The sequence below is a fragment of the Spiroplasma endosymbiont of Lasioglossum malachurum genome (assembly GCF_964020065.1).
Taxonomy (GTDB): Bacteria; Bacillota_I; Bacilli_A; order Mycoplasmatales; family VBWQ01; genus Spiroplasma_E.
On record NZ_OZ026534.1, the window covers coordinates 519,045 to 749,730 of the forward strand.

The following is a 230,686-nucleotide window of genomic DNA, read 5'->3' on the forward strand; positions in this document are numbered from 1 at the left end:
GGAGGTATTATATATGGAAAATAATGAACAAAATAAGAAAAAAATAGATAAATCTCGGCCACTAGTAGAAATTTTAAATCTAACAAAGGAATATAAAAATAAAATAGCATTAGATAAAGTTAATTTAACTATTAATCCTGGCGATCGAATTGGAATCATTGGTGCAAATGGTAGTGGTAAATCAACTTTAAGTGAAATTATTGGTGGTATTCGTAAACCAACATCTGATGAAATAATTCGTCAAGAACATCTAGTAAATGGTTTACAATTTCAAGAATCTAGATATCCGGCCGGAATATCTGTTATGGATATGATTAAATATTATTTACATACTTTTAATATTTCAATGAAAGAAGATGAACTATTAGAGTTACTGAAGACATACCAATTACTTGGAATTGAAAATAAGTTTATTCAAACACTTTTGGGTGGATAACAACAACGTTTAAATATTTTACTTGCTGTTATTCATGATCCTGATCTAGTTATTTTAGATGAAGTTTCCACAGGATTAGATATTGAAGTTCGTTCAGAAATTTTTGAATTTTTTAGAAAAAATATTATTGACAAAAATAAGACAATGATCTTAGTTACTCATAATATGAGCGAAGTTGAAGAATTTTGTGAAAAGTATATTTACATTCATAATGGAATTATAAAAGAAGCAGGAAATGTTAAAGATATTGTTAAAAAATATGGTTCAGTTCATAACTTTACATGAAAAATGTTTGATAAAAATAAAAAAGCTGATTTAAAAAAACAATATGAAGAAATAAAAAAAGAAAATGCTGAAATCAAAAAAATAAGAAAAAAAATAAATGAATTCATAAAGAGGCTTTTTAGTAATCTGTGTTTCTTTGTTTTGCAAAGTACTAGTTCAGATTAATTCTGTCTTCAAATTTTATCATAAAATGAGCAATTGCTGTATTTCAATTTTGAATAGGCATTGTTCATTTTTTTGTTATATTTTCAATTGCTAAGTAAAATATTTTGAAAACTGCCATATCATTTGGAAAAACTTTTTTATTTCTGATGACTTTTCGTAATTGACTATTAACAGATTCAATGGCATTTGTAGTATAAATTACTCTTTTGATTTCTGGAGGATAACTAATAAAAATCATTAAATTATCTCAATTTTTATATCAAGATTTAGCAATTTGAGGATAGTGTTTATTTCATTTACTTTCAAATGATTCTAAAGCTTGCATTGCTTGTTCTTCACTACATGCATTATAAATTGGCTTTAAATCTGTAACTAGTGATTTTCGATGTTTGTATGAAACATATTTTAAACTATTTCTAATTTGATGAACTATACATAATTGATGTTCAGTTTTAGGATAAACTGATTGTATTGCTTCTGACATGCCTGTTAAGTTGTCACTACAAGCAATAAGAATATCATTTAAGCCACGATTTTTCATTTCTGTGAAATTTGCTAATCAAAATTTAGCGCCTTCATTTTCACTAATTCATAAACCTAAAACATCTTTTTTACCTTCTAAATCAACACCTAAAGCTATATAAACTGATTTGTTAATAATGCGTTTATCTTGTCGTACTTTAACTACTATACAATCAAAATAAACAATGGGATAAATGCCTTCTAATGGTCTATTTTGTCATGCTTTGACATCATCAATCACATCATCAGTAATTTGACTAATAACACTTTCACTAATATCAGCACCATGATATAACTCTTGTAACTGCATTCTAATATCTGATAATGTCATACCTTTTGCATATAAGGAAAGAACTTGTTGATCAAAACCATCAAATCTTCTCTGTCTTTTTGGCACTATTACAGGAGTAAAATTACTATTACGATCTCGTGGTACATCAATCTCAATTTTACCTTGTTGAGTTATTAATTTTTTTGAACTTATACCATTACGAGCATTGTCACTATTACTATGTTGATTTTTTTCATATCCTAAATAATTTTGCATCTCAGAATTCAAGATTTTTTCAACTAAACGTTTTGTTAATTCTTTATATAAACCCCCTTCTTTAAAAACTGTTGTTAAATCTTCAGTATTTTCTAATAATAAATCTACTGCTTTTGATATTGGATCATTATTATTAAAGTTATCTTTTTTAGCCATCTGTAACTCACTCTTTCTAATCATTTAATTATATTTACTAGAATTAATTAAACATAGTTATTTTTGTAAGTTACACAGATTACTAAACATTACCAAAATAAATTTTTTAGGAAATTTTTCTCTAATTAAACCATTAGTATTTTCATTAGTACCTCTTTGTCAAGGTGAATATGGATTGGCAAAATAAATTTTTACATCTAAATTTTTTTCAAGTTGTTGTCAATTTGAAAATTCTTTGCCACGATCAAAAGTAATAGTTTTAACAATGTTTTTAGGAAGAATTGATAAATAATAACTGACATTTTTATTAATAACTTTAGTAGTTCTGTTTTTAACTAATATTGCTAAAGTAAATCGTGATACTCTTTCAACTAAAGTTATTAAACATGATTTGCTTTTGCCTCTTGATGATACTATAGTATCTCCTTCTCAATGACTAAGTGTTATACGATCATTATAACATTTATATCTCGTTCTTTAATTGATTTACCATTAAACTTGCCACGATTTTCTTTAGATTTTCGTTTTTTACCTTTTCTTCTTAAATTTTTACTAGTAACTTTATCAAGCATTCCAAAATAAATTCAAGTATAAATTGTTTTAAAACTAATAACTCACTCTTTATGAAAATTTTTAATTCTGCCATAAATTTGTTCAGGTGATCAACCTAATAGTAATTTTTGTTGTACATATTTTACTAAATTCTTATTTTTAAACTTATGAAAACTAATATGTGATTGTTTTCGATTTTCAGCTTTATTTTGTGCAATTAATGAAAAATAATGATTATTATCTTTATTTCTATTAATTTCTCGAATAATAGTACTAATACTTCGATTAAGATTTTTAGCTATTTCACTAATTTTAAATTTAAATTTCAATTGATTCTTAATATAAATCCTTTCATCTATGCCAAGATGTTTATAACTCATATAAAAACTCCTTACTTTTTTCTAAACTAAATTTAGCATTATGAAATTTTTATATGAGAATTTTTTGCAATTTTATTTACTTGCACTTACAAGTATAATTCAGCAATTATAAAAAATATTTACAAAATAAACAAGCCTAATTAGGCTTGTTTTGATTTATTTTTAAAAAAAATGATACTTAAATTTTGGTCATTTACTGCGGCTATCAATTCCTGAATTAGTAGCAAAAAGATCAAAATTAATAACATTTTTTACATTTCATGCTGAAAGGTTCTGATTAAATTTTTTTGCATTTCAAAACATTCCCATCATATTTGTTACATTTGAAACATCTCAACCGGAAATGTCTTGATTAAATTTTTTTGCATCATAAAACATATAACTCATATCTACTATATTTGATATATTTCAAGAAGCTATGTTTTGATCAAATGTTAGATTATTAGCAAACATATTACTTAAAGAAGTAATTTTTGTTGGTAATTGATCTGGTACTTTTTCAACTATTTTTGGCATTTTAACAGCTTGAATTTCTCTAATTCCATTTTCAAAAAAACGGATTTGAACAATTTCTTTACTTTCTATGTCTGACAAATCTTTATCATTAGTTGTTTTTTGTATTCCATTTTTATCTTTGTAAATTGTATCTTGTTGTGTTTTATTTTGAATATAATTAGTTGTAATATTAGTATTTTGTTTGATAGTGTTTAAGAAACTAGTTAAATTACCTGTGGTTGTTGTAAGTATTAAAATACTTAATGTTTTGATTAGTGTTTTCACTAAAAAATCTCCTTTTTTTGTTTTTTCCAATAACTTCTTAAGTTTAAGAAGTTAATTATATTTTAATTCGTTTAAAAATAAATTCAATAAGTGTTAAATTTTATGTTAAAAATAAAAATATATAAATATTAGGAAAAATTTTTTATGTTATTAGTAAGTTTAAATGTAATACAAAAGTTATATAATATATTTTAGTTAAGTATCATTTTTGTTACTATCATTAATTTTTATTAATGATATTTTTTTTATGTTATAATTTTTTATAAGATTTATATTTATTTATAAATCATTTAATTTTATTAAAAATTCTGACCAGGAATGATTTTAAATGAATATTTCATATAATTTTTATGTTAAAAAAATTTTTTATGCTTGTTATGTTAAAAATGTTGTTTTACCTATTGATATTATTAGAAATGATAGAAATAAATTAGGTATAAAGAATATTGGTAATATTACTAAATTAAGAAATAATAATGTTCGTACTAAATCTAAATTAATTCAAAAAGCATTACATAATTTTTATAATGCAAGAGTTTTAAGTTTTTTAACTTTAACTTATCACAAAAATGAAACTGATATTAGAAAAGCAAAAAAAGATATTCGTTTATTTTTTATTTTATTAAAACGTTGATGAAATGACCCTAAACGTTCTAAATATTTAGGTGAATTGAAACATTTTTATGTTTATGAATATCAAGACCGTGGTGCAGTTCATTTTCATATATTATTTAATCGTAAAATACCATATTCTATGATACGTCAATGATGACCACATGCTGGAAATTCTAAGGGTATTGATTTAAGAGTTGTACATAAAGGAACAAATGAATTTGTAGTTAAATATTTAAGTAAATATGTAACAAAAGTACAAGAAAATATTAAATCATTAAATCAAAAAGATGTTGGTATTCAAGCATATTCTTTTAGTAGAAATTGTAAAAATCCGCTTGTAGTTCGTGGAACTAAAATGTTGAGTTTACAAGAATTAGTACAAGCATGTGAAAAAGCAAAAGAATTTTATTTATTTAAAAGTAAACCAAATGAGCAAGGTGTTACTAAATTAATTGGTGGAAGTTATGATTATATTGCTACTAGTGATTATTTTAAAGATTTTCAACATTACATAAGTTTAGATAGTTTAAGATTTAGGTATTGATTAAAAAATAAGTTTAATAAAAATGATGTTTTAGATTTTCTTTATAAAGTTTTTGATAAAAGTAAAATTGAAAAAATATTTTTAAAAAATCGTGTTTTACATTAATTTTAAATTTTTTCAAGTAATATATATACTATATTTGTATTTTTTTTGTGTTTTTGTTATACTTTTATTATAGTAATTATTATTATTTTTCTGGTCGGAAATAGTAATGATTACTTTTTATATTTATTGAAATTTTTGTTAAATATGTTAGTATATTGCTATAAGTAAATATTTTTTAAAATTAGTTTTTAAATAATATTTAACTTATTTGAATTGGTAAAACAGTTCCCGACCAGGAATAGTTAAATACTTCATTTAAAAGCTTCTTTTATTAATTTAATTATTAAATAATTGTTTGCCAATTCAATCTATTATTTTTTTTATTAAAATTTATAGAAAGGATTGGCAATTTTTATGTTTAAAACTCAATTAGTTAATATTGAAAAAGATAAGATGATACCCGATAAAAATAATCAAGGTAAATTTTTAAATTTTGATGTTTTAACTTTTTTGGAAATTAATAGACAAACAAATATTTCTACTGGTAAAGTAAGGGATAAATGGTATAATCCAACAGTTGTTAATGACTTTTCAAAATATTTACATAAATTAAATTTAAAAGTTGGTAATTATTATAATTTAGTTTTGGATTTATCCGGTACTATTGTAGATATTACTGAATGAAAAAATTAAAGATAGAATGGAAAATTTAAAATGCAAGATTTAGAAAAACGTATTAAAGAATTAGAAATCATTGTTAATGATTTAGTTAAATTTCAAACTTTACTTTTACATTCTTTTAATTATCTTGGTAAAGATGAACAGAAATTTAAAACTAATATTAAACGTTTGAAGTAGTATTAACAAAATTAAATAAGGGGCTTATATATGGATTATATATTTTTCATTAAGCCCCAATGGATTAGATTATAATTCATATACAAGCTCCTTATTAGTATATAAAGTAAGGAGTTTTATTTATGCCTAATGAATTTGAGCAAATTAGTAATTATACTTTGACTAAAATATTAAGAATTGGATTAAGTCCATTAAGTGCTATGGTTGGTGTAAGTGCTTATTATGGTCAATATTTAAAAGACCCGATTTTAGGTTCTATTAATTCTTTGTTATTTAGTAAAAAGTTAGGAATTGATATATGGAATATTAATCAAAGACCTACTACTAGAAATAAAGTTATTAATAGTTATAAAAAGATATTTTTAGGTTTAGGAACAATTGGATTAATTAATTATGCTAAGTTTGTTCAGTATGTAAATAAGTCAGTTTCTTTATTAAGAGATGAACCTTGTTTTTGGCCACCTTGCTCTACTGAACCATCTAAACCAACGTATCCACCATTTACAACTGTTAAACCTATAATTGATGTTCCTTTTGTAGATTGAGATACTTATATATCTTTAAATAGTTTTGGTATAGCAAATGTTATTAGTGGTTTAACTGAATTAATACCTAATAGATTTGAAACTATACGTAAAATAGCGAATATGGGGACTGGTGGTTGTTTGATTAGTAGTGGGGTTGCTATGGGAATTAATAATAATTTTAATAATTATTTTGCTATTCCTACGATTATTGCCGGAGCAAGTGAGATTATAAATACTTTATTGTTACCGTTAGGAAATACACATAATAATACAGAATTACAAGAAGTATTTACTGATGAAAGAGCAAGATTGATTAATGGTAGTGTTAATGATTATCAAAGTACAGATGACGGTATGGTTGATGTTGATTTAAACCATGATAGTATGTCGGAGATTAATTTAGATAGAGCAAGTTTAAACTGGGATTATTCTTATGCTTATACATTAGGTGGTGTTTAATAATGGAAAATAAAGAAATTAAAAAAAAGTGATATGACACTCCTAAATTTCATGTTTTTTGTTTTATTGTTGGTTTTTTTTCTATGATTTGAACTGTTGCTGAAATACATAATATTATAAATGGTAATTTTGATTTTTTTATTGGTTTAGATTTAGGCATTAATATTTTACTTTTTGTTTTAGTAATTTTTTATGAGTTATTTAGTTTAATTGATTTTTTAAAAAAAAGAAAAAAAGGAAGTGATAAATAATGGATATGAAAGAAATTATAAAATATGTGTTATATATTGGTGGGTTTTGTCTTATACTTTGATTTTGTCGTAATTGAATACATGAGGGTATACAGAAATTCAAACATAGAAAACATGTAAAGGAGAATGATAGTGAGCCTGATTGTATTTTTTGTCGTAAAGATTTTGAAAAGAAGAAACGTAAATTAGAAATGGAAAAACAACAAAAAGAATTAGAGAAAGGGGGTGATTAATATGCCTGCTGGATTATCAGCATTATTAAATATGATTGGTGGCGTTGGTCAACAATTATTAAATGCTTTTACTTATATTTTTGGTTGAGTATTTACTACTGGTGATGGTGGAACACTTACAAATTGACCAGTGTTAATTTCAATTGTATTTATGGTATTAGTGTTTATCAAACAATTTGTGGGACATATTATTCATGGAACACATTAATAATTAGAAAGGAAGTAAGCAAATGGTAAAGTTATTTTTTAGTTTGGTTTTTGTTTTACCTTTATTAGGTAGACTTTTACCGGTTGTTAATACTTTGGTACAAACTATTTATATGCAGTATTTAAGTTCTTTTGCTGGATTACATACTGTGACACTTTTTATTAAGTCGTTTTTTTATGATAGTTTATACACTTTACCTTTGCCTATTCTTGCTTTAATAAATGTTAGTTTTGTATTTTATTTAATTTTGGGATTATTTAGATTTACAAGACATTAGGATGTGAAATTATGTTTATACCTTTTATTACAACTGTTATGCAATTATTTGCTTCGATTTTTATGAAGTTTTTTAGTTTTCCACTTGGTGATTTAGGTTTTAATTTGGGTACGTTAATGATATTTTTGATTTTGCTTAGATTTGCATTTAGGGTTATTTTACCCGAATTGATGTTACCAACATTAGGTTTAGGTTATGGTGTTAAGAAAATTGCTAAGTCTTCTGTTTCAGTTGGTAAAGCAATTGCTAAGGGTCATAAGCAAACACAAGATGTTAACGGAATAAGTGTAGGTAATTAGTTATGTCTAATTTTGTTCTTAGTATATTGCATTTTATTTTTATATTTTCTAGTAATGATATTGGTATATTTTTAAATCAAACTAATATTACTGATGAAGTTTATATTTTGTTTAATTTGACTTTTTGATTGGTATTAAGTGTATTTTTTAATTTTATTTATCGTAGTATTAAATTTGTTTTTAAGTCATTGTTTGGGTAGGTGTTAGTTATGAGTGTTTTAGAAATTTATAATAAAATACATCAATGTATAGTTGATTATTGAAGTATGTTTATAGGTAATCCAGTTGATGATTTTACTACTATTTTATGAAATTTAGTAGTTTATGGGACTCAGTTTTTTATTGGATTTGTTTTGTTTTATGGTTCATGATGAATTTTAAAATGTTTATTTGGTAAATAATTATGTGATTTAAGTTTGCTAAATTATTTTTTGTTGTAAATACTTCTGTTCAAGCACCTACTAGTTTAATTGCTTCAAATGACCCTAATGTTGTTAATTATGATATTACAAAAGAAATGGTTAAACATGTTAAATATCATGATTTTGATGATTGAGCAACAATTCCATGAAATTCTGCTTATTTTGATGTTGACCAACCGGATTTAAAATTAGTAAGTGGTGAATTTATAGGTAATAATGAGGGTTTATATACGTGTTATTATTATAGTGATACAGTTGGTGTTCCGTCACAAATGATAGATATGGGAACTGGCGTTTATACTTTTAATAGAAAACAATTAGATGAATTTTCACGTATTATGTTTAATCATAATTATGTTGCAAAGAATAATACTAATAATTTAAACTTTGTTAATACTGGTAAAAGAATTATAAATTTTCAAACACAGTTAAATTTTGAAATTGATAAACCTTTAAGTTTTTATATTCAAGGTTTTATGTTTTATTTTGAATATGAATATTTTAAAACTTTTACTGCTAATTTTGTTTTTAGTTTTTTAGATAATGTTGGTGATACAAAATATGTTTTTAAAGGTAAAGTTGATAATGATGTTTATCAGCAAGATTTATATAATTTTGTTACTATGCCTATTCGTGTTCCAAATTTAAGACATTTAACAGTATTTTTTGATGTTCATGGTGAATCAACTAAACCAACTTTTTCACCACAGTTAAATTTTGGTCAAATTAATATTTTTTCAAGTGAGAAAGTAACACCAGTACCACCAAATAGTCCTTTTAACCCTGAGTATGAGCGTGTTAGTTGATATGATGTTTTTGGTCATTTACGTAATGCTTTTAGATGAGTACTTTATGGTGTTGTTGGTAAGGTTTTACCCGTGGAACCATTAAGAGAATTTTTTACTAAACTTGATGGATTATTGAGACGTATTTTTGATGATACTATTAGTTCTGTTTTAAATGTTAATTTTACTAGTGGTTTAGAACAAGTTTTAACATTATGAGTATTTTTAAAAGCAGTTGGATTTTTAGTTGGTTAGGAGTTGATAAATAATGCCTTGATATGGTTATTTACTTTTAGGAATTTTATTATTAATAATATTATATCCATTTTTAATAACTAGAAAAAATATAAAGATATTACAACTTGTAGGTAGTTATATTATTTCAGCACCACCACGTACTGGTAAATCTGCTCTTGCTTGTTGTTTAGCACAAAAACATAAAGGTAGGGTAGTGAGTCCTATTCCTATTAAAGTTCGTAATGAGTATAGTTATCGTTGTTCTTATGATGATGTTTTTAAATTTAATCAATTAAATAGTAATTATGCTTTTAAAGAGTGTGATATGGTTGTTTTAGATGAGTTAGGTTTGAAAATTAATAGTAATGATTTGTCGCCCGAATTTAAAGAAACACAAGAAAGTTTAGGAATGTTTTGTAAATTAATAGGTCATAATTTTAATGGAATTATGTATATGATTGAACAACACCCCGATAGAATACCAAAACAAGCACGTGAAAAAGTGGAATATATTGTGCAAGTTAAAAGAATGCGTATTTTGTTATTTTTAGTTAAGTTTAAACTTAATATTTATACTAATGTTGATGATTATAATAAAATTGTTTTATCTAAAAGACAAACAAAGCGAATAATTAAGCGTGGTGGATTACCACCTAGTTATAGTGGTGAAACTATGACTTTTAGTTTATGATTTCCTAGGTCTTATTTACAAAGATATAATAGTCATGCTTTAAATTATATTCATTCGTTAAAGAGTGAATTAAGTAGTGTTAAAGACTATGAACAGTCACAAGCATTAGATTTTACTGTTGAAGATATTAAAGCAGTAGGATTAGATAAGTTGGATAATATATTACAGACTGAAAAGAAAGAAACTGAAAATACTGTATGTCGTACTTGTTATTATAGAAATAAATATTCTAAGAAAAATAAAAAAAATGTTAAAATAGATACATAAACTTAATATAAGTTTTTAACTCATTACTTTATTTAAAAAGTAAATGAGTTTTATTAATGGTCGGAGCCAACCAACCAAGGTTCTGGTTGGCCGCGGGGTTTAGCCCCGCTGGGGTGAGTTGCGAAGCAACAAGGGGCAAAGCCCCTATTACTTGATTTACATACAATTTGTTTATTTTTTTAAAATAAAGATATTTTTATGATATTATTAAATTAATTTAATAACCGTTAATTACTAGTATAGATAGTTTTATCTATATTAGTTTTTTTGTTTTTATTAAATTAATTTAATTAAAAAAATATTATATATTGGGTTTATTGCGTTTAAAGTCAAGTTTTATATTGAGTTTATTAGAAAGAAGTTAAAATATGGCAAACGGCAGAGAAGTTATTATTACGAATAATTTAAATAATCCAAGTATAAAAAGTTTATTATTAATTGATGAATTTAATAATAAAATCGGTGACGCAATACTTATTATTGATTTAGAAAAAAAAGAAGCTATTTTAGAAAGTATATTTATTGAAGAAAAATATCGTAAGCAACAATATGGTAGTTTACTTATTTACAAAATTTTTGAGATATGTCATAGCAATAATATCGAAAACCTTATTTTATTATCAGATCCAACTAATGTTACTGTCGATGAATTTTATGAAAAATTAGGATTAACTTATGCATGAAATAAAAAAACTTTTTTTTATGATTATGAAATTAATATACCTCATGCAATTTTTAATAAAAGAGATGAAATTGAAAAGTGAAAAAATATTAAAATAAAAGAAATTTTTATTGATTTTGATAAGTCAAAATCAAAAGCTATAAATGATGAACAAAAGATATTAGAGGATAGTGAAATATTATCTAGTATTTTAGATGAAGTTTTAATACATGAAGAATCAATTTTCAAGGAAGATTATCAAAAAGTTATTGATTGATTTAATCAACAAAGAGAACAAATAATCAAAAATCCAAAACAATGATGAAATACTTTAACCCCCAAACAAGTAGATGTTGTTAAAAATGAGGCAAAAAAATGGTGAAATAACTTAACACCAGAACAAAGAAAAATAAAATTATTAGAAAAACAAGCATATCAAAAAAAGACAATAAAAAAAGATGATACTCCTTTATTGTTTGATTTTGATCAAAATATAAAAAATAAATTAGACTGCATGCAGTCTATGAAAACATCAACTCCTGTTGTTAAAAAAGATAATTTTAATATTTAGATTTTTTCTTTTCTCAAATGTCTTGTTTTTTAAAATTAACAATGTAAAATAAAATACATAATTAATTTAAAATATAAAAGAGTAAAATTAAATGGTAATTTAGAGACTTAGTGGTTGCTGTAAACTAAGCAAGTTTAATTTGAAGGTAACTTATATTATTAGTAATTTAAATAATAATTAAGTGCATTTACTTTGTAAATGAATTAGGATGGTACCGCGTTAAAAAACGTTCCTATTTGTGGAATATTTTTTTATTTTAAAAAGGAGTATAACAAATGAATAGAAATTTAAACAAAAAATATAATCATATTGAAATTGAAAAGGATCGTTATGAACAATGAGTAAAATCTGGATTATTTAAGGCAAATGTTAGTTCTATTAATCCTACATTTTCTATTATCTTACCACCACCTAATGTAACCGGACTTTTACATTTAGGTCATGCTTGAGATAGTACTATCCAAGATTTATTAATTCGTTATAAACGTTTACAAGGATTTAATACTTTATTTATACCTGGTATGGATCATGCTGGCATTGCCACGCAAGTTAAAGTTGCACAACGTATTAAAGAAGAACAAAAACTTAATTTGCAAGAATTAGGTAAAGATAAATTTTTACAACAAGCATGAAAATGAAAAACAGAATATGCACAAAACATAAGAAAACAGTGAGCAAAACTTGGTTTAGCATTAGATTATTCGCATGAAGTATTTACTTTAGATGAAAATGTTAAGCAAGCAGTTAATGAAGTATTTGTAAAGTTATATAAAGAAGGTTTAGTTTATCGAGGAAAAAAGATAGTAAATTGAGATCCAGAATTAAAAACCGCTATTTCTAATATTGAAGTAAATTATCATGAAACAAAAGGAAAAATGTATTATTTAAAATATTTTATAGAAAATAGTAGTGAGTTTATTACTATTGCTACTACCAGACCAGAAACAATGTTTGCTGATCAGTGTATAGTTGTAAATAGTAAAGATAAACGTTATTTACAATTTATTGGTAAAATGGTTGTTAATCCGGCTAATAAAATGTTAATTAAAGTCATTGCTGATGATTATGTTGATATGAATTTTGGAACAGGTGCTATGAAATGCACACCAGCACATGATGCTAATGACTATGAAATTGCATTACGTCACAATTTAGCAATGCCTATTTGTATGAATGTTGATGGAACTATGAATGAATTAGCACAATCATATATTAATCAAGATCGAATGGTATGTCGTAAACAATTAGTTGAACAATTAAGAAAAGAAGGTTTAGTTGTAAAGGTTGAAGACCATCTTCATCAAGTTGGTTATTCAGAAAGAAGTAACGCTATTATTGAACCATATTTATCACAACAATGATTCATAAAAATGAAACCATTAGTTGAAATGATTATTGATAAACAAAAAAATAAGAAAATAAAGATTGATTTTCATCCAATATTATTTGAACAACAACTTTTGCAGTGATTAAATAATATTCAAGATTGATGTATTTCTCGTCAATTGTGATGAGGTCATTCGCTTCCAGTTTGATATCATAAAAAAACTAAGAAAATTTATGTTGATACTAACCCACCATCACCAATTAATGATTATATTCAAGAATCAGACGTATTAGATACATGATTTTCTAGCGGTTTATGACCTTTTGTAACCTTGGGTTGACCACAAAAAAATGTTGATTTGCAAAAATATTATCCAATATCAGTATTAGTTACTGCTTATGATATTTTATTTTTTTGAGTTGCACGAATGATGTTTATGGGTTGAAAATTTACTAATCAAAAACCATTTACTAATGTTTTAATTCATGGTTTAATTCGTGATGAACAAGGTAGAAAAATGTCAAAATCATTAAATAATGGAATTGATCCAATGGAAGTTATTAAAAAGTATGGTGCGGATGCTTTACGTTACTTTTTAGTTAGCAATTGTGCTCCAGGTCAAGATTTAAGATTTAGTATTACTAAAGTTGAGTCAGCTTGAAATTTCAATAATAAGTTATGAAACACTGCACGTTATGTACTAATGAATATTGATGATAAGTTTCAATTGGATGAAAATATTGTCTATAATAATTCATTATCATTTATTGATCAATGAATTTTACAAGAACTTAATCAATTGATTATTTATGTAGAGCAATATATGGAAAAATATGAATTTGTTTTAGTAGTTAAAGCACTATCAAATTTTATATGAAATAAATATTGTTCTTGATATATTGAATTAAATAAAGTTAATTTACAAAATCAAGAGCAACAAAGTAACTCACTACAAACATTATATTATGTTTTACAACAAATTATTATTATGGTTCATCCCTTTATTCCCTTTATCACAGAAGCAATCTATGAAGAAATGGGGTATAAAAATAGCATTTTAACAAATAAGTTTCCTAAAGTTAAAGTTATGGAAAAAACAAAAGATGTAACACAATTTGTTGAAATATTAATTGAAATTATTGGTAATATTCGAGAAATTCGTAAAGAACTTAATTTATCTTTAAAATTACCGTTAACTATTCATATCAATACGACTAATTCTTTTTTTGAATTAGAAAAAAATACTTTAAATCCTTATTTATTACAATTAACTAATAGTCAAATTGTTACTATTAGTGATAGTCCGTTGTCTGTTAATAATAAAATAATTAAAATTATTAATTCAGCAGTAATAAAAATTAATGTTTCAAATTTATTTAATAAAGAAGAACAATTAGCAAAATTAAAAGAGGAATTAGTTTATATTGAAAATGAAATAAAACGTAGTAAAGATATTTTAAGTAACCAACAATTTTTAGCAAAGGCACCACCAACAAAAGTTGAAATAGAAAAGCAGAAATTAGAAAAGTATCAAAATCAAAAAATTTTAATCAATGCCAAGATTAAAGAATTATAAAAAACTTTTATTTTAATTCAAGTTGAAAAATTTCATTATTTTCCAATTGCTAAATTGTAAAGGTAAGTGCAACTAAATTATTTTTCTATCCAAATATTCGATTGGTGAAAGATAATTTAGTATTTTTCTCGGTCTTTGATTTAATGATAATATAAATTTATGAATTTCATTTTTATTAGTTTTTGAAAAAATAAATTTTTTAGGAAATTTTTCTCTAATTAAACCATTAGTATTTTCATTAGTACCTCTTTGTTAAGGTGAATATGGATTGGCAAAATAAATTTTTACATCTAAATTTTTTTCAAGTTGTTGTCAATTTGAAAATTCTTTGCCACGATCAAAAGTAATAGTTTTAACAATGTTTTTAGGAAGAATTGATAAATAATAACTGACATTTTTATTAATAACTTTAGTAGTTCTGTTTTTAACTAATATTGCTAAAGTAAATCGTGATACTCTTTCAACTAAAGTTATTAAACATGATTTGCTTTTGCCTCTTGATGATACTATAGTATCTCCTTCTCAATGACCAGGTGTTATACGATCATTAACATTTATATCTCGTTCTTTAATTGATTTACCATTAAACTTGCCACGATTTTCTTTAGATTTTCGTTTTTTACCTTTTCTTCTTAAATTTTTACTAGTAACTTTATCAAACATTCCAAAATAAATTCAAGTATAAATTGTTTTAAAACTAATAACTCACTCTTTATGAAAATTTTTAATTCTGCCATAAATTTGTTCAGGTGATCAACCTAATAGTAATTTTTGTTGTACATATTTTACTAAATTCTTATTTTTAAACTTATGAAAACTAATATGTGATTGTTTTCGATTTTCAGCTTTATTTTGTGCAATTAATGAAAAATAATGATTATTATCTTTATTTCTATTAATTTCTCGAATAATAGTACTAATACTTCGATTAAGATTTTTAGCTATTTCACTCTAATTTTAAATTTAAATTTCAATTGATTCTCAATATAAATCCTTTCATCTATGCCAAGATGTTTATAACTCATATAAAAACTCCTTACTTTTTTCTAAACTAAATTTAGCATTATGAAATTTTTATATGAGAATTTTTTGCAATTTTATTTACTTGCACTTACAAGTATAATTCAGCATTAATAATAAATTTAAAAAATATAGTTATTGGATTAGATTATTATTGATTAATATTGTTTTATTTTTATTCACTATTCCTATTCAGTGACAAATAAATCATGGTTTTAGTTTATTAACTGTTGCATATTTATTATTTTTTACACCAATCATTATTTTTTGTGATGTTATTTTATTTTTAAATGCTAAATTGTAAAGGACTTGATATTATTTATAATGCAATTATAAAAGAAGGAGATATAATTCAAGAATTAATTAATAAAGGCATCCAACATATTGTTGCTACTGATGTTCCAGATTTTAGTCTTGTCCCAAAATATTATGGAACTAAATCGCAAGTTTTAGCAAAACAATTATCTGATGCTTATAAAACACTTTGAAATCACAAGATATTTTTATATACAACTAATTATCCTAATTTTATTAGAAGATTTAGTTTAAGAGAAGAATTAAGTAAATATGCACTGATATTTCAACAAGAAGGTAAAAATTTACTCAAAATGCAATTGAATCTGATTATGCTCATATGGCATTAGATGGTGCTGTTACAGCAACATATGTTAATGGTTCAACAAAAGAAACATTAAATAATTATTTCTTCTTTGATATGAAGTTCATCCAACAACATTAGTGCATATCAAGCGGTTGCTGAAGATCTTTATAATTTAGTTGAAAAGTGATAATGTTTTAAAACATTAGATATAATAATTACTATATAAGATAAAAGTTCAAATTTGGAATATTATCAAAAACGAAAGTATTTTTCAAATATTGAAACACTGAATAATCTTAAAAAAGTTTATTATTGAGGAAAAAATAAAAGTGTGATTATATATGAAACATTATGATATTATAACATTAACATAAAATATATTAATAATTTTGTGAGGTTGGAAACATGGTTTATATTGTTCATGGTCAAGATGAGTATTTAGTAAGAAAAAATATTGAACAATTAATTAAAAAAAATCATAAAAAAGAAAATTATGATTATAATCTATATGAATTACAAGAGGATACAATTGTTAATATTATTAATGAAATTCAAATTATGAGTATATTTGAAGAAAATAAAGTAATCGTAATTAATGATAGCAGTAATTTATGACAAAAATATATTAAAGAAAAAAAAATTGTTAATGCTTTGCTTAATCATAATCAAAAAACAATGATAATTATTAAAAGTTTAAATGTTGATTTTAAAATTAGTAGAGAATTTCAACAATTTAATATTATCAAAATTAAAAATTATACAAAATCACAATTATTATTATTAATTAATAAAGTTTGTAATAGTTTTAAAATTAACATTACTCAAGAAGCAACTAATTTTCTTTTAGAATACTTGCCAAATGATGTCAGTATTATTTTAAATGAGTTATCAAAATTAAGATTAATTGGAAAAAAAATAACTTCAGATATTATTATTGAGGTGGTTCCTAAATATTTTGAAACAAATATTTTTAAAACTGTTGAATATATATTAAAAAAAGATTATAACAATTTTTGAAGACAATATAACTATTATAATGTTATTAATTATGATAAAATTAAATTGATTAATATTCTTGTATATCAATTAGAATTAATTAGAGATATCAAAATTTTAGTTAAACAAAAAAAAAGTAATGAAGATATTTCCAATATATTAAATATTTCTAAGTTTCAAGTAAAAATATTAGAACAATATTTAAATATTAATTTAAATATTAATAATATTTTGTTAAAATTATATGAATTAGATTATAATATCAAAAAAGGAAAGTTTAATAAAAATATTGCAATTGATTTATTTTTTTTGAATATTTAGTATATAATTATAGATGTTTTAAACTCAAGAGGTGATACATATAATGAAAAGTAATAAAAATACTGATATTACAGAAAAAAAGTTAGTAGAAGAAAATAGTGACATTACATTGGTTAAACCAAAAGTAAAAAGAGTTACAAAGAAAAAAACTGAAAAAGTGTACTCAGAAGAAGATTTAAATGTTGCATTATACTATGAAATATCAAGTACTATATATAACAGTTTAAATAATTTAATTGTTAGAAAATCTATTTTTGCTAATGAAGAACTTTTAAAAATTTTAGAATTACAAATTTCTAATTTATTTTTTCTTGAAAAAGAACTAAAAGAATTAAAAGATAAAAAGTATGCAATAGAATTTTTGCAGTTAATTTCTAATTTGGTAAATCGTAGTTTGAGTATTACTAAAAGTTCTCCTAAAAATCGTATTGAAATTCTTGAAGAGCGTAACTTATTAATAGTTACAATTACTAATATTTGTAAGACTGTGGAAAAAGAAAGTTTTGAACGAATAAGACAGTTTGATAATAATACTTTTAATGAATTAAATGATCAAATTACTGCATTAAATAATTTTAGTGATGATGCTACTGAGGTTAAGCCAAGTGTTACTCCAAATAATCAGAATGTTGATAATAATGTTGATACAAATCCTAATATTGGTGGCATTGGAAATCTAGGTAATAATTTAAATATTAATAATCTTGATAATAATAGTTTAGCAAATTTAGCGAAGTTAGGTGTATTACCGCAACATCCCGCCACAAATCCTAAATTTTACCCGTATATGAATAAACCAAAATATATTCCACTTTTAAAGAAAATATTATCAGCTTTTTTCTTATTAACAACAATGCTAGCAATAGCTACTTATATACTAACTTATTTTATAGCAGGTACTTTTCAAATTAAAAATAATAGTACATTACCTGTTTATTATAATTTTGCACAACAATCAAAAACTATAGTTTTCACTATTATCACAACAATAGTTTTAAATGGAGGCTTTTTATATTCAATTTTAAAACCACCAAAATTAGGTCGTGATTTATATCGAACATCATATTTTTTAATAGTTATTTTAATTTTTTGAATAATTTATACAATTTCAAATTTAATTTATATGACAACAAATGATTCATTATTAAGAACATTTATTTCTTTTTTAGATAAAGGTGATGAAATTAATCCTAATGCTTTACCTTGATTAAAAGGATTAGCAACTTTTAAAGCTTTTCAAATATTAACATATATTACAGCAGCATCAGCAATTTTACCAATTGCTATTATACTAGTTATTGCTATTCTTAATCCAAAAATTGATCGTAATAAAATTATGAGAGCCAATTCGGAATATCAAAATGCTATTAATAATGCTTTAAGTGGTAAACCCTATGAAATCGATCCATCACTTTTTGATGATAGTTTAGATAATGATAATAAAAAAGATACAAAAGATCATAAATTTTGACGTAATAGTGATTTATTTAAATAATAAAATTAAAAAGGACTAAAAGTCCTTTTTAATTTTATTATTTTTAATTATTAGATTTAATATCTTATGCTTGTCAACGTAATTTTGAACTTGCAACTATTGTGTAAATACCAATCAATCCAAGCCGCAACTCCTAGATATATTCCATAAGTTGTTGTAAAAGTAAAACTTGTTCCACTTCAAGCTTGAATAAATGGATCCATAGCGTATTTAAATGGATTAAAGTAAGTTGCGTATTTTAAAACGGGACTACTATTAATTAACTCAGCTGGGAAAAATACCCCACTTAAAAGTGCAACCGGAAAATAAATTACATTTGATGCTGCAACTAAAGCAGTTACTGATTTGAAAATTGAGGCCAATAACATTCCTAAACCCATTGATGAAAAGAAAATTAAGATAATAAATGGGATAGATTCTCCAATAAAATTTGCTGTTACTATATTATTTCACCCATAAGTACCACCAAACATAATTCCAACTCATAATAAAGATCATAAGAATGTCGCTATCATAAAGAAAAATCCAATTATCATAACTGAAAGAACAAAGAAAATTGGTTTAATATTTGTTGCTCCAATTCGCTTCATTAAAACACTATTTTTAAATTCAACAATTGTTTGTGGAATAATGAAAATTCCTACTGCCATTGGTTGTAACATTGAAATTGAACCAACTAAAGTATGTAAACTTTTTACAGTATCACCTTCCATTTGTTTAAAAGCAAAACCTTCTAAGAACAACATTAGAATTGGAAATAAAACTAAAAAGAAGGGTACAAAAAATCCTCGATAATAATATTTAAACATTAAGTTTATTAATGGTCGAGAGGTTTTTTAATAATCTGTGTATCTTTGTTTTGCAAAGTACTAGTTCAGATTAATTCTGTCTTCAAATTTTATCATAAAATGAGCAATTGCTGTATTTCAATTTTGAATGGGCATTGTTCATTTTTTTGTTATATTTTCAATTGCTAAGTAAAATATTTTGAAAACTGCCATATCATTTGGAAAAACTTTTTTATTTCTGATGACTTTTCGTAATTGACTATTAACAGATTCAATAGAATTTGTAGTATAAATCACTCTTTTGATTTCTGGAGGATAACTAATAAAAATCATTAAATTATCTCAATTTTTATATCAAGATTTAGCAATTTGAGGATAGTGTTTATTTCATTTACTTTCAAATGATTCTAAAGCTTGCATTGCTTGTTCTTCACTACATGCATTATAAATTGGCTTTAAATCTGTAACTAGTGATTTTCAATGTTTGTATGAAACATATTTTAAACTATTTCTGATTTGATGAACTATACATAATTGATGTTCAGTTTTAGGATAAACTGATTGTATTGCTTCTGACATGCCTGTTAAGTTGTCACTACAAGCAATAAGAATATCATTTAAGCCACGATTTTTCATTTCTGTGAAATTTGCTAATCAAAATTTAGCGCCTTCATTTTCACTAATTCATAAACCTAAAACATCTTTTTTACCTTCTAAATCAACACCTAAAGCTATATAAACTGATTTGTTAATAATGCGTTTATCTTGTCGTACTTTAACTACTATACAATCAAAATAAACAATGGGATAAATGCCTTCTAATGGTCTATTTTGTCATGCTTTGACATCATCAATCACATCATCAGTAATTTGACTAATAACACTTTCACTAATATCAGCACCATGATATAACTCTTGTAACTGCATTCTAATATCTGATAATGTCATACCTTTTGCATATAAGGAAAGAACTTGTTGATCAAAACCATCAAATCTTCTCTGTCTTTTTGGCACTATTACAGGAATAAAATTACTATTACGATCTCGTGGTACATCAATCTCAATTTTACCTTGTTGAGTTATTAATTTTTTTGAACTTATACCATTACGAGCATTGTCACTATTACTATGTTGATTTTTTTCATATCCTAAATAATTTTGCATCTCAGAATTCAACATTTTTTCAACTAAACGTTTTGTTAATTCTTTATATAAACCCCCTTCTTTAAAAACTGTTGTTAAATCTTCAGTATTTTCTAATAATAAATCTACTGCTTTTGATATTGGATCATTATTATTAAAGTTATCTTTTTTAGCCATCTGTAACTCACTCTTTCTAATCATTTAATTATATTTACTAGAATTAATTAAACATAGTTATTTTTGTAAGTTACACAGATTACTAAACATTACCAGTATTTTTAATACTTGGGTCAATTGAAAGTAAATAATTAGTCATTAGTCAAATTCACCATTTTCTTTTTTATATAACTTTTTTAATTCTTGACAATTACAATGTTGTCAACAATGAATTTCTGTTCTACAATAATCACAATTTGTTTGTCTTAAACTATCTTTATTCATAATTTAACCTTTCTTTTCTAACTCTTTTATTTTGTTTTGTTTACATAAGTTATTACATTTATGAGCATAAACTCTACCATAACCACATTTAATTATTCTTTTTGATTTTTATTATCATTATTTTTAAATGTTTCTTCTTTTTCATCTCAATACAATTTAGTATTTGCTTCTATTCACTTCTCAAAAGAATTTAAGTTTAATTTATTCATTATTTTTTTCTTCTAACCAATATATGTTGTTATTAATTTATTTTATTTATTAATTTTTGGTAATTCATTATTATTAATTTCTAATAATTTATTTTGAAATTCTAATGTTTGTTTTAATTCTTTTATTTGATTATTTAAATTTTCAAATTTTCTTTCTTGTTTTTGTTTTTCATATCTTTTTCTTTCAACTTTTAAATAATTCTTTTTAATAAATTTATTTTCTTTTCTTTTAAAAACTCAATCTACTATTTTATTTCTTATATTATTTCATGGAATTGCAATAAAACCTATTCCAATTGAAACAGCAATTGCTATTGGTTTAATTGCAGTAATTCCCATAATAATAGCTGTTGGAATTAAACCTAATGTTGTACTTATTACAATACATCCCAAAAAAGCTATAAATTTTAAAATTCATGATATATATATTCATTTTATTTTTTCTCCTTATTTTTATTTAAATTCATAACTATTATTTCTAAACAATTCATACATCAATAATTAATTAATCAAATTCTTTTATTACAATACTTACATTTATTCATAATTTCTATACTCATTTTTATTATTAGTTTTTATATTTGCTGAATTATACTTGTAAGTGCAAGTAAATAAAATTGCAAAAAATTCTCATATAAAAATTTCATAATGCTAAATTTAGTTTAGAAAAAAGTAAGGAGTTTTTATATGAGTTATAAACATCTTGGCATAGATGAAAGGATTTATATTGAGAATCAATTGAAATTTAAATTTAAAATTAGAGTGAAATAGCTAAAAATCTTAATCGAAGTATTAGTACTATTATTCGAGAAATTAATAGAAATAAAGATAATAATCATTATTTTTCATTAATTGCACAAAATAAAGCTGAAAATCGAAAACAATCACATATTAGTTTTCATAAGTTTAAAAATAAGAATTTAGTAAAATATGTACAACAAAAATTACTATTAGGTTGATCACCTGAACAAATTTATGGCAGAATTAAAAATTTTCATAAAGAGTGAGTTATTAGTTTTAAAACAATTTATACTTGAATTTATTTTGGAATGCTTGATAAAGTTACTAGTAAAAATTTAAGAAGAAAAGGTAAAAAACGAAAATCTAAAGAAAATCGTGGCAAGTTTAATGGTAAATCAATTAAAGAACGAGATATAAATGTTAATGATCGTATAACACTTGGTCATTGAGAAGGAGATACTATAGTATCATCAAGAGGCAAAAGCAAATCATGTTTAATAACTTTAGTTGAAAGAGTATCACGATTTACTTTAGCAATATTAGTTAAAAACAGAACTACTAAAGTTATTAATAAAAATGTCAGTTATTATTTATCAATTCTTCCTAAAAACATTGTTAAAACTATTACTTTTGATCGTGGCAAAGAATTTTCAAATTGACAACAACTTGAAAAAAATTTAGATGTAAAAATTTATTTTGCCAATCCATATTCACCTTGACAAAGAGGTACTAATGAAAATACTAATGGTTTAATTAGAGAAAAATTTCCTAAAAAATTTATTTTTTCAAAAACTAATAAAAATGAAGTTCATAAATTTATATTGTCTTTAAATCAAAGACCGAGAAAAATATTAAATTATCTTTCACCAATCGAATATTTGGATAGAAAAATAATTTAGTTGCACTTACCTTTACAATTTAGCAAGTAAAAATATAAATAATGAATTCTTAGTTAATAATCTTGAGTTAGAATTATCAATCAATAAATTTTGATATAAATTTTCTATTAAACTTTATAAAAAAGAAAAAGAAATAGTTAAATATTGAAAAGAACAGTATTTTGAATGTTATAAAAAACAATTTTTTGTAAAGAAAAACTTAGAAAATGATAATAAAATATCAAATTTTGTTATTAAAAAAATTAATAAAGATGTACAAAATATTTCGATTTCAACTCCTTCATTAAAAGTACATACATTAAAAATGTAAAATATATAACAAGCTATTTTTTAATAAAATTATTTAAAAATCTAGAATTTAATTTTTTTTAAATTATGATATAATCACTTTAAAATAATTATTAATTTTTTACAATATTTAAATGAGGTATATATATGAAAAAACCATTATCATTTATGGGTGCATTATTATTATCAAGTGCAGTCACTGCTAGTACAACGGCATGTAATAATCTAACTATATTCAAAAAAGATTTAAAAAAAGATTTAACACAAACAGATTTAAAAATTGTACCAGAGGAACATCGAGGAACAATACCTACAGATTATGAATTAAAATCACAACTATTTATTTTAAATCATGAACTTCATACTGATAATATTAAAATTATTAATAAAACCACTAATTATGCTTTTGTTGTTGGTGATGGTATTTTTTATAATCAAGATAAAATTAAAATTACTTATCAAATCCAAACTATTGATATTAGAACAATAATTGTTGATGGAGCATCCATTGGTAATTTTAGTACTAGTGGTCAAAAACCTACTGTGGAAGCTGTTTACAGTCGTATTCAAGAAAAATATTCTAATTTAGAAATGGATCGCCTTAAAATTGACGTTATTTCTAATAAAGAAGCAACTATTACAGGTATTACGGGTGATGATATTATTCCTCTTTATACTGGTAAGGTAACAGTTACATTTAGTACTAATGATAGTGTTGATTTAAGTACTATTATTAATAAAAAAGATTTAACGGTTAAGACTAGTGGTCATGATATACCATCAAATAATGATGTAATGAGAGCATTACGTGATACTTACCAAGAAAAGTTAGATACTTCTTTTATTGCAATAGAAATTACTTCTACTAATAGTGCCACTATTACTAGTACAAATCAAAAAAAATATACTGGTAAAGTAATACTAAGTTTAAATCTTGATATTAGAATTGCTCTTAAAGACGTTATTAATAAGGGATTAGATAAAATTGCTATTATAGGAAAAGTAATAACTTTAGAAGATGTTAATAGTGCATTGAAAAAACAATATTCAAGCTTAAATATGAATGCTATTCAAGTAACGTTGCAAAATAATAGTGTTACTATTAAATCTATTAATCAATATGTATACACTGGTCCTAATGTAGTAATTGATAATTTACTTATTGATTTCAATAGTGTTTTAAATAATAAATTACCAACTTTTAATATTCCTGGACAAAACAAACCAAGTAAAGGACAATTAATTTCAGCACTTAAAACCGCTAACTATAATCTTGATGTAAGCAAAATTATAGTTGATAAAATTACTGATAATAGTGCAGTTATTAATGGTGATGGTAAATTTTATAGCAATGATAGTATTGTTGTTACTTATGATTGTGATAAAACAGAACTTTTAAGTGATGTTTTTAAAAATTTAAATTTAGGAACAATTAAAACTAATGGATTATCAAAACCAAATATTGAAGAAATTAAAACTGCGATTAGTAAAAGTAATCCAAATGTAAAGTTAGATGCAATTAAATTTAGTGAAGATGATATTACTAATCAACAAGTAACTATTAGTGGTGATGAAACTATTTATAAAGGGAAGATAGTTGCTGATTTTACTATTGATAGTAGTATTATTAATAATGATCAACTAAATTATAATTATAGTGAAACTAATAGTGTTGGTTCATTAAAAAGTACTTGAACCAGCCCTGATATTACTCTATTATCTAATTGAACAAATTATGCACCAGATTGAGATAGTTTTTCTAATAAGTTTAGTAAATTAAGTTTTTGTGATAATTCGTATTTTAGTCTTTATTGTAATACTTATACTGATCAAAAATTAAAAGGTTCGCAATTAAGTATTAATACTAATGATATTAATAATGATAGAAACAAAAATATATTTGAGCTTAGTTATTATTATGATGGTGGATTTTGAGGAGCCTTTCTTGAATTACATGGTTATATTCATATTTGACATGATGAAGAAAATGTTTATGTAAGCATTAATTGAAGCATTGATACAGTTAAATGTTTCCGTGATCGAGTATGGAATATTAACTTGCAAGGTGTAACCTTTAGTTAGAATTTAACAGATTATATTTATATAGTTTTACTGTTAATCATATAATTTTGAAATATTAATTTTTATTAAAAAGATAAATGAGAGATAATACTCTCATTTTTAATATCTTTTTATATAAATTAAGTAAATAACTAAAAAAGGATATACAAAGTAAGTTTAAAAATTAAAATTAAAAATTATTAATTTATAATTATTATAAACTTAATATAGTTTTTATTTTAAAATAAATGAGTTTAGATTGAAAGGAAAAAAATGATGAATAGAGGGTAAGAAATAAATATATTAAATGTAGAGATAAGTTTAATTGAACAAAAAATGGCTATTATTAAAAGTAATTTAGAAACTTGTATCAAAAATATAAGTGATAATCAAAGACAAGTATCTAATTATTTAGAACAACTTAAAAGAGAAGAATTAGAACATAAAAATTTATTGTCTTAACCATGTTTAGAAAAAAGTATAATGATAATAATAAATCCAATACAAGTTATAGTAAATTAACATAATTGAAGTAATTATATAAGTTTTATATTTAATTTATTTAATAAAAAGTTATCAGAAATGATGGTAATGTTTAGTAATCTGTGTAACTTACAAAAATAACTATGTTTAATTAATTCTAGTAAATATAATTAAATGACTAGAAAGAGTGAGTTACAGATGGCTAAAAAAGATAACTTTAATAATAATGATCCAATATCAAAAGCAGTAGATTTATTATTAGAAAATACTGAAGATTTAACAACAGTTTTTAAAGAAGGGGGTTTATATAAAGAATTAACAAAACGTTTAGTTGAAAAAATGTTGAATTCTGAGATGCAAAATTATTTAGGATATGAAAAAAATCAACATAGTAATAGTGACAATTCTCGTAATGGTATAAGTTCAAAAAAATTAATAACTCAACAAGGTAAAATTGAGATTGATGTACCACGAGATCGTAATAGTAATTTTACTCCTGTAATAGTGCCAAAAAGACAGAGAAGATTTGATGGTTTTGATCAACAAGTTCTTTCCTTATATGCAAAAGGTATGACATTATCAGATATTAGAATGCAGTTACAAGAGTTATATCATGGTGCTGATATTAGTGAAAGTGTTATTAGTCACAAATTACTGATGATGTGATTGATGATGTCAAAGCATGACAAAATAGACCATTAGAAGGCATTTATCCCATTGTTTATTTTGATTGTATAGTAGTTAAAGTACGACAAGATAAACGCATTATTAACAAATCAGTTTATATAGCTTTAGGTGTTGATTTAGAAGGTAAAAAAGATGTTTTAGGTTTATGAATTAGTGAAAATGAAGGCGCTAAATTTTGATTAGCAAATTTCACAGAAATGAAAAATCGTGGCTTAAATGATATTCTTATTGCTTGTAGTGACAACTTAACAGGCATGTCAGAAGCAATACAATCAGTTTATCCTAAAACTGAACATCAATTATGTATAGTTCATCAAATCAGAAATAGTTTAAAATATGTTTCATACAAACATCGAAAATCACTAGTTACAGATTTAAAGCCAATTTATAATACATGTAGTGAAGAACAAGCAATGCAAGCTTTAGAATCATTTGAAAGTAAATGAAATAAACACTATCCTCAAATTGCTAAATCTTGATATAAAAATTGAGATAATTTAATGATTTTTATTAGTTATCCTCCAGAAATCAAAAGAGTGATTTATACTACAAATTCTATTGAATCTGTTAATAGTCAACTACGAAAAGTCATCAGAAATAAAAAAGTTTTTCCAAATGATATGGCAGTTTTCAAAATATTTTACTTAGCAATTGAAAATATAACAAAAAAATGAACAATGCCCATTCAAAATTGAAATACAGCAATTGCTCATTTTATGCTGAATTATACTTGTAAGTGCAAATAAATAAAATTGCAAAAAATTCTCATATAAAAATTTCATAATGCTAAATTTAGTTTAGAAAAAAGTAAGGAGTTTTTATATGAGTTATAAACATCTTGGCATAGATGAAAGGATTTATATTGAGAATCAATTGAAATTTAAATTTAAAATTAGTGAAATAGCTAAAAATCTTAATCGAAGTATTAGTACTATTATTCGAGAAATTAATAGAAATAAAGATAATAATCATTATTTTTCATTAATTACACAAAATAAAGCTGAAAATCGAAAACAATCACATATTAGTTTTCATAAGTTTAAAAATAAGAATTTAGTAAAATATGTACAACAAAAATTACTATTAGGTTGATCACCTGAACAAATTTATGGCAGAATTAAAAATTTTCATAAAGAGTGAGTTATTAGTTTTAAAACAATTTATACTTGAATTTATTTTGGAATGCTTGATAAAGTTACTAGTAAAAATTTAAGAAGAAAAGGTAAAAAACAAAAATCTAAAGAAAATCGTGGCAAGTTTAATGGTAAATCAATTAAAGAACGAGATATAAATGTTAATGATCGTATAACACTTGGTCATTGAGAAGGAGATACTATAGTATCATCAAGAAGCAAAAGCAAATCATGTTTAATAACTTTAGTTGAAAGAGTATCACGATTTACTTTAGCAATATTAGTTAAAAACAGAACTACTAAAGTTATTAATAAAAATGTCAGTTATTATTTATCAATTCTTCCTAAAAACATTGTTAAAACTATTACTTTTGATCGTGGCAAAGAATTTTCAAATTGACAACAACTTGAAAAAAATTTAGATGTAAAAATTTATTTTGCCAATCCATATTCACCTTGACAAAGAGGTACTAATAAAAATACTAATGGTTTAATTAGAGAAAAATTTCCTAAAAAATTTATTTTTTCAAAAACTAATAAAAATGAAGTTCATAAATTTATATTGTCTTTAAATCAAAGACCGAGAAAAATATTAAATTATCTTTCACCAATCGAATATTTGGATAGAAAAATAATTTAGTTGCACTTACCTTTACAATTTAGCATTTTTTGAACTATGGAAATTTGTTGTAAAAAAGACAAAATTTGATAACATATAATTATTATTGAGTTTATATCACCCATTACTTTAAATTAAAGTAAATGGGTTTTTGTTTAAAAAAAGGAGAAAAAAGAATGGCTGATAAAACAAATTTGCAAACATTTCATCAAATCATTAAACAACAAAGAATAAATGATATTTTAAATAAGTCAGAAATTGCTATAAAAGCAAGACATGGGGGCTTAACAATAAGATTTGAAAAAAATAAAAAAAATATAAATAATACTGAATTTACTAGTTCTTTTAATTCAAGTCAAATATCACAAACTAAAATAATTGAAAATGGATCACAAAAGTATAGATATAATTCTGTAACAATTTTAGATCTTGATAAACAAATAGCAAAGAAAATAATAATTGAAGAAGCAAGAGCACACAGAATATTAAATTTACAAAAAGAAAATAATGATGAAACTTTAAAAATTGAATTTGAATTAAAAAAAGCAAAGGAAAATTTAGAAAAAATTAAAAATGCAATAGTTAGTGGTCAATTATTTGGTAAAAAAACGTTAAAGAAAAGAAAAAGAGAATTAGCCAAATATGAACATGAAATTAAAGAAAAAACAACTAGGTTAAGGAAATTAAAACAAAGAAAAGAACAATTAAATGAATATCAAAAGATAAATAGCAATATCCAAAATGAATTAAAAAATGATATTAAACAATTTTTAAATAATGATGAAAAGAACAAAACCAAAATATTAACAAAAAATAGAAAAAAAATAAAAAAACTAAAAATTAAACTTAATAAAATTAACATTCTACAAAAAGAATTAAAATATGAAAATAAAATATTAAAATTAGAAAACGAAATTAAACAAGAAAAAATTGAAAATGGTAAAAAAGTTAAACAAATATATGAAGAAATTTTGACAATAAATAATAATTGTTATTATATAACAACTTTTATACATAATAATCAATCAATTTCAGAAAAAATAATGTTTTTTCACAACTTTGATAATGACAATATACAAATATTAACGCAAACAAAACAATATAAAAATTTAAGTCAATACAAAAATGATCTTTTATTAATAAATAATAATAATAATTTTGATAGAATACCAATCAAAGAGTTTATAAAAGAACAAACAGAATGTAAAGAAAAACCATCTATAGCGGAATTCACAATGTGGGGTGTTATTTCAGTACTTTCTGTTGGTGTTCCAATATTGATTTCTTGTTTACCCTTTGTAAGGAGGGAAATTGCAACAGAATTAAAAGACAAACTTATAGTTGGTTTAATTTCAATTACGCTTGGCTTATTTATTAAAACTGCTGCAACAACAGTTTCAACTGCAATAAAAAAAGTTGATTCATGAATTTATAATAAAATGTTTAAAAATCAAGAAAAAATTGAAAAAGATAAAAAAGAATTTAAAACAATAATTAGAGACTTGACAAGTGATAAAGTAGAAACTCAATTAGAAAGACAATTTAATATTTTAAAACAAGAATTAGATAATAGGAAAAAGCAAAAAATAAATAAACTATTAAGTAATAAAATAACGTGAGAAAATCCAGATAAAGCAAAACCAACAGTTACTAATCCTGTTGCTAAAAATTTTGATTTAAGTGTTATAGTTAATTCTTCTGATATACAACCCCCAATTAGTCCAGTAACAAAACAACGAAGTTATTCAATATAAAATATTGTTTTAAAAATAATTTTAATAGTTTTGTTAAAAAGAGTAAAATTATATATTTTTTATATTTACATTTATAAAAAATATATAATTTTACTGAGTATTTAAAGGGTAGAAAAAAATATTCAAAAAATAATAAAGGAAGTAAAAAAATATGCCATGAGAACCATATGAAAAATGAAGTACAAAAGATAAAGATTCACTTGCAAAAAAATTAGATGAAGTAAATAATAGTTTTGGAAAAGAAAAAGAAAGAGAAAGACGAGGAAAAGTTGCTGCTACATTCGAAGAAAGTAATAAAAATAAGAACATAATAAATGATAAACCTTTAGTAAACATAGATAATAATGCTACTACTAAAGTTGCAAAATGTATTATTTTATAAATAATTAAAAACTACTTAATTAATTAAGTAGTTTTTAATTTAGTTTCATGATAAAAGAAAAAAGAAATTTTATATTTTAGAAATTAAAGATGATAGTTAAAACTTGTTAATTTGAGTTTTACCTTATGTTATAATCAAATTAGAGGTGGACTATGGAATGCTACTTTACTAACCATAAAACTAATAATATTTTAATATTAGATGAAGAAGATAGTAAACATCTAATTAAAGTATTACGTCATAAAATTAATGATGAAATAGTTATTATTCATCAAGAACAAAAATATTTAACAAAAATTATTGAAATTACATCAGTTATTAAATGCGAAATTATAAAAACAGTGCCAAATAGTAATTCAGAATTAAGATGTAAAATCACATTAGTAATATCGTTATTAAAAGAACAAAAATTTGATTTAGTCATTCAAAAAGCAGTAGAATTGGGAGTTTATCAAATTGTGCCATTGCAGTTAAAATGATGTGTTAGTATTTTAACGAGAACAAAAGCAGAACAGAAAGTTTTACGTTGACAAAATATTGCAAAAGCTGCTGCCAAACAATCAAATCGCAATTTAATTCCGATTGTTACACCCGTTGTTTTTGATTTAAAACAATTAGAACGATATCGGTCTCATCTTAATTTGGTTGCATATGAAAATTCATCAGAAACTAGTTGGATTAGTCAAATAAATAATAAATTATCATCAATAACAATTATAGTTGGACCCGAAGGAGGAATCACTAAAGAAGAAATTGCAACTTTAACACAACTTAATTTTAGTAATATTAGTTTAGGAAAATTAATTTTACGTGCCGAAACTGCACCTTTATTTTTAATGTCAATCATTAATTATGAAACAAGTTTAAAAAGTTAAAGGAGTACAAGATAATTAGAATTGGTATTATTGGAATTGGAAAAATTGTTCAAAGATTTATAAAGCAAGCGTTAACTAATAAAAAAGTTAAAATAACTTGTATATATTCAAGAAGTTTAGATAAAGCAGAAACATGAGCAAAAAAATATAATATTGCCCATAGTACTGATGATTTAAATAAAATGATAGAACATATTGACGCTATTTATATTGCTTCACCAAATGGTTTGCATTACGAACAAAGTAAATTATTTTTAAATAATAATATTCATGTTTTAGTAGAAAAAACTATTACTTTTACAGTTGAAGAAGTTAAAGACCTAATTTCTTTAACAAGAAGTAAAAAAATAATTTTATTAGAAGCTTATGTTACTGTTCATTTACCTATTTTTTCTAAATTAAAAAAATTAGTTCATGAAATAAATCCAGAAGTAGTTAACCTTAATTTTAATCGTATTTCTTCAAGAATGCCATCAGTTGAAAAAGGAATATATGATTCTGTTTTTGATAAAGATTTTGGTAAAGGTGCAACTTATGATAGTTTAGTATATCCATTACAATTAGTATTGTATTTATTAGGTAAAGTAAAAACAGTTAAAGCGATGGCAATTAAATTACCTAATGGTGTTAATTTAAGTAATCATGTTATTTTGAAGCATGAAAATGGAACTATTACTACTATTACTTGTAGTAAAGGAGTAACCTCTTATGCACAAAGTGAATTTATAGGTCATAATAGTAGTCTTGTTTTATCACAAGTTCATCCATTAAGTGGAATTAAGGTTTATACTAAAAACGGAATAAAAGAAATCGCAGATAATACTAATGAAGAAAGTTTAATGACATATGAATTAAATGATTTTGTAAAAATGATTAAAAATAAAGATTATTTAAGTCGAGATTATTGATTAAATCATAGTTTAATGAATCTTGAAGTTATTGAAGCAATTATTAAAAGTGAAAATGAATTAGGAGTTGAAGTTTATGAAAAGTAATATTAATTTAAATGCTAAATTGTAAAGGTAAGTGCAACTAAATTATTTTTCTATCCAAATATTCGATTGGTGAAAGATAATTTAGTATTTTTCTCGGTCTTTGATTTAAAGACAATATAAATTTATGAACTTCATTTTTATTAGTTTTTGAAAAAATAAATTTTTTAGGAAATTTTTCTCTGAGGGTTTTTAGTAATCTGTGTTTCTTTGTTTTACAAAGTACTAGTTCAGATTAATTCTGTCTTCAAATTTTATCATAAAATGAGCAATTGCTGTATTTCAATTTTGAATGGGCATTGTTCATTTTTTCGTTATATTTTCAATTGCTAAGTAAAATATTTTGAAAACTGCCATATCATTTGGAAAAACTTTTTTATTTCTGATAACTTTTCGTAGTTGACTATTAACAGATTCAATAGAATTTGTAGTATAAATCACTCTTTTGATTTCTGGAGGATAACTAATAAAAATCATTAAATTATCTCAATTTTTATATCAAGATTTAGCAATTTGAGGATAGTGTTTATTTCATTTACTTTCAAATGATTCTAAAGCTTGCATTGCTTGTTCTTCACTACATGCATTATAAATTGGCTTTAAATCTGTAACTAGAGATTTTCGATGTTTATATGAAACATATTTTAAACTATTTCTGATTTGATGAACTATACATAATTGATGTTCAGTTTTAGGATAAACTGATTGTATTGCTTCTGACATGCCTGTTAAGTTGTCACTACAAGCAATAAGAATATCATTTAAGCCACGATTTTTCATTTCTATGAAATTTGCTAATCAAAATTTAGCGCCTTCATGCTGAATTATACTTGTAAGTTCAAGTAAATAAAATTGCAAAAAATTCTCATATAAAAATTTCATAATGCTAAATTTAGTTTAGAAAAAAGTAAGGAGTTTTTATATGAGTTATAAACATCTTGGCATAGATGAAAGGATTTATATTGAGAATCAATTGAAATTTAAATTTAAAATTAGTGAAATAGCTAAAAATCTTAATCAAAGTATTAGTACTATTATTCGAGAAATTAATAGAAATAAAGATAATAATCATTATTTTTCATTAATTGTACAAAATAAAGCTGAAAATCGAAAACAATCACATATTAGTTTTCATAAGTTTAAAAATAAGAATTTAGTAAAATATGTACAACAAAAATTACTATTAGGTTGATCACCTGAACAAATTTATGGCAGAATTAAAAATTTTCATAAAGAGTGAGTTATTAGTTTTAAAACAATTTATACTTGAATTTATTTTGGAATGCTTGATAAAGTTACTAGTAAAAATTTAAGAAGAAAAGGTAAAAAACGAAAATCTAAAGAAAATCGTGACAAGTTTAATGGTAAATCAATTAAAGAATGAGATATAAATGTTAATGATCGTATAACACTTGGTCATTGAGAAGGAGATACTATAGTATCATCAAGAGGCAAAAGCAAATCATGTTTAATAACTTTAGTTGAAAGAGTATCACGATTTACTTTAGCAATATTAGTTAAAAGCAGAACTACTAAAGTTATTAATAAAAATGTCAGTTATTATTTATCAATTCTTCCTAAAAACATTGTTAAAACTATTACTTTTAATCGTGGCAAAGAATTTTCAAATTGACAACAACTTGAAAAAAATTTAGATGTAAAAATTTATTTTGCCAATCCATATTCACCTTGACAAAGAGGTACTAATGAAAATACTAATGGTTTAATTAGAGAAAAATTTCCTAAAAAATTTATTTTTTCAAAAACTAATAAAAATGAAGTTCATAAATTTATATTGTCTTTAAATCAAAGACCGAGAAAAATATTAAATTATCTTTCACCAATCGAATATTTGGATAGAAAAATAATTTAGTTACACTTACCTTTACAATTTAGCATATAAACCCCCTTCTTTAAAAACTGTTGTTAAATCTTCAGTATTTTCTAATAATAAATCTACTGCTTTTGATATTGGATCATTATTATTAAAGTTATCTTTTTTAGCCATCTGTAACTCACTCTTTCTAGTCATTTAATTATATTTACTAGAATTAATTAAACATAGTTATTTTTGTAAGTTACACAGATTACTAAACATTACCTTTTCTCTAATTAAACCATTAGTATTTTCATTAGTACCTCTTTGTCAAGGTGAATATGGATTGGCAAAATAAATTTTTACATCTAAATTTTTTTCAAGTTGTTGTCAATTTGAAAATTCTTTGCCACGATTAAAAGTAATAGTTTTAACAATGTTTTTAGGAAGAATTGATAAATAATAACTGACATTTTTATTAATAACTTTAGTAGTTCTGCTTTTAACTAATATTGCTAAAGTAAATCGTGATACTCTTTCAACTAAAGTTATTAAACATGATTTGCTTTTGCCTCTTGATGATACTATAGTATCTCCTTCTCAATGACCAAGTGTTATACGATCATTAAGATTTATATCTCATTCTTTAATTGATTTACCATTAAACTTGTCACGATTTTCTTTAGATTTTCGTTTTTTACCTTTTCTTCTTAAATTTTTACTAGTAACTTTATCAAGCATTCCAAAATAAATTCAAGTATAAATTGTTTTAAAACTAATAACTCACTCTTTATGAAAATTTTTAATTCTGCCATAAATTTGTTCAGGTGATCAACCTAATAGTAATTTTTGTTGTACATATTTTACTAAATTCTTATTTTTAAACTTATGAAAACTAATATGTGATTGTTTTCGATTTTCAGCTTTATTTTGTGCAATTAATGAAAAATAATGATTATTATCTTTATTTCTATTAATTTCTCGAATAATAGTACTAATACTTTGATTAAGATTTTTAGCTATTTCACTAATTTTAAATTTAAATTTCAATTGATTCTCAATATAAATCCTTTCATCTATGCCAAGATGTTTATAACTCATATAAAAACTCCTTACTTTTTTCTAAACTAAATTTAGCATTATGAAATTTTTATATGAGAATTTTTTGCAATTTTATTTACTTGCACTTACAAGTATAATTCAGCGTATTTTATTTCCAAAAATTTGAAAAACTTATCAAAAAAAATAGATTTTTCTGATAAATCAATATATAATTTATGAGATATGAAAGTAAGGAGGCAACAGACTATGGCAGTACCAGCAAGAAGAACGTCAAAAATGCGTAAAAATACACGTCGTGCTCATGATAGTTTATCTGCAACAATTACAACTAACTGTTTAAATTGTGGAGCAATTACTAAACCACATCATGCCTGTATGAAATGCAAGGCATACAAAGGTGTAAGTATTACTAATCCATTACAAGCAGAAAAAACATCATCAACAGAAAAAAAATAAAATATGAATATATCTTATCTTAGATTACCTTCCTCTTATTTATTTAAAATAATATTTTAAATATTAGAGGTTTTTTACTTTACAAAATTATTTTATAATAGTTAATAATTTATTAAAATATAGATTATAATTTATTAAAATAGACATTATTTATTATTAGGAAGTGTAGAGTATGAAAAATAAGGGCTATTATGATTTATTATTAAAGATTAGTGATGATATTACCAATAATTTCCAAACATCACATATTAATGATGAAAAAGAATTAATTAAAGACATTGATCATTATTTAGTTAAACAATTAAATAATATTTTAATTGAACAATTAAAAACGATTAAATCACCAGAAGCAAAAATTAATTTTTTAAACCAAATCATAAGTAATTTTACTACTAATAAATTTAGTAATAACATTTTATTACAAGTAAATGATAGTATAATTGATAATCCTTTAACTTCTAATATTAGATTAAGTGACAATTTTCTATTTACTAATGAAAACCAACAAGTATTAATTAATCATTTAAATCAGGAAATCAGAACTTGTGATGAAGTATACTTTATTTATCCTTTTATATCAAATTCAATTATTAATAAGTTACGTTCATCATTTACTTATGCTCTAAATCATAATATTACTATTAATTTTATTACTACTACTTTTGATGATATGGCTTTATTTGTTAATTTATATGCATTAGTTAAAATAATAAAAAAGTATCCTAATATTAAAGTTAAAGTTGAAAATAATTTAGAAAAACGTAGTGAAAGAATTCATATTAAAGCTGCCATCTTTAAACGAAATTCAGGTTTTTCTTCAGCAATAATTGGTTCATCAAATTTAACGCAAAAAGGTTTAACTAGTGGTCGTGAATGAAATATTAAAATTAATGAATTTGATAATAAGCAACTATATCAAAATATTTTAAATCAGTATTATAAATTATGAAATGATAATTTAGTTGATTTAAATAATGAACAACAACGATTACAATTACTATCGCGAATTGAATATAATCGATTGCTTGTAAATAAAAAAGATGAACAATGATTAGCAATTAATTATTTTCTTTATGATTTTCAAATTGCCTTAATTAATAAATTAAAGTTAAGAAGAAAACTTAAAAAAACAAAACATTTAATTGTCATGGCAACAGGTGTTGGTAAAACAGTAGTATCTGCTTTCGACTATTTAAATCAAATCAAAGAAAATAATAATCAAAAACCTTCAATTTTATTTTTAGCACATCAAAGAGAAATTATTGAACAAGCAATTATTACTTTTCGAAAAGTAATAAATGATAAAAAATTTGCAACTATTTTAAATAGTAAACAAAATAATTTTCAAGAACAATATTTATTTGCAACAGTACAAACTGTACATAGACATCTAAATAAGTTTAAACATCAACAATTTGATATTATTATTTTTGATGAAGCTCATCATTTGGCTGCCAAAACTTTTCAGACAATTTTTAATTATTTTCATCCTAAACAAATTATTGGTTTAACAGCAACACCAGAACGAGAAGATAATAAAAACATTATTAATTATTTTGATAATGAGTTTGCACATGAATTACGATTGTGAGATGCAATTAATGAAAAACTTTTATCACCATTTGATTATTATTGTATTGATGACATTACTGCTGATTTAACTGGTATTGATTTAAATAATGATCAGCAATTATTTAAAAAATTAAATACTGAAGCAAGAAATAAGTTATTATTAGATGTAATTAATGACTATATTGGATTTTATAGTAATCGGATTTGTTTAATTTTTTGTATTAACATTACTCATGCACAAATTGTTGCTAGATTTTTGCAAAATCAGGGCTTAAAAGCAGACTTTTTAACAAGTAAAAATCAAACTAATCGTAGTAAAATAATTAATGATTTTAAAAATAGAATTATTAATTATTTATGTGTAGTAAATATTTTTAATGAAGGAATTGATATTCCTGAAATTGATACTATTATTTTATTACGACCAACTAATTCAAAAACAGTATATTTGCAACAATTAGGAAGAGGATTGAGAAAAACAGAAACTAAACATTGTTTAGAGGTTTATGATTTAATTGCTAATATTGATAAAAAATATGACATAACGATTGGTATTAAAAATCTTTCAAATTCACATATTTTCAATGTTAATAAACAATTACCTAATAGTTTTAATTTACCTTATGGATGTACTATTACTTTAGAACCAAGAAGTCAAAACGTCATTTTAACTAATTTAAAGCAATGATATCAATCGCGAAAAAAAATTTATTTGGTAATTCAATCATACTATCAACTTTATAATGATAATGCTATTTTTAAAATATTAATTGATTATGATTTGACAATTCAAGAATTTTATAATTTTTTAAATGATTTTTATTTACGAATAGCAAAAAAAATAAAAAATTATCAAACTCATGATAATGATACTAATCGTAATCAAAATATCTTAAAACAATTCTTATTTTTAAATGATTATCAAATAGTTAATTATTTTTATTTAAGATTAAGTCAAGAATTAGATACTAAATTAATTAATTATCATTATGACAATTTATTAATAGCATCATTATTATATGAGGTTACAAGTAATAAAGTATTTAATCGTATTTTTCCAAATTTTAATGAAATACCATGTTTAGTTACAAATTTCATTGAAAATAACAAATTAGTTGTTAATGAACTAAAAATTATTCTTAAATATAAACTAGATTATGAAACATTATTACTTAATGAACATTTTAATCAAGATTACCCTTTATTATCTTATCAATCAACATTTACTGTGCATCAGGCACTATGTGCAATTAATCGTGTTAATTTTAATAAAAAACTTGGACCTTTAAAAATTATTGCCTTTCAAGCGGGTCATTTGACATTTAATGAAAATAAATCAGTAATTTTTGCAGATATTGATGGAACAAATTATGGTAAATTAACTAGTTATAATAAATTAACAAAAGAATATTACTGATCAATACCAGAAAATAAAACGATTAATTCAAAATTAGTGAAAGATTTACAAAATAATAATATTGAAAAAATATTATTTTTAAATAATGATTGTAATAAAAAATTTAAAAATCTTGCTTTAAAGTTGTATGACTTTATTGGTATTGGTCAATATCAATTAAGAATTAAAAGTGATTATATTACTATTAAATTTTTAGTAGAATAAATAATATTTTATTTTTTTAATTGCTAAGCTGAATTATACTTGTAAGTGCAAGTAAATAAAATTGCAAAAAATTCTCATATAAAAATTTCATAATGCTAAATTTAGTTTAGAAAAAAGTAAGGAGTTTTTATATGAGTTATAAACATCTTGGCATAGATGAAAGGATTTATATTGAGAATCAATTGAAATTTAAATTTAAAATTAGTGAAATAGCTAAAAATCTTAATCGAAGTATTAGTACTATTATTCGAGAAATTAATAGAAATAAAGATAATAATCATTATTTTTCATTAATTGCACAAAATAAAGCTGAAAATCGAAAACAATCACATATTAGTTTTCATAAGTTTAAAAATAAGAATTTAGTAAAATATGTACAACAAAAATTACTATTAGGTTGATCACCTGAACAAATTTATGGCAGAATTAAAAATTTTCATAAAGAGTGAGTTATTAGTTTTAAAACAATTTATACTTGAATTTATTTTAGAATGCTTGATAAAGTTACTAGTAAAAATTTAAGAAGAAAAGGTAAAAAACGAAAATCTAAAGAAAATCGTGGCAAGTTTAATGGTAAATCAATTAAAGAACGAGATATAAATGTTAATGATCGTATAACACTTGGTCATTGAGAAGGAGATACTATAGTATCATCAAGAGGCAAAAGCAAATCATGTTTAATAACTTTAGTTGAAAGAGTATCACGATTTACTTTAGCAATATTAGTTAAAAACAGAACTACTAAAGTTATTAATAAAAATGTCAGTTATTATTTATCAATTCTTCCTAAAAACATTGTTAAAACTATTACTTTTGATCGTAGCAAAGAATTTTCAAATTGACAACAACTTGAAAAAAATTTAGATGTAAAAATTTATTTTGCCAATCCATATTCACCTTGACAAAGAGGTACTAATGAAAATACTAATGGTTTAATTAGAGAAAAATTTCCTAAAAAATTTATTTTTTCAAAAACTAATAAAAATGAAGTTCATAAATTTATATTGTCTTTAAATCAAAGACCGAGAAAAATACTAAATTATCTTTCACCAATCGAATATTTGGATAGAAAAATAATTTAGTTGCACTTACCTTTACAATTTAGCTTTAAAAAAATAATGCTTTTTTATGATAATTAGGTTGACAATAATTATGGCATGTTGTACTATTGTTATTGTCCCAAAAATAAATGGGTTACAAACTAGAAAAAACGATCTTTGAAAACTAAATAGAACAAGAATTAATCCGTCAATTTTTTATTAAAAATTAAATAAGTCAGACATCATCTTTTAACAAAAACAATTTTATTGAGAGTTTGATCCTGGCTCAGGATTAACGCTGGCGGCATGCCTAATACATGCAAGTCGAACGAAAGTAGCAATACTTTAGTGGCGAACGGGTGAGTAACACGTATCTAACCTACCATTTAGTGGGGAATAACTGTTGGAAACGACAGCTAATACCGCATATGTTATTTATTTGCAATGATAAATAATGAAAGGAGCATTTGCTTCGCTAATTGATGGGGATGCGGCGCATTAACTAGTTGGTAAGGTAATGGCTTACCAAGGTAACGATGCGTAGCCGATCTGAGAGGATGAACGGCCACATTGGGACTGAGACACGGCCCAAACTTCTACGGAAGGCAGCAGTAGGGAATTTTTCACAATGGGCGAAAGCCTGATGGAGCAATGCCGCGTGACTGATGAAGGTCTTCGGATTGTAAAGGTCTGTTGTAAGGGAAGAAGTGCTAGAATAGGAAATGATTTTAGTATCGACCATAACTTACCAGAAAGCCATGGCTAACTATGTGCCAGCAGCCGCGGTAATACATAGGTGGCAAGCGTTATCCGGATTTATTGGGCGTAAAGCGTGCGTAGACGGTTTTGCAAGTCTGAGGTTAAATTTAGGGGCTCAACCCCTAACCGCCTTGGAAACTACATTACTAGAGTATAGGAGAGGTTAGTGGAATTTCATGTGTAGCGGTGGAATGTGTAGATATATGAAGGAACACCAGTGGCGAAGGCGGCTAACTGGCATATTACTGACGTTGTGGCACGAAAGCGTGGGGAGCAAATAGGATTAGATACCCTAGTAGTCCACGTCGTAAACGATGAGTACTAAGTGTTGCCATGAGGCAGTGCTGTAGCTAACGCATTAAGTACTCCGCCTGAGTAGTATGCTCGCAAGAGTGAAACTCAAAGGAATTGACGGGGACCCGCACAAGCGGTGGAGCATGTGGTTTAATTCGAAGCAACGCGAAGAACCTTACCAGGTCTTGATATACCTTGCGAAGCTATAGAGATATAGTAGAGGTTAACAAGGATACAGGTGGTGCATGGTTGTCGTCAGTTCGTGTCGTGAGATGTTTGGTTAAGTTCAGCAACGAACGCAACCCTTGTCCTTAGTTGCCAGCATTAAGTTGGGGACTCTAAGGAGACTGCTAGTGTAAGCTAGAGGAAGGTGGGGACGACGTCAAATCATCATGCCCCTTATGACCTGGGCTACACACGTGCTACAATGGCTGATACAAAGAGTCGCTAAACCGCAAGGTCAAGCAAATCTCAAAAAGTCAGTCTCAGTCCGGATTGAAGTCTGCAACTCGACTTCATGAAGTCGGAATCGCTAGTAATCGCGAATCAGCAATGTCGCGGTGAATACGTTCTCGGGTCTTGTACACACCGCCCGTCAAACCACGAGAGTTGGCAATGCCAGAAGTCGGTGTCCTAACCGTAAGGAGGGAGCTGCCAAAGGCAGGGTTGATGATTGGGGTTAAGTCGTAACAAGGTATCCCTACCGGAAGGTGGGGATGGATCACCTCCTTTCTATGGAGTTTAGTTTCTAATAAGAAACCAAGACAACAAGAAAAAATAGATGGATGATTTATTGGATTACTTCTTTTGTTCTGTTTAGTTTTCAGGGATTGTTTTCTCTGAGCAATTGTTCTTTAAAAACTGGATAATAGACATCTTTTAAAAAAAATAAGATAATTTTTATCTTGCAATAGGATATTCTAAAAATAAATTATTAAGAGCGTATGGTGGATGCCTTGGAATTGGAAGACGATGAAGGACGCGATTACCTGCGATAAGCTTCGGGGAGCTGGAAATAAGCTTTGATCCGGAGATGTCCGAATGGGGAAACCCACTATCTTTAATCAGATAGTACTGTACAATGAATTCATAGTTGTGCAGAGTGATACCTAGAGAATTGAAACATCTTAGTACCTAGAGGAAAAGAAAGCGAATGCGATTCCCTTAGTAGCGGCGAGCGAAAAGGGAGCAGCCTAAACCAGTCGTCAGACTGGGGTTATAGGACTGTCTATTAGGTTCGACCTATGAAGAGTTACAAAATTTATATATAGCAGAAGTTGTTGTGAAGCAACGCTATAGATGGTGAAAGCCCAGTATGCGAAATGTATAAATCTCTTGACAGTATCCTGAGTACGGCGAGGCACGTGGAACCTTGTCGGAATTTGCGCAGACCACTGTGTAAGGCTAAATACTAACCAATTACCGATAGTGAACCAGTACCGTGAGGGAAAGGTGAAAAGTACCCCGAGAGGGGAGTGAAATAGTTTCTGAAACCATATGCTTACAACAAGTCGGAGCTCGTTAATGGGTGACGGCGTGCCTTTTGTAGAATGAGCCGGCGAGTTACGATTACATGCAAGGTTAAGTTGAAAAGACGGAGCCGAAGTGAAAGCGAGCCTGAATAGGGCGTTTAGTATGTGGTCGTAGACCCGAAACCAGGTGATCTAGCCATGAGCAGGTTGAAGTTAATGTAACAGTTAATGGAGGACCGAACCAACGTTCGTTGAAAAGACCGTGGATGACTTGTGGCTAGCGGTGAAATTCCAATCGAATCTGGAGATAGCTGGTTCTCCCCGATATAGTTTTAGGACTAGCGTCAGAATTAGTGCAATGGAGGTAAAGCTCTGAATGTATGATGGCCCCACCTCGGGGTACTGAATGCAATTAAACTGCGAATGCCATTGTTACATATCTGGCAGTCAGTCTATGGGTGATAAGGTCCATGGACGTGAGGGAAACAGCCCAGATTATCAGCTAAGGTCCCCAAATCAATGCTAAGTGGAAAACGATGTGGAATTGTTCAGACAGCTAGGAGGTTGGCTTAGAAGCAGCCATCCTTTAAAGAGTGCGTAACAGCTCACTAGTCGAATGATTCTGCGCGGAAAATGTACCGGGGCTAAGCATTGTACCGAAGCTATGGGTCTATATATATGTTTACATATATTGTGGGCGGTAGGGGAGCATTCTAATCTGCGACGAAGTTAGACCGGAAGGACTAGTGGAGTGTTTAGAAGTGAGAATGCCGGCGTGAGTAACGATTGAAGATGAGAATCCTTCATGCCGATTGACCAAGGTTTCCTGGGCTAGGTTCGTCCACCCAGGGTTAGTCAGGACCTAAGGCGAGGCCGAAAGGCGTAGTCGATGGATAACAGGTTGATATTCCTGTACCACCATGGTGACTGATGGAATGACGGAGAAGGCTAAAATGTCCCAGTGATTGGTAGTGCTGGGCTAAGTACAAAGAGGGTTGTGTAGGCAAATCCGCACAGCGTTAACCTTGAAGTACGATGGGGAGTGAACGGTTCGCTTAGTAACGAAGCATTTGATGCCATACTTCCAAGAAAAGTTTCTAAAGACATCACCATGGTGCCTGTACCGAGAACGGACACACGTGGTCAAGGAGAATATCCTAAGGCAAGCGAGATAACTATAGCTAAGGAACTCTGCAAAATAACCCCGTAAGTTAGCGAGAAGGGGAGCTCATAGCAATATGAGTCGCAGTGAAGAGGTCCGGGCGACTGTTTAGCAAAAACACAGCTCTCTGCTAAGTCGTAAGACGATGTATAGGGGGGGACGCCTGCCCAGTGCTGGAAGGTTAAAGAGATTTGTTAGCGTAAGCAAAGCTTTGAATTGAAGCCCCAGTGAACGGCGGCCGTAACTATAACGGTCCTAAGGTAGCGAAATTCCTTGTCAGGTAAGTTCTGACCCGCACGAAAGGCGTAACGATCCGGACGCTGTCTCGGCTATAGACTCGGTGAAATCTTAGTACCTGTGAAGATGCAGGTTACCCGCGATTAGACGGAAAGACCCCGTGGAGCTTTACTACAACTTGATATTGAATTTTGGTGTAGTTTGTACAGCATAGGTGGGAGACGTTGATATGCAGACGCTAGTAGGCATGGAGTCACCATTGGGATACCACCCTTGCTATATTGAAATTCTAACTTGAGACCATAATCTGGTCTAAGGACAGTGTCTGGTGGGTAGTTTGACTGGGGCGGTCGCCTCCTAAAAAGTAACGGAGGCGCCCAAAGGTACCCTCAATATGAATGGAAATCATATGTAGAGTGCAAAGGTAAAAGGGTGCTTGACTGCGAGACATACAAGTCGAGCAGGAACAAAAGTTGGGCTTAGTGATCCGGCGGTGCTGTGTGGAAAGGCCGTCGCTCAACGGATAAAAGTTACCCCGGGGATAACAGGCTAATCTCTCCCAATAGTTCATATAGACGGGGAGGTTTGGCACCTCGATGTCGGCTCATCGCATCCTGGAGGTGTAGTCGCTTCCAAGGGTTGGGCTGTTCGCCCATTAAAGCGGTACGCGAGCTGGGTTCAGAACGTCGTGAGACAGTTTGGTCCCTATCTGTCGTGGGCGCAAGAAATTTGAGGAAAGCTGTTCCTAGTACGAGAGGACCGGAATGGACCTACCTCTGGTGCACCAGTTGTCACGCCAGTGGCACAGCTGGGTAGCTATGTAGGGCATGAATAAGCACTGAAAGCATCTAAGCGCGAAGTCAGTTCCAAGATGAGATTTCTCATTCGAAAGAAGTAAGATCCCTTGAATACTACAAGGTTGATAGGTCAGGTGTGTAAGCATAGTGATATGTTCAGCTTACTGATACTAATAGATCGAGGATTTATTGAAGAATATATTCTCTATTGCAAATCAAAAGTAATCAAATTTAAAGATGTCTGTTTCTAGTTTTTAGGGAGCAATTGCTAAACTATTTGGTGTCCATGGCGGAGTGGTCACACCTGTTCCCATCTCGAACACAGCAGTTAAGCACTCCAGCGGCGAAAATACCAGCAATGGGAAAATAGCACGATGCCAAATTTTTTTTATTGTGTTAATATTTAATTTAAAATTTAAATTTTTTTTATGTTAAGATTGAGAATATTAAAATGTAAAAAAGATTTTAAGAAAAAAGGAGAAAAAATGGATAAGGTTGAAAAGAAATTAGATAAAAAATTATACATTGGAGCTAAAATTGGATTCATAACAAATATTATAAGTATTATTTGAAGTGTAATTATTACAATTATTTTAGCTACAGCAAGTAGTGTCATTTTTAACAGTTTTACAAAATATGATCACACTTCATTAACATCAGGAGTTAGTACAATATTTATTGTTGGATTGATTTTTGGACTTTTAATTGCTATTAGATTTTCAATTGCAATAATTATCATGTGCAATAATGTTTTAAAAGGAAATGCTAATAGTGGTTTAGCTGTTGGAATTGTAACTTTAGTTTTAGCAGGTTTTTCTTTAATAGCTATGTTTTCATCACATTTTAATTTTATTAGTGGTATTAATATTATTTTTTTTAGGACTTAATATTGCTTCAGGTGTATTATTAATTATTGGTAAATATCTTCCAGTTACTAATAAACCAGAAAAAGTAGTTTCTATGGTAAATGAATAATTAAAAATATTTAATAAATTATATAAATAAGGCTTTAGAAATTAAAAGCCTTATTTTATTTTTTTATAATTTAAAACCATAAGGATAAGTAATGATTGGAAAATTTGGTTTATCATCATCATGCTTTTTTTTATATTGTATATTATTAATTCATAAATAAAGGTATTGTAAACCAATACTAATAATTAACAGAAAAATAATAGCAGTAACTAATACTCCTACACCATATTTTTGGTAGTTGAAAAAAAAGTAAGGATAACAAGTATTAATATTTTCTCCTTGTTTAACACGTAGTACACCACGAACCATTACCATTACTACATAAAAACAAGGATAAAATAAGATAAATCACATATAAAGTTTATGATGATTTTTTAGTGAATAAAAATCACGTCCACATGATAAAGCAAAATTTAAAATCATAACAATTGGCATAATTAGATTTAGAATTATTGTTTTAAATCATAAATAAATATCAGTTCCATATTTACTTCTTTCTTGGCTATTACTAATGATACCTATTCAAAATACTAACATTGTAATTGTAATATAAATAGTAATGCTTAATAAAATATAAAAACTTGATTTTGAATTTTCTTTAAATTTACTTTCAAATAAAAAAGCAAATAAATAAATGAGTACTAAATAATTAGTTTGAGTTGTAAAATAAAAATAATAAATTGCTAATCTTTCAGTTGGTTTATCAACATTAGGAACAATGAAAGCATTGGGATAATTAATAGTAATTATTAAATCAAAAATTAAGAATAAAGAAATAATAAGTAGACCAAATAAACGTCAAATAAATTTAATAAGATTTCTTTTTTTTAATCGGTATTCACTACTATTTTTTCAATTCATATTTTTTCTCCTATTTATATTAGAATTAAATTTAATTAAATTTTTGATAGGAAATTTAATTTTTTATTATGATTGAATATGCTACTTATTTAGTATATCAAGTTTTTCCTTATCACTATTAATATTTACTAACTGATTATTTAAAACACCTAATAAGTTAAAAAAAATTAACTTATTAATTATTTAATCTTGATTTTTTGCTAATAAAGTTTATTATTAATGTTAAGGATATAATTTTTATCCTTATAATTTTAATGAATATATAAGTAATTATATAAGTATTAAAATTATATATGTTGATTTAACAAAAAGTTTAATAATTGATTATATATCCTTAGTTTTATTTTATTAAAACTAAGATTTTAAGTATTTAATTAAATATGCTTAATTTAATATTATAATTATAAACACAAATAATAGGTAAAAAAGGAGTAATCATAATGACAAATTTCTTATCTTTTAGTTTTAAAAAAACTAAAAGTTTTAAAACAATAAGTTTGGCTTTGGCATTATCTCTTACTAGTAGTTTAATGATAGTTACTAATCATCAATCTAATATTAGTACTGTTAATGAGAGTAACAAACTTTCTGGGTTTCATATTACTGTTAAGGAAAATAATAAAAATTTAATTAGTGAAGCTAATACTTGAAATTCAATTAATAATAATTATGAAGATTTTATTAGATTGCATAAAGAAGTAATAACAGAACAATTTAATGATTGATCAGACCTTATTAATAAGGTTAATAATAATCCAAATGATGATATTAGTAAAGATGTTAATAAGAAATTTAAGGAACAAATTGAAAACAAAGCTAATAATATCTTGCCAGATAATGGTATTAAATATTTTACTGATAAAGTTATTGGTCGTAATGTTGCTAAACAAAGTTTTAATGATATTGTTAGTTTTGGCTATGTTTATGTTGGTTACCATGATAATAGTTTACCAGCGCAGATTAACAATGGTATTTTTGCAACGGTAAATCCTAGGGCAGATTTTAATAATTATTTTAGTATTCCTTATATGATTAAACCGAGCGATGATTTTTTAAATAGTCATAAAAGTGTTCAAGATCGGTTAGCAATTTTACCACTTAATAATGGTAATCCCAATGATACTAATCAACCAATGTTAGCTATTTTAGCAAAAAATAAAAATGATAAGAATGAACAATTATTAATAAATGATAAAAAGGATGAAGTTGTTGATAATGATTCAATTAGTTATGCAATATTAAATCATAAACCAGATGATCATTTAAAATCAACTAGTTTTAATGTTAGTGTTAAAGATAGTGGTTATAGTAAAACTATTAAGTTAACAAATAATAGTTCAAATATTCAATTTAGTACTATTAGTGATGAAAAAGTTAAAGAAAATCCTGTAATTGTACCTCAATATTTAGTTCAAAATAATTCACAAGATAATAAAAATACATTAATAGTTATGAATAAAGCCATTGAGAAAGCTAAAGTAAATATTAGTGATTCACAACAACATTGACAAAAATGAAAAGTTGATTCACAAACTTTACAAAAAGCAAAAAATGATTTGGGAACACCTATTAAAGATGGTGATAATTTAACTCTTAATCAAGGAAGTAATTTTCAAGTTTATTGTATAGGTTTAGATACATCTGACTTACAACGTCAAGCTGCTTCTGAACAATATATTACTGTTTATAGAAGCAATACAAAAATACCTAATTTTCCAAATTGTACTGATTTTTTTGAAAAAACTAATAATTTATTAGCGGGTTTTCAACAATATTTAACTAGTGCTACTAATAATAGTATTAAAATTGAAGATTTAAAAAATAATGCTGCTGGTGAGTTTTTATCATGATTTATTCAATATCAAGGTGATATTACTAAACAAAATTATCTTAATTATTTACAAAGTAATAATTCAGATCGTCCCTGAGATGTTAATATATCATTAACAACTAAGATGTTAGTTAATAATTGAAATATTATTATCATTTGTGGCTTCATTATTAGTTTTTTAACTATAATTCCAATAGTTGTTGTTATTATTCGTAAAAAGAAATATTTAAAATAAAGTTTATTATTTTTAAGTAGTACTTGTTAAAAAACAATATTTTATATAAAAATATAAAATGATAAGTGTAAAAAATGTTATTACTTGTTTTTTCTTTTTAGTGAGTTAGAATAAAAATGGCAGTTATAAATGTTTAGAAAATATTTAGGTAATGCCGGTTTTAATTTTATATTTGACTTTAAGTCCTTGTATACTATATATGCTATACAAGGAGTTTTTATATAATTTTAAAATAAAATATATTAAGAAAAAGGAGGCAAAAAATAACATAATAATATTTAAAAAAAATAATACAATTTCAAATTTTTACTTTTCACAAATATATATTCCTCCCTACAATTATTTTTCAATATTTTTTAAATAATAAATAATAGTAATAAAGTGTACTAGTTTATAAACTAGTACACTTTATTTATAAATTATTTTACATTAAAAATTTGTATCTCTTAAAGCCGCTATTGGTTTATTATTTTTTTTATAAAGGATATTATTATAAAGAGTAAAAAGTAACATCAAAATTATGTATAAGATTAAAATTGCAAAGATATAAATAAAGAAAGTAGTTAAACTTTTATGAAAATCTAAAAATGGATATGGAAATGAATAATCAATTTCTGTTGTTCCTTTTCTTAAAAAACCAACAAAATTTCCTTTAGCAAGTGCATAACCTAAATATACAAACATGTAAATAGAAATAATTGGTATTCAAAGATATGTTTGTTTTCCAAGTTTTCAGTAGTATTTACCAGCAGAAAACATAAAATATAAAATCACTATAACTGGTACTATTAAATGTAATAAAAATGTATTTATAAAATTTAATATGCTAATACTATTACTACTATCTAAATTATTTATCATTGGTTTAAATAATACAGCAAAAAATACGATAAGAGTTACGGTAATATAAACAGTAATTGCTAATGAAAAGCGCCCAAAAACAAATTGTGCGCGATTGTCATTAAAACGATTTGTTAATACAAAACAAAAGAAAAGAAAAACTAAAAAATTTGACTGAATAGTAAAGGTAGAAATCATTGTTCAAATACCAACTCATGGGCCATCTGGAGTTCATAAATTATGAGGATTAGGTGTTCCAACTGTTATTGGTTTATACTCAATTAAAACTATTGCAAATTGCATTATTAGACCTATAACAGCAATAATTAGTCCAGATCAAAGTAAAAAATCAGAAAATTTACTTTTAAATCCTATATTTTTTCCTATTCCCATATGGATCAACTCACAATTCTATATTTTTTCTATTTTAATTACATTATACATGATATTATAATAAGTATGTAAGATATTAGAAAATTATTAATAGCAACTAAATGAAATAATAAGGTGATGTTATGTATCAATTATATTTAGATACAACAAATAACAAATTAACAGTGTTGATTTTGCAAGCTAATAAAATTTTAGCAAGTTCATCATTTATTGCTTGACAAAAACAAACAGAATTGGCAATTCCAACTATTACTAATTTACTTGTAAAATGTAAAATAAAATTAAAAGATATTTCAAAAGTAGTTATTGCAAATGGTCCTGGCAGTTATACTGGAATTAGAGTAGCAATTACTTTTGTCAAAACACTTAAAGTTTTGAATAGTTTTTTAACGGTTTTTACTATTAATAGTTTATTATTACAGGCAGGATTAATAAAATCAATAAGTGTTTTGTCAGCATACAATAATAAAAGTTATTTGGCAGTATGTGATAATGGAAAAATAATTATTCAGCCGCAATTAGTAGATGAAAATGCTAAAATTGGTATTATTAGTGATTTACTAGATTATAAAATAATTGAAAATTTAGAAAAGTGTAATATTGTGGAAAATTTTCAAAAGTTGTCACCATATTTTATCGAAGTAAAAAACATGGAAGATTTGCAACCATATTATATTAATGATCCATTTTCATCACATAATTAAAAAATAATAATATTTAAATATTTTACATTAGTTTAAAAAGGAGTTTTTACATGCTTATCAATGATAATTTTTGATCTAGAGTATCAAAGGAAGAAAATAATTTCACAAAAAAAGAAAAAGTTCTTATTAACTATATTAATAAGAATAGTCAAAAAATGGATCAAGTTACTATTAGTTCTTTGGCTAAAGAAAATACTGTTGGTTATAGTGTTGTTTATAATTTAATTAAGAAATTGGGATTTAAAGGTTATCGTGAATTTATCATTAGTTTAGCTGCGCAAGAAACTACTTTCAAAGCTTTAAATCGTGAGTTTTTTGGTGATCGTAGTGTTTTAAAAGAACATTATAAAAAACTAATGGATTTAAATGATTCAACGATTAATTATGAGGAATTACAAAGATTTATTAATTGAATAGATGATAATCGTAAAGCTTGTATTTATTTAGCAGGCATTGGTTATTCTGGTTTAGGTGCGGAGGATTTATCAAATAAATTATATCGGTTTGGTTTACGATCAATCTGTTTAAATAAAGATGATGATAGTATTTTAATGCATGCTTCTTTAATTATTCCAGAAGATGTAATAATTCTTTTTTCATTATCAGGTAAAACCGCTACTATTGTTGAAGCAGCTAAACTTGCTAAAAAGAATAATGCTAAAATTGCAGTTGTTACATCACAAGATAAAACTGAATTAGTGACTTATGCTGATTGAACATTTAATATTGTTTCTTCAGGACTTTATGAAGCACAAGAAATATTTATTTCTCCATTATTTGCTATTACTTATTTTAATGATTTAGTAACAACATATTTATTAAAATCAAAGCATAAAGATTGATATTTAGAAAATAGAATTAAAACTAATAAAGTAATTAAAAAATTTAATTAATTTTTTAAATAGCTAAATTGTAAAGGTAAGTGCAACTAAATTATTTTTCTATCCAAATATTCGATTGGTGAAAGATAATTTAATATTTTTCTCGGTCTTTGATTTAAAGACAATATAAATTTATGAACTTCATTTTTGAGTTTTTTGAAAAAATAAATTTTTTAGGAAATTTTTCTCTAATTAAACCATTAGTATTTTCATTAGTACCTCTTTGTCAAGGTGAATATGGATTGGCAAAATAAATTTTTACATCTAAATTTTTTTCAAGTTGTTGTCAATTTGAAAATTCTTTGCCACGATCAAAAGTAATAGTTTTAACAATGTTTTTAGGAAGAATTGATAAATAATAACTGACATTTTTATTAATAACTTTAGTAGTTCTGTTTTTAACTAATATTGCTAAAGTAAATCGTGATACTCTTTCAACTAAAGTTATTAAACATGATTTGCTTTTGCTTCTTGATGATACTATAGTATCTCCTTCTCAATGACCAAGTGTTATACGATCATTAACATTTATATCTCGTTCTTTAATTGATTTACCATTAAACTTGCCACGATTTTCTTTAGATTTTTGTTTTTTACCTTTTCTTCTTAAATTTTTACTAGTAACTTTATCAAGCATTCCAAAATAAATTCAAGTATAAATTGTTTTAAAACTAATAACTCACTCTTTATGAAAATTTTTAATTCTGCCATAAATTTGTTCAGGTGATCAACCTAATAGTAATTTTTGTTGTACATATTTTACTAAATTCTTATTTTTAAACTTATGAAAACTAATATGTGATTGTTTTCGATTTTCAGCTTTATTTTGTGCAATTAATGAAAAATAATGATTATTATCTTTATTTCTATTAATTTCTCGAATAATAGTACTAATACTTCGATTAAGATTTTTAGCTATTTCACTAATTTTAAATTTAAATTTCAATTGATTCTCAATATAAATCCTTTCATCTATGCCAAGATGTTTATAACTCATATAAAAACTCCTTACTTTTTTCTAAACTAAATTTAGCATTATGAAATTTTTATATGAGAATTTTTTGCAATTTTATTTACTTGCACTTACAAGTATAATTCAGCAATAAAAAAACTGTTTTTTTTAAAATAATAATTTAATATTATGTCATGAATATTTATTAAGTAAGGAGATGAAGTATGTTGTCTAAACAAGATGATATTTTGACAGTAGAACACGTTTTTCTTGAATCTGATTGTAAAACACAAGCAGAAGCTTTTCAAGAAATAGCAACTTCTGCTAAAAAATTAGGTTTTTTGAAAAAAATATTAGTGAAAAATCAGTAGTTAATAGTTTTCTACAAAGAGAAGGAGAAGGAACTACTGGTTTTGGTGGTGGTGTTGCTGTGCCACATGCTCTTAATGAAGATATTGTTAAATCAGGAATTTTTATTATGCGTTTTAAACAGCCAATTCCTTGGAAAGCACTAGATGAACAACCCGTTAAAGCAATTATTGCTTTAATTGTGCCACTAAAAAGTGCTGGTAATAAGCACTTGGAAATTTTATCAAAAGTGGCACAAAGATTAACAAAACCGGAATTTCAATCAATATTATTTAATTCAAAAGATAAAAAAGTAATTATTCAATCACTAAATATTAATAATAAATCTAATGTTGAAACTAGTAGTAAAACTATTAGTTAAGATATGAAAGGTTCTTCAAAAAAAACTAAAAATATTATAGCAATTACTGCTTGTCCAGTTGGGGTAGCACATACTTATATTGCACAAGATAAATTAGAAATTGCTGCAAAAAATTTAGGTTATAATATTAAAGTTGAAACTCATGGTAGTATTGGTATTAAAGGTGCTTTTACAGCAACTGATATTGCCAACGCTGATTTAGTTATTATTGCAGTATCGGCCCCCCGGTGTTGCAGATTTAAAATTAGAACGTTTTAATAATAAACCATTATATAAAGTAGAAATTAGCAAAGTTATTAAAAATCCTGAAAGTATTGTTAATGATGCTTTTGCTAACGCAAAACCTTATGAAATAAACAAGTCAGAATTGGGACAAAAAGCGGAAAAAGAAAATAAATCAAATGATTTATTTACTACTGATAAACAGGGAATTATGAAACATATTATGGCTGGTGTTGGCTATATGGTTCCATTTATTGTTTTTGGTGGAATTATGTTAGCATTATCAATTGGTATTGCAAAAGCAGTTTATGGTATTGACTTTGATATTTCCAAGTTACCACATAATCATTTTCTTTATTTTATGAATCAAGCTGGAAGTATTGCTTTTACATTAATGATTCCAATTTTAGCTGGTTTTATCGCTAATTCAATTGCAGGACGTGCTGCCTTGGTTCTCCCGGCAATGGTAAGTGCATATGTTGCTAATACAGCAGGATTAGTTTATCCAATTGCTGGTTTAGAGCCAAAGGTTTCTGCTGGATTTTTAGGAGCATTATTAATTGGTCCAAGTGTTGGATATTTAGTAAGATGAATTATTACTTGAAAAGTACCAAAGACTATTGCTCCAATTATGCCAATTTTCTTTATTCCTATTGTAGTAACATTTTTAATTAGTTTCACTTTTATTTATGCAATTGGAGCTCCAATTGGTTGAATAATGGAACAATTTCAAAATGGGTTAACCCACATGCCACGTGAAGCAATGGCAGCAATTGGAATGTTGCTAGGAGCCATGATTGGATTTGATATGGGTGGTCCAATTAACAAAGTTGCTTTTTTAGCAGCCTCAACAACTATAACTGCTGATCCTAGTTCACAATTATTTATGGGAGCAGTAGCTGCAGCTATTCCTGTTGCACCACTTGGAATGGGTTTAACAACTTTGATTTTTCGTAAATTCTTTAATGAAAGTGAACGTACATTAGGTTTAACAGTAATGTTAATGGGGTGTATTGGTATTTCTGAAGGTGCGATTCCTTTTGCAGTAAGAGATCCAAAACGTGCTATTATTAGTAATATTATTGGTAGTGCTGTTGCTGGTAGTATTGCTGGTGCTTTCTTATTAACTGATGCTGCTGGTCATGGTGGTCCTATTGTTGCTATTTTAGGTGCAGTTAGTTCAGTTAATTATGTGCTTTGGGTAAGTATTCTTTTATTCTTTTTAGCCATTATTGTTGGAAGTATTGTTACTTGTTTAGTATATGGTGGATTATTAATTATTCAATCACGTAATATTAAGGTTTTTAAATTAATGAATGAAAGAATCATGAAAATATTTAATAGTAAAAAAACTAAATCTAAAAATAGTAAAAATAAAGTTTAATTGAACAAATAATCAAAGTTTAGGAGAGTGAATATGAATAATAGCACATCACAAATAATTTTTTTAAAACCTGTTTTTATTCGCAAATTGTGAGGTAGTCAAAAATTAGCACACAAATTTAATTTTGATTTACCTAAAAATACACCAATTGGTGAAGCATGATTAGTTAGTGCTCATCCCAATGGAATGAGTTATGTTTTAAATGGCGAGTATAAAGGATTAAGTTTAGCAGAATTGTTTAAACAGCAACCTAGTTTATTTGCTAATCTTGATAGTTCAGGTAGTGTGATTAATAAAGAATATCCATTGTTAACAAAAATTTTAGACGCAAATGATAGTTTAAGCGTTCAAATTCACCCTGATGATAAATTCGCAGAAAAAAATCATCAATGTTTAGGAAAAACTGAATGTTGGTATATATTAGAATGTTTACCCAAAGGTAGAGTTATTTTGGGTCATAATGCTAAAACCAAAGATCAGTTTAATCAATGATTGGCAAAAGAACAATGACATAAACTATTAAAATATATACCAATTAAAAAAGATCAATTTATTTATGTTCCTTCTCTAAAAATTCATGGTTTATTGGCACATACTATGGTTTTTGAATTACAACAATCATCAGATATTACATATCGTTTATATGATTATGATCGTAAAGATGAACTTGGTAATTTACGAAATTTGCATTTGAAAGAAGCATCAACTATTGTTTTAGCTCCTGATTTAAATAGTAGTGAAGCTAATGGTCATGATAATTATTTAGTTGATAACAAGTTTTTTAAGTTAATTAAATTAATTAATGAGGGAATTAACCATTATAGTTATCCTAATACTAGATGATTGCAAATCTCAGTATTGGATGGTAATGGTATAATTGATGATACTAGTATTAAAAAAGGTGACTCATTTATTTTACCAAATGGTTATACTGATTTTTGTTTAAGTGGTAATATGTTGTTGATGGTTGCATATTGCTAATAAATAATTATTATAGTTTTTTTAATGCTTGTTCCAAATCATTTCACAAATCTTCAACATATTCAATACCAATTGAAAGACGAACAAGACCTTCTGAAATATTTGCATCTGCTAATTCTTGTGCATTATAAGTAGAATGTGTCATTGAAGCAGGATGTTCAATCAATGACTCAACTCCACCTAAAAAAACTGCCAAAATTGCTGAATTATACTTATAAATGCAAGTAAATAAAATTGCAAAAAATTCTCATATAAAAATTTCATAATGCTAAATTTAGTTTAGAAAAAAGTAAGGAGTTTTTATATGAGTTATAAACATCTTGGCATAGATGAAAGGATTTATATTGAGAATCAATTGAAATTTAAATTTAAAATTAGTGAAATAGCTAAAAATCTTAATCGAAGTATTAGTACTATTATTCGAGAAATTAATAGAAATAAAGATAATAATCATTATTTTTCATTAATTGCACAAAATAAAGCTGAAAATCGAAAACAATCACATATTAGTTTTCATAAGTTTAAAAATAAGAATTTAGTAAAATATGTACAACAAAAATTACTATTAGGTTGATCACCTGAACAAATTTATGGCAGAATTAAAAATTTTCATAAAGAGTGAGTTATTAGTTTTAAAACAATTTATACTTGAATTTATTTTGGAATGCTTGATAAAGTTACTAGTAAAAATTTAAGAAGAAAAGGTAAAAAACGAAAATCTAAAGAAAATCGTGGCAAGTTTAATGGTAAATCAATTAAAGAATAAAATATAAATGTTAATGATCGTATAACACTTGGTCATTGAGAAGGAGATACTATAGTATCATCAAGAGGCAAAAGCAAATCATGTTTAATAACTTTAGTTGAAAGAGTATCACGATTTACTTTAGCAATATTAGTTAAAAACAGAACTACTAAAGTTATTAATAAAAATGTCGGTAATGTTTAGTAATCTGTGTAACTTACAAAAATAACTATGTTTAATTAATTCTAGTAAATATAATTAAATGACTAGAAAGAGTGAGTTACAGATGGCTAAAAAAGATAACTTTAATAATAATGATCCAATATCAAAAGCAGTAGATTTATTGGTAATGTTTAGTAATCTGTGTAACTTACAAAAATAACTATGTTTAATTAATTCTAGTAAATATAATTAAATGACTAGAAAGAGTGAGTTACAGATGGCTAAAAAAGATAACTTTAATAATAATGATCCAATATCAAAAGCAGTAGATTTATTATTAGAAAATACTGAAGATTTAACAACAGTTTTTAAAGAAGGGGGTTTATATAAAGAATTAACAAAACGTTTAGTTGAAAAAATGTTGAATTCTGAGATGCAAAATTATTTAGGATATGAAAAAAATCAACATAGTAATAGTGACAATGCTCGTAATGGTATAAGTTCAAAAAAATTAATAACTCAACAAGGTAAAATTGAGATTGATGTACCACGAGATCGTAATAGTAATTTTACTCCTGTAATAGTGCCAAAAAGACAGAGAAGATTTGATGGTTTTGATCAACAAGTTCTTTCCTTATATGCAAAAGGTATGATATTATCAGATATTAGAATGCAGTTACAAGAGTTATATCATGGTGCTGATATTAGTGAAAGTGTTATTAGTCCAAATTACTGATGATGTGATTGATGATGTCAAAGCATGACAAAATAGACCATTAGAAGGCATTTATCCCATTGTTTATTTTGATTGTATAGTAGTTAAAGTACGACAAGATAAACGCATTATTAACAAATCAGTTTATATAGCTTTAGGTGTTGATTTAGAAGGTAAAAAAGATCTTTTAGGTTTATGAATTAGTGAAAATGAAGGCGCTAAATTTTGATTAGCAAATTTCACAGAAATGAAAAATCGTGGCTTAAATGATATTCTTATTGCTTGTAGTGACAACTTAACAGGCATGTCAGAAGCAATACAATCAGTTTATCCTAAAACTGAACATCAATTATGTATAGTTCATCAAATCAGAAATAGTTTAAAATATATTTCATACAAATATCGAAAATCACTAGTTACAGATTTAAAGCCAATTTATAATGCATGTAGTGAAGAACAAGCAATGCAAGCTTTAGAATCATTTGAAAGTAAATGAAATAAACACTATCCTCAAATTGCTAAATCTTGATATAAAAATTGAGATAATTTAATGATTTTTATTAGTTATCCTCCAGAAATCAAAAGAGTGATTTATACTACAAATTCTATTGAATCTGTTAATAGTCAATTACGAAAAGTCATCAGAAATAAAAAAGTTTTTCCAAATGATATGGCAGTTTTCAAAATATTTTATTTAGCAATTGAAAATATAACAAAAAAATGAACAATGCCCATTCAAAATTGAAATACAGCAATTGCTCATTTTATGATAAAATTTGAAGATAGAATTAATCTGAACTAGTACTTTGCAAAACAAAGAAACACAGATTACTAAAAAGCCTCATCCAAATATTCGATTGGTAAAAGATAATTTAGTATTTTTCTCGGTCTTTGATTTAAAGACAATATAAATTTATGAACTTCATTTTTATTAGTTTTTGAAAAAATAAATTTTTTAGGAAATTTTTCTCTAATTAAACCATTAGTATTTTCATTAGTACCTCTTTGTCAAGGTGAATATGGATTGGCAAAATAAATTTTTACATTTAAATTTTTTTCAAGTTGTTGTCAATTTGAAAATTCTTTGCCACGATCAAAAGTAATAGTTTTAACAATGTTTTTAGGAAGAATTGATAAATAATAACTGACATTTTGAGGTTTTTTAATAATCTGTGTTTCTTTGTTTTGCAAAGTACTAGTTCAGATTAATTCTATCTTCAAATTTTATCATAAAATGAGCAATTGCTGTATTTCAATTTTGAATGGGCATTGTTCATTTTTTTGTTATATTTTCAATTGCTAAGTAAAATATTTTGAAAACTGCCATATCATTTGGAAAAACTTTTTTATTTCTGATGACTTTTCGTAATTGACTATTAACAGATTCAATAGAATTTGTAGTATAAATCACTCTTTTGATTTCTGGAGGATAACTAATAAAAATCATTAAATTATCTCAATTTTTATATCAAGATTTAGCAATTTGAGGATAGTGTTTATTTCATTTACTTTCAAATGATTCTAAAGCTTGCATTGCTTGTTCTTCACTACATGCATTATAAATTGGCTTTAAATCTGTAACTAGTGATTTTCGATATTTGTATGAAACATATTTTAAACTATTTCTGATTTGATGAACTATACATAATTGATGTTCAGTTTTAGGATAAACTGATTGTATTGCTTCTGACATGCCTGTTAAGTTGTCACTACAAGCAATAAGAATATCATTTAAGCCACGATTTTTCATTTCTGTGAAATTTGCTAATCAAAATTTAGCGCCTTCATTTTCACTAATTCATAAACCTAAAACATCTTTTTTACCTTCTAAATCAACACCTAAAGCTATATAAACTGATTTGTTAATAATGCGTTTATCTTGTCGTACTTTAACTACTATACAATCAAAATAAACAATGGGATAAATGCCTTCTAATGGTCTATTTTGTCATGCTTTGACATCATCAATCACATCATCAGTAATTTGGACTAATAACACTTTCACTAATATCAGCACCATGATATAACTCTTGTAACTGCATTCTAATATCTGATAATATCATACCTTTTGCATATAAGGAAAGAACTTGTTGATCAAAACCATCAAATCTTCTCTGTCTTTTTGGCACTATTACAGGAGTAAAATTACTATTACGATCTCGTGGTACATCAATCTCAATTTTACCTTGTTGAGTTATTAATTTTTTTGAACTTATACCATTACGAGCATTGTCACTATTACTATGTTGATTTTTTTCATATCCTAAATAATTTTGCATCTCAGAATTCAACATTTTTTCAACTAAACGTTTTGTTAATTCTTTATATAAACCCCCTTCTTTAAAAACTGTTGTTAAATCTTCAGTATTTTCTAATAATAAATCTACTGCTTTTGATATTGGATCATTATTATTAAAGTTATCTTTTTTAGCCATCTGTAACTCACTCTTTCTAGTCATTTAATTATATTTACTAGAATTAATTAAACATAGTTATTTTTGTAAGTTACACAGATTACTAAACATTACTATTTGGATAGAAAAATAATTTAGTTGCACTTACCTTTACAATTTAGCATTTTAAAACCTTTTCTGTTTTCTTCTCACGTAATGTTATATTTAAAACAAGGATTAGTAATTTTAGTTTTGTTATCAGTTATTTCACCCATAAATCAACTATTATGCTGTTCATAAAATGTTAATGGTTCAAGTTTTATATCATTAAGATAATATTCTTTTGGAGTAATTGGTTTATTAACAGTTATTTTTTGGTCTTTAATATATGGTTCTAATAATTTTATTAATTCATTACCACTTAATTCTCTTTTAATATTTTCTAAATTAAAAACTCAATATGTGTAACTGTTATCAACAATAAAAGAATTATTTTTAATCATTCATTTTGGAAGTGATAATTTATATTCAACATAATCAATAAGAATAGATTGTGGTTTATCTTTAACAATTTGTTCTTTTTTAAATTCTATTTGCATAATAATCCTTACCTAATATGTTCTGTTGCTTCTAGCATAAAGAACATATATTTTGATGTTTAGATTATTAATACTACTACTATTCGTTTTATTCATTCCATGAAAACTGGGCTCAAAAATAAATTGTGAAATTTTAAAAAACATTGAGGCATTCGATTCAATATTTATTTAATTTGTGTTAAACAAATTAATATTTTAATTGAACCGGCCCCGCTCAATTTTTTTTACAAGTTTGAAATTTATTTTCTCGCCCAAAAAAATTTTTCAAAAAAAATAAAAAATAAAACCAACACTTGCTCACTGGGGAGTGGCAAGGTTGGTTAAATAAAGAATAGAATTAATACAATGGGTCCCTACAACAGGTCTATATATACTAGTTTCCAATTCGCTCCCACCCCAAGAATTACCATTAATGGTTAGTATATTTTATTAGGTATCACTCCACTTTTTATTTATCCATGCAAGTCCACATGCTAGCTACTATTTTTAACAACTGTGTTGTAGTTCACTTTTTTAGTTCCCTAACACGTGTTGATAATAGTGCTAAAGATTGTTATTAAAAATTTTAAAATTTTACAATTACAAAAAAAGACAAGATTATTTCTTGTCTTTTTCCTTGTTGATAATTTTAATTTAACTTACAAAATGTATATTTTATTTTTTTTAAATACGTCGAATATAAAATATAAATTTAATGTTTTAAGAAAAGAGAGTAATTTTCTCTAATTTTCATTATTTTTCAAATAATTCATTTTTGGAAATAAGTTACTAATATGATAATAAATTATTTCGTAACTTTGACAATCGCCCAAAAAGAAAAACCATAGTTTCAATTAGGTAATAAGAATTAAAGGATTTTCATTAATATATTTAATTCATCATTTAAAACCATGACTACCATTTTCATCAATTACTAAATTAGTAGTAATTTTTCTATTAGTTAATATTTTTTTTAATTCAATAGTATTACTTTCATAATTTGTTACTAATTTGCCTTCAAAAAACTTTGGTTCTTTTTTTCCTACCCATAGTTCAACTATTAAAGGTTGATTATTATTTAAAACTTTAGTTTTTAAATCTTCAATAATTTGTGAATTAAATCAAATTGCTGGCGAAAATAATAATAATTTTGTAAATTGTAATTTTGATAAATATAACATTTGTAAACAAAAATATGCTCCCAAAGAACAACCAATGGCATTTAAATTTTTAATTTTTAAATTAAACTTTTTAATAACAAATGGTATAACCTCATTAATAATAAATTCTAAGTAATTTTTACCATTACCACCAAGAAAATCAATGTTACTTTTTTTTAATTCAGGAAAATATTTTGTCATTAATATTTTTACATCATCATTGGTATAAGTTGCTAAATCATTAAAACGAGTCATATTATTGGTACTACCAATACCAATAAAAATACAATTACTATTATTTTCAAATAAAATATTACTATTACTATTACTATTAAGTAACATATCTTTACCATCAAAAACTAAATAAACTTCATAAGCAATATTTTGATCATAAATAGAAGGTAAAGCAATAATAATATCTTTATTAATATTTAAAAATTTACTTTTAATATTTTCAACTTTTATATCATAATTATTCATGTTTTTTCTCCTTAATTTATTGATAATTTCCTAACAAAGAATAATTCATTATTCTAATATAAAAATTAAAATTAGTTTGTTCTAAGCGCATAGCACATTTAACCAATTCATCTAAAATTATCAACTTATTAGTAAATAAAGTTTCATATGAAAAAAAAGCTTTTAAATTTAAATCAGTACTATCTTTTGTCAGCAATGTTTTTCTAGTTTCTAAATCCAACAAGTAAAATAACATTAATAAACTTCCAAACTCATAATTATTTTTTATGTTTGTTTCATTCTTAGTTAAATTAATAAAAATATTACCACTAATATTTACCAATCTTTTAATTATGAGCAAACTTTCTTTTTTCAAATTAGAATTATTTACCAAAAAATCAGGTAATACTACTTTTGAAGTATCATCAAACCAAACTTTTATTTGGTCTTTACATCCAAGTAATAATAAAAGTTCCTTGGCATTTTGATAATCATCTAACTGTTTTTCTTGACGCTTAAAAGTAGGAATTAAAGCAGAAATAGTTAATATAAAATTTGCAACTAATCTTAAATATTCTTTATAAGAAATTTTATTAAAATATAAATAAACACTTACTATTTTCATAAACATTAAATTTTGATTACTATTAAATATTAAGTTATAAGTATTACGATAATCTTTTGCTTTTAAATGACCTAATTTTTTTTTAATTTCGCGCTTAAAAAAATAATTACTTTTTAAAAACAAAAGATGGTTAAATAATCGATATTCGGGAATCATTTTTTACTTCCAATCTAATTATATATTTTTAAATTTAATCTTAAAATAATTATAACATTGAAATAAATAAGTGCTGAATTATACTTGTAAGTGCAAGTAAATAAAATTGCAAAAAATTCTCATATAAAAATTTCATAATGCTAAATTTAGTTTAGAAAAAAGTAAGGAGTTTTTATATGAGTTATAAACATCTTGGCATAGATGAAAGGATTTATATTGAGAATCAATTGAAATTTAAATTTAAAATTAGTGAAATAGCTAAAAATCTTAATCGAAGTATTAGTACTATTATTCGAGAAATTAATAGAAATAAAGATAATAATCATTATTTTTCATTAATTGCACAAAATAAAGCTGAAAATCGAAAACAATCACATATTAGTTTTCATAAGTTTAAAAATAAGAATTTAGTAAAATATGTACAACAAAAATTACTATTAGGTTGATCACCTGAACAAATTTATGGCAGAATTAAAAATTTTCATAAAGAGTGAGTTATTAGTTTTAAAACAATTTATACTTGAATTTATTTTGGAATGCTTGATAAAGTTACTAGTAAAAATTTAAGAAGAAAAGGTAAAAAATGAAAATCTAAAGAAAATCGTGGCAAGTTTAATGGTAAATCAATTAAAGAACGAGATATAAATGTTAATGATCGTATAACACTTGGTCATTGAGAAGGAGATACTATAGTATCATCAAGAGGCAAAAGCAAATCATGTTTAATAACTTTAGTTGAAAGAGTATCACGATTTACTTTAGCAATATTAGTTAAAAACAGAACTACTAAAGTGGTAATGTTTAGTAATCTGTGTAACTTACAAAAATAACTATGTTTAATTAATTCTAGTAAATATAATTAAATGACTAGAAAGAGTGAGTTACAGATGGCTAAAAAAGATAACTTTAATAATAATGATCCAATATCAAAAGCAGTAGATTTATTATTAGAAAATACTGAAGATTTAACAACAGTTTTTAAAGAAGGGGGTTTATATAAAGAATTAACAAAACGTTTAGTTGAAAAAATGTTGAATTCTGAGATGCAAAATTATTTAGGATATGAAAAAAATCAACATAGTAATAGTGACAATGCTCGTAATGGTATAAGTTCAAAAAAATTAATAACTCAACAAGGTAAAATTGAGATTGATGTACCACGAGATCGTAATAGTAATTTTACTCCTGTAATAGTGCCAAAAAGACAGAGAAGATTTGATGGTTTTGATCAACAAGTTCTTTCCTTATATGCAAAAGGTATGACATTATCAGATATTAGAATGCAGTTAAAAGAGTTATATCATGGTGCTGATATTAGTGAAAGTGTTATTAGTCAAATTACTGATGATGTGATTGATGATGTCAAAGCATGACAAAATAGACCATTAGAAGGCATTTATCCCATTGTTTATTTTTATTGTATAGTAGTTAAAGTACGACAAGATAAACGCATTATTAACAAATCAGTTTATATAGCTTTAGGTGTTGATTTAGAAGGTAAAAAAGATGTTTTAGGTTTATGAATTAGTGAAAATGAAGGCGCTAAATTTTGATTAGCAAATTTCACAGAAATGAAAAATCGTGGCTTAAATGATATTCTTATTGCTTGTAGTGACAACTTAACAGGCATGTCAGAAGCAATACAATCAGTTTATCCTAAAACTGAACATCAATTATGTATAGTTCATCAAATCAGAAATAGTTTAAAATATGTTTCATACAAACATCGAAAATCACTAGTTACAGATTTAAAGCCAATTTATAATGCATGTAGTGAAGAACAAGCAATGCAAGCTTTAGAATCATTTGAAAGTAAATGAAATAAACACTATCCTCAAATTGCTAAATCTTGATATAAAAATTGAGATAATTTAATGATTTTTATTAGTTATCCTCCAGAAATCAAAAGAGTGATTTATACTACAAATTCTATTGAATCTGTTAATAGTCAATTATGAAAAGTCATCAGAAATAAAAAAGTTTTTCCTAATGATATGGCAGTTTTTAAAATATTTTATTTAGCAATTGAAAATATAACAAAAAAATGAACAATGCCCATTCAAAATTGAAATACAGCAATTGCTCATTTTATGATAAAATTTGAAGATAGAATTAATCTGAACTAGTACTTTGCAAAACAAAGATACACAGATTATTAAAAAACCTCACTAAAGTTATTAATAAAAATGTCAGTTATTATTTATCAATTCTTCCTAAAAATATTGTTAAAACTATTACTTTTGATCGTGGCAAAGAATTTTCAAATTGATAACAACTTGAAAAAAATTTAGATGTAAAAATTTATTTTGCCAATCCATATTCACCTTGACAAAGAGGTACTAATGAAAATACTAATGGTTTAATTAGAGAAAAAATTCCTAAAAAATTTATTTTTTCAAAAACTAATAAAAATGAAGTTCATAAATTTATATTGTCTTTAAATCAAAGACCGAGAAAAATATTAAATTATCTTTCACCAATCGAATATTTGGATAGAAAAATAATTTAGTTGCACTTACCTTTACAATTTAGCAATAATAATGATCCAATATCAAAAGCAGTAGATTTATTATTAGAAAATACTGAAGATTTAACAACAGTTTTTAAAGAAGGGGGTTTATATAAAGAATTAACAAAACGTTTAGTTGAAAAAATGTTGAATTCTGAGATGCAAAATTATTTAGGATATGAAAAAAATCAACATAGTAATAGTGACAATGCTCGTAATGGTATAAGTTCAAAAAAATTAATAACTCAACAAGGTAAAATTGAGATTGATGTACCACGAGATCGTAATAGTAATTTTACTCCTGTAATAGTGCCAAAAAGACAGAGAAGATTTGATGGTTTTGATCAACAAGTTCTTTCCTTATATGCAAAAGGTATGACATTATCAGATATTAGAATGCAGTTACAAGAGTTATATCATGGTGCTGATATTAGTGAAAGTGTTATTAGTCAAATTACTGATGATGTGATTGATGATGTCAAAGCATGACAAAATAGACCATTAGAAGGCATTTATCCCATTGTTTATTTTGATTGTATAGTAGTTAAAGTACGACAAGATAAACGCATTATTAACAAATCAGTTTATATAGCTTTAGATGTTGATTTAGAAGGTAAAAAAGATATTTTAGGTTTATGAATTAGTGAAAATGAAGGTGCTAAATTTTGATTAGCAAATTTCACAGAAATGAAAAATCGTGGCTTAAATGATATTCTTATTGCTTGTAGTGACAACTTAACAGGCATGTCAGAAGCAATACAATCAGTTTATCCTAAAACTGAACATCAATTATGTATAGTTCATCAAATCAGAAATAGTTTAAAATATGTTTCATACAAACATCGAAAATCACTAGTTACAGATTTAAAGCCAATTTATAATGCATGTAGTGAAGAACAAGCAATGCAAGCTTTAGAATCATTTGAAAGTAAATGAAATAAACACTATCCTCAAATTGCTAAATCTTGATATAAAAATTGAGATAATTTAATGATTTTTATTAGTTATCCTCCAGAAATCAAAAGAGTGATTTATACTACAAATTCTATTGAATCTGTTAATAGTCAATTACGAAAAGTCATCAGAAATAAAAAAGTTTTTCCAAATGATATGGCAGTTTTCAAAATATTTTACTTAGCAATTGAAAATATAACAAAAAAATGAACAATGCCCATTCAAAATTGAAATACAGCAATTGCTCATTTTATGATAAAATTTGAAGACAGAATTAATCTGAACTAGTACTTTGCAAAACAAAGATACACAGATTATTAAAAAACCTCTATTATTTTGCTTACCATGTTATTGGATTAAATCATGATACATTACATAAAAATTAAATAATGCGATTGGTTCGGGAATAGGAGCAGTCTCTGCTGTCCTAGGTGTTGCCTTATCAGCATTAGCTCCAATAATTGGTGCAGTTGCAGCAATATTAATTGCACAATGATACATATGACAAATTTCTGACTATGATAATGGTAATGGAGTTGTTATTGATATGGTTGGTTTAACACCAACATGAATCGTTAATGTTTCATCACAATAAAAAAATAATAATACTTAAATTTATTAAAAACAGACCTATGAAATAGGTCTGTTTTTAATAAATTTATTTTTAATATAACATAAAGTTTAAACGACATAATTAACATTTTTCACTGATTTATCGCTTTCAATAATTTTTTTAGCATCTGCTAATTTAATGGCTACCATTTTCGTAATTCCTTGATTTTGCATAGTTGTCCCATATAATACATCACAATTTTCCATTGTGCCTGGACGATGAGTAACAATAATAAATTGTGTATATTGTGAAAAACTACGAACATATCTAGCAAAACGCTCTAAATTTGCTGGATCCAATGGTGCTTCAACCTCATCTAATATTGTCAATGGCAACGGCTTGACTTTTAAAATAGCAAATAATACTGCTAATGCAACTAATGATTTTTCACCACCTGATAATAAGTTTAAATTACTAATTCTTTTACCAGGAGGATTAGCAAGCACTTCCACACCTGTATTTAAAATATCATCAGGTGATGTATATCGTAAACTACAAGTTCCTCCACCAAATAAAGTTTGAAATGTTTCGGGCAATACCATATTAATAGCTTTGATTGTTTCATCAAATTGCGTTACCATAACATTATCCATTTCATCAATGGCTGTTAACAACGATTGTGATGCTAATTGTAATTCATCATGTTTAGTTTTTAAACGTAAATAACGTTCATTTTCATTTTCAAATTCTTCAATAGCATTAATATTTACAAATCCTAAATCTTCAATTTCACTACGTAATTGTTGTACCAAATTACATGCTTGTTGTTCATCTGCTAATGGTTCACTATAATGTTCTCTAGCATATTCATAAGTTAAATTATAAGTTTCAACTAAACGTCTTAAATGTTGCTCTACTTTTGACTCCATTTTTACTTGTTCAAGCTTTTGATTATTTAATTTATCACTAGTCATAAAATGTTCTTGATTTAAACTATATAATTCATTTTCTAAATTTTGCATTTGTTCTAATAATTGATGTTTCTGTTTACGAATTAATTGTAGTTGACTTTTTATTGTTGCTTGATCATATTTAGAATTTTCATATTGAATAAAAATATCATTTAATTGGTTTGTAGTATCAATATCTAATTTTTTACCAGTTAATGTTTGATATTGAGTAGTTAATAATTGTGATTGATTAGTGATTTCACTAATTTCACTGATCAGTTTATTTATTGTTAAAGTAATTGTCAACTTTTGACCTTGATAATTATTTAATTCGCTTTCAATACTTGTTCTTTGGACATTTATATTAACTAATTGTTGTTCTAATGATTTAATTTCTTCTTTTAATTCAGAAACTATTAACTTTTCTTTAAAAACATTAATACTATTTTGATGTTGATAACCTCCAACAATAGCACCACCAGCTTTAATTAATTGACCATCTAAAGTTACACATTGGTATTTAGCAGCAATTAATTGTGAAATAACTCTTGCGCTTTCTAAGTCTTCACAAATAATAGTACGACCTAAAAGAAAATTAATAATCGGCTGAATTCTATTATCAACTGCTGTAACTAAATGATGAGCAAAACTTAAATAACCTGATTTACTATTAACAATAATTTCATCTTCTTTAGTCGCTGTTCGAACTTGAATTGAATTTAAAGGTAAAAAAGTGGCAATTCCCGCTTTATTTTGTTTTAAAAATTCAACAGCCTTGGTTGCATCTTTGTTAGTTGCCGTAACAATGTTTTTTAAAGTATTGCTCAATACTTTAACAATCGCTTCACTATAAAGATCGGGCACCGAAATTAAATCACTCACTACTCCAATGATGCCATATAGTTTATCTTTATTTTTTAAAATTGTTTGAACACCCAAATATTTTTGATTTTGTCGTTGTTGATAATTAATTACCGATTCTAATTGTGCTTTTTTTTCACCTAAACCACGATGAATATTATTTTGTCCTAAAATTAAATCTTGATGTTGAACATTTAGTTCTTCAAATAAATTATTAATTTTATCAAAATTTTCTTGTTCTTTTTTTTGTAAAAAAGTTTTTTGTTCAATAATAGTAAGCAAAGTTTCAATTTCATTTTTTAATTTTTCAACTTCTTTTTGATCTTTTATTTCACTTTGTTTTGTTTTCATTAACGATTTTTGTTGTTCTAAAACTTGCAATAAACTATTAACATTAGATAAATTCATTTCTAAACTATTAATGTTTTTATCTAAATCATAACTTTTATTTTTTAAAAATTTTAATTGTTGTTCATTCTTACTAATATTTAAATTAAGTTGTTGTTGTAAAATTTCATTATCATTTATACTGAATGTTGTAAGTTTTAATTGATTATGATATGTCTCCAAATCTTTAACAATAATAGTAATTTCATATTTTTTTAAATTATCACGTAATTCAACATAAGTTTTAGCTTTCTGTGCTTGTTTTGCTAATGGTTCAATTTTTCTACTTATTTCACTAATAATATCATTAACTCGAACTAAATTTTCATTAGTACGCTCTAATTTACGTAATGACTCTTCTTTCCTCTTTTTGTATTTTGAAACACCCGCAGCCTCTTCAAATAAAGTTCTTCTTTCTTCTGGCTTAGAATCAGCAAATCGTGAAACATTACCTTGACTAATAATTGCAAGTGAACCTTTAGCTAAACCTGTACCCATAATAATTTCTTGTACATCTTTTAAACGAACACGAGCTTTATTAATGTAATATTCATTTTCTGAACTATTACGAAAAGTTTTTCTAGTAATTTGTACTTCATTAAAATCAACTTTAAATATTTTATTAGTATTATCAAAAACTAAAGTAACTTGAGCACTATTTAATGGCTGTTTTCCTTTAGCACCATTAAAAATTATATCTTCACTATTTTCACCACGTAATGATTTAACTGATTGTTCACCTAAAACTCAACGAATAGCATCATTAATATTAGACTTCCCAGAACCATTAGGGCCAACAATACCTACAATATTAGTATCAAATTCTATTGTTAAAGGTTCTGCAAATGACTTAAAACCATATGCTTCGATTCTTTTTAAGAATGCCATCTTACCTCACCTATTTTAAAATATATATTTATATTTTACCATGAATCAGCTTAATATTTATTGTTAAGATTTAGCAGAAATATTACTTTATTTGCATTATTATTTGTTCTTTAATTGTTTTATAATAAAATTTATTAATTCACAAATAAAATAATGTAGTACGCTGAATTATACTTGTAAGTGCAAGTAAATAAAATTGCAAAAAATTCTCATATAAAAATTTCATAATGCTAAATTTAGTTTAGAAAAAAGTAAGGAGTTTTTATATGAGTTATAAACATCTTGGCATAGATGAAAGGATTTATATTGAGAATCAATTGAAATTTAAATTTAAAATTAGTGAAATAGCTAAAAATCTTAATCGAAGTATTAGTACTATTATTCGAGAAATTAATAGAAATAAAGATAATAATCATTATTTTTCATTAATTGCACAAAATAAAGCTGAAAATCGAAAACAATCACATATTAGTTTTCATAAGTTTAAAAATAAGAATTTAGTAAAATATGTACAACAAAAATTACTATTAGGTTGATCACCTGAACAAATTTATGGCAGAATTAAAAATTTTCATAAAGAGTGAGTTATTAGTTTTAAAACAATTTATACTTGAATTTATTTTGGAATGCTTGATAAAGTTACTAGTAAAAATTTAAGAAGAAAAGGTAAAAAATGAAAATCTAAAGAAAATCGTGGCAAGTATAATGGTAAATCAATTAAAGAACGAGATATAAATGTTAATGATCGTATAACACTTGGTCATTGAGAAGGAGATACTATAGTATCATCAAGAGGAAAAAGCAAATCATGTTTAATAACTTTAGTTGAAAGAGTATCACGATTTACTTTAGCAATATTAGTTAAAAACAGAACTACTAAAGTTATTAATAAAAATGTCAGTTATTATTTATCAATTCTTCCTAAAAACATTGTTAAAACTATTATTTTTGATCGTGGCAAAGAATTTTCAAATTGACAACAACTTGAAAAAAATTTAGGAGGCTTTTTAGTAATCTGTGTATCTTTGTTTTGCAAAGTACTAGTTCAGATTAATTCTGTCTTCAAATTTTATCATAAAATGAGCAATTGCTGTATTTCAATTTTGAATGGGTATTGTTCATTTTTTTGTTATATTTTCAATTGCTAAGTAAAATATTTTGAAAACTGCCATATCATTTGGAAAAACTTTTTTATTTCTGATAACTTTTCGTAGTTGACTATTAACAGATTCAATAGAATTTGTAGTATAAATCACTCTTTTGATTTCTGGAGGATAACTAATAAAAATCATTAAATTATCTCAATTTTTATATCAAGATTTAGCAATTTGAGGATAGTGTTTATTTCATTTACTTTCAAATGATTCTAAAGCTTGCATTGCTTGTTCTTCACTACATGCATTATAAATTGGCTTTAAATCTGTAACTAGTGATTTTCGATGTTTGTATGAAACATATTTTAAACTATTTCTGATTTGATGAACTATACATAATTGATGTTCAGTTTTAGGATAAACTGATTGTATTGCTTCTGACATGCCTGTTAAGTTGTCACTACAAGCAATAAGAATATCATTTAAGCCACGATTTTTCATTTCTGTGAAATTTGCTAATCAAAATTTAGCGCCTTCATTTTCACTAATTCATAAACCTAAAACATCTTTTTTACCTTCTAAATCAACACCTAAAGCTATATAAACTGATTTGTTAATAATGCGTTTATCTTGTCGTACTTTAACTACTATACAATCAAAATAAACAATGGGATAAATGCCTTCTAATGGTCTATTTTGTCATGCTTTGACATCATCAATCACATCATCAGTAATTTGACTAATAACACTTTCACTAATATCAGCACCATGATATAACTCTTGTAACTGCATTCTAATATCTGATAATGTCATACCTTTTGCATATAAGGAAAGAACTTGTTGATCAAAACCATCAAATCTTCTCTGTCTTTTTGGCACTATTACAGGAGTAAAATTACTATTACGATCTCGTGGTACATCAATCTCAATTTTACCTTGTTGAGTTATTAATTTTTTTGAACTTATACCATTACGAGCATTGTCACTATTACTATGTTGATTTTTTTCATATCCTAAATAATTTTGCATCTCAGAATTCAACATTTTTTCAACTAAACGTTTTGTTAATTCTTTATATAAACCCCCTTCTTTAAAAACTGTTGTTAAATCTTCAGTATTTTCTAATAATAAATCTACTGCTTTTGATATTGGATCATTATTATTAAAGTTATCTTTTTTAGCCATCTGTAACTCACTCTTTCTAGTCATTTAATTATATTTACTAGAATTAATTAAACATAGTTATTTTTGTAAGTTACACAGATTACTAAACATTACCTAACTTCATTTTACTTGTTACCCTTCTCAAAATCTTTGATTTCAATGGATTATGTAACTTTTATCAGTATCACAGTTGCTGGGGCAGCTTAAGATTACTTAATTCCCTTTTATGAACAGTTGTTCATCTATTTAATTTTATTCAGTTGTATTTAAGGATAAATGATTTAATATATTAAAAATATATTATACTTTTTGTTTATTTTTTGTTTAATAATGACACTAATTGTGCTTTTGGTAAATTATTCATTTCATTTTGATATTGTTTAAACATATTTTTACATGTTGTAAGTTCAGTTAATGCTTCTTTTAAGTTACCTCAATCTTCAATTATGACTTTCTTTTTTTGTAATTCTTTATACTGTAAAAAGAAATTAACAATTTCATCATGTAAATGTTGTGGTACATCTTTTAGATCTTGATACTCATTAAAGCGTGGATCAGAATTAACAACACCAAATAATTTAGTATCAACTTCACCACCGTCAATCATTTTAATCATTCCTAAAACTCTAACTTCTACTAAGCAACCAGGGAAAGTTGGATAAGTAATTAAACTAATAATATCTAAAGGATCACCATCATAATCTAAAGTTTCAGGAATATATCCATATTCACCGGGATAAAAATTAGCACCATAAAGAACACGATCTAATATCATAGTTTTAGATTTTCAATCATATTCATATTTATTACTTGATCCTTTGGGAATTTCAACTACCATTTGCACAATGTTATTTTCACTTTTATTCATTAATACTTCATCTCCTTTTAAAAATTAATTTTATTATATAATAAATAAACGTTTTTTTATATATAATTAAAATAATAAATGTATTTTAAGGAGTAAAAGATGAGTTTAAAATATGAGAAAAAGTGACAACAATTTAAAAGTAATATTAATAATTCTTTAAAATTAACTACTCATAGGATAGCATTAATTAGTAGTTTATTGGCAGTTACAACATTAATGACCTTATTAGAAACACCACCTATTTTTTTACCTTTTTTAAAAATTGATTTTGGTAATACTATTAATTTAATTGCATTGTTAATTATTAAACTTCCTTATAGTTTGTTAATTGCCATTATTGTTCCTTGACTAAGTTTAATCTTACCTCATTTTCCTTCTGGTAATGCTGAACCAATTGGTGAATTTGCTTATATGTTAAGTACCATTACTTTATTGTTATTATATAGTAGTTTTAAATTATTATTTAAGCAATTACCATTTTGAAAAACGCAATCTAATAATTCTTGAAAACGATTAATGATTATTGAAATACCGACAGTTGTTATTACTTGTATTTTAGTATCATTAATTAGTGCTTTTTATAATTGAGCTTTTATTTTAGACATGTATGGTGCTGGTGATCTTAAAGATAAGATTTGAATTGTATTTGTACCATTTAATTTAATTAAATTTACTTCAGTTTTGCTTTTATATTTATTATTAGTTAGACCAGTACAAATTTTAGTACAACATTTTAATAGGTAATGTTTAAATAATATATTTTAATTGATCTTTTTTAATTCTATTACTAAAGATTATTCACTATTTTGTTTTATTTCTGACTCTTCTCAAGGTCTTCAAATATTTACTTCTTCTTTATAATCTTCATCAATTACTAATCGTTCTGAATCACTATCTTCTTCTGAATTATCAAAATAGTTGTTTTCTATTTGTTTGTTAATATTTACTGATAATAAATTTATTGTTTGTTGTTGATTTAAAAATTCTTCTTTATAATTTTGATTTTCATTATTATCACAATTTATTTCTGCAATATTGATGGCTGCTTCTAATATATCTCTTGGAGCTGAGTTGACTGAATGTTTTGTTTTAAGTTCATTCTTTCTTGCTTTTTGCTTTCAAATTCAAATTGTTGTTTTTGAAATGCCAGTTTCTTTTTTGATTTCACCATAACTTTTACCATCTTGTAAATATTGTAATACTTTTTCTTTTATTTCCGGTGTATATTTTTTTGCCATCTTTTAATCTTCCTTTTCTTTTAGCAATTTTATTTAATAAAATCCTAATACAGAAAAAAATATCTATATAAGGATTTAACACTATTTAAATTAATGATTAATATTATAATTTATTTTTTTAGTTTTTGTTATTTAATGCTAAATTGTAAAGGTAAGTGCAACTAAATTATTTTTCTATCCAAATATTCGATTGGTGAAAGATAATTTAATATTTTTCTCGGTCTTTGATTTAAAGACAATATAAATTTATGAACTTCATTTTTATTAGTTTTTGAAAAAATAAATTTTTTAGGAAATTTTTCTCTAATTAAACCATTAGTATTTTCATTAGTACCTCTTTGTCAAGGTGAATATGGATTGGCAAAATAAATTTTTACATCTAAATTTTTTTCAAGTTGTTGTCAATTTGAAAATTCTTTGCGACGATCAAAAGTAATAGTTTTAACAATGTTTTTAGGAAGAATTGATAAATAATAACTGACATTTTTATTAATAACTTTAGTAGTTCTGTTTTTAACTAATATTGCTAAAGTAAATCGTGATACTCTTTCAACTAAAATTATTAAACATGATTTGCTTTTACCTCTTGATGATACTATAGTATCTCCTTCTCAATGACCAAGTGTTATACGATCATTAACATTTATATCTCGTTCTTTAATTGATTTACCATTAAACTTGCCACGATTTTCTTTAGATTTTCGTTTTTTACCTTTTCTTCTTAAATTTTTACTAGTAACTTTATCAAGCATTCCAAAATAAATTCAAGTATAAATTGTTTTAAAACTAATAACTCACTCTTTATGAAAATTTTTAATTCTGCCATAAATTTGTTCAGGTGATCAACCTAATAGTAATTTTTGTTGTACATATTTTATTAAATTCTTATTTTTAAACTTATGAAAACTAATATGTGATTGTTTTCGATTTTCAGCTTTATTTTGTGCAATTAATGAAAAATAATGATTATTATCTTTATTTCTATTAATTTCTCGAATAATAGTACTAATACTTCGATTAAGATTTTTAGCTATTTCACTAATTTTAAATTTAAATTTCAATTGATTCTCAATATAAATCCTTTCATCTATGCCAAGATGTTTATAACTCATATAAAAACTCCTTACTTTTTTCTAAACTAAATTTAGCATTATGAAATTTTTATATGAGAATTTTTTGCAATTTTATTTACTTGCACTTACAAGTATAATTCAGCTAATAAAAATTATCTATCAAATTATTATTATGATATTTTTATTGTTAATTAATTTTCTAAATTAGAGTAGTATTAACACTTTTTATAAAAATTTAATAAATGTCTTGTTTTTTAATTAAAAGTAATTTATAATTTTTATAAATAAGTATTTAATTAATTAAATACTTATTTTAAAAAGGAGAAGTTATAATGATAGTTAAAAGTGTTGACCAAGAAAAAGAAAAAGTAGATATAAAAACAAAGAAAAAAATAAAGATTAATTCAAAACAACAAATTTTTAATATTACTTTGACAGGAATTTTATTGGGATTAGCTGTTGCTTCTTCATTAATTGAAATACCTATTCAGTTTATGGGAGTAATTTTACCATTAAGAATTTTTGATTCATTAATTATTGCTTTTACTTTACCAATTATTGGTTTATATTATACATTAGCAATTGGTATTATTGAACCTTGATTACATTTATTAGCAGATAGTGATCATCCGCCAATTCAAATTTTCTTTGATAATATTGCTAATATTTTATTTATTGTTTCTTTTTATTTTATTTACTACTATCTTTTTAAATTGTGTAATAAAAGTAAAAATTTAAAAGTAGATACTATCAAAAAAGTAAGTGCTGGTCTAGTAATAGTACCCTTAAATGCGATTATTGCTACTTTATCTTTTGTTTTAACTTTAGTAGTACTTTATTTTAGTCCTAACCTACCAAGACCTGATGAATATGATAATAATATTCTTAATTTTAATAATCATTCAGTAATTATATTATTTATTTTACTTGGTATTGAAATTTTAAGATTTATTTTTATCTTTATCTTATTTAGCTTAGTTGAAAGAAAGATAGGTTCTGCTAAACGTTATTATTTTTAATAAAAAGTATTTTATTTTATAAAATAAAATGTTAAATTAATACTTATTAATTAAAAATAAAATGTGGGAGTAACATATGAAGTTAATAGTTATTTTAATTATTATCATGAGTATTATTTTTTTAATTGGTTTTATAATAATATTTTTTCTGAAATTAAGAAAAAAGAAAATAAAATCATCAAGGAAAATAAAATATCGTTTATGTGATCCAAATTCTTATCATAGTAGCATTATCAAGAATAGAAAGTTTAAAAGTAATAATGATTTAGTAAATAATAAAAAAGTATTGGAAATGTTAACATATTTACAGGAAAGAGATATCGCTAATTATAATAATATTATTCCTACTTTTTATAGCATTTTGGAAAAACCTATCCAACATAATTTGGAAGCTAATAAAAATGTTAATTATTTATTAACTAATATTGTTGATATTTTATGTCACCATCATCACTGTATGGTAAATCCCTTACATTTGATTAAACATTTGTTTAATAAATGTAATAATAAATTACATCAACACAAAAAAAATTCTCATTTTACTCAAGAGAATAATCATTCAGTTAAACCAACACATGTTTTTAATAAAACACAAACTAATGCTTCTACACCAAAAACTAATGTTTCTACAACAAAAAAAATAATAAACATACTTTCTCATAAATTTATAAATATTCCTTTACTAGTTATTAGTCCTAACTTAACAAAAACGGAATATCTAATTAAATTCATAATTAAAATGTATTAAATATCTACTAATTTAACTTATTAGTAGATATTTTTTTTAAAAATAAAATTTACTGTACATTATTTTGTAATAGTTTATAATTATAAGAAAATCATTATAAATAGAGTGTAAAATATGAGACGAAAATTAAATTTATTTTTTACTACCAGCCTTTTATTAAGTTCTAGCATGTCGCTTTTAGCATTCACAATTGATACAAACAATATTAGTATTAATAATTTTGCCAACAACAATGTTGATACTAAAACAGCAACTAAGTATGCTAATGAAACCTCTATTGTTGGTAAATCGTTATTAATTGCTAAAAATAAAGGTTTTAATACTAATAATTTATTAAATGATATGTATAATCAAACCCCTTCTATTCAAATTGATAATCTTACAGGTAAGAATACTGGAAATGATTTTATTAATGATTGAACTAGTAACTTAGATGGTAATAGTATTAATACTATTCAGGGTTTATTTCAACGTAATGGTATTAATCAATCTAAAGTTGATTCTGTCACTAATAATATTAATAGTTATAATAGTTATCGTGACATATTGCCAATGCTTAAAAATTATTTAAATAATTCTATTTTATCTAATGATGATACTGTTAATATGATTGATGGAATGTTAAAAAATATTAAAAATTTAATACCAAATATTAATGATTACTTATCTTATACTAATTATATTCCAATTATAACTAATACTATTGATAAATTATTAGCAGATTGAGATCAAGAAGATAATTTTAGTGGTAATACTACTTTTGAAAAAATGCAAGATTATATGTCAAAGAAAGCGACATTTGCTCAAGCTTGAAATATTCCAAGTCATGAAAAGTGATACTATGTTAAAGATGAAGCAAAAAATTGAAATTGAAATCAATTTTATGAATATATAGCTGGTGTTAATTTTAATTATATGTTTAAGTCAATATCAGGAAAATATATTGGGGAAATGATTAGCGATAATATTAAATATGCTTTATGAGGTGCTGCACCTATCGGTTTTAATTCTGATAATTTTAATGTTACATTTAGTGAAACTCTTAATAAGATTTTAACAAATCCAGTGGCATGACCTTATTTAATAAAAACAATAATACCAATGGTTAAAACTGAAGTATTAAAATTAACTAATCCAACTCTTGGTATTGATAGTATTACTTGAGATGATAAAACACCACTTAAAAATAATACAGTTCAACTAAAAAAAGTATTAACTATTTTTCAAGAATTAATATCTTCAAAAGATAATATGCTTAAATTAGTTACCAATTTAATGACCGGACCTTTTGGTGAAGATATTATTGCGAAAGCTACCTTTGCATGAACTGATTCATATTGAACATTACCTGAGATTCAAAAGAAATTTTCTTTTATTTCAGCTATTAGTGATATTCCTCAACAAGTTGTTAATAGTTTAGAATCAGCAATTAAAAATGTTCCAATTAATGACACAATTAATAAAATATTTGAGTTTACTAATAAATATTTAACAACAAATCCATTAATTGATTTAAAAGATTTAGTAAAATATTTAGATTTAACTTTCGGTAGTAAAGATTTTATTAATGCTTTAAATAATCTTAAATATATTATTAATCACCCAACAACAGATAATATTAGTAAAACTAAAGAAATATTACAATTATTAGGTGTTCAATTTGGTGATGAAACTAATTTTAAACAAGATAGTGTTCTTGCAAACTTTTCTAATTGATTAAATACTCCTACTAGTAGTTTAAATTCCTTACTAAATATAATAGTTGATAAAACACATCATAATGGTATTCTTGATAATATGTTAAAAGACCAAGAAAATTTATATAAAGATATGTATAGTAAATATTTTGATATTAACAATAATAATTATTTTACTTTAAGTGATATTGCAATGAATACATTTAAACATGATGATGGTAGTGTTAGTGCAGTTTTAAGTTATAAAATTAAAAATAATTTAGATAATAAAAGTTATGATATTACATTTAAAAATGCTAATTTTCTTACAAGTAAAATCTTTAAAATAAAATTATTTCATATTAGTCAATAATTTTGCTGAATTATACTTGTAAGTGCAAGTAAATAAAATTGCAAAAAATTCTCATATAAAAATTTCATAATGCTAAATTTAGTTTAGAAAAAAGTAAGGAGTTTTTATATGAGTTATAAACATCTTGGCATAGATGAAAGGATTTATATTGAGAATCAATTGAAATTTAAATTTAAAATTAGTGAAATAGCTAAAAATCTTAATCGAAGTATTAGTACTATTATTCGAGAAATTAATAGAAATAAAGATAATAATCATTATTTTTCATTAATTGCACAAAATAAAGCTGAAAATCGAAAATAATCACATATTAGTTTTCATAAGTTTAAAAATAAGAATTTAGTAAAATATGTACAACAAAAATTACTATTAGGTTGATCACCTGAACAAATTTATGGCAGAATTAAAAATTTTCATAAAGAGTGAGTTATTAGTTTTAAAACAATTTATACTTGAATTTATTTTGGAATGTTTGATAAAGTTACTAGTAAAAATTTAAGAAGAAAAGGTAAAAAACAAAAATCTAAAGAAAATCGTGGCAAGTTTAATGGTAAATCAATTAAAGAACGAGATATAAATGTTAATGATCGTATAACACTTGGTCATTGAGAAGGAGATACTATAGTATCATCAAGAGGCAAAAGCAAATCATGTTTAATAACTTTAGTTGAAAGAGTATCACGATTTACTTTAGCAATATTAGTTAAAAACAGAACTACTAAAGTTATTAATAAAAATGTCAGTTATTATTTATCAATTCTTCCTAAAAACATTGTTAAAACTATTACTTTTGATCGTGGCAAAGAATTTTCAAATTGACAACAACTTGAAAAAAATTTAGATGTAAAAATTTATTTTGCCAATCCATATTCACCTTGACAAAGAGGTACTAATGAAAATATTAATGGTTTAATTAGAGAAAAATTTCCTAAAAAATTTATTTTTTCAAAAACTAATAAAAATGAAGTTCATAAATTTATATTGTCTTTAAATCAAAGACCGAGAAAAATATTAAATTATCTTTCACCAATCGAATATTTGGATAGAAAAATAATTTAGTTGCACTTACCTTTACAATTTAGCTTTCTTCAATAATTAGATATTTTAATTTAAAAAATATATTAATATACAAGTCAGTTATTGCATTTCTCTTTAAACAATTTAAAATATAGATAACTTATAGATTTAAGAAAAAGTTATTGGGGAAAATAAAGGGGACTAATTATGAAATCATTATTAACAACATTAAGTGTTTTAACACTTGCAACAACCACAGGAAATTTAATCAATATTTTAAATACAATTGAAGAAAAAACTAATATTACAACTAATTACATTCAAAGTAAAACACAACAAGATACAATTTACAAAAATAAAAATGGAGAAGAAATAAAAACTAATATAGAAGATTTGTCAGAGATAGAAAGTAAAGAGGTTGTTCAAATTGGTTTTTATAAGAATCGACAAGGTGAAATTCAAGTTGCTAGAATGCCAGAAACAATTGAAAAAGTACCTGATAAATTACCATCAGAAGTAACATCTTTAAATTTTATGTTTTTGGGTGCTTCACAATTTAATCAAGATTTATCAACTTGAGATGTATCTAGAGTAACAAGTATGTTGAGTGTATTTGCTGGTGCTACTTCATTTAATGGTAATATTTCAAATTGAGATGTATCTAATGTAACAGATATGCTTTCTATGTTTAATGGTAGTTTAAAATTTGATCAAGATCTTTCAAAGTGAAATGTATCTAATGTAAGAAGTGTGGGTGGTATGTTTGCTGGTGCTTCATCATTTAATGGTAATATTTCAATTTGTGATGTATCTAATGTAAGAAGTATGAGTGGTATGTTTACTGGTTGTTTTTTATTTAATCGAGATTTATCAAATTGAAATGTATCTAGTGTAGAAGATATGGTTGGTACATTTGCCAATACTTTAGCATTTAATCAAGATTTATCAACTTGAGATGTATCTAATGTAAGAATTATGACTGGTATGTTTGCTGGCTCAGTATTATTTGATCAAGATCTTTCAAAGTGAAATGTATCCAATGTACTAGATCACACTCATTTTGCTGTTGGTTCAGCAATTTCTAATTCTAATAAATTACCTAAATTTAAAAACTTTTTTATTAATAACACTATTTAATTTGATCAAAAGTATTTAATTTCTTAGTAATTAACTATAATAAAACTTAGAATAGTATAATAAAATATTATATTTGTTTTTTATAAAAGCATATAATATTGACAAACGGTAAGTTTAAAAAGTTTTAACTCATTTCTTTATTTTTTTAAAGTAAATGAGTTTTTATTTTTATTATTGTATGCCCTTTTATTTTACTGACTAGTCATACATTTAAAGTAATCAATTGCAATTATATGCCAAAGGTTATATAATATGGGTAATAGTGGGAAAGTGTGGGTGATATTATGCTACTAGGACAATCATTGTCAACATTAGATGAAAAGAAACGAATGATAATTCCTTCTAAGTTTAGAAGTTATTTTCATAACAATGAGATTGTTATTGTTTCTAAAGGTTTTGAAGGCTGTTTAGTTATTCGTAACGAAATTGAATTTATTAAATGACAAGATAAAATCTTATCACAATCCGAAGGTCAGAAAGAAGCTAGAATTTTAGCAAGACAAGTATTTGCTAATTCAGAAGAATTAACTATTGATAGTAAAGGTCGCATTAATATTCCACATTCATTATTGACACTAGCTGATATTAAACAAAAAGTAATTATGATTGGACTATCCAATAAAATTGAGATTTGATCAGAAACTAATTGAAATAGTTTTAATCAAGATACCAAGGATAAATTTGAGTCAGCGGCAGCAGCTCTAGATGAGATATAAAAATTATGAATAATATCAATGCAAGACACATTTCTGTAATGTTAACAGAAGCAATTGATTTCTTAAATATTAAACCTGATGGTATTTATGTCGATTGTACATTAGGACGAGCAGGTCATAGTAAAGTTATACTATCAAAACTTACCTCTGGCAAACTATATGCTTTTGATCAAGATCAAATGGCCATTGATAATAGTAAAATTATTTTAAAAGATTTTAAAGATAAATATGAAATAATTAAAAGTAATTTTGCAAATATTCAATCTGAGCTTTTAAAAAGAAATATTACTAAAGTTGATGGTATATTATATGATTTAGGTATATCATCACCACAAGTTGATGAAGATATTAGAGGATTTAGTTATATGAAAGATGCTAAGTTAGATATGCGTATGGATCAAAGTCAAAAATTAAATGCGTGAGATATTGTTAATAATTATAATTATGAGCAATTAAAAACAATTATTAAAAATTATGGTGAAGAAGTATTTGCTAGTAGTATTGCTAAAAATATTATTAAAACAAGAACTTTTCAACCAATTGATACCACTTTACAATTGGTTACGATTATTAAAAAATCATTACCAGTAAGAGTATTAAATAAGCATCATCATCCTGCCAAAAAGACTTTTCAAGCATTAAGAATTGCTGTTAACAATGAGTTAGAAACATTAAAATCTTCTTTAAAACAATCTTTAAAATTATTAAAATCTAATGGTAGAATTGTTGTTATTAGTTTTCATTCTTTAGAAGATCGTATTGTTAAACAAACTTTTAATGAAGTTTTAATTGATCCACAAGCACAATTATATGCTAAATTACCAGTTCATAATAATTGAAAAACAAAATATCAGTTAATAATTAAAAAACCAATTACACCAAAGCCTGATGAAATAAATAAAAATCCAAGAGCACGAAGTGCAAAACTAAGAGTTATTACTTATATTGATTCATAAAAATGTTTGGAGGTGAGCAATATGAATTTTCAAGAACTATATGTTGTATGTCAAATTGAAGATTTTAGTTTAAAAGTTATGGTTAATAATTATGTTAATAATCAAATTCAGGTTTTATATAAAGAAACTGTTGATACTGAACAGTTTTCTAAAAATGGTGAAATTATTAATTCAATTGCTACAGGTAAGTTATTAAGGCAAATTATTAATAAAATTAATAATACTTTAAATATAAAAGTACAACGTATTGCCTTAACTTTACCTTCAAATAATTTAAAAATTTATCAATCACAAGCATCACTTGATTTTAAAGATGCTAATCATATTATCACTGATGAAGATTGTAGTAAAGTGATTGAAATGGCTAAAAACATTACTATTGATAATAGTGAAATTATTTGTTTAACTAAACCATACAATTTTAAAGTTGATCATGCAATTGGTAATGAACAATTACCAATTGCTAAAAAAGGACAAGTTATGCATGTTGATGCTTTAGTTTATTCATTACCTAAAAGTTTATATAATTCTCACCTCGAAGTATTAACTAATGCCGAAACAGAATTGTTAACTGTTACTTTAGATCAATTTGCATTAGTATGTAATATTAAAAATACTGATTTTAATCGTAATACAGTTTTAGTTGATTGAAATATTAATAGTACTAAGATTAGTGTTTTTAGTAATTCAGTATTATTTGCAACAACTAATATTAAAATTGGTTGAAATCAAATAATTCAATCATTAATGAAGCAAATGCATTGTGGTTATGATAAAGCTGAAAGATATTTACAAAAAATTATTAATATAAGTAGTAATTATTTATACGATGTTGTTGTTGATAAGTATGTTAATGATCAAACAAAATCTATTGTTCGTTTAACAAAAACTGATTTACAAGCAACAGTTAAAAAACAAATTAATGAAATTATTTCTTGTATTGAATATTTTCTTGATGAAGTTAGTGATAATAATAGTTCAGATATGGAAATTATTTTTACGGGAATTACTATTGGTTTATGTGGTTTTGCCAACTATTTTAAAAAAAATAGCAAACTAAAAGAAGTAAAATATATGCTCAGCCAAACTCCTGGTGCATATAGTTATCAGTGAACTACTTTAATCGGTAATACTCACTACCAACATTTAGTAAATGTTTTTAGTAATAATTATATTTCATCAATACATAAACCAGAAATTGTATCAAAATTAAATCATTATACGCATTCTAATAATCATGATAATAAGCATTATAATTCCCCCTTTCAACCAAATTATCAGTATAATGATGGTAGTAAATAGAAGAAGACAATTTGATTACTCAGGAGGAAAATAAAATGGAACATAATAATTCACAATTTAAACCAATAGCATCAATTCGGGTAATTGGTATTGGTGGTGCTGGTAATAATGCTGTTAATAGAATGATTGAAGCAGAGGTACAAGGTGTTGATTTTTATGTTGCTAATACTGATGCACAAGTAGTTAATGCATCACCAGCTGAAAATAAAATTATTTTGGGCAAAGAATTATCAAAGGGACTTGGAGCAGGAGCTAATCCCGAAATTGGTAAACAAGCCGCAATTGAAAGTGAAGCAGAGATTAAACGCGCTTTAGATGGTGCAGATATGGTTTTTATTGCTGCTGGTATGGGTGGTGGTACTGGTACTGGTGCTGCATCAATTGTTGCAAGAATTGCTAAAGAATATGGTGCTTTAACAATTGCTATTGTTACTAAACCATTTAAATTTGAAGGACGTAATCGTAATGCTCATGCTATAGTTGGAATTGAAAATTTAAAGAAACAAGTTGATGCTATTATTATTATTTCTAATGATAAATTATTACAAGTAATTGGTAATATCCCTCTTAAAGATTCGTTTAAAGAAGCAGATAATATTTTACGTCAAGGTGTACAGACTATTACTGACTTAATTGCTGTTCCTGCTTTAATAAATTTAGATTTTGCTGATGTTCGTACTATTATTGAAAATAAAGGTAATGCTTTATTTGGTATTGGAATGTCAAAGGGTGAACATAAAGCTAAACAAGCCGCAACAAAAGCTATTTCTTCTCCTTTACTTGATGATGTGACAATTAAGGGTGCTAAAAATGCTATTGTTAATGTTACTGGTGGAACAACAATGACATTAACTGATGCTAATATTGCTGTTGATTTAGTTCGTGATGCTGCGGGTAATGATGTTAATATCATTTTTGGTGTTGCTGTTAATGAAAATTTAAATGATGAAATGATTGTAACAGTTATTGCCACTGGTTTTGATGAAGAAGGTGCTAATGCTAATAATTTTGTTTATAGTTCAAAAGTTGATAATCATGAATTTATTACCAATAAGACTCAATATTTAAGTGAAGAAATTAAAGAACAAACAAAGAAAAAAGAAGAAGAACAACAAAATTTAGTCCAAGAAGCAGCAATGGAAGCAGATGATGATTTACCATCATTTTTACGAAGACGAAAGGGAGTTTAATTAATTATGGGATGAAGAAGTAAAAAATATAAAGACAATGATAAAAATAGTAATTATAAAACCAGTTTTCAAGAACAAATACAAGAATTTGCTCCTAAAAATTATCAAGAAATTGAATCAGTTGCTAATGCTATGATTTTACAAAAACCAATTAAAGTTAATTTAACAACAACTGTTGAAAATGATCGAAGAAGAATTATTGATTTTCTTTGTGGTATTTCGTATGTTATTGGTTTTGTTGTTGATAAAACTGATATTCATATTTATGAATTTAAAAATGAATTAAGTTAATCTTGAACAAATAGGTTTTTTATTTCTTTCTAATAATAAAGAAATAAAATTATTTATTTTTTAAATTGTTCTTACATTAATTTTAGAATATAAATCCCTTCTAGGTAATGTTTAGTAATCTGTGTAACTTACAAAAATAACTATGTTTAATTAATTCTAGTAAATATAATTAAATGACTAGAAAGAGTGAGTTACAGATGGCTAAAAAAGATAACTTTAATAATAATGATCCAATATCAAAAGCAGTAGATTTATTATTAGAAAATACTGAAGATTTAACAACAGTTTTTAAAGAAGGGGGTTTATATAAAGAATTAACAAAACGTTTAGTTGAAAAAATGTTGAATTCTGAGATGCAAAATTATTTAGGATATGAAAAAAATCAACATAGTAATAGTGACAATGCTCGTAATGGTATAAGTTCAAAAAAATTAATAACTCAACAAGGTAAAATTGAGATTGATGTACCATGAGATCGTAATAGTAATTTTACTCCTGTAATAGTGCCAAAAAGACAGAGAAGATTTGATGGTTTTGATCAACAAGTTCTTTCCTTATATGCAAAAGGTATGACATTATCAGATATTAGAATGCAGTTACAAGAGTTATATCATGGTGCTGATATTAGTGAAAGTGTTATTAGTCAAATTACTGATGATGTGATTGATGATGTCAAAGCATGACAAAATAGACCATTAGAAGGCATTTATCCCATTGTTTATTTTGATTGTATAGTAAACGCATTATTAACAAATCAGTTTATATAGCTTTAGGTGTTGATTTAGAAGGTAAAAAAGATGTTTTAGGTTTATGAATTAGTGAAAATGAAGGCGCTAAATTTTGATTAGCAAATTTCACAGAAATGAAAAATCGTGGCTTAAATGATATTCTTATTGCTTGTAGTGACAACTTAACAGGCATGTCAGAAGCAATACAATCAGTTTATCCTAAAACTGAACATCAATTATGTATAGTTCATCAAATCAGAAATAGTTTAAAATATGTTTCATACAAACATCGAAAATCACTAGTTACAGATTTAAAGCCAATTTATAATGCATGTAGTGAAGAACAAGCAATGCAAGCTTTAGAATCATTTGAAAGTAAATGAAATAAACACTATCCTCAAATTGCTAAATCTTGATATAAAAATTGAGATAATTTAATGATTTTTATTAGTTATCCTCCAGAAATCAAAAGAGTGATTTATACTACAAATTCTATTGAATCTGTTAATAGTCAATTACGAAAAGTCATCAGAAATAAAAAAGTTTTTCCAAATGATATGGCAGTTTTCAAAATATTTTACTTAGCAATTGAAAATATAACAAAAAAATGAACAATGCCCATTCAAAATTGGGTAATGTTTAGTAATCTGTGTAACTTACAAAAATAACTATGTTTAATTAATTCTAGTAAATATAATTAAATGACTAGAAAGAGTGAGTTACAGATGGCTAAAAAAGATAACTTTAATAATAATGATCCAATATCAAAAGCAGTAGATTTATTATTAGAAAATACTGAAGATTTAACAACAGTTTTTAAAGAAGGGGGTTTATATAAAGAATTAACAAAACGTTTAGTTGAAAAAATGTTGAATTCTGAGATGCAAAATTATTTAGGATATGAAAAAAATCAACATAGTAATAGTGACAATGCTCGTAATGGTATAAGTTCAAAAAAATTAATAACTCAACAAGGTAAAATTGAGATTGATGTACCACGAGATCGTAATAGTAATTTTACTCCTGTAATAGTGCCAAAAAGACAGAGAAGATTTGATGGTTTTGATCAACAAGTTCTTTCCTTATATGCAAAAGGTATGACATTATCAGATATTAGAATGCAGTTACAAGAGTTATATCATGGTGCTGATATTAGTGAAAGTGTTATTAGTCAAATTACTGATGATGTGATTGATGATGTCAAAGCATGACAAAATAGACCATTAGAAGGCATTTATCCCATTGTTTATTTTGATTGTATAGTAGTTAAAGTACGACAAGATAAACGCATTATTAACAAATCAGTTTATATAGCTTTAGGTGTTGATTTAGAAGGTAAAAAAGATGTTTTAGGTTTATGAATTAGTGAAAATGAAGGCGCTAAATTTTGATTAGCAAATTTCACAGAAATGAAAAATCGTGGCTTAAATGATATTCTTATTGCTTGTAGTGACAACTTAACAGGCATGTCAGAAGCAATACAATCAGTTTATCCTAAAACTGAACATCAATTATGTATAGTTCATCAAATCAGAAATAGTTTAAAATATGTTTCATACAAACATCGAAAATCACTAGTTACAGATTTAAAGCCAATTTATAATGCATGTAGTGAAGAACAAGCAATGCAAGCTTTAGAATCATTTGAAAGTAAATGAAATAAACACTATCCTCAAATTGCTAAATCTTGATATAAAAATTGAGATAATTTAATGATTTTTATTAGTTATCCTCCAGAAATCAAAAGAGTGATTTATACTACAAATGCTATTGAATCTGTAAATAGTCAATTACGAAAAGTCATCAGAAATAAAAAAGTTTTTCCAAATGATATGGCAGTTTTCAAAATATTTTACTTAGCAATTGAAAATATAACAAAAAAATGAACAATGCCCATTCAAAATTGAAATACAGCAATTGCTCATTTTATGATAAAATTTGAAGATAGAATTAATCTGAACTAGTACTTTGCAAAACAAAGATACACAGATTACTAAAAAGCCTCGAAAAATATGTATATTTAAGTGCTTTATCTCATAAGCATTATTTACGGACTAGTGAAATAGGTTATTTAATTCAAAGAGATAAAGATGTTTTGACTTGGTCAGAAAAAGTTTTTGGTAATAAAGTTGAGAAGATAGATTTTAAGAAAAGATTTTTGCATTAGAAAAAAAACTAATTTTTCTATAATTTTACTTGTATATATATATATATATATATATAATGGTTAATGAACATTAGTAATTTCTACAATCATTACTGATGTTCATTTTTTTTATTTTTTATTGAAATTTTATATTTTTATGATATATTATTAATAAGTATAGGTTTTACCCTACTATGCTTAACTTATTAAATTTAATTTTAATGATTGTAGAGGTTAAGTTTTTTTATGTTTAAAGTTCAATTAGTTAATATTGAAAAAGGGCGTATTATTCCCGATAAAAATAATAAAGGTCAAACATTAAAGTTTGATGTTTTGAAGTTTGTAGAAATAAATAAACAAACAAGCGTGCCAACTGGTCAAACACGTGATAAATGATATAATCCGGAATTTGCTAGTGATTTTAATAATTGTTTATCTACTGTTGATTTAAAAGTTGGTAATTTTTATTCACTTGAACTTGATTTAAGCGGTAATTTTAAAAAACTTTCTAATTGAAAATAGTTATTTATTAAAAGGGTAATTTTAAATAATTATTAATATGTTAGGAGTTAATTAAATTATGGCTAAAAATGATAATTGTTCATGTGAACAAGCATTTCATTTAGCAATTTATATGTGTAAACTTTGTGACCAAGTTATTTGTCCTAAAAGAGTTTTACAAAACTTATATACTAGAAAATATTATTGTCCAAATTGTATATTAGATATTGCTTTAAATAAGGCAATGAGACAGCAAGAAAGTAAGTTAAATTATGAGACATAAATGTAGTGATTGAACTTATGAACCAGTATATGGTTGTGAAATGTGTTACAGAGTTGCTAATGAAATGGAACGAATAAGAAAAGAGAATAAAAGAAATAAGTAAAAATTAAATAAGGGGCTTATATATGGATTATATATTTTTCATTAAGCCCCAATGGATTAGATTATAATTCATAAATAAGCTCCTTATTAGTATATAAAGTAAGGAGTTTTATTTATGCCTAATGAATTAGAACAAACTAGTAATTATACTTTAACTAAAATTTTAAGAACTGGATTAAGTCCATTAAGTGCTATGGTAGGTGTTAGTGCTTATTATGGTCAATATTTAAAAGACCCAGTATTAGGTTCTATAAATTCTTTGTTATTTAGTAAAAAGTTAGGAATTGATATATGGAATATTAATCAAAGACCAACTACTAGAAATAAAGTTATTAATAGTTATAAAAAGATATTTTTAGGTTTAGGGACTATTGGTTTAATTAACTATGCCAAGTTTGTTCAGTATGTAGATAAGTCAGTTTCTTTATTAAGAGATGAACCTTGTTTTTGGCCGCCTTGTCCTACTGAACCACCAATTCCTACTCCAATTCCTACTCCTAATCCAGTAATTGATAAGCCTTTTGTAGATTGAGATACTTATATATCTTTAAATAGTTTTGGTATAGCGAATGTTATTAGTGGTTTAACTGAGTTAATACCTAATAAATTTGAAGCAATAAGAAAGATATGTAATATGGCTACTGGTGGATGTTTGATTAGTAGTGGTGTTGCTATGGGAATTAATAATAATTTTAATAATTATTTTGCTATTCCTATGATAATTGCAGGAGCAAGTGAAATTATAAATAGTTTATTGTTGCCATTAGGCAATACACATAATAATACAGAGTTACAAGAAGTATTTACTGATGAAAGAGCAAGATTAATTAATGGTAGTGTTAGTGATTATCAAAGTACAAATGACAGTATGGTTGATGTTGATTTAAATGATGATAATAATATGTCGGAGATTAATTTAGATGGAGCAAGTTTAAACTGGGATTATTCTTATGCTTATACATTAGGTGGTGTTTAAAATGAAAAAAGATAAATGAAAAAATATGCCAAGACAAAAGTTACATAAGAAAAAAGCAAAGCGAAATTTTGAACAAAGATTAAGTGAAAATATGAGTTTTGATAGTTTTTTAGGAGGTAGAAAATAATGGTTAAATGAATAGTTGTGATAATTGCTGTGCTTGGTACTTCTTGGACTTTTAAAGGTACTATTAAAAAAATAATTTGAAAATTTAAACATAAAAAACATAATGTAATTGACCCAGATTGTTGGTATTGTAAAGAACAAAAACGGAAAGAAAGAGCAAGAAAAGAATTAGAGGAGGGAGGTGATTAGAATGCCCGCAGGTTTAACCGCACTATTAAATATGATTGGAGGTATTGGCCAAAAATTATTAGAATCTTTTAGTTATGTATTTGATTGAGTATTTGCTGGTGACTCAATTATGACAAATTGACCAGTTTTAATTCCAATATTTATGATGGTATTAGTATTTATTAAAGAATTCATAGGACATATTATTCGCGGATTTAGATAGGAAAAAATAAAGTTATTTTAGGAGGTAATAGTTATGATTAAATTATTTTTTGCAATAATTTTTGTTTTTCCTTTATTAGGTAAACTTTTACCTTCTTTAAATAATATTGTGCAAAATATTTTGCAAAGTTATATAACTGATTTTTCTGGTTTACATAATTTATCTTTGGTTATTAAAAGTTTTATTTTGAGGCTTTTTAGTAATCTGTGTATCTTTGTTTTGCAAAGTACTAGTTCAGATTAATTCTGTCTTCAAATTTTATCATAAAATGAGCAATTGCTGTATTTCAATTTTGAATGGGTATTGTTCATTTTTTTGTTATATTTTCAATTGCTAAGTAAAATATTTTGAAAACTGCCATATCATTTGGAAAAACTTTTTTATTTCTGATGACTTTTTGTAGTTGACTATTAACAGATTCAATAGAATTTGTAGTATAAATCACTCTTTTGATTTCTGGAGGATAACTAATAAAAATCATTAAATTATCTCAATTTTTATATCAAGATTTAGCAATTTGAGGATAGTGTTTATTTCATTTACTTTCAAATGATTCTAAAGCTTGCATTGCTTGTTCTTCACTACATGCATTATAAATTGGCTTTAAATCTGTAACTAGAGATTTTCGATGTTTGTATGAAACATATTTTAAACTATTTCTGATTTGATGAACTATACATAATTGATGTTCAGTTTTAGGATAAACTGATTGTATTGCTTCTGACATGCCTGTTAAGTTGTCACTACAAGCAATAAGAATATCATTTAAGCCACGATTTTTCATTTCTGTGAAATTTGCTAATCAAAATTTAGCGCCTTCATTTTCACTAATTCATAAACCTAAAACATCTTTTTTACCTTCTAAATCAACACCTAAAGCTATATAAACTGATTTGTTAATAATGCGTTTATCTTGTCATACTTTAACTACTATACAATCAAAATAAACAATGGGATAAATGCCTTCTAATGGTCTATTTTGTCATGCTTTGACATCATCAATCACATCATCAGTAATTTGACTAATAACACTTTCACTAATATCAGCACCATGATATAACTCTTGTAACTGCATTCTAATATCTGATAATGTCATACCTTTTGCATATAAAGAAAGAACTTGTTGATCAAAACCATCAAATCTTCTCTGTCTTTTTGGCACTATTACAGGAGTAAAATTACTATTACGATCTCGTGGTACATCAATCTCAATTTTACCTTGTTGAGTTATTAATTTTTTTGAACTTATACCATTACGAGCATTGTCACTATTACTATGTTGATTTTTTTCATATCCTAAATAATTTTGCATCTCAGAATTCAACATTTTTTCAACTAAACGTTTTGTTAATTCTTTATATAAACCCCCTTCTTTAAAAACTGTTGTTAAATCTTCAGTATTTTCTAATAATAAATCTACTGCTTTTGATATTGGATCATTATTATTAAAGTTATCTTTTTTAGCCATCTGTAACTCACTCTTTCTAATCATTTAATTATATTTACTAGAATTAATTAAACATAGTTATTTTTGTAAGTTACACAGATTACTAAACATTACCTTTATTTTTGGTGATAGTTCACAACAAATAGTTTCTATGCCAGCACCATTGTTAGCAATTATTTTAGTACTTTTTACTTTTTCATTAATTTTAAAATTATTAAAAATAATATAGGAGTAGTTTATTATGGGTGTTGCTTTTATTTCAAAAATTTTAGAATTATTTGCACAAATCTTTATGAAATTTTGAAATTTGCCAATGGCAGATTTAGGTTTTAATTTAGGAACTTTTGTTGTTTTTATTCTTTTAATAAAGTTTGCTATGTCAGTTTTTTTAAATATTGATATTCAGCCAGTTTCTACATCGGGTACTGTAAAGCAAAGTTATAAAAATATTAAGGGAAGTTCAAAATTTGTTGGAAAGCAAATTGCTAAACAATATGAAAGAAAACGTTTAAGAAATAAGGCTAAGGGTATTGAAAATAAAAAAGGGAAGTTTGTAGGTACTTAATTATGAGTGATTTTGTGAATAGTATATTGCATTTGATTTTTATATTTTCTAGTAAAGATATTCAAATATTTTTAAATCAACCAAATATTACTGATGAAGTTTATATTTTGTTTAATTTGACTTTTTGGTTGGTATTAGGTGTATTTTTTAATTTTATTTATCGTAGTATTAAATTTATTTTTAGGTCATTGTTTGGGTAGGTGTTAATTATGAGTGTTTGAGATATTTACAATAAAATACATCAATGTATAGTTGATTATTGAACTATGTTTATAGGTAGTCCAGTTGATGATTTTACTACTATTTTATGAAATTTAGTAGTTTATGGAACTCAGTTTTTTATTGGATTTGTTATATTTTATGGTTCATGGTGAATTTTAAAATGTTTATTTGGTAAATAATTATGTGATTTAAGTTTGTTAAATTATTTTTTGTTGTAAATAGTACTGTTCAAGCACCCACTAGTTTAATTGTTTCTAATGCACCTAGTGAAAGTAATTACACTATAACTAGCGATATGGTTAAACCCGTTAAATATAATGATTTTAATGATTGAGCAACTATTCCTTGAAATTCTGCTTATTTTGATGTTGGTCAACCAGATTTAAAATTAGTTTCTGCTGTTGTTCATAAAACTACTGTTACTCCTTATTCAATTCAATTTCATTCTGATGTTGTAGGTAATTTTGATAGGAGAGTTAGTGATTTGTCTACAGATTATAGATTTACAGAACAAGACTTAGACCAATTATCTCTTATTTTATTTAATCATAATTATATACAAACTGGTAAGTTTAATGAGTTAGTTTTTTGGAATTATAATGTTTCTAATAATTTAAGTTTTAAGTTGACTTTTGAAATTACAAAACCTTTGAGTTTTTATATACAAGATTTTATGTTTTATATTTCTGCTGAATATTTTAGTTATTTTTCTTCTATTTATACATTTTCGTTTTTAGATTATGAGGGTAATATTCGTTATAATTTTAAAGGTGTATTAAATGATAAAGATAGTGTTTATAATTTAGGAAAATATAATTTTGTTACTATGCCGGTTTGTGTTCCTAATTTAAAACATTTAACAATTAATTTTGATTTATCTTCATTAACTAATCGTGACTGTTTGCATGTTAAATTTGGTCAGATGAATATTTTTTCTTCCAAAGATATTGTTCCAGTGCCACCAAATAGTCCTTTTAACCCTGAGTATGAGCGTGTTAGTTGATATGATGTTTTTGGTCATTTGCGTAATGCTTTTAGATGATTACTTTATGGCGTTGTTGGTAAAGTTTTACCAGTTGAACCATTAAGACAATTTCTTTTTACAACAGATAGTTTGTTACGACATATTTTTTCAGATACGATTAGTACTGCTTTAAATGTTGATATTGTTAGTGGAATAGAAAATATTATACCTTTATGATTATTTGTTAGAGCAATTAGTTTAATTATAGGTTAGGAGTTTATTATGCCTTGATATGGTTATGTGTTATTAGTTATAGGTTTGATTATAATTATTTATCCAATTCTTATAACTATTCGTAATGTTAAAATTTTAAAACGAGTTGGTAGTTATATTATTTCAGCACCTCCAAGAACTGGTAAATCTGCCCTTGCTTGTTGTTTAGCACAAACTCATAAGAAAAGAGTAGTTAGTCCTTTCCCTATTAAGTTAAAGACTGGTTATTCTTATTTGGTTAATTATAACGATGTTTTTACTTTTAATCAGTTAGCAAGTAATTATGCTTTTGAGGAACAAGATTTAATAATTTTAGATGAATTAGCATTAAAAATAAATTCTAATGATTTAGGAATACAGTTTAAAAATCAATAAGAAAGTTTAGGACAATTTTGTAAGTTAATAGGTCATATGTTTAATGGTACTATGTATTTGATTGAACAACACCCTAATAGAATACCAGTACAAGCAAGAGAAAAAGTAGAATATGTTGTGCAAGTTAAACGTATGCCTTTTTTGGGTTTTATTGTTATATTTAGTCTTAATTTATATACTAATATTGAGGATTATAATAAAGTAGTGTTTTCACGTCGTAGAACAAAGAAAATGATTAAAAGAGGTATTATGCCTCCAAGTTATAGTGGTGAAGCAATGGCTATGACTTTATTTTTTCCTAGACACTGGTTAAAAAGGTATAATTCACGTGCTTTACATTATGTGCATGAACTTAAAAGTGAATTGTCACCTAAGAAATACCTTAAAGAAGCAAGTAGTATAAATATGACTTATAGTGACATTAAATCTGCTGGATTGGATAAATTGGATAATATTTTAAAGAAAAAAGACAAGAATAAAGATAAAGATAAGTAAAAAAAAGTCATAGTTTTAATAAGTTTAGTAATAATTAATTAAAAAGTATTTTTTATTAATGTATAATAATTTTATACTTATTATACATAATAGGTTTTAAGTTAATATAGTATTTATCCCATTTATTTTTTGTTAAAATAAATAGGTTTTTTTATTACAAAGGAGAAAAAATGTTTAATATTGAAATATTACAAAATTTTACAAAAGCAAAATTAAAAAAATCAAAAAATATAAATTTTAAAGATAATGAGAAAATCATACAAATAAATACAGAAATAAAAAAAATACATGATTTAATTGAATTTAATAACAAAATAATAGAAAAAGAAAATAATAAAAAACAACCAAATGAACATGATTTAAAAATTTATAAAAGAATGTGTAATGTATGAGAGCAAAAAATTGAAGAATTAAGTATTAAAAGAAATAAAGAACAAGAAAAATATGAAATGATTGATTGAGAAATAATTGATTTTTCTGAATTTGAACAGCCTTGTATTAGTAGTGGTCAAATTAATATAATACAAATATAAAAAAATAAAAAAGTGTTATAGTCGCAGTGAACCTACTGCGACTATAATTTGGGTGAGCCATGTAGTGGCGAGGGACGTAGTCCCTATATACTTGAGACACACAAAATTATTGGTTATTAGCCTACTAGTATTATTTTTTATTTTTACTAAGTAGTTTTTTTATGTTTTTTTGTAATGTCTTATAAAAAGGAAAAATATATTGTTATTTTTAAATAAATCTAGTTATATATTCTTATTTTTTATTTAATGAAATTACAATATATTATTTATGGGATTTTTTTTACATATTGATAGAAAAAATGAAATTTAGTTGATTCAATTATTCTTTGTAAGTAAAACAATAATTTCTTATATATAAAAAATATATATTATGAACTTTTAGTTTTAATTTAAATAGTTCTATTAAAAAGAGATATTGGAATAAAATCAAGAAATATAAGCGAATTGAATTAATATAGAAACATATAAATAGAACATTTAACATTAATATTAAAATTTCAAAATAAAACCTATATTTCTTTAAAAAGAAAATGAAAATATTGTGTTAATTTTAAAATATGTTTAAAAAATCTTTGGAAACTTTTCTCAATCTTTATGCAATAAAATTTTAATTATACATAATAGAGAAAACGTGTTATGCTGAATTATACTTGTAAGTGCAAGTAAATAAAATTGCAAAAAATTCTCATATAAAAATTTCATAATGCTAAATTTAGTTTAGAAAAAAGTAAGGAGTTTTTATATGAGTTATAAACATCTTGGCATAGATGAAAGGATTTATATTGAGAATCAATTGAAATTTAAATTTAAAATTATTGAAATAGCTAAAAATCTTAATCGAAGTATTAGTACTATTATTCGAGAAATTAATAGAAATAAAGATAATAATCATTATTTTTCATTAATTGCACAAAATAAAGCTGAAAATCGAAAACAATCACATATTAGTTTTCATAAGTTTAAAAATAAGAATTTAGTAAAATATGTACAACAAAAATTACTATTAGGTTGATCACCTGAACAAATTTATGGCAGAATTAAAAATTTTCATAAAGAGTGAGTTATTAGTTTTAAAACAATTTATACTTGAATTTATTTTGGAATGCTTGATAAAGTTACTAGTAAAAATTTAAGAAGAAAAGGTAAAAAACGAAAATCTAAAGAAAATCGTGGCAAGTTTAATGGTAAATCAATTAAAGAACGAGATATAAATGTTAATGATCGTATAACACTTGGTCATTGAGAAGGAGATACTATAGTATCATCAAGAGGCAAAAGCAAATCATGTTTAATAACTTTAGTTGAAAGAGTATCACGATTTACTTTAGCAATATTAGTTAAAAACAGAACTACTAAAGTTATTAATAAAAATGTCAGTTATTATTTATCAATTCTTCCTAAAAACATTGTTAAAACTATTACTTTTGATCGTGGCAAAGAATTTTCAAATTGACAACAACTTGAAAAAAATTTAGATGTAAAAATTTATTTTGCCAATCCATATTCACCTTGACAAAGAGGTACTAATGAAAATACTAATGGTTTAATTAGAGAAAAATTTCCTAAAAAATTTATTTTTTCAAAAACTAATAAAAATGAAGTTCATAAATTTATATTGTCTTTAAATCAAAGACCGAGAAAAATACTAAATTATCTTTTACCAATCGAATATTTGGATAGAAAAATAATTTAGTTGCACTTACCTTTACAATTTAGCAAAAATATTAAAATCATTTTTATTTACAAAAAGTTTAAATTATAATAAATATTTTATACAATATTTCATTTTTTTTATTATAATTTAGTAGACTATTAATAAACATATTTTATAAGGAGTGAAATATATATAATGTTAAAAATGAAAGGTATTGGTGCTAGTAATGGCATTGCTCTAGCCAAAGCATTAATCTTAAAACATGAAACTATCAAAACTAATCCTAAAAAAATTAATGAAAAAGAAATAGAAGGAGAAGTTAAAAAGTTACATGATGCCTTAAAAATAGCAGGTGATGAAATTAAACAACTCATCCAAAATACAACAAAAACTTTAGATGAAGAAAAAGCCGCTGTTTTTGAAGCTCATTTTTTAGTAACAACTGATCCAGTATTAATTGAAGATACTGAAAAGTTAATTAAAGAAGAAAAATATAATGCTGCTAATGCTTTAGAAAGTACTGCTAATAAAGCAATTGCAACATTGCAAGCAATGGATGATGATTATTTTCGTGAACGTGCTGCTGATGTTATTGATGTTCGTGATCGAATTTTACGTAAAATTTTAAATATTAAAATTATTGATTTAAGTGCAATTAAAGAAGAAACAATTATTGTTAGTCATGATCTAACACCTTCAGAAACAAGTCAATTGAATCCTAAATTTGTTAAAGGATTTTTATGTGATATTGGTGGTAGAACTTCTCATGCAGCAATTATGGCTCGTAGTCTTGGTATTCCTGCAGTTCTTGGGTTAAAAAATGTTACTACAAAAGTAAAAAATAATCAATTTTGTGTATTAGATGGTAATACTGGTGAAATTGAAATTGATTTAAATAGTAGTGAAAAAAATAAATGAGTTGCTAAACAAAGCGTATGAATTGAAGAACAAAAAGAATTATTAGTATTTAAAGGTAAATTAACTAAAACCAGTGATAATCATGAAGTAAAGTTAGAAGCAAATATTGGTTCACCCAAAGATATGATTAAAGCAATTGAATATGATGCACAAGGAGTAGGACTTTTTAGAAGTGAATTTCTTTATATGGAAAGTAGTGATTTTCCAAGTGAAGATATTCAATTTGAAGAATATAAAAAAGTATTGTCTGCTACTAAACATAAAGTTGTTATTAGAACTTTAGATATTGGTGGTGATAAAGAATTATCATATTTAGATTTATCAAAAGAAATGAATCCTTTCCTTGGTTATCGTGCCATTCGTTTATGTTTAGATCGTAAAGATATTTTTAAAACTCAATTACGTGCTTTAATTCGTGCTTCAGCTTTTGGTAAATTAGCTATTATGTTTCCAATGATTGCCACTGTTGAAGAATTTAAAGCAGCTAAAGCATTATATGAAACTTGCAAAAAAGAATTAATTAAAGAAAAAGTTAAAGTTAGTGATGATATTCAAGTTGGAATGATGATTGAAATTCCAGCAGCAGCAGTTAATGCCGAAATATTTGCTAAATATGCAGATTTCTTTTCAATTGGAACTAATGATTTAATTCAATATAGTTTAGCCGCTGATCGTATGTCAGAAAAAGTGTCTTATTTATATCAACCATATCATCCATCAATTTTACGTTTAATTAAGATGACAATTGATGGTGGGCATAAATATAATCGTCCTGTTGCCATGTGTGGTGAAATGGCTGGTGATAAAATTGCTGTTCCACTACTAGTTGGTCTAGGGCTAGATGAATTTTCAATGTCTGCATCTAGTGTTTTAGAAACTAGAAAAATTATTAGTACTTTAAATAAAAAGGATACAGAAATATTAGCATCAAAAGCATTACAATGTGAAACCAATGAAGAAGTTAAATCATTAGTAGAAAAATTTTTATCAAAAAAATAAAAATATTATTTATTTTTAAAGTTACATTATTTAATGTTAAAATTATAAACATCTAATTTACATAATTTTGAGGAGAATCGACATATGTTTTTCAAGAAAAAAAAACAATTACTTTTATTAATTTATGCGCCAGTTACTGGTAAAGTTATTAACCTTAGTAAAGTTGAAGATCCAGTATTTGCTCAGGAAATGTTAGGGACTGGTTTTGCTATTATTCCTGAATATAAAGATAAAGATGGAGTTGAATTTGTATCACCATTTGATGGAAAATTAGCAACAGTATTTAATACAGGACATGCTTATGGTATTAAAGATGTAAATACAGGTATTGAATGTTTAGTTCATATTGGTATTGATACTGTTGAATTAGCTGGTAAGGGCTTTGATATTAAAGTTGAACAAGGTAAACCAATTAAAAAATCAGAAGTAATGGTAGTTGCTAATTTACAAGAAGTTAAGAATAAAGGTAAAAAAGTAACAACACCAATTGTTTTCACTAATGAAACAATGGAAGGTTATGTTGTAAAGCAAGTAGTAAAAGATGATGAACAAGTAACGGTTGGTCAATTAATTGCTGAAGTCACTAAGAAATAAATATTTTTATTAAAACAAAATTAATTTGATAAAATATTAGTAAGTATTTATATATTATTGGAGGGTATCATTTATTATGGATAATTTTTGGCAACATTATTGATGAGCAGTACTTATTGTAGTTTTAGCTATGTTAATAATACTTTATATTTTATATAGAATTTATCAAATTTTCCATATTGATTATCACTGAGAACTGAATCGTCATTTTCCACAATGAAGTAATGAGGGAATCATTACTAGGGATAACTATTTTTTACATACTGAATTTAAATTTGTTGATAATAGTAAATATATTATTATTGGTATTCATGGTATGGGTGCCTCTTTAACAGACTTTAAAACAGCTGCTAAGTTTTTTACTAAACATGGTATTTCATTTTTAAGTTTTGATCAACGAGGTTGAGGAGAAAATGAAAAATGAAAATATCATACTTTAGGAACAACTATTAATGATATTAAAGATATTATAACGGTTTTGAATGAACGTTATCCTAATAAAAAAATTTTATTAATGGGTGAATCATTAGGTTCAGCATTAACAGCATTAGCAATTAAAAGATTACCAAAAATGATTGATGGTGCAATTTTAACTAATTTTGTTACTAAGAAACAAATATTTAAAATAAAACCTTCATTAGTTTGTCATGCAATTTGAGGATTTCTATTTTATAAACATCATCCATTACCTATTACTTTTGATATGGAAACAATTTCTATTAACTCTAATTATATTAAAAAAGGGAAAATTAGAGTAATGACTAATATGAAATTTACATTATTATTTTCTTTACAAGCACAAAAATTAAGTAAACAAGTACCAAAAAATCTTAATAATGCTAAATGTCCGGTTTTGATTGTTCAATCTGCAAAAGATATATTTGCCGATTTTGATAAAATTGAAAAAAATAATAAACGTTGAAGACAGGGGATAACTTATAGTTTTTATGAAGAAGGTAATCATGCGATTTTAAATGAACCCAATATTAATATTATTTTAGAAGATGTTTTAACTTGAATAGAAAAAGAACATATATAATGATTATTTATGTTATTAGATCAAAAAAATAATTAGAAAATTTAAAAATAGTAAATAATAGTTGATTGAGTAATTTTTACTTTATAGTTATAATAGTATTTATAATTTAATAATTGTTCATACCTAGTATAGTAATTTAACTATACTAGGTTTTATTAAATGCTGAATTATACTTGTAAGTGCAAGTAAATAAAATTGCAAAAAATTCTCATATAAAAATTTCATAATGCTAAATTTAGTTTAGAAAAAAGTAAGGAGTTTTTATATGAGTTATAAACATCTTGTCATAGATGAAAGGATTTATATTGAGAATCAATTGAAATTTAAATTTAAAATTAGTGAAATAGCTAAAAATCTTAATCGAAGTATTAGTACTATTATTCGAGAAATTAATAGAAATAAAGATGATAATCATTATTTTTCATTAATTGCACAAAATAAAGCTGAAAATCGAAAATAATCACATATTAGTTTTCATAAGTTTAAAAATAAGAATTTAGTAAAATATGTACAACAAAAATTACTATTAGATTGATCACCTGAACAAATTTATGGCAGAATTAAAAATTTTCATAAAGAGTGAGTTATTAGTTTTAAAACAATTTATACTTAAATTTATTTTGGAATGCTTGATAAAGTTACTAGTAAAAATTTAAGAAGAAAAGGTAAAAAACGAAAATCTAAAGAAAATCGTGGCAAGTTTAATGGTAAATCAATTAAAGAACGAGATATAAATGTTAATGATCGTATAACACTTGGTCATTGAGAAGGAGATACTATAGTATCATCAAGAGGTAAAAGCAAATCATGTTTAATAACTTTAGTTGAAAGAGTATCACGATTTACTTTAGCAATATTAGTTAAAAACAGAACTACTAAAGTTATTAATAAAAATGTCAGTTATTATTTATCAATTCTTCCTAAAAACATTGTTAAAACTATTACTTTTGATCGTGGCAAAGAATTTTCAAATTGACAACAACTTGAAAAAAATTTAGATGTAAAAATTTATTTTGCCAATCCATATTCACCTTGACAAAGAGGTACTAATGAAAATACTAATGGTTTAATTAGAGAAAAATTTCCTAAAAAATAGAGGCATTTTAGTAATCTGTGTTTCTTTATTTTGCAAAGTACTAGTTCAGATTAATTCTGTCTTCAAATTTTATCATAAAATGAGCAATTGCTGTATTTCAATTTTGAATGGGCATTGTTCATTTTTTTGTTATATTTTCAATTGCTAAGTAAAATATTTTGAAAACTGCCATATCATTTGGAAAAACTTTTTTATTTCTGATGACTTTTCGTAATTGACTATTAACAGATTCAATAGAATTTGTAGTATAAATCACTCTTTTGATTTCTGGAGGATAACTAATAAAAATCATTAAATTATCTCAATTTTTATATCAAGATTTAGCAATTTGAGGATAGTGTTTATTTCATTTACTTTCAAATGATTCTAAAGCTTGCATTGCTTGTTCTTCACTACATGCATTATAAATTGGCTTTAAATCTGTAACTAGTGATTTTCGATGTTTGTATGAAACATATTTTAAACTATTTCTGATTTGATGAACTATACATAATTGATGTTCAGTTTTAGGATAAACTGATTGTATTGCTTCTGACATGCCTGTTAAGTTGTCACTACAAGCAATAAGAATATCATTTAAGCCACGATTTTTCATTTCTGTGAAATTTGCTAATCAAAATTTAGCGCCTTCATTTTCACTAATTCATAAACCTAAAACATCTTTTTTACCTTCTAAATCAACACCTAAAGCTATATAAACTGATTTGTTAATAATGCGTTTATCTTGTCGTACTTTAACTACTATACAATCAAAATAAACAATGGGATAAATGCCTTCTAATGGTCTATTTTGTCATGCTTTGACATCATCAATCACATCATCAGTAATTTGACTAATAACACTTTCACTAATATCAGCACCATGATATAACTCTTGTAACTGCATTCTAATATCTGATAATGTCATACCTTTTTGCATATAAGGAAAGAACTTGTTGATCAAAACCATCAAATCTTCTCTGTCTTTTTGGCACTATTACAGGAGTAAAATTACTATTACGATCTCGTGGTACATCAATCTCAATTTTACCTTGTTGAGTTATTAATTTTTTTGAACTTATACCATTACGAGCATTGTCACTATTACTATGTTGATTTTTTTCATATCCTAAATAATTTTGCATCTCAGAATTCAACATTTTTTCAACTAAACGTTTTGTTAATTCTTTATATAAACCCCCTTCTTTAAAAACTGTTGTTAAATCTTCAGTATTTTCTAATAATAAATCTACTGCTTTTGATATTGAATCATTATTATTAAAGTTATCTTTTTTAGCCATCTGTAACTCACTCTTTCTAATCATTTAATTATATTTACTAGAATTAATTAAACATAGTTATTTTTGTAAGTTACACAGATTACTAAACATTACCGTCAAAATGAATTATTTAAACTTGATGATAACCAGTTTAATTGATTATCTATTACAAATGAATTAGAAAGTAATAATATTCCGTCATTAATTCCTGCTGATTGAACATTAGGTAATGGTGAGTATGGAAAGTATTTTACAAGAGCAATTATTAGTAACAATAAAATTGAAAATGCTTTAAATTTATACGGTTCAAATAAAGCTCAATTATTTTCTAAATTAGAATTTTATAAAGAAATTTCACAAATTGATAATAATGATGAATTTGAATTACAAATTGAAAATCCGATTAATAACTTAAATCGGATTGAAATTAGTAGTATATTTGGTGCTGGTAATTATGAATTAATTTTAATAACTGATAAACAAGAAATAAACTTACAAAATATTAATTTATTTGATAAATATAATGAGAATATTTCTTATATAAATGTAGAAATTTAATTATCAAAATATCAATCAGGATAGTTACCATCTCATTTTATATCATCTTCATGTTTCGGTTTTTTAGAAAAATATAATAGAAAAATATTTTCACTTGTATATGTATTAACTCAAATAGTAGTTGTTCCATATACCATTTCTCCATTTCGTGTTAAATAATGCTTAACATTAGTACCTACATTATGGGTAAGCACCCCCCATGATTAAACCAATTGTTCCAGTTGTTGCACCAGTTAGTGCTAATGCTAATGTTATTTTACTTAAATTTGTTTTTATTCATATTTTCATATTAAATTGCTCCTTTTTTATTTTATTATTTTTTTCTTAACTCTTCACAAGTTTTTAATCATTTTGGTAATAATTCATGTTCTAAATTAATTGCATGATTTTCACAAAGAAAAAGACTAAATGTTGTTGATTTTAATTCTAATAAAACAATATTACTTCATTTGTTACTACAATTTTTATTTTGACAGATAACATTCATTTTTCAAAATCTTTTTGAAAGATTTTAAGTTACTTACAACTTTTAATAACTTTTCTTTGTTCATGATAATTTACTCCTATTTTTAAATGAAATTTAAGATATTACACAATTATTATTTTTAATAAAAACTTTACTACTTTTTTCTTGATTATTAATAGATTTATATGAATTAATAATATTGATATCATTTAATTGTAACAATGGTATTAGTTCTGTTAATTCTGTAATTTTACTTAGTTCGTTTGATAACTTTCTTTTAGAAATTTCTAGTTCTTTTTCAAAACTAACAATTTCCCTTGAATAAATTCTTAAATCATATTCATTGGGTTTATTTTTTTCTTTCTCTTTAATTATTATAATATTTATATAATTAATCATTTCTTGAATTTCTTGAATTTTATTTTTTAAAATTTCTATTTTTCCTATTTCCATTTTAATTTCTCCTTATCTCTTAACATTTTATTGTTAAATTATACTTATTTTTTGATATTTTTACAATTATACTTTTAAACGTAAAATAACGCCTAAATTAAAGGCGTTTATTTTATGATACCTATACTATTAATTATATTGAAATTGTTTATTATATTTTAAATATGAAAGTGTTTTTTTATTTAATTTTAAATTACACTTATATATGTATATAATAATTAAGTAAATTAATTTTTTAAATATATTTACAATAAATTTAGATTTTTTTAAAATAGTTAGGAGAAAAAATATGAGTTTTAATTATTTATGAACTTTAAAAGAAGCAACTGAAAGAATGTATCAATCATTTAGAGATGATATAAAAAATCAATGAGAAAAAACAGATTGAAGAATATTAAAAGAAAGAGATAGAAAATATATTCCAGTTAAAATTAAAGAAAGAACTAGAAATACTATCAATGGTCTTGTTATTTATAAATGTCGTAATTATAAATATTATGATGAACAATTAAAAAAATGAGTAAGAGTTTGTTTATTAGATGAAGAATTAGAATTACCTAAATATAAAATAACTTGTCAGGATATCAAAAATAATGTTATTGAACATTTTGCTGATGGAAAAAGATATGTTGATATTTTACATACTATGAAGCAAACAAAATTTAGTACAACAAGTATTAGTAGATTATTTCAAGAATATCAAGTTAATAAATTAGATGTTCCAAAAATAAAATTAGAACCAAATCAATTTATTTATATTAGTATTGATGATGGACATCGAAAATTTTGAAAATTTAAACGCAATTCTGGTAAATATTCAATGCGTTTAGTATTATTTTGTACAGATAATGTTAATCATAAATTAGTTAATAAAAGAGCAGATGTAATAATAAGACCAACAAAAACAGCAATTGGTGTTAAAAAAACTGCTGAATTTATCAAAGAACAAGGAAATAGATTTTTTGAAAATTTTGAACAAGCAATTTATTTTTATGATGATAAAGCACGAACTGCCATGGATTGATTAAATCAAAAATTAATAGATGAACATAATACTATTTTAATAACACAAACTGCTATTAAACATGCTTCAAATTTAAATCAAGAAGCAGGATTAACTAATAGAGTAGTTTGAATGAGAAATATTATGAGTTATGGAAACTTTTATACTAATAAAGATGATTTACCAAAAACTACTCAATGTTTAGAAGAATTACGTTATGATGAAACAAAAACTAATATTCCTCTGACAGAAATATGTTTCAAGACCCTTATGATGCATTATTTTATGCACTATATCCATATAAAAATGTAATTAGGGGTAAAAATAATGCTACTGTGAAAAAAAGTATCTTCACATTTGCTATATAATAAACAAGTTTAATATCATTAATAGTATAGGTATCACAAAATAAACGCCTTGCATTTAGACGTTATTTTTCGTTTAAAAGCATACTTGTAAAAATAATAAAAAATCAGTACAATTTAGAAGTAAAATTAAGGAAAAAGGAGCGTTTATGAAAAAAATAATTAAATGTTTTATAAAAAAATGTTAGAATGACATAATATCTGTTACTAATGAGCCTACTGTTTTTTGTAGTAAACATGATATTAAGTTTTCAAATTTTCTTGATGACCAATTAATTTCAGATGAAATAGTAGAAGAATGAAAAGAAAATCCTGAATTATATGAACAGTTTATTGATGTAGTAACAATACAATTTATTTATCAAGAAAATGAAAAAAATAAAAAGTATAATTCCAAAAAAAGTTAAATAAATTTTAAAAAAGGAGAAATTTATTATGAAAACATGAATAAAAACAAATTTAAGTAAAATAACATTAGCATTAGCACTAACTGGTGCTACAACCGGAACAATAGGATTAATCATGGGGGGTGCTTACCCATAATGTTAGTGGAGTTAAATATTTTTTAACTCCACATAAACAAGTTGAATGAGGTGTTCAAAAAATATGAATGTCTGATATTCATGGCATTTCAGTCGATATAAAAAATGAATTTAAAATTTATTTTTCTGATACACCTGAAAAAACAGAATTTTATAATAGCGGAAATACTATTGAAAGAATAGATATATCATGAGATGGTAATTATCCTGATGGATATTTTTGATAATTGGTAATGTTTAGTAATCTGTGTAACTTACAAAAATAACTATGTTTAATTAATTCTAGTAAATATAATTAAATGACTAGAAAGAGTGAGTTACAGATGGCTAAAAAAGATAACTTTAATAATAATGATCCAATATCAAAAGCAGTAGATTTATTATTAGAAAATACTGAAGATTTAACAACAGTTTTTAAAGAAGGGGGTTTATATAAAGAATTAACAAAACGTTTAGTTGAAAAAATGTTGAATTCTGAGATGCAAAATTATTTAGGATATGAAAAAAATCAACATAGTAATAGTGACAATGCTCGTAATGGTATAAGTTCAAAAAAATTAATAACTCAACAAGGTAAAATTGAGATTGATGTATCACGAGATCGTAATAGTAATTTTACTCCTGTAATAGTGCCAAAAAGACAGAGAAGATTTGATGGTTTTGATCAACAAGTTCTTTCCTTATATGCACAAAAGGTATGACATTATCAGATATTAGAATGCAGTTACAAGAGTTATATCATGGTGCTGATATTAGTGAAAGTGTTATTAGTCACAAATTACTGATGATGTGATTGATGATGTCAAAGCATGACAAAATAGACCATTAGAAGGCATTTATCCCATTGTTTATTTTGATTGTATAGTAGTTAAAGTACGACAAGATAAACGCATTATTAACAAATCAGTTTATATAGCTTTAGGTGTTGATTTAGAAGGTAAAAAAGATGTTTTAGGTTTATGAATTAGTGAAAATGAAGGCGCTAAATTTTGATTAGCAAATTTCACAGAAATGAAAAATCGTGGCTTAAATGATATTCTTATTGCTTGTAGTGACAACTTAACAGGCATGTCAGAAGCAATACAATCAGTTTATCCTAAAACTGAACATCAATTATGTATAGTTCATCAAATCAGAAATAGTTTAAAATATGTTTCATACAAACATCGAAAATCACTAGTTACAGATTTAAAGCCAATTTATAATGCATGTAGTGAAGAACAAGCAATGCAAGCTTTAGAATCATTTGAAAGTAAATGAAATAAACACTATCCTCAAATTGCTAAATCTTGATATAAAAATTGAGATAATTTAATGATTTTTATTAGTTATCCTCCAGAAATCAAAAGAGTGATTTATACTACAAATTCTATTGAATCTGTTAATAGTCAATTACGAAAAGTCATCAGAAATAAAAAAGTTTTTCCAAATGATATGGCAGTTTTCAAAATATTTTACTTAGCAATTGAAAATATAACAAAAAAATGAACAATGCCCATTCAAAATTGAAATACAGCAATTGCTCATTTTATGATAAAATTTGAAGACAGAATTAATCTGAACTAGTACTTTGCAAAACAAAGATACACAGATTATTAAAAAACCTCATTTATTTGATAAATATAATGAGAATATTTCTTATATAAATGTAGAAATTTAATTATCAAAATATCAATCAGGATAGTTACCATCTCATTTTATATCATCTTCATGTTTCGGTTTTTTAGAAAAATATAATTGAAAAATATTTTTACTTGTATATGTATTAACTCAAATAGTAGTTGTTCCATATACCATTTCTCCATTTCGTGTTAAATAATGCTTAACATTAGTACCTACATTATGGGTAAGCACCCCCCATGATTAAACCAATTGTTCCAGTTGTTGCACCAGTTAGTGCTAATGCTAATGTTATTTTACTTAAATTTGTTTTTATTCATATTTTCATATTAAATTGCTCCTTTTTTATTTTATTATTTTTTTCTTAACTCTTCACAAGTTTTTAATCATTTTGGTAATAATTCATGTTCTAAATTAATTGCATGATTTTCACAAAGAAAAAGACTAAATGTTGTTGATTTTAATTCTAATAAAACAATATTACTTCATTTGTTACTACAATTTTTATTTTGACAGATAACATTCATTTTTCAAAATCTTTTTGAAAGATTTTAAGTTACTTACAACTTTTAATAACTTTTCTTTGTTCATGATAATTTACTCCTATTTTTAAATGAAATTTAAGATATTACACAATTATTATTTTTAATAAAAACTTTACTACTTTTTTCTTGATTATTAATAGATTTATATGAATTAATAATATTGATATCATTTAATTGTAACAATGGTATTAGTTCTGTTAATTCTGTAATTTTACTTAGTTCGTTTGATAACTTTCTTTTAGAAATTTCTAGTTCTTTTTCAAAACTAACAATTTCCCTTGAATAAATTCTTAAATCATATTCATTGGGTTTATTTTTTTCTTTCTCTTTAATTATTATAATATTTATATAATTAATCATTTCTTGAATTTCTTGAATTTTATTTTTTAAAATTTCTATTTTTTCTATTTCCATTTTAATTTCTCCTTATCTCTTAATATTTTATTGTTAAATTATACTTATTTTTTGATATTTTTACAATTATACTTTTAAACGTAAAATAACGCCTAAATTAAAGGGGTTTATTTTATGATACCTATACTATTAATTATATTGAAATTGTTTATTATATTTTAAATATGAAAGTGTTTTTTTATTTAATTTTAAATTACACTTATATATGTATATAATAATTAAGTAAATTAATTTTTTAAATATATTTACAATAAATTTAGATTTTTTTAAAATAGTTAGGAGAAAAAATATGAGTTTTAATTATTTATGAACTTTAAAAGAAGCAACTGAAAGAATGTATCAATCATTTAGAGATGATATAAAAAATCAATGAGAAAAAACAGATTGAAGAATATTAAAAGCTAAATTGTAAAGGTAATAAAATTTTTGGAAAAGAAGCAGGTGGGTCAAGTTTTTTAGGTTCAAGAACAGATGAAATAATCATGGCAGAAGAAAAAGAAACACTTACTGATAAAGAATTAACATATCGCTATGAGAGATTAGAAATATCTATGTTTAGAAGTAACAGAATTAAAGTTTCAAAAAAACCAATTAAAGAGTGAAGTTGAACATTTATTGATAAAAATATATATAGTCCTACTTTTGGACAAAAGATTACTCGTTATTTTTATAAATACTTTTTTATGACTTTTACATGTAATCCTTATGATAAATATCATCCATTTTATTTAAAATACTGTACGCCATTTTTATCATTAAATGATGAAGTCATGGGAAATCTTAAAAAAGTTGGTAAAGTTTATTATGAAAATAAAGATATGTTTAGTGGTTTAGGTTTATTTGTTTTAAGATTTACTATTCAACCATTTTGAGATAAGTTAATTGATATTCAAAAAAAAGAAAATTATTAGAAATGAAAAAAAGTAATCCTGATGAATTTAATACTGTTTTTTATGGTTTTGAATTTTTAGATAGTGATGCAACAATTTTTCCATTTCAAAAAACAGTAAAATATTGACAACCATATGATTTAAAACAATTTTATAATAAAGAAAAAGATATGTATAAATTTGATTTTTATTCTATTGGTGTTGATTGAGCAACTGGACATAAAGACCATATTGTATTTATGGTCATTGGTTTTAAAGAATATAATAATACTGGTTATTATGATGCTTATATTATTTGTGAATTAGTAGTTACTGCAAATGATTTTATAAATGAAAATGAAAAAATTAATGCTTATGTTAATGAAATTTTAGGATTAATGGATAATTTTGAAAATTTTGAACAAGCAATTTATTTTTATGATGATAAAGCACGAACAGCAATAGATTGATTAAATCAAAAATTAATCGATGAATATAATACTATTTTAATAACACAAACTGCTATTAAACATGCTTCAAATTTAAATCAAGAAGCAGGATTAACTAATAGAGTAGTATGAATGAGAAATATTATGAGTTATGGAAACTTTTATGCAAATAAAGATGATTTGCCAAAAACTACTCAATGTTTAGAAGAATTACGTTATGATGAAACAAAAACTAATATTCCTGACAAAAATATGTATCAAGACCCTTACGATGCATTATTTTATGCACTATATCCATATAAAAATGTCATTCGTGGTAAAAATAATGCTACTGTGAAAAAAAGTATCTTCACATTTGCTATATAACAAACAAGTACAATATAATTAATAGTCTAGGTCTCATGAAATAAACTTCTTTAATTTAGGCGTTATTTTTTGTTTTAAAGTATACTTGTAAAAATAATGAAAAATCAGTACAATTTAAAAGTAAAATTAAGAAATAAGGAGTATTTTAATATGAGTGAATTTGAAAAACAAAAAGTAGAACAATCTATTAAAGATTTTAAAGAAAATGTAGAAAATTGTTATGTAAAAATTTCTTCTTTAGAAAATAAAAAAATATGAAGTATTGATTTTTATGATTGAAATAAAGAAATAAATTCTAAAATAAAATTACAAAATAATATAATAGAACATTTTAATGAAAAAATATCAAAAAATAAAGAATTATTATTAAAATTTAAAACTAAAAATATAAAACCTTTTTTCAAAAAAGGGATAAATAATTATGATAAAAAAATAGAAAAAAGTAAACTCACTAATATTAATAAAGGTCAAAAAATAAAACCAGAAATATTATTATAGAAAGGAAAATAAAAAATGAAAACATGAATAAAAATAAATTTAGGTAAAATAACATTAGTATTGGTTACTTTAACATTAATTATCGCTACAACTGGTTTAATACTTGGTGCAAAGTCTAATAGCAAAACAAGCGAATTATCTTATTATTTAGATTATGATTATGAAGCTCACTGGGGGGGCTCCTATTTGAGCAGAAAAAGTTAGTAATTATCATAAAATAAAATTGTATTTTGGAATTAAACCATCAAAACAAGACGATATAAAATGAAATGGTATTTATCCTGATGGATATTTTGATAAGTAAAATAAATTTTAAGGATTTTGAACTATGATTGATGAAAAATTTTTAATTAAAAAAATACAAGAAAAAATTAGAAACAATAGTAAATTTTTTAAATTTTTAGAAACAGAACTTGAAAAAGAAGAATGTAAAAAAAATCCTGATGAAAACTTTATTTTTAATACAATGCAAATGATGGCACGTGCTGAAGTGACAATTGCTGTCTATAAAGATGTAATTAAAATAATTAAAAATAAAGAATTTGATAATAATGATTTGATTAATTAGAAATATTTTATGAGGTTTTTTAATAATCTGTGTATCTTTGTTTTGCAAAGTACTAGTTCAGATTAATTCTGTCTTCAAATTTTATCATAAAATGAGCAATTGCTGTATTTCAATTTTGAATGGGCATTGTTCATTTTTTTGTTATATTTTCAATTGCTAAGTAAAATATTTTGAAAACTGCCATATCATTTGGAAAAACTTTTTTATTTCTGATGACTTTTCGTAATTGACTATTAACAGATTCAATAGAATTTGTAGTATAAATCACTCTTTTGATTTCTGGAGGATAACTAATAAAAATTATTAAATTATCTCAATTTTTATATCAAGATTTAGCAATTTGAGGATAGTGTTTATTTCATTTACTTTCAAATGATTCTAAAGCTTGCATTGCTTGTTCTTCACTACATGCATTATAAATTGGCTTTAAATCTGTAACTAGTGATTTTCGATGTTTGTATGAAACATATTTTAAACTATTTCTGATTTGATGAACTATACATAATTGATGTTCAGTTTTAGGATAAACTGATTGTATTGCTTCTGACATGCCTGTTAAGTTGTCACTACAAGCAATAAGAATATCATTTAAGCCACGATTTTTCATTTCTGTGAAATTTGCTAATCAAAATTTAGCGCCTTCATTTTCACTAATTCATAAACCAAAAACATCTTTTTTACCTTCTAAATCAACACCTAAAGCTATATAAACTGATTTGTTAATAATGCGTTTATCTTGTCGTACTTTAACTACTATACAATCAAAATAAACAATGGGATAAATGCCTTCTAATGGTCTATTTTGTCATGCTTTGACATCATCAATCACATCATCAGTAATTTGACTAATAACACTTTCACTAATATCAGCACCATGATATAACTCTTGTAACTGCATTCTAATATCTGATAATGTCATACCTTTTGCATATAAGGAAAGAACTTGTTGATCAAAACCATCAAATCTTCTCTGTCTTTTTGGCACTATTACAGGAGTAAAATTACTATTACGATCTCGTGATACATCAATCTCAATTTTACCTTGTTGAGTTATTAATTTTTTTGAACTTATACCATTACGAGCATTGTCACTATTACTATGTTGATTTTTTTCATATCCTAAATAATTTTGCATCTCAGAATTCAACATTTTTTCAACTAAACGTTTTGTTAATTCTTTATATAAACCCCCTTCTTTAAAAACTGTTGTTAAATCTTCAGTATTTTCTAATAATAAATCTACTGCTTTTGATATTGGATCATTATTATTAAAGTTATCTTTTTTAGCCATCTATAACTCACTCTTTCTAATCATTTAATTATATTTACTAGAATTAATTAAACATAGTTATTTTTGTAAGTTACACAGATTACTAAACATTACCGATTTTTATTAGTTATCCTCCAGAAATCAAAAGAGTGATTTATACTACAAATTCTATTGAATCTGTTAATAGTCAATTACGAAAAGTCATCAGAAATAAAAAAGTTTTTCCAAATGATATGGCAGTTTTCAAAATATTTTACTTAGCAATTGAAAATATAACAAAAAAAATGAACAATGCCCATTCAAAATTGAAATACAGCAATTGCTCATTTTATGATAAAATTTGAAGACAGAATTAATCTGAACTAGTACTTTGCAAAACAAAGATACACAGATTACTAAAAAGCCTCTTAGTTTTTGAAAAAATAAATTTTTTAGGAAATTTTTCTCTAATTAAACCATTAGTATTTTCATTAGTACCTCTTTGTCAAGGTGAATATGGATTGGCAAAATAAATTTTTACATCTAAATTTTTTTCAAGTTGTTGTCAATTTGAAAATTCTTTGCCACGATCAAAAGTAATAGTTTTAACAATGTTTTTAGGAAGAATTGATAAATAATAACTGACATTTTTATTAATAACTTTAGTAGTTCTGTTTTTAACTAATATTGCTAAAGTAAATCGTGATACTCTTTCAACTAAAGTTATTAAACATGATTTGCTTTTGCCTCTTGATGATACTATAGTATCTCCTTCTCAATGACCAAGTGTTATACGATCATTAACATCTATATCTCATTCTTTAATTGATTTACCATTAAACTTGCCACGATTTTCTTTAGATTTTCGTTTTTTACCTTTTCTTCTTAAATTTTTACTAGTAACTTTATCAAACATTCCAAAATAAATTCAAGTATAAATTGTTTTAAAACTAATAACTTACTCTTTATGAAAATTTTTAATTCTGCCATAAATTTGTTCAGGTGATCAACCTAATAGTAATTTTTGTTGTACATATTTTACTAAATTCTTATTTTTAAACTTATGAAAACTAATATGTGATTGTTTTCGATTTTCAGCTTTATTTTGTGCAATTAATGAAAAATAATGATTATTATCTTTATTTCTATTAATTTCTCGAATAATAGTACTAATACTTCGATTAAGATTTTTAGCTATTTCACTAATTTTAAATTTAAATTTCAATTGATTCTCAATATAAATCCTTTCATCTATGCCAAGATGTTTATAACTCATATAAAAACTCCTTACTTTTTTCTAAACTAAATTTAGCATTATGAAATTTTTATATGAGAATTTTTTGCAATTTTATTTACTTGCACTTACAAGTATAATTCAGCAATGGTACTTGTTTGTTATCTTTATTAAGATACTGATCACTAGTAATAGTACCAACAAGTTTTTCATTATTATTTAGTAATATTTCAGCAAGAGATGTTGTTATTGGTAATTGTGATTTAATTTTTCTTGAATTTGTTGTTGTTTTTTCTTTTTCTGTTATAAGATTTTCTGTTTTTTTACTATATAGCACTTCTAAATATCTCCTTTTTCAAATTAAAAACCTATTTACTTTAAAATAAAAGTAAATAGGTAAAAACTTATATTAATTTTAGGAAAATTATATCATAATATCTATATTAAATATAGATATTTTTCATTTATTTTTGTATTAGATAACTATTGTTTAATTAGAAATAGTTACCTCCTTAGAAGTTTTATAATTTAATTGTTTATAAAAAAATACATGTATATGAAATTAAATATTAATACTTATATAAGTGTTAATTATAATTTTCATCAAAAGTATTATTTTTTATGTTATTATATATTCATAATTTAATAACTGTTCAGTCCTAATATAGATATATCTCTATGTTAGGATTTTTATTAAATTAAAGTTTTAAAGAAAAGGAAAAAAGATTAAAAGAAATTCCTAAAGATAAAACTAAAACAAATTAATTAAAGTAGCAGTAAGCAATAGAACAGTTCTTGCTTATGCTTGAGACCCCAGATTAGTCAATAAGAAACATTGTGAGGTTGAGTTACAAATTATGAAACAAATGATTATTTTTGTTTCTATTGTTACACCTGACTATGTAGAGATGAAAAGCTTAGTTAAAAAAATGACAAAAACAAGTGAGTGATTTAATAAATAAAACTGAAGTTCCAATCAGTGAATATAAAAAATTTTGTTTTAAAAACAATTTCAGGACAATTATAAATAAAGATTACATTTGTAATCTTTATTTATCTCTTTATATTAATTTTAAGTTATTAATTTTTTTTATTGATTTTACTTGGAATTTCTTGTAAATGAGTTACAATTGTATTAAAGTTTTAAAGGAACTTTGGAACAAAATATTTTGGTTTTTTTATAGACCTCGTTTAAATTTTTGTATTTAAATTAGGTTTTTTGTTTTATTATATCGTTTAAAGGAGTGAGAAATATGAAATCACAATTTTATAGAGATGGAATAATTTATTATGCAATGAATTTAGAAAAGTGAGCAAATGTTGAAAATAAAACTTACTTTATAAAATATCATGATGTGATTTTAAAATTAACTGATATCATTAATTGTTATGATTTAAAAAATATTTCTGAAGTAAAAGTTTATAAGTTCTTAGCAGATGCTTTTAATAGTCGAATTTTAAAAGAAGTAGGGGATAACTAATGAAAATTAATTTAGAAGAATGCACAAATAATAAAATAAAATATTTAGAATCATTACCAGAAAGAACTAATGGAATGTCTTTAGTTATGTATCCAGTAAATTCATGAGCAGAAATAGTTAATAAATGTGCTTGCAGTAATTGTAGTGATGAAGAAACAGCAGTAGTACTACAAACTAAAAAAGGTCCTAAAATATAAACCATTATAAAAAAATAAAAGCCGTAATTAATACGCCTTTTTTTATTTTATAATGGAGCGGGTGATGGGAATCGAACCCACGTCTTCAGCTTGGAAGGCTGTAATAATACCATTATACGACACCCGCAGTTATGTTAACCACCATGTATTTATATCATATTACTAAAATTAAAGTCAACTACTTTTGATAAACAAGTTAAAAAAAATTATTTTTTAATCTTTTTTTCAATATGTTTATTTTTTTTCTTTTTAAATAAAAGAAGTTTTTCTTTAAAGAGCTGAATTATACTTGTAAGTGCAAGTAAATAAAATTGCAAAAAATTCTCATATAAAAATTTCATAATGCTAAATTTAGTTTAGAAAAAAGTAAGGAGTTTTTATATGAGTTATAAACATCTTGGCATAGATGAAAGGATTTATATTGAGAATCAATTGAAATTTAAATTTAAAATTAGTGAAATAGCTAAAAATCTTAATCGAAGTATTAGTACTATTATTCGAGAAATTAATAGAAATAAAGATAATAATCATTATTTTTCATTAATTGCACAAAATAAAGCTGAAAATCGAAAACAATCACATATTAGTTTTCATAAGTTTAAAAATAAGAATTTAGTAAAATATGTACAACAAAAATTACTATTAGGTTGATCACCTGAACAAATTTATGGCAGAATTAAAAATTTTCATAAAGAGTGAGTTATTAGTTTTAAAACAATTTATACTTGAATTTATTTTGGAATGCTTGATAAAGTTACTAGTAAAAATTTAAGAAGAAAAGGTAAAAAACAAAAATCTAAAGAAAATCGTGGCAAGTTTAATGGTAAATCAATTAAAGAACGAGATATAAATGTTAATGATCGTATAACACTTGGTCATTGAGAAGGAGATACTATAGTATCATCAAGAGGCAAAAGCAAATCATGTTTAATAACTTTAGTTGAAAGAGTATCACGATTTACTTTAGCAATATTAGTTAAAAACAGAACTACTAAAGTTATTAATAAAAATGTCAGTTATTATTTATCAATTCTTCCTAAAAATATTGTTAAAACTATTACTTTTGATCGTGGCAAAGAATTTTCAAATTGACAACAACTTGAAAAAAATTTAGATGTAAAAATTTATTTTGCCAATCCATATTCACCTTGACAAAGAGGTACTAATGAAAATACTAATGGTTTAATTAGAGAAAAATTTCCTAAAAAATTTATTTTTTCAAAAACTAATAAAAATGAAGTTCATAAATTTATATTGTCTTTAAATCAAAGACCGAGAAAAATACTAAATTATCTTTCACCAATCGAATATTTGGATAAAAAAATAATTTAGTTGCACTTACCTTTACAATTTAGCAAGAAAAAAGAAACAATGACAAAAATAATTGAAGCTATAGCAAAAAAATGAACAATTAATCATATAATTCAGAATTTATTAATGTTTAAACTAAAAAGAAAAGTTGTGCACAATATTGTGATAATTAGTGACAGTGTTAAAAATACTAATAAAATTTGTTTTTTATTAGTAACTCATATTGGCATAATAAAAATAAATAGAATTATACTAGTGATTGGTCAAATCATAATTTGAATTGAAGTATTCATAATTTTGGCAACAAATGAGTTTTGAGATTTAGGAAAAAAATTATTAGTCATAAACATTAGTCAAACTAAAAATAAAAATAAAGAAGCAATTGTTAAAGTTATTTTGCTAATTAATAATAAAATTTGTTTTAATTTATTTTTTTCCATTTCACTCACCATTTAATAATAAGTTTTGTAATCTGGCATTAAAATGCCAGATTACAAAAAAACCTAATTATAATACTTTATCATAAGTATACTAAAATATTTTAAAAAATATTATTCTTTGTTTTTTTCTTTTCTTTTTTGTTTTTTATGACTCTTAAAATCCATTATGACAAAGAAAATAAAAAGACCAATAATACTTACTAAAGAAATTACCATTAAAATAATTGCTCCAACATCCATGTTTTTTAACCTCTTTCAGTTTTTGTTTTTATTTTAAATAATTTATTAAAACCATTATGAATATTTTTATGATAAGTTAAGATAAAAGTTAAAAGTAAAACTAACCCAACACCAAGTGTTAGACCAACTATACCATAGACAAAATTAGCATTGATAATATTAATAATAAAATCATAGATACCAGTAGCAATATTAATTAAAATTAAAATTGGTGCGATAATTAAAATTACTATTTTATATCCTTTTGTTCATTTCATTCATGAATTTTCATTATTATATAATTTTAATGTATCATATAATTTTCAGCCATATGGACTAATACCAATTAATAAAATAAACCCAATTATTAGTAGTCAAATTTGTGCTACTCAGATTGCTAGCCCATTAAACAGCGCTGGTGAATTACTAAAGGTAAATAATACTGATACTGCCATTGCTCCTAATAATGATATTGCTAATGCTTGTTTGCGCTTTAAATGAATTTCATATTCTAGACCATTTACCATTGATTCAACTTGACCAATTAGTGAGGACATACCCGCAAAGAAAAGTGTAACAAAAAATAATATTGCTAAAATATTTCCTAAAATAGGAACTTGATTATTAATAATAGCAAATAATTGTGGTATTACTTGGAAAATCAAAGCAGGTCCTGCTTGAAATACATATTTAATATCAGTTTTACCTTGATTTTGAGCAATTGCACCTATTGAATTAAAAACAATAATTGTTGTTAATATACCAATAACGCTAGTACCAAAGGCTACTACAAAAGCTTGATTAGTACTATCTTGTTTTTCAGGAGCATGAGCTGCATAAATATAAATGGTTCCTGTACATGTTGATAACATAAAGAATGATTGACCAAAAGCATCTTTTCATAATCCAGGATTTAATAATTCTTTAGCATCTAAATCAAACATTACATTTAATCCAAGTTTAGCACCTGATAATGTACTAGTATAAATTGCTAAAATAATAATCATTAAAAATAAAAATGGAATCATAATTTTATTGGCTTTTTCAATTCCTTTTTCAACACCACCTAGTAGAATGATACCCAAAATAATTCATACACCAATTGTTGCAAGTAAAATCATTCAATTTAAGTTACCTAGGCTATTTAAATTGCTAATATCTTGATTATTTGTTTGTTGTAAAATATTATGATAAAAATAAGAACCTTTATTTAAATTAGAAGTAAAACTAATAATAATATTAATTAAAGTTCATCCTACTAAAACACTATAATAAGTACTTAGTAAAATAACGGTTGTTGAATGCAATCAAGAGAAAAAAGCACCCTTTTTACCTCCAACCTCACTAAAAAATTCAATATGATTTTTGCGATATTTATTACCAATTGTCATTTCAATAAATAAAACTGGTATTGCACAAATTACCATACATATTAAAAAAGGGATTAGAAAAGCACCATGATGGTTATACATTTGAGTTGGAAATCCTCAAATACCACCTAATCCTACTGCCGAACCCATTACTGAAAGTAAAAATCCTAATTTTGAGATATTTAAGCGTTGTTTTTTCATATTAATTAATGACCTCCTTTATAACAGTTAATTATACAAAAAAAATATTTTATTAAAACTAATTTCAGTAAATAAAACTTTGCGATGTTATTTATTAATAATGTGTATTGGAAAATATATAGAAAATCAAAATTTTATTTTATTTAATAAAATGATATTATTAAAAATAAATAATAAGAAAAAACAAGGTTTTTAAGTAAATTTTAAAAAAGTAATATTAAAAAATAAAACTCCTCCTTATATAAGGAAATAATAAAAATTTATTTTTAATATTAGCTAAATTGTAAAGGTAAGTGCAACTAAATTATTTTTCTATCCAAATATTCGATTGGTGAAAGATAATTTAGTATTTTTCTCAGTCTTTGATTTAAAGACAATATAAATTTATGAACTTCATTTTTATTAGTTTTTGAAAAAATAAATTTTTTAGGAAATTTTTCTCTAATTAAACCATTAGTATTTTCATTAGTACCTCTTTGTCAAGGTGAATATGGATTGGCAAAATAAATTTTTACATCTAAATTTTTTTCAAGTTGTTGTCAATTTGAAAATTCTTTGCCACGATCAAAAATAATAGTTTTAACAATGTTTTTAGGAAGAATTGATAAATAATAACTGACATTTTTATTAATAACTTTAGTAGTTCTGTTTTTAACTAATATTGCTAAAGTAAATCGTGATACTCTTTCAACTAAAGTTATTAAACATGATTTGCTTTTGCCTCTTGATGATACTATAGTATCTCCTTCTCAATGACCAAGTGTTATACGATCATTAACATTTATATCTCGTTCTTTAATTGATTTACCATTAAACTTGCTACGATTTTCTTTAGATTTTCGTTTTTTACCTTTTCTTCTTAAATTTTTACTAGTAACTTTATCAAGCATTCCAAAATAAATTCAAGTATAAATTGTTTTAAAACTAATAACTCACTCTTTATGAAAATTTTTAATTCTGCCATAAATTTGTTCAGGTGATCAACCTAATAGTAATTTTTGTTGTACATATTTTACTAAATTCTTATTTTTAAACTTATGAAAACTAATATGTGATTGTTTTCGATTTTCAGCTTTATTTTGTGCAATTAATGAAAAATAATGATTATTATCTTTATTTCTATTAATTTCTCGAATAATAGTACTAATACTTCGATTAAGATTTTTAGCTATTTCAATAATTTTAAATTTAAATTTCAATTGATTCTCAATATAAATCCTTTCATCTATGCCAAGATGTTTATAACTCATATAAAAACTCCTTACTTTTTTCTAAACTAAATTTAGCATTATGAAATTTTTATATGAGAATTTTTTGCAATTTTATTTACTTGCACTTACAAGTATAATTCAGCATAAAAAAATGAAAATATTTTATTTTTTTTAAAAAAATTATTGTTTAAAAGTACATAATGAAATATCAAAATAATATTAAATATAATAATATTATTTTTTTATTGAAAAGTAACCAATTAATAATTGCATTTTTTAATCAAACAAGTTAAGATTACTTATGGTAAATGTTATGCCCACGTAGCTCAGTGGATAGAGCACCGCCCTTCTAAGGCGGGGGTCAGAAGTTCGAATCTTCTCGTGGGCGCCATTAAATTTTAAAATACTAAGAAGGTTTAACTAAATAATGATAAATCATGACAATTATTATCAAGACATTATTGGTAAAATTAACCACCTCATTAGTGAAAATAAATGAGATCAAGCAATGAAGTTGGTCAAACATGAATTAGAGATGCCTTATATTCCTATTCATCATGAAATTACATTACAAGAGTTACATCATAATATTACTACTCATATTAGATTAAATAGTAAAAATGAAAGTCATGAGTGAAATTTAGAGAGAATAAGTTGTGTATTAATGAATCCATTTGATGAAGATCTTCATCCGGTGGCATTTTATTATTTACAAAGTCATAATGCTAGGTTAATTTTGCCAACAATTAAGATTTATCTTACAAATAAAAATATAAATAATATAAATAAAACACAACTATTATTTATATTAAATAATCAAGGTATTGATGAAGAAATAGAAGTAATAAAAGGTCATGATACATTTAAAATTAATCCAAAAAAAATAACACAATGACAAGAATCACTCGTTTATTTAAAAATTACAAAAATATTTGAAGATGAAGTTCATATTGATAATCCAGGTATTTATGGTATTTGCTTATTTTTATTGGATAGTTATTTTGAGAATTTGTTTCCAACATTACCTAATAAAAATCAAGCAGCAGCATTAGCAGCTGCTTTGTATATTCGTGCTTGTAGTTTCCAGTTTATTAGTGTAAAATTGGTAGAAAGTGCTAAAAAATTTAAAACTACTACTACTTTAATAAAAAAATACTTAAGTATTATGATTCAACAACAAATTACATAAGGAGAGATTTGAAAAATGACATTAAATATTATAAAAGATGAAAAAAATGGTCTTGGAAAATGACATGTTACCATTGATGCTAAAACTTGAAAAGATCAATTGGCAAAAGCTGAAAATAAATTGATTGCACAAGTAGAAATTCCTGGATTTCGTAAAGGAAAAGTTCCTACTAAAATGGCTAAAAAACATGTAACTGAAGAACAAACTTTACAAACAGCAACTAAAGCAGTTATTACTATTGCTTATGATTTTGCCTTAAAACAAAAACCTAACTTAATGCCTACTAATCAACCCGAAGTTAATGTGGAAAAATCTACTATTAAAGAGTGTGAAATAATGTTTGTATTTGATTTACCAGCAGAAATTACTATTGGTAAATATCGTGGTATTGATATAGTAAAACCTGTAGCAACTGTTAATCAAGAAGAAATTGATACTCAAATTAAACTATTACAAGATCGTTTTGCTATTTTTAATCCAAAAGAAAAAGGAAAATTAGAAAAAGATGATACTGCAGTTTTTAATTTCACTGGTTTTTTAGACGGTAAAAAATTCCCTGGCGGTGAAGCTAAAAACATGGAATTAGAAATTGGTTCTGGTAAATTTATTCCTGGTTTTGAAGAAGGAATGATCGGTATGGAACCTAAATCTAAAAAAACTATTGAAGTAACTTTCCCAGAAGATTATCATGTTCCAAATTTAAAAGGTCGATTAGTACAATTTGAAATTGAATTAAACGAAATAAAAACAAAAGTTATTAATGAAGATTTAGAAGAATTAGTAAAAGATGTTAACATTCCAGATCTTACTACTACTGAACAATTATTAGAAAATATTAAAAAACAAATTGAAGTACAAAAAACAATGACAATTAAGGAACAATTTATGGAAGAACTTATTGCTAAAATTGTTAAAGATTCAAAAATAATAATTCCAAATTTTGCTGTTAAAAATGAAACTGAACGTTTAGAAAATAAATTTAAAAAACAATTAGCTAATCAAAACTTTACAATTGAAAACTATATGGCAGCAACTGGTTTATCTCATGAAGAAATTATTAATGAAATAAAAAAGGATGCAATTATGCAACTTCAGAATTTTTTAGTTATTGAAGAAATTATTAAACAAGAAAAAATAGAAATTACCGAAGAAGAAGTTCAAAAACAATTAACAACATTTGCCGACCAATTTAAAATAAGTATTGAAGAAGTTAAAGCAAATATTAAAGATTTAAGTTTAGTTACTACTACCCTAAAACGTAATAAAGCCTTTGATTTATTATGAGAAAGTAACGGTAAAAACCAAAAGCAAACAACAAGTGCTTAATTTAATTTGATAATTATTATATAACCTAATTACCAATTTAATAATTAGGTTATTTTATCGTTTATTTTTTTCAAAAAGTAAAAATTATCAAAAAAAAAATAAATGTAATAAAATACTACTAGTATAAATTAAATATGAATTAATAAGTGCTGCTGTAATAGTATAGTATAAATCAAAAATTAGATATTTTAGCAATTAACTATTGCAAGTGCTAATGTTTTATATTATAATCCAGTTAATACATTATTTGAGGTGAGACAATGAAGATAAAAAATATTACTAATATTCCAGTACTAGTAACAAGAGGAAGTTTTGTTTTCCCAACAGTTGAAATAGAACTAGAAGTTGGTAGACATAAATCAGTAGCGGCAATTAATGAATCGGTAGCTAAGTTTAATTCAGAAATTATTTTAGTTTCGCAAAAGGATCCGAAAGTAGATAATCCGCAATTAAGTGAAGTCTACAATCATGGTACTTTGTGTAAAGTGCAAATTCAAAAAAGTCATAATGATGGTACACTTACCGTATCTTTTTATGGACAACAAAGAGTTAAAGTTTCTAAGTTTTATGATGATAAATTTTATACAGGAGATGCTGAAACTTTAGTTAGTCCTAATGTTTCAAAATCATTAGAAGAAGAGTTGATTCAAAGAATTGTAAATAATTTACAACAGATTTTAGATGTTCATGGTTCAATTCCACAAGGTGTAATTAGTCAAATCACCGATGGAATGAAAGCTAGTGAAATTATTGATAAAATGGCTCAATTTTTACCATTTTTAACTATCAATAAACGCCAAGAAATTTTACAAGAAACTGATATTAATAAACGTTTAGATTTATTATTGAAAGATGTTGGTGGTCAAAAACAAGTTGGTGCCATTGAAAAGGATTTAACAGCTAAAATTAAAGATCGTATTGATGAACAACAACGTGAATATTATTTACGAGAAAGATTGCGTGCTATTAAAGAAGAATTAGGCGAAATTGATGGTAAGTCTAATGAAATGAAATGTTATTTAGAACGCTTAGAAACAGAAGAGTTTCCTGAAGCAATCAAAACGCGTGTTAAAGAAGAAATTAGTCGTTATGAAGATATGCCGCAAGCTTCAAGTGAATCAAATATAATTCGTACATACATTGATTGAATGATGACTTTACCTTGATTTCAAAAAAGTGAAGAAAAATTTGATTTAATTAATGCAAAAAAAATTCTTGATAAATATCACTATGGTTTAGAAAAAGTTAAAGAAAGAATTATTGAATATCTTGCTGTTAAAAAAATGGCTAAGGCAATGCCAGGACAAATTATTTGTTTAGTTGGCCCTCCTGGTGTTGGTAAGACTTCTTTAGCTAAATCAATTGCTGAAGCGATGGGGCGTACTTTCGTTAAAGTTTCACTTGGTGGAGTTAAAGATGAATCTGAAATTCGTGGTCATCGTAAAACTTATATTGGTGCGATGCCAGGAAGAATTATCCAAGGTATGAAACGTGCTAAAGTTATTAATCCATTATTTTTATTAGATGAAATTGATAAAATGTCATCTGATTATCGTGGTGATCCAGCTAGTGCTATGTTAGAAGTATTAGATCCTGAACAAAATGCTAATTTTTCAGATCATTATATTGAAGAAAATTATGATTTATCACAAGTTATGTTTCTAGCAACAGCTAATTATATGGAAGGTATCCCTGAACCATTAAAAGATCGAATGGAAATTATTGAACTTTCTTCATATACAGAATTAGAAAAACTTGAAATTGCAAAAAAATATTTAATTCCTCGTGTTATTGAAATTACTGGTTTAAATAATAAAATGTTAAAATTTAAACCAAATTCAATTGAAGAAATAATTAAATATTATACAAGAGAATCAGGTGTTCGACAGTTAGAAAGATTATTAAATAAAATTGCTCGTAAATTTATTGTTAAACTTTTAAATAAAAAAATTAGTACTGAAGAAATTGTTGCTGATAATGTTAAAGATTATTTAGGAAAACAAATTTTCGATTATACTAAAAAAGAAAATGAATCACAAATTGGAGTGGTAACTGGTCTTGCTTATACTCAATATGGTGGTGATATCTTACCAATTGAAGTAAACTACTTTAAAGGAAAAGGTAATTTAGTATTAACTGGTAAATTAGGTGAGGTCATGAAAGAATCTGCTACTATTGCTTTAGATTATATTAAAGCAAATGCTATTACTTTCAATATTCCTGATACTTTCTTTGCAGAACATGGTATTCATATTCATGTTCCTGAAGGAGCAGTGCCAAAGGATGGTCCAAGTGCTGGTATTACTTTAACAACTGCAATTATTTCTGCTCTGACAAGTAGACCTATATCAAAAGATATTGGTATGACAGGTGAAATTACACTTCGTGGTCATGTATTACCAATTGGTGGATTAAAAGAAAAATCAATTTCTGCTCATCGTAGTGGACTAAAAACAATTTTAATTCCAAAAGCTAATATAAAAGACTTAGAAGATATTCCAGAAGAAGTAAAGAAAAAATTAAATATTGTTTCAGTTGAATTTTATTCTGAAGTATATGATTTTATTTTTAATAAACATAAATCAAAAATTCACTCACCTATTAATAATATTAAACCAACTTCAAGTATTATTGATGAAGGTTAAAATCTAATTAAATTATTAATAACTATAACTGCTGAATTATACTTGTAAGTGCAAGTAAATAAAATTGCAAAAAATTCTCATATAAAAATTTCATAATGCTAAATTTAGTTTAGAAAAAAGTAAGGAGTTTTTATATGAGTTATAAACATCTTGGCATAGATGAAAGGATTTATATTGAGAATCAATTGAAATTTAAATTTAAAATTAGTGAAATAGCTAAAAATCTTAATCGAAGTATTAGTACTATTATTCGAGAAATTAATAGAAATAAAGATAATAATCATTATTTTTCATTAATTGCACAAAATAAAGCTGAAAATCGAAAACAATCACATATTAGTTTTCATAAGTTTAAAAATAAGAATTTAGTAAAATATGTATAACAAAAATTACTATTAGGTTGATCACCTGAACAAATTTATGGCAGAATTAAAAATTTTCATAAAGAGTGAGTTATTAGTTTTAAACAATGGGAGCGTACCGATGTTGTCAATAATATTCAAATTTGTCTTAAAATTATAAAGTTAGACGAGAATAATTTTGACTTCAATATGCAATTGTATGTTAATCTTAACACTTAGAAAATATTAGTCAACAATAATACTTACTTTTATAACTCAAAAATTCTTATTAAAGTAAACTTTAATAAGTTTTGTTTTATTTTTAGTTATTTTTGAATTTAAGTTTTAATTTATAATAACTGGATGGCAGTATTTATTTGATAGCATTTAAAATTAACCATTTTTGTATACATATCAATGTTATAGGTTCTATCACCAATCATATGTTTTAAAATTTGTTTAATATTAGTTTCAGTAAAGCAACCAATATTTTCAACTAGTGCTTGGTTTAATACACCATCTTTTGCATTAATAAAATAACCAACTTTTAATTTTTTATATTGCAAAGTTAATGATTGTAAAAAATCAATTAATTCATAATATTGACCTTTTTCAAATAAAGTTATTGCATTTTGATAGTGTAATTTAGCAATTTTATTTTTTCTTCTTCCGGCCATTATTCCAAGAAATAAAACATGAAAAGCATGGAATTTATCTAAAATAAATTTAGCATTTAAAATTGTAGCAGTTTTTCTAATTCATTTTGCACTATCTCCACAAACTACTAAATTTGCTTGGTCAAAGTTTTCAAAAAATAAATTACCATATTTTTCAATTAATTTTGCAGTTTTTTCTGCACCAATTTCTGTTTTTGATACTCTTATTTTACAAACTGCTCTTTTATTAATTAATTTTCCATTTTTCTTTTTACCAGTACAAAATACTATTAATCTCATAGAACATTTTTTACAATTTTTAGTATTGTGTTTTTCATTAAACTTAAATTTTCGATGTTCATCATCAATATTTATATATAATGTTTGATTTGATTGTAATACAATTTTAGGAATATTAACTTTTGGTAATTCAAATTTTTGATATGTTCTGCAAACTGTACTATTACTTATTAAACCTTCAATAAAAGTATCACAAACATCACGATACTTTTTATCATCAGCAAAATATTTTAAAATTTGTTTAATGACATTAGGTGCAAGTTTACTATATTTTTTAACTCCAAGATAATTATCTAACAATGAAACAAATTCCTTTTTTTGTGTTTTTGAGTTATAATGTGTACAAATACGTCGTTTATAATTTAATAAACCCTTTTTTGCTTTTAATTTTCTTTTTCTAAATCTATATGATTTATATTCAGATTTATCACATATATTTCATAAATAATCATCTATTTTTGCAAATAATTCTTCTGTTTGTTGTAAATTTAATTCATCTTGATTAAAATCGTGTTTGTCTCAATCAAAATGATTAGTGAATGGTAGTATAAACATTTTTAATTTTCCTTTCTAAATTTTTGTTTGTTAATAATTTAAGTTTAATTTTTTTTAAAAATAAGGAGTAAATATGGCTTTTATTAGTAGTTATGGACAATTAAATAAAAAATATAATCTTAATTTTAGTGATAATAATTATGGTTTTAGTTGAGATATTTTTAAAGAATTTGTTGGTGATGAATGAGCAGAATATTTTACTACTAATTGTTTTTATCGTTTTATTCCAACTGCACGGGGAACAAGAAAAACTTGAAATTGTTTAGCATTTGATTTATTTATATGCTGTAATTTTAGTGATAGCAGTGTTCAAGAAGTAAGAAGATATGAAAATACTCATAGTGAAACTACTATTGGGGCATTGATGAATGTTTGTCAAGTTTTACTAGATAAATATGATATTAATTTATTACCTAATAATCCACATGGTATTAAATGAAAAATTACTAAGGATGGTGGTTATATTATTTTTCCTAATAATCAACAAATTGACTTTATTGGCTATGCTAATGGTAATAAGATTTTTGGAAAAGAAGCAGGTGGCTCAAGTTTTTTAGGTTCAAGAACAGATGAAATAATAATGGCTGAAGAAAAAGAAACATTAACTGAAAAGCAATTAACATATCGATATGAAAGATTACAAAATTCTATGTTTAGAAGTAATCGTATTAAAGTATCAAATGAACCAATTAAAGAATGAAGTTGAACATTTATTGATAAAAATATATATAGTTCTAACTTTGGACAAAAGATTACTCGTTATTTTTATAAAAGTTTTTTCATTACTTTTACATGTAATCCTTATGATAAATACCATCCATTTTATTTAAAGTATTGCACGCCATTTTTACCATTAAATGATAAAGTGATGGAAAATCTTAAAAAAGTTGGTAAAGTTTATTATGAAAATAAAGATATGTTTAGTGGTTTAGGTTTATTTGTTTTAAGATTTACTATTCAACCATTTTGAAATAAATTACCAGATATTCAAAAAAGAACATTATTAGAAATGAAAAAAAGTAATCCTGATGAATTTAATACTGTTTTTTATGGTTTTGAATTTTTAGATAGTGATGCAACAATTTTTCCATTTCAAAAAACAGTAAAATATTGATAACCATATGATTTAAAACAATTTTATAATCAAGAAAAAGATATGTATAAATTTGATTTTTATTCAGTTGGTGTTGATTGAGCAACTGGACATAAAGACCATACTGTATTTATGATAGTTGGTTTTAAAGAATATAATAATACTGGTTATTATGATGCTTATATTATTTGTGAATTAGTTGTTACACCAAATGATTTTATTAATGAAAATGAAAAAATTAATGCTTATGTTAATGAAATTTTAGGATTAATTGATAATTTTGAAAATTTTGAACAAGCAATTTATTTTTATGATGATAAAGCAAGAACAGCAATGGATTGATTAAATCAAAAATTAATTGATGAACACAATACTATTTTAATAACACAAACTGCTATTAAACATGCTTCAAATTTAAATCAAGAAGCCGGATTAACTAATAGAGTAGTTTGAATGAGAAATATTATGAGTTATGGAAACTTTTATGCAAATAAAGATGATTTATCAAAAACAACTCAATGTTTAGAAGAATTACGTTATGATGAAACAAAAACTAACATTCCTGACAAAAATATGTATCAAGACCCATATGATGCATTATTTTATGCACTATATCCATATAAAAATGTCATTCGTGGTAAAAATAATGCTACTGTGAAAAAAAGTATCTTCACATTTGCTATATAATAAACAATTTCAATACAATTAATAGTATAGGTATCACAAAATAAACACTTTTAATTTAGGCATTATTTTGAGTTTAAAAGCATACTTGTAAAAATAATAAAAAATCAGTACAATTTAGAAGTAAAATCAAGGAAAAAAGGAGTAATTTAATATGAAAACATGAATAAAAACAAATTTAAGTAAAATAACATTAGCATTAGCACTAACTGGTGCTACAACCGGAACAATAGGATTAATCATGGGGGGTGCTTACCCATGAAAATAAAAAATTTAATTATTATCTAAAACCAAATCATGAAGTTGTTTTTGGTGATACTACAATTTGAACAGATTATTTTGATAGTAGTGGAACCAAAAAAATGAATTTATATTTTTCAAATATTCCAAAACAACCAAATCATGATGTAAAATGAGATGGTATATATATTCATGGGGTAATGTTTAGTAATCTGTGTAACTTACAAAAATAACTATGTTTAATTAATTCTAGTAAATATAATTAAATGACTAGAAAGAGTGAGTTACAGATGGCTAAAAAAGATAACTTTAATAATAATGATCCAATATCAAAAGCAGTAGATTTATTATTAGAAAATACTGAAGATTTAACAACAGTTTTTAAAGAAGGGGGTTTATATAAAGAATTAACAAAACGTTTAGTTGAAAAAATGTTGAATTCTGAGATGCAAAATTATTTAGGATATGAAAAAAATCAACATAGTAATAGTGACAATGCTCGTAATGGTATAAGTTCAAAAAAATTAATAACTCAACAAGGTAAAATTGAGATTGATGTACCACGAGATCGTAATAGTAATTTTACTCCTGTAATAGTGCCAAAAAGACAGAGAAGATTTGATGGTTTTGATCAACAAGTTCTTTCCTTATATGCAAAAGGTATGACATTATCAGATATTAGAATGCAGTTACAAGAGTTATATCATGGTGCTGATATTAGTGAAAGTGTTATTAGTCAAATTACTGATGATGTGATTGATGATGTCAAAGCATGACAAAATAGACCATTAGAAGGCATTTATCCCATTGTTTATTTTGATTGTATAGTAGTTAAAGTACGACAAGATAAACGAATTATTAACAAATCAGTTTATATAGCTTTAGGTGTTGATTTAGAAGGTAAAAAAGATGTTTTAGGTTTATGAATTAGTGAAAATGAAGGCGCTAAATTTTGATTAGCAAATTTCACAGAAATGAAAAATCGTGGCTTAAATGATATTCTTATTGCTTGTAGTGACAACTTAACAGACATGTCAGAAGCAATACAATCAGTTTATCCTAAAACTGAACATCAATTATGTATAGTTCATCAAATCAGAAATAGTTTAAAATATGTTTCATACAAACATCGAAAATCACTAGTTACAGATTTAAAACCAATTTATAATGCATGTAGTGAAGAACAAGCAATGCAAGCTTTAGAATCATTTGAAAGTAAATGAAATAAACACTATCCTCAAATTGCTAAATCTTGATATAAAAATTGAGATAATTTAATGATTTTTATTAGTTATCCTCCAGAAATCAAAAGAGTGATTTATACTACAAATTCTATTGAATCTGTTAATAGTCAATTACGAAAAGTCATCAGAAATAAAAAAGTTTTTCCAAATGATATGGCAGTTTTCAAAATATTTTACTTAGCAATTGAAAATATATCAAAAAAATGAACAATGCCCATTCAAAATTGAAATACAGCAATTGCTCATTTTATGATAAAATTTGAAGACAGAATTAATCTGAACTAGTACTTTGCAAAACAAAGAAACACAGATTACTAAAAAGCCTCATTCATGGCTATTTTAATAATTAAATTTCTAAATTTATATAAGAAATATTTTCATTATATTTATCAAATAAATTAATATTTTTTAAGTCTATTTCTTGTTTGTCGGTTATTAAAATTAAATTATAATTTCCAGCACCAAATACTCCACTAACTTCAATCCGATTTAAGTTATTAATCGGGTTTTCAATTTGTAGTTCAAATTCACTATTATTATCAATTTGTAATATTTCTTTATAAAATTCCAATTTAGAAAATAATTGAGATTTATTTGAGCCATATAAATTTAAAGCATCTCTAATTTTACCTTTATCAATAATTACTTTTGTAAAGTATTTTCCATATTCATCATTTCCTAATGTTCAATCTGCTGGAATTAATGAAGGTATATTATTACTTTCTAATTCGTTTGTAATAGATAATCAATTAAATTGATTATCATCAAGTTTAAATAACTCATTTTGACTAATATCATTATTTTTTAATTTAATATTACTAATATCAGTAAAATCAAAATATTCAGATTTTAATACTATTTTTACATCTTTAAATTCTCAAACTTTATCAGGTGTAGAATGTATAGGATTTGATTTTAATTCAAAATAATAAGGTAATAATAATTTATTATCATCATTTAAACCATTATTAATAGACATTGTTGAGTAAATATTTTTTGATAACATTGTAATTATTTGTTTTAATATTTTAACTTGTGGTAAGTTTGTGTAGTTAGGATAATCTAATTCTCATTGTTTAAATAAATTAGTAATAACTTCATTTGGTTTTTGACTTTCAAATTTTGCTCTTAATTTTGCGATATCTTTTGATAAATCATTTGGGTCAAACCCATCAAAATTTCTATTATAAGTATATGTGTAACTTAACATGTCTAATAATAGTTGTTGTAAACTATCAATTGGTGGTTTATCATTTATTTCTAGTTCAACATCATGAAATTTATTAGTTGTAGAAATAAATAAATTATAGTTACCTGCTAAAAATCATGACTCTAATTTTGCATCTTTTAATTCTAGTTCATCAGATAATGGTCATACTTTTGAATTTTTAGTAACATCATAACCAATTTTAGCATTAGTTACTCTTGCATTATTAATAATTTCTTTTTTTGTTTCAGTTCCACCACCAATAGCAATTAAATCTAAAACTGATTTTTCTTGTCCTATAAATTGTTTTGCTAAATTTCATGGTAAGATTTGTTCACTAAATCATTGTTGTAATATTCTAACTTTTGGTTGAGTTTCAATAGGCATTGATAATAGTGGAAATGCTATCTTATCTTTCACAAATAACTTTGGGTATACTTCCATATTGTCAACTTCACCAAGTACTTTTATATTGCCAAAAATCATGCTTCTAGGGGCTTTAATTTTTAAACCAATTACTTTGGTATCTTTATCTAATGGTTTTTGTAATTTAATAATGATTGGATAACCATCTCTTGTTTTAAAATCTTTAATTTTTATAATAGTTATACTTTTAGTACTTCTTGTTTTTGGATTTTGATAAGGTTGTGAATAATTATTAATGATATACAAATTATCAATATTATTTTCAGTTAATGGTTCATTAATACTAACTGCATATAACTTAAATTGATTTAATAAATTTATTTCTTGAAATATTAAATTTTTAATATCAGTCATACTATATTCAATTGTATTATCATTAATATTTGTACTTGCTCTTTGATTTAATTGCATAGTAAAGTCTGATGTTTCAACAGCAGTAGCTTTTAATACTTTATCAATATCAATAAAACCAATTTTAATAGTATTTGCTGAAAATCTTAAACTATTATTTTCATTATTTTTAAATAAGCGTTCAATTTCATAAATATATAAAGTTCTTTTTTTAAATTCATCGTATGCTCTATTAATATCTGGGTCACTAGTAGCGCGCATCATATTAGTAAAGTCATAAGGAATATTATCAATTAAATAATCATTTTCTACTTCTGCTTGATTAAGTTTAGTTTGTTTCTGTTTCTGAGGAAACTTCGTTTGTGGTTTGTTGTTGTTTTCCATTGTTATCTCCTATTAATTGGTTATTTTCGGGGTTAAATAATTTTAATTTAACTGTTAAATTATTAATTTTTTGTTCATCATTAATGTTAAATGTTTTACTATTTAATAAATCTTTATCCATACGTACTAATATTTGAATAAATTTAAGAATATCAATATTAAATTGTCATAATTTTTGTTCAATGTAATTAATAGTTGAAATATTTACTGCTGTACTTTCTGGAACTGATTGTTGTGCAGATTTTTTTTGATTTGGTATATGAATACCACAACGTTTAAATATTTCATTAACATTTCAATCGTATATATCAGTTAAATTCTTACCTTTAAAATTACTATTTGTCATATTGATATTTTCGTTTTGTTCATTATTATCTCCGCCACTTTTAAATATGTAGTTTTTAGTAACTAATGTTCTTACTGCTTCTTCTAATGTTGATTGAACATTACCATAAGTTTGATTAAAAATAAATTTAGGTGAGTTTAAAATAGTATCTAAAACAATTTGTTCATAAATAACATCTAATGCTTTAATTTTATCCATTACTTTATTACAATCTGCTAACTCATTTGCTTTATTTCGCATAATTGATATTGGTATATAATTAATATTTAATTTTTGTTCTTGTAATAGATTAGGATTATTAATAAATGATTTAAAATCTAATGGAAATTGTTTTTTATTATCACTAATACTATAAATTGAGCGATTAATTGTTACTTGTTCATTATTTAATGTATAAATTTCAAATAATCTTACAGTTTGTGCATTTTGTTGATAACTATCATAAAAAATAGTACATTAAGTTAATTTACCACCAATATCATAAACTCTTTGTTGTATATCTACTACTTGAAAATATAAATCATCATTAGCAATATAAATTAAATAACCACTAATTCCTAATTTGCTTAATTTAAAAATAGAATTTCAATTTTTTCTATAAAATTCTTGTTGAATTAAGTATTTTTTAATAGTTTCATTATTAATATCTAATGGAGCATTATATAAATTAGCATTATTTTCTGCTACAAAATCAGTGAAATAAGTTTCATGATTAAAATCATTAAAACCAAAATAATTTAAAATTGAAGCATGAGTACTTTTATTTTTATTATTTAAAAATTTTACTTTTTCATTTTGATTATCACTAATATTACTTTTATCTTTTCTAAAAAATTTACCTAACATAATATTCACCACCTTTCTTAAAATATTTGATTAATTTTTAATATGATTTTTACAATGATAAATATAATTAAACCTGCTGTTGCTGATGATAAAATTACTCCTATTAAACCTAAAATAATTTTTATAATTTTAAAAAACATAATATTATTCCTGTAATTCTTCTAATTTTCATACATTACCTTTTAAATTACCTTTTCCAGTATAAATAGTAATCCATTTTGCATGTTGAACTGATAAAATTATTATATTAGTACTATCATTAAAGGTTTGTATTTGTACACCAGCAATTTTTTTATTAGTTATAATAAATTCTTGAATAGTATAAACTGAATTATATATACTTCAAGAATAATAAACTCTATAATGTTTATTTTCTTGAAAATCATAAGTAATTTGTCAATTATCTCATTTATTTTTCTCTCTTGTTCCTACATCTTTTCAATTTGAACTACTTGGACTTGGTGTTGGAGGAATATCTTTTAATTCAATATCTCAATTATTTTCTTCTATTTCATTAGTTTCTAAACTTTTTGAATTAATTTTTATAGGTTTATTTATATTAATTACACTTGGTGAAGTAATATCTAATGTATTACTTTTAATTCTATAAATTTTATTATTTGTCTTAGGCTTATATATTTTAGTTCCTAGTTTATTTCCATCTAGATTAGTTATACTATTCAAGAATTACCATCAAAATATGATAGTATTAATTCATCATTTTCGGGTTGGACACTTAAATGAGCTTTAATTTCATTAGTAGAATTTGAATAATAACCTGCTGAATCAATAGCTACATTATGGGCTGTTGGTACTGCACCATAAAAGAAAAATACTCCTTTATGTCCTTGACTGTTTGACATATTAGGTGACCAAAAAATTTGATAATATGTATTTCTTGTTAAAATCATTGATTTTTGTTCTTCTCATTGTGGATTATTTAAAAAATCTTGTGGTGTTACTAAATAAGAACTTACAGATATTACATTATCTTCTGTAAGATTAATGCCATGACCAGTACTTAATTTATTTTGTTTAGTATTAGTTAAAGCTGTAATATTTTTTTGTTGTTTAGCAGAAAAATCACAAGTTGGAGCATGTGTATAATCACCAATTTGTGGATTATTTTGTAATGCTTCTGGTGGTAATGTTCCAATTTCATCAGGTCAATCTAAAATCATTGTTTCAGTTTCTTTATCGTAATCTGTTGCAACATAACCTTTATTAATAAATTTACTAACAGGACCTCTATATATTTCATTTTCATTATCATCAACTAAATCATCATATAATTTAATTTGTTTTAATAATGTAAATTCTTTTTGTTGTTCAATTAATTCATCAACTTGATTTCTAGTATAAAATGCTTTTAAGTCAATTTTTTCAACATCTATTTCATCATCATTATAACTTGAAAATATTTGTTTTAATTCAGTTAATCTTGCTCATATTTTCATTCTACTAGGTGCTAAATCTCAAACATTAATCGTAGGAGTACTATTTGCACTAAATTGACTACCATTATTAAATTGAATAGTAGCATCAACATTAAATTCAATTGGTGTACGATTAAATACTCAATGTTCAACCATAACATAAACCATATCTCTTAATGTTTCTTTAATTAATTCATCTTTAAAACTATCAAAGGGAAATTTAGATAAAATAAAATCAAGATAAGCATTAATATCATTTTGAGCACGAATAGCAAAAGTTTTAAATCAATCATTAACATTAGGTCATGTTTGTATATATTGCTGTGGTGTTTCTGTAATTTTTCCAGTTAATGGATATCAGTTATTATAATTTTCTAGACTGACACCAGTTCAAAGTTTATTAATCATAATTTATCATTCCTTAAAAAATGCTTGTTTATAATGATGAGTATGTTTTTTTGTTTTTTTATGTGTTATATGTTCAATTTCTTTTTGTATTTTATTTTTGCCTTTTTTTAATTTTTTCTTACTTTTTGCTATAACTTGACTATATGCAAATTTTTCTAAATGATGTAATAATCCCGTACCAAATAAAGTATTTACTGAAAATTTTAAACCAACATTTTTAAATGATTTGTTAATATTTTCAATAGGATTATTAATAACATTTACTACTTTATGATAAGTTCTAATAGTTCTAAATATTTCTCTATAAACTTTAAAACTATCTCTAATTACTTGTTGAATAACTGGTGGAGCAAATACTATTGCTTTTAATCATTTATTTTGATTAACTCCATAACCAATGTATCAACCACTATATCAACGATATCAATGGAATGGATTTAGTTGAGTAACAAAAGTTTTTGCTTTAAGAATACTATCAACAACTGTAATTGGTTTATATTTAGGATTGCGATGATAAATAGTAATTGCACATTTATCTAATGATAAAGGTTGAATTTTACAACCCATAAATACTGGGGAATTTAATCGAATTAATTGTGCATGTTTAATTGCTTTTTTCTCTGCACTAGTAAATAAATCAGTTGCTTTTTCTTTTAATTTATTAATTTTTTCAAATGCTTATTTTTCTAACTTTTCAAATTTTTCTTGTAATTTATATATACTTTCTCGTAATTTTTCAAAATATGGAGTATCTTTTCAAAATTTATTTAAACCTTTTTTTAAATAAAATCTAATATCAAAATATTTAAAACTTTGATTTGCTTTTAAAACAAGTTGATGAATAACATTATTTTTAAAATTAAATTTAATAGAATTAGCACGAATTTTTTGTAAATCTAAAATTAAAGTTTTTCCATATCTATTTTCTGTGTGTATTGTATGAACTAAATTTAATCAATCATGTTGGTTCATAGATAATACTTTTTTTAAATCAGTATTATATTTTTTTAAAAAATTATTTGCTTTTTCAATATCTTTGATTTTAAATTTAGGAGTTAATTGTGAACTTAATTTTATTAATGTATTTTGTAATAATAAGTAATCTTTTAACTCCTGTGCTTCTAATTTTTGAAAATTATTTTTATATTGTCTTTCAGCAACATAACCTAAATCTCGTAATACTGTTTCACGATTAGGAGTAAAACTATAATTCATTAAATAACGTTTATTACCAATAATTTTATCTGTTAAAATTTCTTTTCCACCTACTTGACTAATAATTTCTTGTAAGTTTTTTACTTCTTTAATACCAACTTGTTCTAATGTTTTAGTTTCTTGTGCTAATTTAATAAATTTAGTTGTACGATAACCACGACTAATTTTATTCAGTCCAGCAAATGCAGGTAGTATATTAAAGAAAGTATTTAATTTTGTTACATTTCCTTTCAAATAATCATAAACTTGATTAATAGTAAAATCAGTTGTAGCATAAATACCAAAATTAATAGTACTTGCAATAAAATCACTTGCACCTAATCCAAGGGCTACACTTTCACTTAATCCACCAGTAAAAGGAGCAAGTGCTACTGCTATAACTTGTACACCAATCATTTCTAAAATTTCTCATCAAAAACTTTTATTTTCTTGTTGTTTACTTGTTCTAGTATGTTTTGGTTTATTTATGTTTAAAAGTATTGCTGTACTAGTTGTACCAATTGGCATGATATTAATTTCCTTTATTTAAGAGTTATTTTAATTGGATTTGTTGAACCTTTATAATTTAAATCATTAACATTTGAAGAAATAACTATGTATAAGTCACCTGCTTTTTGTTTTTGATTACTTACATTAGTTTTACCTTGTGCATCACTAAAATATTTAATAGTTGGATTTGTTAAATTTGGATTTAATGATTTAAGTTCATTAGTACTTTTGATTTCTGTATTTAATTCATTATTATTGTTATTAACATTTGCAGTAATATTAGTTGTTAAAGTTGTAATCTTAGTTTTTAAATCAGTTTTTTCTGTTTTAATAACTCCACATAACATTCAACGTGATGTTTTTTCATTATTAGAAATATATGGGATTGCTTCTCCAACAACTTCACCAGCAACTTTATATGCTCTTCCTGCTTTATCATCTTTAATAAAATCTAGATAAATAACTGTATTTTCTATCATGTATCTTTTCATTGCTCTTGGTGTTGCTAAAATAAAGGTCATTAATTGTTGTTCATTTTTATCATTAGTAAAAATCATATAGTCATCAAGAACGATTTCACATAATACGCCTTTTACATATAAATTATTTCCATTTAAACGTAATTGTTGTGCCAACTGATTATCGGTAATTAAACCTTTATTATCTGCTAAATAAACTAAACTATCATAAAGACCATTAGTAATAAAAAATTTACTATTTGCAATGTTTCTAAATTGAAACAAAGTATTTCAAGCAGATAACATTGATTTTAAATAGCCTACTGGTGTTGTATCTTCAATATCGATTTTAGTAGCAAATTTTGCAATTACTTGTGTATCATCAATTGCTAATTTATCTGCTAAATCATTTGCAACTTCATATTGCATACTATCTAATAAATTTTGTCCATTATTTGCTTTTAAATCTACATCTGCAATAATTTCTCCTGCAAGATATTTTTTAGTTATTTTTTTACTAATTTTATCTGTATCAACATATGGTAATTCATATCTTTTACTTTTATCATCCCAAGCAATAATTTTTACTTCCGGTTTTTTTGGTTTTTTAACAATAAACTCAATATTTACTGAGTCAACAATTTCAGTAGGAAAAAAGTTTGCCCATGGACTATTTGAAATTTTAAAAAACTCTATAAATTCTGGTGCTTCTACTAATCTCTCTGTATTGTCTAAATTTTGATTAAATGGTACTGACATTTTATTTCTTCCTTTCGTTTATAAATAATTTTTCTTTTTATAATTAATTAAAAAATTTTCTTTATCATTTGTTTTATTATTATTAATAATTATTTGTTTATTGCCACCTGTATTAATTATTTCTTTAAATACTGGTTGTTCTTTAACCATTTTTTTAATAGTTTCTTCAATTTTTGAATTTTCTAAATTATTAGTTTTAAATTTTAAATAATCATAAAATTCAGTTTTAACTTGATATTTTTTAAATATATTAATCATTTCTTTTTCTTTAATTTCTTGATTAAGTTTATTTAACTTGCTGAATTATACTTGCACTTACAAGTATAATTCAGCAAATACTATTATTTGCAATTACATAAATGTGTCCGTCTTTACCAGTTGTTAAAAGAGAAATTTGTAGTGTTTCTTTATTTATATCTATATTTAATTGTTTAAATTCGTTGTCATTTTCTAAACACTTATAAATACTATTCGCAAAAGGAACATGAAGAGTATTATTAGCAGTGATATAAATATTTCCATATTTATCAATACTTATGTGACTCAGAAAATTAATATTAGTTGGTAATGTCATTTTTTAAATTCTCATTCTCCCGCTAAACATTTATAAATATTATTATTAGCTATTATAAAAACATTTCCGTCTCTCTCATTAATTTTTAAAAATCTAATATTTTCTAATTCTTTAGGTATTATCATTTGTTGAAAATATATTTGTGTTGCAAGACATTTATAAATATTATTATTAGTTGCGACATAAGTATTTTTATCTTTATCAGTTTTTATAAATTTACCATTAGCAAATTCTTTAGGTATTATCATTTGTTTGAACTCTGTTTGTTCTGCTAAACATTTATAAACAGTATTATTAGCAAGTGCATAAATATTTCTATTTCTATCAGTTGTTAAAGACTTAATTTCATTTATTTTTCAATTATTATTTTCATTTTTAATACTTGTTTTAATTTTATTATTTGTGTTATTGATAAATAAGGTATTTAAACTGTTTGTACTTGCTATTGCTAAAATTGTTGTTGTAATTAGTGTTGATATCTTTTTCATATTTTAAAAACTCCTTTTTATTTTTTCCCAATAACTTCTTATTTTTAAGAAGTGAATATATTTTATTTTTTTTCAAATAAATTTCAAATAAAAATAGAGCAAATTTTAATTTAAACTAAAAATCATAAAAAAAATATATTTTATATTTAAAAAAATATTTTGAATGTTATAATAGTAGTAAATATGGATTAATTTGCATATATTATATAAAGCAGGGGTGGCATTGCCTGAGAAATACCCTATAACCTGATCTAGTTAGTACTAGCGGAGGGAGACTTTATTTTTTATATTTTAAAAAATGATAACTCCTTTTTTGTTATGTAAGATAAATTAAAGGAGTTATCATTTTATTATGTTTAAAGAACAACTATTAACAACTATCAATTATAATAAAGTTAAAAGCAAACTGGAGGTAGGAATGTTAATTAAAGCATCAGCCATTTTTAGTTTAATTACTCTTCTAACATTAACAGTTATTATTAGTATTTTACCTGCTAGTAGTATTAATCACTTTTTTAAAGTTACTACTATTACTGGTTGACAATTTTATAGCAGTAAAATTTATTTAATATTAATTCTTTGTTTATTATTAATTTCATCAATTTTATTATCTGTTATTACATGAACAGTTAAAATAGAAGATATTCATAAAAATATTGTTATTGTTACATTACTATCAATTTTTAGTATCAATCCCATTGCATTAATTTTTAATTTAATTAAACATTATCAATGACAAAAAGAAGAAACTTTTGCCATTTTAAAAACAAGATGATGAACTAATTTTAAATTTGCATTTGGTATTAAACGATGATTAGTTATTGATTATACAATTATTGGTTTATTTACTGGTGTAACTATTGCTTGTGCTTTTATTGAACAAAATTTATTACCAAAAATGCCATACGGCGGCGGTATTGCTATTAAATATATACCTTTAATGGTTATTAGTTATATTATTGGCTTTGCAGGTGGATGATTAACGGGTATGATTAGTGCTTTAATGTCATTATTATTTATTAGTGGTGGTTATGTTATTAGTGCTTGAAGTTATTTATTAGATTATTTTTTGCCAATGACAACACCCGCTATTATTTCATTATTACGTTTTAATTTAAAATCTGATAAATCAATTTTTACTTATATTAATTATTTTTTACATTGTTTTTTAGTTTGTTTAATTATTTATTTTTGACAAACAATAGCAGGATATTTTATTTGATCACAAATTACTAATGCTGATGGAAGTAAAAATATTTGATCAGGATTTAATCCTCTTTTTTACTCATTAGTTTACAATTTTATTCATATTTTTTTGTTTACTTATCCAATTATGCAATTAACAATACCTTTTATTTATCGTGGTTTAGTTAGTCACTATGTAGAAAGATATCGTTAGAATAGTAATTCCAATTACTATTTCTTTTTTTAAATAGCGTTATAATATTAATTGATAGAAAGGGTGATTATAATGAAAAATGATGAAATAATCAAAGAAGATATTATTATTATGGATGGTAATATTAAATTAATGAATAAAGCATTAAATGAGAAAAAGGTTGTATTAGCAGCAATTGAATTAGGAAAACATGCTCAACATACAATTGATATTGGTTGATCTGAACATTTTCAAGCATATGCTAAATTAAAAAGTACAACTACTACTGGTACTTGTTTTTGTAAAAAACCAGCAACTCATTTAGTTTATTTTTGACGATAATAAGATAATATAATTTTTAAATAATTTAATTAACTACTAGATGAGAATTAAAAATAAATTCTTTATCTAATTGATTTTGATATTCTGGATTTGTTATTAATCTTTGTTTTAGTTTTGGTTTATAATAAGTAAAATAAATAATAGTAGCAATTATAATAAATACTCAAAACATTAAAAACTTAATTGTAATTGCAATTAATATGATTCCTCTGTTGCTTACTAAATCATGAATCATATTATAATTAAAAATAATAAACAGATAATAAACATAATTCATTCGATAACTTTTATTTTTATTTTTTTATAATAACCCATAACACAAGTTGCTGTTATAACAAAAAGATAAACAAAGATTGTTATAATAGTTGTAAATCCCAACATTTGGTTGTAATTAAAACTAATTCCAATTAAATCCGGAATTATTAGCATAATAATACAAACTATAATTGTAATTATAAAATTAATAGTATTACCATACATTGCAATATTTTCTTTATTTAATTTGGCTATTTTTTCACTAATGTATCCTTCTTTCGCTAATGGTTGTAGCATAGCTCCAGAATATAGTGCTACTTGTATTACACCATTCAATTTAATTGATAAAGTACAAATAACTAGTAAAATGATACCTGTTGTACCAGCAATCCCAACAATAACATTATTTGGATTATAATTATTATCACCATTTGCTCATCCGTTATTACCATTAGGTCCCTGTGAACTGATGGCACCAATAATTAAAATTGTAATAATTAAATAAAAAATAGTTGTCAAAAATAAGACAATAATTGTTCCCCTACCTAAATTTTTATTAGGATTTTTAACATTTTTTCCAATAACAGTAAAGGTCTCAAAACCAAGGAAAAAGTAGAAAAAATTGCTAAAAGCATTATTAAAAATATTAATTGTAAAATGAAGATGTTTAGTACCAACAAATGCTTGTTGATAAACTATAGTACCATTTTTGATTACCAGAATAATGGCACAAATAATCAAAAAAACAAGTTGACAGTCATTTAATGATTCCTGAAATATTAACAAATCAACGAAAACCTCTTAATCCAAAATAGATACAACTTGTAACCAAACAATAAACTATAATTCCTAAACTATCAATAAATAAATTAGATCATCTATCAGGTAATCAAGAAAAAAATGATAATTGGTTTAAGTTAATTCTAAACATTGAAATAATACCACCAATAACAGTAGATGGTAAAATGATATATTGCATAAAGCCGATTATTCATCCTCAAAAACGACCAAAAGTTGCCCTAACATAAATATATGCTCCAACCATTATTACCAGCATAAACTTTACTACATTTTAAAAAAGCACATGCACTAATACTAGCCATTATAGCTCCTAAAATCATAATTCAGATTAGATGTAATCCAACTCCACCATTATTTCAATAATATATTCCTATAAAAGACATAGGAAAAGCTATTGTGCAAGTATAATCAAGTATAATTAAATCCAAAGTCACACCAGTTCTCCTAAGCCTATTTTTTGCTGCTTTGTTTTTTGTTTTAAAGACTTATTTAAAACTTTTTGTGTGTTCATAGAATCCTCCTTTGAATTTATTTAATATTAACGATAATTATATAGTATATTTTATTTGAAATACAATGCTAAATTGTAAAGGTAAGTGCAACTAAATTATTTTTCTATCCAAATATTCGATTGGTGAAAGATAATTTAATATTTTTCTCGGTCTTTGATTTAAAGACAATATAAATTTATGAACTTCATTTTTATTAGTTTTTGAAAAAATAAATTTTTTAGGAAATTTTTCTCTAATTAAACCATTAGTATTTTCATTAGTACCTCTTTGTCAAGGTGAATATGGATTGGCAAAATAAATTTTTACATCTAAATTTTTTTCAAGTTGTTGTCAATTTGAAAATTCTTTGCCACGATCAAAAGTAATAGTTTTAACAATGTTTTTAGGAAGAATTGATAAATAATAACTGACATTTTTATTAATAACTTTAGTAGTTCTGTTTTTAACTAATATTGCTAAAGTAAATCGTGATACTCTTTCAACTAAAGTTATTAAACATGATTTGCTTTTGCCTCTTGATGATACTATAGTATCTCCTTCTCAATGACCAAGTGTTATACGATCATTAACATTTATATCTCGTTCTTTAATTGATTTACCATTAAACTTGCCACGATTTTCTTTAGATTTTCGTTTTTTACCTTTTCTTCTTAAATTTTTACTAGTAACTTTATCAAGCATTCCAAAATAAATTCAAGTATAAATTGTTTTAAAACTAATAACTCACTCTTTATGAAAATTTTTAATTCTGCCATAAATTTGTTCAGGTGATCAACCTAATAGTAATTTTTGTTGTACATATTTTACTAAATTCTTATTTTTAAACTTATGAAAACTAATATGTGATTGTTTTCGATTTTCAGCTTTATTTTGTGCAATTAATGAAAAATAATGATTATTATCTTTATTTCTATTAATTTCTCGAATAATAGTACTAATACTTCGATTAAGATTTTTAGCTATTTCACTAATTTTAAATTTAAATTTCAATTGATTCTCAATATAAATCCTTTCATCTATGCCAAGATGTTTATAACTCATATAAAAACTCCTTACTTTTTTCTAAACTAAATTTAACATTATGAAATTTTTATATGAGAATTTTTTGCAATTTTATTTACTTGCACTTACAAGTATAATTCAGCCAATAAAAACTATTTCATTTTTGTAGAAAATAAATATTAGTAAATAGTTTAATAACATTGATTGATAATTAACAAAATATTTAAAATATAATTTAATCAATAAGTAAACATTGCAACTTGTTAAATGATTATGATATTATGGTTTTATGATTACTTTACCTGAACATATTAAAGGAGAAAAACATGAGTTATAATCACCAACAAATAGAAAAAAAATGACAGCAGTATTGATTAAAAAATGAAACTTTTAAAACAAACATTGATGATAATAAAAAACCAAAATCATATATTCTTGATATGTTCCCTTATCCTTCAGGATCAGGTTTACATGTTGGCCATCCTAAAGGTTATTGTGCTACTGATGTTATTTCACGAGTTAAAATAATGAATGGTTTTAATGTTTTGCATCCAATTGGTTGAGATGCTTTTGGTTTACCAGCTGAACAATATGCCTTAAATACAGGTAATAATCCAGAGACATTTACTAAACAAAACATTAATAATTTTCGTAAACAATTACAAAGTATTGGTCTAAGTTTTGATTATAATAAAGAAGTTAATACTACAGATCCTCAATATTATAAGTGAACACAATGAATTTTCATTAAACTTTATGAACAAGGGTTAGCTGAAATTAAAGATGTTGAAGTTAATTTTTGTGAACAGTTAGGAACTGTTTTAGCTAATGAAGAAATAATTAACATTAATGGTCATATGGTTTCTGAACGTGGTAATTTCCCAGTTATTAAAAAACCAATGCGTCAGTGGGTTTTAAAAATTACTAAGTATGCTGAAAAATTATTAAAAGGATTAGATGATTTAGACTGACCAAATAGTGTTAAGGAATTACAACGTAATTGAATTGGTAAAAGTGTTGGAACACTAGTTGATTTTATAGTTGAAAATAATAAATGTAAGGTTTCTATTTTTACTTCAGGGGTTGATACTATTTTTGGTGTTTCATTTTTAGTACTTGCCCCTGAACATCCATTAATTCATGATTTAACAACTAGTGAATATTCGCAAGCAGTTACTCAATACTGTTTAGCTGCTAAAACTAAAACAGATTTAATGCGTCAAGGAGATGATACTTTAAAATCTGGTGTTTTTACTGGAAGTTATGCTATTCATCCTTTTACTAAAAGTAAATTACCAATTTGAGTTGGTGATTATGTTTTAAATCATTATGGGACAGGAGCCATTATGGGTGTTCCTGCACATGATAGTCGTGATTTTATTTTTGCTAAAAATAAAAAGTTACCAATCAATTTTATTATGAAAACTAATAATAAAAATGAACCATTTTTGGGTACTAGTGAATATATTAACTCTGATTTTATTAATGGTAAGGATTTAGAAACAGCTACTAATTTAATTGTTAAAAAATTACTAACTTTAAAACAAGGAAAAGTACATACTGCATATAAGTTACGAGATTGACTTTTTTCTCGTCAACGTTATTGAGGTGAACCTTTTCCGATAATTTATTGAGAAGATGGTACAATCTCAACAGTAGATGAACAACAATTACCAGTATTATTACCAAAAATGACTAATATTAAGCCATCTAATTCGGGGAATGCACCTTTAACTAATGCACCAAATTCCTGATTACATGTAACTAGAAAAGATGGTGTAAAAGGAAAAAGAGAAATTAATACAATGCCACAATGAGCAGGTAGTTGTTGATATTATTTAGCATATATTTTAAAAAATGATGATGGTACTTATTGTGATTTTAATAGTGCTATTGCGCAAAAACGTTTTAACTATTGATTACCGGTTGATTTATATATTGGTGGTCAAGAACATGCTGTTTTACATTTATTGTATGCTCGTTTCTGACATTTAGTGCTATATGATTTAGAGTTAGTTAATGTTAAAGAGCCATTTTTAAAATTGGTAAATCAGGGTATGATTCTTGGTGAAAATAATGAAAAAATGTCTAAATCACGCGGTAATGTTGTTAATCCAGATGATATTATTAATGAATATGGTGCTGATACTTTGCGAATATATGAAATGTTTATGGGGCCATTAACAGCATCTTTACCGTGATTAAATAGTGGTTTAGTTGGTTGTTATAAGTTTTTAATGCGTATTTATCGTCTTGTTAATAAAGATGAGTATAAAATAAAAATTACTACTAAGAATGATAAATCATTAGATACAATTTATCATCAAACTGTAAAAAAAGTAACTAATGATATTAATGATTTAAATTTTAATACTGCTATTGCACAACTTATGATTTTTATCAATGCTTGTTATAAAGCACCAACTATTTATCAACAATATTTAGTTAATTTTTTAAAATTATTAAATCCATTTGCTCCACATATTGCTGAAGAATTATGATTTCAATTTGGTAATAAAGAAAGTATTAATAAAAGTCAGTTTCCAAGTTATGATGAAAAATTTTTGATTACTAGTGAAGTTACTATTGCTATTCAGATTAATGGTAAAACAAAAATAACTTTAGTAGTAAAAGAAAATTTAAATAATCAAGAACTTTTAAAAGAAGTTAATAATGAAGAAAAAGTAAAACATTGATTGCAAGATAAAACAATTATTAAGACAATTTGTATACCAAATAAGATTGTTAATTTTGTTGTTAAGTAAAGGAGGAATAATGAAAGTTGCTATTATTTTTGCAGCAGGAATTGGCAGTAGATTACAACCTGTCTCAAATAATGTTCATAAATCGTTAATTAAATTTAAAGGTTTAACTTTAATTGAACATATAATTAATCATTTAATTGAAATACATGATTTAAAAAAAATTATTGTCATTACTGGTCATTTAAAAGATAAATTTAATTTTCTTACTCATAAATATTCAAAATTAATTTTAATAAATAATCAACATTTCCTTGATTATAATAGTGGTTATGCTTTGACATTAGTATCATCATATTTTAATGGTCAAGATGATATTTTTATTATTTCTGGTGATATGATTAGTACAAAAAATATTTTTTTAAATAATTTTTCAACTAATATGATGGCCGCTATTAAGCGTGATCATGATAATATCAAAGAAGATTGAAGTTATAAATTAAACAAGAATGGTAATATTATTGATATTATTAAAAGTAAAAAAAAGGATAGTTTCTTGACGGGAGAATGAAGTTATATTACTAAAAAATGAGCAAAAGTTCTTGGTGAAGATTTAATAAATCCACAACAAGAACTTGTATTGCAAACAACAATGGTTGGTAAATATTTAATTAGTAATAGTATTAAACATAATTTTGAATTAAAACCTTATGTTTTATCATTTGATTGTCATTGGGATGTTGATAATATTATTGATTTAGAACGAACTAATAAATATTTTAAATAATTTAAGTAGTTAATTTTTTTCCAGAAGTTGTTGTTGAAACTACTGGAATTTCTTCATGATTACAACTATGTGCAACATTTTGGAATGGATTAGTAGTATTACCATTTAATTTTAGTGCTTCTGCTGTTGTTTCTGCTACTGATTCATTTTCTGGATCTAGTGCATCTACTTCTTTAAAACTAACTTGTCCATTACTATTTGTAGAAACATTATTTTTTTGATTAACATTATCTTTATTTTTAATAATATTAACTGATTGATTTAGTTTAGGCTTTTTAGTTCGATTATTAAATAGTGAAACTAAAAGTTTTTTTAATCATATGTATGGAAAAAAAGAAATATAAGCGACATCTTTTGCAAATTTTACAATTCAATTTCTACTATCACCAGAAGAAGTTGCTTTTTCTTTTTTATCTTTTTCACCTTGTAATTTATCAAAAATTTCTTTACTTGGTTGTTGCTGTTGTTGTGCTGACATAATTTTCACATCCTTTTTTATTTAAAAATAATTAGGTTCCACTTATCTAATAAAAAAGAATAACTCGAACCTAATGGTCTTTAATAATTTAGTTTATTATGATGTTAGTATAACATATTTTCAATTTTTAAGCACAACAATTAAAAAAAATAACATCCTTACTTTTGAGTTAATAAATCATAATTTTATTTAAAAATATTTATTTTATCTGCTAAATTGTAAAGGTAAGTGCAACTAAATTATTTTTCTATCCAAATATTCGATTGGTGAAAGATAATTTAATATTTTTCTCGCTCTTTGATTTAAAGACAATATAAATTTATGAACTTCATTTTTATTAGTTTTTGAAAAAATAAATTTTTTAGGAAATTTTTCTCTAATTAAACCATTAGTATTTTCATTAGTACCTCTTTGTCAAGGTGAATATGGATTGGCAAAATAAATTTTTACATCTAAATTTTTTTCAAGTTGTTGTCAATTTGAAAATTCTTTGCCACGATCAAAAGTAATAGTTTTAACAATGTTTTTAGGAAGAATTGATAAATAATAACTGACATTTTTATTAATAACTTTAGTAGTTCTGTTTTTAACTAATATTGCTAAAGTAAATCGTGATACTCTTTCAACTAAAGTTATTAAAAATGATTTGCTTTTGCCTCTTGATGATACTATAGTATCTCCTTCTCAATGACCAAGTGTTATACGATCATTAACATTTATATCTCGTTCTTTAATTGATTTACCATTAAACTTGCCACGATTTTCTTTAGATTTTCGTTTTTTACCTTTTCTTCTTAAATTTTTACTAGTAACTTTATCAAGCATTCCAAAATAAATTCAAGTATAAATTGTTTTAAAACTAATAACTCACTCTTTATGAAAATTTTTAATTCTGCCATAAATTTGTTCAGGTGATCAACCTAATAGTAATTTTTGTTGTACATATTTTACTAAATTCTTATTTTTAAACTTATGAAAACTAATATGTGATTGTTTTTGATTTTCAGCTTTATTTTGTGCAATTAATGAAAAATAATGATTATTATCTTTATTTCTATTAATTTCTCGAATAATAGTACTAATACTTCGATTAAGATTTTTAGCTATTTCAATAATTTTAAATTTAAATTTCAATTGATTCTCAATATAAATCCTTTCATCTATGCCAAGATGTTTATAACTCATATAAAAACTCCTTACTTTTTTCTAAACTAAATTTAGCATTATGAAATTTTTATATGAGAATTTTTTGCAATTTTATTTACTTGCACTTACAAGTATAATTCAGCATCTTTTAATTTTTATGAAAAATTTTATACTGTATTTTGGATATTTTTAAAAATAAATATTTAAAAGAAAGGGAGAAAAAATATTATGAATGAAAAAGAAAAAGCAGCAAAATTATTACATGATGTAGAACAAGAAAGTAGAAAACTTGATTTATTACTTGCAAAAGCTAAAAAACAAGAAGAGACATTAAAAAAAATTGAAGAAGAAAAACAAATAAACAAACATAAATCAAGAAATCTGAAAATTTAAATTTCATTATTTAATTTTAGATAAAAACTCATGTAATAAAATTGTAATTTTATATAGTTTTAATACAATTTTAAATTTATTATTTTTTTGCTGAATTATACTTGTAAGTGCAAGTAAATAAAATTGCAAAAAATTCTCATATAAAAATTTCATAATGCTAAATTTAGTTTAGAAAAAAGTAAGGAGTTTTTATATGAGTTATAAACATCTTGGCATAGATGAAAGGATTTATATTGAGAATCAATTGAAATTTAAATTTAAAATTAGTGAAATAGCTAAAAATCTTAATCGAAGTATTAGTACTATTATTCGAGAAATTAATAGAAATAAAGATAATAATCATTATTTTTCATTAATTGCACAAAATAAAGCTGAAAATCGAAAACAATCACATATTAGTTTTCATAAGTTTAAAAATAAGAATTTAGTAAAATATGTACAACAAAAATTACTATTAGGTTGATCACCTGAACAAATTTATGGCAGAATTAAAAATTTTCATAAAGAGTGAGTTATTAGTTTTAAAACAATTTATACTTGAATTTATTTTGGAATGCTTGATAAAGTTACTAGTAAAAATTTAAGAAGAAAAGGTAAAAAACGAAAATCTAAAGAAAATCGTGGCAAGTTTAATGGTAAATCAATTAAAGAACGAGATATAAATGTTAATGATCGTATAACACTTGGTCATTGAGAAGGAGATACTATAGTATCATCAAGAGGCAAAAGCAAATCATGTTTAATAACTTTAGTTGAAAGAGTATCACGATTTACTTTAGCAATATTAGTTAAAAACAGAACTACTAAAGTTATTAATAAAAATGTCAGTTATTATTTATCAATTCTTCCTAAAAACATTGTTAAAACTATTATTTTTGATCGTGGCAAAGAATTTTCAAATTGACAACAACTTGAAAAAAATTTAGATGTAAAAATTTATTTTGCCAATCCATATTCACCTTGACAAAGAGGTACTAATGAAAATACTAATGGTTTAATTAGAGAAAAATTTCCTAAAAAATTTATTTTTTCAAAAACTAATAAAAATGAAGTTCATAAATTTATATTGTCTTTAAATCAAAGACCGAGAAAAATATTAAATTATCTTTCACCAATCGAATATTTGGATAGAAAAATAATTTAGTTGCACTTACCTTTACAATTTAGCTATTTACTAGAATTAATTAAACATAGTTATTTTTGTAAGTTACACAGATTACTAAACATTACCGTAAATTCGTGATATTCTTTCAACTAAAGTTATTAAACATGATTTGCTTTTGCCTCTTGATGATACTATAGTATCTCCTTCTCAATGACCAAGTGTTATACGATCATTAACATTTATATCTCGTTCTTTAATTGATTTACCATTAAACTTACCACGATTTTCTTTAGATTTTCGTTTTTTACCTTTTCTTCTTAAATTTTTACTAGTAACTTTATCAAGCATTCAAAAATAAATTCAAGTATAAATTGTTTTAAAACTAATAACTCACTCTTTATGAAAATTTTTAATTCTGCCATAAATTTGTTCAGGTGATCAACCTAATAGTAATTTTTGTTGTACATATTTTACTAAATTCTTATTTTTAAACTTATGAAAACTAATATGTAATTGTTTTCGATTTTCAGCTTTATTTTGTGCAATTAATGAAAAATAATGATTATTATCTTTATTTCTATTAATTTCTCGAATAATAGTACTAATACTTCGATTAAGATTTTTAGCTATTTCACTAATTTTAAATTTAAATTTCAATTGATTCTCAATATAAATCCTTTCATCTATGCCAAGATGTTTATAACTCATATAAAAACTCCTTACTTTTTTCTAAACTAAATTTAGCATTATGAAATTTTTATATGAGAATTTTTTTCAATTTTATTTACTTGCACTTACAAGTATAATTCAGCGTTAAAGTTTTAATAAATTTTAGAACTTCATCATAGTTTGGTTCTAATGTTACTTCTTTAACAATTTGTAAATATATAACTTTGTTATTTTTATCAACAATTATAATAGTACGTGCTAATAATTGGATTTCATCAATTAATAAATTAGTAGTATTACTAAAATTATTTTCATTATTACGATAATCACTTCAAATATGAAAATTATTATTCATTTTTAGTTTTTCACAAAAGCGACTTTGAGCAAATGGTAAATCTTTGGAAATAGTAATGATAACTAAATCTTTTAATTTAGTAGCCTCTTTATTAAAGTGTATAGTTTGTAAAGCACAAGTTTTAGTATCAATGCTTGGTACACTAGAAATAATTTTAAATTTATTAGTGAATTGTTCTAAATTCATATTATCAATTGTTTTATTAACTGCAGAAAATGATAAAGTATCTCCAACTTTGATTATTTCATTTTTAATATGAACGGGTTTACCTTTAATTGTTAATTGCAACATAATATTTTTTTCTCCCTTTTTATCAAATGTATTTATAATATTATTATAACTAAATTTATTAAAGATAATCTATTAAGGAGTAACAAAGTGTTAAAAATTTTAAATTTATTTAAAATTGCTATTCAAGAATTTAAAATGGTTTTTAAAGCAGTGGGGACTAAACACATTTATAAAAATAAAAGAACAATTATTAAAAGTATTGCACTATGTTTTATTCCATTTTTATATGCTTTTATTGCTTTATGAGCTTTTTTTAATCCATTGGGAAATATTAATCGTTTACCAATTGCTTTAGTTAATAACGATAGTTCTGCAGTAGGAATTAATCGTGTTATTAATCGACATAATTTAAATTTGGATAATGAAAATCCTAATAGTAGTGGTGCTTATGAATTTAAAATTAATGATTTACAAATTAACAATGAGAAAAAAACATTTACTGTTTATTATTATGATGATTGAAAAAGTTATTATCAACATCAAAATGACAAAACTTTTTTAACCGAAATTATTATTAATAGTTGTTTTACTAAGGATTTTAATGATTTTTTTAAACAAGCTTTTAAAGTAGTTATTGATAATATTAAAACTCCAAAAAGAATTTGGAATCTTATTAATCAAATTACTATTAGACCAAAAATTAGTTTACAAGCTTCATATAAAGTTAGTCCGATTTTAGGTGAAATTAATGATTTTGCTTTAAATGCATTAAAAGATAATATTTTTAGTAAGTTTTTACCTGTTGTTATTAGTGATCAAGTATTTGATTATTGAGATAAAGATGCTTCTGATTCAGGTTATCACCATTTACAACCAATTTTAAAAGAAATTTATGGTATTCTTTCAATTGCTGTTCCTGGTTTAGGTCCTCATGCTGAACAATTTAATGATAATATTGATAGTGTAACAAGAAACGAAGAGATTAAACATATTAAAGTTTTAGAACATGATTATTGAATGAATCATACTTTATTGGCACCTATTAACTTTATTAATTTTAATATTAATATTGAAGGTCAAAATAAATCTCCTTATGGATTTGGTTTGGGTCCATATTTCATGTGTATTGGAATGTGAGTAGGTACTTTATTATTAACTTTTACTTTTATTAGAAATAAAGATATTCCAAAAACTAAATTTTGATCAAACTATTTAGCTAAATCAGCATGAATGATTATTTTTGGTTTAATTCAGTCAACAATTTTAGTAACTTCATTATTACTATTATTTAATAATATTGATTTATGACAACGATTTTGACAAATGTTTTTATACATGTGATTAATAGCAATTATTTTTGATTTGGTTGTTCAATCAATTGCTCACATGTTTCGTAATCATGATTTGGGTAGATTTTTAATTGTTATTCTTTTAATACTACAACTTTCTTCATCAAGTGGTACTTTTCCTGTTGAATTAGAACCCAAGTTTTTTCAAGTAATGTATAATTTTTTACCATTTAGTTATGCAATAAAAGGATTAAGAGAAATTCTTATTAATCCTAATCCAATGACTATTTTATGAAGTATTGGTTGTTTATTAATATTTATTATTATTTTAGTACCATTATCGTTGTTACTTAATTGATGACATGATCATAAAGATGCAAAAAATGAAGTTGGAAATAAAAAAAATAAATTAGTTGTTAATGATTCTTCATCATTAAAAAATAAAACTACTACTGATGAGAACTAAACATTATATTTTTAGGTGTCCTTTTTATTAATACTTTCTAATAAAAATAGAGTATTTAAAAGAATGTTGTATATTATTTTTTTCAATTATAAACTTAAATTAATATCTACAAAAGATATATCTTTTGTAGATATTAATTTATAAAATAAAAAATATAAATATTTAAAAAAAATAATAAAAAAGTAAAAGAGGAAAAAAACTTATACATTTTAAAAAAATATTAACAATGTTTACTATAACATTTTTTGCTAGTTCAGGGACTATGCTTTCAATTAATACTCATGTTTCTAATAACAAATTAATTAAAAATTGTTTGGTTAATAACCATGAAACATTTTCAAAATTGGAAGGAACTAGTGGTGTAATTCAATCAATAACTAGTGATCAAAAAGGCAATGTTTATGCTGCTAATGATGAAGGTATTATTTATTATATTAGTGAAAATAATAAAGATATTAAACCAATATTTAAAAGTGAAGGTATTATTCAAGCAATAGTAACTTCTAATAATGGTAATGTTTATGTAGCTATAAAAGAAACAAAAAATGAAACAAAAATTTAGAGGTTTTTTAATAATCTGTGTATCTTTGTTTTGCAAAGTACTAGTTCAGATTAATTCTGTCTTCAAATTTTATCATAAAATGAGCAATTGCTGTATTTCAATTTTGAATGGGCATTGTTCATTTTTTTGTTATATTTTCAATTGCTAAGTAAAATATTTTGAAAACTGCCATATCATTTGGAAAAACTTTTTTATTTCTGATGACTTTTCGTAATTGACTATTAACAGATTCAATAGAATTTGTAGTATAAATCACTCTTTTGATTTCTGGAGGATAACTAATAAAAATCGAGGCTTTTTAGTAATCTGTGTTTCTTTGTTTTGCAAAGTACTAGTTCAGATTAATTCTGTCTTCAAATTTTATCATAAAATGAGCAATTGCTGTATTTCAATTTTGAATGGGCATTGTTCATTTTTTTGTTATATTTTCAATTGCTAAGTAAAATATTTTGAAAACTGCCATATCATTTGGAAAAACTTTTTTATTTCTGATGACTTTTCGTAATTGACTATTAACAGATTCAATAGAATTTGTAGTATAAATCACTCTTTTGATTTCTGGAGGATAACTAATAAAAATCATTAAATTATCTCAATTTTTATATCAAGATTTAGCAATTTGAGGATAGTGTTTATTTCATTTACTTTCAAATGATTCTAAAGCTTGCATTGCTTGTTCTTCAAATGGTAAATATATCAAAGATGGAGCTTATGCTTTAGCGATTCAAGTATGAGCACTACATAATTTAAAAGTAAAAAACAAAACGATAATATTTCCTTTTATTTGTGATCCTCATATTCAATTGGGATATTTTCAAAATCCAGAGGTTGAAGTTAATAAAGAATATTTGGATAAAAATAATATTCCAGTTGTGCGTCGTGATACTGGAGGAGGAGCTATTTTTATTGATTCAAATTCAGTAAATTTTTGTTTTTTAATTCCATTAAATTCTAATACTAATTCGATTTATGCTAATTACCAAGAATTCTATAAGCCAATTATAAAAGTGCTTAAAGATATGGGGATTAAAAATATCATGCAAAGTGGAAAAAATGATTTGACAATTAATGGTAAAAAAGTTTCTGGAGCAGCTATGTTAAAAGAAGATAATATTATTTATGGTGGTTATTCATTACTTTATGATATTGATTTGGATGCTATGATCTTGGCACTTAAACCAAGTCGTAAAAAAATTGAATCAAAAGGAATTAAATCAATTAATCAAAGAGTAGATAAATTAAAAAATCACCTTAATGAACAATTCAAAAAATTAACTATTTTTGAGTTTAAAGATGAAATTATTAAACGATTGATGAATGTAGAAAAAATAGCAGATGTTGAACGATACGTTTTATCAAATGAGCAATGACTAGAAATTGACAAGTTAGTTGATCAAAAGTATAAGAATTGAGAATGGGTTTATGGTTTAAGTCCTCGCTATCAATATAATCGTGAAGCACGTTTAGAAATTGGAACAATGAATATTTCATTAATAATTGATAATGGTAAAATTAAAAGTTGCAAAATTAGTGGTGATTTTTTTGCTACAAAAGATTTAACTATTTTTGAGAAAGGTCTTGAAGGTACTAAAATGATTAAACAAGATTTAAAAATAAAATTACAAGAATTGGATATTTCTTCATATTTTTTAAAGAAAATAGATAATGACCAATTTTTAGAATTAATTTTGAGTTAACATGAATAAAAAATATTCTAAGTTATTTTCACCAATCAAAATTAAAAATTTTGTTTTTGATAATCGGTTTGTGCTTTCACCAATTACCTTAAATGTTTCTAGTTATGATGGTTTTGCTAGTAAAGAAGATATTGATTATGCTCTTAAAAGAGCTCATAGTGCATACTTAGCGATATCTAGTGCTGCTTATATTAATTTAGAGGGACAAATTTTTGAATTTGGTTTTTCTGCTGCTAATGATGAACATATTGATTCATTAAAACAAGTTGCTAATGCTATGAAATCAAAAGGTGCAAAAGCTATTTTACAGTTAGCACATTCAGGTCGTTTTTCTATAATTAGTTTAAATCGTTTAGGTTATGTAGTTGGACCTTCTAAGCAATCTTTTATGTATCCTTTTCCACATGAAGTTCAAGAACTGAGTATTAAGCAAATCAAAGAATTAATTAAAGATTATCAAAAAGCTACCTTAAGGGCTATTGAAGCTGGTTTTGATGGTGTCGAAATTTCTTCAGCACAAAAACTTTTAATTCAAGCTTTTTTTCAGTAATTAGTAATCAAAGAAATGACATTTATGGTAATCAAAATTTAGAAAATCGTTCACGTTTGGGATTAGAAATTTTACAAGCAGTAAGAGAAACAATTGATAAGCATGCTAGTGAAAATTTTATTTTAGGATATCGAGCTACAGCTGAAGAAACTAGAGGTCAAGAAATAGGTTATCCAATTGAAGATTTTTTACAATTCATGGATCAAGTATTAATAAACATTAAAATTGATTATTTAGTACTAGCTAGTTGGGGAAGAAATATATATAAATATAAAGTTCAATCTCAGGGGGAATATTTTAATCAATTAGTGAATAAAGTTGTTTATCAACACATTAATCAACGTATTTCTGTTATTGTGAGTGGTGGTATAAATAGTCCTGATAAATGTTTAGAAGCCTTAGAATATGGAGATATGATAGGATTATCTTCTGTTTTTGTAGCCGAACCTGATTTTGTTAGAAAAATAAAAACTATGCAAATTGATAAAATTAATTTACATATTACTGAAAAAGATATTGAAAAATTAGCTATTCCTAAAGCTGCTTTTAAGGAAATGGTTAAACTTATGGATTATGGTGAAAGTTTACCTAAGGATACTAGGGATGAGTTAAGAAAGTTAGAAAATAATTATTCAATTAAAAATTAATATTTTGTTTAGAAAAAGGTAATAAAAATATGAAACAAAAATAAAAAATTAAAACTATTAATGAGTTAACTACTTTACAATATGAGGTCATTATAAATTCAGTAACGGAACTTCCTTTTAAAAATAAATATTGAGATAATAAGGAAAAGGGAATTTATGTCGATATTTTATCAGGTGAACCATTATTTGCATCATCAGATAAATGTAATTTTGGTCATGGCTGACCAAGTTTTACAAGACCAATTAGTGAAATAGTTATCCTTAAAAAGGAAGATAATACTAACCTAATGTTGCAGCGTACTGAAGTACGTTCTAAAAAAACTGATATTCATTTAGGACATGTTTTTAAGGATGGTCCACAAAAAGAAGGCGGTTTACGCTATTGTATTAATTCAGCAGCTTTACGTTTTATTCCGTTATCAGAAATGATTACAGAAGGATATGAAGAATATTTATCTTACATTAAATAAAAATATTTTTATTGTATATTTATTATCTTAATAATGTTTTATGATTGCTGAATTATACTTGTAAGTGCAAGTAAATAAAATTGCAAAAAATTCTCATATAAAAATTTCATAATGCTAAATTTAGTTTAGAAAAAAGTAAGGAGTTTTTATATAAGTTATAAACATCTTGGCATAGATGAAAGGATTTATATTGAGAATCAATTGAAATTTAAATTTAAAATTAGTGAAATAGCTAAAAATCTTAATCGAAGTATTAGTACATTGATATCAGAAAATTTAACACAATTATCAATATGTAAATCAAAATCTCTATCAATACTGATGGTAATGTTTAGTAATCTGTGTAACTTACAAAAATAACTATGTTTAATTAATTCTAGTAAATATAATTAAATGACTAGAAAGAGTGAGTTACAGATGGCTAAAAAAGATAACTAATAAGGGTGGTTGTCAAAAATCCGGAATAAATTAATTCATATAGTCTTATTATTATGTTAGACAAGAAATAATTTGGATTTTTATGAAATTGTATTTAAATAATATAATTTTTTTAACTTAAATGCAACTAAAATACTTATTTTTAAAAATTACTAAAAAATTAAAAAATAAATTTAATATTTATACACAACAAAAATTCTTATTAAAACACATTTAATAAGTTTTATTCTATTTTGATTTTTAAAAAAAAGTTAAATTTTAATTTATAATAATTGTATCTCTGTATTTATTTTATTACATTTAAAAATAACCATTTTAATATAAATTGAAATATTATAAGTTCTATTACCAAGCATTTCTTTTAAAACATGTCAAATATTAGTTTCAGTAAAGCAACCAATATTTCATTTTGCACCTTGATTTTCAATACCTTGTTTATTATTTTTAAAATATTTTTTCTTTAATTTTTTATGATTATCTAATTCTTTATATAAATAATCAATTAATTGTTCATATTGACTATTATTAATTAAATTTTTACAGTAATTATATTCTTTTAAATATTTTCCTTTATTTCCCGCCATTATTCCAAGATATAATGTTCTAATTAAATGGAATTTATCTAAAACAAACTGTGCACCTAAATAATCAGCAACTTCTTTAATTCATCCTGCACTATCACCACAAATAATAATTTTTGCTTGTTCAATGTTTTCATAAAATTTTTGACAATGTTCTTTAACAAATTCAGCAGTTTTTTTAACGCCAATTGCTGTTTTTGTTGGTCTTATAATTGCCTTTACTCTTTTATTTTGTACTTTATGATTAATATTATCTGTATATGTTGTTATTAATCTCATAGAGTGTTTTATACCTTTACGTTTAAAATCTCAAAACTTTCGATATCCATTATCAATTGCTACAAAAATAGGTTGATTTTTTTCTAATTTTACTTTTACTGGATTTGCTTCAATTACTTCTAAATTTTTAAAAACTCTATGAACAGTACTAACACTAATACCTGCTTTTTTACAAATAGCACAAATATCATGATATCTTTTTCCATCAGCAAAATATTCAATAATAGTTTGTTCAACATCTTCACCAATTCTTTTATATTTAGGTAATTCTAGTCATTCATCAACTAAACAAACACGAACTCATTTTTGTAATTTTTCATCAAAATATTCATAAATTCTTCTTTTATAAGTTACTAATCCATACATTATTTTTCTTGTTCGATATTGATAATCAACAATTTTATATTTCTTTTTATCTCTTGTATTTTTTATTCTTCAATCTCATTTTTCTCATTTTTTTGTTATATGTTCTAAAACTAATTTATCAATTTTTGCACTTTGTTCTCTAAAATTTCATTTATAATTAAAATTCACATTTACTTCTCCTAACTATTTTAAAAAATTCTAAATTTATTGTAAATATATTTTAAAAATTAATTTACTTAATTATTATATAAATATATAAGTGTAATTTTAAATAAAATCAAAATTATTTTAAAAAATGCTTTCATATTTAAAATATAATAAACAATTTCAATATAATTAATAGTATAGGTCTCATAAAATAAATGCCTTTAATTTAGGCGTTATTTTGCATTTAAAAGCATACTTGTAAAAATAATCAAAAATAGTACAATTTATAAGTAAAATCAAGGAAAAAAGGAGTAATTTAAGATGAAAACATGAATAAAAACAAATTTAAGTAAAATAACATTAGCATTAGCACTAACTGGTGCTACAACTGGAACAATAGGATTAATCATGGGGGGGTGCTTACCCATAATGTAGGTACTAATGTTAAACATTATTTAGACCACAATAAACAAATTGTTTTTGGTAGTTCAACAATATGAGAAGAAAATATAGGTGGAGAACATAAAATACGTTTATATTTTGATACAGTAAAACATAATAATGATATAAAATGAGATGGTATTTATCCTGATGGGTATTTTAACAAATAAAATATAGGAATAGGAATGGTATAAAATGAGTTCATGTGTTTTTTGTTTAAATAATAAAGTAAGCGCAGAGATTGGTTATGAAATAGATGATGAATTTAAACAAAAAATTATATTATCATATTGTAGAAATTGTTATAAAAATTGAGTTTTTGAACGTATGGGAGATGAAAACGAAAGTGATGATAATTAATGAAAAATTGTATATCATGTCTTAGTGAATATGTTGGTGCTAAATTTAATTATGAAATTGAAGTTAATGATTTAATGCGTTATGTTACTATTTTTTTATGTATGGATTGTTGAGAAGAATGAACTGATAATGAGGTAAATTTATTTAATCAATACAATAAATTAAAAAAAATTAGGAGAAATTAAATTTCAATATTTATGTAACAAATGTTTTCGTTATATTTGTCAAATAAACTAATATCAGTTAAATTTATTTCTTGTTTATCAGTTATTAAAATTAAATCATAATTTCCAGAACCAAATATTCCACTAATTTCAATCCTATTTAAATTATTAATCGAATTTTCTATTTGTAATTCAAATTCACTATTATTATCAATTTGCGTAATTTCTTTATAAAATTCTAATTTAGAAAATAATTGAGATTTATTTGAACCATATAAATTTAAAATTTTTTCAATTTTAGTATTACTAATAATTACTCTTGTAAAGTATTTTCCATATTCACCATTACCTAGTGTTCAATCAGCTGGAATTAACGATGGAATATTATTACTTTCCAATTCATTTGTAATAGCAAGTCAATTAAATTGATTATCATCAAGTTTAAATAATTGATTTTGACTAATATCATTATTTTTTAGTTTAATATTGTTTATATCTGTAAAATCAAAATACTCAGATTTTAAAATTACTTTAGTATCTTTAAATTTTCAAACATCTGTAGGTTGTGAGTGAATTGGATTTGATTTTAATTCAAAATAATAAGGCAATAATAATTTATAATCATCATTTAATCCTTTATTAATTGATAGTGTTGAATAAATATATTTTGATAACATTGTAATTATTTGTTTAAATATTTTTATTTGTTTTAAATTTATATAATTTGGATAATCTAATTCTCATTGTTTAAATAAATTTGTAATTACATCATCAGATTTTTGCCCTTCAAATTTACCACGCATTTTATCTAAAGCATTTTGGTCATTAGGGTTTAATGTTGCACCATCAAAGTTTCTATTATAAGTATATGTATAAGTTAGCATATCTAATAATACTTTTTGTAAACTATCAATTGGTGGTCTATCTTTTATTTCTAATTCAACATCATGAAATTTATTAGTTGTAGAAATAAATAAATTATAGTTACTTACTAAAAATCATGACTCTAATTTTGTATCTTTTAATTCTAGTTCATCAGATAATGGTCATACTTTTGAATTTTTAGAAACATCATAACCAATTTTAGCATTAGTTACTCTTGCATTATTAATAATTTCTTTTCTTGTTTCAGTACCACCACCAATAGCAATTAAATCTAAAACTGATTTTTCTTGTCCTATAAATTGTTTTGCTAATTTTCAAGGTAAGATTTGTTCACTAAATCATTGTTGTAATATTTTAACTTTTGGTTGAGTTTCAATAGGCATTGATAATAGCGGAAATGCTATCTTATCCTTTATAAATAACTTTGGGTATACTTCCATATTGTCAACTTCACCAAGTACCTTTATATTGCCGAAAATCATGCTTCTAGGTGCTTTAATTTTTAAACCAATAACTTTTGTATCTTTATCTAATGGTTTTTGTAATTTAATAATAATTGGATAACCATCTCTTGTTTTAAAATCTTTAATTTTAATAATAGTAATACTTTTAGTACTTCTTGTTTTTGGATTTTGATAAGATTGTGAATAATTATTAATGATATATAAATTATCAATATTATTTTCAATTAATGGTTCATTTATACTAACTGCATATAATTTAAATTGATTTAATAAATTTATTTCTTGAAAAATTAAATTTTTAATATCAGTCATACTATATTCAATAGTATTATCATTAATATTTGTGCTAGCTCTTTGATTTAATTGCATAGTAAAGTCTGATGTTTCAGCAGCAGTGGTTTTTAATACTTTATCAATATCAATAAAACCTATTTTAATAGTGTTTGCTGAAAATCTTAAACTATTATTTTCATTGTTTTTAAATAAACGTTCAATTTCATAAATATAAATTGTTCTTTTTTTAAATTCATCATATGCTCTATTAATGTCTGGGTCACTAGTAGCACCCATCATATTAATAAAATCATAAGGAATATTATCAATTAAATAATCATTTTCTACTTCTGCTTGATTAAGTTTAGTTTGCTTCTGTTTCTGTGGAAACTTTGTTTGTGGTTTGTTGTTGTCTTCCATGGTTATCTCCTATTAATTGGTTATTTTCTGGATTAAATAATTTTAATTTAACTGTTAAATTATTAATTTCTTGTTCATCATTAATATTAAATGTTTTACTATTTAATAAATCTTTATCTATACTTACTAATATTTGAATAAATTTAAGAATATCAATATTAAATTGTCATAATTTTTGTTCAATATAATTAATAGTTGAAATATTTACTGCTGTACTTTCAGGTACTGATTGTTGTGCAGATTTCTTTTGACTTGGTATATGAATACCACAACGTTTAAATATTTCATTAACATTTCAATCATATATATCAGTTAAATTTTTACCTTTAAAATTACTATTTGTCATATTGATATTTTCGTTTTGTTCATTATTATCTCCACCACTTTTAAATATGTAGTTTTTAGTAACTAATGTTCTTACTGCATCTTCAATTAAAGATTGAACATTACCATAAGTTTGACTAAATATAAATTTAGGTGAATTTAAAATGGTATCTAAAACAATTTGTTCATAAATAACATCTAATGCTTTAATCTTATCCATTACTTTATTACAATCTGCTAACTCATTTGCTTTATTTCGCATAATTGATATTGGTATATAATTAATATTTAATGTTTGTTCTTGTTCTAAATTAGGGTTATTAATATATGATTTAAAATCTAATGGAAATTGTTTTTTATTATCACTAATACTATAAATTGCACGATTAATAGTTACTTGTTCATTATTTAATGTATAAATTTCAAATAATCTTACAGTTTGTGCATTTTGTTGATAACTATCATAAAAAATAGTACATTGAATTAATTTACCAGTAATATCATAAACTCTTTGTTGTATGTCAACTACTTGAAAATATAAATTATCATTTGCAATATAAATTAAATAACCACTAATTCCTAATTTACTTAATTTAAAAATAGAATTTCAATTTTTTCTATAAAATTCTTGTTGAATTAAATATTGTTTAATGGTTTCATTATTAATTTCTAATGGAGCATTATATAAATTAGCATTATTTTCTGCTACAAAATCAGTAAAATAAGTTTCATGGTTAAAATCATTAAAACCAAAATAATTTAAAATTGAAGCATGAGTACTTTTATTTTTATTAGTTAAAAATTTTACTTTTTCATTTTGATTATTACTAATATTACTTTTTTCTTTTCTTTTAAATAGACTTAACATAATATTCACCACCTTTCTTTAAAATATTTGATTAATTTTTAATATAATTTTTACAATAATAAATATAATTAAACCAGCAGTTGCAGAAGACAATATTACTCCAATTAAACCTAAAATAATTTTTATAATTTTAAAAAACATAATATTATTCCTGTAATTCTTCTAATTTTTTAAAAATATAATCTTTACCCATACCCCACATTATTCTATTGTTATAAATATTAATTTCAGTTTGTTGGTTATTGTTATTATTTGCTATTCATAAACTACTTTTTACAACGCTTGTATCTAATTGATAATAAAAATTAATTATTTGTCAACTATAATTTTTATTATTTTCTTTAGTTGTATAATCACCATAACTTATATATATTCTATAATGTGTTTTATCTTTAAATATATATTTTATATAATTTTGATTATTATTATTTTTATCTGTTATAACTTCTCCTACTTCTTTTCAATTTGAACCACTTGGAGTTGGTGTATCATTATCTCTTAAATCAACATCTCATTCATTTTCTTTAATTTCTAAACTAATAATTTCACCATATGGGTCATTTTCTGCACCATTTATTTTTAAAATTGATTTATTATCCTCAGTTGTCATAATATCCAAAGTAACATCTTCATTACCAATTTTTCCATTAATAATTGTATGAGGCGCTGTATTAAGACCCTTAGCAGTTTTAAATAAAATCATTATTGGATAACCTATTAATTTAGTTTCTCATGTTATAAGCGCTCTATATGTTTGATTAATATTAATATTAAAATCTGTTCATGTACGTTTATTAAGGCTCTTACCAACAATAACTCATTTTTCTTTACTTTCTTTTTTATTTATTTCATTAATAGCACCAGCAACAGTTTTATTAGTAGTTTCTAAATTAGGAATTTCTTGACCAATAGCATTCATAGAAAAAGCAATTGGAAATAATGCTTTTGTATCTTCTAATTTTTTATCTACTTCTTCTTTTTTATAATAATCAGTTAAATCAGTTTTCCCGCCAGTAGCACTAATTTTATTATTTTCATCAATAGTTATATTAGTACCAGCGATTAATTTATCTTGTTTTTTATCTAATAAATTATTAGTTTCTATTTTTGTATAATAATCACGTTCAGTACCTTCTTCCGATATAAATTCAGTTGGTGTATCTATTCCTTGATATTGATATATTTCTTCTATATCACCAATTAAATTAATTTTTCCACGTTCAGGATAAGAATTACCACCACCACTAAATTCTTTCTTTTTATTGTTATAGTAAATCGTTCCGGTATTTAAAATTCTTTTATTTTGGATTTGTTCACTATACGTCATGGAATCAACATTTAACAATTCAAATTCATTAAAAACATGATTTAAATAAATTTTAATTACTTTATAAAATTTCATAAAGTCATTTTCTGTTGAATATCGATAACTGATTTTAATAAAATATCATTTAAATGTTTCTATATTATTATTTTCAACTTTTTTTCATAATGGACTAGTTTCAATATTAAATCAATTATTTTTAATATCATCAATACTTTCATAAGTTTTAGTTAATTCATCATTCAATTTAGTTATATTATTTTCATTTGTAGTAATTCGTTTTTGTTGTTTAGCAGAAAAATCACAAGTTGGTGCATGTGTATAATCACCAATTTGTGGATTATTTTGTAATGCTTCTGGTGGTAATGTTCCAATTTCATCTGGTCAATCTAAAATCATTGTTTCAGTTTCTTTATCATAATCTGTTGCAACATAACCTTTATTAACAAATTTACTAACAGGACCTCTATATATTTCATTTTCATTATCATCAACTAAATCATCATATAATTTAATTTGTTTTGATAATGTAAATTCTTTTTGTTGTTCAATTAATTCATCAACTTGATTTCTAGTATAAAATGCTTTTAAGTCAATTTTTTCAATATCTATTTCATCATCATTATAACTTGAAAATATTTGTTTTAATTCTGTTAATCTTGCTCATATTTTCATTCTACTAGGTGCTAAATCTCAAACATTAATCGTAGGAGTACTACTTGCACTAAATTGACTACCATTATTAAATTGAATAGTAGCATCAACATTAAATTCAATTGGTGTACGATTAAATACTCAATGTTCAACCATTACATAAACCATATCTCTTAATGTTTCTTTAATTAACTCATCTTTAAAACTATCAAAAGGAAATTTAGATAAAATAAAATCAAGATAAGCATTAATATCATTTTGAGCACGAATAGCAAAAGTTTTAAATCAATCATTAACATTAGGTCATGTCTGTATATATTGCTGTGGGGTTTCTGTAATTTTTCCAGTTAATGGATATCAGTTATTATAATTTTCAAGACTGACATCAGTTCAAAGTTTATTAATCATAATTTATCATTCCTTAAAAAATGATTGTTTGAGGCTTTTTAGTAATCTGTGTTTCTTTGTTTTACAAAGTACTAGTTCAGATTAATTCTGTCTTCAAATTTTATCATAAAATGAGCAATTGCTGTATTTCAATTTTGAATGGGCATTGTTCATTTTTTTGTTATATTTTCAATTGCTAAATAAAATATTTTGAAAACTGCCATATCATTTGGAAAAACTTTTTTATTTCTGATGACTTTTCGTAATTGACTATTAACAGATTCAATAGAATTTGTAGTATAAATCACTCTTTTGATTTCTGGAGGATAACTAATAAAAATCATTAAATTATCTCAATTTTTATATCAAGATTTAGCAATTTGAGGATAGTGTTTATTTCATTTACTTTCAAATGATTCTAAAGCCTGCATTGCTTGTTCTTCACTACATGCATTATAAATTGGCTTTAAATCTGTAACTAGTGATTTTCGATGTTTGTATGAAACATATTTTAAACTATTTCTGATTTGATGAACTATACATAATTGATGTTCAGTTTTAGGATAAACTGATTGTATTGCTTCTGACATGCCTGTTAAGTTGTCACTACAAGCAATAAGAATATCATTTAAGCCACGATTTTTCATTTCTGTGAAATTTGCTAATCAAAATTTAGCGCCTTCATTTTCACTAATTCATAAACCTAAAACATCTTTTTTACCTTCTAAATCAACACCTAAAGCTATATAAACTGATTTGTTAATAATGCGTTTATCTTGTCGTACTTTAACTACTATACAATCAAAATAAACAATGGGATAAATGCCTTCTAATGGTCTATTTTGTCATGCTTTGACATCATCAATCACATCATCAGTAATTTGGACTAATAACACTTTCACTAATATCAGCACCATGATATAACTCTTGTAACTGCATTCTAATATCTGATAATGTCATACCTTTTGCATATAAGGAAAGAACTTGTTGATCAAAACCATCAAATCTTCTCTGTCTTTTTGGCACTATTACAGGAGTAAAATTACTATTACGATCTCGTGGTACATCAATCTCAATTTTACCTTGTTGAGTTATTAATTTTTTTGAACTTATACCATTACGAGCATTGTCACTATTACTATGTTGATTTTTTTCATATCCTAAATAATTTTGCATCTCAGAATTCAACATTTTTTCAACTAAACGTTTTGTTAATTCTTTATATAAACCCCCTTCTTTAAAAACTGTTGTTAAATCTTCAGTATTTTCTAATAATAAATCTACTGCTTTTGATATTGGATCATTATTATTAAAGTTATCTTTTTTAGCCATCTGTAACTCACTCTTTCTAATCATTTAATTATATTTACTAGAATTAATTAAACATAGTTATTTTTGTAAGTTACACAGATTACTAAACATTACCGATTGTTTATAATGATGAGTATGTTTTTTTGTTTTTTTATGTGTTATATGTTCAATTTCTTTTTGTATTTTATTTTTGCCTTTTTTTAATTTTTTCTTACTTTTTGCTACAACTTGACTATATGCAAACTTTTCTAAATGATGTAATAATCCAGTACCAAATAAAGTATTTACTGAAAATTTTAAACCAACATTTTTAAATGATTTGTTAATATTTTCAATAGGATTATTAATAACATTTACTACTTTATGATAAGTTCTTATTATTCTAAATATTTCTCTATATACTTTAAAACTATCTCTAATTATTTGTTGCACCACTGGTGGAGCAAATGCTATTGCTTTTAATCATTTATTACGATTAATACCATAACCCATGTATCAACCACTATATCAACGATATCAATGAAATGGATGTATTTGAGTAACAAAAGTTTTTGCTTTAAGAATACTATCAACAACTGTAATTGGTTTATATTTAGGATTGCGATGATAAATAGTAATTGCACATTTATCTAATGATAAAGGTTGAATTTTACAACCCATAAATACTGGTGAATTTAATGGAATTAATTGTGCATGTTTAATTGCTCTTTTTTCTGCACTAGTAAATAAATCAGTTGCTTTTTGTTTTAATTTATTAATTTTTTCAAATGCTTGTTTTTCTAACTTTTCAAATTTTTCTTGTAATTTATATATACTTTCTCTTATTTTTTCAAAATATGGTGTATCTTTTCAAAATTTATTTAAATCTTTTTTTAAATAAAATCTAATATCAAAATATTTAAAACTTTGATTTTCTTTTAAAACAAGTTGATGAATAACATTATTTTTAAAATCAAATTTAATAGCATTAGCACGAATTTTTTGTAAATCCAAAATTAAAGTTTTTCCATATCTATTTTCTGTGTGTATTGTATGAACTAAATTTAATCAATCATGTTGGTTCATAGATAATACTTTTTTTAAATCAGTATTATATTTTTTTAAAAAATTATTTGCTTTTTCAATATCTTTGATTTTAAATTTAGGAGTTAATTGTGGACTTAATTTTATTAATGTATTTTGTAATAATAAGTAATCTTTTAACTCCTGTGCTTCTAATTTTTGAAAATTATTTTTATATTGTCTTTCAGCAACATAACCTAAATCTCGTAATACTGTTTCACGATTAGGAGTAAAACTATAATTCATTAAATAACGTTTATTACCAATAATTTTATCTGTTAAAATTTCTTTTCCACCTACTTGACTAATAATTTCTTGTAAGTTTTTTACTTCTTTAATACCAACTTGTTCTAATGTTTTAGTTTCTTGTGCTAATTTAATAAATTTAGTTGTACGATAACCACGACTAATTTTATTCAGTCCAGCAAATGCAGGTAGTATATTAAAGAAAGTATTTAATTTTGTTACATTTCCTTTTAAATAATCATAAACTTGATTAATAGTAAAATCAGTTAAAAATTCTACACCAACAGCACTAATACTAGCAAGTAAATCACTTGCACCTAATCCAAGGGCTACGCTTTCACTTAATCCACCAGTAAAAGGAGCAAGTGCTACTGCTATTACTTGTACACCAATCATTTCTAAAATTTCTCATCAAAAATTTTTATTTTCTTGTTGTTTACTTATTCTAGTATGTTTGGGTTTATTTATGTTTAAAAGTATTGCTGTATTAGTTGTACCGATTGGCATGGTATTAATTTCCTTTATTTAAGAGTTATTTTAATTTGATTTGTTGTTCCTTTATAATTTAAGTCATTAACATTTGCAGTAATAGTTATATATAAGTCACCTGCTTTTTGTTTTTGATTACTTACATTAGTTTTTCCTTGTGCATCACTAAAATATTTAATAGTTGGATTTGTTAAATTTGGATTTAATAATTTAAGTTCATTAGTACTTTTTATTTGTGTGTTTAATTCATTATTATTGTTATTAACATTTGCAGTAATATCGGTTGTTAAACTTGTTATTTTAGTTTTTAAATCAGGTTTTTCTGTTTTAATAACTCCACATAACATTCAACGTGATGTTGTTTCATTATTAGAAATATATGGGATTGCTTCTCCAACAACTTCACCAGCAACTTTATATGCTCTTCCTGCTTTATCATCTTTAATAAAATCTACATAAATAACTGTATTTTCTATCATGTATCTTTTCATTGCTCTTGGTGTTGCTAAAATAAAGGTCATTAATTGTTGTTCATTTTTATCATTAGTAAAAATCATATAGTCATCAAGAACGATTTCACATAATACGCCTTTTACATATAAATTATTTCCATTTAAACGTAATTGTTGTGCCAACTGATTATCGGTAATTAAACCTTTATTATCTGCTAAATAAACTAAACTATCATAAAGACCATTAGTAATAAAAAATTTACTATTTGCAATGTTTCTAAATTGAAACAAAGTATTTCAAGCAGATAACATTGATTTTAAATAGTCTACTGGTGTTGTATCTTCAATATCGATTTTAGTAGCAAATTTTGCAATTGCTTGTGTATCATCAATTGCCAATTTATCTGCTAAATCATTTGCAACTTCATATTGCATACTATCTAATAAATTTTGTCCATTATTTGCTTTTAAATCTACATCTGCAATAATTTCTCCTGCAAGATATTTTTTAGTTATTTTTTTACTAATTTTATCTGTATCAACATATGGTAATTCATATCTTTTACTTTTATCATCCCAAGCAATAATTTTTACTTCCGGTTTTTTTGGTTTTTTAACAATAAACTCAATATTTACTGAGTCAACAATTTCAGTAGGGAAAAAGTTTGCCCATGGACTATTTGAAATTTTAAAAAACTCTATAAATTCTGGTGCTTCTACTAATCTCTCTGTATTGTCTAAATTTTGATTAAATGGTACTGACATTTTATTTCTTCCTTTCGTTTATAAATAATTTTTCTTTTTATAATTAATTAAAAAATTTTCTTTGTCATTTGTTTTATTATTAATAATTATTTGTTTATTGCCACCTGTATTAATTATTTCTTTAAATACCGGTTGTTCTTTAATCATTTTTTTAATAGTTTCTTCAATTTTTGAATTTTCTATATTACTTGTTTTAAATTTTAAATAATCATAAAATTCAGTTTTAACTTGATATTTTTTAAATATATTAATCATTTCTTTTTCTTTAATTTCTTGATTAAGTTTATTTAACTTATTTTCTGCTTCATTAACTTTATTTTCTATTTCTTGTTGAGCATTATTTTCAGTTAAAGGTTCAGTTGTTTGTTGAACATTATTTTCATTTTCTAACATTTAACATTCTCCTAATCTTATCCCAATAATCAATCTTTAACTAATTGTGGCATTTCACTTATTAGTTTTTTATAATCATTAACAGCATTTTCTAATGTATTGATATCAGAAAATTTAAAACAATTATCAATATGTAAATCAAAATCTCTATCAATACTGATATCTTGTTTTCTATATTTTTCATTAAATTCAATTTTTGTCATATTATTTTTCTCCTTTATTAATTTTTTCGTTTAATTTTGCTAATTTTTTTTGATGTTTTATAATTTTGTTATTTGCTCTAACATGTTTTGGAGTTGTGATAAATCTTTTTAATAAAACAATAATTTCTCTGCAAATTAATGTTCCAACACTTGTTCCAATAATTATTAATTCATGTAAAAATTCTTTCATTTGAATATTTTCCTTTCAACTATTTATTTTTAATTTTTAATTATTCATCAAATTGACCACCATTAATTCTTTCAATCATCGATTTTGAATTACTTATAATGCTTACTAATAAGGCAATTTCTTTATTTAATTGTTCCATTCTCTCTTTATATGTCTGAATTTCATTATTATAATATTCAAGTAATTTTTCTTTATTCATAAATTATTCACCTCCTTTATAAATTCATGTGATTATAATCTCAATTTAATGAAGCATTATCGTGATTTAATGGTACTTCGCTCATATTATCACTACCATAATATTGACTTGCAGTTTCACTATTAATAGTAAATCTATTGTCATTAATTAATCTTGTAGTTTCATAATTAAATGATGTTTCTTGCATTTCTTGAATATGATTTGTATTTTCCATAGGTAGTAAATTATGGATTATTTCACTTGCACCAGCAATAATAGTAGGTACTGCATAAGCATTATTAAAATCATTATTTATACCCATAGCAACACCACTTGAAATTAAACAACCACCAGTAGCCATATTACAAATTTTTCTTATTGTTTCAAATTTATTAGGTATTAACTCAGTTAATCCACTAATAAGATTTGATATACCATAAGCATTTAAACTAATATATGTATCTCAATCCATTAATGACTGATTTTCTTGCTTGTTTAATAGTAATCATGGTGGACCTTCTGTTGTAGTTGTAGTAGTTATTGGAATTGGTGTTGTTGGAATAATAGGATTAATATTGTTTTCAGTTCATTTACTATAATTTGCTAATCCAATTGTTCCTAAACCTAAAATAATTTTTTTAGAACTATTAATTAATTTAGTTTTAGTATTTGGTCTTTGAATTAAATTTCATATATCTAAACCTAATTTTTTACCAAATAATAAACTATTAATTGAACCTAATACTGGATTTGCAATTACTTGACCATAATAAGCACTTGTACCAATCATTGCACAAATTGGACTTATTCCAGTTCTAATTAATTTAGTTAAAGTATAATTTGATTGATTTTCTATACTTGGCATTTTATTCTCCTTTAATTTGTTTTAAATCATTTAATAGTTCTATAAATTTTTTCATCTCTTTTGAATGATAATCAATGCTTAAATAATCATCATTTCAATTAAAAATTATATGTGTATCTGAATGTAAAAATTCAACATTATCAATAAAAAATAATTTTTCATCTACATTTCATTTAATTAAAAATTCGCGTTTAGTCATATTTAATCTCCTTTAATTTTCTAATTTTTTAATTGTTACTTTAATTCAACCTTGATAAACATCATTATCACCAACTATTAATGCAACATTACTTTCTGGGTCAGAAACAATTATGTGTTTGGATTTAACATTTGGGTATTGTCTTAAAATAATTGCTCTAATATCATTACTTGTATGAATTGCTTTGGGAAATGGTGATAATATTTCAATTTCATCTTTATTTTCAAACAAAGTAGGTAATATTATCATTAATGTTCATCTCCTTGATTACAATATTTTTCACAACAGTTATCACAATATCCTTTATCACATTTTATTGCTTCATCTTCATAACAAAAACACATTAGTCAAATTCACCTTTTTCTATTTTTTCTTGTAATTTCATTATTAATTTAAGTTTTCAATTACTAATATTAATTTTAATTTCATCACTAATATCATCTTTAAGTAATTCAATAAATTCATTATCAAGATAATAAATTAATTTTTCTTTATTCATAATTTAACCTTTCTTTCCTAACTCTTTTATTTTGTTTTTGTTTACATAAGTTATTACATTTATGAGCAAAAACTCTACCATAGCCACATTTATTATTCTTTTTAATTTTTATTATCATTATTTTTAAAACAATTTTGACAATTTGGTCAATTATAATTTTCTTTACAATCAATACACATTTTCATTATTTACTCTCCTTTGGATGTTGAAATTCAACAGCTTTACAATTATTACATCTAAATATTAATTCAATACTTACATCTTCATGTTCACATTTATTCATTAGACATATTCTCCTTATGTTTAATTTCTTTTGATATTTCATTTAATATTTTTAATACTTTATATTCATTTTTTTAATTCTTTAATAATAAATATTAAAAATATTATTAGTGTTATGCTTGTTATTAATATTGGTACTATTAATAAAATTTTTCATAATATCATTTTTTACTCTTTTCATTTTTTAAATCATTTAACATTGATTGAACAAAATGCACGATTTTTAGGAATATTTAAAGTATTAAAAATTTGACCAGTTACTAAAATTTCATCATTTTTGTTTAATAAAATACATCGTTTATAAAATTTTGGGTTGTTAAAAATTAAAGTAACATAGTTTAAACCATTTCACTGACCTCGAACACTATAATATAATTCTTTATTACCTTTTTCGTAATATTTTGCTTCAATAGTGTTACTAAGTTTTACTGTTAATTTGACATAATTTGCTTTATCTTTCATGTTTATAATTTCCTTAAATAATTATCAAAAATTAATATTTTTTTATGATTTTTTAAATAATATTGAATATGCTTATAAGCATCTTGTTCATGTTTTGTTAATTTTATATTTCCTTTATAATTTGTTATTTTATTTTTATTTTTTGGGTGGTTTTCTAGATAATCTCAGTTAAAAACATCTTGCACTAATACCATTAATGCACCAATAATTTTAGGTGTTGATAATGGATTAGTTAATAATTGTTTTGAACTTAAAAAGAAATTTTCTACAATAACTAATATTTTTTTATCAATAAATTTTTCTTTAATTAATTGCATTTTTTCTTTATACATATTTTTAGTTCATAAAACAGTTAATGTATTAAATGTTTCATTAAAAACAATATTATTAGTTTCACTTGAATATATAACCATTCCATTACTACCTATTCCTGCTGGGTCAATTCCAATAATTAAGTCATATTGCATTATTAATCAAAGTATCCATTATTTATTTCATATAATAATACACATATAATTTCATATCTTCCTTTATAGTTATTATTATTTTCTATACATTTTCTATATTCTTTTTCTCTTATTTTTAATCAACTAATTAATTTTTCTTTATATTCATTAATAACTTCTTTTTTAAAATCTTCTCTTAATTTTTCTATATTATTTAAATGTTCTTCTGTTATTTCTTGATTACGTTTTTTATTATATTCATTAATAATTTCTTGGTCTTTATAAGAAAATAGTTTTTGTTTATTCATATTTATACCTCCTACTTAACCTAACATTTAAAATACAGTCATAACAAATTGCTTTATTATTTTTATCTCTTAAAAAGTTTTGTCTTGTTTTTATATCATCAGTATTAAAGAATAAATAATCTAATTTATGTTGTTTACATGTTCAACAAAAATACTTTTTCATAATAGTTCTTTCTAATATATTCTGTTGCTTGTAGCATAAAGAATATATATTTTTATTTTTATATTATTAATACTATTCGTTTTATTCATTCCAGAAATTCTGGGCTCAAAAATAAATTGTGAAATTTTAAAAAACATTGAGGCATTCGATTCAATATTTATTTAATTTGTGTTAAACAAATTAATATTTTAATTGAACCGGCCCCGCTCAATTTTTTTTACAAGTTTGAAATTTATTTTCTCGCCCAAAAAAATTTTTCAAAAAAAATAAAAAATAAAACCAACACTTGCTCACTGGGGAGTGGCAAGGTTGGTTAAATAAAGAATAGAATTAATACAATGGGTCCCTACAACAGGTCTATATATACTAGTTTCCAATTTGCTCCCACCCCAAGAATTACCATTTCTGGTTAGTATATTTTATTAGGTATCACTCCACTTTTTATTTATCCATGCAAGTCCACATGCTAGCTACTATTTTTAACAACTGTGTTGTAGTTCACTTTTTTAGTTCCCTAACACGTGTTGATAATAGTGCTAAAGACGGTTATTAAAAATTTTAAAATTTTACAATTACAAAAAAAGACAAGATTATTTCTTGTCTTTTTCCTTGTTGATAATTTTAATTTAACTTACAAAATGTATATTTTATTTTTTTTAAATACGTCGAATATAAAATATAAATTTAATGTTTTAAGAAAAGAGAGTAATTTTGTCTAATTTTCATTATTTTTCAAATAATTCATTTTTGGAAATAAGTTACTAATATGATAATAAATTATTTCGTAACTTTGACAACCACCCCTTTCGTTTTCATCTCCCATACGTTCAAAAACTCAATTTTTATAACAATTTCTACAATATGATAATATAATTTTTTGTTTAAATTCATCATCTATTTCATAACCAATCTCTGCGCTTACTTTATTATTTAAACAAAAAACACATGAACTCATTTTATACCATTCCTATTCCTATATTTTATTTGTTAAAATACCCATCAGGATAAATACCATCTCATTTTATATCATTATTATGTTTTACTGTATCAAAATATAAACGTATTTTATGTTCTCCACCTATATTTTCTTCTCATATTGTTGAACTACCAAAAACAATTTGTTTATTGTGGTCTAAATAATGTTTAACATTAGTACCTACATTATGGGTAAGCACCCCCCCATGATTAATCCTATTGTTCCAGTTGTAGCACCAGTTAGTGCTAATGCTAATGTTATTTTACTTAAATTTGTTTTTATTCATGTTTTCATCTTAAATTACTCCTTTTTTCCTTGATTTTACTTATAAATTGTACTATTTTTGATTATTTTTACAAGTATGCTTTTAAATGCAAAATAACGCCTAAATTAAAGGCATTTATTTTATGAGACCTATACTATTAATTATATTGAAATTGTTTATTATATTTTAAATATGAAAGCATTTTTTAAAATAATTTTGATTTTATTTAAAATTACACTTATATATTTATATAATAATTAAGTAAATTAATTTTTAAAATATATTTACAATAAATTTAGAATTTTTTAAAATAGTTAGGAGAAGTAAATGTGAATTTTAATTATAAATGAAATTTTAGAGAACAAAGTGCAAAAATTGATAAATTAGTTTTAGAACATATAACAAAAAAATGAGAAAAATGAGATTGAAGAATAAAAAATACAAGAGATAAAAAGAAATATAAAATTGTTGATTATCAATATCGAACAAGAAAAATAATGTATGGATTAGTAACTTATAAAAGAAGAATTTATGAATATTTTGATGAAAAATTACAAAAATGAGTTCGTGTTTGTTTAGTTGATGAATGACTAGAATTACCTAAATATAAAAGAATTGGTGAAGATGTTGAACAAACTATTATTGAATATTTTGCTGATGGAAAAAGATATCATGATATTTGTGCTATTTGTAAAAAAGCAGGTATTAGTGTTAGTACTGTTCATAGAGTTTTTAAAAATTTAGAAGTAATTGAAGCAAATCCAGTAAAAGTAAAATTAGAAAAAAATCAACCTATTTTTGTAGCAATTGATGATGGATATCGAAAGTTTTGAGATTTTAAACGTAAAGGTATAAAACACTCTATGAGATTAATAACAACATATACAGATAATATTAATCATAAAGTACAAAATAAAAGAGTAAAGGCAATTATAAGACCAACAAAAACAGCAATTGGCGTTAAAAAAACTGCTGAATTTGTTAAAGAACATTGTCAAAAATTTTATGAAAACATTGAACAAGCAAAAATTATTATTTGTGGTGATAGTGCAGGATGAATTAAAGAAGTTGCTGATTATTTAGGTGCACAGTTTGTTTTAGATAAATTCCATTTAATTAGAACATTATATCTTGGAATAATGGCGGGAAATAAAGGAAAATATTTAAAAGAATATAATTACTGTAAAAATTTAATTAATAATGGTCAATATGAACAATTAATTGATTATTTATATAAAGAATTAGATAATCATAAAAAATTAAAGAAAAAATATTTTAAAAATAATAAACAAGGTATTGAAAATCAAGGTGCAAAATGAAATATTGGTTGCTTTACTGAAACTAATATTTGACATGTTTTAAAAGAAATGCTTGGTAATAGAACTTATAATATTTCAATTTATATTAAAATGGTTATTTTTAAATGTAATAAATATTAATAACAATTATAACACTAATAATATTTTTAATATTTATTATTAAAGAATTAAAAAATGAATATAAAGTATTAAAAATATTAAGTGAAATTGCTAATCAAACTGAAAATAAGGAGAATAAATAATGAATAAAGAAAAATTAATTAAATATTTAATTAATAATAGAGCAAATGCTTATAATGGACAACAATTTTTATTATCTTCAAATAAAGACCCAAATATAAAAGGTATTGATGAATTAATTAAAAGAATTAAAAATCGTGAATTTGATAATGAATAAATTAAAGTTAAATTCTTTTGAGAAGTGAATAGAAGCAAATACTAAATTGTATTGAGATGAAAAAGAAGAAACATTTAAAAATAATGATAATAAAAATTAAAAAGAATAATAAATGTGGTTATGGTAGAGTTTATGCCCATAAATGTAGCAACTTATGTAAACAAAAACAAAATAAAAGAGTTAGAAAAGAAAGGTTAAATTATGAATAAAGAAAAATTAATTTATTATCTTGATAATGAATTTATGGAATTACTTAAAGATGATATTAGTAATTGAAAACTTAAATTAATAATGAAATTACAAGAAAAGATTCAAAATGGAGAATTTGACTAATGATAATATTACCAACTTTGTTTGAAAATAAAGATGAAATTGAAATATTATCACCATTTCCAAAAGCAATTCATACAAGTAATGATATTAGAGCAATTATTTTAAGATTATACCCAAATGTTAAATCAAAACACATAATTGTTTCTGACCCAGAAAGTAATGTTGCATTAATAGTTGGTGATAATGATGTTTATCAAGAATGAATTAAAGTAACAGTTAAAAAATTAGAAATTAAAGGAGAATAAATAATGATTAGTGAAAAACATATATGTGCTAGTCATAAACCTAATAAATGTATAGTAGCAAATTATCAATATCAATTAGAACAATTTTGATTAACTTATTTAAATGAAATATATAACCAAGGAATTAAAGATTACTTTAATGAAAAAATAAAGGAGAATAAAATGGATTATAAAGAAAAAATTAAAATTAGAATTCATGAATTTGAATTATATGATTATCAAGTAAATACTTTATTAGATATTGTAAGAGAAATGTTAAAAGCAAATAAAGGAGATTAAAATGCCAAGTATAGAAAATACACAATCAAATTATACTTTAACTAAATTAATTAGAACTGGTATAAGTCCAATTTGTGCAATGATTGGTACAAGTGCTTATTATGGTCAAGTAATTGTAAATCCAGTATTAGGTTCAATTAATAGTTTATTATTTGGTAAAAAATTAGGTTTAGATATATGAAATTTAAATCAAAGACCAAATACTAAAACTAAATTAATTAATAGTTCTAAAAAAATTATTTTAGGTTTAGGAACAATTGGTTTAGCAAATTATAGTAAATGAACAGAAAATAATATTAATCCTATTATTCCAACAACACCAACTCCAATAACTACTACAACTACAACAGAAGGTCCTCCATGATTACTATTAAATAAACAAGAAAATCAGTCATTAATGGATTGAGATACATATATTAGTTTAAATGCTTATGGTATATCAAATCTTATTAGTGGATTAACTGAGTTAATACCTAATAAATTTGAAGCAATAAGAAAAATTTGTAATATGGCAACTGGTGGATATTTAATTTCAAGTGGTGTTGCAATAGGTATTAATAATGATTTTAATAATGCTTATGCAGTACCTACCATAGTTGCTGGTGCAAGTGAAATTATCCATAATTTACTTCCAATAGAAACAAATCATAATAGAGAAATGCAAGAAACTTCATTTACAAATGAAACTGCAAGATTAATAAATGATAATAGATTTACTATTAATAGTGAAACAAGTAGTCAATATGGCGCTAATATGAGTGATGTAATTTTAGATAATGCTTCATTAAATTGAGATTATAATCATATGAGTTTATAAAGGAGGTGAAAAGCAATGAATAAAGAAAAAATTATTGAATATTATAACAACGAATTAAAAACATATAAAGAAAGAATGGAACAATTAAATAAAGAAATATCTTTATTAGTAATTATTATCAGTAATTCACAGTCAATGATTGAAAGAATTAATGGTGGTCAATTTGATGAATAATTAAAAAATAAATAATTGAAAGGAAAATATTCAAATGCAAGAAATTTTAAAAGCACTTGAAACAATTGGAATAAGCACTGGTATATTAATTTGCAGAGAAATTATTGTTTTATTAAAAAGATTTATTACAACTCCAAAACATGTTAGAGCAAATAACAAAATTATCAAACATCAAAAAAAATTAGCAAAATTAAATGAAAAAATTAATAAAGGAGAAAAATAATATGACAAAAATTGAATTTAATAAAAAATATAGAAAACAAGATATCAGTATGAGGCTTTTTAATAATCTGTGTATCTTTGTTTTGCAAAGTACTAGTTCAAATTAATTCTATCTTCAAATTTTATCATAAAATGAGCAATTGCTGTATTTCAATTTTGGAGGTTTTTTAATAATCTGTGTATCTTTGTTTTGCAAAGTACTAGTTCAGATTAATTCTGGAGGCTTTTTAGTAATCTGTGTTTCTTTGTTTTGCAAAGTACTAGTTCAGATTAATTCTGTCTTCAAATTTTATCATAAAATGAGCAATTGCTGTATTTCAATTTTGAATGGGCATTGTTCATTTTTTTGTTATATTTTCAATTGCTAAATAAAATATTTTGAAAACTGCCATATCATTTGGAAAAACTTTTTTATTTCTGATGACTTTTCGTAATTGACTATTAACAGATTCAATAGAATTTGTAGTATAAATCACTCTTTTGATTTCTGGAGGATAACTAATAAAAATCATTAAATTATCTCAATTTTTATATCAAGATTTAGCAATTTGAGGATAGTGTTTATTTCATTTACTTTCAAATGATTCTAAAGCTTGCATTGCTTGTTCTTCACTACATGCATTATAAATTGGCTTTAAATCTGTAACTAGTGATTTTCGATGTTTGTATGAAACATATTTTAAACTATTTCTGATTTGATGAACTATACATAATTGATGTTCAGTTTTAGGATAAACTGATTGTATTGCTTCTGACATGCCTGTTAAGTTGTCACTACAAGCAATAAGAATATCATTTAAGCCACGATTTTTCATTTCTGTGAAATTTGCTAATCAAAATTTAGCGCCTTCATTTTCACTAATTCATAAACCTAAAACATCTTTTTTACCTTCTAAATCAACACCTAAAGCTATATAAACTGATTTGTTAATAATGCGTTTATCTTGTCGTACTTTAACTACTATACAATCAAAATAAACAATGGGATAAATGCCTTCTAATGGTCTATTTTGTCATGCTTTGACATCATCAATCACATCATCAGTAATTTGTGACTAATAACACTTTCACTAATATCAGCACCATGATATAACTCTTGTAACTGCATTCTAATATCTGATAATGTCATACCTTTTGCATATAAGGAAAGAACTTGTTGATCAAAACCATCAAATCTTCTCTGTCTTTTTGGCACTATTACAGGAGTAAAATTACTATTACGATCTCGTGGTACATCAATCTCAATTTTACCTTGTTGAGTTATTAATTTTTTTGAACTTATACCATTACGAGCATTGTCACTATTACTATGTTGATTTTTTTCATATCCTAAATAATTTTGCATCTCAGAATTCAACATTTTTTCAACTAAACGTTTTGTTAATTCTTTATATAAACCCCCTTCTTTAAAAACTGTTGTTAAATCTTCAGTATTTTCTAATAATAAATCTACTGCTTTTGATATTGGATCATTATTATTAAAGTTATCTTTTTTAGCCATCTGTAACTCACTCTTTCTAGTCATTTAATTATATTTACTAGAATTAATTAAACATAGTTATTTTTGTAAGTTACACAGATTACTAAACATTACCAAATGATATGGCAGTTTTCAAAATATTTTACTTAGCAATTGAAAATATAACAAAAAAATGAACAATGCCCATTCAAAATTGAAATACAGCAATTGCTCATTTTATGATAAAATTTGAAGACAGAATTAATCTGAACTAGTACTTTGCAAAACAAAGATACACAGATTATTAAAAAACCTCCAAAATTGAAATACAGCAATTGCTCATTTTATGATAAAATTTGAAGATAGAATTAATTTGAACTAGTACTTTGCAAAACAAAGATACACAGATTATTAAAAAGCCTCATACTGATATCTTGTTTTCTATATTTTTTATTAAATTCAATTTTTGTCATATTATTTTTCTCCTTTATTAATTTTTTCATTTAATTTTGCTAATTTTTTTTGATGTTTGATAATTTTGTTATTTGCTCTAACATGTTTTGGAGTTGTAATAAATCTTTTTAATAAAACAATAATTTCTCTGCAAATTAATATACCAGTGCTTATTCCAATTGTTTCAAGTGCTTTTAAAATTTCTTGCATTTGAATATTTTCCTTTCAATTATTTATTTTTTAATTATTCATCAAATTGACCACCATTAATTCTTTCAATCATTGACTGTGAATTACTGATAATAATTACTAATAAAGATATTTCTTTATTTAATTGTTCCATTCTTTCTTTATATGTTTTTAATTCGTTGTTATAATATTCAATAATTTTTTCTTTATTCATTGCTTTTCACCTCCTTTATAAACTCATATGATTATAATCTCAATTTAATGAAGCATTATCTAAAATTACATCACTCATATTAGCGCCATATTGACTACTTGTTTCACTATTAATAGTAAATCTATTATCATTTATTAATCTTGCAGTTTCATTTGTAAATGAAGTTTCTTGCATTTCTCTATTATGATTTGTTTCTATTGGAAGTAAATTATGGATAATTTCACTTGCACCAGCAACTATGGTAGGTACTGCATAAGCATTATTAAAATCATTATTAATACCTATTGCAACACCACTTGAAATTAAATATCCACCAGTTGCCATATTACAAATTTTTCTTATTGCTTCAAATTTATTAGGTATTAACTCAGTTAATCCACTAATAAGATTTGATATACCATAAGCATTTAAACTAATATATGTATCTCAATCCATTAATGACTGATTTTCTTGTTTATTTAATAGTAATCATGGAGGACCTTCTGTTGTAGTTGTAGTAGTTATTGGAGTTGGTGTTGTTGGAATAATAGGATTAATATTATTTTCTGTTCATTTACTATAATTTGCTAAACCAATTGTTCCTAAACCTAAAATAATTTTTTTAGAACTATTAATTAATTTAGTTTTAGTATTTGGTCTTTGATTTAAATTTCATATATCTAAACCTAATTTTTTACCAAATAATAAACTATTAATTGAACCTAATACTGGATTTACAATTACTTGACCATAATAAGCACTTGTACCAATCATTGCACAAATTGGACTTATACCAGTTCTAATTAATTTAGTTAAAGTATAATTTGATTGTGTATTTTCTATACTTGGCATTTTAATCTCCTTTATTTGCTTTTAACATTTCTCTTACAATATCTAATAAAGTATTTACTTGATAATCATATAATTCAAATTCATGAATTCTAATTTTAATTTTTTCTTTATAATCCATTTTATTCTCCTTTATTTTTTCATTAAAGTAATCTTTAATTCCTTGGTTATATATTTCATTTAAATAAGTTAATCAAAATTGTTCTAATTGATATTGATAATTTGCTACTATACATTTATTAGGTTTATGACTAGCACATATATGTTTTTCACTAATCATTATTTATTCTCCTTTAATTTCTAATTTTTTAACTGTTACTTTAATTCATCCTTGATAAACATCATTATCACCAACTATTAATGCAACATTACTTTCTGGGTCAGAAACAATTATGTGTTTTGATTTAACATTTGGGTATAATCTTAAAATAATTGCTCTAATATCATTACTTGTATGAATTGCTTTTGGAAATGGTGATAATATTTCAATTTCATCTTTATTTTCAAACAAAGTTGGTAATATTATCATTAGTCAAATTCTCCATTTTGAATCTTTTCTTGTAATTTCATTATTAATTTAAGTTTTCAATTACTAATATCATCTTTAAGTAATTCCATAAATTCATTATCAAGATAATAAATTAATTTTTCTTTATTCATAATTTAACCTTTCTTTTCTAACTCTTTTATTTTGTTTTTGTTTACATAAGTTGCTACATTTATGGGCATAAACTCTACCATAACCACATTTATTATTCTTTTTAATTTTTATTATCATTATTTTTAAATGTTTCTTCTTTTTCATCTCAATACAATTTAGTATTTGCTTCTATTCACTTCTCAAAAGAATTTAACTTTAATTTATTCATTATCAAATTCACGATTTTTAATTCTTTTAATTAATTCATCAATACCTTTTATATTTGGGTCTTTATTTGAAGATAATAAAAATTGTTGTCCATTATAAGCATTTGCTCTATTATTAATTAAATATTTAATTAATTTTTCTTTATTCATTATTTATTCTCCTTATTTTCAGTTTGATTAGCAATTTCACTTAATATTTTTAATACTTTATATTCATTTTTTAATTCTTTAATAATAAATATTAAAAATATTATTAGTGTTATAATTGTTATTAATATTGGTACTATTAATAAAATTTTTCATAATATCATTTTTTACTCTTTTCATTTTTTAAATCATTTAACATTAATTGAACAAAATGCACGATTTTTAGGAATGTTTAAAGTATTAAAGATTTCACCAGTTACTATAATTTCATCATTTTTATTTAATAAAATACATCGTCTATAAAATTTTGGGTTGTTAAAAATTAAAGTAACATAGTTTAAACCATTTCACTGACCTCGAACACTATAATATAATTCTTTATTACCTTTTTCGTAATGTTTTGCTTCAATAGTATTACTAAGTTTTACTGTTAATTTGACATAATTTGCTTTATCTTTCATGTTTATAATTTCCTTAAATAATTATCAAAAATTAATATTTTTTTATGATTTTTTAAATAATATTGAATATGCTTATATGCATCTTGTTCATGTTTTGTAAATTTTATATTTCCTTTATAATCTTCTATTTTACTTTTATTTTTTGGGTGGTTTTCTAGATAATCTCAGTTGAAAACATCTTGTACTAATACCATTAATGCACCAATAATTTTAGGTGTTGCTAATGGATTAGTTAATAATTGTTTTGAACTTAAAAAGAAATTTTCTACAATAACTAATATTTTTTTATCAATAAATTTTTCTTTAATTAATTGAAATTTTTCTTTATACATATTTTTAGTTCATAAAACAGTTAATGTATTAAATGTTTCATTAAAAACAATATTATTAGTTTCATTTGAATATATAACAATTCCATTATTACCAATACCAGCAGGGTCAATTCCAATAATTAAGTCATATTGCATTAATTAAGTTAACCTCTAATAACTGTTTTAATAATTTCTAAATCACAATTACATCAACAATATTTACATTCTTCAATAAATTCTTTATGACCACAAACTAAATTATCTTTTTTTAAATCATCAATCAGTTTAATTAGTCCTATTTTAAATTCAATATCATCACTGTCTGGTATGCAAATCGTTCCTCTTTTAGTTAAATATTCTTTATCCATATTTATACCTCCTACTTAACCTAATATTTAAAATACAGTCATAACAAATTGCTTTACTATTTTTATCTCTTAAAAAATATTTTCTTGTTTTAATATCATTAGTATTAAAGAATAAATAATCTAATTTATTTTGTTTACATGTTCAACAAAAATACTTTTTCATTATGAGTTGAAATTTCTTTATAAGAAGTAACTATATAATTAATTGGTAAATCATCATGTTTATATGGATTATTTATTTTAAAACCTTTTCTGTTTTCTTCTCACGTAATGTTATATTTAAAACAAGGATTAGTAATTTTAGTTTTATTATCTGTTATTTCACCAATAAATCAACTATTATGCTGTTCATAAAACGTTAATGGTTCAAGTTTTATATCATTAAGATAATATTCTTTTGGAGCGGTTGGTTTATTAACAGCTATTTTTTGGTCTTTAATATATGGTTCTAATAATTTTATTAATTCATTACCACTTAATTCTCTTTTAATATTTTCTAAATTAAAAACTCAATATTGTAACTATTATCAATAATAAAACAATTATTTTTAATCATTCATTTTGGAAGCGATAATTTATATTCAACATAATCAATAAGAATAGATTGTGGTTTATCTTTAACAATTTGTTCTTTTTTAAATTCTATTTGCATAATAATCCTTTCCTAATATGTTCTGTTGCTTCTAGCATAAAGAACATATATTTTGATTTTTAGATTATTAATAATACTACTATTCGTTTTATTCATTCCAGCAATTCTGGGCTCAAAAATAAATTGTGAAATTTTAAAAAGAAATCGAGGCATTCGATTCAATATTTATTTAATTTATGTTTAATAAATTAATATTTTAATTGAATCGGCACCGCTCAATTTTTTTTACAAGTTTGAAATTTATTTTCTCGCCCAAAAAATTTTTCAAAAAAAATAAAAAATAAAACCAACGCTTGCTCACTGGGGAGTGGCAAGGTTGGTTAAATAAAGAATAGAATTAATACAATAGGTCCCTACAACAGGTCTATATATACTAGTTTCCAATTCGCTCCCACCCCAAGAATTACCATTAATGGTTAGTATATTTTATTAGGTATCACTCCACTTTTTATTTATCCATGCAAGTCCACATTTTTTAGCCACTATTTTTAACAACTGTGTTGTGGTTCACTGTTTTAATTCTCTAACACGTGTTGATGATAGTGTTAAAGAAGATTATTAATTATTAACTTTCTCCCACTTGGTCACTGCGTGTAGTAGATATTTAAAGGGTGTTAATAATAAAAATTTTAAAATTTTACAATTACAAAAAAAGACAAGATTATTTCTTGTCTTTTTCCTTTGATAATAATTTTTTAAATGTATATTTTTTAAAATACGTCGAATATAAATTTAAGGGTAAAAGAGAATTTAATTTGTCTATCATCATTTTAAAATGGTAATTTTGAAAAGAATTTATTTATCTAGTAATTCATCTTCCTACTTTTTTGGGAACCTCCCAAATTTGCCAATCCATATTCACCTTGACAAAGAGGTACTAATGAAAATACTAATGGTTTAATTAGAGAAAAATTTCCTAAAAAATTTATTTTTTCAAAAACTAATAAAAATGAAGTTCATAAATTTATATTGTCTTTAAATCAAAGACCGAGAAAAATATTAAATTATCTTTCACCAATCGAATATTTGGATAGAAAAATAATTTAGTTGCACTTACCTTTACAATTTAGCGATTATAAATTTTATTATAAAGTCCTAATTTTATTAGGACTTTATGTTGTAAAAAATAAATAAACAATGATATTATGATTTAAATTATTTTTTCTGTTTTGTTTATTGTTAGAATATATTTTTCATTTTTACATGATAATAGGAAATAAAAAAAATAGTATATTAATAAAACCGGAGATAAATTAATATTTTAGTACAAATTATCTTGAACCAACAATTATTAGTAGTATAATAAAAAGGTATGTTCATTCATTATTTTAAAAATTAGTATAATTAAAAGTGTAACTGCAATTAACTAAAATATTTAGGAGGAAAATTTAAATGTGAGTTGAGAAATTTGATAATCCCCAAAAAGAAATTTTTCAAATATTAAATGAAAAAGGAGTAATTAATCCTAATTTTGTTGATTATTTAAAAAAATTTGATAGTAAGGTTTTATTAAAAGCATATGAAAACATGTGTTTTTCACGAATACAAGAACAAATGCAAATGGAATTAAACTATGAAAAAGATGAAAAAGGACAAGTTAAATTAGTAAATGGAATTCCAAAAGTAATCGGAAAAGTTATTAACTTTTTATCTTCAAAAGGTCAAGAAGGTGTTGAAGTTGCTTATGCTAGTTGCTTACGACCAGGTATTGATTGATTAGTACCGGCTTATCGTAATAATGCAGCATGAATTACTGCTGGATATCCAGTTGAAAAAGTAATTCAATATTGATTAGGAAATGAAATGGGAAGTCAAATGCCGAAAGGTGTTAATATTTTACCAGTTAATATTCCAATTGCTACTCAATATTCACATGCAACAGGTATTGCTTTTGCTGAAAAATATAAAAAAGATAAAGGAATTGTTATTACTACGATTGGTGATGGTGGTACTTCTGAAGGTGAGTTTTCTGAAGCAATTAATTTTGCTGCTATCCATAAATTAGCTGTTGTTTTCTTTGTTGAAAATAATCAGTGATCATTAGATACACCAACTGCTAAAGCAACAATGAGTCCAACTTTTGCACAAAAAGGAACAGCATTTGGTGTACCTAATATTCGTGTTGATGGTAATGATTTTTTTGCTGTTTATTATGCTACACAAGAAGCAATTGAAAGAGCAAAAAAAGGTAATGGTCCTTCATTAATTGAAGCTGTTACTTATCGTCAAAATGCGCATTCTGCTTTTGATATTAAAAAAGATTATTTTTCTGCTGAAGATTATAAAATTGAACAAGAATGATTAAAAAAAGATCCAATCAATCGTATTAGAGAATATTTAAAATCAATTAAACTTTGAGATGACAACAAACAAGCAGAATTAGATAAACAAATTACTAAAAAGGTTAATGATGCAATTACTTGAGCATTAAAAAATGAAAGTGTTTCAATTGATGAAATATTTGATTATACATATGAAAAATTAACACCACAATTAATAGAACAAAAAGCAGAAGCAAAAGCTTTCTTCAATGAAGGAGAGAAAAAATAATTATGAAAAGAAATAATGTGCAAGCTATTACTTTAGCCTTAGAATTAGCAATGAAAAAAAATCCTAATGTTGTTGTTTATGGTGAAGATGCCGGTAATGTTGGTGGTGTTTTTCGAGCAACTAAAGGTTTACAAGCAAAATTTGGCGTTAATCGTTGTTTTGATGCACCAATTGCTGAAGCAGTTATTGCTGGTAGTGCCGTTGGAATGGCAATTAATGGTTTAAATCCAATTATTGAAATGCAATTTTCAGGATTTGCTTTCCCTGCTTTTCAACAATTGTTATGTCATACTGCACGAATGAGAAATCGTTCTCGTGGTAGATTCACTTGTCCAATGGTAGTACGTATGCCTTCATATGATTGAAATAATGGTAATAATGGTGCTTTGGAGCATCATTCAGAAGCAATTGAAGCTTTATTTTGTCATATTCCAGGTTTAAAAGTAGTTATGACTTCAAAACCTAATGATACTAAAAAATTATTATTGGCAGCAATTGAAAGTCCAGATCCTGTTATTGTTTTAGAATGTTTAGGAACTTATTTCAATAGTTATACTAGCAATAATTATACATATGATGTTAGAGAAGAAGTTAGTGATGCTTATGAAGTGGCTGTTCTTGGTAAAGCTAAAGTTCTTAAAGAATATAAGGCTGAAGAAAAACCTGATTTAACGATTGTAACTTATGGTTCAAAAGTTTATGATTGTGAAGCTGCTGTTAAAATTTTAGAAGAAAAAGAAAATTTTAAAATTGAATTAATTGATTTACAAACATTACAACCATGAGATGAAGAAACAGTTGTTAATTCTGTTAAAAAAACAGGAAGATTATTAGTTGTTTCAGAAGCAGTTCGTTCATTTTCAGTTGCCTCAGAAATTATTACCGTTGTTAATGAAAAGTGTTTTGAATATTTAGAATGTCCTCCAACAAGATTAACGGGTTATGATATTACTGTTCCACTGTCTAAAGGTGAAAAATGATTTATAATTAGTCCAGATAAAATTATGGAAAAAGTTAAACTAATGATGAATTATCCAGTTTAGTTAGTTGTTTAAAGAAAGGAAAGTGAAAAGATGGAATTGAAGTTTAAAGATATGGATGGAATAGATGAAGTTACTGTAACTCAAATTCATGTTAAAGTTGGAGATAATGTAAAAAAAGGTGATAATGTTGTTGATATCGAAGCAGATAAAGCTTCAGATAGTATTAAAGCCGAAGCAGATGGTAAAGTTTCTAAGATTCTTGTTAAAGAAGGAGATAGTATTAAGTCAGGTGCTGTTATTGTTGAGTTTGGTGGGACGATTAGTGATAATAAAAGTCCTTCATCAACAAATTCTTCACCAAAATCTGAATCAGTTGCTAGTACATCTACAGTATCACCAGTTGAATTACCAAAACAAAATGTGCAACCTATTCAACAAACGGGTAAAGTATTAGCAACACCATTAGCACGTAGAATGGCTCGTGACTTAGGTGTTGATATGGGAACAATTAAAGGAACTGGTCCTCGTGGTAGAATTTTAAAAGATGATTTATTAAATGCCAAGAATGGTGGTACAACAACTAGTGCTACTGCATCAACAACACCTATTAATTCAATATCTTCAGTTTCTGCTACAACTATTAGTTCACAAGGTATTAATGTTACTAAAATCGAAAGTTTTGGTAATGTTGAACATTTACCATTATCAGGAATTCGTAAGGCTGTTGCTAATCAAATGTCATTATCAGTTTATACAGCACCACATGTTAGTTTAATGATTAATGTTGATGCTGAAAACTTAGTACAATTACGTGCAACTTTAAAAGAACCAGCGGAAAAAGATCCAGATGGTAGTGCTAAATTAACATTTATGCCATTCTTTGTAAAGGCTGTTACTAAAGCGTTAAAAGAAGAACGATTTAAATTACTTAATTCAACTTTGAACATGGCTAATAATGAAATTCTTGTTAAAAAATATTATAACATTGGTATGGCAGCTGATACTGAAAAGGGTTTAGTAGTTCCTGTTATTAAAAATGCTGATCAACTTTCATTATTTGAAATAGCAAGACAAGTTAATTCATTGGGTGATAAAGCTCGTAAGGGGCTATTAAAAGGTGATGAAATGCAAGGTGGATCATTTACTATTACTAATTTTGGTTCAGCAGGAATTGAAATGGGAACACCAGTTATTAATTATCCAGAAGTAGCAATTTTGGGTCTAGGAATGATGCAAAAAAAACTAATTATTGCTGATGGTAAAATTGTTGAACATAAGTTCTTTCCATTATCACTTTCAATTGATCATCGTGTTATTGATGGTGCACCTGCTGGTTATTTCCTTTCTCGACTTAAAGAGTTATTAGAAAATCCAACATTAATTTTAGCTTAAGGAGAAAATGTAAAAGATGTCTAACTATGATTTTGATTTAATAATTATCGGGGCAGGTCCTGGTGGTTATGTAACAGCGGCTCGAGCAGCAAAGATGGGTTTAAAAACTGCAATTGTTGAAAAAGATAACTGAGGTGGAGTCTGTTTAAATGTTGGATGTATTCCTACTAAGACGTTACTAAAGGGCGCAAAAGTTTTTCATTATATTGAAAATGCTGATAAATATGGTGTTGCTATTAAAGATAAAAAAAATATTGAAATTAATTGAAAAGTAATGCAAGATCGTAAAGCTGGTGTTGTTCAAGGTTTAACTGGTGGTGTTGGCTTTTTAATGAAATCTAATAAAGTTGAACAATTATTAGGGACTGGAAGTACTATTGATAAAAATACGATTTTAATGAAAGCTAAAGACGGTAAAGAAAAGAAATATACTACTAAATATATGATAATTGCTACTGGTTCAAAAGTAAAAATGTTTGATAATCCTAATGGTCCACAAGGTTTAAGTGAAAAAGATTTAAAAACAAACCAAACATTATTAACTTCGACTGAACTTCTTTCTTTAAAAGAAGTTCCAAAAACACTAACTATTATTGGTGGTGGTGTTATTGGAATTGAGTTTGCTTGTTTATTTAGTACACTTGGTACTAAAGTTACTATTATTGAATATTTAGATCGTATTTTAGCATTACTAGATGAAGATATTAGTACAACTTTAACTAAAATTCTTGAAAAAAATGGTGTTAATATTATTACTGGTCATAGTGTTAATGAATTAAAGGATAAAACTTTAACTTATTATGCTGCAACCGATAAAGAACATAAAAAACCATTAACAGTAACTAGCGACTATTGTTTATTAAGTACTGGAAGAACGCCAATTACTGAAGGTTTTACTAATTTGGGAATTCAAATTAAACCCAATCAAGCATTTGCCGTAAATAATAAATTGGAAGCTTTAGATGCTAACAATAATGTTATTGATAATATATATGTAATTGGAGATGCTAATGGTCAAAGAATGCTTGCTCACGTTGCGTCAACACAAGGATTAGCAGCACTTAATAATATTTTAGTTAAAGAAGGTAGAACGGATGCTGATAATCAGCCATTGAAAGAGCAAGAAGTAGATTATAATAAAATGCCTAGTTGTATTTATTCATTCCCTGAAGTGGCAAGTGTTGGTTTAACTGAAACTGAATGTAAATCTTTAGGTAAAGAATATTTGATGAAGAAAATACCATTTACTATTAATGGTAAGGCATTGGCTGATGGTGAGACTGATGGTTTTGTTAAAATAATTATTGATAAAAAATATGGAGAAATCCTAGGTGCTCATATTTTATGTTCAACGGCTACTGATATAATTGCTGAAATTATTAATATTATGCAAACGGAAGGTACTATTGTTGAATTAGCCTCTTCTTGTCATCCACATCCAACAATGTCAGAAGTAGTTATGGATGTTGCACAAGATTTAGAATTAGAATGATACAAAGTTAATAAAAAATAGAAAATAATAAAAATGTACCTAAAAATTTAAAGGTACATTTTTATTGTAAAATTAATATAATATTGATTAAAAAGTATTGCTTCTTCTTTTTTTATCAAAAAAATAATTAGTGGTATTACTGTTAATTTCTTTTTGTAAATATTTATTTCATGTAGTTATTTGTTCAAATTGTATATTTTCTAAATTTTCATTACATAAATTATTATTTTCTGACGTTCTTTTTTTAAATGGTGTTTGAAATGTTTTTACTTCATTTTGTTGCATTTCTGTTTTATCTTTATCTTCTAATAATTTGCATATAATAGTATTTTTTTTCTGTTCGGCATTTAATAAAAATATTTTCTTTACATTTCACTGCTTGTTCTCAATTTTTATCTTTTTCAATATCAAAATCATATTTATTTGTTGACATTTTATTATTGTTCCTTTTGAGATAAAAATGTTAATTATGTCACTTTGGATAAAAAACCAATAGTAGTGACAAGTTAATTTTATAATGATATTTAAAAATATTTATATATAATCTATAAATAAAAAAAGTATAAAAAAATTACTTTAATTTTCTAAGTAAAAAATTAAAGTAATCATTATTTTTAAATAACCTTATTGATTTGATTTTTTGTTTTATATTCAATAAATATTTTTTGAAAAAGAGGATCTGTTAAAACATTATTTAATACTAGTTGTTCATATGTTTCATAGTTGTGATTTCTTTGCACATAATATGTTTCATAAGCAAATAAGTGCATAATCATATTACCAATGGTAGGATTACTTTCTTTATTATTTTTTCAAAGTATTTCTTGTAGTTTAATACCGTGTTTTTTAAATAACATATTCATTGAATGTTTTATTTTATGTGGTCTAGTTAATATTAATTTTTCAATAGCACTACTAATATTAAGACCATTAGCAAATATATCATCTAAACTATGAATAAAGTTTCTCAATTGAATTAATTCGAGATCTTCAAATAATTGTTCATTATCTTGCAAAATTTTTTTCATTAATAACATTTTAACATGACTATCATTTTGTTCAATATAAATAGGAATTTTAATCATATTAGTGAAACTTCTAATGATTGGAATTAATTCTTGTTTAAATTGATAGCCTAAATGGTAGTGAATTATAAAAAATAATAATAAAAGATTTTCATATATTTTATTAAAATTCAAAAAGGTAAGTGATTTTTTATGTTCATCTATTGTTTTAATAAATGACTGATGGAATTGAGTGATAATATTAATAATATCTTGTGAAGTATTTTCCAAACATACGTTTTTAAAATTGGTAAGTATAGTTTTTTTATATATAAGATTTGCATTATTAAATTCTTTTAAAGCATTTTTATAATAATCTGTTGTGAATGTTTCTGAAAGTTCTTTTTGTAAACTATTAATTTTTTCTTCATCACAAAGAATAACTGCATCTTGATAGTTTAAAAATAAAACAATTCAATTTATACACATTTTTTTTTGATCAACAGTTAAATTTGTATCAACGAAACATTGGAATAAAGCACCGCCAGTTTCAATGATACACTCATCAGCTGTTTTGTTAATTAACATTATTTGGCACCTAACTTTCTTTTTTGTAGTTTTAATAATTTAATTAAAAAGTGTTTTAAGGTCAACTATCTTCTTTAATATTCTATCATTATAAATGACTTTTTTAAATTTTAGTAAAAATTACCAATTTTAATAATTTTTTTAAACAAGTTAAAAAATGACTATTAACTTTAGATTTTTAAATCACTTGAAAAAATATTTAAAAATTTTTTAAATCATTAGATAATCAGATGTATTTTTTTGTTCAATAGTTAAGTTTGCATCAATGAAACATTGAAATAAAAAACCTCTATTTTAATGATGTAATTATTAGTTGTTATATTAATTAACATTATTTGGCACCTAACTTTCTTTTATAATTTGATAACTTTTAATTAAAATATATTTTAAAAGTCAGTTATCTCTTTTAATCTCCTATCATTATAAATGACTTTTTTAAATTTTAGTAAAAATTACCAATTTTAATAATTTTTTAAACAAGTTAAAAAATATTATTAACTTTAAATTCTAAAATGTTATTTTTAAAATTATTTAATGATTTTAAAGTAGGTTACTATTATTATATTTATATAACATCAACATATACTTTAAAATTGAAGTAATGCTCATATTTTATCTCAAATTCTTTATACAAGGGAGTCTAATAATTTTTAAATAAGTATAATTTGTTATGCAAGTTTTTTATAAACTTTTATATTTTTTCTAATTTTTTAAATATTAATTTTATAATCAAAAACTTAGTTAAACACTTATGGGACAAGATGTGATAGTGTGAATCTTGTATTCTTATTCTAACACATAATATTTGAAACTTCTTCTTTTTGGAAATTATTATTAATTGTAATAAAAAACTTTAGTATTAGCGATAATTATTAATTAAAAGCATTTTTTACTATAAATTAATTATAAAATAGATTATTAAAATTATAGTATTTTGACTTTAATAAGAGTAAAAAAAACTAATTTTATGAAAAATAAATAAATTTTTATGTATAATATAATTATTAACTTTAATATAAGTTTTTAATCCATTACTTTTGGTTTTTGAGATTGAAATAAAAAAATAACAGTTCAACAAGAAGAATTAGAAAATTATAAAATTAATAATGAAGAATTGATAAAAGGGAAAGAATTAGAAAATGAAAAACTAAAACAAGAAAAAACTACTATTTTGATTGAAAAACTAAAGAAAAATATGTTTGAAATAACTAGTGTTCTTGCAGAAGTTGACATTTTAGAAGAAGAATTTAAAAAAATGCTCAGTGAAAAAACTAATAATGAACCTGAATGTGAAATTGCAGAGAAAGCAATTGAAGTACTAAGTAAAAAAAAGAAGTTCATTTTGTTCACAAGATAGTGGTTTTGATTCAAATGCAAGTAGTGATAGTGAAGAATCTTCTTATCCAGAAAAATTAAATCCATTTATTAATGATGATGACGTAAGTTCTCAATCAACCAGTATTTTTAGTAAACCAATTTTGCCAAAAATGTAAATAGATAAATATAGTTATTAAAATAATTGTTAATTTTAATAATTAAATATTAATAAATAAATTATTTAAATACTTACATCAGTAAGTGTTTTTAATAGAAAAACTTATTTATTTAGAAAAAATATGTAACTTAGTAAAAATAAAGAAATTATTATTTTAAAATCTTTTTATCTGTTAAGTATTTTAACTTGACATCATTATGTGAATAAGATATTATTAAAAAGGTTTATTTGCCACAAATTAATAGAAGGAGGTAATTTATGGTTAAATTACGCTTAATACCAACAGGAAAAAGTAAATCAGTGCAACCTAGTTACAGAATTGTTGCGATTGATGCAAGAACAAAACTAAATGGTAGATATATTGATAAATTAGGTACTTATAATCCAACAAGCAAAGAAAAACAAGTAACTATCGATGAAGTAAAAGCATTAAAATTTTTATCAAATGGTGCTCAACCAACAGAAACTGTTCGTAGTTTATTATCAGCAGAAGGAATTATGACTAAATTTCATAATTTAAGACAAGAGAGAAAAAGTAGCAAACCTAAAAAAATAACAAAAAAAGTTACTGTAAAAAATAAAAAAACTCCTACTACTGATTCTATTAAAAAAGAAGAAGCACCCGCTACTTAATATTAAAATATGCTACAAGTGATTAATTAATATGTATGTAACATTGTTAGAAGGTTTAATTGAACCAATTTTACTTGATAAAATTTGTGAAGTTGAGATTCGCGAATTAGTAGAAAAAAATCACTATGATTTAATATTAATGGTACCAATCATTAATATCAGTATTGATTGGTAAAAAAGGAAATACTATTCGTGCATTATCAACAATTATTGAAAGCAAAGCATATTTAGAAAACAATACTATTAAATTAGTAATTAATGAGTTTTAAGATGAAATATTTAGAATTAGGTACTATTGTTAATACTCATGGTCTTATTGGTGAAGTTAAGGTTTTATGTAATTATTATGGTAATAAATTTTCATGAAAAGAAAAAACAACAGTTTATTTAGAAGAAACTAAACAACTAACACCTTTAATTATTTCAAGAGTAAGAAATCATAAACAGTTTTTATTATTAACATTTGAAAATTATAATACTATTGAGTTAGTAGAAGGTATGAAAAATAAAAATTTAGTTATTAATACTGAAGAAATAATTAATGACAACTTACCTTGATTTTATGAAGATATTCTAAATTATGAAGCATTTGATGCTAATAATAATGCTTTTTTAGGAAAAGTTATTGCTTTCTTAGATAATAATCATCAAGGTTTATGAGAAATAAAAATGACTAATAAAAAAACCTTTTTTATTCCTAATAATAAAGTATTTATTAATAAAATTAATAAAGAAGAACAAAAAGTTTATTTTAATATTATTGAAGGATTAATTAATAATGACTAAAAACCAATTCACAATTATAACTTTATTTCCCAATGCTTTTAATGATTTTATGCAAACATCAATCATCAAACGAGCTATTACTAAAAAACAAATTAGCATTGATATTATTGATATTAGAAGTTTTGCTAATAATAAACACCAACAAGTTGATGATGCTCCTTATGGTGGTGGCAATGGTATGGTTTTACAAGCAATGCCAGTAATTAATGCTATTAATAGCGTAAAACTTAAATATCCTAAGGCTAAAACAATTTTACTTAGTCCACAAGGTCAACAATGAAATCAACAATTAGCTTATAAATATAGTCAAAAAAATATTAATTATATTTTAGTTTGTGGTCATTACGAAGGTATTGATGAACGCATTATGTCTTATATTGATGAAGAGATTTCAATTGGTGATTATGTATTAACTGGTGGTGAATTACCAGCAATGGTTATTATTGATTGTATTACTAGGTTAATTCCTAATGTTATTCAACATCAATCTCATCTTAATGATTCTTTTAATAACTCATTATTGGATTATCCAACATATACAAGACCAGAAGAAGTACTAGGTATGAAAGTTCCAGAAGTTTTAATTGGTGGTCACCATGAAAAGATAGCAGAATATCGTCATCAACAAGCATTAATTAATACTTATAAAAAAAGAATTGATTTATTTAAAAAATATCAATTATCTGCAAAAGATAAAATAATAATTGAAGAATATAAATCTTCACTTAAAAAAAATAAACGAAAGGAGAAATAAAACATGCAAAATGCAATTATTAAATTAGTTAGCGAAAGTCAACTAAATCATAATCTTCCTAATTTTAAATCTGGAGATACAATCCAAGTTTTTTCTAAAATTAAAGAAGAAAAAAAAGAACGTATTCAAATGTTTGAAGGAGTAGTTATTGCTCGCAAAGGTTCAGGAATTACGCAAAATGTTATTGTTCGTAAAACTGTTGGTGGTAAAGGTGTCGAAAAAACATTTGCTTTACATTCACCATTAATTGATAAAATTAATGTTATTCGTAAGGGTAAAGTAAGAAGAGCACGTATTTTCTACTTACGTAAATTAAGCGGTAAAGCTGCTAGAATTAAAGAAATTAAAACAGTAAAACCCGTTAAATAATAATTAAACCACCGTTATTAAAATCAATGGTGGTTTTCTAAATTGATATAAAATAATAATAAAATGTATTAAAGGAGTTAAAAAAATGCCTAATGAAAGTACCCATAATCAAATTCATTGATTCCCTGGTCATATGATGAAAGCCATTAAAGCAATTGAAACTAAGTTACCAATTATTGATGTTGCAATTGAAGTTTTAGATGCACGAGCACCATTAGCAACAAAAAGTACTTTATTAGATCGTTTATTAGAGAAAAAAATAAGAATTATTGTTCTTAACAAAGTTGATTTAGCAGATGATAATTTTACTAAAGAATGAGTTACTTTTTTTGAAAGTCAAGGTTTTTCTGTTTTATTGGCAAAATCATTAACTACAAAAATGAAACCACAGTTGTTAAATTTAATTACTAAATTAATGGAACCGCAAATGGAAAAAGAATTGGCAAAAGGTATTGTTAATCCAAAAAATAAGGTATTAATTATGGGATTACCAAATACGGGTAAATCAACATTTATCAATAATTTATTGCAACGTAAAGTAACACAAACTGCTAATATACCTGGTGTTACTAGAGGTCAACAATGAATTAAATTAAATCCAACGATTGATTTGTTAGATAGTCCTGGTATTTTACCACCAAAAATGAATGATCAAAAAGTAGTAATGATTTTAGCTTTAATTAAAGCAATTCCTGTTAAACATTTATTTTTAGAAGAAATGGCTAATTTTGCTTTAACCTTTTTACTTGAGAATTATTATGAAAGATTAGTAAAATATTATAATATTAATTTTGAAATTAAAAATATTAATGATGAAACATTATTTCTTTATTTTAAGAAATTAGCACAAAAATATCATTTAAAATTGGCTAATGATGAAGATAATACTCATCGTGCCATGAATTTATTTATTAATGATTTACAAGTAGGGAAACTAGGATTAATTTCATTTGAAATACCACCTAAGATTTTAAAACATGAAAAGTAGTTTACGATACGAAATTGATAATTATTCATCAGGAACATTAATTGCTGGTTTTGATGAAGTGGGAAGGGGAGCTATTGCAGGATCAATTGTTGTTGCAAGTGTTATTCTTAAACCAAATTTTAATCATCCTTTAATTAAAGATTCAAAACAATTATCAGCAAAACAACGAATAGTAATGTATCAAATTATAATTGATAATGCACTAACAGTTGTTGTTAGTATTAAAAGTCATCAATTTGTTAATATTCATAATCCTAAGCAGACTAGTATTTTAGCAATGATAGAAGCATTTAATAAATTAAAAATAGTACCTGATGTGTGTTTAGTTGATTTTGAAAAACCGCAATTTCCTAATTTTCTAGGAAAAGTTGAAGCAATAGTTAAAGGTGATCAAAAATCACTTAATATTGCTAGCGCTTTGATTATTGCTAAAGTAGTAAGAGATAAAATTATGATTGATTATGATACTCAATATCCTAATTATGGGTTTAAAAATCATAAAGGGTATTATACAAAAAATCATCAGATAGCATTACAAAATTATGGTATTTGTGATATTCATCGTATTAGTTGTGCGCCCGAGGTTTTTTAATAATCTGTGTTTCTTTGTTTTGCAAAGTACTAGTTCAGATTAATTCTGTCTTCAAATTTTATCATAAAATGAGCAATTGCTGTATTTCAATTTTGAATGGGCATTGTTCATTTTTTTGTTATATTTTCAATTGCTAAGTAAAATATTTTGAAAACTGCCATATCATTTGGAAAAACTTTTTTATTTCTGATGACTTTTCGTAATTGACTATTAACAGATTCAATAGAATTTGTAGTATAAATCACTCTTTTGATTTCTGGAGGATAACTAATAAAAATCATTAAATTATCTCAATTTTTATATCAAGATTTAGCAATTTGAGGATAGTGTTTATTTCATTTACTTTCAAATGATTCTAAAGCTTGCATTGCTTGTTCTTCACTACATGCATTATAAATTGGCTTTAAATCTGTAACTAGTGATTTTCGATGTTTGTATGAAACATATTTTAAACTATTTCTGATTTGATGAACTATACATAATTGATGTTCAGTTTTAGGATAAACTGATTGTATTGCTTCTGACATGCCTGTTAAGTTGTCACTACAAGCAATAAGAATATCATTTAAGCCACGATTTTTCATTTCTGTGAAATTTGCTAATCAAAATTTAGCGCCTTCATTTTCACTAATTCATAAACCTAAAACATCTTTTTTACCTTCTAAATCAACACCTAAAGCTATATAAACTGATTTGTTAATAATACGTTTATCTTGTCGTACTTTAACTACTATACAATCAAAATAAACAATGGGATAAATGCCTTCTAATGGTCTATTTTGTCATGCTTTGACATCATCAATCACATCATCAGTAATTTGACTAATAACACTTTCACTAATATCAGCACCATGATATAACTCTTGTAACTGCATTCTAATATCTGATAATGTCATACCTTTTGCATATAAGGAAAGAACTTGTTGATCAAAACCATCAAATCTTCTCTGTCTTTTTGGCACTATTACAGGAGTAAAATTACTATTACGATCTCGTGGTACATCAATCTCAATTTTACCTTGTTGAGTTATTAATTTTTTTGAACTTATACCATTACGAGCATTGTCACTATTACTATGTTGATTTTTTTCATATCCTAAATAATTTTGCATCTCAGAATTCAACATTTTTTCAACTAAACGTTTTGTTAATTCTTTATATAAACCCCCTTCTTTAAAAACTGTTGTTAAATCTTCAGTATTTTCTAATAATAAATCTACTACTTTTGATATTGGATCATTATTATTAAAGTTATCTTTTTTAGCCATCTGTAACTCACTCTTTCTAGTCATTTAATTATATTTACTAGAACTAATTAAACATAGTTATTTTTGTAAGTTACACAGATTACTAAACATTACCGTGCGCCCATTAAAAAATATAGCGGAATTATATAATAGAGAAACTTTTATTATTACAATTATTTACTGGTAATAAGTTATTATCTAATTTATTTATATCTGTTGCTAATAATTTATTATTTTGAATATTAAAAATTTCTTTAATTGGTTTAGTTCCTTGATTTATTAAAATATTTTTAAATGATTGAAGTCCAATTTTTTGTAAATTCTTTTCTAATTGGCTTGTAGGTGTTTTAATATTATAGGCAACTTCTAAATAAAAGAATCTTTTTTGAAAGTCATGGTCAAAATCTTGATATTTTTTATAGATTTTTTCTATTTTATTTATTATATTTTTATTTAATATTTTTTGAAAGGTATTATTGTTAATAATGTCTTTGCTAATATTTTCTAATAAATAGTGTAGTGGAAATAATTCAGTAGAATAACTAGTAACATTTTTATATGGTAATAATAAGTCATTGATTATTTCTTTTTTAATATTGTATTTTTGTCTAATTTTATTAGAAGTTTTAATTATATTTATTTTAAAACAAAATTTATTATCTTTATTATCAATTACTAACATAGTTGAAAATGCTAAATTGTAAAGGTAAGTGCAACTAAATTATTTTTCTATCCAAATATTCGATTGGTGAAAGATAATTTAATATTTTTCTCGGTCTTTGATTTAAAGACAATATAAATTTATGAACTTCATTTTTATTAGTTTTTGAAAAAATAAATTTTTTAGGAAATTTTTCTCTAATTAAACCATTAGTATTTTCATTAGTACCTCTTTGTCAAGGTGAATATGGATTGGCAAAATAAATTTTTACATCTAAATTTTTTTCAAGTTGTTGTCAATTTGAAAATTCTTTGCCACGATCAAAAGTAATAGTTTTAACAATGTTTTTAGGAAGAATTGATAAATAATAACTGACATTTTTATTAATAACTTTAGTAGTTCTGTTTTTAACTAATATTGCTAAAGTAAATCGTGATACTCTTTCAACTAAAGTTATTAAACATGATTTGCTTTTGCCTCTTGATGATACTATAGTATCTCCTTCTCAATGACCAAGTGTTATACGATCATTAACATTTATATCTCGTTCTTTAATTGATTTACCATTAAACTTGCCACGATTTTCTTTAGATTTTCGTTTTTTACCTTTTCTTCTTAAATTTTTACTAGTAACTTTATCAAGCATTCCAAAATAAATTCAAGTATAAATTGTTTTAAAACTAATAACTCACTCTTTATGAAAATTTTTAATTCTGCCATAAATTTGTTCAGGTGATCAACCTAATAGTAATTTTTGTTGTACATATTTTACTAAATTCTTATTTTTAAACTTATGAAAACTAATATGTGATTGTTTTCGATTTTCAGCTTTATTTTGTGCAATTAATGAAAAATAATGATTATTATCTTTATTTCTATTAATTTCTCGAATAATAGTACTAATACTTCGATTAAGATTTTTAGCTATTTCACTAATTTTAAATTTAAATTTCAATTGATTCTCAATATAAATCCTTTCATCTATGCCAAGATGTTTATAACTCATATAAAAACTCCTTACTTTTTTCTAAACTAAATTTAACATTATGAAATTTTTATATGAGAATTTTTTGCAATTTTATTTACTTGCACTTACAAGTATAATTCAGCATTAGTTTTAAAACAATTTATACTTGAATTTATTTTGGAATGCTTGATAAAGTTACTAGTAAAAATTTAAGAAGAAAAGGTAAAAAATGAAAATCTAAAGAAAATCGTGGCAAGTTTAATGGTAAATCAATTAAAGAACGAGATATAAATGTTAATGATCGTATAACACTTGGTCATTGAGAAGGAGATACTATAGTATCATCAAGAGGCAAAAGCAAATCATGTTTAATAACTTTAGTTGAAAGAGTATCACGATTTACTTTAGCAATATTAGTTAAAAACAGAACTACTAAAGTTATTAATAAAAATGTCAGTTATTATTTATCAATTCTTCCTAAAAACATTGTTAAAACTATTACTTTTGATCGTGGCAAAGAATTTTCAAATTGACAACAACTTGAAAAAAATTTAGATGTAAAAATTTATTTTGCCAATCCATATTCACCTTGACAAAGAGGTACTAATGAAAATACTAATGGTTTAATTAGAGAAAAATTTCCTAAAAAATTTATTTTTTCAAAAACTAATAAAAATGAAGTTCATAAATTTATATTGTCTTTAAATCAAAGATCGAGAAAAATATTAAATTATCTTTCACCAATCGAATATTTGGATAGAAAAATAATTTAGTTGCACTTACCTTTACAATTTAGCAATTGATATAATTATAATATACTTATTAAATTAAATCTACTAAAATTTAATAATTTTTTTATACTAAGTATGGATTATACTTTGATTATCTTCCTTAACACAATCATGAATTTTAACATCATAACTATTAAATAAATTTTCATAATCAACATTAAATGGCACTAGTAATTGGTTTTTACTAGAAAAACGAGTAATTAATAAGTGCAAATAATGATGATCATTATTGGCATTTAAAGTTTGTTCATAATAAGCGAACCGTTCTTTATACTTAAATTGAATTGCTAATACTTTAAAATTATGTGATAAATAATTACGAACATCTTTAATATACTCTAACTGTTCTAATAAAATTTTACTATCATTAAATTCTTTGATACCAAAATAATGAGCAATCTTAGCGATACTTTTATCATTTAAAGTTTGTAATAATTTCATTGTTCATTCAAATGACATAACTTCTATTAAACTGCGTATTGTTCGTGATTTTAAAACACCACTTCTATTATATTTATTATAACCAGCACGAATCAAACGTAAAGCTGTTTTCATTTGAGCTAGGTGTTCTGGATTAAGAAAAGTAGCATTATCTAAATTTTGAACATTATCATTAAAAAGTTGATGTAATAAAGCATTTTTTAAAGAATTTTCAATCATTAAAATATGTTTTAAATACAATAAACGTAAATCAATGTTTAATAATAATAAATCTTTAAGTTGATGTTGAGGATAATTACGCTTTAATAATTCTAAATATTTTTCTTCAACAATATTTTCTGCAAATCATTCTTCATTTAATAACATGTAATTCACTCCTTAAATAAACTAACCTCTAATTTTATAAATACCAACGCGAATAGAAGAATTTTTAGATTCTTTTGTTTCACTTTTAATATCTACTTCTTTTTTTCTTCGTAACAACTCTTGTTCAATAAAGTCATCAACGTTCATATTGGTACTTTGATAAGTAGCAGTTCAATCAAATGTTTTATTAGTAAAGTTATTTTTAGGTTTATTACTATCTTTAAAAAATTCTTGTACTTCTTGATTCATAAATGCTTTTTGCTTACGTTTACGTGAAAATAAATTAGTAAAGAATTTCTTAAAATTAAAAATTGATCAAAACTGACGAAAATTAATAGTCATTGCTAAACCAAAAATTAAAATTGATGAATATAATAATGAATAACCGATAACTCGTAATACAAAACTATAATCTGTGAAATTATATGTTGGTGGATATTTATCAAAGAAATAAAGACATCCAAATAATGTTACTGCTAAAATTGGAATAATTAACACTAAAGTATTTTGAATAATAAAACGTAAATCACTATTATACGTCAAATGTTTTCAAACATAAACTCAGATTGAAATTAAACGATAAACTCAACCAATACAACTTGATAAAAGAATCATATATAAACTTAATGATAAATATTGATAACTTTGATGTTTTCAACCTAAATTTGATAGTATTCAACCCAAAATAACACCTAAAACAAGATTTATTATTGATTGAATATAAGAACCTCAAATTGTTTCTTTGTGTTTTACAGTAGCATTTACAATAACTTTTCCTGGTTCGGTTGCCACTTGAATTGTATTTTTTAAAGATAAAAGTAAAATAAATCATGGTTGTGACAAAAATAAATTAATAAAAAGATTTTTTGAAGAATCAAAATTACCATCAGAATTATTAATATTTGTAATACTTAAAGCAGACACTAAATATTGAGTAATAATAAATTGATTAATAAATAAAAAACCAGCAATCATATAAGCATATAACTCAAATTTAGTATACACAGTTCATCTAATTCGTCCACTTTTGGCAATTCAATATCCAAAAACTTCGCGAAAAGAACTAATTAAAATTAAAGCAATTGAGCGCATTGTTGTGGCAATAATAATATAAATAGTGTAAATTGATGTTGTTGTCAGTGATAAAAATAAAGTAATTAAAATAATATCAATGTTAGAAATAATCATGTCAGGTAAACGATTCAGGGCTACTCATCATGATTGTTTTAGCATCCTTTTTTGTTGTGTTCATTTTTTATGTTGTAATCATGGATATTCAATTTTAATAACGATAAAAGTAACAAATGCTTTTAATACACCACAAACAAAATAAGCAAAAAAAGGAATATACATATCTATTGGTTTACCATCAGATTTTCTAATAACTAATAACGTCATTAGTAAAATATACATAATAATCTCTGAAAAAATAAAAATTAAACGATTTAAATAACCTTTTTGATCAGCTTGAATTAAATTTTGATAAGCACCACTAAAATAAAAAAAGATTAATTCACGTGATCCTAAAGAAATAATAATAAGTGCTACTTGTCAAAAAGGAATTTCCATATCTAAACCAATTTCTGGTAAATGAACACTAGCTAATCCTAAAATAAAACCAGCACTGACAAGAATAATTAAATATATTCTTCCTGAATGATGATAATTTTTTCTTGTCGTATTAATAATATCGTTGACGGTTTCATAATCATCATTTTGTAAAGGACGATATAAAGAAAAAATGGTAATTAAACCAAGTCCTCCTTCTGTCAAACTAAGGTAAGTCAAAAAAGAAATAATAACACGAATTAAACCATTAATTTTTTCACCGTATGCTAAACCAGTAACATAAAGAAAAGTTAACTGTAAAATAGAGATAACAATTGTCATGATAACACCAACAATTGTATTAAAAATACCTTTTTTAGTTGTCATTACTTCACCCAATCTATATAAATAAAATTAATTTTGTTTTTTACTTAAATATGTTAACAACCCAAAATTAAAAGTTCAATATTATTAATCACTATTAAAAATAAAAAAATAGCAAAAAAATAAAAATGTAATCTATATATTAGTATAGATTAATTTTATCATTTTTCTTTTTTAATCTGTTTAATTAAATCTGTTTTTAAATCTTTTATTATAAAATTTTGATCATTCAAATAAGTAAATGGTTCTTCTAAATCATTAAATGACAAATAATAAGCAAATAATGCAATTTTATTAGGAGTAACTATTGTTGACCCATACTTAGTATCACCAACAATTGGTAAATTTAAAAATTGTAAAGTACTACGAATTTGATGTTTTCTACCAGTAACTAATTGACACTCAACTAAAGTAAAGTCTTTAGTATTAAATATTGGTGTAAAGATGGTGCTACAACTTTTACTTTGTTCACTTGGTTCAATTGAAAATTTCATCTTCATTGTTAACTCATCATGAGTAATATAACCAGAAATATTTAAATTTTTAGTTAATTGGCCAGAACAAATAGCCAAATATTTTTTAATAATTTGACCATTTTTGGTAGTATTATGAAGTGCGTTTTGTGTCATTTTATTTTTTGGATAAATAATTAAACCCTTAGTTAGTTTATCTAAACGATACTGATGACTAATATTAAATGTTTGCTCACGTTTCTTCTTCGGGTATTTTTGTTGTAAATAATATTTTACCATGTTATCTAAGCAAGAACCATATGGTTGATGGACAACAATATTATGATCTTTATTAACAATTAAAAAATTATCATCTTCATAAAACAATTCAATTGGTGCTTCTTTAGTAATTTTTTCTGGTTTATAGTTAACAACTAAATTACTTTCATAAATGACTACTAAATCATTTTCTTGTAAGCGATATTTAAAATCAGTAGTAGTTTTATTATTAACTCTGATTTTTTTTGTTCTAAATAAACGATAAATTTTTGAGAGTGGTAGTGTTTTAAATACTTTTTTTAAATAATTAATTAAAGTTTGATCAGCATCATTGGCAGTAATTGTTAGGTTAGTCATAATTTCTCCTTTTAATTTTTATTAATAAAACCAGAAATAGTTGCAATTAGATTAGAAAAAGCATGTAAACCAATAGTATATGTAGTATTACCGCGTGTCATTATAAATAATAAGGGTAATATAATACTAAATCCTAAATAACCAATAATATTATTTCAATCACCACTATCCATAACATGCATTGATGGGAAATAAATTAACGAAGCAGCATATGCTAACCAACGATAACGAACAATGGTAAAAGTACCATGACGATATGATATTTCTTCATTAATTGGAGCAATAAAAATAGTACTAAGAACTAAAACAAAAATGCCATATGGACTATTCATTAATAAGTTTAAAACATCTTGATTTTTTGAAGTATTATTACTTGTTAACATATTAAATTCACTAAATTTAGGAATTATGTTGAAAATAATATTTAAAATAGTACCAATAACAGCAAAAATGGTAACTCAAGTTATTAAATCTAATTTTGCTTCTTTTAAAGTAGTAATAATTCTCTCACGTAATGATCTACAAAATATTAATACTAAAATTGATCCTAACATTTGAAATAACTGTTGAATTAAAAATGTAGTAGCAAGCGAAGTTACATCATCATCTTTACCACTAATAACTTTTGTTGCAATAAAAAATAAAAGAACAAATACTACACTAATAAAACCAAACACACTATGACTATAAGCAGCCCACCCACCTTTTTTAATCATAGTTTCTCAATCAATACCAAGTGAAACAACTAACCCAAAAATTGGCAATAAACTAAAAATAAAAAGACTAAGAAATGAACTTTGACTAGTATCTTTTACAGCATAAGTTTTGATTAAACTATAAAGAATTGGAATTATAATAAAAGATATAAGATAAATTATTGTTAGAGTCCAACTGGCTGTTTTGAAATTAAAGTTATTGGTGTCATCACAACTAAGTGATTTTGAAGTAAATTTATCAATAAATGACTGTTTTTGTTCATTTTTTTCTAAATTATTACTATTAATGTTATCAGTTTGGTTTACATTAATTCTACGTATGATATCATTGTTGTGAGAAACATTAATTTGATTAGATTTTTTATTAAACATGTATAAGTACTGCACGAAAATTTTCACCCTTTGTTAGTAAAATTAGTATTTAATATTAATTTTTAGTATAACATATAGTGAGAAATCTTGTAATATAATAAACTTGTAATTTTACATTAATTTATTATAATGTAATGCAATATTTATATGTGAAGAGTTTAAAAAGAAAAGGAGGATAGAAAAGAATGCCTAAATACAAGATTAATATTATCGATTTACCATATAATTATGATGCTTTAGAACCTTATATTTCACAAGAAACAATGAAACATCATTATGAAGAACTTCATAAGAAATATTTAACTTCTTTAAAATTAGTGATGGATAAACATCCGAAAGTTTTTTCTGATTATAATCTTGAAACTAAAGGGGAACTAAATCGTTTATTAAGTAATTATTGTAAATTAGAAGATATATGTGAGGATAAAGAAACTTGTAATGTAAAAAAATTACAAAGTAGCATTCGACAATTTGGTGGGGGAGTAATTAATCATAATCTTTTCTTTTCACTATTGGGGAAAAATAAAGGTTTTAATGAAAAATCAGCTATTGGTAAAGCAATAATTAATCGCTTTGAATCTTATGAAAAATTTGAAGCTTCTTTAACAAAAACTGCCATAGATATTTTTGGAAGTGGTTGAGCATGATTAGTAATTGACAATAATGGTACATTAAGACTATGCAAAACTTTTAATCAAGACAATCCATGATTCTTGAATATGTATCCATTGATCGCTATTGATGTATGAGAACATGCACATTATCTACAATATAAAAACAAACAAGAGAAATACTTACAAGCATTATTAAAAGTTATCAATTGAGAACAAGTAAATAACAATTATCAAGAGTATTTAAATGAAAAAACTAAAAAATAAGTAAAAAAGAACTCAATTGAGTTCTTTTTTTATAATATTATTAATATTAATCTAATCTAAATTATTTTTTAGAAGAATTTTTCGAAGAAATAGCAGCAATTCTAGTTTTTTCAATTTCTGCTTTTTTTTCTATTTTAATTTTTTCAACATGCTTTTTAAAACCACATCGATTACAATTCAATTGAATATTTTTTGCTTCTAAAAATTCGGCAATTAAAATAACCCTACCACATCGATGACAAGCAAAAGCATTTTCTGGCTTTTGTGCTAAACGAACAGATGCATATGTATCTTTCATAACTTACTCCTAACTCATATAAAATTAAAGTAATTATTTTTAGTTTTAATACTATACTTAAAACTTATCAAAGGTTAATATTAAAAAATGTGTCTAGTTATATATAAAAAAAACTTTAAGTTAAAATAAACTTAACAGGAATTTAAAAACTAAATACTTAATTAGCCATTATTTTTTAATACTAATTTTATTATAATCATTTTTTTAAAAAAAATGTATATTATTATTTATTTATTTTATTTACATTACTAAATTATACTTTTATAAAACAATATTACAATTAAAGTAATAATTCATTTATAATTAATTATGTCTTATTAACAAACCAATTAGGGGAGAAAGTAATATGAGTAACAAAAATAATGATATTAAAAATGAAATAATACAATTAAGAAACCAAATTAAACAATGAAATTATGAATATCATGTTTTAGATAAACCTACTGTTAGTGACGAACTTTATGATAGCGCCTATCATAGATTAATAAAATTAGAAGAACAATATCCCCAATTTAATAGTAATGATTCTCCAACTAAAACTGTTGGTAATAAACCACTTAATTCTTTAACAAAAATTTTTCACCAACAACCAATGCTAAGTTTGGGTAATGCCTTTAACTATGAAGATTTACTAAAATTTGATCAACAAATTAAAAAAACATTATCAGAAAATAACATTGAATATGTTTGTGAGCTAAAAATTGATGGTCTATCAATTTCTATAACTTATGAAAAAGGAAAAATAAAAACTGCTGCTACCAGAGGTGATGGTATTGCTGGTGAAGACATTACCAATAATATTTTGACAATTAAAACAATACCAAAAACAATACCAATTAATTCTAAATTAGAAGTAAGAGGAGAAATATATTTAAGTAAAGAAAAATTTAATCGCATTAATGAAAAACAACAACAACATAACTTACCACTCTTTGCTAATCCTCGCAATGCTGCAGCCGGTACTATTCGCCAACTTGATATTAATATTGTTAATTCAAGAAAATTAGATGGTTTTCTTTACTATTATATTAATGCTACTAATGATAATATTAAAACCCATGAACAAGCATTATTTACCTTACAAAAATATGGTTTCAAAATTAATGAACAATGACAGTTATGTAAAAATATTGAAGAAGTATGAACTTATATTCAAAAATATGAAAAGTTAAGAAATACATTACCATATGAAATTGATGGTATTGTCATTAAAATTAATGATCTAACCAGTTATGATATGTTAGGAAGAACTAATAAGGCACCAAAATGAGCAATAGCTTATAAATTTCCTGCTGTTACTAGTGTTACTAAGCTTTTAGATATATTTCCAACTGTTGGTAGAACAGGAAAAATAACCTATAATGCTAGATTACAACCAGTGATAATTGCTGGTACTACCGTTACTTTTGCCACACTTCATAATGGTGATTATATTATTAATCGTGATTTACGTATTAATGATTTAGTAAATGTTAAAAAAGCGGGTGATATTATTCCAGAAGTAATTGCCCCAATTATTAGTAATCGTCAAATAAAGAATATTATTTTTAAAAAAGCTATCCATTGTCCAGTGTGTAAAACAAAATTGGAACAAGTTCCGCCAGAAGTTGATCAATTTTGCATTAATAGTGATTGTCCATCACGAATTCTTAAATCATTAATGCACTTCTGTTCAAGAAATGCTATGGATATTATTGGTTTAAATGAAAAAATATTATTACGTTTTTTAGATTTAAAATGAATTAAAACTATTAGTGATATTTACAATTTAGTTAATTTACGAAAACAAATACTATCATTACCACGTTTTGGTGAAAAATCTTTCACTAATTTTGCTAATTCAATTATTCTATCAAAACAAAATTCCTTAGAAAGACTTTTATTCGGTTTGGGAATTCGCCATGTTGGCCAAAAAACAGCAATTATTCTTGCAAAAAAATATTTAACTTTAAATAACTTAATGGAAGCAACCTTTGATGATCTAGCTAATACTAATGAAATTGGTCCAACAATTGCTACTAGTGTTATTGATTATTTCCTTAATCCTACTAATCAACAACTAATTACTAACTTGCAAAACTTTAAACTTAACTTTAATTATTTACAAAAAAACCAATCACAAGTATTGAATGGTAAAACTTTTGTCTTAACAGGAACTTTAACTAAAAGTCGTAACGAATTCATTCAATTATTAAATAACTATGGTGCTAAAATTACCAATACTATTAGTAATAATACTTCTTATTTAATTGTTGGAGAAAATCCAGGAAATAAATTAGCACAAGCACGCAAACTTAATGTTAAAATTATTAATGAAGAGCAATTACAAAATTTATTGAAAGAGGTAGCAAAAAATGGATAAAATTGAAAAGAAAATGACAACAAAAATGCTACATGAATTTGCTAACGAACTTATGTTCAATTTAAGCGAAGAACAATGTAAAAATCTTTTACTAGAATTTAAAGCTATTGAAAAACAAATGGAAATTGTGACAAATATTAATACAAATGATATTGAACCTTTAAATTACCCATTTCCTATTATTAATAATTTATTACGTTCCGATAATGTTGGAACTCATTTAACATCTAAAACTGTTTTAAATATTGCTCCAGAAGTTGAAAATAATTACATTAGTATTAATCAGGTGATTAATCATGAAAATTAATTACCACCAACTTTCAATTCGTCAACTTCATGAATTATTAAAAACAAAAATACTTACTCCAGATCAATTAACTAAATTAGTATACAAACGATTAGAACAATTCAAAAAATTAAATGCTGTTGTTACTTCACTGGAACAAAATGCCATTAAACAAACAAAATCAATTACTGAACAAGAAATTAATGATAATTTATTAGCAGCAATTCCATTTGTAATGAAAGATAATATTGCTACTATTAATTTCTTAACAACAGGTTCATCAAAAATTCTTGCTAATTTTATTCCTAATTATGACAGTACTGTTAATATGTTATTAACAAATAATAAAGCCATTAATATAGCTAAAACTGCTCTTGATGAACTAGGAATGGGTGGAGATGGTTTATATGCAACTACTGGTCATGTCTTAAACCCTTGGAATTTAAAACATATCACTGGTGGTAGTTCTAGTGGCAGTGCAGCTTTAGTCGCTGCTGGAATTGTACCATTTGCTTTAGGAACAGATACTGGTGATTCAATACGTAAACCTGCCGCTTATTGTGGTATTGTTGGTTTTAAACCAACATATGGTTTAATTTCAAGAAATGGTGTTTTTCCTTATGCTCCAAGTTTAGACACAGTTGGTATATTTACTAATCATGTCGAAGATATTGCCATTGTCTTGGATAGTATTGCTTTATTTGATGAACAAGACTTTACTAGTGTTCAAAGTAAAGAAAAAGATTATACTCAAAACTTAAATCAAAATATAGAAGGTAAAAATATTGCTATTTTAAATTATAATGATTATCAGTGAAATGATATAGTTAAATCTAGTTTTGATGAAGCAATAAAGCATTTAACTGATGGTGGTGCAAAAGTTCAACAAATTGAATTTAATAAAGAATTATTACAATCTTTATTACCAGTTTATATGATTATTTCTTTTGCTGAAGCAACTAGTTGCCACGCAAATCTAACTGGTATTAATTTTGGTGTTCGTAAAAATGGTAAAAATTATCAAGAAGTTATGACAAATTCACGAACATTTGGTTTCGGTTATATGGTAAAACGCAGATACATTATTGGTGCATATGCTTTATCTGAAAATCATCAAGAAGAATTATTTAACAAAGCTAAAAAAGTAAGAAGATTAATTGTTGAACATTTAAATACTATCTTTAAAAAATATGATGCTTTCATTATTATGCCAAATATTAATCCAGCTCCAAAAATTAAAGATGTATTAGAACAAAAAAAAGTTATTAAAAGTGAACATAATTATTTAGAAGACTTACTACTACTTTCTAATTTAAATGGTGGACCAAGCATTAATATTCCATTAACTACTGTTAATGGTTTACCAATTGGTTTTAATATTAATGTTGCACCTTTCAATGATCAAGTTATATTGAATATTGCTTTATTTTTAAGTAAAAAAATTAATTTTAATAATAAACTACTAGGTGATGATCATGAATAATAAATATGATGTTGTAATGGGTATTGAAATCCACTGTGAATTAAAAACTAAAACTAAATGTTTTTCCAACGCCGCCAATACTTTTGGTCAAAAACCAAATACTCAAATTAATGCCATTGATTGCGGATATCCAGGAACATTACCAACAGTTAATCAAGCTGTTATTATAATGGCAATTCAAACATGTACTGCTTTAAAAATGAATATTGATCCACTCTTACGTTTTGATCGAAAAAGTTATTTTTATCCCGATTTACCTAAAGGTTATCAAATCACACAATTTTTTCATCCAATTGGCACAAATGGTGAATTACCAATAGTTGTAAATAATGAAGAATTTATTGTTAGTTTTGAACGCTTACATATTGAAGAAGATACAGCAAAACAAATTCATAATAATAAAAAAACATTATTAGACTATAATCGAGCGGGAATTCCCTTATTGGAAATTGTTACTAAGCCAATTTTTAACACAAGTGAACAAGTAGTAGCATATATTAATACTCTACGTCAATTATTAATTCATTTACAAGTTAGTGATGCTAAAATGAATGAAGGCTCATTACGATGTGATATTAATATATCGGTAAAACCACATGGTAGTGATATTTTAGGTACCAAAGTTGAAATTAAAAACTTAAATTCTACACATAATATTACTTTAGCAATAAATGATGAAATTAATCGTCAAACTAATATTTTAAATAAAAAACAAAAAATTAATCTTGAAACTAGAAGATTTGATGAAAAAACTAATAAAACCGTTAGCATGCGTAGCAAAGAAAATAAAATTGATTATAAATATTTTCCTGAACCAAATATTTTTCCAATTCAACTAGATGAAAAATGAATCAAAATGATTGCTAAAAATCTTCCTGAATTGCCTAAAGAAATAATGGAAAGATTAAAAAAACAATATAATCTACCAACAAAAGATATTAATTTATTAATTGACAAAGTAGAAATATTAACTATTTTTGAACAAACAGTTGCCATTAATAATTTAGCATTACCTACCTTTAATTATTTAGTAGGTCCTGTGCAAGCTTATTGTAATACTAATAACACTACTATTAAAAACAGCGAACTTACTGCTAATAATCTATCACAATTAGTTAGTCTGGTTTATGAGCAAAAAATTAATGATAAACAAAGTAAACAGTTATTAAATGCAATTATGATTAATAGTGAAAAAAGCCCTACCGATCTTATTAGAACATTAGGTATTATTTTAGTAAGTGATAGTAATGATTTAGAAAAAATATTAATCACAATTTTAAAAGCAAATGAAAACATGATTACTATTTATAAAGTCAATCCAGAAAAAGCAATGAAATTTTTTATGGGTCAATTAATGAAACTAACTAAAGGACAAGCAAATCCACAAGTTTCTAAAGAAATATTAAAAAAATTGATTGAAAACTAGAGGTTTTTTAATAATCTGTGTATCTTTGTTTTGCAAAGTACTAGTTCAGATTAATTCTGTCTTCAAATTTTATCATAAAATGAGCAATTGCTGTATTTCAATTTTGAATGGGCATTGTTCATTTTTTTGTTATATTTTCAATTGCTAAGTAAAATATTTTGAAAACTGCCATATCATTTGGAAAAACTTTTTTATTTCTGATGACTTTTCGTAGTTGACTATTAACAGATTCAATAGAATTTGTAGTATAAATCACTCTTTTGATTTTTGGAGGATAACTAATAAAAATCATTAAATTATCTCAATTTTTATATCAAGATTTAGCAATTTGAGGATAGTGTTTATTTCATTTACTTTCAAATGATTCTAAAGCTTGCATTGCTTGTTCTTCACTACATGCATTATAAATTGGCTTTAAATCTGTAACTAGTGATTTTCGATGTTTGTATGAAACATATTTTAAACTATTTCTGATTTGATGAACTATACATAATTGATGTTCAATTTTAGGATAAACTGATTGTATTGCTTCTGACATGCCTGTTAAGTTGTCACTACAAGCAATAAGAATATCATTTAAGCCACGATTTTTCATTTCTATGAAATTTGCTAATCAAAATTTAGCGCCTTCATTTTCACTAATTCATAAACCTAAAACATCTTTTTTACCTTCTAAATCAACACCTAAAGCTATATAAACTGATTTGTTAATAATGCGTTTATCTTGTCGTACTTTAACTACTATACAATCAAAATAAACAATGGGATAAATGCCTTCTAATGGTCTATTTTGTCATGCTTTGACATCATCAATCACATCATCAGTAATTTGACTAATAACACTTTCACTAATATCAGCACCATGATATAACTCTTGTAACTGCATTCTAATATCTGATAATGTCATACCTTTTGCATATAAGGAAAGAACTTGTTGATCAAAACCATCAAATCTTCTCTGTCTTTTTGGTACTATTACAGGAGTAAAATTACTATTACGATCTCGTGGTACATCAATCTCAATTTTACCTTGTTGAGTTATTAATTTTTTTGAACTTATACCATTACGAGCATTGTCACTATTACTATGTTGATTTTTTTCATATCCTAAATAATTTTGCATCTCAGAATTCAACATTTTTTCAACTAAACGTTTTGTTAATTCTTTATATAAACCCCCTTCTTTAAAAACTGTTGTTAAATCCTCAGTATTTTCTAATAATAAATCTACTGCTTTTGATATTGGATCATTATTATTAAAGTTATCTTTTTTAGCCATCTGTAACTCACTCTTTCTAGTCATTTAATTATATTTACTAGAATTAATTAAACATAGTTATTTTTGTAAGTTACACAGATTACTAAACATTACCTAAAAAACACCCTTGAAAGTGTTTTTTATTTAAATTATGCAACTAATTTCTTTTCAGAAGCTGTACTTGATGATGCTAATGGTTCATTTTTATTCACTTTATTTGCGTCAAAAGGACTAACTTCTTCATCTAAATCAATACCAGAATCATCAAAACTTACATTTCTTAGTTTTTTTTTCTAAAATTGCATTTTCTCTTATGCTAAATTGTAAAGGTAAGTGCAACTAAATTATTTTTCTATCCAAATATTCGATTGGTGAAAGATAATTTAATATTTTTCTCGGTCTTTGATTTAAAGACAATATAAATTTATGAACTTCATTTTTATTAGTTTTTGAAAAAATAAATTTTTTAGGAAATTTTTCTCTAATTAAACCATTAGTATTTTCATTAGTACCTCTTTGTCAAGGTCAATATGGATTGGCAAAATAAATTTTTACATCTAAATTTTTTTCAAGTTGTTGTCAATTTGAAAATTCTTTGTCACGATCAAAAGTAATAGTTTTAACAATGTTTTTAGGAAGAATTGATAAATAATAACTGACATTTTTATTAATAACTTTAGTAGTTCTGTTTTTAACTAATATTGCTAAAGTAAATCGTGATACTCTTTCAACTAAAGTTATTAAACATGATTTGCTTTTGCCTCTTGATGATACTATAGTATCTCCTTCTCAATGACCAAGTGTTATACGATCATTAACATTTATATCTCGTTCTTTAATTGATTTACCATTAAACTTGCCACGATTTTCTTTAGATTTTCGTTTTTTACCTTTTCTTCTTAAATTTTTACTAGTAACTTTATCAAGCATTCCAAAATAAATTCAAGTATAAATTGTTTTAAAACTAATAACTCACTCTTTATGAAAATTTTTAATTCTGCCATAAATTTGTTCAGGTGATCAACCTAATAGTAATTTTTGTTGTACATATTTTACTAAATTCTTTTTCTTGAATAATAGTACTAATACTTCGATTAAGATTTTTAGCTATTTCACTAATTTTAAATTTAAATTTCAATTGATTCTCAATATAAATCCTTTCATCTATGCCAAGATGTTTATAACTCATATAAAAACTCCTTACTTTTTTCTAAACTAAATTTAGCATTATGAAATTTTTATATGAGAATTTTTTGTAATTTTATTTACTTGCACTTACAAGTATAATTCAGCATTAAATTATTAAAATGTTTTTATAATTTATAAAATTGAGTATTTTAATTGTAATATTTTTAAATTAGTAGTAAGATAAATTTACAATTTCATAAAAATCCAAATTATTTCTTGTCTAAATTTATAATAAGACTACAACGATTTAATTAATATATAGTTTTCTAGTATTTTATTTATTTATTAATAATATATTCATCATTTCTATATTATTTTAGAAAAAGTAATAAATAAAGTTTAATATAATTTTTGCTAAAAGTTTTTAAAAAAGAATAACTTTAATATGTGTAGAAATATATGATATATTCATATAGTTTAAAGATAATTTTATGATGTATTGTTAGTTGTTTAATAGTAAAAATAAAAGTACTTTAATTATTAATCAAAGTGAAAAATTTTCTTAGACCACACTTTATATATAATTTGATAAAATAGACTTAGAAAATATTAGAGTTAGGAGTAGAAAATGAAGAAAATTATTTTAAATCCAAATATTTGTGCTGATGAGATTGAACTTACTATTAAAAAACAAGGATGAGAAATTATTGATAAAAAATATGATTTTTATCAACCATACGTTAGTATTTTTGATAATTTAAATTATGAAGCAAAAGTAGATTTATATATTGCTTTTAAAACTGCAGGTAACTTTGTTCATAAGGTATATTGCTATTTTTTAGAATTTGATACAAATAATATTTTTAAAATATCAGAAATTAAATCACCAGAGCATCCTAAGGGACAAATGACAACACGAGTTGCTGATTTTAAGTATTATAAAACTACTGGTAATCTAGGTTTTACTCCTTATAAAAGCCCAATATCTGGTCAACCATATAACTTAAGTCATAATTATCACAGTTTTTTTAATTTATTAATTGAATCAGAAGCAAGAAATGAATTAAACTATGTTTGTATTTTATTAAAATATGATAATCATGCTCGAAGCAAGAAAAGACTTCGATATTTTGTTAATTCGTATAAAAAGTTTATTAAATCATTTCTTTTTAAATTTGAAAAATTTGAAATTAGAAAAACACGTGCTTTATTAAGAGCAGAAATATTAAAAGGACAAAAAAAGAAAAAAGTTAGCAAGCCCGCAAAACGAAACGTTATTAAACCTAATAATACTGAAACTGTTATTATTGAAGGTAATTTAAAAACTATTTTTGATCATAAAAATATGACTGTTAAAGTTATTAAAGAAACAGATAATATAGAAAAACCTACTTTAGTATCTAAAAATAAACTTAAAAATAGTAATCAAAAAAATAAAAAATAAATGTTGATAAACCTTCACTTAAAATTGTTAAAGAAGTGTTATAATTATTTATAAAAGAGAGGAAATATTTATTATGCTACTAAGTTTTATTTTATATACAACTTCATTTGAATCCGAGCACTTAGATTCTTTTTTAGCAAAGATTTTTGTAAATAAAAAAACTAATTTTGAAGTTGTTGTTGTTGATGATGGCATTAACAATGAAAATTTGGAGATATTTAGTAAATATTTTAAATTATATCCACAAAATTTAAAAATGATTACTAATTATCAAGTATCAGGTATTGCCATTAGTCGTAATCTTGGCCTTAAATATATTTCCGGACAATATGTAGTTATTTTAAATCCAACTGAAATTCTTAGCGTTAATTTTGTTGAAACAGTTAATAAAATTTTAGATAATAATAAGGATTTAGATTGTATTGAATATTGTGTTTGTTATGAATTTGATATAAATAATGTTTTTCATTCAACAATTAGAACTGAAGTTAATAAAATATATAATTTAAATACAACACAAGGAAAAATAGTCTTTGCTTTAACAACACCAGTTTTAACAACAAAAATCATGAAAGTTAGTATTATTAATGAATATAATTTACAATTTCGTAAAGAAATCCAATTTGATAGTTTATTTTTATACTCATTTTTAGCACATTGTAAAACATATTATGCAATTAATGAAACATTATTAACGTCTAAAAATAACACATTGGAAAATGATAATATTTTTGAACTAATGCATCAATGAATACATATTTTAAACTATTATAATAATTATAAAATTAAAAAAGTTTTATATGAAGAGTTGGAATATGCTTTTGTTAGATACTATCTATATACTCTTTTAAGATTTATTAGTATTTCTAAAAAACCTGCATTAATTGAAAAAACATATAATCGTGTCAAAGAAATTATTGAATTTAAATTTAAAAATTTTAAAAAAAATTCTTATTTTAATACTATTAATCCAAATGATAAATTTACCACTTATGCTCCTGATCTAAGTACTTATTTTAAGAAATATTTTAAAGATAATAATATTAGAGATGATTCAAAATATTGAGAGTAAAAAAATGAATATTAAAAAATTAGATACAACCGAAACATATATAATAGTTAAAACATGAAAACGTATTATTGCACGTATTTTTGACGTGATTTTTGTTAGTTTAATCCCATTAATAATTGGATTAGCAATCCATTATTTAGATAATAAAGGTAATCAAGAATCATGACAATTAATAATTATTTTTATTATTAATATAATTGTTGTCATTATATATTTTGTTATTATCCCATGAAAATGTAAGGGTCAAACTTTGGGAAAATTAATTTTTCAAATAAGATTAGTAAATGAAAAAAATCAAGATTTAAAGTTAAAACATTTTTTTTATCGTGAACTATTTTTAGTTTTTATTCCTCTATTATTAACCACTTCAATAATTCTTTTTATGAAATTGACTTTTAATGAAAACATTGCTACTATTAATAGTAATAGTACTTTAAATTCTTGATTAAATATTCTTATTCGTTCTGTAGTTAGTTTTGATTTTGCTTGGTATTGTGGGATTATGATCATCACTAAAATTGATAAATATCATCAGCTATTCTTTGATCGTTATCATAAAACTTTTGTCATTAACAAGAAACCACTTGCAACTAATAAAAGGAAGATATCAACTAACGTTAATGATCCACATATTCATTTAGTTTATTCTCAACCAGGAAATATTAATGATGACGAATTAGAAAATATAAATAGTCTTTAATAGTATATACTCTTACTAACTTAAGGATAAATAACATGGATAAAACAAAACTTTTAGAAAATCTAAATGAACAACAACTACAAGCAATTATTAATGTTGATGGCCCATGTCGTATTATTGCGGGGGCTGGAGTTGGAAAGACGCGGGTTATAACATATAAGATTGCTTACTTAATTAATGTAATTAAAATTGCTAGTGAAAAAATATTGGCATTAACTTTTACTAATAAAGCAGCACGTGAAATGAAAGAACGAATAATGCAACTTTTAAATGATACTAACATTAATGTTAATATTGTTACTTATCATGCATTATGTGCCAAAATATTAAGAAGAGATATTCATCATTTAAATATTAATAATAATTTTAATATTATTGATCAAGAAGATCAATGAAAAATATTAAAAGATATTTTTCAAAAAGAATTTTCACATAAAGCTGAATTGCAGGAGTTAAGATTATTAAGTTCTAATATTTCTAACTGAAAAAATAATTATCTTTCTCAAGATCAATTATTAGCTGATTATCAAAATCAAGATGAGTGAATTTTACGTATCAAAGTTTTTGAATCGTATAAAAAATATCAATTTATTAATTCATGTTTAGATTTTGATGATTTATTATTATTAGTTGAACGTCTATTTAAAGAATTTCCACATATTTTAACAAAATGAGAAAAGAAATTTGATTTTATTTTAGTTGATGAATTTCAAGACACTAATGATATTCAATATAATATTTTATTATCACTTGCTAAAAATCATAAAAATATTACTGTAGTTGGTGATCCTGATCAAACTATTTATAGTTGAAGAGGAGCAAATATTAATTTAATATTGAATTTTACTAAACAATTTTCTAATACACAAACATTTATTTTAAATCAAAATTATCGTTCAACAACTAAGATTTTAAATACAGCTAATAGTTTAATTAAAAATAATGTTCAACGTATTGAAAAAGAACTGTTTACTAAAAATGATCTTGGTAATGATATTGTTATGTATCATGCTAGTAGTAGTGATCAAGAAGCACATTGAGTTGCAACAACTGTTAAAAAAATTCATTTAAAATATCATTTAGATTTGAATAAAATTGCTATTCTTTATCGTAATAATTATTTATCAAAAGATTTAGAACAAGCTTTGATTAATAATAATATAAATTATAAAATTTTTGGTGGTTATAAATTTTTTGAACGTAAAGAGATTAAAGACATTTTGGCATATTTAAAAATTATTGTTTGAAATGATAATATATCAATGATTAGAATTTTAAATGCAACACCTAAAATTGGACCAAAAACTATTGATAACTTATTATTACTTGCTAATGAACAATTACTAACTTTAAATGAATACTTATTTAAATTTCAGTATGGATTACCAAAAAATTATCGTCAACATTTACAACCTTTAATTAATTTAATTAATGAGATGCAAACTAATATCAAAGATGTTACCTCTTTATATAACATGGTTGAAAATTTATTAAATAAAACTAATTATTTAAAAAAACTAGAAGATAATCTTGAAAAAGAAAGAATTGAAAATGTTCAACAATTATTAGAACAATTGCTTGAATATGATAGTAGTAATAATGAATTACAAGGCGAAGAATTATTAACGTCATTTTTACAAGAAGTAAGTTTATATACTGATTTAGATGAAAATAGTACTAATAAAGCCGTTAACTTAATGACAATTCACAGTGCTAAAGGTCTAGAATTTGATGTTGTTTTTATAGTTGGCATTAATGAAGGTATTTTACCTGGAATAGGTAAATTTAGTATAGAAAACTTAGATAAAATTGAAGAAGAACGACGACTTTTTTATGTTTCAATTACTAGGGCAAAAAAATGATTATTTTTATCTAGTGCCAGTGGATATTCATATATCTTGGATCGTATGAAACAACCATCTCGTTTCTTAAAAGATTTAGATCTTAAATATTTAAAAATCATTAATAACGAACACCAAGAAATGGCAGCAACTTATCAAAATCGTAATCATTCTAAATTTAATTACTATAAAGCTGATAATAAAGATAAGGTTGAAATAACTAATAATTGAAATGTTGGAGATATAATTATTCATGAAATTTTTGGAAAAGGTATTATTACTAAATTAATTGGTGATAAAATTCAAGTTGCTTTTCATAAAAATCATGGTGGTATTAGAATTATTAGTTCTAATCATATTGCTATTAAAAAATTTGTATAAATTTATTTTTATTAAAAATGTCTATTTTTTGGACATTTTTAAGTATTGTTAAAAAATTTCTTATAAAAAAATATTTTTTTATAAGAAATTTTTTATTAGCTAAATTGTAAAGGTAAGTGCAACTAAATTATTTTTCTATCCAAATATTCGATTGGTGAAAGATAATTTAATATTTTTCTCGGTCTTTGATTTAAAGACAATATAAATTTATGAACTTTATTTTTATTAGTTTTTGAAAAAATAAATTTTTTAGGAAATTTTTCTCTAATTAAACCATTAGTATTTTCATTAGTACCTCTTTGTCAAGGTGAATATGGATTGGCAAAATAAATTTTTACATCTAAATTTTTTTCAAGTTGTTGTCAATTTGAAAATTCTTTGCCACGATCAAAAGTAATAGTTTTAACAATGTTTTTAGGAAGAATTGATAAATAATAACTGACATTTTTATTAATAACTTTAGTAGTTCTGTTTTTAACTAATATTGCTAAAGTAAATCGTGATACTCTTTCAACTAAAGTTATTAAACATGATTTGCTTTTGCCTCTTGATGATACTATAGTATCTCCTTCTCAATGACCAAGTGTTATACGATCATTAACATTTATATCTCGTTCTTTAATTGATTTACCATTAAACTTGCCACGATTTTCTTTAGATTTTCGTTTTTTACCTTTTCTTCTTAAATTTTTACTAGTAACTTTATCAAGCATTCCAAAATAAATTCAAGTATAAATTGTTTTAAAACTAATAACTCACTCTTTATGAAAATTTTTAATTCTGCCATAAATTTGTTCAGGTGATCAACCTAATAGTAATTTTTGTTGTACATATTTTACTAAATTCTTATTTTTAAACTTATGAAAACTAATATGTGATTGTTTTTGATTTTCAGCTTTATTTTGTGCAATTAATGAAAAATAATGATTATTATCTTTATTTCTATTAATTTCTCGAATAATAGTACTAATACTTCGATTAAGATTTTTAGCTATTTCAATAATTTTAAATTTAAATTTCAATTGATTCTCAATATAAATCCTTTCATCTATGCCAAGATGTTTATAACTCATATAAAAACTCCTTACTTTTTTCTAAACTAAATTTAGCATTATGAAATTTTTATATGAGAATTTTTTGCAATTTTATTTACTTGCACTTACAAGTATAATTCAGCATAACAAATTATAATAATATAATTTGTTATATTTTATTGTTCAATTTGCTAATCACTTTAAAACTACTTTTGTTCTAATATCATAAAATTTTGATAATTAAAAAATAAAAATATTTTTATGATAAAAAATATTTTTTTTAAGTTATAATTAAAAATAATTTATTTTTTGAAAGGAATTACTAATTGAATGTTTAATTTAAAAAAATTAAAATTTTGAGCAAAATCATCTCGTGCTAATAATGAAAAAATTAGTCTTAATGAATTAATATGAATTGGTTTTAACTATACTTGTGGTATTGCATTTCCAATGGCATTAATTGGCATTTATTATTGAAATAATGGTGGCGTTGGTTTACATATGCTATGAGTTATTTTATTATGTGCTTTAATTGCTGCGGGAACTGCACTTGCTTTTACTAAATGTAGTCGTGTTTATCATGACACTAATGGTGGTGCTTATGTTTATGTTCGTGGAGTTTTTGGTCGTTTTTGAGGATGAATAATTGGTTTTATTCAATATATTACTTTACCTTCAACAATTATTGTAACTATTATTTCTATGTTTCGAGTGAATTTAGATCAATTATCAATTTTTAATTGAGTTCCTGAACGATGATCGAGTTTAATGATTGATAGTATTGGTATTTTTATTTATGCTGCTGTTGCTAGTTGCATGTATTTTGGAATGAAGGGATTTCGTTGATTTGTTAATATTTCTGGTATTATTAAATGAGGTTCTGCTTTGTTTTTAATTGTTTGTGCTATTATTTTGGTAGTAACTAATAAAGGTTTAGCATTTTCACAAGCGGCTGAAGGAACAAAAAACATTAATTTAACTTTACCAAAAATTAATAATGCATTTAGTGGCTTCTTCTATTTCTTTATTGGTTTTGAAACTTTTATTGTTGTTGGAAAAAATGTTAAAAATCCAACCAAAAACTTTGGTAAAGGTATTTTAATAGTTTTATTATTATCAACTATTTTTTATTTAGCTGTATCAGTATTAGTATTTGGTGCCATTACTATTGACGGTACAAATGGCCAAAATGGTTGATCTGGAGCTACTAATGAATATAATCCAAATAATGTTATATCAGGAATTGCTGGTATTACTGGTATGATTGTACTAGTTATTTCTACTTTATCATTGAAATTAAATGGTGCTATGCAAAATTCTTTATATTCTGGTGGTATGATTCAACCATTAGCCAAAGAAGGATATATTACCGAAAAATTAGCCAAATTAAATAAAGAAAATATTGCAATGCGTGCTAGTACAGCTAATTTAATTATTACTATTATTGCTTGTATTATTATGTTAATAATCCCAGATTTAATTGGTGCACCTTTTGATTTTAATACAGTACTAGGATTTTCTACTAACATTACTATTGCTGTATATATTTTTGTGTTAGCTGCCACGTGTGTTATGGGTTATCGTAAACAAATTAAAATTAAAATTTGAGAATGAATTGTTTTTGTTGCTTGTGGTTTATTTTTACTTAGTCAGTTTGTTGTTTTTAACTATGGTATGATTAATGACATGATTAATAAAAGAGGGGAAGTATTAATAGCTGTTATTATTGAATTCTTAATGTTTTGAATGTTTATTGTAATTGCTGTTATTTGATATTTTATTTATTATCAACCAAAATTAAAAATGCGTTTAGCATCAAATTTAGATTATCAAAATCAATTAGATCAAGAATTCATACCAATGACTGAAGAAGAAGCAATAAAATATTTACTTAATGAACCCGAAACAGAATTAGAACGAATTAAAATTCATGAAAATGAAGCCAGATCAGTTACAACTTAATTTCTTTAAATTATATTTTAACTTTTAAGAGTAATCATTAATAAATGATTACTCTTTTTCATATGCTCTTATCATTAATATCAATATTTTTAATTATATTTTAATGAAATTAAAATCTATCATAAAATAATTATTACTGTAATCTATTTTATTTTTTGTTAAAAAATGATTTAATTACTATTATATTTGGAGGAAAAAAAATGATAAATACACAAGTATTGATTTTAGATTTTGGAAGTCAATATACACAATTATTAGCAAGAAGAATAAGAGAAGCAAATGTTTATACTGAAGTTTTATCTTTTAATATTAGTTATCAAAAAATAAAAACATATCCCAACTTAAAAGCAATTATTTTATCTGGTGGACCATCAAGTGTTTATTTACAAAATGCTTATAAAATTGATCAAGCGATTTTTAATTTACCAGTTGCCATTTTAGGAGTTTGTTATGGCATGCAATTATTAACAAATCATTTTAAAGGGAAAGTAGAATTGGCAGATGAACAAGAATTTGGAAAATCAATTTTATATCTTGATCAACCAAATAATAAATTATTTAAAAAAGTTGCTAATCAATCAAAAGTATGAATGAGTCATGCTGATCATATAACAAAAATTCCAAAAGATTTTATACAAATAGCTCATTCTGATTCTTCAATTTCAGCAATTGCACATTTGACTAAACCAATTTATGGTATCCAATTTCATGCTGAAGTTACCCATTCAGAATTTGGTAAGCGAATAATCGAAAATTTTTTATTTACAATAGCAAATTGTACAAAAGATTGAAGTTTAGATGATTTTATTAGTAATCAAATTTCAGAAATTAAAAATAAAGTCCAAGATAAACAAGTTATTTTAGGTTTAAGTGGTGGAGTTGATTCTTCAGTTGCTGCTGCCATTATTTCTAAGGCAATTGGTAAACAGTTAACTTGCATTTTTGTTGATACAGGTTTATTGAGAAAAAATGAAGCAATTGATGTCATGGAAATTTATAAACAAAATTTTAAACTTAATCTTGAAATGATTGATGCAAGTAAACATTTTTTTACTGCTTTAAAAGGTGTTAAAAATGCTGAAGAAAAAAGAAAAATTATTGGTAAACAATTTATTGATGTATTTACAACAGCAGCAAGAAAATTTAAAACGGCTGATTTTTTAGCACAAGGAACAATTTATCCGGATATTATTGAATCTTCAAGTAAACATGCAAGTTCAAAAACAATTAAAACTCATCATAATGTTGGTGGTTTACCTGATGATTTACAATTTAAATTGTTAGAACCATTAAAAACCTTATTTAAAGATGAAGTAAGAGAAATTGGTTTAAAACTTGGATTACCTGAAACATTAATTAATCGTCATCCTTTCCCTGGTCCTGGCTTAGGAGTTAGAGTTATAGAAGAAGTAACAAAAGAAAAATGTTTAATTTTACAAGAAGTTGATCATATTTTTATTACCAAATTGAAAGAAAAAAATATATATAATCAAGTATCACAAGCATTTGCCACTTTGCTACCAGTTAAAACTGTGGGCGTAATGGGTGATAATCGCACTTATGATTATGTTGTTAGTTTAAGAAGTGTTAATACAATTGACTTTATGACAGCAACAAGTTCACATTTACCATGAGAATTTCTAGATGAAGTTGCAAATGAGATTATTAATAAAGTAGATGGTGTTAATAGAGTAGTTTATGATATTACATCAAAGCCACCAGGTACTATAGAATGGGAGTAAACTATGAATAAAGATTTAAATCAAAAAATAATATGTGAAGGAATTACTTTTGATGATGTATTATTAGTTCCAGGATATTCAGAAGTTTTACCAAATCAAGTTTCTTTAAAAACTAAATTAACAAATAAAATTGAATTAAATATTCCAATTTTATCTGCTGCTATGGATACAGTTACTGAATCTGATCTAGCAATTGCCATGGCAAGAGTTGGTGGTATTGGCATTATTCATAAAAATTTATCAATTGCTGAACAAGCTTTAGAAGTACAAAAAGTGAAAAGAAATGAGTCAGGTTTTATTACTGATCCAATTACTATTGGTGTTCAAACTTTAATTAGTGAAGCAAAATCAATTATGAGTACTTATCGAATTTCTGGATTGCCTGTTGTAAATGAAGAAAATCAACTAATTGGAATTGTTACTAATCGTGATTTAAAATATCTTGATAATGATAATGCATTAGTTAAAAATATTATGACTACCAAAAATTTAATTGTTTGTGATAAAACAACAACAATCGAACAAGCAAAACAAGTTATGTTAAAAAATAAAATTGAAAAACTACCAATTGTTGGTTCAAATAATAAATTGATTGGTTTAATTACAACAAAAGATATTGATAAAGCTATTGATTATCCAAATGCTTGTAAAGATGATCAAGGACGATTAAGAGTTGGTGCTGCTGTTGGTGTTGGTGAAGACACTTTAGCAAGAGTTGAGGCATTAGTTAAAGCAAAAGTTGATGTATTAGTTGTTGATTCAGCACATGGTCATAGTTTAGGGATTTTAAAAACAGTTAAAATAATTCGTAAAACTTATCCAAAATTAGATATTATTGCTGGAAATATTTGTACTGCAGCTGGAGCACAAGCACTTTATGAAGCTGGCGCAAATTGTATTAAAGTTGGTGTTGGTCCTGGTAGCATTTGTACTACTAGAATAATAGCAGGAGTTGGTGTGCCACAAATTACTGCTATTAATGATGTTTATAATTGAGCAAAAAATAAAAACGTAACTGTCATTGCTGATGGTGGTATTAAATATTCTGGTGATATTGTAAAAGCAATTGCTGCTGGTAGCAATTGTGTAATGTTAGGTAGCATTTTAGCTGGAACAGAAGAATCACCAGGTGAGGAAATTATTGTCAATGGTAAAAAATATAAAAATTATGTTGGTATGGGTTCATTAGTTGCCATGAAACGTGGTAGTAGTGATCGTTATTTTCAAAAAGGAATTAAAAAATTAGTGCCAGAAGGAATTGAAGCACGCGTTCCTTTTAAAGGAAAAGTACAAGATGTTGTTTTTCAATTAGTTAGTGGTATTAGAAGTGGTATGGGTTATGTTGGTGCTAAAAATATTTTATCTTTAATCCAAGATTCTAAATTTGTAAAAATTTCAAGTGCTGGTTTAAGAGAATCACATCCTCATGATGTTGAACTAACAAAAGAAGCACCAAATTATAATAAATAAAAAATTTGTATATTTAAAAAAGGTAATGTTTAGTAATCTGTGTAACTTACAAAAATAACTATGTTTAATTAATTCTAGTAAATATAATTAAATGATTAGAAAGAGTGAGTTACAGATGGCTAAAAAAGATAACTTTAATAATAATGATCCAATATCAAAAGCAGTAGATTTATTATTAGAAAATACTGAAGATTTAACAACAGTTTTTAAAGAAGGGGGTTTATATAAAGAATTAACAAAACGTTTAGTTGAAAAAATGTTGAATTCTGAGATGCAAAATTATTTAGGATATGAAAAAAATCAACATAGTAATAGTGACAATGCTCGTAATGGTATAAGTTCAAAAAAATTAATAACTCAACAAGGTAAAATTGAGATTGATGTACCACGAGATCGTAATAGTAATTTTACTCCTGTAATAGTGCCAAAAAGACAGAGAAGATTTGATGGTTTTGATCAACAAGTTCTTTCCTTATATGCAAAAGGTATGACATTATCAGATATTAGAATGCAGTTACAAGAGTTATATCATGGTGCTGATATTAGTGAAAGTGTTATTAGTCAAATTACTGATGATGTGATTGATGATGTCAAAGCATGACAAAATAGACCATTAGAAGGCATTTATCCCATTGTTTATTTTGATTGTATAGTAGTTAAAGTACGACAAGATAAACGCATTATTAACAAATCAGTTTATATAGCTTTAGGTGTTGATTTAGAAGGTAAAAAAGATGTTTTAGGTTTATGAATTAGTGAAAATGAAGGCGCTAAATTTTGATTAGCAAATTTCACAGAAATGAAAAATCGTGGCTTAAATGATATTCTTATTGCTTGTAGTGACAACTTAACAGGCATGTCAGAAGCAATACAATCAGTTTATCCTAAAACTGAACATCAATTATGTATAGTTCATCAAATCAGAAATAGTTTAAAATATGTTTCATATAAATATCGAAAATCACTAGTTACAGATTTAAAGCCAATTTATAATGCATGTAGTGAAGAACAAGCAATGCAAGCTTTAGAATCATTTGAAAGTAAATGAAATAAACACTATCCTCAAATTGCTAAATCTTGATATAAAAATTGAGATAATTTAATGATTTTTATTAGTTATCCTCCAGAAATCAAAAGAGTGATTTATACTACAAATTCTATTGAATCTGTTAATAGTCAATTACGAAAAGTCATCAGAAA

243 protein-coding genes, 2 tRNA genes, 3 rRNA genes, 14 pseudogenes and 2 riboswitches (1 of these 264 running past the window's edge) are annotated in these 230,686 nt (G+C 24.3%); of the genes and pseudogenes, 152 read left to right on the forward strand and 110 right to left on the reverse strand.

Going from position 1 to position 230,686, the window contains the following annotated elements; translation table 4 throughout:
• Positions 1-13 precede the first annotated feature (13 nt).
• Together AACK95_RS02930 and AACK95_RS02935 are read left to right on the forward strand one after the other, a co-directional pair.
• Positions 14-436, forward strand: coding sequence for an ATP-binding cassette domain-containing protein (locus AACK95_RS02930; protein WP_338980726.1), 423 nt, complete (start codon positions 14-16; stop codon positions 434-436).
• 15 nt (positions 437-451) lie between these two features.
• Positions 452-886 (forward strand): hypothetical protein, encoded by a 435-nt coding sequence (locus AACK95_RS02935; RefSeq protein ID WP_422397161.1) that lies wholly within the window; start codon positions 452-454, stop codon positions 884-886.
• Here AACK95_RS02935 and AACK95_RS02940 read toward each other — a convergent pair.
• The 4 genes from AACK95_RS02940 to AACK95_RS02950 form a co-directional block, all read right to left on the reverse strand.
• Entirely contained in the window at positions 873-2,111 is a 1,239-nt protein-coding gene (locus AACK95_RS02940; protein WP_338980981.1) for an IS256 family transposase, read from the reverse strand. The two genes, AACK95_RS02935 and AACK95_RS02940, sit on opposite strands and share 14 nt — an antisense overlap.
• A gap of 57 nt (positions 2,112-2,168) precedes the next feature.
• On the reverse strand, positions 2,169-2,558 hold the full coding sequence (locus AACK95_RS07135) for an IS30 family transposase (RefSeq protein ID WP_422397162.1): 390 nt from the start codon (positions 2,556-2,558) through the stop codon (positions 2,169-2,171).
• Entirely contained in the window at positions 2,555-3,043 is a 489-nt protein-coding gene (locus AACK95_RS02945; RefSeq protein ID WP_338980730.1) for an IS30 family transposase, read from the reverse strand. The genes AACK95_RS07135 and AACK95_RS02945 overlap by 4 nt, the downstream gene beginning before the upstream one ends.
• A gap of 162 nt (positions 3,044-3,205) precedes the next feature.
• Positions 3,206-3,823, reverse strand: a complete 618-nt coding sequence (locus AACK95_RS02950) for a BspA family leucine-rich repeat surface protein (protein WP_338980732.1) — start codon at positions 3,821-3,823, stop codon at positions 3,206-3,208.
• 328 nt (positions 3,824-4,151) lie between these two features.
• Here AACK95_RS02950 and AACK95_RS02955 point away from each other — a divergent pair, with 328 nt between their 5' ends.
• The 13 genes from AACK95_RS02955 to AACK95_RS03015 all read left to right on the forward strand — a co-directional run bounded on the left by AACK95_RS02955 (position 4,152) and on the right by AACK95_RS03015 (position 14,676).
• Entirely contained in the window at positions 4,152-5,087 is a 936-nt protein-coding gene (locus AACK95_RS02955) for a rolling circle replication-associated protein (protein WP_338980734.1), read from the forward strand.
• A gap of 354 nt (positions 5,088-5,441) precedes the next feature.
• Complete coding sequence (locus tag AACK95_RS02960; protein ID WP_338980736.1) at positions 5,442-5,720, forward strand: hypothetical protein; 279 nt, start codon at positions 5,442-5,444, stop codon at positions 5,718-5,720.
• Between the two features lie 21 nt (positions 5,721-5,741).
• Positions 5,742-5,885 (forward strand): hypothetical protein, encoded by a 144-nt coding sequence (locus AACK95_RS02965; protein WP_338980738.1) that lies wholly within the window; start codon positions 5,742-5,744, stop codon positions 5,883-5,885.
• A 122-nt stretch (positions 5,886-6,007) separates the two neighbouring features.
• Positions 6,008-6,871 carry a hypothetical protein gene (locus AACK95_RS02970; RefSeq protein WP_338980740.1) on the forward strand — a complete coding sequence of 288 codons (864 nt, stop codon included), beginning with the start codon at positions 6,008-6,010 and terminating at the stop codon, positions 6,869-6,871.
• Between the two features lie 2 nt (positions 6,872-6,873).
• Entirely contained in the window at positions 6,874-7,122 is a 249-nt protein-coding gene (locus AACK95_RS02975) for a hypothetical protein (RefSeq protein ID WP_338980742.1), read from the forward strand.
• Positions 7,122-7,355 (forward strand): hypothetical protein, encoded by a 234-nt coding sequence (locus AACK95_RS02980; RefSeq protein ID WP_338980743.1) that lies wholly within the window; start codon positions 7,122-7,124, stop codon positions 7,353-7,355. The genes AACK95_RS02975 and AACK95_RS02980 overlap by 1 nt, the downstream gene beginning before the upstream one ends.
• Position 7,356: 1 nt before the next feature.
• Complete coding sequence (locus AACK95_RS02985; RefSeq protein ID WP_174480363.1) at positions 7,357-7,563, forward strand: hypothetical protein; 207 nt, start codon at positions 7,357-7,359, stop codon at positions 7,561-7,563.
• A gap of 288 nt (positions 7,564-7,851) precedes the next feature.
• Complete coding sequence (locus tag AACK95_RS02990; RefSeq protein ID WP_338980744.1) at positions 7,852-8,139, forward strand: hypothetical protein; 288 nt, start codon at positions 7,852-7,854, stop codon at positions 8,137-8,139.
• 209 nt (positions 8,140-8,348) lie between these two features.
• Positions 8,349-8,540 carry a hypothetical protein gene (locus AACK95_RS02995; protein WP_338980746.1) on the forward strand — a complete coding sequence of 64 codons (192 nt, stop codon included), beginning with the start codon at positions 8,349-8,351 and terminating at the stop codon, positions 8,538-8,540.
• A gap of 2 nt (positions 8,541-8,542) precedes the next feature.
• On the forward strand, positions 8,543-9,601 hold the full coding sequence (locus AACK95_RS03000) for a hypothetical protein (protein ID WP_338980748.1): 1,059 nt from the start codon (positions 8,543-8,545) through the stop codon (positions 9,599-9,601).
• A gap of 13 nt (positions 9,602-9,614) precedes the next feature.
• The gene (locus AACK95_RS03005) at positions 9,615-10,541 is read left to right on the forward strand and encodes a hypothetical protein (protein ID WP_338980750.1); all 927 of its coding nucleotides are present in this window, start codon (positions 9,615-9,617) and stop codon (positions 10,539-10,541) included.
• A gap of 368 nt (positions 10,542-10,909) precedes the next feature.
• Positions 10,910-11,773: a GNAT family N-acetyltransferase gene (locus tag AACK95_RS03010; protein ID WP_338980752.1), complete on the forward strand. Its 864-nt coding sequence runs from the start codon at positions 10,910-10,912 to the stop codon at positions 11,771-11,773.
• A 275-nt stretch (positions 11,774-12,048) separates the two neighbouring features.
• Positions 12,049-14,676 (forward strand): valine--tRNA ligase, encoded by a 2,628-nt coding sequence (locus AACK95_RS03015; protein WP_338980754.1) that lies wholly within the window; start codon positions 12,049-12,051, stop codon positions 14,674-14,676.
• 252 nt (positions 14,677-14,928) lie between these two features.
• On the opposite strand, the gene AACK95_RS03020 is transcribed toward AACK95_RS03015, so the two are convergent.
• The gene (locus tag AACK95_RS03020; protein ID WP_338980983.1) at positions 14,929-15,621 is read right to left on the reverse strand and encodes an IS30 family transposase; all 693 of its coding nucleotides are present in this window, start codon (positions 15,619-15,621) and stop codon (positions 14,929-14,931) included.
• 365 nt (positions 15,622-15,986) lie between these two features.
• Between AACK95_RS03020 and AACK95_RS03025 the strand changes: the two genes are divergently transcribed.
• From AACK95_RS03025 to AACK95_RS03035, 3 genes are all read left to right on the forward strand, one after another.
• Positions 15,987-16,340: a hypothetical protein gene (locus tag AACK95_RS03025; RefSeq protein ID WP_338980756.1), complete on the forward strand. Its 354-nt coding sequence runs from the start codon at positions 15,987-15,989 to the stop codon at positions 16,338-16,340.
• A 362-nt stretch (positions 16,341-16,702) separates the two neighbouring features.
• Positions 16,703-17,614 (forward strand): DNA polymerase III subunit delta, encoded by a 912-nt coding sequence (holA, locus tag AACK95_RS03030; protein WP_338980758.1) that lies wholly within the window; start codon positions 16,703-16,705, stop codon positions 17,612-17,614.
• Positions 17,615-17,657: 43 nt separating this feature from the next.
• Positions 17,658-19,109 (forward strand): hypothetical protein, encoded by a 1,452-nt coding sequence (locus tag AACK95_RS03035; protein ID WP_338980759.1) that lies wholly within the window; start codon positions 17,658-17,660, stop codon positions 19,107-19,109.
• A 56-nt stretch (positions 19,110-19,165) separates the two neighbouring features.
• On the opposite strand, the gene AACK95_RS03040 is transcribed toward AACK95_RS03035, so the two are convergent.
• The 4 genes from AACK95_RS03040 to AACK95_RS03055 all read right to left on the reverse strand — a co-directional run bounded on the left by AACK95_RS03040 (position 19,166) and on the right by AACK95_RS03055 (position 22,083).
• Positions 19,166-19,855: an ABC transporter permease gene (locus tag AACK95_RS03040; protein ID WP_338980761.1), complete on the reverse strand. Its 690-nt coding sequence runs from the start codon at positions 19,853-19,855 to the stop codon at positions 19,166-19,168.
• Between the two features lie 123 nt (positions 19,856-19,978).
• Entirely contained in the window at positions 19,979-21,217 is a 1,239-nt protein-coding gene (locus AACK95_RS03045) for an IS256 family transposase (RefSeq protein ID WP_338980985.1), read from the reverse strand.
• A 138-nt stretch (positions 21,218-21,355) separates the two neighbouring features.
• Complete coding sequence (locus AACK95_RS03050; RefSeq protein ID WP_338980763.1) at positions 21,356-21,481, reverse strand: hypothetical protein; 126 nt, start codon at positions 21,479-21,481, stop codon at positions 21,356-21,358.
• 251 nt (positions 21,482-21,732) lie between these two features.
• Complete coding sequence (locus tag AACK95_RS03055) at positions 21,733-22,083, reverse strand: LMBR1 domain-containing protein (protein WP_338980765.1); 351 nt, start codon at positions 22,081-22,083, stop codon at positions 21,733-21,735.
• Between the two features lie 410 nt (positions 22,084-22,493).
• Here AACK95_RS03055 and AACK95_RS03060 point away from each other — a divergent pair, with 410 nt between their 5' ends.
• The 9 genes and pseudogenes from AACK95_RS03060 to AACK95_RS03100 all read left to right on the forward strand — a co-directional run bounded on the left by AACK95_RS03060 (position 22,494) and on the right by AACK95_RS03100 (position 32,607).
• A complete protein-coding gene (locus AACK95_RS03060; RefSeq protein WP_338980987.1) occupies positions 22,494-23,330 on the forward strand; it encodes an IS30 family transposase in 837 nt (278 codons plus the stop codon).
• 435 nt (positions 23,331-23,765) lie between these two features.
• Entirely contained in the window at positions 23,766-25,700 is a 1,935-nt protein-coding gene (locus AACK95_RS03065) for a hypothetical protein (protein WP_338980767.1), read from the forward strand.
• A gap of 315 nt (positions 25,701-26,015) precedes the next feature.
• A complete protein-coding gene (locus tag AACK95_RS03070) occupies positions 26,016-26,141 on the forward strand; it encodes a hypothetical protein (RefSeq protein ID WP_338959655.1) in 126 nt (41 codons plus the stop codon).
• A gap of 219 nt (positions 26,142-26,360) precedes the next feature.
• Positions 26,361-27,595, forward strand: a pseudogene (locus tag AACK95_RS03075) (IS256 family transposase).
• Between the two features lie 76 nt (positions 27,596-27,671).
• Entirely contained in the window at positions 27,672-28,622 is a 951-nt protein-coding gene (locus AACK95_RS03080) for an IS30 family transposase (RefSeq protein ID WP_338980769.1), read from the forward strand.
• Positions 28,623-28,777: 155 nt separating this feature from the next.
• A complete protein-coding gene (locus tag AACK95_RS03085; RefSeq protein ID WP_338980771.1) occupies positions 28,778-30,355 on the forward strand; it encodes a hypothetical protein in 1,578 nt (525 codons plus the stop codon).
• A gap of 151 nt (positions 30,356-30,506) precedes the next feature.
• Positions 30,507-30,737 (forward strand): hypothetical protein, encoded by a 231-nt coding sequence (locus AACK95_RS03090; RefSeq protein ID WP_338959629.1) that lies wholly within the window; start codon positions 30,507-30,509, stop codon positions 30,735-30,737.
• 152 nt (positions 30,738-30,889) lie between these two features.
• The gene (locus AACK95_RS03095; protein WP_338980773.1) at positions 30,890-31,612 is read left to right on the forward strand and encodes an RsmE family RNA methyltransferase; all 723 of its coding nucleotides are present in this window, start codon (positions 30,890-30,892) and stop codon (positions 31,610-31,612) included.
• Positions 31,613-31,638: 26 nt separating this feature from the next.
• Positions 31,639-32,607 carry a Gfo/Idh/MocA family oxidoreductase gene (locus AACK95_RS03100; RefSeq protein ID WP_338980988.1) on the forward strand — a complete coding sequence of 323 codons (969 nt, stop codon included), beginning with the start codon at positions 31,639-31,641 and terminating at the stop codon, positions 32,605-32,607.
• A 222-nt stretch (positions 32,608-32,829) separates the two neighbouring features.
• Here the strand turns inward: AACK95_RS03100 and AACK95_RS03105 are convergent.
• Positions 32,830-33,432: pseudogene (locus tag AACK95_RS03105) on the reverse strand (IS256 family transposase); the annotation flags it as partial.
• A 94-nt stretch (positions 33,433-33,526) separates the two neighbouring features.
• Here AACK95_RS03105 and AACK95_RS03110 point away from each other — a divergent pair.
• A complete protein-coding gene (locus AACK95_RS03110) occupies positions 33,527-34,477 on the forward strand; it encodes an IS30 family transposase (protein WP_338980777.1) in 951 nt (316 codons plus the stop codon).
• Between the two features lie 12 nt (positions 34,478-34,489).
• On the opposite strand, the gene AACK95_RS03115 is transcribed toward AACK95_RS03110, so the two are convergent.
• Positions 34,490-34,636, reverse strand: a complete 147-nt coding sequence (locus AACK95_RS03115; protein WP_338980779.1) for a hypothetical protein — start codon at positions 34,634-34,636, stop codon at positions 34,490-34,492.
• Between the two features lie 33 nt (positions 34,637-34,669).
• Positions 34,670-35,521, reverse strand: a complete 852-nt coding sequence (locus AACK95_RS03120; protein WP_338980781.1) for an IS30 family transposase — start codon at positions 35,519-35,521, stop codon at positions 34,670-34,672.
• A 207-nt stretch (positions 35,522-35,728) separates the two neighbouring features.
• Between AACK95_RS03120 and rpmF the strand changes: the two genes are divergently transcribed.
• The 7 genes from rpmF (at position 35,729) to AACK95_RS03155 (ending at position 45,779) form a co-directional block, all read left to right on the forward strand.
• A complete protein-coding gene (gene rpmF / locus AACK95_RS03125; protein ID WP_338980783.1) occupies positions 35,729-35,938 on the forward strand; it encodes a 50S ribosomal protein L32 in 210 nt (69 codons plus the stop codon).
• 172 nt (positions 35,939-36,110) lie between these two features.
• On the forward strand, positions 36,111-39,131 hold the full coding sequence (locus AACK95_RS03130; protein WP_338980785.1) for a DEAD/DEAH box helicase family protein: 3,021 nt from the start codon (positions 36,111-36,113) through the stop codon (positions 39,129-39,131).
• A 131-nt stretch (positions 39,132-39,262) separates the two neighbouring features.
• On the forward strand, positions 39,263-40,213 hold the full coding sequence (locus AACK95_RS03135) for an IS30 family transposase (protein WP_338980787.1): 951 nt from the start codon (positions 39,263-39,265) through the stop codon (positions 40,211-40,213).
• 221 nt (positions 40,214-40,434) lie between these two features.
• A 16S ribosomal RNA gene (locus AACK95_RS03140) occupies positions 40,435-41,956 on the forward strand.
• A 192-nt stretch (positions 41,957-42,148) separates the two neighbouring features.
• A 23S ribosomal RNA gene (locus tag AACK95_RS03145) occupies positions 42,149-45,086 on the forward strand.
• A gap of 82 nt (positions 45,087-45,168) precedes the next feature.
• A 5S ribosomal RNA gene (rrf, locus tag AACK95_RS03150) occupies positions 45,169-45,275 on the forward strand.
• Together the 16S, 23S and 5S rRNA genes form the textbook arrangement of a ribosomal RNA operon.
• 102 nt (positions 45,276-45,377) lie before the next feature.
• Positions 45,378-45,779, forward strand: a complete 402-nt coding sequence (locus AACK95_RS03155) for a hypothetical protein (RefSeq protein WP_338980789.1) — start codon at positions 45,378-45,380, stop codon at positions 45,777-45,779.
• Between the two features lie 151 nt (positions 45,780-45,930).
• Here the strand turns inward: AACK95_RS03155 and AACK95_RS03160 are convergent, their stop codons facing one another.
• Positions 45,931-46,728, reverse strand: coding sequence for a Pr6Pr family membrane protein (locus AACK95_RS03160; protein ID WP_338980791.1), 798 nt, complete (start codon positions 46,726-46,728; stop codon positions 45,931-45,933).
• A gap of 440 nt (positions 46,729-47,168) precedes the next feature.
• Here AACK95_RS03160 and AACK95_RS03165 point away from each other — a divergent pair, with 440 nt between their 5' ends.
• Positions 47,169-48,794, forward strand: coding sequence for a hypothetical protein (locus AACK95_RS03165; RefSeq protein WP_338980793.1), 1,626 nt, complete (start codon positions 47,169-47,171; stop codon positions 48,792-48,794).
• 429 nt (positions 48,795-49,223) lie between these two features.
• On the opposite strand, the gene AACK95_RS03170 is transcribed toward AACK95_RS03165, so the two are convergent.
• The gene (locus tag AACK95_RS03170) at positions 49,224-50,027 is read right to left on the reverse strand and encodes a hypothetical protein (RefSeq protein ID WP_338980795.1); all 804 of its coding nucleotides are present in this window, start codon (positions 50,025-50,027) and stop codon (positions 49,224-49,226) included.
• 122 nt (positions 50,028-50,149) lie between these two features.
• On the opposite strand from AACK95_RS03170, the gene tsaB reads away from it, so the two are divergent.
• The gene (gene tsaB, locus AACK95_RS03175) at positions 50,150-50,731 is read left to right on the forward strand and encodes a tRNA (adenosine(37)-N6)-threonylcarbamoyltransferase complex dimerization subunit type 1 TsaB (RefSeq protein WP_338980797.1); all 582 of its coding nucleotides are present in this window, start codon (positions 50,150-50,152) and stop codon (positions 50,729-50,731) included.
• Positions 50,732-50,781: 50 nt separating this feature from the next.
• On the forward strand, positions 50,782-51,624 hold the full coding sequence (locus AACK95_RS03180) for a MurR/RpiR family transcriptional regulator (RefSeq protein ID WP_338980799.1): 843 nt from the start codon (positions 50,782-50,784) through the stop codon (positions 51,622-51,624).
• A 103-nt stretch (positions 51,625-51,727) separates the two neighbouring features.
• Here the strand turns inward: AACK95_RS03180 and AACK95_RS03185 are convergent, their stop codons facing one another.
• A complete protein-coding gene (locus tag AACK95_RS03185) occupies positions 51,728-52,609 on the reverse strand; it encodes an IS30 family transposase (RefSeq protein WP_338980801.1) in 882 nt (293 codons plus the stop codon).
• A 179-nt stretch (positions 52,610-52,788) separates the two neighbouring features.
• Between AACK95_RS03185 and AACK95_RS03190 the strand changes: the two genes are divergently transcribed.
• The 5 genes from AACK95_RS03190 to AACK95_RS03210 are packed head-to-tail and all read left to right on the forward strand — an operon-like array spanning position 52,789 to position 55,881.
• Positions 52,789-52,935, forward strand: a complete 147-nt coding sequence (locus tag AACK95_RS03190; RefSeq protein ID WP_338980803.1) for a hypothetical protein — start codon at positions 52,789-52,791, stop codon at positions 52,933-52,935.
• Entirely contained in the window at positions 52,917-53,294 is a 378-nt protein-coding gene (locus tag AACK95_RS03195) for a PTS sugar transporter subunit IIA (RefSeq protein WP_338980990.1), read from the forward strand. Before AACK95_RS03190 ends, AACK95_RS03195 begins: the two co-directional genes overlap by 19 nt.
• Positions 53,295-53,297: 3 nt before the next feature.
• Positions 53,298-53,552 (forward strand): PTS fructose transporter subunit IIB, encoded by a 255-nt coding sequence (locus AACK95_RS03200; protein WP_338980805.1) that lies wholly within the window; start codon positions 53,298-53,300, stop codon positions 53,550-53,552.
• A complete protein-coding gene (locus AACK95_RS03205; RefSeq protein ID WP_338980807.1) occupies positions 53,503-54,900 on the forward strand; it encodes a PTS fructose transporter subunit IIC in 1,398 nt (465 codons plus the stop codon). The genes AACK95_RS03200 and AACK95_RS03205 overlap by 50 nt, the downstream gene beginning before the upstream one ends.
• A 33-nt stretch (positions 54,901-54,933) precedes the next feature.
• Positions 54,934-55,881: a type I phosphomannose isomerase catalytic subunit gene (locus AACK95_RS03210; RefSeq protein ID WP_338980809.1), complete on the forward strand. Its 948-nt coding sequence runs from the start codon at positions 54,934-54,936 to the stop codon at positions 55,879-55,881.
• 10 nt (positions 55,882-55,891) lie between these two features.
• Here AACK95_RS03210 and AACK95_RS03215 read toward each other — a convergent pair whose 3' ends face one another.
• Positions 55,892-56,077: a PLP-dependent transferase gene (locus tag AACK95_RS03215; protein ID WP_338980811.1), complete on the reverse strand. Its 186-nt coding sequence runs from the start codon at positions 56,075-56,077 to the stop codon at positions 55,892-55,894.
• A 108-nt stretch (positions 56,078-56,185) separates the two neighbouring features.
• Here AACK95_RS03215 and AACK95_RS03220 point away from each other — a divergent pair, with 108 nt between their 5' ends.
• Complete coding sequence (locus tag AACK95_RS03220) at positions 56,186-56,647, forward strand: IS30 family transposase (RefSeq protein WP_338980813.1); 462 nt, start codon at positions 56,186-56,188, stop codon at positions 56,645-56,647.
• A gap of 418 nt (positions 56,648-57,065) precedes the next feature.
• Positions 57,066-58,305 (forward strand): annotated as a pseudogene (locus AACK95_RS03225) (IS256 family transposase).
• Positions 58,306-58,334: 29 nt separating this feature from the next.
• Here AACK95_RS03225 and AACK95_RS03230 read toward each other — a convergent pair.
• The 5 genes and pseudogenes from AACK95_RS03230 to AACK95_RS03250 form a co-directional block, all read right to left on the reverse strand.
• Positions 58,335-58,694 (reverse strand): IS30 family transposase, encoded by a 360-nt coding sequence (locus AACK95_RS03230; protein ID WP_338980815.1) that lies wholly within the window; start codon positions 58,692-58,694, stop codon positions 58,335-58,337.
• Between the two features lie 4 nt (positions 58,695-58,698).
• A pseudogene (locus tag AACK95_RS03235) lies at positions 58,699-59,938 on the reverse strand (IS256 family transposase).
• A gap of 113 nt (positions 59,939-60,051) precedes the next feature.
• Positions 60,052-60,495: a hypothetical protein gene (locus AACK95_RS03240; protein ID WP_338980817.1), complete on the reverse strand. Its 444-nt coding sequence runs from the start codon at positions 60,493-60,495 to the stop codon at positions 60,052-60,054.
• 833 nt (positions 60,496-61,328) lie between these two features.
• On the reverse strand, positions 61,329-62,114 hold the full coding sequence (locus AACK95_RS03245; RefSeq protein ID WP_338980819.1) for an alpha/beta hydrolase-fold protein: 786 nt from the start codon (positions 62,112-62,114) through the stop codon (positions 61,329-61,331).
• Between the two features lie 16 nt (positions 62,115-62,130).
• Positions 62,131-62,724, reverse strand: a complete 594-nt coding sequence (locus AACK95_RS03250) for a hypothetical protein (RefSeq protein ID WP_338980821.1) — start codon at positions 62,722-62,724, stop codon at positions 62,131-62,133.
• 326 nt (positions 62,725-63,050) lie between these two features.
• Between AACK95_RS03250 and AACK95_RS03255 the strand changes: the two genes are divergently transcribed.
• The 3 genes from AACK95_RS03255 to AACK95_RS03265 all read left to right on the forward strand — a co-directional run bounded on the left by AACK95_RS03255 (position 63,051) and on the right by AACK95_RS03265 (position 66,625).
• Positions 63,051-63,704, forward strand: coding sequence for an IS30 family transposase (locus tag AACK95_RS03255; RefSeq protein ID WP_338980823.1), 654 nt, complete (start codon positions 63,051-63,053; stop codon positions 63,702-63,704).
• 57 nt (positions 63,705-63,761) lie between these two features.
• Positions 63,762-65,000, forward strand: a complete 1,239-nt coding sequence (locus AACK95_RS03260) for an IS256 family transposase (RefSeq protein ID WP_338980992.1) — start codon at positions 63,762-63,764, stop codon at positions 64,998-65,000.
• 389 nt (positions 65,001-65,389) lie between these two features.
• Positions 65,390-66,625 (forward strand): IS256 family transposase, encoded by a 1,236-nt coding sequence (locus AACK95_RS03265; protein WP_422397163.1) that lies wholly within the window; start codon positions 65,390-65,392, stop codon positions 66,623-66,625.
• Positions 66,626-67,018: 393 nt separating this feature from the next.
• Here AACK95_RS03265 and AACK95_RS03270 read toward each other — a convergent pair whose 3' ends face one another.
• Positions 67,019-69,976: an AAA family ATPase gene (locus tag AACK95_RS03270; protein WP_338980824.1), complete on the reverse strand. Its 2,958-nt coding sequence runs from the start codon at positions 69,974-69,976 to the stop codon at positions 67,019-67,021.
• Between the two features lie 266 nt (positions 69,977-70,242).
• Between AACK95_RS03270 and AACK95_RS03275 the strand changes: the two genes are divergently transcribed.
• The gene (locus AACK95_RS03275; RefSeq protein ID WP_338980825.1) at positions 70,243-71,124 is read left to right on the forward strand and encodes an IS30 family transposase; all 882 of its coding nucleotides are present in this window, start codon (positions 70,243-70,245) and stop codon (positions 71,122-71,124) included.
• Here the strand turns inward: AACK95_RS03275 and AACK95_RS03280 are convergent.
• Positions 71,017-72,255 carry an IS256 family transposase gene (locus tag AACK95_RS03280; protein ID WP_338980975.1) on the reverse strand — a complete coding sequence of 413 codons (1,239 nt, stop codon included), beginning with the start codon at positions 72,253-72,255 and terminating at the stop codon, positions 71,017-71,019. The genes AACK95_RS03275 and AACK95_RS03280 overlap by 108 nt on opposite strands.
• Before the next feature lie 89 nt (positions 72,256-72,344).
• Positions 72,345-72,454, reverse strand: a riboswitch (cobalamin riboswitch).
• A gap of 93 nt (positions 72,455-72,547) precedes the next feature.
• Positions 72,548-73,102: an inorganic diphosphatase gene (locus tag AACK95_RS03285; protein ID WP_338980827.1), complete on the reverse strand. Its 555-nt coding sequence runs from the start codon at positions 73,100-73,102 to the stop codon at positions 72,548-72,550.
• Between the two features lie 99 nt (positions 73,103-73,201).
• On the opposite strand from AACK95_RS03285, the gene AACK95_RS03290 reads away from it, so the two are divergent.
• Entirely contained in the window at positions 73,202-73,846 is a 645-nt protein-coding gene (locus tag AACK95_RS03290; protein WP_338980829.1) for a hypothetical protein, read from the forward strand.
• Between the two features lie 50 nt (positions 73,847-73,896).
• Here AACK95_RS03290 and AACK95_RS03295 read toward each other — a convergent pair whose 3' ends face one another.
• A complete protein-coding gene (locus tag AACK95_RS03295) occupies positions 73,897-74,340 on the reverse strand; it encodes a hypothetical protein (protein WP_338980831.1) in 444 nt (147 codons plus the stop codon).
• A 161-nt stretch (positions 74,341-74,501) separates the two neighbouring features.
• The gene (locus AACK95_RS03300; RefSeq protein WP_338980833.1) at positions 74,502-75,452 is read right to left on the reverse strand and encodes an IS30 family transposase; all 951 of its coding nucleotides are present in this window, start codon (positions 75,450-75,452) and stop codon (positions 74,502-74,504) included.
• A 293-nt stretch (positions 75,453-75,745) separates the two neighbouring features.
• Here AACK95_RS03300 and AACK95_RS03305 point away from each other — a divergent pair, with 293 nt between their 5' ends.
• The 20 genes and pseudogenes from AACK95_RS03305 to AACK95_RS03400 all read left to right on the forward strand — a co-directional run bounded on the left by AACK95_RS03305 (position 75,746) and on the right by AACK95_RS03400 (position 91,334).
• Complete coding sequence (locus AACK95_RS03305) at positions 75,746-76,432, forward strand: hypothetical protein (RefSeq protein ID WP_338980835.1); 687 nt, start codon at positions 75,746-75,748, stop codon at positions 76,430-76,432.
• Positions 76,433-76,508: 76 nt separating this feature from the next.
• Positions 76,509-77,180, forward strand: a complete 672-nt coding sequence (locus AACK95_RS03310; protein ID WP_338980837.1) for a hypothetical protein — start codon at positions 76,509-76,511, stop codon at positions 77,178-77,180.
• A gap of 114 nt (positions 77,181-77,294) precedes the next feature.
• Positions 77,295-79,229: a hypothetical protein gene (locus AACK95_RS03315; protein WP_338980839.1), complete on the forward strand. Its 1,935-nt coding sequence runs from the start codon at positions 77,295-77,297 to the stop codon at positions 79,227-79,229.
• 108 nt (positions 79,230-79,337) lie between these two features.
• On the forward strand, positions 79,338-79,532 hold the full coding sequence (locus AACK95_RS03320) for a helix-turn-helix domain-containing protein (protein WP_338979555.1): 195 nt from the start codon (positions 79,338-79,340) through the stop codon (positions 79,530-79,532).
• An 87-nt stretch (positions 79,533-79,619) separates the two neighbouring features.
• Positions 79,620-80,288 carry an IS30 family transposase gene (locus tag AACK95_RS03325; protein ID WP_338980996.1) on the forward strand — a complete coding sequence of 223 codons (669 nt, stop codon included), beginning with the start codon at positions 79,620-79,622 and terminating at the stop codon, positions 80,286-80,288.
• Positions 80,289-80,453: 165 nt separating this feature from the next.
• On the forward strand, positions 80,454-81,383 hold the full coding sequence (locus tag AACK95_RS03330) for a BspA family leucine-rich repeat surface protein (protein WP_338980841.1): 930 nt from the start codon (positions 80,454-80,456) through the stop codon (positions 81,381-81,383).
• Positions 81,384-81,667: 284 nt separating this feature from the next.
• Positions 81,668-82,099, forward strand: coding sequence for a division/cell wall cluster transcriptional repressor MraZ (gene mraZ, locus AACK95_RS03335; protein WP_252320016.1), 432 nt, complete (start codon positions 81,668-81,670; stop codon positions 82,097-82,099).
• A gap of 5 nt (positions 82,100-82,104) precedes the next feature.
• On the forward strand, positions 82,105-83,055 hold the full coding sequence (gene rsmH / locus AACK95_RS03340) for a 16S rRNA (cytosine(1402)-N(4))-methyltransferase RsmH (protein ID WP_252320018.1): 951 nt from the start codon (positions 82,105-82,107) through the stop codon (positions 83,053-83,055).
• Positions 83,056-83,076: 21 nt separating this feature from the next.
• Positions 83,077-84,357, forward strand: coding sequence for a hypothetical protein (locus AACK95_RS03345; protein ID WP_338980843.1), 1,281 nt, complete (start codon positions 83,077-83,079; stop codon positions 84,355-84,357).
• A 35-nt stretch (positions 84,358-84,392) separates the two neighbouring features.
• Positions 84,393-85,547: a cell division protein FtsZ gene (gene ftsZ / locus AACK95_RS03350; protein ID WP_338980845.1), complete on the forward strand. Its 1,155-nt coding sequence runs from the start codon at positions 84,393-84,395 to the stop codon at positions 85,545-85,547.
• Between the two features lie 6 nt (positions 85,548-85,553).
• The gene (gene sepF, locus AACK95_RS03355; protein ID WP_338980847.1) at positions 85,554-85,838 is read left to right on the forward strand and encodes a cell division protein SepF; all 285 of its coding nucleotides are present in this window, start codon (positions 85,554-85,556) and stop codon (positions 85,836-85,838) included.
• 197 nt (positions 85,839-86,035) lie between these two features.
• Positions 86,036-87,234, forward strand: a pseudogene (locus AACK95_RS03360) (IS256 family transposase).
• 57 nt (positions 87,235-87,291) lie between these two features.
• Positions 87,292-88,530, forward strand: a complete 1,239-nt coding sequence (locus AACK95_RS03365; protein ID WP_338980998.1) for an IS256 family transposase — start codon at positions 87,292-87,294, stop codon at positions 88,528-88,530.
• 428 nt (positions 88,531-88,958) lie between these two features.
• Entirely contained in the window at positions 88,959-89,234 is a 276-nt protein-coding gene (locus tag AACK95_RS03370) for a hypothetical protein (protein ID WP_338980849.1), read from the forward strand.
• 58 nt (positions 89,235-89,292) lie between these two features.
• Positions 89,293-89,496 (forward strand): hypothetical protein, encoded by a 204-nt coding sequence (locus AACK95_RS03375; RefSeq protein ID WP_286640901.1) that lies wholly within the window; start codon positions 89,293-89,295, stop codon positions 89,494-89,496.
• A gap of 217 nt (positions 89,497-89,713) precedes the next feature.
• Entirely contained in the window at positions 89,714-90,574 is an 861-nt protein-coding gene (locus AACK95_RS03380) for a hypothetical protein (RefSeq protein WP_338980852.1), read from the forward strand.
• 1 nt (position 90,575) lies between these two features.
• Positions 90,576-90,701 carry a hypothetical protein gene (locus tag AACK95_RS03385; RefSeq protein WP_338980854.1) on the forward strand — a complete coding sequence of 42 codons (126 nt, stop codon included), beginning with the start codon at positions 90,576-90,578 and terminating at the stop codon, positions 90,699-90,701.
• Entirely contained in the window at positions 90,701-90,889 is a 189-nt protein-coding gene (locus AACK95_RS03390; RefSeq protein ID WP_338980856.1) for a hypothetical protein, read from the forward strand. The genes AACK95_RS03385 and AACK95_RS03390 overlap by 1 nt, the downstream gene beginning before the upstream one ends.
• 1 nt (position 90,890) lies before the next feature.
• Positions 90,891-91,091 carry a hypothetical protein gene (locus tag AACK95_RS03395; protein ID WP_338956748.1) on the forward strand — a complete coding sequence of 67 codons (201 nt, stop codon included), beginning with the start codon at positions 90,891-90,893 and terminating at the stop codon, positions 91,089-91,091.
• Between the two features lie 33 nt (positions 91,092-91,124).
• On the forward strand, positions 91,125-91,334 hold the full coding sequence (locus AACK95_RS03400) for a hypothetical protein (protein ID WP_338980858.1): 210 nt from the start codon (positions 91,125-91,127) through the stop codon (positions 91,332-91,334).
• On the opposite strand, the gene AACK95_RS03405 is transcribed toward AACK95_RS03400, so the two are convergent.
• Entirely contained in the window at positions 91,321-92,559 is a 1,239-nt protein-coding gene (locus AACK95_RS03405; protein WP_338981000.1) for an IS256 family transposase, read from the reverse strand. The genes AACK95_RS03400 and AACK95_RS03405 overlap by 14 nt on opposite strands.
• Positions 92,560-92,779: 220 nt before the next feature.
• On the opposite strand from AACK95_RS03405, the gene AACK95_RS03410 reads away from it, so the two are divergent.
• From AACK95_RS03410 to AACK95_RS03460, 11 genes are all read left to right on the forward strand, one after another.
• Complete coding sequence (locus AACK95_RS03410) at positions 92,780-93,103, forward strand: hypothetical protein (protein WP_338980860.1); 324 nt, start codon at positions 92,780-92,782, stop codon at positions 93,101-93,103.
• Between the two features lie 403 nt (positions 93,104-93,506).
• Positions 93,507-94,562: a hypothetical protein gene (locus tag AACK95_RS03415; protein WP_338980862.1), complete on the forward strand. Its 1,056-nt coding sequence runs from the start codon at positions 93,507-93,509 to the stop codon at positions 94,560-94,562.
• Positions 94,563-94,571: 9 nt separating this feature from the next.
• Complete coding sequence (locus AACK95_RS03420; protein WP_338980864.1) at positions 94,572-94,937, forward strand: hypothetical protein; 366 nt, start codon at positions 94,572-94,574, stop codon at positions 94,935-94,937.
• 36 nt (positions 94,938-94,973) lie between these two features.
• Positions 94,974-95,432, forward strand: coding sequence for a hypothetical protein (locus AACK95_RS03425; protein WP_338980866.1), 459 nt, complete (start codon positions 94,974-94,976; stop codon positions 95,430-95,432).
• 170 nt (positions 95,433-95,602) lie between these two features.
• On the forward strand, positions 95,603-95,965 hold the full coding sequence (locus AACK95_RS03430) for a hypothetical protein (protein ID WP_338980868.1): 363 nt from the start codon (positions 95,603-95,605) through the stop codon (positions 95,963-95,965).
• Between the two features lie 742 nt (positions 95,966-96,707).
• Entirely contained in the window at positions 96,708-97,658 is a 951-nt protein-coding gene (locus tag AACK95_RS03435) for an IS30 family transposase (RefSeq protein WP_338980870.1), read from the forward strand.
• A gap of 153 nt (positions 97,659-97,811) precedes the next feature.
• On the forward strand, positions 97,812-99,536 hold the full coding sequence (gene ptsP, locus AACK95_RS03440) for a phosphoenolpyruvate--protein phosphotransferase (RefSeq protein ID WP_422397164.1): 1,725 nt from the start codon (positions 97,812-97,814) through the stop codon (positions 99,534-99,536).
• Positions 99,537-99,620: 84 nt separating this feature from the next.
• Positions 99,621-100,130, forward strand: a complete 510-nt coding sequence (locus AACK95_RS03445; protein ID WP_338980873.1) for a glucose PTS transporter subunit IIA — start codon at positions 99,621-99,623, stop codon at positions 100,128-100,130.
• Positions 100,131-100,206: 76 nt separating this feature from the next.
• Positions 100,207-101,169: an alpha/beta hydrolase gene (locus AACK95_RS03450; RefSeq protein WP_338980875.1), complete on the forward strand. Its 963-nt coding sequence runs from the start codon at positions 100,207-100,209 to the stop codon at positions 101,167-101,169.
• Between the two features lie 265 nt (positions 101,170-101,434).
• A complete protein-coding gene (locus tag AACK95_RS03455) occupies positions 101,435-101,629 on the forward strand; it encodes a helix-turn-helix domain-containing protein (protein ID WP_338980877.1) in 195 nt (64 codons plus the stop codon).
• A 165-nt stretch (positions 101,630-101,794) separates the two neighbouring features.
• Positions 101,795-102,265 (forward strand): IS30 family transposase, encoded by a 471-nt coding sequence (locus tag AACK95_RS03460; RefSeq protein WP_338980879.1) that lies wholly within the window; start codon positions 101,795-101,797, stop codon positions 102,263-102,265.
• A 40-nt stretch (positions 102,266-102,305) separates the two neighbouring features.
• Here the strand turns inward: AACK95_RS03460 and AACK95_RS03465 are convergent.
• From AACK95_RS03465 to AACK95_RS03480, 4 genes and pseudogenes are all read right to left on the reverse strand, one after another.
• Positions 102,306-103,545, reverse strand: a pseudogene (locus tag AACK95_RS03465) (IS256 family transposase).
• Between the two features lie 533 nt (positions 103,546-104,078).
• Positions 104,079-104,276, reverse strand: a complete 198-nt coding sequence (locus AACK95_RS03470) for a hypothetical protein (RefSeq protein WP_338980881.1) — start codon at positions 104,274-104,276, stop codon at positions 104,079-104,081.
• Positions 104,277-104,395: 119 nt separating this feature from the next.
• Entirely contained in the window at positions 104,396-104,569 is a 174-nt protein-coding gene (locus AACK95_RS03475) for a hypothetical protein (protein WP_338980883.1), read from the reverse strand.
• Positions 104,570-104,662: 93 nt separating this feature from the next.
• Positions 104,663-105,001: a hypothetical protein gene (locus AACK95_RS03480; protein ID WP_338980885.1), complete on the reverse strand. Its 339-nt coding sequence runs from the start codon at positions 104,999-105,001 to the stop codon at positions 104,663-104,665.
• Between the two features lie 289 nt (positions 105,002-105,290).
• Between AACK95_RS03480 and AACK95_RS03485 the strand changes: the two genes are divergently transcribed.
• From AACK95_RS03485 to AACK95_RS03495, 3 genes and pseudogenes are all read left to right on the forward strand, one after another.
• On the forward strand, positions 105,291-106,316 hold the full coding sequence (locus AACK95_RS03485; RefSeq protein ID WP_338980887.1) for a hypothetical protein: 1,026 nt from the start codon (positions 105,291-105,293) through the stop codon (positions 106,314-106,316).
• A 582-nt stretch (positions 106,317-106,898) separates the two neighbouring features.
• Positions 106,899-107,138, forward strand: coding sequence for a hypothetical protein (locus tag AACK95_RS03490; protein ID WP_338980889.1), 240 nt, complete (start codon positions 106,899-106,901; stop codon positions 107,136-107,138).
• Positions 107,139-107,234: 96 nt separating this feature from the next.
• A pseudogene (locus AACK95_RS03495) lies at positions 107,235-108,477 on the forward strand (IS256 family transposase).
• A gap of 90 nt (positions 108,478-108,567) precedes the next feature.
• Here the strand turns inward: AACK95_RS03495 and AACK95_RS03500 are convergent.
• From AACK95_RS03500 to AACK95_RS03510, 3 genes are all read right to left on the reverse strand, one after another.
• A complete protein-coding gene (locus AACK95_RS03500; RefSeq protein ID WP_338980890.1) occupies positions 108,568-108,765 on the reverse strand; it encodes a hypothetical protein in 198 nt (65 codons plus the stop codon).
• A 119-nt stretch (positions 108,766-108,884) separates the two neighbouring features.
• Positions 108,885-109,058 (reverse strand): hypothetical protein, encoded by a 174-nt coding sequence (locus AACK95_RS03505; protein ID WP_338980883.1) that lies wholly within the window; start codon positions 109,056-109,058, stop codon positions 108,885-108,887.
• A 93-nt stretch (positions 109,059-109,151) separates the two neighbouring features.
• Positions 109,152-109,490 carry a hypothetical protein gene (locus AACK95_RS03510; protein WP_338980891.1) on the reverse strand — a complete coding sequence of 113 codons (339 nt, stop codon included), beginning with the start codon at positions 109,488-109,490 and terminating at the stop codon, positions 109,152-109,154.
• 289 nt (positions 109,491-109,779) lie between these two features.
• Between AACK95_RS03510 and AACK95_RS03515 the strand changes: the two genes are divergently transcribed.
• The 6 genes from AACK95_RS03515 to AACK95_RS03540 all read left to right on the forward strand — a co-directional run bounded on the left by AACK95_RS03515 (position 109,780) and on the right by AACK95_RS03540 (position 112,240).
• Entirely contained in the window at positions 109,780-109,902 is a 123-nt protein-coding gene (locus AACK95_RS03515; RefSeq protein ID WP_338980893.1) for a hypothetical protein, read from the forward strand.
• Between the two features lie 70 nt (positions 109,903-109,972).
• The gene (locus tag AACK95_RS03520; RefSeq protein ID WP_338980895.1) at positions 109,973-110,401 is read left to right on the forward strand and encodes a hypothetical protein; all 429 of its coding nucleotides are present in this window, start codon (positions 109,973-109,975) and stop codon (positions 110,399-110,401) included.
• A 2-nt stretch (positions 110,402-110,403) separates the two neighbouring features.
• Positions 110,404-111,174, forward strand: a complete 771-nt coding sequence (locus AACK95_RS03525) for a hypothetical protein (RefSeq protein ID WP_338980896.1) — start codon at positions 110,404-110,406, stop codon at positions 111,172-111,174.
• Positions 111,175-111,324: 150 nt separating this feature from the next.
• Positions 111,325-111,672 (forward strand): hypothetical protein, encoded by a 348-nt coding sequence (locus AACK95_RS03530; protein ID WP_338980898.1) that lies wholly within the window; start codon positions 111,325-111,327, stop codon positions 111,670-111,672.
• A gap of 15 nt (positions 111,673-111,687) precedes the next feature.
• A complete protein-coding gene (locus tag AACK95_RS03535) occupies positions 111,688-111,876 on the forward strand; it encodes a hypothetical protein (RefSeq protein ID WP_338980900.1) in 189 nt (62 codons plus the stop codon).
• Between the two features lie 124 nt (positions 111,877-112,000).
• Positions 112,001-112,240 (forward strand): hypothetical protein, encoded by a 240-nt coding sequence (locus tag AACK95_RS03540; RefSeq protein WP_338980902.1) that lies wholly within the window; start codon positions 112,001-112,003, stop codon positions 112,238-112,240.
• A gap of 52 nt (positions 112,241-112,292) precedes the next feature.
• On the opposite strand, the gene AACK95_RS03545 is transcribed toward AACK95_RS03540, so the two are convergent.
• Positions 112,293-113,531 (reverse strand): IS256 family transposase, encoded by a 1,239-nt coding sequence (locus AACK95_RS03545; protein WP_338980904.1) that lies wholly within the window; start codon positions 113,529-113,531, stop codon positions 112,293-112,295.
• Between the two features lie 89 nt (positions 113,532-113,620).
• On the opposite strand from AACK95_RS03545, the pseudogene AACK95_RS03550 reads away from it, so the two are divergent.
• A pseudogene (locus AACK95_RS03550) lies at positions 113,621-113,876 on the forward strand (transposase); the annotation flags it as partial.
• Here AACK95_RS03550 and AACK95_RS03555 read toward each other — a convergent pair.
• The 3 genes from AACK95_RS03555 to AACK95_RS03565 all read right to left on the reverse strand — a co-directional run bounded on the left by AACK95_RS03555 (position 113,863) and on the right by AACK95_RS03565 (position 115,060).
• Positions 113,863-114,405, reverse strand: coding sequence for an IS30 family transposase (locus AACK95_RS03555; RefSeq protein ID WP_338980906.1), 543 nt, complete (start codon positions 114,403-114,405; stop codon positions 113,863-113,865). The pseudogene AACK95_RS03550 and the gene AACK95_RS03555 sit on opposite strands and share 14 nt — an antisense overlap.
• Positions 114,406-114,447: 42 nt before the next feature.
• Positions 114,448-114,765, reverse strand: a complete 318-nt coding sequence (locus tag AACK95_RS03560) for a helix-turn-helix domain-containing protein (RefSeq protein WP_338979691.1) — start codon at positions 114,763-114,765, stop codon at positions 114,448-114,450.
• Positions 114,766-114,841: 76 nt separating this feature from the next.
• Complete coding sequence (locus tag AACK95_RS03565; protein ID WP_338980908.1) at positions 114,842-115,060, reverse strand: hypothetical protein; 219 nt, start codon at positions 115,058-115,060, stop codon at positions 114,842-114,844.
• 916 nt (positions 115,061-115,976) lie between these two features.
• Here AACK95_RS03565 and AACK95_RS03570 point away from each other — a divergent pair.
• Positions 115,977-116,204, forward strand: a complete 228-nt coding sequence (locus tag AACK95_RS03570; RefSeq protein WP_174481002.1) for a hypothetical protein — start codon at positions 115,977-115,979, stop codon at positions 116,202-116,204.
• Positions 116,204-116,401 carry a hypothetical protein gene (locus AACK95_RS03575; protein ID WP_338957754.1) on the forward strand — a complete coding sequence of 66 codons (198 nt, stop codon included), beginning with the start codon at positions 116,204-116,206 and terminating at the stop codon, positions 116,399-116,401. Before AACK95_RS03570 ends, AACK95_RS03575 begins: the two co-directional genes overlap by 1 nt.
• Positions 116,402-116,454: 53 nt before the next feature.
• On the opposite strand, the gene AACK95_RS03580 is transcribed toward AACK95_RS03575, so the two are convergent.
• A tRNA-Gly gene (locus AACK95_RS03580) sits at positions 116,455-116,528 on the reverse strand.
• A gap of 254 nt (positions 116,529-116,782) precedes the next feature.
• Between AACK95_RS03580 and AACK95_RS03585 the strand changes: the two genes are divergently transcribed.
• Positions 116,783-117,733: an IS30 family transposase gene (locus tag AACK95_RS03585; protein ID WP_338980910.1), complete on the forward strand. Its 951-nt coding sequence runs from the start codon at positions 116,783-116,785 to the stop codon at positions 117,731-117,733.
• A gap of 530 nt (positions 117,734-118,263) precedes the next feature.
• On the opposite strand, the gene AACK95_RS03590 is transcribed toward AACK95_RS03585, so the two are convergent.
• The 3 genes from AACK95_RS03590 to AACK95_RS03600 form a co-directional block, all read right to left on the reverse strand.
• On the reverse strand, positions 118,264-118,392 hold the full coding sequence (locus AACK95_RS03590) for a hypothetical protein (protein ID WP_255495923.1): 129 nt from the start codon (positions 118,390-118,392) through the stop codon (positions 118,264-118,266).
• 5 nt (positions 118,393-118,397) lie between these two features.
• Entirely contained in the window at positions 118,398-119,942 is a 1,545-nt protein-coding gene (locus tag AACK95_RS03595; RefSeq protein WP_338980912.1) for a sodium-dependent transporter, read from the reverse strand.
• A 299-nt stretch (positions 119,943-120,241) separates the two neighbouring features.
• On the reverse strand, positions 120,242-121,192 hold the full coding sequence (locus tag AACK95_RS03600; protein ID WP_338980914.1) for an IS30 family transposase: 951 nt from the start codon (positions 121,190-121,192) through the stop codon (positions 120,242-120,244).
• A 276-nt stretch (positions 121,193-121,468) separates the two neighbouring features.
• On the opposite strand from AACK95_RS03600, the gene AACK95_RS03605 reads away from it, so the two are divergent.
• From AACK95_RS03605 to AACK95_RS03625, 5 genes are all read left to right on the forward strand, one after another.
• A tRNA-Arg gene (locus AACK95_RS03605) sits at positions 121,469-121,544 on the forward strand.
• A 36-nt stretch (positions 121,545-121,580) separates the two neighbouring features.
• Positions 121,581-122,342, forward strand: a complete 762-nt coding sequence (locus AACK95_RS03610; protein WP_338980916.1) for a DUF3196 family protein — start codon at positions 121,581-121,583, stop codon at positions 122,340-122,342.
• Between the two features lie 15 nt (positions 122,343-122,357).
• The gene (gene tig / locus AACK95_RS03615; protein WP_338980918.1) at positions 122,358-123,668 is read left to right on the forward strand and encodes a trigger factor; all 1,311 of its coding nucleotides are present in this window, start codon (positions 122,358-122,360) and stop codon (positions 123,666-123,668) included.
• A gap of 260 nt (positions 123,669-123,928) precedes the next feature.
• The gene (lon, locus tag AACK95_RS03620; RefSeq protein ID WP_338980920.1) at positions 123,929-126,313 is read left to right on the forward strand and encodes an endopeptidase La; all 2,385 of its coding nucleotides are present in this window, start codon (positions 123,929-123,931) and stop codon (positions 126,311-126,313) included.
• Between the two features lie 134 nt (positions 126,314-126,447).
• Positions 126,448-126,696, forward strand: a complete 249-nt coding sequence (locus tag AACK95_RS03625; protein WP_338980922.1) for a helix-turn-helix domain-containing protein — start codon at positions 126,448-126,450, stop codon at positions 126,694-126,696.
• A gap of 308 nt (positions 126,697-127,004) precedes the next feature.
• Here AACK95_RS03625 and AACK95_RS03630 read toward each other — a convergent pair whose 3' ends face one another.
• The gene (locus AACK95_RS03630; protein WP_338980924.1) at positions 127,005-128,165 is read right to left on the reverse strand and encodes an Mbov_0401 family ICE element transposase-like protein; all 1,161 of its coding nucleotides are present in this window, start codon (positions 128,163-128,165) and stop codon (positions 127,005-127,007) included.
• Positions 128,166-128,238: 73 nt separating this feature from the next.
• Between AACK95_RS03630 and AACK95_RS03635 the strand changes: the two genes are divergently transcribed.
• From AACK95_RS03635 to AACK95_RS03650, 4 genes are all read left to right on the forward strand, one after another.
• The gene (locus AACK95_RS03635; protein ID WP_338980926.1) at positions 128,239-129,282 is read left to right on the forward strand and encodes a hypothetical protein; all 1,044 of its coding nucleotides are present in this window, start codon (positions 128,239-128,241) and stop codon (positions 129,280-129,282) included.
• A 39-nt stretch (positions 129,283-129,321) separates the two neighbouring features.
• Positions 129,322-129,945, forward strand: coding sequence for a hypothetical protein (locus AACK95_RS03640; protein ID WP_338980928.1), 624 nt, complete (start codon positions 129,322-129,324; stop codon positions 129,943-129,945).
• A gap of 245 nt (positions 129,946-130,190) precedes the next feature.
• On the forward strand, positions 130,191-130,415 hold the full coding sequence (locus AACK95_RS03645) for a hypothetical protein (protein WP_338979855.1): 225 nt from the start codon (positions 130,191-130,193) through the stop codon (positions 130,413-130,415).
• Between the two features lie 57 nt (positions 130,416-130,472).
• Positions 130,473-131,711, forward strand: coding sequence for an IS256 family transposase (locus tag AACK95_RS03650; protein ID WP_338981002.1), 1,239 nt, complete (start codon positions 130,473-130,475; stop codon positions 131,709-131,711).
• 61 nt (positions 131,712-131,772) lie between these two features.
• Here AACK95_RS03650 and AACK95_RS03655 read toward each other — a convergent pair whose 3' ends face one another.
• From AACK95_RS03655 to AACK95_RS03705, 11 genes are all read right to left on the reverse strand, one after another.
• Positions 131,773-133,794 carry a hypothetical protein gene (locus tag AACK95_RS03655; protein WP_338979376.1) on the reverse strand — a complete coding sequence of 674 codons (2,022 nt, stop codon included), beginning with the start codon at positions 133,792-133,794 and terminating at the stop codon, positions 131,773-131,775.
• The gene (locus tag AACK95_RS03660) at positions 133,739-134,380 is read right to left on the reverse strand and encodes a hypothetical protein (protein WP_338979377.1); all 642 of its coding nucleotides are present in this window, start codon (positions 134,378-134,380) and stop codon (positions 133,739-133,741) included. The genes AACK95_RS03655 and AACK95_RS03660 overlap by 56 nt, the downstream gene beginning before the upstream one ends.
• A gap of 216 nt (positions 134,381-134,596) precedes the next feature.
• A complete protein-coding gene (locus AACK95_RS03665) occupies positions 134,597-134,986 on the reverse strand; it encodes a hypothetical protein (RefSeq protein ID WP_338979379.1) in 390 nt (129 codons plus the stop codon).
• Between the two features lie 144 nt (positions 134,987-135,130).
• Positions 135,131-135,670 (reverse strand): hypothetical protein, encoded by a 540-nt coding sequence (locus tag AACK95_RS03670; protein ID WP_338979381.1) that lies wholly within the window; start codon positions 135,668-135,670, stop codon positions 135,131-135,133.
• Positions 135,658-136,830 (reverse strand): hypothetical protein, encoded by a 1,173-nt coding sequence (locus AACK95_RS03675; protein ID WP_338979384.1) that lies wholly within the window; start codon positions 136,828-136,830, stop codon positions 135,658-135,660. The genes AACK95_RS03670 and AACK95_RS03675 overlap by 13 nt, the downstream gene beginning before the upstream one ends.
• 3 nt (positions 136,831-136,833) lie before the next feature.
• Positions 136,834-137,397, reverse strand: coding sequence for a hypothetical protein (locus AACK95_RS03680; RefSeq protein WP_338979386.1), 564 nt, complete (start codon positions 137,395-137,397; stop codon positions 136,834-136,836).
• 111 nt (positions 137,398-137,508) lie between these two features.
• Positions 137,509-138,552: a hypothetical protein gene (locus AACK95_RS03685; RefSeq protein ID WP_338979388.1), complete on the reverse strand. Its 1,044-nt coding sequence runs from the start codon at positions 138,550-138,552 to the stop codon at positions 137,509-137,511.
• Between the two features lie 14 nt (positions 138,553-138,566).
• Positions 138,567-139,751 carry a hypothetical protein gene (locus AACK95_RS03690; protein WP_338979389.1) on the reverse strand — a complete coding sequence of 395 codons (1,185 nt, stop codon included), beginning with the start codon at positions 139,749-139,751 and terminating at the stop codon, positions 138,567-138,569.
• An 18-nt stretch (positions 139,752-139,769) separates the two neighbouring features.
• Positions 139,770-140,009, reverse strand: a complete 240-nt coding sequence (locus AACK95_RS03695; protein ID WP_338979390.1) for a hypothetical protein — start codon at positions 140,007-140,009, stop codon at positions 139,770-139,772.
• A 28-nt stretch (positions 140,010-140,037) separates the two neighbouring features.
• The gene (locus tag AACK95_RS03700) at positions 140,038-140,325 is read right to left on the reverse strand and encodes a hypothetical protein (protein WP_338979391.1); all 288 of its coding nucleotides are present in this window, start codon (positions 140,323-140,325) and stop codon (positions 140,038-140,040) included.
• The gene (locus tag AACK95_RS03705) at positions 140,286-140,813 is read right to left on the reverse strand and encodes a hypothetical protein (RefSeq protein ID WP_338979392.1); all 528 of its coding nucleotides are present in this window, start codon (positions 140,811-140,813) and stop codon (positions 140,286-140,288) included. Before AACK95_RS03705 ends, AACK95_RS03700 begins: the two co-directional genes overlap by 40 nt.
• Positions 140,814-141,016: 203 nt before the next feature.
• Positions 141,017-141,104, forward strand: a riboswitch (TPP riboswitch).
• Positions 141,105-141,165: 61 nt separating this feature from the next.
• Here AACK95_RS03705 and AACK95_RS03710 point away from each other — a divergent pair.
• Both AACK95_RS03710 and AACK95_RS03715 read left to right on the forward strand, forming a co-directional pair.
• Positions 141,166-142,212, forward strand: a complete 1,047-nt coding sequence (locus AACK95_RS03710) for an energy-coupled thiamine transporter ThiT (RefSeq protein ID WP_338979393.1) — start codon at positions 141,166-141,168, stop codon at positions 142,210-142,212.
• Between the two features lie 72 nt (positions 142,213-142,284).
• On the forward strand, positions 142,285-142,533 hold the full coding sequence (locus AACK95_RS03715; protein WP_338957041.1) for a hypothetical protein: 249 nt from the start codon (positions 142,285-142,287) through the stop codon (positions 142,531-142,533).
• Positions 142,534-142,752: 219 nt separating this feature from the next.
• On the opposite strand, the gene AACK95_RS03720 is transcribed toward AACK95_RS03715, so the two are convergent.
• Both AACK95_RS03720 and AACK95_RS03725 read right to left on the reverse strand, forming a co-directional pair.
• Complete coding sequence (locus tag AACK95_RS03720; RefSeq protein WP_338979394.1) at positions 142,753-143,574, reverse strand: amino acid permease; 822 nt, start codon at positions 143,572-143,574, stop codon at positions 142,753-142,755.
• 617 nt (positions 143,575-144,191) lie between these two features.
• On the reverse strand, positions 144,192-145,142 hold the full coding sequence (locus AACK95_RS03725; protein ID WP_338979395.1) for an IS30 family transposase: 951 nt from the start codon (positions 145,140-145,142) through the stop codon (positions 144,192-144,194).
• Positions 145,143-145,429: 287 nt separating this feature from the next.
• On the opposite strand from AACK95_RS03725, the gene leuS reads away from it, so the two are divergent.
• Positions 145,430-147,868 (forward strand): leucine--tRNA ligase, encoded by a 2,439-nt coding sequence (leuS, locus tag AACK95_RS03730; protein WP_338979396.1) that lies wholly within the window; start codon positions 145,430-145,432, stop codon positions 147,866-147,868.
• Positions 147,869-147,878: 10 nt separating this feature from the next.
• A complete protein-coding gene (locus AACK95_RS03735) occupies positions 147,879-148,592 on the forward strand; it encodes a sugar phosphate nucleotidyltransferase (RefSeq protein WP_338979397.1) in 714 nt (237 codons plus the stop codon).
• A 1-nt stretch (position 148,593) separates the two neighbouring features.
• Here the strand turns inward: AACK95_RS03735 and AACK95_RS03740 are convergent, their stop codons facing one another.
• Positions 148,594-149,070: a hypothetical protein gene (locus tag AACK95_RS03740; RefSeq protein ID WP_338979398.1), complete on the reverse strand. Its 477-nt coding sequence runs from the start codon at positions 149,068-149,070 to the stop codon at positions 148,594-148,596.
• A 234-nt stretch (positions 149,071-149,304) separates the two neighbouring features.
• A complete protein-coding gene (locus AACK95_RS03745) occupies positions 149,305-150,255 on the reverse strand; it encodes an IS30 family transposase (RefSeq protein ID WP_338979399.1) in 951 nt (316 codons plus the stop codon).
• 189 nt (positions 150,256-150,444) lie between these two features.
• On the opposite strand from AACK95_RS03745, the gene AACK95_RS03750 reads away from it, so the two are divergent.
• Entirely contained in the window at positions 150,445-150,609 is a 165-nt protein-coding gene (locus AACK95_RS03750; protein ID WP_338979400.1) for a hypothetical protein, read from the forward strand.
• Positions 150,610-150,802: 193 nt separating this feature from the next.
• Positions 150,803-151,753 (forward strand): IS30 family transposase, encoded by a 951-nt coding sequence (locus AACK95_RS03755; RefSeq protein ID WP_338979401.1) that lies wholly within the window; start codon positions 150,803-150,805, stop codon positions 151,751-151,753.
• Positions 151,754-151,828: 75 nt separating this feature from the next.
• Here AACK95_RS03755 and AACK95_RS03760 read toward each other — a convergent pair whose 3' ends face one another.
• Positions 151,829-152,422, reverse strand: a complete 594-nt coding sequence (locus AACK95_RS03760) for an IS30 family transposase (RefSeq protein WP_338979403.1) — start codon at positions 152,420-152,422, stop codon at positions 151,829-151,831.
• A gap of 76 nt (positions 152,423-152,498) precedes the next feature.
• Positions 152,499-153,029: a thiol peroxidase gene (gene tpx / locus AACK95_RS03765; protein ID WP_338979405.1), complete on the reverse strand. Its 531-nt coding sequence runs from the start codon at positions 153,027-153,029 to the stop codon at positions 152,499-152,501.
• Between the two features lie 87 nt (positions 153,030-153,116).
• Between tpx and AACK95_RS03770 the strand changes: the two genes are divergently transcribed.
• Positions 153,117-154,724, forward strand: a complete 1,608-nt coding sequence (locus AACK95_RS03770) for a YhgE/Pip family protein (RefSeq protein WP_338979406.1) — start codon at positions 153,117-153,119, stop codon at positions 154,722-154,724.
• A 262-nt stretch (positions 154,725-154,986) separates the two neighbouring features.
• Positions 154,987-155,286, forward strand: a complete 300-nt coding sequence (locus AACK95_RS03775; protein WP_338979407.1) for a hypothetical protein — start codon at positions 154,987-154,989, stop codon at positions 155,284-155,286.
• 40 nt (positions 155,287-155,326) lie between these two features.
• On the opposite strand, the pseudogene AACK95_RS03780 reads toward AACK95_RS03775, so the two are convergent.
• Together AACK95_RS03780 and AACK95_RS03785 are read right to left on the reverse strand one after the other, a co-directional pair.
• Positions 155,327-155,575: pseudogene (locus AACK95_RS03780) on the reverse strand (transposase); the annotation flags it as partial.
• Positions 155,576-155,617: 42 nt separating this feature from the next.
• A pseudogene (locus AACK95_RS03785) lies at positions 155,618-155,968 on the reverse strand (transposase); the annotation flags it as partial.
• Between AACK95_RS03785 and AACK95_RS03790 the strand changes: the two are divergent.
• The 4 genes and pseudogenes from AACK95_RS03790 to AACK95_RS03805 all read left to right on the forward strand — a co-directional run bounded on the left by AACK95_RS03790 (position 155,955) and on the right by AACK95_RS03805 (position 159,010).
• Positions 155,955-156,983, forward strand: coding sequence for a lipoate--protein ligase (locus AACK95_RS03790; protein WP_422397165.1), 1,029 nt, complete (start codon positions 155,955-155,957; stop codon positions 156,981-156,983). The pseudogene AACK95_RS03785 and the gene AACK95_RS03790 sit on opposite strands and share 14 nt — an antisense overlap.
• A gap of 1 nt (position 156,984) precedes the next feature.
• A pseudogene (locus tag AACK95_RS03795) lies at positions 156,985-158,180 on the forward strand (NADH-dependent flavin oxidoreductase).
• Positions 158,181-158,245: 65 nt separating this feature from the next.
• Entirely contained in the window at positions 158,246-158,650 is a 405-nt protein-coding gene (msrB, locus tag AACK95_RS03800) for a peptide-methionine (R)-S-oxide reductase MsrB (protein WP_338981004.1), read from the forward strand.
• A gap of 201 nt (positions 158,651-158,851) precedes the next feature.
• Complete coding sequence (locus AACK95_RS03805; protein ID WP_338979410.1) at positions 158,852-159,010, forward strand: hypothetical protein; 159 nt, start codon at positions 158,852-158,854, stop codon at positions 159,008-159,010.
• A 341-nt stretch (positions 159,011-159,351) separates the two neighbouring features.
• Here the strand turns inward: AACK95_RS03805 and AACK95_RS03810 are convergent, their stop codons facing one another.
• Positions 159,352-160,482, reverse strand: a complete 1,131-nt coding sequence (locus AACK95_RS03810; RefSeq protein ID WP_338979412.1) for an Mbov_0401 family ICE element transposase-like protein — start codon at positions 160,480-160,482, stop codon at positions 159,352-159,354.
• Between the two features lie 395 nt (positions 160,483-160,877).
• Between AACK95_RS03810 and AACK95_RS03815 the strand changes: the two genes are divergently transcribed.
• From AACK95_RS03815 to AACK95_RS03825, 3 genes are read left to right on the forward strand one after another with little or no spacing between them, the layout of a single operon-like run.
• Positions 160,878-161,072 (forward strand): hypothetical protein, encoded by a 195-nt coding sequence (locus AACK95_RS03815; protein ID WP_338979413.1) that lies wholly within the window; start codon positions 160,878-160,880, stop codon positions 161,070-161,072.
• 25 nt (positions 161,073-161,097) lie between these two features.
• Entirely contained in the window at positions 161,098-161,262 is a 165-nt protein-coding gene (locus AACK95_RS03820; RefSeq protein ID WP_338979415.1) for a hypothetical protein, read from the forward strand.
• Complete coding sequence (locus AACK95_RS03825; protein WP_338979417.1) at positions 161,262-161,447, forward strand: hypothetical protein; 186 nt, start codon at positions 161,262-161,264, stop codon at positions 161,445-161,447. The genes AACK95_RS03820 and AACK95_RS03825 overlap by 1 nt, the downstream gene beginning before the upstream one ends.
• On the opposite strand, the gene AACK95_RS03830 is transcribed toward AACK95_RS03825, so the two are convergent.
• The 20 genes and pseudogenes from AACK95_RS03830 to AACK95_RS03925 all read right to left on the reverse strand — a co-directional run bounded on the left by AACK95_RS03830 (position 161,444) and on the right by AACK95_RS03925 (position 176,713).
• Positions 161,444-163,468 carry a hypothetical protein gene (locus AACK95_RS03830; protein ID WP_338979418.1) on the reverse strand — a complete coding sequence of 675 codons (2,025 nt, stop codon included), beginning with the start codon at positions 163,466-163,468 and terminating at the stop codon, positions 161,444-161,446. The two genes, AACK95_RS03825 and AACK95_RS03830, sit on opposite strands and share 4 nt — an antisense overlap.
• The gene (locus AACK95_RS03835; RefSeq protein ID WP_338979420.1) at positions 163,413-164,660 is read right to left on the reverse strand and encodes a hypothetical protein; all 1,248 of its coding nucleotides are present in this window, start codon (positions 164,658-164,660) and stop codon (positions 163,413-163,415) included. Before AACK95_RS03835 ends, AACK95_RS03830 begins: the two co-directional genes overlap by 56 nt.
• A gap of 18 nt (positions 164,661-164,678) precedes the next feature.
• A complete protein-coding gene (locus AACK95_RS03840; protein WP_255495924.1) occupies positions 164,679-164,801 on the reverse strand; it encodes a hypothetical protein in 123 nt (40 codons plus the stop codon).
• Between the two features lie 4 nt (positions 164,802-164,805).
• Positions 164,806-167,046: a hypothetical protein gene (locus AACK95_RS03845; RefSeq protein WP_338979422.1), complete on the reverse strand. Its 2,241-nt coding sequence runs from the start codon at positions 167,044-167,046 to the stop codon at positions 164,806-164,808.
• Between the two features lie 71 nt (positions 167,047-167,117).
• Positions 167,118-168,357, reverse strand: a pseudogene (locus AACK95_RS03850) (IS256 family transposase).
• Between the two features lie 57 nt (positions 168,358-168,414).
• Entirely contained in the window at positions 168,415-170,151 is a 1,737-nt protein-coding gene (locus AACK95_RS03855; protein WP_338979423.1) for a hypothetical protein, read from the reverse strand.
• Positions 170,152-170,165: 14 nt separating this feature from the next.
• Positions 170,166-171,350, reverse strand: a complete 1,185-nt coding sequence (locus AACK95_RS03860; RefSeq protein WP_338979425.1) for a hypothetical protein — start codon at positions 171,348-171,350, stop codon at positions 170,166-170,168.
• 18 nt (positions 171,351-171,368) lie between these two features.
• The gene (locus tag AACK95_RS03865) at positions 171,369-171,743 is read right to left on the reverse strand and encodes a hypothetical protein (RefSeq protein WP_338979427.1); all 375 of its coding nucleotides are present in this window, start codon (positions 171,741-171,743) and stop codon (positions 171,369-171,371) included.
• Between the two features lie 17 nt (positions 171,744-171,760).
• Positions 171,761-171,946, reverse strand: coding sequence for a hypothetical protein (locus AACK95_RS03870; protein WP_174480219.1), 186 nt, complete (start codon positions 171,944-171,946; stop codon positions 171,761-171,763).
• 1 nt (position 171,947) lies between these two features.
• Complete coding sequence (locus AACK95_RS03875) at positions 171,948-172,136, reverse strand: hypothetical protein (protein ID WP_174481134.1); 189 nt, start codon at positions 172,134-172,136, stop codon at positions 171,948-171,950.
• A 40-nt stretch (positions 172,137-172,176) separates the two neighbouring features.
• Positions 172,177-172,335: a hypothetical protein gene (locus AACK95_RS03880; RefSeq protein ID WP_281747961.1), complete on the reverse strand. Its 159-nt coding sequence runs from the start codon at positions 172,333-172,335 to the stop codon at positions 172,177-172,179.
• 16 nt (positions 172,336-172,351) lie between these two features.
• The gene (locus tag AACK95_RS03885) at positions 172,352-173,179 is read right to left on the reverse strand and encodes a hypothetical protein (RefSeq protein ID WP_338979429.1); all 828 of its coding nucleotides are present in this window, start codon (positions 173,177-173,179) and stop codon (positions 172,352-172,354) included.
• Position 173,180: 1 nt separating this feature from the next.
• The gene (locus AACK95_RS03890; RefSeq protein ID WP_338979431.1) at positions 173,181-173,378 is read right to left on the reverse strand and encodes a hypothetical protein; all 198 of its coding nucleotides are present in this window, start codon (positions 173,376-173,378) and stop codon (positions 173,181-173,183) included.
• A 12-nt stretch (positions 173,379-173,390) separates the two neighbouring features.
• Positions 173,391-173,627 (reverse strand): hypothetical protein, encoded by a 237-nt coding sequence (locus AACK95_RS03895; protein WP_174480108.1) that lies wholly within the window; start codon positions 173,625-173,627, stop codon positions 173,391-173,393.
• Positions 173,628-173,721: 94 nt separating this feature from the next.
• Complete coding sequence (locus tag AACK95_RS03900) at positions 173,722-173,877, reverse strand: hypothetical protein (RefSeq protein WP_338979433.1); 156 nt, start codon at positions 173,875-173,877, stop codon at positions 173,722-173,724.
• 450 nt (positions 173,878-174,327) lie between these two features.
• Entirely contained in the window at positions 174,328-174,621 is a 294-nt protein-coding gene (locus AACK95_RS03905; RefSeq protein WP_338979435.1) for a hypothetical protein, read from the reverse strand.
• 2 nt (positions 174,622-174,623) lie between these two features.
• Positions 174,624-175,088 carry a hypothetical protein gene (locus AACK95_RS03910; protein WP_338979436.1) on the reverse strand — a complete coding sequence of 155 codons (465 nt, stop codon included), beginning with the start codon at positions 175,086-175,088 and terminating at the stop codon, positions 174,624-174,626.
• A 2-nt stretch (positions 175,089-175,090) separates the two neighbouring features.
• Positions 175,091-175,375, reverse strand: coding sequence for a hypothetical protein (locus AACK95_RS03915; RefSeq protein WP_338979437.1), 285 nt, complete (start codon positions 175,373-175,375; stop codon positions 175,091-175,093).
• Between the two features lie 878 nt (positions 175,376-176,253).
• A complete protein-coding gene (locus AACK95_RS03920; protein WP_338979438.1) occupies positions 176,254-176,493 on the reverse strand; it encodes a hypothetical protein in 240 nt (79 codons plus the stop codon).
• Positions 176,494-176,518: 25 nt separating this feature from the next.
• The gene (locus tag AACK95_RS03925) at positions 176,519-176,713 is read right to left on the reverse strand and encodes a hypothetical protein (RefSeq protein WP_338979413.1); all 195 of its coding nucleotides are present in this window, start codon (positions 176,711-176,713) and stop codon (positions 176,519-176,521) included.
• 395 nt (positions 176,714-177,108) lie between these two features.
• Here AACK95_RS03925 and AACK95_RS03930 point away from each other — a divergent pair, with 395 nt between their 5' ends.
• The 8 genes from AACK95_RS03930 to AACK95_RS03965 all read left to right on the forward strand — a co-directional run bounded on the left by AACK95_RS03930 (position 177,109) and on the right by AACK95_RS03965 (position 180,566).
• Positions 177,109-178,218 (forward strand): Mbov_0401 family ICE element transposase-like protein, encoded by a 1,110-nt coding sequence (locus AACK95_RS03930; protein ID WP_338979439.1) that lies wholly within the window; start codon positions 177,109-177,111, stop codon positions 178,216-178,218.
• Positions 178,219-178,339: 121 nt separating this feature from the next.
• Positions 178,340-178,495: a hypothetical protein gene (locus AACK95_RS03935; protein ID WP_338979440.1), complete on the forward strand. Its 156-nt coding sequence runs from the start codon at positions 178,340-178,342 to the stop codon at positions 178,493-178,495.
• A 201-nt stretch (positions 178,496-178,696) separates the two neighbouring features.
• Entirely contained in the window at positions 178,697-178,828 is a 132-nt protein-coding gene (locus AACK95_RS03940; RefSeq protein WP_338979441.1) for a hypothetical protein, read from the forward strand.
• Entirely contained in the window at positions 178,828-179,073 is a 246-nt protein-coding gene (locus tag AACK95_RS03945; RefSeq protein ID WP_338979442.1) for a hypothetical protein, read from the forward strand. Before AACK95_RS03940 ends, AACK95_RS03945 begins: the two co-directional genes overlap by 1 nt.
• A gap of 3 nt (positions 179,074-179,076) precedes the next feature.
• Positions 179,077-179,352: a hypothetical protein gene (locus AACK95_RS03950; protein WP_338979443.1), complete on the forward strand. Its 276-nt coding sequence runs from the start codon at positions 179,077-179,079 to the stop codon at positions 179,350-179,352.
• A gap of 1 nt (position 179,353) precedes the next feature.
• Positions 179,354-180,169: a hypothetical protein gene (locus AACK95_RS03955; RefSeq protein ID WP_338979445.1), complete on the forward strand. Its 816-nt coding sequence runs from the start codon at positions 179,354-179,356 to the stop codon at positions 180,167-180,169.
• A gap of 15 nt (positions 180,170-180,184) precedes the next feature.
• A complete protein-coding gene (locus AACK95_RS03960; protein ID WP_338979446.1) occupies positions 180,185-180,343 on the forward strand; it encodes a hypothetical protein in 159 nt (52 codons plus the stop codon).
• 34 nt (positions 180,344-180,377) lie between these two features.
• Entirely contained in the window at positions 180,378-180,566 is a 189-nt protein-coding gene (locus tag AACK95_RS03965; protein ID WP_338979447.1) for a hypothetical protein, read from the forward strand.
• Positions 180,567-180,825: 259 nt separating this feature from the next.
• On the opposite strand, the pseudogene AACK95_RS03970 reads toward AACK95_RS03965, so the two are convergent.
• Positions 180,826-182,066 (reverse strand): annotated as a pseudogene (locus AACK95_RS03970) (IS256 family transposase).
• A 92-nt stretch (positions 182,067-182,158) separates the two neighbouring features.
• Here AACK95_RS03970 and AACK95_RS03975 point away from each other — a divergent pair.
• A pseudogene (locus AACK95_RS03975) lies at positions 182,159-182,299 on the forward strand (IS256 family transposase); the annotation flags it as partial.
• A gap of 199 nt (positions 182,300-182,498) precedes the next feature.
• Here AACK95_RS03975 and AACK95_RS03980 read toward each other — a convergent pair.
• The 12 genes from AACK95_RS03980 to AACK95_RS04035 all read right to left on the reverse strand — a co-directional run bounded on the left by AACK95_RS03980 (position 182,499) and on the right by AACK95_RS04035 (position 186,514).
• Positions 182,499-182,687, reverse strand: coding sequence for a hypothetical protein (locus AACK95_RS03980; protein WP_338979447.1), 189 nt, complete (start codon positions 182,685-182,687; stop codon positions 182,499-182,501).
• A gap of 34 nt (positions 182,688-182,721) precedes the next feature.
• Positions 182,722-182,880 (reverse strand): hypothetical protein, encoded by a 159-nt coding sequence (locus AACK95_RS03985; RefSeq protein ID WP_338979446.1) that lies wholly within the window; start codon positions 182,878-182,880, stop codon positions 182,722-182,724.
• A 15-nt stretch (positions 182,881-182,895) separates the two neighbouring features.
• Entirely contained in the window at positions 182,896-183,711 is an 816-nt protein-coding gene (locus AACK95_RS03990) for a hypothetical protein (RefSeq protein ID WP_338979445.1), read from the reverse strand.
• A gap of 1 nt (position 183,712) precedes the next feature.
• Positions 183,713-183,988 carry a hypothetical protein gene (locus AACK95_RS03995; protein ID WP_338979443.1) on the reverse strand — a complete coding sequence of 92 codons (276 nt, stop codon included), beginning with the start codon at positions 183,986-183,988 and terminating at the stop codon, positions 183,713-183,715.
• Positions 183,989-183,991: 3 nt separating this feature from the next.
• Positions 183,992-184,237: a hypothetical protein gene (locus AACK95_RS04000; protein ID WP_338979451.1), complete on the reverse strand. Its 246-nt coding sequence runs from the start codon at positions 184,235-184,237 to the stop codon at positions 183,992-183,994.
• Positions 184,237-184,368 (reverse strand): hypothetical protein, encoded by a 132-nt coding sequence (locus AACK95_RS04005; protein WP_338979441.1) that lies wholly within the window; start codon positions 184,366-184,368, stop codon positions 184,237-184,239. The genes AACK95_RS04000 and AACK95_RS04005 overlap by 1 nt, the downstream gene beginning before the upstream one ends.
• A gap of 201 nt (positions 184,369-184,569) precedes the next feature.
• The gene (locus AACK95_RS04010) at positions 184,570-184,725 is read right to left on the reverse strand and encodes a hypothetical protein (RefSeq protein ID WP_338979440.1); all 156 of its coding nucleotides are present in this window, start codon (positions 184,723-184,725) and stop codon (positions 184,570-184,572) included.
• Positions 184,725-184,886 (reverse strand): hypothetical protein, encoded by a 162-nt coding sequence (locus tag AACK95_RS04015; protein WP_338979453.1) that lies wholly within the window; start codon positions 184,884-184,886, stop codon positions 184,725-184,727. Before AACK95_RS04015 ends, AACK95_RS04010 begins: the two co-directional genes overlap by 1 nt.
• A 3-nt stretch (positions 184,887-184,889) precedes the next feature.
• Complete coding sequence (locus tag AACK95_RS04020) at positions 184,890-185,183, reverse strand: hypothetical protein (RefSeq protein ID WP_338979454.1); 294 nt, start codon at positions 185,181-185,183, stop codon at positions 184,890-184,892.
• A gap of 2 nt (positions 185,184-185,185) precedes the next feature.
• The gene (locus AACK95_RS04025; RefSeq protein WP_338979456.1) at positions 185,186-185,650 is read right to left on the reverse strand and encodes a hypothetical protein; all 465 of its coding nucleotides are present in this window, start codon (positions 185,648-185,650) and stop codon (positions 185,186-185,188) included.
• An 8-nt stretch (positions 185,651-185,658) separates the two neighbouring features.
• Positions 185,659-185,862: a hypothetical protein gene (locus tag AACK95_RS04030; protein WP_281748672.1), complete on the reverse strand. Its 204-nt coding sequence runs from the start codon at positions 185,860-185,862 to the stop codon at positions 185,659-185,661.
• Positions 185,863-186,358: 496 nt separating this feature from the next.
• Positions 186,359-186,514, reverse strand: a complete 156-nt coding sequence (locus AACK95_RS04035) for a hypothetical protein (RefSeq protein ID WP_338979457.1) — start codon at positions 186,512-186,514, stop codon at positions 186,359-186,361.
• Positions 186,515-187,906: 1,392 nt separating this feature from the next.
• Between AACK95_RS04035 and AACK95_RS04040 the strand changes: the two genes are divergently transcribed.
• From AACK95_RS04040 to lpdA, 4 genes are read left to right on the forward strand one after another with little or no spacing between them, the layout of a single operon-like run.
• Complete coding sequence (locus AACK95_RS04040) at positions 187,907-189,064, forward strand: thiamine pyrophosphate-dependent enzyme (RefSeq protein ID WP_338979458.1); 1,158 nt, start codon at positions 187,907-187,909, stop codon at positions 189,062-189,064.
• A 2-nt stretch (positions 189,065-189,066) separates the two neighbouring features.
• On the forward strand, positions 189,067-190,107 hold the full coding sequence (locus tag AACK95_RS04045) for an alpha-ketoacid dehydrogenase subunit beta (RefSeq protein WP_338979459.1): 1,041 nt from the start codon (positions 189,067-189,069) through the stop codon (positions 190,105-190,107).
• 30 nt (positions 190,108-190,137) lie between these two features.
• Entirely contained in the window at positions 190,138-191,439 is a 1,302-nt protein-coding gene (locus tag AACK95_RS04050; RefSeq protein ID WP_338979461.1) for a dihydrolipoamide acetyltransferase family protein, read from the forward strand.
• 16 nt (positions 191,440-191,455) lie between these two features.
• A complete protein-coding gene (lpdA, locus tag AACK95_RS04055) occupies positions 191,456-192,952 on the forward strand; it encodes a dihydrolipoyl dehydrogenase (protein ID WP_338979462.1) in 1,497 nt (498 codons plus the stop codon).
• Between the two features lie 66 nt (positions 192,953-193,018).
• On the opposite strand, the gene AACK95_RS04060 is transcribed toward lpdA, so the two are convergent.
• Positions 193,019-193,336: a hypothetical protein gene (locus tag AACK95_RS04060; protein WP_338979464.1), complete on the reverse strand. Its 318-nt coding sequence runs from the start codon at positions 193,334-193,336 to the stop codon at positions 193,019-193,021.
• Between the two features lie 209 nt (positions 193,337-193,545).
• Complete coding sequence (locus tag AACK95_RS04065) at positions 193,546-194,523, reverse strand: hypothetical protein (RefSeq protein ID WP_338979466.1); 978 nt, start codon at positions 194,521-194,523, stop codon at positions 193,546-193,548.
• A 1,114-nt stretch (positions 194,524-195,637) separates the two neighbouring features.
• Here AACK95_RS04065 and AACK95_RS04070 point away from each other — a divergent pair.
• The 7 genes from AACK95_RS04070 to AACK95_RS04100 all read left to right on the forward strand — a co-directional run bounded on the left by AACK95_RS04070 (position 195,638) and on the right by AACK95_RS04100 (position 200,140).
• Positions 195,638-195,880 (forward strand): hypothetical protein, encoded by a 243-nt coding sequence (locus AACK95_RS04070; protein ID WP_338979468.1) that lies wholly within the window; start codon positions 195,638-195,640, stop codon positions 195,878-195,880.
• Between the two features lie 396 nt (positions 195,881-196,276).
• Positions 196,277-196,651, forward strand: a complete 375-nt coding sequence (rpsP, locus tag AACK95_RS04075; RefSeq protein WP_338979470.1) for a 30S ribosomal protein S16 — start codon at positions 196,277-196,279, stop codon at positions 196,649-196,651.
• 270 nt (positions 196,652-196,921) lie between these two features.
• Positions 196,922-197,437, forward strand: coding sequence for a ribosome maturation factor RimM (gene rimM / locus AACK95_RS04080; RefSeq protein ID WP_252319423.1), 516 nt, complete (start codon positions 196,922-196,924; stop codon positions 197,435-197,437).
• The gene (trmD, locus tag AACK95_RS04085) at positions 197,430-198,191 is read left to right on the forward strand and encodes a tRNA (guanosine(37)-N1)-methyltransferase TrmD (protein WP_338979473.1); all 762 of its coding nucleotides are present in this window, start codon (positions 197,430-197,432) and stop codon (positions 198,189-198,191) included. Before rimM ends, trmD begins: the two co-directional genes overlap by 8 nt.
• A 3-nt stretch (positions 198,192-198,194) precedes the next feature.
• Entirely contained in the window at positions 198,195-198,560 is a 366-nt protein-coding gene (gene rplS / locus AACK95_RS04090; protein WP_252319419.1) for a 50S ribosomal protein L19, read from the forward strand.
• A gap of 85 nt (positions 198,561-198,645) precedes the next feature.
• Positions 198,646-199,548, forward strand: coding sequence for a ribosome biogenesis GTPase YlqF (gene ylqF / locus AACK95_RS04095; protein ID WP_338979475.1), 903 nt, complete (start codon positions 198,646-198,648; stop codon positions 199,546-199,548).
• Entirely contained in the window at positions 199,538-200,140 is a 603-nt protein-coding gene (locus tag AACK95_RS04100) for a ribonuclease HII (protein WP_338979477.1), read from the forward strand. The genes ylqF and AACK95_RS04100 overlap by 11 nt, the downstream gene beginning before the upstream one ends.
• Positions 200,141-200,169: 29 nt before the next feature.
• Here AACK95_RS04100 and AACK95_RS04105 read toward each other — a convergent pair whose 3' ends face one another.
• The 3 genes from AACK95_RS04105 to AACK95_RS04115 all read right to left on the reverse strand — a co-directional run bounded on the left by AACK95_RS04105 (position 200,170) and on the right by AACK95_RS04115 (position 203,054).
• A complete protein-coding gene (locus tag AACK95_RS04105) occupies positions 200,170-201,408 on the reverse strand; it encodes an IS256 family transposase (protein WP_338981007.1) in 1,239 nt (412 codons plus the stop codon).
• Positions 201,409-201,529: 121 nt separating this feature from the next.
• Positions 201,530-202,069, reverse strand: a complete 540-nt coding sequence (locus AACK95_RS04110; protein WP_338979479.1) for a hypothetical protein — start codon at positions 202,067-202,069, stop codon at positions 201,530-201,532.
• Positions 202,070-202,103: 34 nt separating this feature from the next.
• Positions 202,104-203,054: an IS30 family transposase gene (locus tag AACK95_RS04115; protein ID WP_338979395.1), complete on the reverse strand. Its 951-nt coding sequence runs from the start codon at positions 203,052-203,054 to the stop codon at positions 202,104-202,106.
• 143 nt (positions 203,055-203,197) lie between these two features.
• Here AACK95_RS04115 and AACK95_RS04120 point away from each other — a divergent pair, with 143 nt between their 5' ends.
• The gene (locus AACK95_RS04120; protein WP_338979481.1) at positions 203,198-203,788 is read left to right on the forward strand and encodes an IS30 family transposase; all 591 of its coding nucleotides are present in this window, start codon (positions 203,198-203,200) and stop codon (positions 203,786-203,788) included.
• Positions 203,789-203,875: 87 nt separating this feature from the next.
• On the opposite strand, the gene AACK95_RS04125 is transcribed toward AACK95_RS04120, so the two are convergent.
• The 4 genes from AACK95_RS04125 to AACK95_RS04140 all read right to left on the reverse strand — a co-directional run bounded on the left by AACK95_RS04125 (position 203,876) and on the right by AACK95_RS04140 (position 208,721).
• Positions 203,876-204,613: an Abi family protein gene (locus tag AACK95_RS04125; RefSeq protein WP_338979482.1), complete on the reverse strand. Its 738-nt coding sequence runs from the start codon at positions 204,611-204,613 to the stop codon at positions 203,876-203,878.
• A 21-nt stretch (positions 204,614-204,634) separates the two neighbouring features.
• Positions 204,635-206,548 carry a hypothetical protein gene (locus AACK95_RS04130; protein ID WP_338979484.1) on the reverse strand — a complete coding sequence of 638 codons (1,914 nt, stop codon included), beginning with the start codon at positions 206,546-206,548 and terminating at the stop codon, positions 204,635-204,637.
• A 155-nt stretch (positions 206,549-206,703) separates the two neighbouring features.
• Positions 206,704-207,633 (reverse strand): RluA family pseudouridine synthase, encoded by a 930-nt coding sequence (locus AACK95_RS04135; RefSeq protein WP_338979485.1) that lies wholly within the window; start codon positions 207,631-207,633, stop codon positions 206,704-206,706.
• A gap of 11 nt (positions 207,634-207,644) precedes the next feature.
• Positions 207,645-208,721 carry a type II CAAX endopeptidase family protein gene (locus AACK95_RS04140; protein WP_338979487.1) on the reverse strand — a complete coding sequence of 359 codons (1,077 nt, stop codon included), beginning with the start codon at positions 208,719-208,721 and terminating at the stop codon, positions 207,645-207,647.
• A 185-nt stretch (positions 208,722-208,906) separates the two neighbouring features.
• Between AACK95_RS04140 and AACK95_RS04145 the strand changes: the two genes are divergently transcribed.
• Positions 208,907-209,599, forward strand: coding sequence for a superoxide dismutase (locus AACK95_RS04145; protein ID WP_338979489.1), 693 nt, complete (start codon positions 208,907-208,909; stop codon positions 209,597-209,599).
• A gap of 61 nt (positions 209,600-209,660) precedes the next feature.
• Here the strand turns inward: AACK95_RS04145 and AACK95_RS04150 are convergent, their stop codons facing one another.
• Positions 209,661-209,897, reverse strand: coding sequence for a hypothetical protein (locus AACK95_RS04150; protein WP_252319187.1), 237 nt, complete (start codon positions 209,895-209,897; stop codon positions 209,661-209,663).
• Positions 209,898-210,243: 346 nt separating this feature from the next.
• Here AACK95_RS04150 and ligA point away from each other — a divergent pair, with 346 nt between their 5' ends.
• The 4 genes from ligA to gatB are packed head-to-tail and all read left to right on the forward strand — an operon-like array spanning position 210,244 to position 215,454.
• Positions 210,244-212,259 carry an NAD-dependent DNA ligase LigA gene (ligA, locus tag AACK95_RS04155; RefSeq protein ID WP_338979490.1) on the forward strand — a complete coding sequence of 672 codons (2,016 nt, stop codon included), beginning with the start codon at positions 210,244-210,246 and terminating at the stop codon, positions 212,257-212,259.
• Entirely contained in the window at positions 212,252-212,566 is a 315-nt protein-coding gene (gene gatC, locus AACK95_RS04160; protein WP_338979494.1) for an Asp-tRNA(Asn)/Glu-tRNA(Gln) amidotransferase subunit GatC, read from the forward strand. Before ligA ends, gatC begins: the two co-directional genes overlap by 8 nt.
• Positions 212,556-214,028 (forward strand): amidase family protein, encoded by a 1,473-nt coding sequence (locus AACK95_RS04165; RefSeq protein WP_338979496.1) that lies wholly within the window; start codon positions 212,556-212,558, stop codon positions 214,026-214,028. The genes gatC and AACK95_RS04165 overlap by 11 nt, the downstream gene beginning before the upstream one ends.
• Entirely contained in the window at positions 214,021-215,454 is a 1,434-nt protein-coding gene (gatB, locus tag AACK95_RS04170; RefSeq protein WP_338979499.1) for an Asp-tRNA(Asn)/Glu-tRNA(Gln) amidotransferase subunit GatB, read from the forward strand. The genes AACK95_RS04165 and gatB overlap by 8 nt, the downstream gene beginning before the upstream one ends.
• Positions 215,455-215,494: 40 nt before the next feature.
• Here the strand turns inward: gatB and AACK95_RS04175 are convergent, their stop codons facing one another.
• From AACK95_RS04175 to AACK95_RS04185, 3 genes are all read right to left on the reverse strand, one after another.
• Positions 215,495-216,733 (reverse strand): IS256 family transposase, encoded by a 1,239-nt coding sequence (locus tag AACK95_RS04175; RefSeq protein ID WP_338981008.1) that lies wholly within the window; start codon positions 216,731-216,733, stop codon positions 215,495-215,497.
• A 318-nt stretch (positions 216,734-217,051) separates the two neighbouring features.
• Positions 217,052-217,798 carry an IS30 family transposase gene (locus AACK95_RS04180; RefSeq protein ID WP_338981010.1) on the reverse strand — a complete coding sequence of 249 codons (747 nt, stop codon included), beginning with the start codon at positions 217,796-217,798 and terminating at the stop codon, positions 217,052-217,054.
• The gene (locus tag AACK95_RS04185; protein ID WP_338979500.1) at positions 217,704-217,901 is read right to left on the reverse strand and encodes a helix-turn-helix domain-containing protein; all 198 of its coding nucleotides are present in this window, start codon (positions 217,899-217,901) and stop codon (positions 217,704-217,706) included. The genes AACK95_RS04180 and AACK95_RS04185 overlap by 95 nt, the downstream gene beginning before the upstream one ends.
• A 567-nt stretch (positions 217,902-218,468) precedes the next feature.
• On the opposite strand from AACK95_RS04185, the gene AACK95_RS04190 reads away from it, so the two are divergent.
• From AACK95_RS04190 to AACK95_RS04205, 4 genes are all read left to right on the forward strand, one after another.
• Positions 218,469-219,284 (forward strand): hypothetical protein, encoded by an 816-nt coding sequence (locus AACK95_RS04190; RefSeq protein WP_338979502.1) that lies wholly within the window; start codon positions 218,469-218,471, stop codon positions 219,282-219,284.
• 73 nt (positions 219,285-219,357) lie between these two features.
• Complete coding sequence (locus AACK95_RS04195; RefSeq protein WP_338979504.1) at positions 219,358-220,356, forward strand: glycosyltransferase family 2 protein; 999 nt, start codon at positions 219,358-219,360, stop codon at positions 220,354-220,356.
• 4 nt (positions 220,357-220,360) lie between these two features.
• Entirely contained in the window at positions 220,361-221,056 is a 696-nt protein-coding gene (locus tag AACK95_RS04200) for an RDD family protein (protein WP_338979506.1), read from the forward strand.
• Positions 221,057-221,091: 35 nt separating this feature from the next.
• Entirely contained in the window at positions 221,092-223,278 is a 2,187-nt protein-coding gene (locus AACK95_RS04205) for an ATP-dependent helicase (RefSeq protein WP_338979507.1), read from the forward strand.
• Between the two features lie 122 nt (positions 223,279-223,400).
• Here the strand turns inward: AACK95_RS04205 and AACK95_RS04210 are convergent, their stop codons facing one another.
• On the reverse strand, positions 223,401-224,351 hold the full coding sequence (locus tag AACK95_RS04210; RefSeq protein ID WP_338979508.1) for an IS30 family transposase: 951 nt from the start codon (positions 224,349-224,351) through the stop codon (positions 223,401-223,403).
• A gap of 291 nt (positions 224,352-224,642) precedes the next feature.
• Here AACK95_RS04210 and AACK95_RS04215 point away from each other — a divergent pair, with 291 nt between their 5' ends.
• The 4 genes from AACK95_RS04215 to AACK95_RS04230 all read left to right on the forward strand — a co-directional run.
• Positions 224,643-226,274: an APC family permease gene (locus AACK95_RS04215; protein ID WP_338979510.1), complete on the forward strand. Its 1,632-nt coding sequence runs from the start codon at positions 224,643-224,645 to the stop codon at positions 226,272-226,274.
• A 200-nt stretch (positions 226,275-226,474) separates the two neighbouring features.
• The gene (guaA, locus tag AACK95_RS04220) at positions 226,475-228,016 is read left to right on the forward strand and encodes a glutamine-hydrolyzing GMP synthase (protein ID WP_338979512.1); all 1,542 of its coding nucleotides are present in this window, start codon (positions 226,475-226,477) and stop codon (positions 228,014-228,016) included.
• A 3-nt stretch (positions 228,017-228,019) separates the two neighbouring features.
• Positions 228,020-229,486 carry an IMP dehydrogenase gene (gene guaB / locus AACK95_RS04225; RefSeq protein ID WP_338979514.1) on the forward strand — a complete coding sequence of 489 codons (1,467 nt, stop codon included), beginning with the start codon at positions 228,020-228,022 and terminating at the stop codon, positions 229,484-229,486.
• A gap of 115 nt (positions 229,487-229,601) precedes the next feature.
• Positions 229,602-230,686 carry the 5' portion of an IS256 family transposase gene (locus tag AACK95_RS04230; protein WP_338981012.1) on the forward strand. It continues 154 nt past the right edge of the window, so the window shows 1,085 of its 1,239 coding nt (coding positions 1-1,085); the start codon lies at positions 229,602-229,604; its stop codon lies off the right edge, out of view.